The 228,937-nt window shown below is 62.5% G+C and carries 219 protein-coding genes and 4 tRNA genes (2 of these 223 only partly in view); 77 read left to right on the forward strand and 146 right to left on the reverse strand.

Annotated features, from left to right (window positions below; translation table 11 throughout):
* On the reverse strand, nt 1-182 hold the beginning of the coding sequence (locus tag HMPREF1219_RS10030) for a DUF3499 domain-containing protein (RefSeq protein ID WP_084594779.1). The gene continues 328 nt to the left of window position 1, outside the view; 182 of the gene's 510 nt are visible here — the first part of the coding sequence; it begins with the start codon at nt 180-182; its stop codon lies beyond the left edge, outside the window.
* A gap of 42 nt (nt 183-224) precedes the next feature.
* Here HMPREF1219_RS10030 and HMPREF1219_RS10035 point away from each other — a divergent pair, with 42 nt between their 5' ends.
* Nucleotides 225-674 carry a metallopeptidase family protein gene (locus HMPREF1219_RS10035; RefSeq protein ID WP_016458821.1) on the forward strand — a complete coding sequence of 150 codons (450 nt, stop codon included), beginning with the start codon at nt 225-227 and terminating at the stop codon, nt 672-674.
* A gap of 86 nt (nt 675-760) precedes the next feature.
* Here the strand turns inward: HMPREF1219_RS10035 and HMPREF1219_RS10040 are convergent, their stop codons facing one another.
* The 4 genes from HMPREF1219_RS10040 to HMPREF1219_RS10055 form a co-directional block, all read right to left on the reverse strand.
* Nucleotides 761-1,018, reverse strand: coding sequence for a WhiB family transcriptional regulator (locus HMPREF1219_RS10040; RefSeq protein WP_169455944.1), 258 nt, complete (start codon nt 1,016-1,018; stop codon nt 761-763).
* A 488-nt stretch (nt 1,019-1,506) separates the two neighbouring features.
* Nucleotides 1,507-2,595, reverse strand: coding sequence for a mannose-1-phosphate guanylyltransferase (gene manB, locus HMPREF1219_RS10045; RefSeq protein ID WP_016458823.1), 1,089 nt, complete (start codon nt 2,593-2,595; stop codon nt 1,507-1,509).
* 10 nt (nt 2,596-2,605) lie between these two features.
* The gene (locus HMPREF1219_RS10050) at nt 2,606-3,493 is read right to left on the reverse strand and encodes a glycosyltransferase family 2 protein (protein WP_040427745.1); all 888 of its coding nucleotides are present in this window, start codon (nt 3,491-3,493) and stop codon (nt 2,606-2,608) included.
* Complete coding sequence (locus tag HMPREF1219_RS10055) at nt 3,490-4,347, reverse strand: SDR family oxidoreductase (protein WP_016458825.1); 858 nt, start codon at nt 4,345-4,347, stop codon at nt 3,490-3,492. The genes HMPREF1219_RS10050 and HMPREF1219_RS10055 overlap by 4 nt, the downstream gene beginning before the upstream one ends.
* A gap of 69 nt (nt 4,348-4,416) precedes the next feature.
* On the opposite strand from HMPREF1219_RS10055, the gene HMPREF1219_RS10060 reads away from it, so the two are divergent.
* The 4 genes from HMPREF1219_RS10060 to HMPREF1219_RS10075 all read left to right on the forward strand — a co-directional run bounded on the left by HMPREF1219_RS10060 (nt 4,417) and on the right by HMPREF1219_RS10075 (nt 8,952).
* On the forward strand, nt 4,417-5,967 hold the full coding sequence (locus HMPREF1219_RS10060; RefSeq protein ID WP_016458826.1) for an LCP family protein: 1,551 nt from the start codon (nt 4,417-4,419) through the stop codon (nt 5,965-5,967).
* 5 nt (nt 5,968-5,972) lie between these two features.
* Nucleotides 5,973-6,575: a TIGR03089 family protein gene (locus HMPREF1219_RS10065; RefSeq protein WP_016458827.1), complete on the forward strand. Its 603-nt coding sequence runs from the start codon at nt 5,973-5,975 to the stop codon at nt 6,573-6,575.
* Nucleotides 6,576-6,584: 9 nt separating this feature from the next.
* The gene (locus HMPREF1219_RS10070; RefSeq protein ID WP_016458828.1) at nt 6,585-7,616 is read left to right on the forward strand and encodes an ABC transporter ATP-binding protein; all 1,032 of its coding nucleotides are present in this window, start codon (nt 6,585-6,587) and stop codon (nt 7,614-7,616) included.
* A gap of 76 nt (nt 7,617-7,692) precedes the next feature.
* On the forward strand, nt 7,693-8,952 hold the full coding sequence (locus HMPREF1219_RS10075) for an ABC transporter substrate-binding protein (protein WP_016458829.1): 1,260 nt from the start codon (nt 7,693-7,695) through the stop codon (nt 8,950-8,952).
* Between the two features lie 45 nt (nt 8,953-8,997).
* Here the strand turns inward: HMPREF1219_RS10075 and HMPREF1219_RS10080 are convergent, their stop codons facing one another.
* Nucleotides 8,998-9,864, reverse strand: coding sequence for a patatin-like phospholipase family protein (locus HMPREF1219_RS10080; protein ID WP_040427747.1), 867 nt, complete (start codon nt 9,862-9,864; stop codon nt 8,998-9,000).
* A gap of 57 nt (nt 9,865-9,921) precedes the next feature.
* Between HMPREF1219_RS10080 and HMPREF1219_RS10085 the strand changes: the two genes are divergently transcribed.
* Both HMPREF1219_RS10085 and HMPREF1219_RS10090 read left to right on the forward strand, forming a co-directional pair.
* Nucleotides 9,922-10,950, forward strand: a complete 1,029-nt coding sequence (locus HMPREF1219_RS10085) for a carbohydrate ABC transporter permease (protein ID WP_016458831.1) — start codon at nt 9,922-9,924, stop codon at nt 10,948-10,950.
* A complete protein-coding gene (locus HMPREF1219_RS10090; RefSeq protein WP_016458832.1) occupies nt 10,947-11,768 on the forward strand; it encodes a carbohydrate ABC transporter permease in 822 nt (273 codons plus the stop codon). Before HMPREF1219_RS10085 ends, HMPREF1219_RS10090 begins: the two co-directional genes overlap by 4 nt.
* Before the next feature lie 57 nt (nt 11,769-11,825).
* On the opposite strand, the gene HMPREF1219_RS10095 is transcribed toward HMPREF1219_RS10090, so the two are convergent.
* From HMPREF1219_RS10095 to HMPREF1219_RS10120, 6 genes are all read right to left on the reverse strand, one after another.
* Nucleotides 11,826-12,980, reverse strand: coding sequence for an HNH endonuclease signature motif containing protein (locus tag HMPREF1219_RS10095; RefSeq protein ID WP_016458833.1), 1,155 nt, complete (start codon nt 12,978-12,980; stop codon nt 11,826-11,828).
* A 77-nt stretch (nt 12,981-13,057) separates the two neighbouring features.
* Entirely contained in the window at nt 13,058-13,510 is a 453-nt protein-coding gene (locus tag HMPREF1219_RS10100) for a YdcF family protein (protein ID WP_016458834.1), read from the reverse strand.
* Between the two features lies 1 nt (nt 13,511).
* Entirely contained in the window at nt 13,512-14,009 is a 498-nt protein-coding gene (purE, locus tag HMPREF1219_RS10105) for a 5-(carboxyamino)imidazole ribonucleotide mutase (protein ID WP_040427749.1), read from the reverse strand.
* Complete coding sequence (locus HMPREF1219_RS10110) at nt 14,002-15,156, reverse strand: 5-(carboxyamino)imidazole ribonucleotide synthase (protein ID WP_084594781.1); 1,155 nt, start codon at nt 15,154-15,156, stop codon at nt 14,002-14,004. The genes purE and HMPREF1219_RS10110 overlap by 8 nt, the downstream gene beginning before the upstream one ends.
* A 5-nt stretch (nt 15,157-15,161) precedes the next feature.
* Nucleotides 15,162-15,620, reverse strand: coding sequence for a PH domain-containing protein (locus HMPREF1219_RS10115; protein ID WP_016458837.1), 459 nt, complete (start codon nt 15,618-15,620; stop codon nt 15,162-15,164).
* 3 nt (nt 15,621-15,623) lie between these two features.
* Entirely contained in the window at nt 15,624-16,415 is a 792-nt protein-coding gene (locus tag HMPREF1219_RS10120) for a biotin--[acetyl-CoA-carboxylase] ligase (RefSeq protein WP_016458838.1), read from the reverse strand.
* 233 nt (nt 16,416-16,648) lie between these two features.
* On the opposite strand from HMPREF1219_RS10120, the gene HMPREF1219_RS10125 reads away from it, so the two are divergent.
* The 5 genes from HMPREF1219_RS10125 (at nt 16,649) to HMPREF1219_RS10145 (ending at nt 21,958) form a co-directional block, all read left to right on the forward strand.
* Nucleotides 16,649-18,277, forward strand: coding sequence for an acyl-CoA carboxylase subunit beta (locus HMPREF1219_RS10125; RefSeq protein WP_016458839.1), 1,629 nt, complete (start codon nt 16,649-16,651; stop codon nt 18,275-18,277).
* 31 nt (nt 18,278-18,308) lie between these two features.
* The gene (locus HMPREF1219_RS10130) at nt 18,309-18,599 is read left to right on the forward strand and encodes an acyl-CoA carboxylase subunit epsilon (RefSeq protein WP_016458840.1); all 291 of its coding nucleotides are present in this window, start codon (nt 18,309-18,311) and stop codon (nt 18,597-18,599) included.
* A 277-nt stretch (nt 18,600-18,876) separates the two neighbouring features.
* A complete protein-coding gene (locus HMPREF1219_RS10135; protein WP_016458841.1) occupies nt 18,877-20,889 on the forward strand; it encodes an OPT family oligopeptide transporter in 2,013 nt (670 codons plus the stop codon).
* A 63-nt stretch (nt 20,890-20,952) separates the two neighbouring features.
* Nucleotides 20,953-21,549, forward strand: coding sequence for a Maf family protein (locus HMPREF1219_RS10140; RefSeq protein WP_040427822.1), 597 nt, complete (start codon nt 20,953-20,955; stop codon nt 21,547-21,549).
* A gap of 10 nt (nt 21,550-21,559) precedes the next feature.
* Complete coding sequence (locus tag HMPREF1219_RS10145) at nt 21,560-21,958, forward strand: DUF3151 domain-containing protein (RefSeq protein ID WP_016458843.1); 399 nt, start codon at nt 21,560-21,562, stop codon at nt 21,956-21,958.
* Nucleotides 21,959-21,979: 21 nt separating this feature from the next.
* Here the strand turns inward: HMPREF1219_RS10145 and HMPREF1219_RS10150 are convergent, their stop codons facing one another.
* Nucleotides 21,980-24,028 carry a bifunctional metallophosphatase/5'-nucleotidase gene (locus HMPREF1219_RS10150; RefSeq protein ID WP_016458844.1) on the reverse strand — a complete coding sequence of 683 codons (2,049 nt, stop codon included), beginning with the start codon at nt 24,026-24,028 and terminating at the stop codon, nt 21,980-21,982.
* Between the two features lie 233 nt (nt 24,029-24,261).
* On the opposite strand from HMPREF1219_RS10150, the gene HMPREF1219_RS10155 reads away from it, so the two are divergent.
* On the forward strand, nt 24,262-25,116 hold the full coding sequence (locus HMPREF1219_RS10155) for a sulfurtransferase (RefSeq protein ID WP_016458845.1): 855 nt from the start codon (nt 24,262-24,264) through the stop codon (nt 25,114-25,116).
* A gap of 200 nt (nt 25,117-25,316) precedes the next feature.
* A complete protein-coding gene (locus tag HMPREF1219_RS10160) occupies nt 25,317-27,098 on the forward strand; it encodes an acetyl/propionyl/methylcrotonyl-CoA carboxylase subunit alpha (protein ID WP_016458846.1) in 1,782 nt (593 codons plus the stop codon).
* Nucleotides 27,099-27,238: 140 nt separating this feature from the next.
* Here HMPREF1219_RS10160 and HMPREF1219_RS10165 read toward each other — a convergent pair whose 3' ends face one another.
* From HMPREF1219_RS10165 to HMPREF1219_RS10175, 3 genes are all read right to left on the reverse strand, one after another.
* A complete protein-coding gene (locus HMPREF1219_RS10165; RefSeq protein ID WP_051120575.1) occupies nt 27,239-30,655 on the reverse strand; it encodes a pyruvate carboxylase in 3,417 nt (1,138 codons plus the stop codon).
* 216 nt (nt 30,656-30,871) lie between these two features.
* Entirely contained in the window at nt 30,872-32,281 is a 1,410-nt protein-coding gene (locus HMPREF1219_RS10170) for an NAD(P)H-quinone dehydrogenase (protein ID WP_016458848.1), read from the reverse strand.
* A gap of 145 nt (nt 32,282-32,426) precedes the next feature.
* Nucleotides 32,427-33,617, reverse strand: a complete 1,191-nt coding sequence (locus HMPREF1219_RS10175) for an amidohydrolase (protein ID WP_016458849.1) — start codon at nt 33,615-33,617, stop codon at nt 32,427-32,429.
* Nucleotides 33,618-33,730: 113 nt separating this feature from the next.
* On the opposite strand from HMPREF1219_RS10175, the gene HMPREF1219_RS10180 reads away from it, so the two are divergent.
* A complete protein-coding gene (locus HMPREF1219_RS10180; protein WP_016458850.1) occupies nt 33,731-35,332 on the forward strand; it encodes a phospho-sugar mutase in 1,602 nt (533 codons plus the stop codon).
* A 1-nt stretch (nt 35,333) separates the two neighbouring features.
* On the opposite strand, the gene HMPREF1219_RS10185 is transcribed toward HMPREF1219_RS10180, so the two are convergent.
* The gene (locus tag HMPREF1219_RS10185; protein WP_040427753.1) at nt 35,334-35,906 is read right to left on the reverse strand and encodes a helix-turn-helix domain-containing protein; all 573 of its coding nucleotides are present in this window, start codon (nt 35,904-35,906) and stop codon (nt 35,334-35,336) included.
* Between the two features lie 148 nt (nt 35,907-36,054).
* Nucleotides 36,055-36,690, reverse strand: a complete 636-nt coding sequence (gene upp, locus HMPREF1219_RS10190) for a uracil phosphoribosyltransferase (protein ID WP_016458852.1) — start codon at nt 36,688-36,690, stop codon at nt 36,055-36,057.
* 50 nt (nt 36,691-36,740) lie between these two features.
* Here upp and HMPREF1219_RS10195 point away from each other — a divergent pair, with 50 nt between their 5' ends.
* The 5 genes from HMPREF1219_RS10195 (at nt 36,741) to HMPREF1219_RS10215 (ending at nt 41,680) form a co-directional block, all read left to right on the forward strand.
* A complete protein-coding gene (locus HMPREF1219_RS10195; protein ID WP_016458853.1) occupies nt 36,741-37,037 on the forward strand; it encodes a hypothetical protein in 297 nt (98 codons plus the stop codon).
* Complete coding sequence (locus HMPREF1219_RS10200) at nt 37,034-37,921, forward strand: C40 family peptidase (protein ID WP_016458854.1); 888 nt, start codon at nt 37,034-37,036, stop codon at nt 37,919-37,921. Before HMPREF1219_RS10195 ends, HMPREF1219_RS10200 begins: the two co-directional genes overlap by 4 nt.
* Before the next feature lie 25 nt (nt 37,922-37,946).
* Complete coding sequence (locus HMPREF1219_RS10205) at nt 37,947-39,197, forward strand: hypothetical protein (protein WP_016458855.1); 1,251 nt, start codon at nt 37,947-37,949, stop codon at nt 39,195-39,197.
* Between the two features lie 5 nt (nt 39,198-39,202).
* The gene (locus HMPREF1219_RS10210; protein WP_016458856.1) at nt 39,203-40,402 is read left to right on the forward strand and encodes a D-alanyl-D-alanine carboxypeptidase family protein; all 1,200 of its coding nucleotides are present in this window, start codon (nt 39,203-39,205) and stop codon (nt 40,400-40,402) included.
* Between the two features lie 360 nt (nt 40,403-40,762).
* A complete protein-coding gene (locus HMPREF1219_RS10215) occupies nt 40,763-41,680 on the forward strand; it encodes a hypothetical protein (RefSeq protein ID WP_156823300.1) in 918 nt (305 codons plus the stop codon).
* Here the strand turns inward: HMPREF1219_RS10215 and HMPREF1219_RS10220 are convergent.
* From HMPREF1219_RS10220 to HMPREF1219_RS10240, 5 genes are read right to left on the reverse strand one after another with little or no spacing between them, the layout of a single operon-like run.
* On the reverse strand, nt 41,677-42,510 hold the full coding sequence (locus tag HMPREF1219_RS10220) for an RDD family protein (RefSeq protein ID WP_016458858.1): 834 nt from the start codon (nt 42,508-42,510) through the stop codon (nt 41,677-41,679). The two genes, HMPREF1219_RS10215 and HMPREF1219_RS10220, sit on opposite strands and share 4 nt — an antisense overlap.
* 26 nt (nt 42,511-42,536) lie before the next feature.
* Nucleotides 42,537-43,622 (reverse strand): YhjD/YihY/BrkB family envelope integrity protein, encoded by a 1,086-nt coding sequence (locus HMPREF1219_RS10225; protein ID WP_040427825.1) that lies wholly within the window; start codon nt 43,620-43,622, stop codon nt 42,537-42,539.
* 46 nt (nt 43,623-43,668) lie between these two features.
* Nucleotides 43,669-44,682, reverse strand: coding sequence for a tryptophan--tRNA ligase (trpS, locus tag HMPREF1219_RS10230; protein ID WP_016458860.1), 1,014 nt, complete (start codon nt 44,680-44,682; stop codon nt 43,669-43,671).
* An 11-nt stretch (nt 44,683-44,693) separates the two neighbouring features.
* A complete protein-coding gene (budA, locus tag HMPREF1219_RS10235) occupies nt 44,694-45,404 on the reverse strand; it encodes an acetolactate decarboxylase (RefSeq protein WP_016458861.1) in 711 nt (236 codons plus the stop codon).
* Nucleotides 45,397-46,281, reverse strand: coding sequence for an exodeoxyribonuclease III (locus HMPREF1219_RS10240; protein ID WP_016458862.1), 885 nt, complete (start codon nt 46,279-46,281; stop codon nt 45,397-45,399). The genes budA and HMPREF1219_RS10240 overlap by 8 nt, the downstream gene beginning before the upstream one ends.
* A 70-nt stretch (nt 46,282-46,351) precedes the next feature.
* On the opposite strand from HMPREF1219_RS10240, the gene HMPREF1219_RS10245 reads away from it, so the two are divergent.
* Complete coding sequence (locus tag HMPREF1219_RS10245; protein ID WP_016458863.1) at nt 46,352-48,475, forward strand: NADP-dependent isocitrate dehydrogenase; 2,124 nt, start codon at nt 46,352-46,354, stop codon at nt 48,473-48,475.
* Between the two features lie 11 nt (nt 48,476-48,486).
* Nucleotides 48,487-48,831 (forward strand): HigA family addiction module antitoxin, encoded by a 345-nt coding sequence (locus HMPREF1219_RS10250; protein WP_016458864.1) that lies wholly within the window; start codon nt 48,487-48,489, stop codon nt 48,829-48,831.
* On the opposite strand, the gene HMPREF1219_RS10255 is transcribed toward HMPREF1219_RS10250, so the two are convergent.
* Nucleotides 48,828-50,063 carry an MFS transporter gene (locus HMPREF1219_RS10255; protein WP_016458865.1) on the reverse strand — a complete coding sequence of 412 codons (1,236 nt, stop codon included), beginning with the start codon at nt 50,061-50,063 and terminating at the stop codon, nt 48,828-48,830. The two genes, HMPREF1219_RS10250 and HMPREF1219_RS10255, sit on opposite strands and share 4 nt — an antisense overlap.
* 206 nt (nt 50,064-50,269) lie before the next feature.
* Here HMPREF1219_RS10255 and HMPREF1219_RS10260 point away from each other — a divergent pair, with 206 nt between their 5' ends.
* The 4 genes from HMPREF1219_RS10260 to metX are packed head-to-tail and all read left to right on the forward strand — an operon-like array spanning nt 50,270 to nt 55,850.
* Nucleotides 50,270-51,595 (forward strand): O-acetylhomoserine/O-acetylserine sulfhydrylase, encoded by a 1,326-nt coding sequence (locus HMPREF1219_RS10260; RefSeq protein ID WP_016458866.1) that lies wholly within the window; start codon nt 50,270-50,272, stop codon nt 51,593-51,595.
* A gap of 20 nt (nt 51,596-51,615) precedes the next feature.
* Nucleotides 51,616-53,853, forward strand: a complete 2,238-nt coding sequence (gene metE / locus HMPREF1219_RS10265; protein WP_016458867.1) for a 5-methyltetrahydropteroyltriglutamate--homocysteine S-methyltransferase — start codon at nt 51,616-51,618, stop codon at nt 53,851-53,853.
* Nucleotides 53,854-53,859: 6 nt separating this feature from the next.
* Nucleotides 53,860-54,768 (forward strand): methylenetetrahydrofolate reductase [NAD(P)H], encoded by a 909-nt coding sequence (gene metF, locus HMPREF1219_RS10270; protein WP_016458868.1) that lies wholly within the window; start codon nt 53,860-53,862, stop codon nt 54,766-54,768.
* Nucleotides 54,769-54,797: 29 nt separating this feature from the next.
* Nucleotides 54,798-55,850, forward strand: a complete 1,053-nt coding sequence (gene metX / locus HMPREF1219_RS10275) for a homoserine O-acetyltransferase MetX (protein ID WP_016458869.1) — start codon at nt 54,798-54,800, stop codon at nt 55,848-55,850.
* Nucleotides 55,851-55,858: 8 nt separating this feature from the next.
* On the opposite strand, the gene HMPREF1219_RS10280 is transcribed toward metX, so the two are convergent.
* Both HMPREF1219_RS10280 and HMPREF1219_RS10285 read right to left on the reverse strand, forming a co-directional pair.
* The gene (locus tag HMPREF1219_RS10280; RefSeq protein WP_016458870.1) at nt 55,859-56,191 is read right to left on the reverse strand and encodes a DUF3017 domain-containing protein; all 333 of its coding nucleotides are present in this window, start codon (nt 56,189-56,191) and stop codon (nt 55,859-55,861) included.
* Nucleotides 56,184-57,050 (reverse strand): bifunctional methylenetetrahydrofolate dehydrogenase/methenyltetrahydrofolate cyclohydrolase, encoded by an 867-nt coding sequence (locus HMPREF1219_RS10285; protein ID WP_016458871.1) that lies wholly within the window; start codon nt 57,048-57,050, stop codon nt 56,184-56,186. The genes HMPREF1219_RS10280 and HMPREF1219_RS10285 overlap by 8 nt, the downstream gene beginning before the upstream one ends.
* A 9-nt stretch (nt 57,051-57,059) precedes the next feature.
* Here HMPREF1219_RS10285 and HMPREF1219_RS10290 point away from each other — a divergent pair, with 9 nt between their 5' ends.
* Nucleotides 57,060-57,545 (forward strand): tRNA (cytidine(34)-2'-O)-methyltransferase, encoded by a 486-nt coding sequence (locus HMPREF1219_RS10290; protein WP_016458872.1) that lies wholly within the window; start codon nt 57,060-57,062, stop codon nt 57,543-57,545.
* On the opposite strand, the gene HMPREF1219_RS10295 is transcribed toward HMPREF1219_RS10290, so the two are convergent.
* The 3 genes from HMPREF1219_RS10295 to HMPREF1219_RS10305 all read right to left on the reverse strand — a co-directional run bounded on the left by HMPREF1219_RS10295 (nt 57,542) and on the right by HMPREF1219_RS10305 (nt 60,616).
* Nucleotides 57,542-58,747 carry a hypothetical protein gene (locus HMPREF1219_RS10295; RefSeq protein ID WP_016458873.1) on the reverse strand — a complete coding sequence of 402 codons (1,206 nt, stop codon included), beginning with the start codon at nt 58,745-58,747 and terminating at the stop codon, nt 57,542-57,544. The two genes, HMPREF1219_RS10290 and HMPREF1219_RS10295, sit on opposite strands and share 4 nt — an antisense overlap.
* 91 nt (nt 58,748-58,838) lie before the next feature.
* Nucleotides 58,839-60,158 (reverse strand): PH domain-containing protein, encoded by a 1,320-nt coding sequence (locus HMPREF1219_RS10300; RefSeq protein WP_016458874.1) that lies wholly within the window; start codon nt 60,156-60,158, stop codon nt 58,839-58,841.
* Nucleotides 60,155-60,616 carry a PH domain-containing protein gene (locus HMPREF1219_RS10305; RefSeq protein ID WP_040427758.1) on the reverse strand — a complete coding sequence of 154 codons (462 nt, stop codon included), beginning with the start codon at nt 60,614-60,616 and terminating at the stop codon, nt 60,155-60,157. Before HMPREF1219_RS10305 ends, HMPREF1219_RS10300 begins: the two co-directional genes overlap by 4 nt.
* Before the next feature lie 241 nt (nt 60,617-60,857).
* On the opposite strand from HMPREF1219_RS10305, the gene HMPREF1219_RS10310 reads away from it, so the two are divergent.
* On the forward strand, nt 60,858-61,454 hold the full coding sequence (locus HMPREF1219_RS10310) for a hypothetical protein (RefSeq protein WP_040427761.1): 597 nt from the start codon (nt 60,858-60,860) through the stop codon (nt 61,452-61,454).
* Between the two features lie 56 nt (nt 61,455-61,510).
* On the opposite strand, the gene HMPREF1219_RS10315 is transcribed toward HMPREF1219_RS10310, so the two are convergent.
* Entirely contained in the window at nt 61,511-64,609 is a 3,099-nt protein-coding gene (locus HMPREF1219_RS10315) for an error-prone DNA polymerase (protein WP_040427763.1), read from the reverse strand.
* A gap of 191 nt (nt 64,610-64,800) precedes the next feature.
* Here HMPREF1219_RS10315 and HMPREF1219_RS10320 point away from each other — a divergent pair, with 191 nt between their 5' ends.
* From HMPREF1219_RS10320 to HMPREF1219_RS10335, 4 genes are read left to right on the forward strand one after another with little or no spacing between them, the layout of a single operon-like run.
* Nucleotides 64,801-65,679: a MetQ/NlpA family ABC transporter substrate-binding protein gene (locus tag HMPREF1219_RS10320; RefSeq protein WP_016458878.1), complete on the forward strand. Its 879-nt coding sequence runs from the start codon at nt 64,801-64,803 to the stop codon at nt 65,677-65,679.
* Between the two features lie 52 nt (nt 65,680-65,731).
* Entirely contained in the window at nt 65,732-66,805 is a 1,074-nt protein-coding gene (locus tag HMPREF1219_RS10325) for a methionine ABC transporter ATP-binding protein (protein WP_016458879.1), read from the forward strand.
* A 2-nt stretch (nt 66,806-66,807) separates the two neighbouring features.
* On the forward strand, nt 66,808-67,485 hold the full coding sequence (locus HMPREF1219_RS10330; RefSeq protein ID WP_016458880.1) for a methionine ABC transporter permease: 678 nt from the start codon (nt 66,808-66,810) through the stop codon (nt 67,483-67,485).
* 9 nt (nt 67,486-67,494) lie between these two features.
* Complete coding sequence (locus tag HMPREF1219_RS10335) at nt 67,495-68,094, forward strand: HAD family hydrolase (RefSeq protein WP_016458881.1); 600 nt, start codon at nt 67,495-67,497, stop codon at nt 68,092-68,094.
* Here HMPREF1219_RS10335 and HMPREF1219_RS10340 read toward each other — a convergent pair.
* Nucleotides 68,026-68,922, reverse strand: coding sequence for a sucrase ferredoxin (locus HMPREF1219_RS10340; RefSeq protein WP_016458882.1), 897 nt, complete (start codon nt 68,920-68,922; stop codon nt 68,026-68,028). The genes HMPREF1219_RS10335 and HMPREF1219_RS10340 overlap by 69 nt on opposite strands.
* A gap of 75 nt (nt 68,923-68,997) precedes the next feature.
* Here HMPREF1219_RS10340 and HMPREF1219_RS10345 point away from each other — a divergent pair, with 75 nt between their 5' ends.
* Entirely contained in the window at nt 68,998-69,618 is a 621-nt protein-coding gene (locus HMPREF1219_RS10345; protein WP_016458883.1) for an AMIN-like domain-containing (lipo)protein, read from the forward strand.
* On the opposite strand, the gene HMPREF1219_RS10350 is transcribed toward HMPREF1219_RS10345, so the two are convergent.
* Both HMPREF1219_RS10350 and HMPREF1219_RS10355 read right to left on the reverse strand, forming a co-directional pair.
* Complete coding sequence (locus tag HMPREF1219_RS10350; RefSeq protein ID WP_016458884.1) at nt 69,615-71,162, reverse strand: Y-family DNA polymerase; 1,548 nt, start codon at nt 71,160-71,162, stop codon at nt 69,615-69,617. The genes HMPREF1219_RS10345 and HMPREF1219_RS10350 overlap by 4 nt on opposite strands.
* Before the next feature lie 3 nt (nt 71,163-71,165).
* Complete coding sequence (locus HMPREF1219_RS10355; protein WP_245554459.1) at nt 71,166-71,813, reverse strand: hypothetical protein; 648 nt, start codon at nt 71,811-71,813, stop codon at nt 71,166-71,168.
* A 72-nt stretch (nt 71,814-71,885) separates the two neighbouring features.
* On the opposite strand from HMPREF1219_RS10355, the gene HMPREF1219_RS10360 reads away from it, so the two are divergent.
* Nucleotides 71,886-72,314: a hypothetical protein gene (locus tag HMPREF1219_RS10360; RefSeq protein ID WP_016458886.1), complete on the forward strand. Its 429-nt coding sequence runs from the start codon at nt 71,886-71,888 to the stop codon at nt 72,312-72,314.
* Nucleotides 72,315-72,339: 25 nt separating this feature from the next.
* Complete coding sequence (locus HMPREF1219_RS10365; RefSeq protein WP_016458887.1) at nt 72,340-73,728, forward strand: pyridoxal phosphate-dependent decarboxylase family protein; 1,389 nt, start codon at nt 72,340-72,342, stop codon at nt 73,726-73,728.
* Nucleotides 73,729-73,758: 30 nt separating this feature from the next.
* Here the strand turns inward: HMPREF1219_RS10365 and guaA are convergent, their stop codons facing one another.
* The gene (gene guaA / locus HMPREF1219_RS10370) at nt 73,759-75,300 is read right to left on the reverse strand and encodes a glutamine-hydrolyzing GMP synthase (RefSeq protein WP_245554460.1); all 1,542 of its coding nucleotides are present in this window, start codon (nt 75,298-75,300) and stop codon (nt 73,759-73,761) included.
* A 152-nt stretch (nt 75,301-75,452) separates the two neighbouring features.
* Here guaA and HMPREF1219_RS10375 point away from each other — a divergent pair, with 152 nt between their 5' ends.
* Nucleotides 75,453-76,457: an HNH endonuclease signature motif containing protein gene (locus tag HMPREF1219_RS10375; RefSeq protein ID WP_245554461.1), complete on the forward strand. Its 1,005-nt coding sequence runs from the start codon at nt 75,453-75,455 to the stop codon at nt 76,455-76,457.
* A gap of 1 nt (nt 76,458) precedes the next feature.
* Here the strand turns inward: HMPREF1219_RS10375 and HMPREF1219_RS10380 are convergent, their stop codons facing one another.
* Nucleotides 76,459-77,583, reverse strand: a complete 1,125-nt coding sequence (locus tag HMPREF1219_RS10380; protein WP_016458890.1) for a GuaB3 family IMP dehydrogenase-related protein — start codon at nt 77,581-77,583, stop codon at nt 76,459-76,461.
* 13 nt (nt 77,584-77,596) lie between these two features.
* On the reverse strand, nt 77,597-79,123 hold the full coding sequence (gene guaB / locus HMPREF1219_RS10385; protein ID WP_016458891.1) for an IMP dehydrogenase: 1,527 nt from the start codon (nt 79,121-79,123) through the stop codon (nt 77,597-77,599).
* 98 nt (nt 79,124-79,221) lie between these two features.
* Here guaB and HMPREF1219_RS12350 point away from each other — a divergent pair, with 98 nt between their 5' ends.
* Nucleotides 79,222-79,581 carry a DUF5319 domain-containing protein gene (locus HMPREF1219_RS12350; protein ID WP_051120566.1) on the forward strand — a complete coding sequence of 120 codons (360 nt, stop codon included), beginning with the start codon at nt 79,222-79,224 and terminating at the stop codon, nt 79,579-79,581.
* A gap of 15 nt (nt 79,582-79,596) precedes the next feature.
* A complete protein-coding gene (locus tag HMPREF1219_RS13295) occupies nt 79,597-79,998 on the forward strand; it encodes a hypothetical protein (protein WP_245554462.1) in 402 nt (133 codons plus the stop codon).
* A gap of 304 nt (nt 79,999-80,302) precedes the next feature.
* Here HMPREF1219_RS13295 and HMPREF1219_RS10395 read toward each other — a convergent pair whose 3' ends face one another.
* Nucleotides 80,303-80,878, reverse strand: a complete 576-nt coding sequence (locus HMPREF1219_RS10395; protein ID WP_016458893.1) for a sigma-70 family RNA polymerase sigma factor — start codon at nt 80,876-80,878, stop codon at nt 80,303-80,305.
* Nucleotides 80,879-81,078: 200 nt separating this feature from the next.
* Here HMPREF1219_RS10395 and HMPREF1219_RS10400 point away from each other — a divergent pair, with 200 nt between their 5' ends.
* Nucleotides 81,079-81,390: a WhiB family transcriptional regulator gene (locus HMPREF1219_RS10400; RefSeq protein WP_016458894.1), complete on the forward strand. Its 312-nt coding sequence runs from the start codon at nt 81,079-81,081 to the stop codon at nt 81,388-81,390.
* Nucleotides 81,391-81,427: 37 nt separating this feature from the next.
* Here HMPREF1219_RS10400 and groL read toward each other — a convergent pair whose 3' ends face one another.
* From groL to HMPREF1219_RS10425, 5 genes are all read right to left on the reverse strand, one after another.
* Nucleotides 81,428-83,008, reverse strand: coding sequence for a chaperonin GroEL (groL, locus tag HMPREF1219_RS10405; protein WP_016458895.1), 1,581 nt, complete (start codon nt 83,006-83,008; stop codon nt 81,428-81,430).
* A 5-nt stretch (nt 83,009-83,013) separates the two neighbouring features.
* A complete protein-coding gene (gene groES, locus HMPREF1219_RS10410; protein WP_016458896.1) occupies nt 83,014-83,304 on the reverse strand; it encodes a co-chaperone GroES in 291 nt (96 codons plus the stop codon).
* A gap of 118 nt (nt 83,305-83,422) precedes the next feature.
* Nucleotides 83,423-83,662 (reverse strand): FeoC-like transcriptional regulator, encoded by a 240-nt coding sequence (locus HMPREF1219_RS10415; protein ID WP_016458897.1) that lies wholly within the window; start codon nt 83,660-83,662, stop codon nt 83,423-83,425.
* Nucleotides 83,659-85,509: a ferrous iron transport protein B gene (gene feoB / locus HMPREF1219_RS10420; protein WP_040427765.1), complete on the reverse strand. Its 1,851-nt coding sequence runs from the start codon at nt 85,507-85,509 to the stop codon at nt 83,659-83,661. The genes HMPREF1219_RS10415 and feoB overlap by 4 nt, the downstream gene beginning before the upstream one ends.
* Nucleotides 85,510-85,680: 171 nt before the next feature.
* Entirely contained in the window at nt 85,681-85,866 is a 186-nt protein-coding gene (locus HMPREF1219_RS10425; RefSeq protein WP_005390427.1) for a FeoA domain-containing protein, read from the reverse strand.
* Nucleotides 85,867-86,093: 227 nt separating this feature from the next.
* On the opposite strand from HMPREF1219_RS10425, the gene HMPREF1219_RS10430 reads away from it, so the two are divergent.
* Nucleotides 86,094-86,675, forward strand: coding sequence for a hypothetical protein (locus HMPREF1219_RS10430; RefSeq protein ID WP_016458899.1), 582 nt, complete (start codon nt 86,094-86,096; stop codon nt 86,673-86,675).
* Between the two features lie 15 nt (nt 86,676-86,690).
* Entirely contained in the window at nt 86,691-87,212 is a 522-nt protein-coding gene (locus HMPREF1219_RS10435; protein ID WP_016458900.1) for a hypothetical protein, read from the forward strand.
* Here the strand turns inward: HMPREF1219_RS10435 and HMPREF1219_RS10440 are convergent.
* Nucleotides 87,163-88,119, reverse strand: a complete 957-nt coding sequence (locus HMPREF1219_RS10440) for a TDT family transporter (protein WP_084594783.1) — start codon at nt 88,117-88,119, stop codon at nt 87,163-87,165. The genes HMPREF1219_RS10435 and HMPREF1219_RS10440 overlap by 50 nt on opposite strands.
* 61 nt (nt 88,120-88,180) lie before the next feature.
* Nucleotides 88,181-88,609, reverse strand: coding sequence for a hypothetical protein (locus HMPREF1219_RS10445; RefSeq protein WP_016458902.1), 429 nt, complete (start codon nt 88,607-88,609; stop codon nt 88,181-88,183).
* Nucleotides 88,610-88,842: 233 nt separating this feature from the next.
* Between HMPREF1219_RS10445 and HMPREF1219_RS10450 the strand changes: the two genes are divergently transcribed.
* On the forward strand, nt 88,843-90,312 hold the full coding sequence (locus HMPREF1219_RS10450; RefSeq protein ID WP_156823301.1) for a gluconokinase: 1,470 nt from the start codon (nt 88,843-88,845) through the stop codon (nt 90,310-90,312).
* 94 nt (nt 90,313-90,406) lie between these two features.
* Here the strand turns inward: HMPREF1219_RS10450 and HMPREF1219_RS10455 are convergent, their stop codons facing one another.
* The 7 genes from HMPREF1219_RS10455 to HMPREF1219_RS10485 form a co-directional block, all read right to left on the reverse strand.
* Nucleotides 90,407-96,526 (reverse strand): Rib/alpha-like domain-containing protein, encoded by a 6,120-nt coding sequence (locus HMPREF1219_RS10455; RefSeq protein ID WP_040427829.1) that lies wholly within the window; start codon nt 96,524-96,526, stop codon nt 90,407-90,409.
* Nucleotides 96,527-96,893: 367 nt separating this feature from the next.
* Complete coding sequence (gene tsaD, locus HMPREF1219_RS10460; RefSeq protein WP_016458905.1) at nt 96,894-97,931, reverse strand: tRNA (adenosine(37)-N6)-threonylcarbamoyltransferase complex transferase subunit TsaD; 1,038 nt, start codon at nt 97,929-97,931, stop codon at nt 96,894-96,896.
* A 3-nt stretch (nt 97,932-97,934) separates the two neighbouring features.
* Complete coding sequence (rimI, locus tag HMPREF1219_RS10465; RefSeq protein ID WP_016458906.1) at nt 97,935-98,402, reverse strand: ribosomal protein S18-alanine N-acetyltransferase; 468 nt, start codon at nt 98,400-98,402, stop codon at nt 97,935-97,937.
* A complete protein-coding gene (gene tsaB / locus HMPREF1219_RS10470; RefSeq protein WP_016458907.1) occupies nt 98,389-99,078 on the reverse strand; it encodes a tRNA (adenosine(37)-N6)-threonylcarbamoyltransferase complex dimerization subunit type 1 TsaB in 690 nt (229 codons plus the stop codon). Before tsaB ends, rimI begins: the two co-directional genes overlap by 14 nt.
* 73 nt (nt 99,079-99,151) lie before the next feature.
* Entirely contained in the window at nt 99,152-99,724 is a 573-nt protein-coding gene (gene tsaE, locus HMPREF1219_RS10475) for a tRNA (adenosine(37)-N6)-threonylcarbamoyltransferase complex ATPase subunit type 1 TsaE (RefSeq protein WP_016458908.1), read from the reverse strand.
* A gap of 58 nt (nt 99,725-99,782) precedes the next feature.
* Entirely contained in the window at nt 99,783-100,910 is a 1,128-nt protein-coding gene (alr, locus tag HMPREF1219_RS10480; RefSeq protein ID WP_016458909.1) for an alanine racemase, read from the reverse strand.
* Nucleotides 100,911-100,988: 78 nt separating this feature from the next.
* Complete coding sequence (locus HMPREF1219_RS10485; RefSeq protein ID WP_016458910.1) at nt 100,989-101,771, reverse strand: CAP domain-containing protein; 783 nt, start codon at nt 101,769-101,771, stop codon at nt 100,989-100,991.
* Between the two features lie 218 nt (nt 101,772-101,989).
* Here HMPREF1219_RS10485 and HMPREF1219_RS10490 point away from each other — a divergent pair, with 218 nt between their 5' ends.
* On the forward strand, nt 101,990-102,847 hold the full coding sequence (locus HMPREF1219_RS10490) for a dienelactone hydrolase family protein (protein ID WP_040427830.1): 858 nt from the start codon (nt 101,990-101,992) through the stop codon (nt 102,845-102,847).
* A 42-nt stretch (nt 102,848-102,889) separates the two neighbouring features.
* Here HMPREF1219_RS10490 and HMPREF1219_RS10495 read toward each other — a convergent pair whose 3' ends face one another.
* The 4 genes from HMPREF1219_RS10495 to glmM form a co-directional block, all read right to left on the reverse strand.
* Nucleotides 102,890-103,108 (reverse strand): hypothetical protein, encoded by a 219-nt coding sequence (locus tag HMPREF1219_RS10495; protein ID WP_016458912.1) that lies wholly within the window; start codon nt 103,106-103,108, stop codon nt 102,890-102,892.
* Nucleotides 103,108-104,694 (reverse strand): hypothetical protein, encoded by a 1,587-nt coding sequence (locus HMPREF1219_RS10500; RefSeq protein WP_016458913.1) that lies wholly within the window; start codon nt 104,692-104,694, stop codon nt 103,108-103,110. The genes HMPREF1219_RS10495 and HMPREF1219_RS10500 overlap by 1 nt, the downstream gene beginning before the upstream one ends.
* The gene (locus tag HMPREF1219_RS10505; protein ID WP_016458914.1) at nt 104,694-104,999 is read right to left on the reverse strand and encodes a hypothetical protein; all 306 of its coding nucleotides are present in this window, start codon (nt 104,997-104,999) and stop codon (nt 104,694-104,696) included. The genes HMPREF1219_RS10500 and HMPREF1219_RS10505 overlap by 1 nt, the downstream gene beginning before the upstream one ends.
* A gap of 204 nt (nt 105,000-105,203) precedes the next feature.
* Nucleotides 105,204-106,547, reverse strand: coding sequence for a phosphoglucosamine mutase (gene glmM / locus HMPREF1219_RS10510; RefSeq protein WP_016458915.1), 1,344 nt, complete (start codon nt 106,545-106,547; stop codon nt 105,204-105,206).
* Between the two features lie 267 nt (nt 106,548-106,814).
* On the opposite strand from glmM, the gene HMPREF1219_RS10515 reads away from it, so the two are divergent.
* Nucleotides 106,815-107,291: a GNAT family N-acetyltransferase gene (locus tag HMPREF1219_RS10515; protein ID WP_016458916.1), complete on the forward strand. Its 477-nt coding sequence runs from the start codon at nt 106,815-106,817 to the stop codon at nt 107,289-107,291.
* A 111-nt stretch (nt 107,292-107,402) separates the two neighbouring features.
* On the opposite strand, the gene rpsI is transcribed toward HMPREF1219_RS10515, so the two are convergent.
* The 6 genes from rpsI to eccCa form a co-directional block, all read right to left on the reverse strand.
* Nucleotides 107,403-107,984, reverse strand: coding sequence for a 30S ribosomal protein S9 (gene rpsI, locus HMPREF1219_RS10520; protein WP_016458917.1), 582 nt, complete (start codon nt 107,982-107,984; stop codon nt 107,403-107,405).
* Complete coding sequence (gene rplM, locus HMPREF1219_RS10525; RefSeq protein ID WP_016458918.1) at nt 107,981-108,424, reverse strand: 50S ribosomal protein L13; 444 nt, start codon at nt 108,422-108,424, stop codon at nt 107,981-107,983. The genes rpsI and rplM overlap by 4 nt, the downstream gene beginning before the upstream one ends.
* A gap of 437 nt (nt 108,425-108,861) precedes the next feature.
* Nucleotides 108,862-109,152, reverse strand: coding sequence for a WXG100 family type VII secretion target (locus tag HMPREF1219_RS10530; RefSeq protein WP_016458919.1), 291 nt, complete (start codon nt 109,150-109,152; stop codon nt 108,862-108,864).
* 58 nt (nt 109,153-109,210) lie between these two features.
* Entirely contained in the window at nt 109,211-109,528 is a 318-nt protein-coding gene (locus tag HMPREF1219_RS10535; protein WP_016458920.1) for a WXG100 family type VII secretion target, read from the reverse strand.
* Between the two features lie 151 nt (nt 109,529-109,679).
* Entirely contained in the window at nt 109,680-110,702 is a 1,023-nt protein-coding gene (locus HMPREF1219_RS10540) for a type VII secretion-associated protein (protein WP_016458921.1), read from the reverse strand.
* 14 nt (nt 110,703-110,716) lie between these two features.
* Complete coding sequence (gene eccCa / locus HMPREF1219_RS10545) at nt 110,717-114,649, reverse strand: type VII secretion protein EccCa (protein ID WP_016458922.1); 3,933 nt, start codon at nt 114,647-114,649, stop codon at nt 110,717-110,719.
* 394 nt (nt 114,650-115,043) lie between these two features.
* Here eccCa and eccD point away from each other — a divergent pair, with 394 nt between their 5' ends.
* Entirely contained in the window at nt 115,044-116,462 is a 1,419-nt protein-coding gene (gene eccD, locus HMPREF1219_RS10550) for a type VII secretion integral membrane protein EccD (RefSeq protein WP_016458923.1), read from the forward strand.
* Nucleotides 116,459-117,727 carry a S8 family serine peptidase gene (locus tag HMPREF1219_RS10555; protein ID WP_016458924.1) on the forward strand — a complete coding sequence of 423 codons (1,269 nt, stop codon included), beginning with the start codon at nt 116,459-116,461 and terminating at the stop codon, nt 117,725-117,727. The genes eccD and HMPREF1219_RS10555 overlap by 4 nt, the downstream gene beginning before the upstream one ends.
* Here the strand turns inward: HMPREF1219_RS10555 and eccB are convergent.
* The 5 genes from eccB to HMPREF1219_RS10580 form a co-directional block, all read right to left on the reverse strand.
* Nucleotides 117,687-119,030, reverse strand: coding sequence for a type VII secretion protein EccB (eccB, locus tag HMPREF1219_RS10560; protein WP_016458925.1), 1,344 nt, complete (start codon nt 119,028-119,030; stop codon nt 117,687-117,689). The two genes, HMPREF1219_RS10555 and eccB, sit on opposite strands and share 41 nt — an antisense overlap.
* 164 nt (nt 119,031-119,194) lie before the next feature.
* Entirely contained in the window at nt 119,195-121,591 is a 2,397-nt protein-coding gene (locus HMPREF1219_RS10565; RefSeq protein ID WP_016458926.1) for a DUF6541 family protein, read from the reverse strand.
* Nucleotides 121,592-121,702: 111 nt separating this feature from the next.
* Nucleotides 121,703-122,569: a tRNA pseudouridine(38-40) synthase TruA gene (gene truA / locus HMPREF1219_RS10570; RefSeq protein WP_016458927.1), complete on the reverse strand. Its 867-nt coding sequence runs from the start codon at nt 122,567-122,569 to the stop codon at nt 121,703-121,705.
* 30 nt (nt 122,570-122,599) lie between these two features.
* Nucleotides 122,600-122,806, reverse strand: coding sequence for a YgaP family membrane protein (locus HMPREF1219_RS10575; protein ID WP_016458928.1), 207 nt, complete (start codon nt 122,804-122,806; stop codon nt 122,600-122,602).
* Between the two features lie 175 nt (nt 122,807-122,981).
* Nucleotides 122,982-123,197, reverse strand: coding sequence for a YgaP family membrane protein (locus HMPREF1219_RS10580; RefSeq protein ID WP_016458929.1), 216 nt, complete (start codon nt 123,195-123,197; stop codon nt 122,982-122,984).
* 183 nt (nt 123,198-123,380) lie between these two features.
* Between HMPREF1219_RS10580 and HMPREF1219_RS10585 the strand changes: the two genes are divergently transcribed.
* The 3 genes from HMPREF1219_RS10585 to HMPREF1219_RS10595 all read left to right on the forward strand — a co-directional run bounded on the left by HMPREF1219_RS10585 (nt 123,381) and on the right by HMPREF1219_RS10595 (nt 124,871).
* The gene (locus HMPREF1219_RS10585) at nt 123,381-123,986 is read left to right on the forward strand and encodes a hypothetical protein (protein ID WP_016458930.1); all 606 of its coding nucleotides are present in this window, start codon (nt 123,381-123,383) and stop codon (nt 123,984-123,986) included.
* A gap of 387 nt (nt 123,987-124,373) precedes the next feature.
* A complete protein-coding gene (locus tag HMPREF1219_RS10590) occupies nt 124,374-124,589 on the forward strand; it encodes a hypothetical protein (protein ID WP_016458931.1) in 216 nt (71 codons plus the stop codon).
* A 69-nt stretch (nt 124,590-124,658) separates the two neighbouring features.
* Complete coding sequence (locus HMPREF1219_RS10595; RefSeq protein ID WP_016458932.1) at nt 124,659-124,871, forward strand: hypothetical protein; 213 nt, start codon at nt 124,659-124,661, stop codon at nt 124,869-124,871.
* A gap of 153 nt (nt 124,872-125,024) precedes the next feature.
* Here the strand turns inward: HMPREF1219_RS10595 and rplQ are convergent, their stop codons facing one another.
* The 7 genes from rplQ to HMPREF1219_RS10630 all read right to left on the reverse strand — a co-directional run bounded on the left by rplQ (nt 125,025) and on the right by HMPREF1219_RS10630 (nt 133,309).
* Nucleotides 125,025-125,579 carry a 50S ribosomal protein L17 gene (rplQ, locus tag HMPREF1219_RS10600; protein ID WP_016458933.1) on the reverse strand — a complete coding sequence of 185 codons (555 nt, stop codon included), beginning with the start codon at nt 125,577-125,579 and terminating at the stop codon, nt 125,025-125,027.
* Between the two features lie 76 nt (nt 125,580-125,655).
* Entirely contained in the window at nt 125,656-126,678 is a 1,023-nt protein-coding gene (locus HMPREF1219_RS10605) for a DNA-directed RNA polymerase subunit alpha (protein WP_016458934.1), read from the reverse strand.
* Nucleotides 126,679-126,766: 88 nt separating this feature from the next.
* Complete coding sequence (gene rpsD / locus HMPREF1219_RS10610; protein ID WP_016458935.1) at nt 126,767-127,372, reverse strand: 30S ribosomal protein S4; 606 nt, start codon at nt 127,370-127,372, stop codon at nt 126,767-126,769.
* 21 nt (nt 127,373-127,393) lie between these two features.
* A complete protein-coding gene (gene rpsK / locus HMPREF1219_RS10615) occupies nt 127,394-127,795 on the reverse strand; it encodes a 30S ribosomal protein S11 (RefSeq protein WP_016458936.1) in 402 nt (133 codons plus the stop codon).
* 3 nt (nt 127,796-127,798) lie between these two features.
* Nucleotides 127,799-128,167: a 30S ribosomal protein S13 gene (gene rpsM / locus HMPREF1219_RS10620; RefSeq protein WP_016458937.1), complete on the reverse strand. Its 369-nt coding sequence runs from the start codon at nt 128,165-128,167 to the stop codon at nt 127,799-127,801.
* Between the two features lie 244 nt (nt 128,168-128,411).
* Entirely contained in the window at nt 128,412-128,633 is a 222-nt protein-coding gene (gene infA, locus HMPREF1219_RS10625; RefSeq protein ID WP_005519800.1) for a translation initiation factor IF-1, read from the reverse strand.
* Between the two features lie 236 nt (nt 128,634-128,869).
* Nucleotides 128,870-133,309: an acyl-CoA dehydratase activase-related protein gene (locus HMPREF1219_RS10630; protein WP_016458939.1), complete on the reverse strand. Its 4,440-nt coding sequence runs from the start codon at nt 133,307-133,309 to the stop codon at nt 128,870-128,872.
* Between the two features lie 267 nt (nt 133,310-133,576).
* On the opposite strand from HMPREF1219_RS10630, the gene HMPREF1219_RS12355 reads away from it, so the two are divergent.
* Complete coding sequence (locus HMPREF1219_RS12355; RefSeq protein ID WP_016458940.1) at nt 133,577-134,167, forward strand: TetR/AcrR family transcriptional regulator; 591 nt, start codon at nt 133,577-133,579, stop codon at nt 134,165-134,167.
* 146 nt (nt 134,168-134,313) lie between these two features.
* Here HMPREF1219_RS12355 and HMPREF1219_RS10640 read toward each other — a convergent pair whose 3' ends face one another.
* Both HMPREF1219_RS10640 and map read right to left on the reverse strand, forming a co-directional pair.
* On the reverse strand, nt 134,314-135,132 hold the full coding sequence (locus HMPREF1219_RS10640) for a L,D-transpeptidase (RefSeq protein WP_040427771.1): 819 nt from the start codon (nt 135,130-135,132) through the stop codon (nt 134,314-134,316).
* Between the two features lie 123 nt (nt 135,133-135,255).
* Nucleotides 135,256-136,050 carry a type I methionyl aminopeptidase gene (gene map / locus HMPREF1219_RS10645; protein ID WP_016458942.1) on the reverse strand — a complete coding sequence of 265 codons (795 nt, stop codon included), beginning with the start codon at nt 136,048-136,050 and terminating at the stop codon, nt 135,256-135,258.
* A gap of 259 nt (nt 136,051-136,309) precedes the next feature.
* Here map and HMPREF1219_RS10650 point away from each other — a divergent pair, with 259 nt between their 5' ends.
* A complete protein-coding gene (locus HMPREF1219_RS10650) occupies nt 136,310-137,041 on the forward strand; it encodes a YaaA family protein (RefSeq protein ID WP_016458943.1) in 732 nt (243 codons plus the stop codon).
* A gap of 48 nt (nt 137,042-137,089) precedes the next feature.
* Here HMPREF1219_RS10650 and HMPREF1219_RS10655 read toward each other — a convergent pair whose 3' ends face one another.
* The 8 genes from HMPREF1219_RS10655 to rpsH form a co-directional block, all read right to left on the reverse strand.
* The gene (locus tag HMPREF1219_RS10655; protein WP_016458944.1) at nt 137,090-137,635 is read right to left on the reverse strand and encodes an adenylate kinase; all 546 of its coding nucleotides are present in this window, start codon (nt 137,633-137,635) and stop codon (nt 137,090-137,092) included.
* Nucleotides 137,632-138,954: a preprotein translocase subunit SecY gene (secY, locus tag HMPREF1219_RS10660; protein WP_016458945.1), complete on the reverse strand. Its 1,323-nt coding sequence runs from the start codon at nt 138,952-138,954 to the stop codon at nt 137,632-137,634. Before secY ends, HMPREF1219_RS10655 begins: the two co-directional genes overlap by 4 nt.
* Before the next feature lie 571 nt (nt 138,955-139,525).
* Nucleotides 139,526-140,029 carry a 50S ribosomal protein L15 gene (gene rplO / locus HMPREF1219_RS10665; RefSeq protein ID WP_016458946.1) on the reverse strand — a complete coding sequence of 168 codons (504 nt, stop codon included), beginning with the start codon at nt 140,027-140,029 and terminating at the stop codon, nt 139,526-139,528.
* A gap of 7 nt (nt 140,030-140,036) precedes the next feature.
* Entirely contained in the window at nt 140,037-140,222 is a 186-nt protein-coding gene (gene rpmD / locus HMPREF1219_RS10670; protein WP_005390489.1) for a 50S ribosomal protein L30, read from the reverse strand.
* Nucleotides 140,223-140,225: 3 nt separating this feature from the next.
* The gene (gene rpsE, locus HMPREF1219_RS10675) at nt 140,226-140,849 is read right to left on the reverse strand and encodes a 30S ribosomal protein S5 (RefSeq protein ID WP_016458947.1); all 624 of its coding nucleotides are present in this window, start codon (nt 140,847-140,849) and stop codon (nt 140,226-140,228) included.
* Between the two features lie 31 nt (nt 140,850-140,880).
* Nucleotides 140,881-141,282: a 50S ribosomal protein L18 gene (gene rplR, locus HMPREF1219_RS10680; RefSeq protein ID WP_016458948.1), complete on the reverse strand. Its 402-nt coding sequence runs from the start codon at nt 141,280-141,282 to the stop codon at nt 140,881-140,883.
* Nucleotides 141,282-141,818 carry a 50S ribosomal protein L6 gene (rplF, locus tag HMPREF1219_RS10685; protein ID WP_016458949.1) on the reverse strand — a complete coding sequence of 179 codons (537 nt, stop codon included), beginning with the start codon at nt 141,816-141,818 and terminating at the stop codon, nt 141,282-141,284. The genes rplR and rplF overlap by 1 nt, the downstream gene beginning before the upstream one ends.
* A gap of 18 nt (nt 141,819-141,836) precedes the next feature.
* Complete coding sequence (rpsH, locus tag HMPREF1219_RS10690) at nt 141,837-142,235, reverse strand: 30S ribosomal protein S8 (protein ID WP_016458950.1); 399 nt, start codon at nt 142,233-142,235, stop codon at nt 141,837-141,839.
* 779 nt (nt 142,236-143,014) lie between these two features.
* Here rpsH and HMPREF1219_RS10695 point away from each other — a divergent pair.
* The 9 genes from HMPREF1219_RS10695 to HMPREF1219_RS10735 all read left to right on the forward strand — a co-directional run bounded on the left by HMPREF1219_RS10695 (nt 143,015) and on the right by HMPREF1219_RS10735 (nt 156,033).
* Nucleotides 143,015-143,287, forward strand: a complete 273-nt coding sequence (locus HMPREF1219_RS10695; RefSeq protein ID WP_016458951.1) for a DUF6457 domain-containing protein — start codon at nt 143,015-143,017, stop codon at nt 143,285-143,287.
* A 109-nt stretch (nt 143,288-143,396) separates the two neighbouring features.
* Nucleotides 143,397-145,706, forward strand: coding sequence for an FdhF/YdeP family oxidoreductase (locus HMPREF1219_RS10700; protein WP_016458952.1), 2,310 nt, complete (start codon nt 143,397-143,399; stop codon nt 145,704-145,706).
* Nucleotides 145,707-145,712: 6 nt separating this feature from the next.
* Nucleotides 145,713-146,615, forward strand: a complete 903-nt coding sequence (fdhD, locus tag HMPREF1219_RS10705; RefSeq protein ID WP_016458953.1) for a formate dehydrogenase accessory sulfurtransferase FdhD — start codon at nt 145,713-145,715, stop codon at nt 146,613-146,615.
* Between the two features lie 307 nt (nt 146,616-146,922).
* The gene (locus HMPREF1219_RS10710) at nt 146,923-147,441 is read left to right on the forward strand and encodes a hypothetical protein (protein WP_040427774.1); all 519 of its coding nucleotides are present in this window, start codon (nt 146,923-146,925) and stop codon (nt 147,439-147,441) included.
* Between the two features lie 731 nt (nt 147,442-148,172).
* Complete coding sequence (locus HMPREF1219_RS10715; protein WP_016458955.1) at nt 148,173-149,156, forward strand: ABC transporter permease; 984 nt, start codon at nt 148,173-148,175, stop codon at nt 149,154-149,156.
* On the forward strand, nt 149,157-150,230 hold the full coding sequence (locus HMPREF1219_RS10720; protein ID WP_016458956.1) for an ABC transporter permease: 1,074 nt from the start codon (nt 149,157-149,159) through the stop codon (nt 150,228-150,230).
* Nucleotides 150,230-152,281, forward strand: a complete 2,052-nt coding sequence (locus HMPREF1219_RS10725; protein ID WP_016458957.1) for a dipeptide ABC transporter ATP-binding protein — start codon at nt 150,230-150,232, stop codon at nt 152,279-152,281. The genes HMPREF1219_RS10720 and HMPREF1219_RS10725 overlap by 1 nt, the downstream gene beginning before the upstream one ends.
* A gap of 54 nt (nt 152,282-152,335) precedes the next feature.
* Complete coding sequence (locus HMPREF1219_RS10730; protein ID WP_016458958.1) at nt 152,336-154,042, forward strand: ABC transporter family substrate-binding protein; 1,707 nt, start codon at nt 152,336-152,338, stop codon at nt 154,040-154,042.
* A 284-nt stretch (nt 154,043-154,326) separates the two neighbouring features.
* Nucleotides 154,327-156,033, forward strand: a complete 1,707-nt coding sequence (locus tag HMPREF1219_RS10735) for an ABC transporter family substrate-binding protein (protein ID WP_016458959.1) — start codon at nt 154,327-154,329, stop codon at nt 156,031-156,033.
* A gap of 152 nt (nt 156,034-156,185) precedes the next feature.
* On the opposite strand, the gene rplE is transcribed toward HMPREF1219_RS10735, so the two are convergent.
* The 4 genes from rplE to HMPREF1219_RS10755 form a co-directional block, all read right to left on the reverse strand.
* Nucleotides 156,186-156,770: a 50S ribosomal protein L5 gene (rplE, locus tag HMPREF1219_RS10740; protein ID WP_016458960.1), complete on the reverse strand. Its 585-nt coding sequence runs from the start codon at nt 156,768-156,770 to the stop codon at nt 156,186-156,188.
* A gap of 2 nt (nt 156,771-156,772) precedes the next feature.
* Nucleotides 156,773-157,087, reverse strand: a complete 315-nt coding sequence (gene rplX / locus HMPREF1219_RS10745) for a 50S ribosomal protein L24 (protein WP_016458961.1) — start codon at nt 157,085-157,087, stop codon at nt 156,773-156,775.
* Between the two features lie 3 nt (nt 157,088-157,090).
* Nucleotides 157,091-157,459 (reverse strand): 50S ribosomal protein L14, encoded by a 369-nt coding sequence (gene rplN, locus HMPREF1219_RS10750; protein ID WP_016458962.1) that lies wholly within the window; start codon nt 157,457-157,459, stop codon nt 157,091-157,093.
* 178 nt (nt 157,460-157,637) lie between these two features.
* Complete coding sequence (locus tag HMPREF1219_RS10755; RefSeq protein WP_016458963.1) at nt 157,638-158,186, reverse strand: hypothetical protein; 549 nt, start codon at nt 158,184-158,186, stop codon at nt 157,638-157,640.
* Nucleotides 158,187-158,363: 177 nt separating this feature from the next.
* Between HMPREF1219_RS10755 and HMPREF1219_RS10760 the strand changes: the two genes are divergently transcribed.
* Both HMPREF1219_RS10760 and HMPREF1219_RS10765 read left to right on the forward strand, forming a co-directional pair.
* Entirely contained in the window at nt 158,364-160,058 is a 1,695-nt protein-coding gene (locus tag HMPREF1219_RS10760) for a GTPase (RefSeq protein WP_016458964.1), read from the forward strand.
* Entirely contained in the window at nt 160,059-161,642 is a 1,584-nt protein-coding gene (locus tag HMPREF1219_RS10765) for a GTPase (protein WP_016458965.1), read from the forward strand.
* A 261-nt stretch (nt 161,643-161,903) separates the two neighbouring features.
* Here HMPREF1219_RS10765 and HMPREF1219_RS10770 read toward each other — a convergent pair whose 3' ends face one another.
* The 16 genes from HMPREF1219_RS10770 to rpsJ all read right to left on the reverse strand — a co-directional run bounded on the left by HMPREF1219_RS10770 (nt 161,904) and on the right by rpsJ (nt 172,267).
* Nucleotides 161,904-162,254 (reverse strand): hypothetical protein, encoded by a 351-nt coding sequence (locus tag HMPREF1219_RS10770; RefSeq protein ID WP_016458966.1) that lies wholly within the window; start codon nt 162,252-162,254, stop codon nt 161,904-161,906.
* 52 nt (nt 162,255-162,306) lie between these two features.
* Entirely contained in the window at nt 162,307-163,653 is a 1,347-nt protein-coding gene (locus HMPREF1219_RS10775) for a sodium/glutamate symporter (protein ID WP_016458967.1), read from the reverse strand.
* A gap of 351 nt (nt 163,654-164,004) precedes the next feature.
* A complete protein-coding gene (locus HMPREF1219_RS10780; RefSeq protein ID WP_016458968.1) occupies nt 164,005-164,943 on the reverse strand; it encodes a hypothetical protein in 939 nt (312 codons plus the stop codon).
* A 155-nt stretch (nt 164,944-165,098) separates the two neighbouring features.
* Nucleotides 165,099-166,031, reverse strand: coding sequence for a hypothetical protein (locus HMPREF1219_RS10785; RefSeq protein WP_016458969.1), 933 nt, complete (start codon nt 166,029-166,031; stop codon nt 165,099-165,101).
* A 356-nt stretch (nt 166,032-166,387) separates the two neighbouring features.
* Nucleotides 166,388-166,822: a hypothetical protein gene (locus HMPREF1219_RS10790; protein ID WP_016458970.1), complete on the reverse strand. Its 435-nt coding sequence runs from the start codon at nt 166,820-166,822 to the stop codon at nt 166,388-166,390.
* Between the two features lie 244 nt (nt 166,823-167,066).
* Nucleotides 167,067-167,339 (reverse strand): 30S ribosomal protein S17, encoded by a 273-nt coding sequence (gene rpsQ / locus HMPREF1219_RS10795; RefSeq protein WP_016458971.1) that lies wholly within the window; start codon nt 167,337-167,339, stop codon nt 167,067-167,069.
* A gap of 2 nt (nt 167,340-167,341) precedes the next feature.
* Entirely contained in the window at nt 167,342-167,572 is a 231-nt protein-coding gene (gene rpmC / locus HMPREF1219_RS10800; RefSeq protein WP_016458972.1) for a 50S ribosomal protein L29, read from the reverse strand.
* Nucleotides 167,572-167,988 carry a 50S ribosomal protein L16 gene (gene rplP, locus HMPREF1219_RS10805; protein ID WP_016458973.1) on the reverse strand — a complete coding sequence of 139 codons (417 nt, stop codon included), beginning with the start codon at nt 167,986-167,988 and terminating at the stop codon, nt 167,572-167,574. Before rplP ends, rpmC begins: the two co-directional genes overlap by 1 nt.
* A gap of 6 nt (nt 167,989-167,994) precedes the next feature.
* On the reverse strand, nt 167,995-168,747 hold the full coding sequence (gene rpsC, locus HMPREF1219_RS10810) for a 30S ribosomal protein S3 (RefSeq protein WP_016458974.1): 753 nt from the start codon (nt 168,745-168,747) through the stop codon (nt 167,995-167,997).
* The gene (gene rplV, locus HMPREF1219_RS10815) at nt 168,747-169,109 is read right to left on the reverse strand and encodes a 50S ribosomal protein L22 (protein WP_016458975.1); all 363 of its coding nucleotides are present in this window, start codon (nt 169,107-169,109) and stop codon (nt 168,747-168,749) included. Before rplV ends, rpsC begins: the two co-directional genes overlap by 1 nt.
* Before the next feature lie 4 nt (nt 169,110-169,113).
* Entirely contained in the window at nt 169,114-169,389 is a 276-nt protein-coding gene (gene rpsS, locus HMPREF1219_RS10820; RefSeq protein WP_016458976.1) for a 30S ribosomal protein S19, read from the reverse strand.
* 16 nt (nt 169,390-169,405) lie between these two features.
* Nucleotides 169,406-170,248 (reverse strand): 50S ribosomal protein L2, encoded by an 843-nt coding sequence (gene rplB, locus HMPREF1219_RS10825; protein WP_016458977.1) that lies wholly within the window; start codon nt 170,246-170,248, stop codon nt 169,406-169,408.
* Nucleotides 170,249-170,291: 43 nt separating this feature from the next.
* Nucleotides 170,292-170,594, reverse strand: coding sequence for a 50S ribosomal protein L23 (gene rplW / locus HMPREF1219_RS10830; protein WP_016458978.1), 303 nt, complete (start codon nt 170,592-170,594; stop codon nt 170,292-170,294).
* The gene (gene rplD / locus HMPREF1219_RS10835; protein WP_016458979.1) at nt 170,595-171,275 is read right to left on the reverse strand and encodes a 50S ribosomal protein L4; all 681 of its coding nucleotides are present in this window, start codon (nt 171,273-171,275) and stop codon (nt 170,595-170,597) included.
* A gap of 2 nt (nt 171,276-171,277) precedes the next feature.
* A complete protein-coding gene (gene rplC, locus HMPREF1219_RS10840; protein ID WP_016458980.1) occupies nt 171,278-171,928 on the reverse strand; it encodes a 50S ribosomal protein L3 in 651 nt (216 codons plus the stop codon).
* Nucleotides 171,929-171,961: 33 nt separating this feature from the next.
* On the reverse strand, nt 171,962-172,267 hold the full coding sequence (rpsJ, locus tag HMPREF1219_RS10845) for a 30S ribosomal protein S10 (protein WP_016458981.1): 306 nt from the start codon (nt 172,265-172,267) through the stop codon (nt 171,962-171,964).
* Between the two features lie 538 nt (nt 172,268-172,805).
* Here rpsJ and HMPREF1219_RS10850 point away from each other — a divergent pair.
* Genes HMPREF1219_RS10850 through amaP form a run of 6 tightly spaced genes read left to right on the forward strand, consistent with a single transcriptional unit; the run spans nt 172,806 to nt 175,989 of the window.
* A complete protein-coding gene (locus HMPREF1219_RS10850; RefSeq protein WP_016458982.1) occupies nt 172,806-173,309 on the forward strand; it encodes an Asp23/Gls24 family envelope stress response protein in 504 nt (167 codons plus the stop codon).
* 12 nt (nt 173,310-173,321) lie between these two features.
* Nucleotides 173,322-173,606, forward strand: coding sequence for a hypothetical protein (locus HMPREF1219_RS10855; RefSeq protein WP_016458983.1), 285 nt, complete (start codon nt 173,322-173,324; stop codon nt 173,604-173,606).
* A 33-nt stretch (nt 173,607-173,639) separates the two neighbouring features.
* The gene (locus tag HMPREF1219_RS10860; protein ID WP_016458984.1) at nt 173,640-173,831 is read left to right on the forward strand and encodes a DUF2273 domain-containing protein; all 192 of its coding nucleotides are present in this window, start codon (nt 173,640-173,642) and stop codon (nt 173,829-173,831) included.
* Between the two features lie 3 nt (nt 173,832-173,834).
* Nucleotides 173,835-174,881 carry an Asp23/Gls24 family envelope stress response protein gene (locus tag HMPREF1219_RS10865; RefSeq protein WP_016458985.1) on the forward strand — a complete coding sequence of 349 codons (1,047 nt, stop codon included), beginning with the start codon at nt 173,835-173,837 and terminating at the stop codon, nt 174,879-174,881.
* Entirely contained in the window at nt 174,853-175,422 is a 570-nt protein-coding gene (locus tag HMPREF1219_RS10870; protein ID WP_016458986.1) for a DUF6286 domain-containing protein, read from the forward strand. Before HMPREF1219_RS10865 ends, HMPREF1219_RS10870 begins: the two co-directional genes overlap by 29 nt.
* Nucleotides 175,423-175,989: an alkaline shock response membrane anchor protein AmaP gene (amaP, locus tag HMPREF1219_RS10875; RefSeq protein WP_016458987.1), complete on the forward strand. Its 567-nt coding sequence runs from the start codon at nt 175,423-175,425 to the stop codon at nt 175,987-175,989.
* Between the two features lie 259 nt (nt 175,990-176,248).
* Here the strand turns inward: amaP and HMPREF1219_RS10880 are convergent, their stop codons facing one another.
* From HMPREF1219_RS10880 to HMPREF1219_RS10905, 6 genes are all read right to left on the reverse strand, one after another.
* Nucleotides 176,249-177,091 carry a YwiC-like family protein gene (locus HMPREF1219_RS10880; RefSeq protein WP_016458988.1) on the reverse strand — a complete coding sequence of 281 codons (843 nt, stop codon included), beginning with the start codon at nt 177,089-177,091 and terminating at the stop codon, nt 176,249-176,251.
* A 222-nt stretch (nt 177,092-177,313) separates the two neighbouring features.
* The gene (tuf, locus tag HMPREF1219_RS10885) at nt 177,314-178,504 is read right to left on the reverse strand and encodes an elongation factor Tu (RefSeq protein WP_016458989.1); all 1,191 of its coding nucleotides are present in this window, start codon (nt 178,502-178,504) and stop codon (nt 177,314-177,316) included.
* A 318-nt stretch (nt 178,505-178,822) separates the two neighbouring features.
* Nucleotides 178,823-180,946, reverse strand: a complete 2,124-nt coding sequence (gene fusA / locus HMPREF1219_RS10890) for an elongation factor G (RefSeq protein ID WP_016458990.1) — start codon at nt 180,944-180,946, stop codon at nt 178,823-178,825.
* A 167-nt stretch (nt 180,947-181,113) separates the two neighbouring features.
* Nucleotides 181,114-181,581: a 30S ribosomal protein S7 gene (gene rpsG / locus HMPREF1219_RS10895; protein ID WP_016458991.1), complete on the reverse strand. Its 468-nt coding sequence runs from the start codon at nt 181,579-181,581 to the stop codon at nt 181,114-181,116.
* A 6-nt stretch (nt 181,582-181,587) separates the two neighbouring features.
* Nucleotides 181,588-181,959, reverse strand: a complete 372-nt coding sequence (rpsL, locus tag HMPREF1219_RS10900) for a 30S ribosomal protein S12 (protein WP_005390569.1) — start codon at nt 181,957-181,959, stop codon at nt 181,588-181,590.
* Nucleotides 181,960-182,229: 270 nt separating this feature from the next.
* Nucleotides 182,230-183,549: a PAS domain-containing protein gene (locus HMPREF1219_RS10905; RefSeq protein ID WP_016458992.1), complete on the reverse strand. Its 1,320-nt coding sequence runs from the start codon at nt 183,547-183,549 to the stop codon at nt 182,230-182,232.
* Between the two features lie 144 nt (nt 183,550-183,693).
* Here HMPREF1219_RS10905 and HMPREF1219_RS10910 point away from each other — a divergent pair, with 144 nt between their 5' ends.
* Complete coding sequence (locus HMPREF1219_RS10910; RefSeq protein WP_016458993.1) at nt 183,694-184,251, forward strand: DUF1707 SHOCT-like domain-containing protein; 558 nt, start codon at nt 183,694-183,696, stop codon at nt 184,249-184,251.
* Nucleotides 184,252-184,430: 179 nt separating this feature from the next.
* Here the strand turns inward: HMPREF1219_RS10910 and HMPREF1219_RS10915 are convergent, their stop codons facing one another.
* The 17 genes from HMPREF1219_RS10915 to HMPREF1219_RS10995 form a co-directional block, all read right to left on the reverse strand.
* On the reverse strand, nt 184,431-184,874 hold the full coding sequence (locus tag HMPREF1219_RS10915) for a hypothetical protein (protein WP_016458994.1): 444 nt from the start codon (nt 184,872-184,874) through the stop codon (nt 184,431-184,433).
* A 103-nt stretch (nt 184,875-184,977) separates the two neighbouring features.
* Nucleotides 184,978-188,991: a DNA-directed RNA polymerase subunit beta' gene (locus HMPREF1219_RS10920; RefSeq protein WP_016458995.1), complete on the reverse strand. Its 4,014-nt coding sequence runs from the start codon at nt 188,989-188,991 to the stop codon at nt 184,978-184,980.
* Between the two features lie 95 nt (nt 188,992-189,086).
* Nucleotides 189,087-192,572, reverse strand: coding sequence for a DNA-directed RNA polymerase subunit beta (gene rpoB / locus HMPREF1219_RS10925; protein WP_211212666.1), 3,486 nt, complete (start codon nt 192,570-192,572; stop codon nt 189,087-189,089).
* Nucleotides 192,573-192,769: 197 nt separating this feature from the next.
* Complete coding sequence (gene pgfA, locus HMPREF1219_RS10930) at nt 192,770-193,687, reverse strand: cell envelope lipid trafficking protein PgfA (RefSeq protein WP_040427779.1); 918 nt, start codon at nt 193,685-193,687, stop codon at nt 192,770-192,772.
* 262 nt (nt 193,688-193,949) lie between these two features.
* Nucleotides 193,950-194,336 carry a 50S ribosomal protein L7/L12 gene (gene rplL, locus HMPREF1219_RS10935; protein WP_016458998.1) on the reverse strand — a complete coding sequence of 129 codons (387 nt, stop codon included), beginning with the start codon at nt 194,334-194,336 and terminating at the stop codon, nt 193,950-193,952.
* 92 nt (nt 194,337-194,428) lie between these two features.
* Nucleotides 194,429-194,938: a 50S ribosomal protein L10 gene (gene rplJ, locus HMPREF1219_RS10940; RefSeq protein WP_016458999.1), complete on the reverse strand. Its 510-nt coding sequence runs from the start codon at nt 194,936-194,938 to the stop codon at nt 194,429-194,431.
* A 269-nt stretch (nt 194,939-195,207) separates the two neighbouring features.
* The gene (locus HMPREF1219_RS10945; protein WP_016459000.1) at nt 195,208-195,750 is read right to left on the reverse strand and encodes a twin-arginine translocation signal domain-containing protein; all 543 of its coding nucleotides are present in this window, start codon (nt 195,748-195,750) and stop codon (nt 195,208-195,210) included.
* Between the two features lie 6 nt (nt 195,751-195,756).
* Entirely contained in the window at nt 195,757-197,064 is a 1,308-nt protein-coding gene (locus HMPREF1219_RS10950) for a 6-pyruvoyl tetrahydrobiopterin synthase (RefSeq protein ID WP_245554463.1), read from the reverse strand.
* Nucleotides 197,065-197,567: 503 nt separating this feature from the next.
* Nucleotides 197,568-198,278 carry a 50S ribosomal protein L1 gene (gene rplA / locus HMPREF1219_RS10955; protein ID WP_016459002.1) on the reverse strand — a complete coding sequence of 237 codons (711 nt, stop codon included), beginning with the start codon at nt 198,276-198,278 and terminating at the stop codon, nt 197,568-197,570.
* A gap of 153 nt (nt 198,279-198,431) precedes the next feature.
* On the reverse strand, nt 198,432-198,866 hold the full coding sequence (gene rplK, locus HMPREF1219_RS10960; RefSeq protein WP_016459003.1) for a 50S ribosomal protein L11: 435 nt from the start codon (nt 198,864-198,866) through the stop codon (nt 198,432-198,434).
* Between the two features lie 155 nt (nt 198,867-199,021).
* Nucleotides 199,022-199,831: a transcription termination/antitermination protein NusG gene (nusG, locus tag HMPREF1219_RS10965; RefSeq protein WP_016459004.1), complete on the reverse strand. Its 810-nt coding sequence runs from the start codon at nt 199,829-199,831 to the stop codon at nt 199,022-199,024.
* 93 nt (nt 199,832-199,924) lie between these two features.
* Nucleotides 199,925-200,233: a preprotein translocase subunit SecE gene (gene secE, locus HMPREF1219_RS10970; RefSeq protein ID WP_016459005.1), complete on the reverse strand. Its 309-nt coding sequence runs from the start codon at nt 200,231-200,233 to the stop codon at nt 199,925-199,927.
* Between the two features lie 31 nt (nt 200,234-200,264).
* Nucleotides 200,265-200,337: transfer RNA gene (locus HMPREF1219_RS10975), tRNA-Trp, on the reverse strand.
* Between the two features lie 79 nt (nt 200,338-200,416).
* Nucleotides 200,417-200,490: transfer RNA gene (locus HMPREF1219_RS10980), tRNA-Met, on the reverse strand.
* Between the two features lie 22 nt (nt 200,491-200,512).
* Nucleotides 200,513-200,585: transfer RNA gene (locus HMPREF1219_RS10985), tRNA-Thr, on the reverse strand.
* Between the two features lie 445 nt (nt 200,586-201,030).
* Nucleotides 201,031-201,113: transfer RNA gene (locus tag HMPREF1219_RS10990), tRNA-Tyr, on the reverse strand.
* Between the two features lie 73 nt (nt 201,114-201,186).
* Nucleotides 201,187-202,209: a polyprenyl synthetase family protein gene (locus HMPREF1219_RS10995; RefSeq protein WP_016459006.1), complete on the reverse strand. Its 1,023-nt coding sequence runs from the start codon at nt 202,207-202,209 to the stop codon at nt 201,187-201,189.
* A gap of 95 nt (nt 202,210-202,304) precedes the next feature.
* Between HMPREF1219_RS10995 and HMPREF1219_RS11000 the strand changes: the two genes are divergently transcribed.
* Nucleotides 202,305-203,462: a geranylgeranyl reductase family protein gene (locus HMPREF1219_RS11000; RefSeq protein ID WP_016459007.1), complete on the forward strand. Its 1,158-nt coding sequence runs from the start codon at nt 202,305-202,307 to the stop codon at nt 203,460-203,462.
* 77 nt (nt 203,463-203,539) lie between these two features.
* Here HMPREF1219_RS11000 and HMPREF1219_RS11005 read toward each other — a convergent pair whose 3' ends face one another.
* Genes HMPREF1219_RS11005 through HMPREF1219_RS11025 form a run of 5 tightly spaced genes read right to left on the reverse strand, consistent with a single transcriptional unit; the run spans nt 203,540 to nt 208,376 of the window.
* On the reverse strand, nt 203,540-204,226 hold the full coding sequence (locus HMPREF1219_RS11005; protein ID WP_016459008.1) for a demethylmenaquinone methyltransferase: 687 nt from the start codon (nt 204,224-204,226) through the stop codon (nt 203,540-203,542).
* 25 nt (nt 204,227-204,251) lie between these two features.
* Nucleotides 204,252-205,448 carry a glycosyltransferase family 4 protein gene (locus tag HMPREF1219_RS11010; protein ID WP_016459009.1) on the reverse strand — a complete coding sequence of 399 codons (1,197 nt, stop codon included), beginning with the start codon at nt 205,446-205,448 and terminating at the stop codon, nt 204,252-204,254.
* 50 nt (nt 205,449-205,498) lie between these two features.
* The gene (locus tag HMPREF1219_RS11015) at nt 205,499-205,906 is read right to left on the reverse strand and encodes a DUF3592 domain-containing protein (RefSeq protein ID WP_016459010.1); all 408 of its coding nucleotides are present in this window, start codon (nt 205,904-205,906) and stop codon (nt 205,499-205,501) included.
* Complete coding sequence (gene menD / locus HMPREF1219_RS11020; protein ID WP_016459011.1) at nt 205,906-207,453, reverse strand: 2-succinyl-5-enolpyruvyl-6-hydroxy-3-cyclohexene-1-carboxylic-acid synthase; 1,548 nt, start codon at nt 207,451-207,453, stop codon at nt 205,906-205,908. The genes HMPREF1219_RS11015 and menD overlap by 1 nt, the downstream gene beginning before the upstream one ends.
* Entirely contained in the window at nt 207,450-208,376 is a 927-nt protein-coding gene (locus HMPREF1219_RS11025; RefSeq protein ID WP_016459012.1) for an o-succinylbenzoate synthase, read from the reverse strand. Before HMPREF1219_RS11025 ends, menD begins: the two co-directional genes overlap by 4 nt.
* Before the next feature lie 293 nt (nt 208,377-208,669).
* Here HMPREF1219_RS11025 and HMPREF1219_RS11030 point away from each other — a divergent pair, with 293 nt between their 5' ends.
* Genes HMPREF1219_RS11030 through menE form a run of 3 tightly spaced genes read left to right on the forward strand, consistent with a single transcriptional unit; the run spans nt 208,670 to nt 211,623 of the window.
* The gene (locus HMPREF1219_RS11030) at nt 208,670-209,551 is read left to right on the forward strand and encodes a DUF559 domain-containing protein (RefSeq protein ID WP_016459013.1); all 882 of its coding nucleotides are present in this window, start codon (nt 208,670-208,672) and stop codon (nt 209,549-209,551) included.
* An 18-nt stretch (nt 209,552-209,569) separates the two neighbouring features.
* Nucleotides 209,570-210,484, forward strand: coding sequence for a 1,4-dihydroxy-2-naphthoyl-CoA synthase (locus HMPREF1219_RS11035; RefSeq protein WP_016459014.1), 915 nt, complete (start codon nt 209,570-209,572; stop codon nt 210,482-210,484).
* Entirely contained in the window at nt 210,484-211,623 is a 1,140-nt protein-coding gene (gene menE, locus HMPREF1219_RS11040; RefSeq protein WP_016459015.1) for an o-succinylbenzoate--CoA ligase, read from the forward strand. The genes HMPREF1219_RS11035 and menE overlap by 1 nt, the downstream gene beginning before the upstream one ends.
* Here menE and HMPREF1219_RS11045 read toward each other — a convergent pair.
* Nucleotides 211,594-212,457, reverse strand: coding sequence for a hypothetical protein (locus HMPREF1219_RS11045; RefSeq protein WP_016459016.1), 864 nt, complete (start codon nt 212,455-212,457; stop codon nt 211,594-211,596). The two genes, menE and HMPREF1219_RS11045, sit on opposite strands and share 30 nt — an antisense overlap.
* Before the next feature lie 60 nt (nt 212,458-212,517).
* On the opposite strand from HMPREF1219_RS11045, the gene HMPREF1219_RS11050 reads away from it, so the two are divergent.
* Nucleotides 212,518-213,393: a 1,4-dihydroxy-2-naphthoate polyprenyltransferase gene (locus tag HMPREF1219_RS11050; RefSeq protein WP_016459017.1), complete on the forward strand. Its 876-nt coding sequence runs from the start codon at nt 212,518-212,520 to the stop codon at nt 213,391-213,393.
* Between the two features lie 139 nt (nt 213,394-213,532).
* Here HMPREF1219_RS11050 and HMPREF1219_RS11055 read toward each other — a convergent pair whose 3' ends face one another.
* Complete coding sequence (locus HMPREF1219_RS11055) at nt 213,533-213,841, reverse strand: DUF4229 domain-containing protein (protein ID WP_016459018.1); 309 nt, start codon at nt 213,839-213,841, stop codon at nt 213,533-213,535.
* A 54-nt stretch (nt 213,842-213,895) separates the two neighbouring features.
* On the opposite strand from HMPREF1219_RS11055, the gene HMPREF1219_RS11060 reads away from it, so the two are divergent.
* Nucleotides 213,896-214,153 (forward strand): hypothetical protein, encoded by a 258-nt coding sequence (locus HMPREF1219_RS11060; protein ID WP_016459019.1) that lies wholly within the window; start codon nt 213,896-213,898, stop codon nt 214,151-214,153.
* Here the strand turns inward: HMPREF1219_RS11060 and rfbA are convergent.
* Nucleotides 214,150-215,022, reverse strand: coding sequence for a glucose-1-phosphate thymidylyltransferase RfbA (rfbA, locus tag HMPREF1219_RS11065; RefSeq protein ID WP_016459020.1), 873 nt, complete (start codon nt 215,020-215,022; stop codon nt 214,150-214,152). The two genes, HMPREF1219_RS11060 and rfbA, sit on opposite strands and share 4 nt — an antisense overlap.
* Nucleotides 215,023-215,616 (reverse strand): dTDP-4-dehydrorhamnose 3,5-epimerase, encoded by a 594-nt coding sequence (gene rfbC, locus HMPREF1219_RS11070; protein WP_040427784.1) that lies wholly within the window; start codon nt 215,614-215,616, stop codon nt 215,023-215,025.
* A 200-nt stretch (nt 215,617-215,816) separates the two neighbouring features.
* On the opposite strand from rfbC, the gene HMPREF1219_RS11075 reads away from it, so the two are divergent.
* Nucleotides 215,817-217,013 (forward strand): Nramp family divalent metal transporter, encoded by a 1,197-nt coding sequence (locus HMPREF1219_RS11075; RefSeq protein WP_016459022.1) that lies wholly within the window; start codon nt 215,817-215,819, stop codon nt 217,011-217,013.
* Here the strand turns inward: HMPREF1219_RS11075 and rfbB are convergent.
* The 8 genes from rfbB to hemL form a co-directional block, all read right to left on the reverse strand.
* Nucleotides 217,010-217,990: a dTDP-glucose 4,6-dehydratase gene (gene rfbB / locus HMPREF1219_RS11080; protein WP_016459023.1), complete on the reverse strand. Its 981-nt coding sequence runs from the start codon at nt 217,988-217,990 to the stop codon at nt 217,010-217,012. The two genes, HMPREF1219_RS11075 and rfbB, sit on opposite strands and share 4 nt — an antisense overlap.
* Nucleotides 217,987-218,298, reverse strand: coding sequence for a DMT family transporter (locus HMPREF1219_RS11085; RefSeq protein WP_040427786.1), 312 nt, complete (start codon nt 218,296-218,298; stop codon nt 217,987-217,989). The genes rfbB and HMPREF1219_RS11085 overlap by 4 nt, the downstream gene beginning before the upstream one ends.
* A 69-nt stretch (nt 218,299-218,367) precedes the next feature.
* Nucleotides 218,368-219,300 carry a c-type cytochrome biogenesis protein CcsB gene (gene ccsB / locus HMPREF1219_RS11090; protein WP_016459025.1) on the reverse strand — a complete coding sequence of 311 codons (933 nt, stop codon included), beginning with the start codon at nt 219,298-219,300 and terminating at the stop codon, nt 218,368-218,370.
* A gap of 11 nt (nt 219,301-219,311) precedes the next feature.
* A complete protein-coding gene (locus HMPREF1219_RS11095) occupies nt 219,312-220,865 on the reverse strand; it encodes a cytochrome c biogenesis protein ResB (RefSeq protein WP_016459026.1) in 1,554 nt (517 codons plus the stop codon).
* Nucleotides 220,866-221,636 carry a cytochrome c biogenesis CcdA family protein gene (locus tag HMPREF1219_RS11100; protein WP_016459027.1) on the reverse strand — a complete coding sequence of 257 codons (771 nt, stop codon included), beginning with the start codon at nt 221,634-221,636 and terminating at the stop codon, nt 220,866-220,868.
* Nucleotide 221,637: 1 nt separating this feature from the next.
* A complete protein-coding gene (locus HMPREF1219_RS11105) occupies nt 221,638-222,240 on the reverse strand; it encodes a TlpA family protein disulfide reductase (protein ID WP_016459028.1) in 603 nt (200 codons plus the stop codon).
* Nucleotides 222,237-222,842 carry a histidine phosphatase family protein gene (locus HMPREF1219_RS11110; RefSeq protein ID WP_016459029.1) on the reverse strand — a complete coding sequence of 202 codons (606 nt, stop codon included), beginning with the start codon at nt 222,840-222,842 and terminating at the stop codon, nt 222,237-222,239. Before HMPREF1219_RS11110 ends, HMPREF1219_RS11105 begins: the two co-directional genes overlap by 4 nt.
* A gap of 39 nt (nt 222,843-222,881) precedes the next feature.
* Nucleotides 222,882-224,207, reverse strand: coding sequence for a glutamate-1-semialdehyde 2,1-aminomutase (hemL, locus tag HMPREF1219_RS11115; protein ID WP_016459030.1), 1,326 nt, complete (start codon nt 224,205-224,207; stop codon nt 222,882-222,884).
* 61 nt (nt 224,208-224,268) lie between these two features.
* Between hemL and HMPREF1219_RS11120 the strand changes: the two genes are divergently transcribed.
* On the forward strand, nt 224,269-225,705 hold the full coding sequence (locus HMPREF1219_RS11120) for an Hsp70 family protein (protein ID WP_040427837.1): 1,437 nt from the start codon (nt 224,269-224,271) through the stop codon (nt 225,703-225,705).
* On the opposite strand, the gene HMPREF1219_RS11125 is transcribed toward HMPREF1219_RS11120, so the two are convergent.
* The 3 genes from HMPREF1219_RS11125 to HMPREF1219_RS11135 all read right to left on the reverse strand — a co-directional run.
* Nucleotides 225,682-227,088: a protoporphyrinogen oxidase gene (locus tag HMPREF1219_RS11125; protein ID WP_040427838.1), complete on the reverse strand. Its 1,407-nt coding sequence runs from the start codon at nt 227,086-227,088 to the stop codon at nt 225,682-225,684. The genes HMPREF1219_RS11120 and HMPREF1219_RS11125 overlap by 24 nt on opposite strands.
* A 128-nt stretch (nt 227,089-227,216) precedes the next feature.
* Entirely contained in the window at nt 227,217-228,272 is a 1,056-nt protein-coding gene (gene hemE / locus HMPREF1219_RS11130) for a uroporphyrinogen decarboxylase (RefSeq protein WP_016459033.1), read from the reverse strand.
* Nucleotides 228,273-228,287: 15 nt separating this feature from the next.
* Nucleotides 228,288-228,937, reverse strand: the final stretch of a protein-coding gene (locus HMPREF1219_RS11135; RefSeq protein WP_016459034.1) for a heavy metal translocating P-type ATPase. 1,942 nt of this gene lie beyond the right edge of the window; the window shows 650 of its 2,592 coding nt (coding positions 1,943-2,592); its start codon lies beyond the right edge, outside the window — the gene reads right to left on this strand; it ends in the stop codon at nt 228,288-228,290.

The raw sequence follows: 228,937 nt of genomic DNA on the forward strand, positions 1-228,937 counted from the left end.
AGCGTCCAGCCGACCGGGGGCCGGATCGATTCGGCATGCTTTTCGCACAGGTCCCACATGTGCGGGTTAGACGTGGGCGCCAGCGGTCCGAGGTACGCGGTGGATTCCGAGTACGCGTAGGACAGCGTGGCGACAGCAGGTCTTCCGCATCCGGGGCGACAGCAGCGTCGAAAAGTATTCACGGTGTACCAGTCTAGACTACGGCGCAACTAGAATTGGGACCCATGGTGGCTACATCACGACACGGACGATCAAAACGCGGCCCGCGCGGCCCGCTTCTCCCCCACGACGTTCCGCGCGCGCGGACCCGCAGCCAGCAGTTCGACGCCAACGTGCTGGAGGCGTACGCCCCGTTCCTCCACCGCTACTACGAGGAGCTGTCGCTCATCGACGTCGCCGTCGACACCGTCCCGCGGATGCAGCTCAACCCCGACGCCGCCGCCGTTGATTCTGACATTGTTGCCGACGGCCCAGTCCCCCTGGGCAGGATCGTACCCGCCGGCCTCGATGCCTCCGGCCGCCCTACCAAGCCGCGCATCGTCATCTTCCGCGGCCCCGTCCAGGAGCGCGCCCGCGACACGCTGGAGGAGCTCGACCTGTTGACCTCCATCCTCACCGAGCTCATCTCCGGCTACCTGGGCATTGACCCCGAGGACCTGGAGACCGACGAATAGGGGGCTGCGCCCCGGCGTGGGCGCACTCGGAGCGCGAAGATAAAAACCACCGGACCGAAAGGCCGGTGGTAGGCGGGAAGGGCTAGCTAGCCCAGCTTTTTCTTCAGACGGCGGCGCTCACGCTCGGAGAGACCGCCCCAAATCCCGAACCTCTCATCGTGCTCGAGGGCGAACTCAAGGCACTCGTCCCGCACGGAGCAGGCCTTGCAAATGCGCTTTGCCTCACGCGTGGATCCACCCTTCTCCGGGAAGAACGCATCCGGATCCGTTTGCGCACACAGCGCCTGATCCTGCCATTGCTGTTCCACCGCGGTGAACAGGTCGTCGAAACTGAGCCCCTCTATAAAGGCATCCCGCTGACGATCATCGCTGGGCGATGCGTCGGCTCCGCGAAGTACTGAGGAATCTTCCACGGGCTCTACCTTTCTGGTCTCGATGGGCTACCGCTGGTGCACCTTGTGGGGGACGGCACCTGGTTACGTGCGCCACCATACCCGCACGCACATTTTTATGCGTCGAGCCGGAGCACACAGGCTGTTTCGCCGTCGCAGGAAGCACCCTGCCGGTCACCGCTGCCAACTCCCTAAAGAGTTGCACAGGTGCAATTATTCCGCGAATCACAAAATGTAGTCAACCCACAACAGTCAATTTGTGAATACTTTTTCCAAATTCCCAGGAATAAGACAACAATCGTCACACTGGTAACACAACAGGTGAGCCGGGGGTAATTGTCGGGGGTAGCACATATAGCGCCTCCCCCTTTCCTGCACCCCAGATTTCCACACGCCCGGCGTGTCCGCTGAGAAAAACCCACACCGCGTGCTAGAAGCCGCTACGCATCCGAGGAGAATCGCACGCCGTTGTCCGGGATCTCCACGCCCGGCCACACGCGCATCCCCTGCCGCAGCTCGCACCGCGCGCCGATGCGCACACCGTCACCGATGATGCACCCGCTGATCCTCGCGTTGGCACCAATGTGGCACCCCTCGCCGATGATGGAATCCGCGATCGTGGCCCCCGCCTCGATCTGTGCACCGTCGAATACCGCGGTGGAATCCAGCCGGCACCCAGCGGCGATCTCCACGCCACGGCCAACGACGGTGCCTCCGAGAAGGAGGACACCGTCTTTCACCCCGGCCGTCGGGTCGACAATGGCTTCGCCGTGTTTTCCGTCGAGAAGCGGAGAAGGAGCGATACCACGGACCAAGTCGGACGAACCGCGGACGAAGTCCTGAGGAGTCCCCATGTCGCGCCAATACGCGTGGTCAACATGCCCAAACACCCGGTGCCCATCCTTGAGCAGAGTGGGGAACGTCTCCCGCTCCACCGACACGCTCCGGCCCGCGGGAATGGACTCGATGATGCTGCGCTTGAACACGTAACAGCCCGCGTTGATCTGGTTCGTCGGCGGATCCTCCGTCTTCTCCAGGAACGCCAACACGCGCCCCTCCGAATCAGTCGGAACGCAACCGAACGCGCTGGGGTCAGCCACCCGCACCAGGTGCAACGTCACATCGGCATCATGCACCCGGTGCGTCTCCACAATCCCCGCAAGGTCCGAGCCGGCCAACACGTCGCCGTTGAACACCATGACCGTGTCCTGACGCAGCTTGGGCAGCACGTTGCGGATGCCACCGCCGGTGCCCAGCGGCTCCTCCTCCACCACGTAATCGATCTCCAGCCCGAACTCCTCGCCCGAGCCGAAGTACTCCTCAAACACCTCCGCCTTAAACGAAGTGCCCAGCACCACGTGCTCAATGCCCGCCGCCTTGATCCGCGCCAACAGATGGCTGAGGAACGGCACCCCCGCCGTGGGCAGCATCGGCTTCGGCGTGTTCACCGTGAGCGGGCGCAGGCGCGTGCCCTTACCACCCACGAGGATCACCGCATCAACGCTGGACAAAGGATTATTCTCGGTCATATTTCGTCCTTTACTTCTTCCTCAGTCGCGCACACGAAACAGCGATGAGTGCACGCACTTTAAGCCCCATCCACAGCGCCGCACGCAGCGGTGCCTGAATCAACCCCGGGTGACGGTCAGCCTGGAACCGGTACGCCGAATCGTGGTGGGCCGGCAGCATCTTCTCCGGGTGCTTGCCCGCCGCATGCCCCACCGCATGCTGGATCGTCGCCGCGGGACACAACACGTTCACGTAGCCGTGGCGGGAAAATCGATCGCCCAGATCGACATCTTCCATGTACATAAAGTAGCGCTCATCAAACCCGCCGACGGCCTCAAACGCGTCCCAGCGCACCAACAGGCACGAACCGGACAGCCAGCCAGCCGTACGCTCGGTGGACATGTCGCTCGCGTTGCGGTACGCCGCCGTCCACGGATTCGACGGCCAAATCCCGCTGAACAGGGCGTGGCCGATGCCGTTGGTAATCGTGGGAACAGCCCGCGCCGACGGATAGGCGCTGCCATCCGCCTCCACAATCACAGGCCCCACGCTCGCGGCGTTCGGCCACCGCTTCGCGCACTCCACCAGCGTATCGATGGAATTCTCGCCGAACTCCACGTCCGGGTTGGAGATGATGAAGAACTCCTCGTCGATGTCGCCTGAACGCCGTTTATCTACCAAGCGCCGGGCGGCGATGTTGATGGCCGTGCCGTACCCCACGTTGCCCCCGGTGGGCAGGAACTCCACCGCCGGGTCCGCCGCCGCCTGCTGCTCGGGCACGCCGTCGGTCGAGCCGTTGTCCGCGAGGACTGTGTACGTCCCCCGCGCGGTCGCGCGAGCCAGGGAATCGACAAACCGCCCCAGGTACCCGCCCGGGGAGTATGTAACGGTAATGACTGCAATCGGCTTCACGGTCACTGAATCCTACCTGCAACGGCACGCTCGACACCGCTTCGCCACTCCGGAAACGGCGTAAACCCAGCAAGTTCCCAGGAACGGGTGGACAGCACACTCCACGGCGGACGCTTGGCAACCTGCGGGTATTCCTCACTCGTGCACGCCGTCACTAGCCCCGGGTCTGCCCCCGCCGCTTGGTAGGCGGCGCGTGCCATGTCGAACCACGTCGCCTGCCCGCTTCCCACTCCGTGGACCACCCCCGTCGCCTCCGAATCCACCGCCTCCCACAGCCCGCGCGCGAGGTCGAAGGCGAAGGTGGGGCTGCCCGTTTGGTCGGCAACCACGCGCGAGGCCTGCCCCCGGCGCGCCCGGGCCACCATGGTGGACACGAAGTCTTTCACGCTTGGTAGGCAGTCGCCACTGAACAGCCACGCCGTCCGCACGATGAGAGCGTTCCCCCGCTGTACCAGCGCCCGCTCGCCGCCCAGCTTGGTGGTGCCGTACACGGTGTCCGGCTCCGTTTCGTCCTGCGGCATCAGTGGCACGCGCGGGGCCCCCGAGCCGAACACATAGTCGGTGGACACGTGGACGATGCGGGCGTCCGTGAGCTCCCCCAACCGCTCGACACCGCGGTGGTTGACGTCCTCTGCTGCCTCCCGGTCACTTTCTTGCTTGTCGACGTCCGTCCGCGCCGCGCAGTTGACCAGGCACCCGACCCCCGCCAGTGCCTCGCGGGCGGGATTGTGCCCCTCGCCGTGGGCCAGGGCCGCAAGGTCGATGTCCTCGCGCCCCAGCCAGCGGACCCGGAATCCGGGGTTGGTGAGCCGAAGTGCTGTGCCCAATTGACCCGATTTGCCGAGGACTGCGATTTCCATGACACCCTTCCCGTTGTAAAATCAAGGTTCTACCATTATTACCCACACTATTGGAGGTACGCACAGGCCGTGTCCAATCGCTCCCGCCTGGTTCGAGATATCCAGCCCGCACCACGGTCAACGCCCCGCACCCAGCAGAAAGGTTCGCGCCTCCTGCGTGGCGTGGTAGCTGGGGTGAGCGCTCTGGCACTGCTCTTTTCCGGGCTCGGATACGCCTCGGTGGGGCGGCTCGGCAGCGAGGTCGCGGGCACCGGCAACCTCCAACTCGGCGGCGGGGGTGGCATCAAGCACGGCGATGCCAAGGACGGCGCCACCGACATTCTGCTTGTGGGCTCCGACTCCCGTTCGGACGCCCAGGGCAACCGGCTCACCCCCGAGGAGATCGACCTCCTCCACGCCGGCGACGAGGAGAACGACAACACGGACACGATCATGCTCATCCGTGTGCCCAACGACGGGTCCTCCGCCACCGCCATCTCGCTGCCGCGCGACACCTACATTCATGACCCCGAGCACGGCAACATGAAGATCAACGGCGTGTACAAATCGTACAAGGACGACCGCGAGATCGAGCTGCGTGAGGAGGGGCGCACGGACGAGAGCTTCATCGAAAACGAGGCCAAGGACGCCGGCCGACGCGGACTCATTCAGGCCGTGTCCAACCTCACGGGCATCACCGTCGACCACTACGCGGAAATCGGGCTCCTCGGGTTCGTACTGTTCACCGATGCCGTCGGCGGGGTGGACGTGTGCCTCAACGACGCCACCTACGACGAGTACTCGGGCGCCGATTTCCAGGCCGGCTACCAAACACTTGGCGGCCCGCAGGCCCTCGCCTTCGTCCGCCAGCGCCACGGCCTCCCGCGCGGCGACCTCGACCGCATCGTCCGCCAGCAGGCGTTCATGGCCTCGCTCGTGCAGAAGGTCCTGTCCTCGGACACCCTCACCAACCCGTCGAAGCTCACCGAGCTTGCCGAGGCCGCCCGTCGCTCCGTCATCATCGACAAGGATTGGGACATCGTCAGCTTCGCCACGCAGCTGCAAAACCTCGCCGGCGGTAACGTCCGCTTCGACACCATCCCCGTCACCTCCGTCGACGGGGTGGGCGACTACGGCGAATCAATCATCACCGTCGACCCCGAGGAGGTTAAGGCGTTCTTCACTTCCCTGCTCGGCACCAAGGAGAACCCCAACCCGGCGGCCGGCGAGCAACAGACCCCCGTCACGGTGACCGTCCTCAACGCCTCCCAGATCTCCGGGCTCGCAGGCTCGGTTGCCGGCTGGCTTCGCGACGACGGCTACCGCGTCACCTCCGTCTCCAACGCCCAGGCCGGCCTCTACACCAACTCCCAGGTGGTCGCCGCCACCGAGGACGACCCGGCGGCGAAGGAGCTCGCCCAAAAACTCGGCGGCCTGCCCATCACCACCTCCACCACGGTGGACCCGGGCTCCGTCGTCGTCGTCACCGCCGGTGACTACCAGGGCCCCAAGTCGGACAACGCGTTCGAGGAAGAGGAAGACACCGGCGGCACCGTCGTCGGCCAGCCCGGCGCGGAGCTCGAGGATCCCCTCTCCCCCACCATCACGGCGGAGGGCAATAGGCCACAGTGCGTAAACTAGCTCGAATGGAGCTACTCGCACACCTTTCCCCCACCGAACCCCGCGTGACCGTGTACAACGAGGCGCTTGGTAGTCGCGTGGAGTTTTCCGCCCTCACCCTCACCAACTGGGCCGCCAAGGTGGCCAACATGTTGCGGGAGGAGTGCGACCTCACCCCCGGCGACGCCATCGCCCTCGACGTGCCCCACGATTGGCAGGAGATCGTCATCGTCCTCGGCGCCCTCGCCGCCGGCGTCACCTACCAGGTGGGTGACGATACCACCGGCGACGAGGAGGTCGCCTTCGTGGGCGAGGGCACGCAGTCCGATGCCCCCACCGTCATCGTCGTCGGCGACGACCCGCTCGGCGCCCCCGTCGCCGACCTTCCGGCGGCAGCCCTCGACTTTTCCACCACCGTGCGCATGTACGCCGACGATTTCCCGGAACCGACGGCGAGCCTGGCCGCGCCCGGCTCGCCTACCAAGCGCATCGTTCGCGCGTCGGCAAGCACTGTGACCCAGACCCTTGAACAGCTGGCCACGGGTGGCGCGATCGTCATCGTGCGCGGCGCGGCAACCGACGAGCGCATGGCCCACATCGCCGACGTGGAAAGGGCGACCGCTTGGTAGGCTGAAAACGTGGCTGACGTAAGTTTTACCAACGTAGATATCCGTTACCCCGGTGCCAAAGAACCCACCGTCAAAAACCTCAACCTCGACATAGCTGACGGCGAATTCCTCGTGCTCGTGGGCCCCTCCGGCTGCGGCAAATCCACCTCGCTGAGGGCGCTTGCGGGGCTGGAAAAAGTCTCCTCCGGCACCATCACCATCGGCGGCCGCGACGTCACCGACCTCGAACCCGCCGACCGCGACGTGGCTATGGTGTTCCAAAACTACGCCCTTTACCCGCACATGACCGTGGCCAAGAACATGGGATTCGCGCTCAGCCTGGCCAAGATGCCACAAAAAGAGATCGACGAGCGCGTCGCCCGCGCCGCCGACATGCTCGACCTCACCGAATTCCTCGACCGCAAACCGAAGGACCTCTCCGGCGGCCAGCGTCAACGCGTGGCCATGGGGCGCGCCATCGTCCGTGAGCCGCAGGTGTTCCTCATGGACGAGCCCCTCAGCAATCTCGACGCGAAACTGCGTGTCCAAACCCGCACCCAACTCTCCCACCTGCAGCGGCGGCTCGGCACCACAATGATCTACGTCACCCACGACCAGGTGGAAGCCATGACGATGGGCGACCGCGTCGCCGTGCTCAAAGACGGTGAGCTCCAACAAGTTGCTCCCCCGCGGGAGCTTTACGACGCCCCGGCCAATGCGTTTGTCGCCGGTTTCATCGGCTCGCCCTCCATGAACTTGATCCCCGCCGACGTCGCCGGGCTCGGCGCGGTGACCTTTGGGATTCGCCCGGAGGACCTCGTCTGCAGCGCGGACGACGTGAGTGGAATCCCCGCAGTGGTCGACATCGTCGAGGAGCTTGGTAGCGTCGCCTACGTCTACGCACACCGTCTCGACGACCCCTCCAGCACACTCATCTCCCGGCTCTCCGACGGCCACCCCTCCCCCTTCAGGGGGGACCACGTCCGCCTGGTAGCCGACATGGACAAGGCCCACTATTTTGACCGATCCACGGGCACACGCCTCTCCCCTCCCCAAAAATAGGGTTAATTTCACGAATTTGCACCGCTTGGTAGTTAATCTGGTTCTAACCAGTTGTTCATAACAAAGGAAGGTTCACGTGTTTACCAAGCGTTTGACCGTCATCGGTGCCGTCTGCACCGCCGCAGCCCTGGCCTTGACCGGCTGCTCTTCCGAAAGTTCTGCACCGGAGGGTGAGAACCAGTCGTCGACAAGCGAAGCGACGGGGACCGCCGACCGCGGGCCCATCACCTTCGCGATGGGCAAGAACGACACCGACAAGCTCCAGCCCGTCATCGAAAAGTGGAACGCCGACCACCCCGACGAGCAAGTCGAGCTCAAAGAACTCGCCGGCGAGGCCGACGCGCAACGCGAAACCCTCGTCCAATCCCTCCAAGCCGGCTCCAGCGACTACGACGTCATGGCACTCGACGTCATCTGGACCGCCGACTTCGCAGCCAACCAATACCTCGCACCCCTCGAAGGCGACCTCAAGGTAGACACCTCCGGGCTGCTGCCCGCCACCGTCGAGTCCGCCACCTACCAGGGCAAGCTCTACGCACTGCCGCAAAACACCAACGGCCAACTCCTGTTCCGCAACACCGACCTCGTCACCGACGCGCCGGCGAACTGGGCTGAACTCGCCGAAAGCTGCAAGGGCCTGGACAAAGACTGCCTCACCCTGCAACTCAAGCAATACGAAGGCCTGACCGTCAACACCACCGGCTTCATCAACGGCTGGGGCGGCAGCGTCCTCGACGACTCCGAACAGCCCGCCGTCGAAACCGACCAGGCCAAGGAAGGCATCCAAGCGCTAGTCGACGGCTACGCCGACGGCACCATCGCCAAGGCCTCCACCTCCGCCACCGAAGAAGAAACTAACCTCGCCTTCACCGAAGGCAACACCGCCTACGCCATCAACTGGCCCTACATGTACACCAACGCCGAAAAAGCCGGCATCAACTTCGAAGTCACGCCCCTGGTAGGCAAGGACGGAACCGGCGTCTCCACCCTCGGCGGCTACAACAACGGCATCAATATCAACTCCAAGCACAAGGCGACCGCCCGCGACTTCATCGAATTCATCATCAACGAAGACAACCAGGCCTCCTTCGCCGACGCCTCCTTCCCGCCCGTCCTCGCATCCATCTACGACGACGCCACCCTCGTGGAGAAGTACCCCTACCTCCCCGCACTGAAGGAATCGCTGGAAAACGCCAAACCGCGCCCCGTCAGCCCCTTCTACCCCGCCATCTCCAAGGCCATCCAAGACAACACCTACGCCGCCATCACGGCAGGCAAGTCTGTCGATGACGCCACCAAGGACATGGCCGCTGCGATCACGCAGGCGTCCAAGTAACTAACCCCGCACCAATTACCGCTGCCTACCAAGCAGCGGTAATTTTTATGAATTAAAAAAATCGAGCCACCCATCCCACTCGCGGTCGACCTGCGCCCGCCCCGCTTGGTAGGAGGCCAGAATCTTCTTCCCATCCCGCTCCCGGTTACTCACCAACGGCCCCTCGGGATAAAACACCTTCGCTCGCCCCTCCCTCTCCAGCTTCTCGACGACCTCCAGCGACGCGTTGTACCTCTCGTGTCGCGTCAGCATGAGCTCGGCCACCTTCGGGTACTTCCGCAACGCGCGCCGCACAAGCTCGGGGTGGGACGGCGCTACGCGACGGAAGCCGCGGGGGCGGCTGAGCACGATGGCGTATTTCTCAGCCCTACCAAGCGCCGGGACGATGGGGATGCCACCGGTGGTGCCGACGGCGCCGTCGACAAACGGGTGGCCATCGATGATCGGTGTCTTCATCACACCCGGCATCGTGGCGGATGCCCGCGCCGCCAGCATCACCGACCGCTTGGTAGGCAGATCCTTTCTGGTCCAGGTCACCGTCTCCCCCGTATCAGCTCGCACAGCCTGAATGCACACCTCGGCGGGGTGGGCGAAGAAAGCGTCGAAGTCAAAGGGGAGGGCGCCGTCGGGGCGGGCGATGTCCTGGTAGATGTACTGACCGTCGATAAGCCCCCTACCACGCAGGAGCGGGGAGAGACCACCGACGCGGGGGGAGGAGAGGAGCGTCGAAAAGCTGACACGAGCGCGGTACTCGTCACCCGAAAGATAGTTGAGAACGTGGGAGGCACCGGCGGAAATACCACCAGCCCAGCCGACCGTAACGTGAGAGGAAATCAACCGTTCGAAAAAGCGGGCCGTGTAACTCGCCCGCATGCCGCCACCCTCGACGACAAGCGCCACATCTTTACACATATTCACAACCGTAGTCTCCTAAACTGAAACCAAACCCCTACCAAGGAAAGGGACAGCGTGCACAAAGCAAAACAAGCCCGCACAGCGTGGGCGCTCATCGCCCCCACCCTCGCGGTCCTCGGAGTAGTCATCGGGTACCCCATCATCCGGGCCATCTGCCTCTCCTTCCAACAGGACAAACACCTCGACCCCGAAACCGGACTCTTCGTCCAAGGCGGCTTCGCCGGCGCCGACCACTACCTCTACTGGCTCCAACAACGCTGCATGACACCCAGCGGCGTGGTCGCCACCTGCCCGCCCGGCACCATCGCCACCGACTTCTGGCCCGCCGTCCGCATCACGCTGTTCTTCACCGTCGTCACCGTCGCCCTCGAAACCCTCCTCGGCCTCTGGATGGCCACCGTCATGAACAAGGAATTCCCCGGCCGCGGACTCCTCCGCGCCGCCGTCCTCGTCCCCTGGGCCATCCCCACCGCCGTCACCGCCAAACTCTGGCAATTCCTGTTCTCCGACAACGGCCTCATCAACTCTCTGCTTGGTAGGGAAACATCCTGGACCACCGACCCCTGGGCCGCCCGCACCGCCGTCATCATCGCCGACGTCTGGAAAACCGCACCCTTCATGGCACTCCTCATCCTCGCCGGCCTCCAAATGATCGACAAGGAAATCTACGAAGCCGCACGCGTCGACGGCGCAGGCCGCTTCCAAATCTTCACCAACATCACCCTGCCGCTGGTCAAACCCGCACTCATGGTCGCCGTCCTCTTCCGCACACTCGACGCACTACGCATGTACGACCTACCAGTCATCATGATCTCGCCGAGCTCCAACTCCCCCACCGCCACCATCTCACAACTCGTCGTCGAAGACCTCCGGCAAGGAAACTTCAACTCCGCCAGCGCCCTATCCACACTCATCTTCCTCCTCATCTTCGCCGTCGCATTCATCATGATCCGGTTCCTCGGGGCGGATGTGGGGCCGAAAAAGCCGCCGAAAAAGGTCGCTCCCCTACCAAGCGAACCGAAGCCCGTGGTACCGATTCGCATCGCCGGAAACGCCATCTCTACCAAGGAGATTCAACGATGAAACACGCACGCACCTACTTCGGTTTCGCCGTCATCATCCTGTGGACTTTGGCACCGTTCTACTGGATGGTCGTCACCGCCTTCCGCGATTCCGACCACACCTTCGACACGACGCCATTTTTCACCCACGTCACCCTGGAAAACTTCCAGGACGCGCTCGCCACCGACAAAGGCAACAATTTCCTCCAGGCAATTGGCAACTCGCTCATTATCTCCATCGCTACCACGGCACTCGCGGTCCTGGTAGGGGTACTGGCTGGTTACGCCCTCGCCCGCCTCAATTTCCGCGGCAAGGGCATCGTCACCGCGATCATCTTGGCGGCCTCGATGTTCCCTGGTATCGCCTTGGTAACGCCCCTGTTTCAGCTGTTCAGCAACATTGGCTGGATTGGTACTTACCAGGCGCTCATTATCCCGAATATTTCGTTTGCGTTGCCGCTGACGGTGTATACGCTCATTAGCTTCTTCCGGCAGCTGCCGTGGGAGTTGGAGGAGGCCGCGCGTGTGGATGGCGCGAGCCGGTTCACTGCGTTTAGGAAGGTGTTGTTGCCGCTGGCGGCGCCGGCGTTGTTTACCACGGCGATTTTGGCGTTTATTGCGACGTGGAATGAGTTCATGTTGGCTAAGCAGTTGTCTACCACTGCGACGGAGCCGGTGACGGTGGCGATTGCCCGCTTCAGCGGTCCGAGCGCTTTCGAGTACCCGTATGCGGCTGTTATGGCTGCGGGCACCCTGGTAACGGTTCCCCTGGTAGTGATGGTGCTCGTTTTCCAGCGTCGCATCGTCGCCGGCCTGACCGCGGGTGGTGTGAAGGGCTAGAGGCACGGCGAATGGCCCATCAGGATTGTTCCTGGTGGGCTTTTCGACGTCTGGGGCTCACCGTTCTCGGTAGACTCCCCGTTGTTTCATGTTGATCCCGCGTCCGCTGCGGCCGCGGAGCTCGCTGCGGTTGACGAGGTGTTCGTCGGAGCCGGGTGGTATGAATCCGGCTTCGCCGGTGATGGGGTCGCGTTCGTGGCGGCCGTTTTTGGGTTTACCAGGGTCGTCGTCGTTGCGTCCGTTGTGGTATTTGCAGGCGGCGATGATGACCTCGGCGTTGGTGGGTCCGCCACGGGACCAGGCGTGTGAGTGGTGCATCTGGCTGTAGACGGCGAGGCGGTAGCAGCCGGGGTGCGAGCAGAAGATCTGGTCGCAGGCGATGGCGGAGCGCAGCTGCTTGGTAGCGAAACGTTGGTTTTCCAGCTGGTAGTGGGCGCCAATGTTACCGTCGGCGTCGTAGATGGTGACGAAGCCGAAGGGGGCGAGGCGGGAGTTGGCGAGGTCGGTGGCGTCGATGAGGTTGCCGTCGGTGGTGGCGAACTTGCCGTCGCCGGTGTATTTCATGTCGTTGGCATCGATGATGAAGCAGGGTGCGAGCGTGCGGTCCCAGATGTGGTCGAGGGTGACGTCGTCGAAGGATTTTTCTTTCCACTTGGCGACGAGCGTGAGCAGCCCCTCGGCCCACCGTTGCGAGGTGGCCTGGTGGGAGTCGTCGGGGCCGAGCGCATTGCAGGCGGAGATGAATTCGTCCATTTGCTGCGCCTTGAGGGCGATGCGCGCGTGCTTGAGACCGGTGGCATCGGCTTGCTTGGAGACGGTGACGGATGGCTTGGTAGTGCGGGGCATCAAGTCGCGCCCCTGTTCCGTGCACGCTTTCTTCATCTCGGGCACGCTTGGTCGCTTGTCGACGGCGAAGGTGAGCATTTTGTCCCGGTAGTTTTCCCGCTCTTCCGGTTCCAGGTTGTTCATCCCCTTGGAGATGTATACCAGGAAGGCGGTGGGGAGGGTAGCGGGGCGGGGGTCGGCGACGACGTCGTAGTCGACCCAGTTGGTAGCGCCGTTGACGAGCCAGCGGGCGAAGGATGGATCGAACATGTAGTCGTCGACAAGCTTCTCCACACGCATCGCGACGGACGACCCGAGGGCGAGGGCGTCGCGGAAGGCACCGGTGCCCGTGAGGCCGAGGGCGATGGTGTCGAGAGATTGCGTCATGCCCCGAACAATAGCTACCAAGCGCAGCGGGCGCGCTTGGTAGGCGAAAATCTGTGGATAACTCTGCTTCGCAGGTGCTACCGGCTGTGGAATTTGCGCCACAGGATGCGAGCAAAAGAGTGCGGAATCGCCAGCAATTCGCGGGTATAGATGAATGCTCGCCGATTGCGCGGTGTCGGCGCCGTAATCACCCGAATGTCGAAGCCGTGGTGCCAGGCCCACAGGCGGACGCGGGGGGCGTGGAAGTCGCTCGTGACGACGTCGAAAAGCGTGGCGCTACCAAGCGCCCGGGAGGCGTTTTCCAGGTTCTCGTTGGTGGAGCGGGCGCGGGGCTCGACGATGATCTGGGCGGGATCGACCCCGTGGTCGGTCAACCAGGCGTGCATCGCCTCAGCTTCGCCGTTGTGGCCGGTGACCACGACGGTGGTGGCGGGGGTGATGTGGCGACGGGCGACTACCAGGCGACGGGTGAGGGTGGCGCCTGGTAGGCCGTCGACAAGCCGGGAGCCGAGGATGACGAGCGGGGGCACGTTAGGACAAGCGCTCGCGGAGACGTCGGTCCTTCTCCTCCACCTCGGCGGCCATGTCCGCTTGGTAGGCGGCCATCGCGTCGGTGAGAGCCGGATCGCCAACACCAAGGATCCGCACGGCGAGGAGACCAGCGTTCTTCGCCCCGCCGATGGAGACGGTGGCTGTGGGCACGCCGGAGGGCATCTGCACGATGGACAGGAGCGAATCGAGGCCGTCGAGGTCCTTGAGCGCGCGGGGGATGCCGATGACCGGCAGCGGGGTCGCCGCGGCCGTCATACCAGGCAGGTGGGCGGCACCGCCGGCGCAGGCGATGATGACTTTGAGGCCGCGGGTGTGGGCCGTGCGGGCGTAGTCGAGCATCCGGTCGGGGGTGCGGTGGGCGGAGACGACGGCGACCTCGTAGCTGACGCCGAAGTGGTCGAGGATCTCGGCGGCGGGCTTGACGGTGTCCCAATCCGAGTCGGACCCCATGATGATTCCTACCAGTTCGTTACTCATGTTTACCCACTATAATCGCGGCGGCGGCGCGGGCCCGGGCGCGGACGGTTGTGGCATCGGCGCCGGAGACGTTGACGTGGCCGAGTTTGCGGCCGGCGCGGTAGGACTTGCCGTACCAGTGGATCTTGGCCTCCGGGTAGGTTTCCCACACCGTGCGCATGGCGGCGGGGATGTCCTGTTCCTTGTCGCCGCCGAGGGTATTGACCATGCACGTGGCCGGCGCGGTGAGCGCGGTGGAGCCGAGCGGGAGGTCGAGGACGGCGCGCAGGTGCTGCTCGAACTGGCTTGTCACGGAGCCGTCCTGGGTCCAGTGGCCGGTGTTGTGGGGGCGCATGGCGAGCTCGTTGATGAGGATCTCCCCGTCGGTCGTCTCGAACAGTTCGACGGCGAGGACGCCGGTGACCCCGAGCTTCTCGGCGACGGTGCGGCCGATGTGGCGGATCGTCTCCTCCTGCTCGTCGGTAAGCCCCGGCGCGGGGGTCAGGGCCTCCACGCAAATGCCGTCGGTTTGGATGGTCTCGGTGATGGCCCACTGGGCGATGTCACCGGAGGGGCGGCGGGCCGAGAGGATGGACAGCTCACGCTTGAGCTCCACCTTGTCCTCGGCCATGAGGTCCACACCCTTATCCATGAGCTCGGCGGCGAGGGTGGGGGCGTCGTCGGTAAACCACACGCCGTGGCCGTCGTAGCCGCCGCGGATGGCCTTGAGGCAGATCGGTTTTCCGCTTGGTAGGGCTGCGGGGTCGGTGACGTTGGTGAACCACGGCACCGGCAGGCCCAGTTCCTGCATCTTCTCGCGCATTTTGAGCTTGTCCTGGGCGTAGATGAGAGCGTCGGGGACAGGCTGGACGTTGATGCCGGAATCGATGAGCGTGTGGAGGATGTCGTTGGGGACGTGCTCGTGGTCGAAGGTGACGGCGCTGGCACCTGAGGCGACGGCTTGGACGTCGGCAAGCTGGGTGTAGTCGCCGACGGTGATGTCGGGGGTGACCTGGGCCGCCGAGGAGTCGGTGGCGCCTGCCAGGAGGCGGATGGTCAGTCCTAGTTCTGTTGCTTCTGTTTGCATCATGCGGGCGAGCTGCCCGTCGCCGATGACGGTGACGATGGGCATGCCCGGTGCGTGGGGATCATTAGTGCTCACGCTAATAAAGCCTAGTAGCCCGACTCAATGAGGCGAACGAGCTGCTTGGTTTTGGGCATGTGGCGGATGACGAGGGGGCGGGGTTCGTCATAAAGGGAGACGACGAGGTCGCCGGAGCGCCGGTGCACGGTGTCGATTTCCTCGAGGAACACGCTGCGGCTGCGGGTGAATAGTCCCGGCTTGCGGGTCACGATCCGTTTGGTAGTGATGGTGGTGCGGGCGGTGCGGCTCATGAGCACCGGCCACAGGAACCCGACCACCACCCACACCGCCCACACAGCGAGGACGATGGGCCGCCAGGCGGGTGGCAGCGCCACGCCGAGGAGCTCGGGTCCGCCCGGCCGGTCAAACACCCCGAGCGCCATAGAGCACACGCCGGTGGCAAGGATGAGCTGCACGACGGGCATGGTGAGGTGGCGAAACGGGGTGGTGACATCGGCAAGGATGACTTCGCCGGGCTCGAGCTTCACGCGTTACTCCAGTGGGCGGACGTGGTGGACCTCGCCGGCGGAGAGCTCGTGGCGTTCGCCGCGCTCGTCGCGGACGACGAGGAAGCCCTCGTCGGTGACGTCGATTGCCCTACCAAGCAGGTCGTCGGTGCCGGGGCGCATGACGCGGACGTCGAGGCCGATGGTGGAGCACACGGCGCGGTAGTCGTCCATGTGGATGTCGCCGCGGGACCAGGCGCCAAGCCGGGTGCGCATCGCGGTGAGAACGGCGATGGACAGTTCGGTGCGGTCGACGTCGATGCCCTCGAGAGCAAGGGAGGTGGCGTTGTCCACTGGTAGTTCCTCACGGGTGAGCGAGTGGTTGAGGCCGCAGCCGAGGACCACCTCGGGGTGATTGGTGGCAAGGGCCTGCGCTTCGCCGAGGATGCCGCAGATCTTGTTGCCGGAAACGAGGACATCGTTTGGCCATTTGAGTGCAACACGTTCGTGGAGAAGCGGCTTTAGAGCGTCGACAAGCGCGAGCCCAGCCATGAGAGACAGTGACCCAAAGTGGTCGAGGGTGCGCGGACGCACGAGGATAGAGAAGGTGACCTGGGAGGACCGGGGGGTGACCCAGGCGCGACCGCGGCGGCCGCGACCGGAGTCTTGGAACTCGGCGAGCTCGGCGGTGAAGGTGGGTGCACCGTCGGCGGCGGCCTGGAGGAGATCAGCGTTGGTGGAACCTGTGGAATCGACGACGGTGAGACGTTCGTAGAGGCCTGTGTCTACCAGGCGACGGCGAAGCTCGTCGCGGTCGAGGGGAGCGCGCGTGGTCATAGTTCAAAAGTGTAGCCCGACACGCCCACCCCACCCCAATGGGTGTAAGAACCGGACAAGAGTCAGACATCCGATGTCCTGAGCCGACAGCGCCGTCTACCCCCGAGCCCAGCAGTTTTAGCCCAGCTCACCCCCATAGGTCATACGTTAACCTGGGGATACGAGCGGGGGCCCGAAAAATCGAACGTGGGAAACGTCACATTCACACCAGTGGTTCACGCTAGACTGACCCTATGACAGCATCAATTAAAACCACCGAGGACAAGCCCGACCTCACTACCACGGCCGGCAAGCTCGCAGACCTGAGGAATCGCATCGCGGAAGCCCGCTTCCCCATGGGTGAGGCGCGAGTGGAGAAAGTGCACGCGAAGGGGAAGAAAACGGCGCGTGAGCGCGTTGAATATCTTCTCGACGAGGGGTCGTTCGTGGAGATCGATGCCCTCGCCCGTCACCGTTCCACCAACTTTGGGCTCGACGCCAAGCGCCCCGTCACCGACGGTGTAATCACCGGTTACGGCACCATCGACGGCCGCAAGGTGTGCGTGTTCTCCCAGGACGCCACCATCTTCGGCGGCGCGCTGGGCGAGGTGTACGGCGAGAAGATCGTCAAGATCATGGACATGGCCATCAAGACCGGTTGCCCCATGATCGGCATCAACGAGGGCGCCGGTGCCCGCATCCAGGAGGGCGTGGTCTCGCTCGGCCTGTACTCCCAGATCTTCCTCCGCAACACGCAGGCCAGCGGCGTGATCCCGCAGATCTCGCTCATCATGGGCGCCTGCGCGGGCGGCCACGTGTACTCCCCCGCCCTGACAGACTTCATCGTCATGGTGGATAAGACCTCAAAGATGTTCATCACCGGCCCCGCCGTGATTAAGACGGTCACCGGCGAGGAGGTCACACAGGAAGAGCTCGGCGGTGCCGAGACGCACATGACTATGTCCGGCACCTCGCACTACACGGCCGCCGACGAAGCCGATGCCCTCGATTTCGTCCGCGACCTGCTCAGCTACCTGCCGTCCAACAACCGCGCCGAGGCGCCGCGCACGCAGATCGCCCCCATGGAGGGTGCCATCACGGACAACCTCACCGAGAGCGACCTCGCGCTGGACACGATCATCCCCGATTCCACCAACTCCCCGTACGACATGAAAGAGGTCATCGCCTCCATCGTCGACGACGGCGAGTTCCTGGAAATCCAGGAGGCCTACGCGGAGAACCTCATCGTCGGCTTCGCCCGCATCGAGGGCCGGGCCGTGGGCATTGTGGCCAACCAACCGATGCAGTTCGCCGGCTGCCTGGACATCAAGTCCGCCGAGAAGGGCGCCCGCTTCGTCCGCACGTGTGATGCCTTCAACGTGCCGATTGTGGAGTTCGTCGACGTGCCCGGCTTCCTACCAGGCACGAACCAGGAGTACGAGGGCATCATCCGCCGCGGCGCCAAGCTGCTCTACGCGTACTGCGAGGCCACCGTGGGCAAGATCACCGTCATCACCCGCAAGGCGTACGGCGGCGCGTACTGCGTCATGGGCGGCAAGGAGATGGGTGCCGACCTGGTCTACGCCTGGCCGACGGCGGAGATCGCCGTCATGGGTGCCTCCGGCGCCGTGGGCTTCATCTACCGCAAGGAGCTAAAGAAGGCCGCCGAGGACCCGAACCAGGACATGCAGAAGTTGCTCAAGGAGTACGAGGCGGAATACGATCGCACCCTGGTGAACCCGTACGTGGCCGCCGAGCGCGGCTTTGTGGACGCGGTCATCCCGCCGAGCGAGACGCGCGGCCACCTCATCGAGGGCCTGCGGCTCCTCGACCGCAAGGTGGTCAACGTGCCGGCGAAGAAGCACGGCAACATTCCACTGTAACAAAACTGTCTGCGATCCGATAGGGGTACATATGAGTGAAAAGAAAACCAACGCTCCTGAGCTCACCGTCATCGACGGTGAGGGGACGGATGCAGGCCACGAAAGCGCGAACAAGCCCCTCTTCCGCGTGGTAAAGGGAAATCCCACGGAGGAAGAGCTCGGCGCTCTCACAGCGGTGCTGTCAACGCTGCACGCGGAGGCCGAGGAGGAGGCCGCCAAGGACCGCCACCAGCCGATAAACAACTGGGGCTCCTTCTCTGAGCGGCTCGACCGCCCGCAGACCTTCAACCCCAACGCGTTCCGCAACTGCAGGTTCTTCTAGGATCTTCCTATTTTCACCCCCGGTTCTGCCCACTTTCGGGCGGACCGGGGGTGTTTCGTCCCCCCCCACTAAAGGGGCTAGTTACCACGCAAATGTGGGTTTATACGTCCTGAACAGACACTTGTTCAGATGTCTGACTTTGTGGTTTCTGTTGTGCGAATATCCACTGCGGTGACACAATATGTTGCGTAGGAAAAATGTCGCGTGCGTCTCACCTATGGGTGCACTCGTGCGTACACCTTCAAAAAACTAAATTTGAAAGAGTGCTTACCACCCCATGACTACCAAGACTCCTACCACCGGTGAGCGGAGCGCGGACAGTCCCATTAAGGAACTGACTATCCGCGCTGTCATCATCGGTGGCCTCATCACACTGGTATTTACTGCGGCGAACGTTTACCTCGGCCTGAAAGTGGGCCTGACCTTCGCAACGTCCATTCCCGCAGCCGTGATCTCCATGGCGATTCTGCGCCGATTTGCGGACCACACCGTGCAGGAAAACAACATCGTCCAGACCATTGCATCGGCGGCGGGCACACTGTCCGCCATTATTTTCGTACTCCCCGGCCTCGTCATGATCGGCTGGTGGACTGGCTTCTCCTACTGGGAGACCGCCTGCGTTGTCGCTGTCGGCGGCATCCTCGGTGTCACATACTCCATTCCACTGCGCCGCGCCCTCGTCACCGGCTCCGACCTCCCCTACCCGGAGGGCGTGGCCGCGGCCGAGGTGCTCAAAGTGGGCGATACCCACGGCTCCGTTGAGGAAAACAAGCGCGGCCTCAAGGTGATCATCGTCGGCGGCCTCGTCTCGGCCGGCATGTCCTTGCTCACCGCGATGAAGCTCGCGGCGGGCAGCCTGAAGAGCGCGTTCCACGTGGGCTCCGGCGGATCCATGTTCGGCTTCTCCATCTCCATGGCGCTGGTCGGCGTCGGCCACCTCGTGGGCGTGGGCGTGTCTGTGGCCATGCTCGTCGGCGTGGCGATCTCCCACGGCGTGCTACTGCCCGTCATTTCTTCCGGACTGGAGCCGGAAGAAGGCGACACCTTCGCCAAGTTCGTGCAGTCCACGTTTAACGGCGACGTGCGCATGGCCGGTGCCGGCGCGATGACGGTGGCGGCCCTGTGGACGCTGCTCAAAATCATCGGCCCCATCGTCCGCGGAATCAAGGAGTCCCTGGCATCGTCCCGCCACCGCAAGGCCGGCGACGTGCTGCCCCTCACCGAGCGCGACATGCCGATGAGCGTTGTGGTTACTGTCACTCTCGCCTCCATGCTCCCCATCGGTGCGCTGCTGTGGCTGTTTGTGAAGGACACGGACATTTCGCACCACGTGGGCTCGCTCATCGCGGTGTCCATCATCTTCACGCTGCTCATCGGCCTCGTTGTGGCCGGCATCTGCGGTTACATGGCAGGTCTCATCGGCGCCAGTAACTCCCCGATCTCCGGCGTCGGCGTCATCATCGTCATCACGGCAGCCCTGCTCATCAAGGTTGTCGCCACGGGAGACGCCAGCCAGACCGACGACCTTGTCGCCTACACCCTGTTCACAGCCTCCATCGTGTTCGGTATCGCCACGATTTCCAACGATAACCTGCAGGATCTCAAGACCGGCCAGCTCGTGGGCGCTACCCCGTGGCGCCAGCAGGTCGCCCTCATCATCGGCGTGATCTTCGGCGCCGCGGTCATTCCCCCGGTGCTGCAGCTCATGCTCACCGGTTTCGGTTTCGCCGGCATGGAGGGCGCGGGCCCGGATGCCCTCGCCGCGCCGCAGGCGGCCCTCATGACGTCGCTGGCCACCGGCATTTTCGGCGGCTCCCTCGACTGGGGCCTGATCGGCACGGGCGCGCTCATCGGTTGCGCGATTGTTGCCTTCGATGAGCTCTTGGGTCGCTCGACCAAGAACAAGTACCACCTGCCGCCGCTCGCCGTCGGCATGGGCATGTACCTGCCCATCACCGTGACCTGCACCGTCCCGATCGGCGCGTTCATCGGGTACTTCTACGATAAGTTCGCCGAGAAGCACGGCGATGCCGCCGCCCAGATGAAGCGCCTCGGCGTCCTCATGGCTACCGGCCTCATCGTGGGCGAATCCCTGTTCGGCGTGCTCAACGCCGGCATCATCGCGGGCTCCGGCGTTGCCAGCCCGCTGCAGGTGGTCCCGGATTCCTTCGAGACCGCCGCCAACTGGATCGGACTCGTGGTGTTCATCGGCCTCCTGTACGGCTCGTACAAGTGGGTCTTCAACCTGTCCAAGAACGCCAAGCAGGCGATCGCGGACAAGCCTGAGTAAACCGCCAGTACCGCACGAAACCGCCTCCGCGAGGGGGCGGTTTTTTGTGCGATAATGGCACCCATGCGTGTGGTTTTAGCTTCCGGTTCCCCCTCCCGTCTCATGCTTTTGCGCAACGCGGGGGTGGAGCCCATCGTCCACCCGGCCACCGTGGACGAGGAGTCCATCCTGCGCGAGCTTGTAAGCGCGCCCCCGCGCGACCGCGTGGCGGCACTGGCGCGGGCAAAGTGCGGCGCTGTCGCGCCGCGCTATCCCGAGGACATCACCGTGGGCTGCGATTCCATGCTGTTCATCCAGGGACGGCTCACCGGCAAACCGCACACAATTGAGGAGGCTATCCGACGCTGGACCGCCCAGGCGGGCAAGGTGGGCACACTGCTCACCGCCCACTGCGTGGCGGGCCCGGGTGGCGCGCGCTACGAGGAGGTCTCGCAGACCGCCGTGCACTTTGGCACGCCTACCAAGCGCGACATCGAGGCGTACGCCGCCAGTGGCGAGCCGCTGCCGTGCGCCGGCGCGTTCACGCTGGAGGCGCTTGGTAGCTGGTTCATCGATCGGATCGAGGGCGACCCCAGCGGAGTTATCGGCCTGTCTATGTCCACCCTGCGGAAAGCCCTGTACTCCATGGGGATAGACGCCTCGCGCCTGTGGAATCGCTAGGCTTGGCGCCATGGAGAAGAAAGATTTGCTTGCACCCCCGCCCGTGAAGCTCCCCGAGGAGCCCGACCTCACGGCAGCAACCCCGGAGGATGCCGCCATCGCGCACCCGGCCTCCCCCACCGTGTGGGCTGAGCTCGCCGAGCTCGCCCTCGAGCGCCACGACGCCCCCACCGTGGCCTACGCGTACGCGCGCACGGGCTACCACCGCGGCCTCGATATGCTGCGTAAGAACGGTTGGAAGGGGTGGGGCCCGGTGCCGTTCTCGCACGAGCCCAACCGTGGCGTGTTGCGCGCCATCGCGGCGCTGGCGAAGGCCGCCCACCTCATCGGCGAGGAGGACGAGTACGAGCGCCTCACGACGATGCTTGTCGACGCCGACCCCTCCGTCGCCGAAGAACTGTTACGGTAGCTGCTCCGTCACCGTTTTTTACTACCCGTTGAACGCGGTGTTGAGGCCGATGGCCGCTGCAATCGCCGCGATGATGCCGAGGACGGAGCTCCACACGCCGATGAGGATATCGGCGATGTCGGCCGAGCCGGTGGCCGTGTTGTCCGCCGGTGGCTCCGGCTTATCGGGGGTGGTGGCCGATTCGACCGTCACGGGAATAGTGGCGGTGGTGCCGGCATCGGTGGTGATGGTGATCGCCTGCTTGCCCGTCAGGTCCTCGGGCACCGTGAGCGTGAGCTTCGCGGTGCCGAAGGTATCCTGGCCGGTTTCGGGGGCGGTAGTCTTGTCAATCTGCGCCTCTGCGGTGGCGCTTCCCAGCGTGGCCTTGACGGTGGTGGCGGTGCCGCCGACGGTGTAGTCCAGTGAGCTCAGGTCCAGCGTGATGGTGGAGCCGGGCTTCACGTCGCCGGATACTGTTGCCCCCACGCCGATCTGCGCGGGGTTGGCCTTGGTGGTCTCATCCTTGAGCCCGTAGATGAACGCGTCGAGGTCCATCAGGCCCAGAGTGTGGACCGTGTCGGCGGTGAAGCCGGAGAAGCCGTCGCCACCGTCGAGCAGGAACGTGTTGCCGGCGATGGTGTACTTCTGCGCCAGATCGACGGGCTCACCGTTGATCGTCATCGAGGTGACTTTCTCACCACGCGGCTGCGCGGGATCGTAGGTGTAGGAGAAGTTCTTCGACCACCCGAGCATCAGCACCGGGCGGGAGGAGCCGTCCTTTTGCCACTGTTCTTCCAGCACCTGCTTGATGTCCGCACCGGTGATGGTGACGTAGCCGATCTCGTTACCAAACGGCTGAACGAGGAAGGCATCGGCGTAGGTGACGTCGCCGCCCTCGATGTCGGCGCGGATGCCGCCGGCGTTGATGACGCCGAGGTCGGGTTTGACGTTGGAGTTAGCGGCGAGGAAGTTCTTGGAGGCCTCGCCGATGAAGTTGCCCAGCACGGACTCGGTGCCGCGCGAGGAGCCGGCGGCCTCGGCGGTCAGCTCGTTGGCAGCGCGGCGCATCTCCGGAGCTCCGGAGGCGACAACTTCCTTGCCCAGAACCTCGGCCTTGGCCTTGGCATCAGAAACTATCTGCTTCAGCTCCGGGTCGGGGCCCTCGATGCAGTCGGTGTCCTTGTTGATCTCCTTCATGTCCTGCACGGCACCGGTGATGGAGACGAGCTTTTTCGCCGCCTTGTCGTAGGAGATGTCGATGTCGCCCACGGCGGTGCCGTAGTTTTCGGCTTGGATGACGACGAGCGGGAGGGCCCCGTCGCGGGCGACGGTCTTCTGCGCGTAGAGGTGCGAGTGGCCGCCCGCTACGGCGGCAATGTTTCTGGAAAAGCGAGAGAGTTGAGTGTCGGGCTGGGTGGCGACGTCCTCGTGGAGGAGCCCGATGACCACGTCGGCCTCACCCGCGGCGACCAACCGATCGGCCTCCTTGTTCATCGCGTCGATGGGGTCGGACACGGTGATCCCGGCGATGCCCGCGGGGCTGACGAGCGTGGGCAGGGACTCGGTGATGCCGCCAACAAAGGCTACCTTGACGCCGTCGACGTCCTTGACGTAGGAGGGAGCAAGCTCGGGGGACTCGCCGTCGACGTTGGCACCGATGTGGGTGTATTTAGCCAGCTTGTCGCCGTTGATGCCGACGCGCTCGGAGAGGTCCTTCCAGCCCTGGTCGAACTCGTGGTTGCCCACGGCGGAGGTGACAAACCCCATGGCGTTGAGCGCTGCGATGGTGGGGTTGTCCTGGTCAACCGATGACATGAACGTGGAGCCGCCGATGTTGTCACCGGAGCTCACGCGGATCTGCGTGGCGCCGTCCTCGGCGAGCTTGGGCAGGTGGCAGGCGAGAACTGCGGCACCCGGCTCCTTGAGCGAGCCGTCCTTGTTGGTCACGGCCTCGAGGTGGCCGTGGAAATCGGTGATGGTGGCGACGTTAATTTTGGTGATTGTGTCCTGCGCGAAAGCGGGGCTGGTGAGGGCGGTCGCACTCACGAAGGCAGTGGTCAGACATGCGATAACGCGCTTGGCGTTGACCATGGTGGTTCTCCTTAGCAGTTGTGTGATTCACGTCGTGGCCTCCTAGGGGTAGGCGTGCCTGTCTTATTTGTAACCCGGGGCGACCACTTTTGCAGTGCAAGTACCCCTGGGGGATAGGATTGTCCCGCAGCCCGAGATGATAAGGTGTGATTTAATTCACTGATACAGGCAGTGTATGGACTATGCCTCTAAAATAAGAGGCCAGTAGATTCGCAACAGAGAAGAGGACAACGGTGGCTTTAGAAATCGACCCGGACACGCGACACGCGGACTTTGCCCACCCAGAGCACCTGGTGAGCGCATCGTGGCTGGCGGCGCACGCCGGCACGCGGGGGCTCGCGATCGTGGAGTCCGATGCCGACGACTACCAGTACGACCTCGGCCACATCCCCACCGCCATCCGCATCCACCCACAGTCAGAGCTCGCCGATCCACTGCGCCGCGAAATCCTCAGCCCCGAGGACTTCGCCCAGCTCATGAAGGATAAGGGCATCGCGCCGGAGGACACCGTGGTGCTCTACGGGGATAACGCCAACGTGTGGGCCTGCTACACCGCGTGGGTGATGCGCCAATACGGGCACCGGGATGTGCGGATCTTGGACGGCGGGCGCGACGCGTGGGCGGGCGAGGAGCGCGAGCTGGTGTTCTCCTTCCCCATCGCCAAGCAGGTCTCCTACCCGGTACCGCACTCCTCCTCCCTCTCCAAGCGCATCGGGGTCACCCAGCTGCGCGACGGTTTGGGCACCTTCCAGCTTGTCGACGTCCGATCGCCCGGGTTGTTCAGCGGTGCGGAGGCCTCCGGCGCCGCACGTGACGGACACATTCCCGGGGCCATCAACGTGCCGTGGAAATCCTCTCTCCAGCCCTCGGGCCGTTTCTCCGACGTTGCCACCACGCGTGTCGCCTACACCGACCTCGACCCGGCCGCCCCCACGGTGGTCTACTGCAATTCCGGCGCACAGGCGTCCCACACCGCGTTCATCCTCGAGAGCCTCCTCGGTTTTTCCGATGTCCGCGTGTACGACGGCTCGTGGACGGAGTGGGGAAACATGATCGGGCTGCCTATTGAGAGGTCAGACGCGTCGTAAGCACCCGCCACAACAAGGACTTATGACGTCTCATGTGTGCCTAAATAAGGGGGTAGGGTCCACAACCTTTATCTCCTTCGTGTGCCCATTTTCCACCGCCAAGTGTGAAGGCTGTGCCACAATGAAAGGTACATCACATCCTTTTTGCGTGGGCAGCACACCTTCGCGATGGGAACGGATTAGCTGCAAGAAGGAGCGACATGACTGTAGAGCAACGCGAGATTAAGAAGGTCCTCGTGGCAAACCGCGGAGAGATCGCGGTGCGAATTATTAGGGCTGCAAAAGATGCAGGTATCCCCAGCGTTGCGATTTACGCGGAACCAGACGCGAACGCACCGTTTGTGTCCCTCGCTGACGAGGCATTTGCCTTGGGAGGGCAGACGTCCGCTGAGTCCTACCTCAACATTGAGAAGATCCTCGATGCGGCAAAGAAATCGGGCGCCAACGCTATTCACCCCGGTTACGGCTTCCTTTCAGAAAACGGCGACTTCGCCGAGGCGGTCATCAACGCCGGGCTGATCTGGATCGGCCCCTCACCGCAATCGATTAGGGATCTGGGCGATAAGGTGACGGCCCGCCACATCGCGGAACGCGCCAACGCGCCGATGGCCCCCGGCACCAAGGACCCGGTCAAGAACGCCGACGAGGTGGTGGAGTTTGCCAAGAAGAACGGACTGCCCATCGCCATCAAGGCCGCCTTCGGCGGCGGCGGACGTGGCATGAAGGTGGCCTACACCATGGACGAGGTGAAGGATAAGTTCGAGTCCGCCACCCGCGAGGCCACCAGTGCCTTCGGCCGTGGCGAGTGCTTTGTGGAGCGCTACCTCGACCGCGCCCGCCACGTGGAGTGCCAGGTGCTCGGCGATCAGCACGGCAACGTGATCGTCGTGGGCACCCGTGACTGCTCGCTCCAGCGCCGCTTCCAAAAGGTGGTGGAGGAGGCCCCGGCCCCATACCTCACGGACGAGCAGCGTGCCCGCCTGCATGAATCGGCCAAGTCCATCTGCAAGGAGGCCGGCTACTACGGTGCCGGCACCGTAGAGTACCTCGTGGGCTCGGACGGCCTCATCTCCTTCCTTGAGGTGAACACGCGTCTTCAGGTGGAGCACCCCGTCACCGAGCTGACCACGGGCTTCGACCTCGTGCGCGAGCAGTTCCGCATCGCCGAGGGCAAGGAACTGCACATCAAGGAGGATCCGATCCCCCGCGGCCACGCTTTCGAGTTCCGCATCAACGGCGAGGACCCGGGCGCGGGCTTCATCCCCTCCCCCGGCACCGTCACCGCCTACCAGGAGCCCACGGGCCCCGGCGTGCGCGTCGATTCGGGCATCAAGGAGGGTACGGTCATCGGTGGCCAGTTCGACTCCATGCTGGCCAAGCTCATCGTCTACGGCGAGACCCGCGTCGAGGCGCTCGAGCGTGCCCGCCGCGCACTGTCCGAGTACGTCATCGACGGCCTGCCGACGGTTCTGCCGTTCCACCGCCACATCGTGGAGAACCCGGCGTTCATCGGCACCGATGACGGCTTCGATGTGTACACCAAGTGGATCGAGGAGGAGTGGGAGAACCCGCTCGAGCCGTTCAAGGATGAGACCGAGGTGGACGAGGACGAGACCCCGTCGAAGAAGATCGTGGTGGAGGTCAACGGCCGTCGCGTCGAGGTCGCGCTGCCTGCCAGCTTGGCGTTCAGCGGCGGTGCTGGTGCCCCCAAGAAGCGCGCCAAGAAGCGTCGTGGCGGCGGCGGCAAGGCTGCTGTCTCCGGCGATGCCGTGACCGCGCCGATGCAGGGCACCATCATCAAGGTTCCTGTTGAAGAGGGCCAGGAGGTTGCCGAAGGCGAGACGGTTCTCGTGCTCGAGGCCATGAAGATGGAGAACCCCGTCAAGGCCCACAAGGCCGGCAAGGTCACAGGCCTCAAGGCCGAGGAAGGCTCGACCGTGAAGAAGGGCGAGGTGCTCCTGGAAATCAAGGACGCCGAGTAACCTGTCCCATCCCGCGCCCCGGCTGGTTCCGGGGCCCCCGACATCGTCGGGGTGCGCACGACAAAGACGAGGTGCCCCCGACAAAGACGAGGGCACGGGAAAAAGCCCGCCAGCGAAAGCTGGCGGGCCTTGTCTTTTGGTTACTTAATCACAACGAGGAGGTCGCCACCCTCGACCTTCGTCGGACCGGCGACAACAACGCGGTCAATGACACCGTCGATGGTGGCTGTGATGGAGGCCTCCATCTTCATCGCCTCGATGATGGCGACCGGATCACCCGCCTTCACCTCGTCGCCAACCTTGACGGATGCCGTCACGGCACCGGCGAACGGCGCAGCAACGTGGCCCTCAATCGACGGGTCGGCCTTCTCCGCCACCGGGGTGACGTTCTCGGCGGACGCATCGCGCACCTCCGTCGGGCGAATCTGCCCGTTAACGTTGAACACGACCTTGCGCATGCCCTTTTGGTCTGGCTCACCGATGGCGTCGAGACGCACGAGCATCGGGGTGCGCGATTCCTCCAGCGGAATCGTCGCTTCCTCACCCTCGCGCAGGCCGTAGAAGAACTGGCGATCAGTGAGGTTGGCGGTGTGCCCATACAGGCGACGAGCCTCCTTGTAGTCCTTCGTCGGACCGGGGAACAGCAGGCGATTGAGCGTATCCCTCCGTACCTCCTCATCCGCAGACGTGAGGAGCTCCTGATCCTCGGCGGCTACCTCGACGAACGGCGTGTGACCCTCGCCGCGGCCCTCGAGAATGCGGGAGCGCAGCGGCTCCGGCCAGCCTCCGGGCGGTGTGCCCAGCTCGCCGCGGAGGAACGAAATGACGGAATCCGGAATGTCGTACTTCTGCGGATCAGCGGCGAAGTCCGCCGGATCCACGCCTGCTCCCACGAGGTGGAGCGCCAGGTCACCAACAACCTTGGACGAGGGGGTCACCTTCGTCGGGCGGCCGAGCATGTCGGAGACCGCAGCGTAGGTGTCTTCAATGATCTCGAAGCGATCCGCCAACCCCAGCGCCGTGGCCTGCGCGCGCAGGTTGGTGAGCTGACCACCGGGAATCTCGTGGTGGTAGACGCGCCCGGTGGGGGCGTTGACACCGGACTGGAACGGCGTGTACATGCTGCGCACAGCCTCCCAGTACGGCTCCATCTCCATGATCGCGTCGAGACTGAGGCCCGTGTCCCGTTCCGTGTTCGCTACCGCAGCAACGAGGGCGGACAGCGACGGCTGGCTCGTTGTGCCCGACAGCGGCGCGGAGGCCACGTCGACGCAATCGGCACCCGCAGCCGCGGCGGCGAGGTACGTGGCCAAGCCGCCACCGGCGGTGTCGTGTGTGTGGAGGTGGATGGGGACGTCGAAACGCTCACGCAGCGCCGTGACAAGGGTTTTGGCGGCCGACGGGCGAAGCAGGCCAGCCATGTCCTTGATGGCGAGCACGTGGGCGCCGGTGTTGACGATCTCCTCGGCGAGGTGGAGGTAGTAGTCCAGGGTGTACAACTTCTCGGCGGGATCGGCGAGGTTCCCCGAGTAGGCCATCGCGACCTCCGCCACGGCCGTGCCCGTATCCAGCACCGCATCGATGGCGGGACGCATCTGAGAGACATCGTTGAGCGCGTCAAAGATGCGGAACACGCTCACGCCGGAGCGTTCCGCCTCCTTGACAAACGCCTGGCACACCGAATCCGGGTACGGGGTGTAGCCCACGGTGTTGCGCCCGCGCAGCAGCATCTGGATGTTGATGTTGGGCATCGCCTCGCGCAGCCGGTCAAGGCGGCACCACGGGTCCTCGTGGAGGAAGCGCAGCGCCACGTCGTAGGTGGCGCCGCCCCACGCCTCGGCCGACCACAGCTGCGGGGTGAGGACGGCCGTCGCGCGCGCCGCATCCTCCAGCGGGTTGGTGCGGAAGCGGGTGGCAAACAGGGACTGGTGGGCATCGCGGAACGAGGTGTCCGTCACCGCCAGCCCGGCGCGTTCACGCAGCTTGCGGGCGAACTTCTCGGGTCCGAGCTCACGCAGCTCGTCGCGGGAACCGGGGAGCACCTCGCGGCCCTTGACGTCGGGAAGCTTGGCGGAGGCATCGATGGCACCCTGGGGCAGCGGGCCGTTGGGCTGGTTGACCGTGACCGTGCCGAGGTAGCTCAGCAGGCAGCCGGGCTCGTCGTCCGCCGGGGGAGCCTGGAGCAGGTGCGGGTGATCGGAAATGAAGGAGGTGGCGATGCGCTTGCCTGTGAAATCCGGTTCGCGCAGCATGGCACGCAAGAAGCCGATGTTGGTGGCCACCCCACTGACCTCAAACTCGGCGAGGGCACGTTGCGCGCGGGCAACGGCACCGCCGAAGGAGTTACCCCTACAGGTGAGCTTGACCAGGAGGGAATCAAAGTGGGCCGTGATCTCGCCGCCGAGCGAGGCGGAACCGTCGAGGCGCACGCCACTGCCGCCCGGCGAGTGGTAGGAGGTGATGATGCCGGTATCGGGGCGGAAGCCGTTGGACGGGTCCTCCGTGGTGATGCGGGTTTGCAGGGCGAAGCCGTGCAGCTCGATGGCATCCTGGGTAAGCCCCAGCTGCTTGAGGGTGGCGCCAGCGGCGATGCGCATCTGCGCCTTGACAATGTCGCGCTGGGTGACCTCCTCGGTCACCGTGTGCTCCACCTGGATGCGGGGGTTCATCTCGATGAACACGTGGTTGCCGTTTTCGTCCACGAGGAACTCCACGGTGCCGGCGCCCTGGTAGCCGATGTGTTTACAGAACGCGACCGCGTCGGCGCAGATCTTGTCGCGCAGCTCGGGGTCGAGGTTGGGGCTCGGGGCGATCTCCACTACCTTCTGGTGGCGACGCTGAACAGAGCAGTCGCGCTCGAAGAGGTGGATGACGTCGCCCGTCGCATCGGCAAGGATCTGCACCTCGATATGCTGCGGGTTGATCACCGCCTGCTCGAGGTACATCGACGGATCGCCGAAGGCGGAGTTGGCCTCGCGGGAGGCCTCGGCGGCGAGCTCTCGCAGGCTTTCGGGGTTGGGAATAAACCGCATGCCGCGTCCGCCGCCACCGGCTACGGCCTTAACAAACAACGGATACTCGCGGCCCTCGGCGAGCGAGACGAGCTCATCGAGATCGTCAGTGGCCGGAGAATCGTGGAGGATTGGCAGCCCGGCTTCCTCCGCCGCGCGCACCGCGGCGGCCTTGTCGCCGGTGAGGTCAAGCACCTCGGGAGTCGGCCCGATGAAGGTGAGCCCGTTCTCTTCGCACTCGCGTGCCAGCTGCGGGTTCTCGGAGAGAAAACCGTAGCCGGGGTAGACGGCGTCCGCACCGGATTCCTTGGCCACGCGCATGATCTCGTCGATATCGAGGTAGGCGCGAACCGGCTGGCCCTCGGTGCCGATGCGGTAGGCCTCGGTGGCTAGCGAGCGGTGGTAGGAGTTGCGGTCCTCGATGGGGAAGATCGCCACAGTTTCTGCACCGGTTTCGTACGCTGCGCGGAACGCACGAACGGCGATTTCGCCTCGGTTGGCTACGAGAATCTTCGAAAATGAGGGAAGGAGGTGCGCCGATTCCATGGCGCCCTCCACCTCCTGCGGGTTAAGCAGCATAAAGCGACCTTTCAAAAAACTATGCGGCAAGACACACTTTCCTTACCCACGATACCCACATCACTGCCCAATTGGTCAGACTTTTGAGGAGAAATGTTCCCCACTGCAAAGCCCCCGCACGCACTTAATAGGAAGCACGGTGTATGCGGGGGCTTCGCCCTTTCTCACCCGAAGGTGGGGCTCTTAATCCAGGTCGTCGTGTTTGACCAGCTGCCGTGCGGCCTCGGTGATGGAGCCGGAGAGCGTGGGGTAGACGGCGAACGAATCGGCCAGGTCGGCCACGGTGAGGCGGTTGGACACCGCGACCGCCACGGTGGTGATGAGCTCCGAGGCGTTGGGCGCGACGATGACGCCACCGATGATCTGCCCGGAGTTGCGGCGGCAGAACAGCTTGACAAAGCCGTAGCGGATGGAGCGCATCTTCGCGCGCGCATTGGTGTTGAGGGGCAGCATGACGATGCGGGCGGTCACCTTCTGCTCCTCAATCTGCTTCTGCGTCACGCCCACGGCGGCGATCTCCGGGCGGGTGAACACGGCCGTTGCCACCGTTTTCAGGCGGATCGGCTCCACACCCTCGCCGAGCGCGTGGTACACGGCAATGCGTCCCTGCATGGCGGCCACGGAGGCGAGCGGGAACAGATCGGTGCAGTCGCCGGCGGCGTAGATACCGGAGATATTCGTGCGGGAGACGCGGTCGACGTGGATGTGGCCGGACTTGGTCACCTCGACCCCGACGGACTCCAGCCCCAAGTCTTTGGTGTTGGGGATGGAGCCCACAGTGAGCAGAGCGTGGGAGCCGAGGATTTCTCGCCCATCCTGAGTACACACCTTCACCCCGCCGTCCTCGGTGCGGGTGATGGAGGAGACACGGCAGTTCTTTTCCAGGTGCACGCCGCGCTCGGAGAGCACGGTTTCCAGGGTGTCGGCGGCGTCGGCGTCGTCGTGCGGAAGGATGCGGTCGCGGGAGGCGCACATGGTGACCTTGACGCCGAGCTCGGCAAAGGCCGACACGAACTCCGCACCGGTGACGCCAGAGCCCACCACGATGAGGTGCTCGGGCAGCTCGGTGAGGTCGTACACCTGCCGCCACGAGAGGATGCGCTCGTCGTCGGGTTCGGCACCGGGGAGAACGCGCGGGTGCGCGCCGGTGGCGATGAGGACGAGGTCGCACTCGATGACTTCCTCGGTGCCGTCGGCAAGATCAACGTGAACGGCGTGAACGTTCTTGCTGGTGGGGGCCTCCTTGAAGTACCCGCGGCCATTGATGATGCGGGTGCCTTCCTTCTCCAGCTGAGCGCGCACGTCGTTGGACTGTGCTCGCGCCAGCTCGCGGACGCGGGCCATGACGGGGCCAATCTCCAGGAAGTGGCCCCGTTTTTCGTAATCAAACCCCATGTCGTCGGCGCGGCGCAGGTCCGTACGGATGCCGGTGGCGGCGATGAGCGACTTGGAGGGGACGCAATCGTACAGCACGGCCGAGCCGCCCGCGCCGCGGTCCTCCACAAGGGTGACTTCCGCCCCGTACTTCTTACCTGCGAAGGCGGCCTCGTAGCCCGCCGGGCCTCCGCCAATGATGACAATGCGCTTAGCCATGAAGAGTCACAATTCCTTGAGGTTAGAGAATTTTACAACTTTCGTCACTGGTTTAGCTTAGTGAATGTGAGCCCCTAATCCGCGTCACGCGGTCCCCTCCCCTACCCCCGGCTCTCACGGGCGAGGGGTACCGCACCGTGCTTTTCTACCCCAAACCAGGGTACTTTTCACCAAACTTGCGGGCGATCGCCACGAAGAGACGGACACCGACGGCGACGGCGCGATCGTCGACAAGCATATCGGAGCAGTGGAGGTCCTTCTTCTCCCCTTCCCCGGACCAGCAGCCCAGGCGCGCCATCGAACCGGGGACGTGCTCGAGGTACCAGGAGAAATCCTCACCGCCGGAGCTCTGCGGGGCCTGCACGGCGGCGGCCCCCACGGCCTCAGCGATGACGGCCGTGGCCACCTCGTCGTTGACCACAGGCGGCACGCCACGGATGTAGTTGATGGAATACGTGCAGCCAGTGGGGGCGATGATCTGCCCGATGAGCTCCTCCATGAGCGGTTGGATGCGCCGCCACACGGCGATGTCAGCCGTGCGTATGGTCCCCATGATGGTGCCCTCCTTGGGGATCGCGTTGGCGGCGTGACCGGCGTGGATGGCCCCGAACACGAGAACGGTCCCGGTGCGCGGATCGACGCGCCTGCTGAGCAGCGCCGGCAGCTGGGTGACCACGCTGGACAGGGCGTACACCACATCGGTAGTCTGCTGGGGGCGGGAGGTGTGCCCGCCGGGGCCCGTCACCGTGATCTCCAGCACGTCCCCCGCGGAGGTGATCGCACCGGTGCGGATGCCTATGGACCCCACCTTGAGCTTCGGCTCCGCGTGCACCGCGTAGATCGCCGCCACGCCGTCCAGAACGCCCTGCTCAATGACCTCCGGGGCGCCCCCGTCCATCACTTCCTCGGCGGGCTGGAAAATGAACCGCACCCCCGGGTTGAGGCTCTCGGCGCAGGTCGCCAGCGCGCACGCCGTGGACAGCGCGACGGTCACGTGGAGATCGTGCCCACAGGCGTGCGACACCCCGGGCACCGTGGAGGAATAGGTAAGCCCCGTCTCCTCGTCGATGGGGAGGGCGTCCATGTCCGCGCGGATGGCGAGCCTGCGCCCGTCACTGCCCGGCTCCCCGATATCCACGTAGGCTCCGGTCGGGGTGAGCCGCTTAGGTTTCAGGCCCGCTTTTTCTAGCTTGTCGACGATGAATTGCGTGGTGGCGTGTTCTTCATGGGAAAGCTCAGGGTGCTCGTGCAGGTAGTGGCGCCACCCGATCGCCTCCTCGCCATGGGCGCTGAGCCACTCCTCCACATGAGCGGTGATCGCTTCCGAGCTGGTCATCGAACAACTCCCCTCTCTCGGGCCCACGCACGCGGGAACCTAGGGCTCACGGTACGGGGCGCCACAACGTTACTTCTGCAAAAGCCTACCGCTACCAGGCGTTGCCACCTAACATGGGGCTTATGACACTGACCTTCGGCACAGCTGGATTACGCGCACCCGTCGGGCCTGGCGACGGCCAGATGAACGTGAAGCAGGTGACCCGCGTGACGGCAGGCCTGGCCAGCTGGTTCGCGGAACGCTCGGCGGGGCTCAACCGCCACCACGAGGCCCCCAGCTCGCTGGAATCGGGCATCGGCCACGCGCTCTACGGCGACGAAGGCCCCATGCAGTTCGTCGTCGGCTACGACGCGCGCTACGGCTCCTCCATCTTCGCCCGCACCGCCGCCGAGGTGCTCGCCGGCGCCGGCTACGATGTCATCCTCCTCCCCGGCCCCACCCCCACCCCCGTGGTGAGCTGGCTGATCAGGGAGCGCAACCTGGACGGCGGCATCCAGATCACCGCCTCCCAGAACCCCGCCAGCGACAACGGCTACAAGGTGTACTTGGAGGACGGCGCCCAACTGCCCGTGGAGCTCGAGGCCTCCGTATTGGAGGAGATCGCCGCTGTGGGCTCCCCCTTCGACGTCCCCCGCGTCACCGTCCGCTGCACCACCGACCAGCAGCGACGCTACGTGGACCAGGTGGTGGAGCGCGTCGACCCGGAGGAGGGCGACAGGCTGCGGGTGAACAACGACCGCGCCGCGCTGCGCGTGTGCTACACCGCCATGCACGGCGTGGGCGGGCGGGCGCTGACCCAGGCGCTCCAGGCCGCAGGCTTCGCGCAGACGTGGCCCGTGCCGGAGCAGCAGCACCCTGACCCCACGTTCCCCACGGTCCGCTTCCCCAACCCGGAGGAGCCCGACGCCGTGGAGCTTGTCCTCGCCACCGCACAATCCGTCGATGCCGATATCATCGTCGCCCTCGATCCGGATGCCGACCGCTGCGCCGTGGGCTGCAAGGATGTGGACGGCACGTACCGCATGTTGCGCGGCGACGAGCTGGGGCCACTGCTGGCCACGCGCCTCGTCCCCGCCTGTGGGACTAAGGCAGAGGGCGCAACCGCACGCCCCATCGTGGCCACCTCCATCGTCTCGTCCCGGCTGCTTCAGCGCATCGCCCAGGACCGCGGGTGGGACTACCGGGAGACGCCGACGGGGTTTAAGAACCTGGCTCGCGCCGCGGGGTCACCGTCTGACCTGGCGTTTGCCTACGAGGAGGCGATTGGCACGTGCCCCTACCCCGGTCTGGTGGCGGACAAGGACGGCATTGCCACCGCTCTTATCGCCTGCTGCTGGGCAGCCGAACTGAAAAGCGCCGGCACGACGCTCCTCGACGAGCTCCACGCGCTGCACCGCGCCTACGGGTACATGGCCGGGACGCAGGTCTCCCTGCGCTCCTCTGACCCCGCCGAGATTGTGTCCATGATCGCCGCCCACGCCCCGCACAGCGTCGCCGGGATCCCCTTCACCACCACCGCGCTGCCTCAGGCGGCGGGCGTGCTCATGACCGGGGAATCCGATGTGGCCACCATCCGGGTGGTTGCCCGCTCCTCCGGGACGGAAAATAAAACGAAGGTGTATATCGAGGTGTCTGACACCGACACGCCCGCCACAACCGATGAGATTCTCACCGCCGTGGCAGACGAGACCCGGGAGTGGATGCGCACCCTGTGAGCTAGCGGTCCCCGGGTTCTTCCTGGTCCTTAATCTCCCGCTTTTCCAGCTTGTCCAGCACCTCAAGGATCTTCTGCTCGGAGGCGCTGAGCGTCGCCGCGACATCGATGAGGCTGCCCCATTCGTCGTCGGCAAGCCCATCGGGGCGAACCAGATGGAGATCAAACGGGGGTGACTCCCGGACCTCGGTACTGGGGGCGTCACCCACCAGGTAGGACATGGAAAACCGAGAGACATCCTGCGCCGTCTCGGGCCACGTCGCCTTGACCGCAAGCTCCGTGGACGCCCCGGAATCGCAGCGCGCCAACACGAGCCTCTCCGCCCGGGGCAGCAACACGAGAGGCGGGACGTGGAGCGCCCGCGCCAGCGAATAAATCATCTTCATGCTCGGGTTGGAGGAATGCTGGGTGCGGTTCTGGTTGCGTTCCAGGTTTGAAATTTGGTTGCGGGAATACCCCGACAACTCCGCCAACCGCTCCTGCGTCAAACCACGCATGATGCGCAAAATCCGGAGACGCCTGCCCAACTCGAGGCCATAGCTCGGCCAGTACAGCGCTTCCGAATTGGGTTCCACGTAACTAGACTGCACGCCCAGTTGTGCGTTGTCTGCCAAACCCGTTGTGCACGCGGACAAACATGATGTGAAATTTATACGTGCGGGCCAGGTACGCAAAAACCCGCCTCCCCCGGACGGCGGGGCAGGCGGGCGTGAAGAACCTCAGCTACAGGTCGATGTTGCGGGGCCCATACAGGCGGTCCCCAGCATCGCCGAGGCCGGGCACGATGTAGGCATCCTCGTTGAGGGACGGGTCAATCACCGCGGTGACAAGCCGCACCGGGTAGCCAGACTCCTTGAGGGCGTTGACACCTTCCTCGGCACTCACCATGCACACGGCGGTGATATCCTTGGCGCCGCGCTCCACCAGCAGCTTGATGGCGTGCAGCAGCGAGCCGCCCGTGGCGAGCATCGGATCGACGAGGAACACGGTCTCCTCGCTCATGTCGTGGGGAAGCGCCTCCAGGTACGGCACCGGCTGGTGCGTTTCCTCGTCGCGGGCGAGGCCGATGAACCCCACCTGCGCATCCGGGATCATAGACAACGCCGGGTCGACCATGCCCAACCCGGCGCGAATAATAGGAACAATAAACGGGGGCTTGCGCAACCGCTTCCCCTCCGTGGAGGCCACCGGGGTCTCCAGCGGGAATTCCTCGGTGGTGAGGTCGCGAGCTGCCTCGTAAACAAGCATTGCGCCGAGATCCGCCAGAGCTGCACGGAACCCGGAATTGTCCGTCCGCTTGTCACGCATAATGGACAGGCGCGACTGCGCGAGTGGGTGGTCGATGATGGTGATCTGCATAGCCCCATGGTAAAACACGTGGGAACCAAAGCGTGGTGTGGACACGTCTAATGAGTATGAAGCCTTTGCAATTTGACCCACAAGTCGCCGGTGAACTGGTAAATAAGCTCATCGCCGGTGCCCAATCGTTCACACCCCCAACAGTCAACATCCCACAACAGATCGCCGCCACCCCCGGTATCGGGCGCTTCGGCGCCTCCCTCCTCGCCGCCGCGGAACGCACCGGCAAGAACATGGCCACCGTGTGTGACATCGCCGTCGGCGTGGCCACCGCGTCCCGCCGCAGCCTCGAAGATATGCAGCACCACGATGAGGACCTCGGGCACGCGCTGGAGGTGACGCTATGATCGCGGAAACCGCGCAGAAAGTGTTGAGCCTCGCCCCGCCACAGAACATGCTGGCAGGGGCGGGCGCTGCCCCGAATCTTGCCGCCGCGCCGGCGCTGGCATCCATCTTTGGCGCGGATCCCGGCCCGCTACTGCGCATCAGTGCCGTAGTGGCCAAGGATGTGAGCACGATCGGTGCGGCGGTGAAGCTCGCCGCCCCCATCCTCGCCCGGGCAGTGGGGGACTTTGTCAAGCTGGCGCGGGACTTCCTGGCGGAGGCCGCCCGGCTCATCGTGCAGGCGGTTATTCCCAACCCCGCCACGTCCGCCACGGCCCTCGCGCAGCTTGCCGCTCTGCCCAGCAAGTACGTTTCGCTGGCGCTGGCGCGCGCGGCGCAGCTGGAGAAGGAGCTGGAGCCCGCCACGCAGATGCTGCACACGGTGGGTACCACCCCCATCTCGTTTCCGGGCGCAGCCGGCCACGATTCCGCGTCGGCTGTGGCGCCCGCCTCGGGCGCCACGGTCCAGGCAACCATGGACATGTCCTCCTCCACCGCCTCTGACAAGGCCCTGCAGGCGGTGGAGCGGGCAAAGAGCCAGCTGGGCACACCGTACGCGTGGGGCGGTCAGGCGCCGGGGCGCGGCTTTGATTGCTCCGGGCTCGTCCAGTGGGCGTACCGGCAGGCGGGCGTGGAGCTGCCGCGCACGGCCGCAGCCATGGCGGTGGGGGCGAGCGTTCCACAATCGGACCTCCGCCCAGGCGATCTTGCCGTGTGGTCCGGCCACGTCGCCATGTACGTGGGTGACGGCAAAATGATCGAGGCCGGTAATCCCGTCCAGATCAACCCGGTGCGCACCTCGAACTTGGGGATGCAGTTTAAGGGGTTCTTTAGGCCGACCGGGTAGGCATGGTGCGTTATCATCTGTAGGCATGGCAGCTAAAAAGAACGCAGTTATTGTCCCCATTAAGCTTCGGCTTTCCGAGGGCGACTTTTACACCCTCTACGCCCCCGCCTGGAAGGAGCACGGCGCGCAGTGGGAAGCCTTCGCAGGCGATGATTCCCACGTCTTCGTTTTCCACAGCCCGGCCGAGGTGCTGGCGTGGCTCGAGGCGAACCCGGACAACGAGCTCACCGAGCACCCGGCCTGGCCAGCATTTGCCCACCGTGGCGACGAGCGCGTGGTGCCCGACGAGCGCCACATGTACAGCCTCATCGAGGTTCCGGCTTACCTCGCCGATCGCCCGTCCTACGAGAATGTCACCGCGACGCGTCGCTGCCTGGATGTGGCCAAGTCACTGGGCAACGTCGGCTCCCTCACCCCGGTGACCACGTTCTTCGCCTCGCACTCCATCCTCGGTAACCTGCACCGCGGCCACGAGCACTACGCCTCCGACGAGACCTCAGGTGAGTGGACCGGCGTGGGCACCGTCATCCTGGACAATTGGCCCAAGGTGCTCGACGCCATCGATGAGGCCGTTGTTGTCCCCGAGGTAGACGAGGCGGCAGTGACCGCCGCGGGCACGCGCATCGAGGCGGCCGTCGCCGCAGCAGCAGCCGCCACCGCCGCCGCACAGGCCGCCGAAAAGGACGAGGCGCAGGCCAAGGAGCAGCCCTCCAACGTTGACCCCTACGACGAGTCGGTGTGGGCGCACGCGGGCATCGACCCGGTCCAGATCACCGTCGACGGCCACACGGTGTACACCCTCCGCAGCTTCGTGGATAACCAGCCGGTATTCCTCGGCAGCTTTGGCAAGATCTTCACCTTTAACAACCGCAAGGCGCTGGCCCGGTGGATCCTCGACCACGACGATCACGATATTGCTCGGCTCTCCACGTGGCAGGAGCTCAAGGACGAGGCCTCCGTGGGCAACCTCGACGTGCTCGTCCACGACGACAACACCTACGTGCTCACCGGCATCAAGGAGGACATCGCCAAGGGGCCGGACGCCATCGACGTGAAGCAGATGGGTCGCGCAGCGGAGCTCTTCGCCGACACCGCCGACTGGGCCCGCGACGATTCCATGAACGCCACCCTCCTGGCCAACCCCACGTTCGATCGGTTCATGAAGTACATGCTCGGCAACGAGAGCGGCTACGTCGCCTCCGCGCCGTTCACCGAGGAGGTCAACGGCTGGAAGCAGCTGGAGACCACGCTGACCGACCGCTTCAGCAAGTTCTAAGTAGCGTGCACCGCCTCATCGCCGTGGGGGTAGGGCTGACCCTTGCGGGGGCTCCCACCCTGGCGCTCGCTGCCACGCCCACCACCACCGTCGCGCCGACGACTCCGAACACCGATAGCTGCCCGTTTTCGGTTACTCCCCCGCCGGCGGTGGACCACTCGGAGGAGCCCGCGCCGGGCATGGAGTCACCCGCTCCCCTGCCCCCGTCGGACTCTACTTTCGGTGGCTGTGGAGTCACCGTTCCCCCTGGTTTCGAGCTTGCCGACGGCCTGTTGGCGCACGCTTTCCTTGTCTTCGACCTGGACACCGGCGACATCTACGCGGCGAAGGATCCGCACGGCCGCTACCGCCCGGCCTCCATTATCAAGGTGCTGCTCGCGGGCGTGGCCATCGATTCGCTTGACCCGCGTGACACGGTGGAGGTCACCGCTGATTCCGCCAACCAGGAGGGCTCCTCTGCGGGGATCGGGCCCGGCGGCCGCTACACCGTGGACGACCTGCTCCACGGGCTGCTCATGGCCAGCGGCAACGACACCGCCCACGCGCTGGCGCAGAAACTCGGCGGGGATGAAAAGACCCTGGCGCTTGTCAACGAGCGCGCCCACGACCTCGGCGCCACCGACACCCGCGTGGCCACCTACTCGGGGCTCGACGCCCCCGGCATGCAGACCAGTGCTTTCGACATGGCGCTCTTCTTTTCCGACGCGTGGAAGAAGCCGGCGTTTCGCACCATCCTCGCCACTGAGAAATATGATTTCCCCGGCTTCGACGATAACCCCGGCTTTGAGATGTGGAATGACAACCGCATGCTCTTCACCAACGAGAACGCCCTCGGCGGCAAAACCGGCTTCACCGACGATGCCCGCCACACGTATGTGGGTGCTATGAACCACAAGGGCCACCGGCTGGCTGCCGTCATCCTGGATACCGAGGCAACCCCTCAGCGCGCCTGGCAGCAGGCCGAATCCCTCATCGAGGCGACAGACCCGGAGACGATGGAACCCGTGGGCACGCTGCGCACCCAGCCCACGTCCACACCCACCCCCTCCACACCAGCGCAGACGCAGGCCCCTGCGGAGCACCAAGGCGACGGATCCCACACTTCCCCGGCACGCCTGGCGGCCTGGGGCATTGTCATCCCCATTGGTGTCCTTCTCCTCGCCGTTATCGCAGCTAGTATCACCTCGCTGGTTGGAAAACGGTAGGGCCACTCTTCCCTCTTCTACTTGGGCCGAGCACGTGGGGGCAGACAACCGGTACGCTGAAACCGTGTTTCACATGAGCATCCGACATAGCGGGGTCTACCCACTATGAAAAGAACCTTTCTTTATGTCCCCATCATCATCGTGGCATTCGTTCTCCTCATGAATGCACTCCTTCCTCCCCTTTCCGCCAGAGATGCGAGGTCACCGGAGAGTAAGCTAATCCCTCTGCTACCTAATGAAGTGGAGGTAGTGGGAACGGCATCCTCGCCAACGGATTACTCAGCAGATTACGTGTGGTTCCGGACGCGATCAGACGGCACATTCAAGACAGAATCCTTCCCCACCTCCTACCACCCAGTGTTGACTAGGTGGGAGGGCAACCAGTTTGCCATTATGCGGGGAGACTCCATTGTGGTCACCGACCTTGATACAGACACCACCTCGAACATCCCGGCAGGTACGGACTCATCAGGCATGGACCGTGGCTACACGTCGCCAAATGGCAGGTTCATCGCGCTGGTGTCACACTCGGGCGGCAAATCTGTCACCTTGTCTGATGGGGAGCGAACCAGTACAAAGACAATCGCTAGTTTTCCCGAGGATATCGGTGTTTCTGACGAAGGACGCGTCTACATCCTCGAGATGGATAGCACTGGTTACGGCAAGCCACTGTGTGTCCGCACCTTCGCCCTCGATGAGAAGGAATCCATCAGCTGTGTCCTCCCCGAAATATCCCGCTCATTTGGCCTTGGGGTGATGGACGCAAGCGGAAGCGTGCCACGCATTTTTACCTTGCAAGCCAGCGATTCTGCCGACATGTGGGTGACTTACGAGTGGTCGGGTAATGCATGGGTTGAAACCGCCGAAGGCCCCGCAGCGGGCTATGACACGGAGAAATACGGCCGGGCAGCAGACTGGTTTGCCTATGGGGATCAGGTCTATATTTTGACCACCACCCCGGGATGGTTGTCCTTCCCGTTCCCGGGTCCGCAGACGAGTGACTTGCAACCGCAGTACACTCCCCTAGAGCACATCGCACCCGGGTACGAGGTGACGCATACCGTCGACGGCGAGATCGCTAGCTTTGTGTTCTACCGTGACGAGGGCGTGGCCTCCGGGCAGTACGTTACCTTTTTCAACATCAACGATCCCACCATCCACGTGGGACCGTGGGAGCTGCCGCCCGAGCTCTACGCGGGATCGAAAGCGACGGATCTTAACGCGATCGACTCGCTGTTTATCGTCGACGAAAAGACCAGGGCAAAGCTTGTGTCCTAGGACTTGTCCTTCATCATGACGATGGCATCCACTTCCTTATCGTGGTTGCCACGGTGCTGCGGATCCTTCTTCATGGAATCGTTAAGCTTGAGACCCCAAATAAGAGTGATGAGGTAGCCTGCGCCCGGGACGATGCTGCACAGGGTCCACAAGTTGCGACGCGCCGCCTCGGCGAGGGTGAGATTCTTGCCGGTGGTGGCGTTCTTCACCTCCATGTCATTGAACAGCTTGGCGGGCGTGCCACCGAACCAGGATTCGCAGCCAACAAAGTAGATGAACAGCACCAGGGCTGCGAGCACCAGGCCGATGCCCATGTCATCGTCCGCGCCCACCCCGATGGAGCCGGAGATCACCGCGTAAATGACGAAGTCCAAAATCTTCACGTTCTGCCGCTTGCTCACCGAGGGGAGCTCGCGGTTAATGCCCACGGTGGAGGTGAAGTCGCGGGTTGGCGCGACCTCCGCGGAGCTGGTGGGAGGCATGAAGTAGGTGGGGGTTGGTGCCGTCGCAGTGGGACGTGGCGGCTGACAAGACGATGCCACCGCCCGGGGGACGTTCTCCTCGGCGCGCGGGAAGCGCCCGAAATCGGACAGGAATTCCAGCTCGTGCCAGGATCGCTCCTCGCCGCGGGCCAGCGATTCGTCGTACACCCTGCGGTTGTTGGGATCGGACAGGATGCCGTACGCCACCTCGCAGGCCTTGCGCTGCGGGTCATTTTGCGGCTTGTTCTCAATCCGCATCTCGCTATCGAGGCGGGAGAGTTTCCACCCCAAATCGTGCTCGTTAGCTTCTCTATCCAGGCCGTAGAGCTGATACAAGTCTAATACCATTTTGCTGTTACCTCCGAGCAGATATTTTAGCGCTTAAACAGGCGTCCCACAGCCCACGAGCCGACGGCCCCCAGTGCGGCACCAATACCCAACACCGTGCCCGTATCGGGGCCCGAGACCTGCGGCGTGACATCCTGGCGCACGCGAATCACCGCGGGCGTGGGAGCAGGGAGTTTGATGTGCTCGAGGGATTCCTCCGTAGTGGCTGCCCACGCCGAGCAGTACAGGAGGATCCGCCAGATGAAGTACAAGAGCACCATGATGCCGATGATCGGGCCGAACGTGGCGCCGGCGGGGTTGCTCAACGCGTTGGAGAAGAACATGGACCCCAGCTGCTTGAACACCTCAAAGATGAGCGCCCCGATGAGCGCTCCCTGGGCGGCGGACTTTACGGGCGTCTTGCCGCGCGGCATGTATTTAATGAGCCAGAAGAAGACGAGGAAGTTGGCCCCGATGCCCAGTACGATCGCCACGATGGTGGTGATTGCGCCGATGCCCGGCACGTGATCGAGCTGCAGCCAGGCGAGAATCTTTGTGGTCAGCCCCGAACTGCCCACGGCGGTGACGCCGAAGGCGAGCGCCAGGGCGAGCATGAGGCCGAGGAGACCGAGCAGGTCGCGCAGCTTGTTCATAACAAAGTTGCCGCCCGTGGGGTCGATCTTCCACTGCTGGCTAACGCCGAAGCGGAGGTTATTCATCCACCCCAGCCCGGACCACAGGGCGGTGAGGGCACCGATGGAGAACACGGCACTCGCCTGGTCGATGGCCGTGGTGACCACCTCGTTGATGGTCTCCCCCAGCTGCCCAGACAAAGAGCTCGCGATCTGATCCTGGATCTGCTGGAGTAACTCCGGGCGGCTCTTGAGCACGAAGCCGGCGATACCGAAGGCAAGCATGAGCAGCGGGAAGAGGGACAACACGGAGAAGTACGTAATACCGGCGGCGTAGTGGTTGCCTCCCATCTCACTGTAACGCTCGTTCATGCGCATGACATGGTCGAACCAGCCCCACTTGGCGCGGAGCTTGTCCACCATCCCTTGCTCATCGTCGGTCGCGCGCTCGATACCGTACTGGTCGATATCCGTCTCGTTCGGCGCTGTGCGTGCCGTCATCCGGGCCTCCTTAGCCTCATTGGTAAACAGACCCATTTAACCACGGCTAGTCCGTGGCTGCCGTAAAACCAATCTTTTCGTAGACCTCGGCTAGCACGGGGGCGGCGTACTCGGAGGCGCGCTCGGCCCCCTTGGCGAGGATGGCTTCCAGCTGGCCACGGTCCTCCATGAGCTCGTTGAACCGCTCACGCAACGGCGTAGTGAACGCCTCCAGCGCGTCGGCGGTATCCGTCTTTAAGGCACCGTAGCCCGCACCGGAGTAGCCGGCGACGATGTCATCGATGGGCTTCCCGGTGAGCGCGGACTGGATGACGAGGAGGTTGGATACGCCGGGCTTGGTGTCTGGGTCGTAGCGGATCTCGTTCTCGTTGTCGGTGACGGCGGACTTGATGCGCTTGGCAGAGACCTTGGGATCGTCGAGAAGGTTGACAATGCCCTTGGGGTTGGAGCCGGACTTGCTCATCTTGGCCGTGGGCTCCTGCAGGTCATAAATCTTCGCGGCGCCCTTGGGGATGAACCCTTCGGGAAGCGGGAAGGTCTCGCCAAAGCGCTTGTTAAAGCGGTCCGCGAGCGTGCGGGCGAGCTCGAGGTGCTGGCGCTGATCCTCGCCCACGGGCACGTACTTGGGCCTGTACAGCAAGATGTCTGCGGCCATGAGCATGGGGTAGGTAAACAGGCCGGCGCTCGTGCGGTCGGCCCCGCGCTTTTTAGACTTGTCTTTGAACTGCGTCATGCGGCTGGCCTCGCCGAAGCCGGTGAGGCACGTCATCACCCAGCCGAGCTCGGCGTGCTCGTGCACGTGGGACTGAACAAACAGCGTGGACTTGTCCGGGTCGATCCCAAGAGCCAGCAGCTGGGCCGCCCCCTTGTAGGTGCGCTCGCGCAGCTCCTCGGGGTCTTGGTCCACGGTGATGGCGTGGAGGTTGGGGATGAAGTAGAACGCGTCGAATTCATCCTGGAGGGTAATCCACTGCTTCAGCGCTCCCAGGTAATTTCCCAGGTGGTAGGAGTCAGCGGTGGGTTGAATTCCGGACAGTACACGGGTCTTTTTGTCAGTCATAGAAAATTACCTTACTCGGTAGTGGCGATTTGCTCGTGTAGATCCTCGGGGGCGAGCTCCGCGCGGGAAAACTCCTCCGTGAGCGGCAACCGCAGCTGCAGATCCGTGCCCACGCACAGCTCGACGGTGCCGCGAAGGAGGGAAAAATCCAGCACGTGCCCACCGCCAGAATGCGCAGAGTCGATGAAGTGAACATGGCAGCCGGGGACGGAAATGCCCTGCTCGTACACGGACGTGCGAAAGCCCGCGATGGTGCCCGCGACGTGGTCGAAGTGGACCACGGCATCTGCCTGGGTCGCCTCCACCATCTTCGGGTACGGCTTCTCCTGTTTCACCACGGTGCGGGTGGTGACGTCGGTGAATTCGCCGGTGATGCGCAGGGCGTACATGTAGTTGTGGGAGTGGATGAGGGAATCGATGAACGCGGACAGCTCCGCACGGGTGAGGTTGTCCGGTGCCTCGGCCGTGATGTGCGGGACAAAGTTGGTAACAACCGCGAACGGGGTGCTGGCATCAAGGGCGGCCCGGCGCGCCCGCCCATCGGCGGTGAGTTTCCAGCACACGCCGTCGAGGATGACCATCTCGCCGTCGAGCCCGTCGAAGGTGCCGAGCCCAAAGTTGCCATGGCCGAGGAGCTCACCGATGGTCATCTCGCCGTCGTAGATGCCGTCGAGCAGCGCGCTCATGAGGGAGTTTTGGAAGATCGGGTGCCGCCTAGTCACGGTATTCCACCACCAGCGGTGCGTGGTCGGACCAGCGAGTGCCCCACGCGTCGGCGCGGTCGACGCGGGTAGACACGGCCCGTTCCATCATCGCCTTGGTGGCGGCTTGGACATCGATGCGCCAACCGGCGTTGGTGTCGAAGGCCTTGCCACGGTAAGTCCACCACGTGTACGGGGCATCCTCGGGGTGCAACCGTCGCGCTACGTCGAACCAGTGGGGGCTTGTCGACGCCTCCCGCTTGCGGTTTCCTCGGTACTCCACTGCCCCCTCGAACTCCCCGTGGCGTTCGACCTGGCTTTCCTCGTACGGGAAGGTTCCGAAGATGGCATCCATGAAGGCGCGCTCGTCGGGCAGGCAGCCGGCCTTCTTCTTGTTGGCGTTAAAGTTCTTCAGGTCATTGGGGGCGTGGCAGATGTTCCAGTCGCCGGCCACCACGGCCTTTTGGTGCGTGGCGGCGATCTCCGCCAGGACATCCTCGAGCGAATCGAGGAAGCGGTACTTCTCGTCCTGCTTCGGCGTGCCGGCAGAGCCGGTCGGAAGGTAGAGGGAACCGATGAACAGGTCGTCGACAAGCGCAGAAACAAACCGACCGGAATCCTCAAAACCGGGTACCCCCGTGCGAACATCACTCACCTCCCGCTTTGTGAGGAGGGCGACACCCGCGCGACCCTTGGCGGCGGAATCGGCGAGCGTCAGGCGCCACCCCTCCTCCAGCGCCGGTGCGAGGGCTTTTGCGGCCTGCGCGGGGGTGGCACGCACCTCTTGCAGGAGCACAATGTCCACATCGGCAGTGCGCAGCCAATCGTGAAAACCGGGATCCTTGGAGGCCGCGGCGCGGATCCCGTTGACGTTGACGGAGGCTATTTTTTGAGACATACCTTTAACATTACGGGTACCGTGAAGGTGACCTTACTCATTAGTCCGCAATCGCAGAAAAGGTGAAATCGTGAGCACAATTATCTACACCCGCACCGATGAGTCGCCGCTGATGGCAACCTACTCACTCAAGCCCATCGTGGAGGCCTACGCCAAGGCGGGTGGCATCGACGTGGAGACCCGCGATATTTCGCTGGCGCACCGCATCCTTGCAGAATTTGGGCTCGCGTCCGATGACCTCGCAGAACTCGGCGCGCTGGCGAAGAAGCCTGAAGCCAACATCGTCAAACTCCCCAACATCTCCGCCTCCGTGCCGCAGCTGAAAAAGGCCATCGCGGAGCTGCAGGCCGCAGGCTTTGATATCCCCAACTTTGAGGATGCCGAGGACAAGTACTCCAACGTCAAGGGCTCCGCCGTCAACCCCGTGCTGCGCGAGGGCAACTCCGACCGCCGCGCCCCTAAGGCTGTGAAGAACTTCGTGCGCCAGCACCCGCACTCCATGGGCGAGTGGTCGAGCGACTCCAAGACGGCCGTGGCCACCATGGCCGATCACGATTTCCGCCACAACGAGCAGTCCGTCATCATGGATCACGATGACACGCTGTCCATTGTGGTGAAGACGGCCTCCGGCGAGGACGTGTTCAAGGAGGTGCCGGTACTCGCCGGCGAGGTGGTGGACTCCACGTTCATGTCCGCCGCCGCCCTCGACGAGTTCCTCGCCGAGCAGCTCGCCCGCGCCGAGAAGGAGGGCGTGCTGTTCTCCGTCCACCTCAAGGCCACCATGATGAAGGTGTCCGACCCGATCATGTTCGGCCACGTCGTCCGCGCCTACTTTGCCGACGTGTACGAGAAGTCCGGCTCCGAGCTCCTCGCCGCCGGACTCGACGGCGAAAACGGCCTGGGCAGCGTGCTCGAGGGCCTCGCAAATCTTGAGCACGGCGAGGAGATCCGCGTGGCCATCGAGGAGAAGCTCGCCGCCGGGCCAGCGCTTGCCATGGTCAACTCCGACAAGGGCATCACCAACCTCCACGTCCCCTCCGACGTCATCGTCGACGCTTCCATGCCCGCCATGATCCGCACCTCCGGCCACATGTGGAACGCCCAGGGCGAAGAGCAGGACACCCTCGCCGTGCTGCCGGACTCTTGCTACGCCGGCGTGTACCAGGCAGTCATCGATGACTGCAAGGCCAACGGCGCCTTCGACCCCACCACCATGGGCACCGTCCCCAACGTGGGGCTCATGGCACAAAAGGCCGAAGAATACGGCTCCCACGACAAGACCTTCAAGGTGCCCGCCGACGGCACCGTCGAGGTGCGCAATTCCGCCGGCGAGGTGCTCATGAGCCACGAGGTGCGCGAGGGCGACATCTGGCGCGCCTGCCAGGCCAAGGATGCCCCCATCCGCGATTGGGTCAAACTCGCCGTGCGCCGCTCCCGCGAATCCGGGATGCCCGCCATCTTCTGGCTCGACCCCGAGCGCGCCCACGACCGCAACATGAAAACCCTGGTGGAAAGGTACCTCGCCGAAGAGGACACCGACGGCCTTGACATCTCCATCCTCTCCCCCGTGGAGGCCACCAAGAAGTCCGTCGAGCGCATCCGCCGCGGCGAAGATACCATCTCCGTCACCGGCAACGTGCTGCGCGACTACAACACCGACCTGTTCCCCATCCTCGAGGTGGGCACCTCCGCCAAGATGCTCTCCATCGTGCCACTCATGGCAGGCGGCGGATTGTTCGAGACCGGTGCCGGCGGCTCCGCCCCCAAGCTCGTTGCGCAGCTCTTCGAGGAGAACCACCTCCGCTGGGACTCCCTCGGCGAATTCATGGCGCTCGCCGAATCCCTGCGCAAGGCCGGCAGCGAAACGCTCGCCACTGCGCTGGAAGATGCCACAGAAAAGGTCCTCGCCGAGGGTAAATCCCCTAAGCGCAACGCTGGCGAGATCGACAACCGCGGTTCCCACTTCTGGCTCGCCCGCTACTGGGCCGAGGCACTCGCCGAGGGCGAGCTGAAGGACATCTTCGTCCCCGTCGCCGAGAAGCTCGCCGCCGCCAGCGACCAGATTGAGAAGGAGCTCCTTGAGGCACAGGGCTCCCCCGTCGACCTCGGCGGGTACTACTTCCCCGACGAGGAGAAGACCGCCGCAGTCATGCGGCCCTCCGCCACGTTTAACGCCATCATCGACGCGCTATAACGCGGGGCGTTATGACCGGCGCCGGGACCAGCTACGTTCCGCCAAAACTGCACCACATTGGGCGCCGCGGCGACGAACCGCCCCGGCTGCCCGGCGCGGTTCTGATGGAAGACTACATGATCCCGCTCGGGGTCTCCCAAAACGGGCTGGCGCGCGCCATCCACGTGCCGCCGCGGCGCGTGAACGAAATCGTCCACGGCGATCGGGCGATCACGCCGGACACCGCTGTGCGGCTCGCGCGCTACTTTGACACGACGCCCCACAAGTGGCTGAGCCTGCAGGCGCACTACGACACTTTCGTTTTATTGCAGGAGCGCGGGGCGGAGTACGACACGATCGCTGCGCACCAGGATTAGCCCTGGCTTTTTACCACTACGCGGCGTCTGGTGTGCTGCCTGGTGAGCATCATCGACACCCACACCACCATGCCCATGAACGCAAGGCTTGCGCCGGCGAGGGCCGTGAAGTGGTACTGGAAGCCGGCGGCGATGACGGCACCTCCGATGGTGGCGCCGGCGGCGTTGGCGATGTTAAGGGCCGATTGGTTAAGTGCCGCGGCGAGAGTTTGAGCGTCGCCGGCCACGTCCATGAGCCGGATTTGCAGGAGCGGGACGAGCGAGGTGCCAAAGGTCCCGACAACAAAAAACACCGCAGTGCCTGCCCACGGGTCGGCGGAAGCGAAGAAGAACCCGACAAGCGCCAACGCGATGCAGATAAGGACGGTGATGATGCCCCAGTCGATGTTGCGGTCCGCAATCCAGCCACCGAGCATGTTGCCGGCCACGCCGCCGAAACCGTAGGCCATGAGCACAAACGGGAGGAAGTGCGGGGACATGGCCGCGCGGGCAGGGTCGGTCATCGTCCAACCAATGTAGGTGTACACGGCGAACATTCCGCCAAAACCCACCATACCGATGAGCACCGTGAGCAGCACCTGCACGTTCTTTAGGGCGGAGAGCTCCGTCAGTGGGCTCGTCTGGGGCATCTCCGTCATGTGTGGCATGAAGAGGAAGAACGCCACGAGCGTTACCAGGCCCACGGCTGCGACCACGGCGTAGGCCATGGACCAGTGGGTGGCCTGCCCCAGCCACTGCACGGCCGGCACGCCGCCGAGGGTCGCTGCGGAAAAGCCCAGGCTGGTGAGCGCCACCACGCGTCCGCGCTGCCCTTTGGGGGTCATGGCCACCACACACAGGGTGGAGACGGAGAAGTAAGCGCCGTGAGGAAACCCGGCGATAAACCGCGCCACAAGCAGGGAGGGCATGTCCCACGCCACAAGAGTGAGCGCGTTGCCCACGGTGAATGCCGCCATGAGGAGGATGATGAGACGGCGGCGCGGGAGCTTGCCCGTAAACACGGTGATGAGTGGCGCGCCCACGGTCACACCCATGGCATAGGCGGTGATGACGTGGCCTGCCGTGTTCTCGGAGACGCCGAAATCGGCGGCGATGAGTGGCAGCAAACCCATGGACACAAACTCGGTGATGCCGATGCCAAACCCGCCGAGGGCAACGACGAACAGGATGATGCGCCTGCGCACAGCAGTGATTTCCGTCTGGCGCGGCACCGGTTTACGCGACGTGAGCATGGGTTTTCCTCCTTGTGTTGAGCAACTTTCACAAACTACACCAGCTGCCACGACGCGGCAAACATCTCACCCTATGAGACAAACTACCCCCGCACTTTACCCCCGTTCACACCCCGAAAATATGAACTGAGCTGTCTATACTTCGTACCAAGCTGTCTAAATCGCCCTCTTGCCTACAGACTAAGCGGTCTGTACGGTTGCAGAACATGACGACGAAATACGATAACAGCAACGCAGCAAACTGGAACTTCAACACCCGCGCAATCCACGCCGGCCAGCCGGTCGATTCGCAGACGGGTGCACGAAATCTTCCCATCTACCTCACCACCTCCTACGTGTTCGACAACGCGGAGCACGCCAAGCAGCGCTTCGCGCTCGAAGACGAAGGCCCCATCTACTCCCGCCTCACCAACCCGACGGTGGCGGCCGTGGAGGAGCGCCTCGCAAGCCTCGAGGGCGGCGTCTACGCCGTGCTCTTCGGCTCCGGCCTCGCCGCCGAGACCGCGGCCATCCTCACCATCGCCCACCAGGGCTCCCACATCGTGACCTCTCCGCGCCTCTACGGCGGCACCGAGACCCTCTTCCAAACACAGCTCGCCCGCCTCGGTATCGAGACCACCTTCGTGGAGGATCCGGACGACCCGGCCTCGTGGCAGGCCGCGGTTCAGGACAACACCGTTGCCTTCTACGCCGAGACCTTTGGCAACCCACAGGCCGATGTCCTCGATATCCCCACCGTGGCCCAGATCGCGCACGATAACAAGGTGCCGCTCATCGTGGACAACACCATCGCCACGGCTGCCCTCGTCCGCCCGCTCGAGCTGGGCGCCGACGTGGTCATCGCGTCCACCACGAAGTTCTACACCGGTAACGGTTCCGCCCTCGGTGGTGTGCTTGTCGACGGCGGAAAGTTCGACTGGACTGTCGAGCGCGACGGCAAGCCCGTCTTCCCAGAGTTCATCACCCCGGACCCTGCGTACCACGGCCTCAAGTACGCCGACCTCGGTGCCGCCGCCTACGGTCTCAAGGCCCGAGCCGGGTTCCTGCGCGACACCGGCGCGGCCCCGTCCCCGTTCAACGCGTGGGTCCTCGCACAGGGCCTGGACACCCTCTCCCTGCGCGTCGAGCGCCACAACGAGAACGCCAAGAAGGTGGCCGAATACCTGGCGGGCCACGAACTTGTGACCAAGGTGAACTACGCGGGCCTCAAGGATTCCCCGTGGTACCCCGTGAAGGAGAAGCTCGGCCTCAAGTACACCGGCTCCGTCCTGTCCTTCGACATCGCAGGCGGTAAGGACGAGGCGTGGACCTTCATCGATGCGCTCAAGCTCCACTCCGACGTGGCCAACATCGGTGACGTCCGCTCGCTCGTGGTCCACCCGGCCACCACCACGCACTCCCAGTCCGACGAGCACGGACTCGCCCGGGCCGGCATCAGCGAATCCACCATCCGCCTCTCCGTCGGCATCGAAGATGTCGAGGACATCATCGCCGATCTCGAGCTCGGCTTCGCAGCAGTCAAGAACCAATAAAAAAGGACACCTCTTCAGCCATGACCACGACAATCGTCGGCTTCCCCCGCGTGGGCGCCCACCGCGAGCTCAAGTTCGCCACCGAAAAATTCTTCCGCGGCGAGATCTCCGCCACTGAGCTCCAGGAAACAGCTAAGGAACTGCGTCAAGGACAGTGGAAGCTGATCCGTAACGCAGGGATCGATGAGATTCCCTCCGGCGACTTTTCCCTCTACGATCAAACCCTCGACGCCGCTGTCCTCTTCGGCATCGTCCCCAAGCGCTACCGCGACTTGGGGCTCACCCCGCTCGAAACATATTTTGCCCAGGCCCGCGGTTACCAAGGCGAGAAGGGCGACGTCAAAGCTCTGCCTATGAAGAAGTGGTTCAACACGAACTACCACTACATCGAGCCCGAGCTCGAGGCATCGCAGACCATCGCCCTCACCGGCACCCAGCCGGTGGACCAGTTCCTCGAGGCGAAGGAGCAGGGGATCATCACCCGGCCGGTGGTTGTCGGCCCGTTCACCCTCTTCCAGCTGGCTAAGAAGGAGGAGGGCCTGGACGAGGACGCCGCCATTGAGGCCCTCGGTTCCGCTTACGGTGAGCTCCTCACCAAGCTTGCCGACGCCGGTGCCCACTGGATCCAGCTCGACGAACCGTCGCTCGTGGTCGACCTTTCTGAAGAGGATCTCGCCCGGTTCACCCGCCTCTACGAGTCTCTCCTGGCCAACAAGGGCACCCTCAAGGTGCTCGTGCAGACCTACTTCGGCGACGTTCGCGACAGCTACGATACGCTCACCTCGCTCCCCATCGACGGCATTGGCCTCGACTTTGTTGAGGGCCGGCAAACGCTCAAGCTCGTCACCGGCTCCGGCTTCCCCGCCGAGAAGACCCTCTTCGCCGGCGTGGTCAACGGCAAGAACATCTGGCGCAACAACTTCGCGGCCACCCAGGAACTCCTGGGCCGGGTTCGTGACGCCGCCGCCACCGTGGTGCTCACCACCAGCTGCTCCCTGCAACACGTCCCTTACTCCGTGGAGTACGAGACGGATCTCGCCCCCAAGTACGTCAAGCACCTAGCATTTGCCGTCGAAAAGCTAGGAGAGCTCACAGCGCTGGACCGCGGGGCAACCGACGCGGGACTCGGCGAGCGCGACGATGTCACCGACCGCAAGGTGCAGAAACGGGTAGCAGGAATCACCGAGAGCGACTACCACCGCTCCCCCGAACGAGACAAGCGCGACCGCGTGCAACGCGAGGAGTTCCAGCTCCCGCTCTTGCCCACCACCACCATCGGCTCCTTCCCCCAAACCACGGACGTGAAGGCTACCCGCAAGGCCTACCGCACCGGCGAGATCACGGCGGCGGAGTACGCGGACTTTAACAAGAAAAAGATCGCCGAATGCGTCGCCTGGCAGGACCAGACCGGGCTCGACGTCATCGTCCACGGCGAGTACGAGCGCAACGACATGGTCGAATACTTCGGCCAGCACCTCGACGGATTCCTCTTCACCCGCAACGGCTGGGTGCAGTCCTACGGCACCCGCTGCGTCAAACCGCCGCTGGTGTGGGGCGACGTATCCCGGCCCGCCCCCATCACCGTCGAATGGTCCTCCTACGCGCAGTCGCTCACCGAGAAACCCGTCAAGGGTATGCTCACCGGACCCGTCACCATCCTCAACTGGTCTTTCCCCCGCGAGGACATCTCCATCAAGGAATCCATCCTGCAGATCGCCCTCGCCATCCGGGACGAAGTACTCGACCTCGAGCGGGCCGGGATCCGCATCATCCAGGTGGATGAGGCGGCGCTGCGCGAAAAGCTGCCGCTGCGCAGGTCCGACTGGTTCAGCGAATACCTCGACTTCGCCATCCCGGCGTTCCGGCTCGTACACAGTGGCGTGGACGCGACCACACAGATCCACACCCACATGTGTTACAGCCAGTTCACCGACATCCTGCCAGCCATCGACGCGCTGGACGCGGATGTCATCACCTTCGAGGCATCCCGCTCCGACCTGGAGATCCTCGACGCTTTGGTCGAGTGCGACTTCCGTACCAACATCGGCCCGGGCGTGTACGATATCCACTCCCCGCGCGTGCCGTCGGTGGAGGAAATCGTCACCCAAATTAAGCGCATCGCCACCACGATCGACGTGAAGAAGCTGTGGGTCAACCCCGACTGCGGGCTCAAGACCCGTGGTGAGGAGGAAACCAAGAAGAGCCTCACCAACCTCGTCGCCGCCGCGCGCGAAGCACGGGATACCCTACGCAGGTGATGGGCCATGAAAACGACAGAACTGTTTAAGCGTAAGACGGTCTTCTCCCTGGAAATTTTTCCCCCAAAGAAGACGGCGTCCATCGCCACGGTGTATGACACGCTCGATGGGCTCGAGGGGATCCACCCCGACTTCATCTCGGTCACCTTCGGCGCCGTGGGAGCGGGCGACAACACGCACACGTTCCCCATCGCCAGCACGGTGAAGAAGTACTACCAGATCGAGGGCGTGGCCCACCTGCCTGCCATCGGGCTCACCCGGGACCAGGTGCGCGAGCGTTTGGACGAGATGAAGGCGCGGGGAATTGACAACGTCCTCGCCCTGCGTGGCGACCTGCCCGCGGGCGGCGAGCAGCCAACGGGCCACTTCCCGCACGCCAGTGACCTCATCGCGTTCATCCGCGAGTACTCGGACCTCAACATCATCGCCGCGTGCTACCCGGAGACGCACCCCGAGTGCCCCAGTCGCGTGGACGACATCCGCAACCTCAAGCGGAAAGTGGACGCCGGCGCAAGCCACCTCATCTCGCAGCTGTTCTTTGACAACTCACGGTTCTACGGTTTCCTCGAGCGCTGCGACCTCGCGGGCATCGATGTCCCCATCGAGGCGGGCATCATGCCGGTGGTAAACAAGACCCAGATCGAGCGCATTACGTCCCTGTGCGGTGCGGAGATCCCCCACAAGTTCCGCGTCATGATGGACCGGTTTGGCGATAACCCGCGCGCCATGCGCGATGCCGGTATCGCCTACGCCATCGACCAGATCATCGACCTCATCACCCAGGGCGTGGACGGAATCCACCTGTACACCATGAACAACCCATACATCGCCCGGAGGATCAACGACGCGGTGAGCACCCTCATCGCCAACACCCCGCCGCGGGCCGCGCACCGCAAGGTGTTCGCGCTCGCGTAACACCGCAACAGAAAGGAACCCGGAGCCCCATGACAAACCACCACGTGACCATCGGCGATTTCCGCACGGAGGCAGGCGCTGTCATCCCGCAGGTGGATTTTGTCTACCGCACGTGGGGGACATTCCGGGGCGACAACGCCGTGCTCGTGGAACACACGCTCACCGGCGACCACAACGCCGACGAGTGGTGGCCCGGGCTCATCGGACCAGGTCTGGCCATCGACACGCGGCAATACTACGTCATCTGCGCCAATGTGCTTGGTGGTTGCAAAGGCACCACAGGCCCGTCCAGCCCCCACCCGGACGACGGCAAGGCGTTTGGTTCCCGCTTTCCCGCCATCTCCATCCGTGACCAGGTGGAAGCGGAGTACGCATTTCTCCACGCGATCGGCGTCGATCGGCTGTCCGCCGTCATGGGTGGCTCTATGGGTGGGGCCCGGGCGCTGGAGTGGGAGGTCTCCCACCCCGAATACATCGAGCGCGCCTTCGTCCTCGCGGTCTCGGCCCGTGCCAGCGCCTGGCAGATCGGTATCCAAACCGCGCAGATCCAGTTCATCGAGCAGGACCCGAACTGGTGCGGCGGCGATTTCTACTCCCGCGGCGTCGCACCCCATGATGGCATGGCTGCTGCCCGTCGCATCGCCCACCTCACCTACCGTGGAGAACAAGAAATTGACGAGCGCTTTGGCGTGGACCCGCAGGACAAAGAGAACCCGCTTGGCCCCTACCGCGACCCCAAGCAGCGTTTCCAGGTGCAAAGCTACCTCGACCACCAAGCGGAGAAGCTCGTCGCGCGCTTCGACCCGGGATCCTACGTGGCACTCACGGAGGCCCTCAACCGCCACGACGTGGGCCGTGGGCGCGGCGGGCTCATCAAGGCCCTCGATTCAACCAAGGTGCCGACGATGGTCGCGGGCGTGGATACCGACATTTTGTACCCCTATCACCAGCAGGAGCACCTGGCCCGCAACCTGGGCAACGTCATCGGCATGCACAAGATCGTCTCCCCCATCGGCCACGATGCCTTCCTCGCCGAGACCCGCCAGCTAGACCGTATATTCCGGAACTTCTTCCACGTGTAGTGTGTCGGCTAGCTCCCCAGCGAATCCACCGATGCGGCGAGGACCATCATGACGAGCCCCACGGCGGTGGTGAACATGATGTCGAAGCGCCGGGAGCGCACGGAAAGCACCCCGAGGATGTGGGAATCGCACACGGCGCGCAGGACGGACAGGACGAGGAAATCCAGGCCCAACACAAAGGTGGCGCGACGCCAGTGCTCGGTGAAGAGGAACGCGAGCACGGCGACAAGCCCCACACAGAACACCCCCACGCCCACCTTCTGCCACAGCGCGGGCAGCCGGGAGGGCGGGAGGTTTACGTCATGGGGGTTGTCTAGGCCAATGACTGGCTGGTTACTCACCTGGGGTGATCCCCGCCTGGCGCTCGGCGTTTTCCACCACGTTGCGCACGAGGAAGGCGCGGGTGAGCGGGCCCACGCCACCGGGGTTCGGGGAGATGGCGCCGGCCTTTTCCCAGCAGTCGGGGTGGACGTCGCCAAGCAGCTTGCCGTCCTTGCGGGAGACTCCCACGTCGAGGATCGCGGCGCCCTCCTTGATCATGTCGGGGGTGAGCATGTGCGGCTGGCCGGAGGCCGCAATGATGATGTCCGCCTGGCGGGTTTCGGCGGCGAGGTCCTTGGTGCCGGTGTGGCAGAGCGTCACCGTGCAGTTTTCGCTGCGGCGGGTGAGCATGAGGCCGATCGGGCGGCCGACGGTCACGCCACGGCCGATGACGGTGACCTTGGCGCCCTCGAGCGGGATGTCGAAGCGGCGCAGCAGGTGGATGCAGCCGTTGGGCGTACACGGCAGCGGTGCGGGCTCGTTGAGCACGAGTTTGCCCAGGTTGACCGGGTGGAGGCCGTCGACATCCTTGGCTGGGTCGATGCGGCCGAGGACGGCGTTCTCATCGAGGTGGCGCGGGATCGGCAGCTGGACGATGTAGCCGGTGCAGGCGGGGTCCTCGTTGAGCTCGTCGATGACCGCAAAGAGCTCGTCCTGGGTGATGTCTTCGGGGAGGTCCTTGCGGATGGAGTTGATGCCGATCTTCTCGCAGTCCTTGTGCTTCATCTTGACGTAGGACTGGCTGGCGGGGTTCTCGCCGACGAGCACGGTGGCAAGACCGGGGGTGATGCCCTTGTCTTTGAGCGCCTTGACGCGCTTTTCTAGGTCGACGAAGATTTCGTCGCGGTACATTTTTCCATCTAGCTTGAGAGCAGTCATAATTTAAGTATGCCAAAAATCCCCACTCCATTCGCCCACGTTGTTTTCGAGCACCCCGTTATCCCCCCGAATACGGGAAATGCGATCCGAATGTGTGCGGGTACCGGCGCCCACCTCCACCTCATCCGCCCCCTCGGGTTCGAGTTAGACGACCGGCACCTGCGCCGGGCTGGGCTGGACTACCGCGATCTCGCGCGCGTCACCGTCCACGATTCACTGGAGGATTGCTTGTCGACGCTCCCCGGCTCGCGTGTCTTCGCTTTTACAGGTCACACTACCTCGATGTTGTACGACGTCTCCTTTCGCTTCGGTGACGTCCTCCTGTTCGGCACCGAGCCCACGGGGCTTACCGACGAGGCGATGACCCACCCGCGCATCACCAGCAAGGTGCGCATCCCCATGCTGGAAGGCAGAAGGTCCATGAACCTCTCCAACGCCGCAGCTGTGGCCACCTACGAGGCGTGGCGGCAGCTTGGCTGTCCGGAGGGCATCTAGCTGGCGCGACGGTCCTGCCTCATGGTCACCCACGATTCCGCCTCGGTGTCCACGTTCTTGGCCAGCGCGTATCGCATCACTTTCTGGCCCATCTCGGTGAGCTGAGCCTTGTCCCCCAATCGCTTAAAGTTGGCTTTCTGGATGCCGAAAATGCAGCGGACGATGTAGTTGTACTTGAGGGCCTCGCGGGCATCTTTGTCCCCCATCTCCGCGGCGAGGGTGCGCAGCCTGGAGTACAGCTCAATGGGTTTTACCTCGAGCTGCTCGGCGACGGCGGGGCCCCCGAGGTAGGAGACGAGGGCATCGAGTAGCGCAATGGGGCGATCGCTGTCGCTCACGAAGCTGGGGAGCGTTTGCCACATGAGGGTGGCGTACATCTGTGGCTCGACGAGAACCTCCCAGGCGTAACTGTTGCAGCAAATCCCGCCACAGCCGGGGTCAATATTGATGAGCCCCATGTTGTGGAAGACATCGAGGACGATGCTCATAACCTCCTCATCGTCGAAGCGGGCAACTCCCCGGACGTTGTCTTTCACCCACTGGCGTACCTGCTGTGGGAACGGGTGCTTCGAGTGGAGTTTCAAGTGTGGCGCTTCGAGCTGCACCATCCGTAGGAAAGGGTCGAAACGCTTGGCCAGGAATTCCCCGATTTCTTCTGCGTCGCCGTCGAAGAACGTGTGGTGCTCCTGCGTGAAATTGCACAGCCCGATAAGGGTGAAGAGCATCGGCCCGAAGCGGGTGGGCCAGGATTTTTCCCAGCCGAACTTCTCCGGCTCGTTGAGCACCTCCACGGCCGTGGTATACACGCCGGCACCGTCCGCATCGACACTCATCCGCTGCTGGTACTTGGGTTCCGGCTGGGAGTTCTTCAGCATCATCTCGCCCATGTTTCCCAGCACGATGGTGCGCAGCAGCATCTCTTCTTCTGGTTCCAGAATCTCGAGATCATCGGCGACTCCCCCCAGGAGATCTTCTACGCTGTCCCAGTCTGCGGTGGCCGAAAAGACCGCATTGAATTCCTCCAGACGGGCATCCGGATCACACACCAGTGGCATCATTGCGAGACACAGATCCTCGAACGAGTGCAATTGGATGGTCGTCTCACCAAAACTTCCGAGATCCACAGGACCGTCCAGAATTTCCGTCTCCTTTACCAGTGAGACGAAAAAATCACCTTGTTTTGTGGTGGCCGATTGAGCCATAAATCCCCCCAAAATGTAGTTAGATTGTGCGCTTTCTTATGCGCCTTGTCGCCATCATAAAACGGCTCCCCCACCCCCGCAACAGATACGGCTATAACGCAGGCAGCTCCCGTTTTCTTAGCAGATCGGTGAGCTCGAAGGCATCCTCGGTAGAAAGATTGTGGCCCGCCATAGAAACCGGGCCAGGAACAAGATCGAAGCGGACGGTGGCGAGATCCCACGCCTGGTTCAACGGGCCACGCTTGACGGTGAGCTCCTGAATGTGCGAGAGCTCCACGATCTTCACCTCGCGGTGGAAGCGCCCCTCGTGGGTGATGGCGCGGCCACCGGTAAGGGTGACGGCCTGCTGGTCGCGGTCGAGCGGGCTCGCCCAGATGGCCCGCTTGGGGCTGACGTAGGTGGGGGCGGTGGCACCGCGCGGATCGGCGACGGAGAAATCTTCATCCGGGCCGAACTTGGCAAGGATGCGCGCCACGTGGCACGCCTGCTCGTACGAGCCGACCGGCAGGATCTGCGTGGGCTTTTCCTTGTCCCCCTGGCCGTAGCCCGCGACGGAGCACTCCACCCGCCACCAGCCGGTCAGGCGCCACGCCCACGGCTGGATGACACGCACGCCGTGGACTCGGTGGACTGGAATCGTCTGGCGGCGCAGATCGGCCAGGCCATAGGAAATGGACAGGTTAGTGCCGTCGAACCACGCCGTGTAGTGGAAGGCGCGGTCGATCACGCCCCACAGCGCCACGACGATGCCGAGCAGGATGGGCAGCGCGCCCGCAAGCCCCGTGGCCCACAGGGAGAGCCCCATAAAGCCGGCGGCGAACAGGTTGCCCACGCGCAGCGCCGCCGCCCCGAATGTGGTGGACACGGGGATCGTGGGAATAATCACGTCCCCCCGATCGTCGACAAGCGAGGGGAGACTAGAGGAATCCCGGAGCCGGAGGACCTCCGCACGCACAGCCTCCGCCTCCGACCTTTTCAGGAACTCGATCCTCAGGGACGAACCGACGCCACCGGCGACCTCGACGTTGACGGCGGCGAGCCCAAACACGCGGGCGACCACCGACTCCTTAATGTCGACGGCCTGGATCCGGTCGTAGCGGGCGCTGCGCACCTGCGTGTGGATGATGCCGTGCTTGGTCTGCACCTCGTCGGGCGTGAACCGGAAACCCAGCGCGCGCCACCACAGCATGGACAGCGCCCACAGGACAAGGCACGACACCACAGTCACGCCCGCGCCGATGCCGATGTAGCGCAGGTACGGGCCAGATTCATGGACGATGTCGCCCGCCGCCCCCACCAGCTCATCGCTCACGTTGACAAGGGTGACGGCGAGGATGGCGAAAATAGCCGTCCAGAAGTGCAAGAACGGGGTAAGCCGGTGGACGCGGCGCCACTCAATCGACCCGCTCACAGCCCACTCATCCTCTCCCGGGCCCGCTCCGCCAACCGGTCACGCAACGCGTCCGCCTCCGCCGCGGGCAAACCCGGGATCGACGCGTCCGTCGACGCACTCGCCGTCTTCACCGCCACCACCTTGAGGCCAAAGAGGCGCTGGAACGGCCCCTGCGTCACATCGACGTACTGGATGCGGCCGTAGGGCACCACTGTGAACGTGTGGAAGAACTTCCCGCGGGTGATCATGAGCTCATCCGGGGCCTCCCGCCACCCCAGGTAGCGCACCTGGGCCGGCAACAACCAACACAGGTACGCAAACAACACGACGAACGCCACCGCCCCCACGTACAACCATGTCCACCACAGGTATCCCGCAACAGCGCAGGCGACGGCCGGCACGAGGCACCACACGGCGGCCGAAAGTACCCGCGACACCGCCAGCTTGCTCGAAACAGCGTTCATCGATTCGCTCATGTGCACCAGGGTACTAGCGGCGAATTCCCCTCCACAGCACCGACACCGGAATGTTGACATGTCCTTTTCTACACAAAAGGGGGTAACGCCCATCGATAAAACTCATGGTCAGCGCACGTGCAGTAGTTTCTCAGCATTTACACATTTTTGAAGCTGATTTTCAGGTGGTATGGAGATTACTATCAAGGCAAAGCAGTTCGTTTTTCTGCTTCCGAATAATCCACCTAAGAAAGGGACTCCCATGAAGGGATTCAAGAAGGCATCTATCGCTTCCGTCACCGCGATCGCCGTTGCCGCCGGCATGTGCACCCCGGCATTCGCCGAGGAAGCTAAGGCAGAGTCTGGTGTCAAGATCACCGACAACGTCTGCACCATTACTATCCCTAAAGCAGAAGCCGACCTTCTGGGCATCACCACTACCCCGCTAACCGTGAAGGTCTCTGACGCCCAGAGCAAGCTCGACGAACTTCTCGCGGCATACAAGGCAGACGCAGAAAAGCAGACCCCGGCCGACAAGGACAAGAAGGCTGACAAGAAGGAGGGCGCTGCAAGGGCAGCCGACGGCAAGACCGACACCCCCAAGACCGACTGGAAGGCAAAGTCCACCACCTACGCCAGCGTGGCTTCCGCCTACCGCAGCTGCGCTGCAGGCAAGGAACAGAGCGAGGTCGATTACGATCTCGCCGGCATCTTCAGCTCTCCCGCCGGCGAGCCGAACGAGACGAGCCTCGGGCTCATCATCTGTGGCTCCGTGCTTACCGCACTCGGCCTCATCGCAGCCCTGCTCCCGCAGCTCAAGTCCCTGCTCCCCGCAGAGATCGCTGCAATGCTCCCCTAACCTGTAAGCGTTAAGCGTTTCGGCGCCCTCGGCCTGCCCGGCTGGGGGCGTTTTCCTTACCTAAAGTCCCGCGACCCCCGGGACATGTACTCGCCTATCGCCAGGGGCTCCAGCTTGTCAGCCTCGAGGGTGGCGGCGCCGTTGGCGTTGCGGATGATGCCGCGGATGAGGAGGGCCTTGGCGGTGAGCGCCACCTTCTTGTAGCGCTTCCACAGGCCGACGGAGACCACCACGTTCATGAGCCCCGTCTCGTCCTCCACCCCGAGGAACGTGACCCCACCGGCGGTGGCGGGGCGTTGGCGGTGGGTGACGATGCCGGCGACGGTGATGCGAGTGGCGTCGACAAGCGATAAAAGCTGGGACGCGGGGACGATGCCGTGGGCGGAAAGCTGGGCGCGCAGGAACGCCATCGGCTGGGCGTGGGGGGTCACCCCGGTGGCGGCGACGTCGGCGGCGAGCAGCTCAAACGCGGACATGCCGGGCAGCGCGGGGGCGGTGAGCGCACTCATCCCCTCAAGCATCCCCTGCTTCTCCGTCGCGGCGACACCGGCGGCCCACAGCGCCTGCCGACGATCCATTCCAAAACCGTCGAGCGCACCGGCGCACGCCAGCGCCTCCACCTGCGACACCGTGAGATCGGCCCGGCGCGCGAGGTCCGGAATGGAGGCGAACGGGCGGGCGGCCTCCACCCGCGTGGCGACCTCCTCCCCCAGGCCACGGACGAGGTTGAGCCCCAGGCGGATCGCGCGCCCACCGTCAGCAGTGTCGGCCTCCACGCCGGAAACCTGCACGTCGATGGGCAGGATGGTGATGCCGTGGCGGCGGGCGTCGGAAATGAGCGACTGCGGGGAGTAGAACCCCATGGGTTGCGCGCGCAACAAGCCGACGGTGAATTCCGCCTGGTAGTAGTACTTGAACCAGGCGGAGAAGTAGACGAGGCCCGCGAAGGACTGGGAGTGCGACTCGGGGAAGCCGTAGGAGGAAAACGCCACCATTTTGGTCCACAGCTTCTGCGCCACGTCGCCGGTGATGCCGTGCGTCTGTTCGAGCCCGGCAAAGAACCGCTCCTTGAGCTTGGCCATCCGCTCCGGGGAGCGCTTGGACCCCATGGCGCGGCGCAGCTGATCGGCCTCGGCGCCGGTGAACCCCGCGGCATCCTTGGCCATCTGCATGAGTTGCTCCTGGAAGAGCGGGATGCCGAGGGTTTTTTCCAGCGCGTTTTTGAGACACGGGTGGTCGTAGGTGACAGGCTCCTCGCCGTTGCGGCGGCGGATGTAGGGGTGGACGGAGCCGCCCTGGATGGGCCCGGGGCGCACGAGCGCGACCTCCACCACGATGTCGAAGAAGCGGCATGGTTTGAGCCTAGGCAGGGTGGACATTTGCGCGCGGGATTCCACCTGGAACACGCCAACGGTGTCGGCTGCCCGCAGCATCGCGTAGATGTGCGGGTCCGTGAGGGGGATTTCCCACAGGTGGACGTCGATGCCGCGGTGGGTTTTCACCTGGTCCACCATGTGGTGCAGCGCGCCGAGCATGCCCAGCCCCAAGAGGTCGAATTTCACCAGGCCACCGTAGGCGGCGTCGTCCTTGTCCCACTGGATGACGCTGCGGCCTGCCATCCTCGCCCACTCGGTGGGGACGACGTCGGCGATGGGGCGGTCGCAGATGACCATGCCTCCGGAGTGAATGCCGAGGTGGCGGGGCTGGCCCTTGAACTGGGCGGCGAGGGCGAGCACGTCGCGGGGAGGCTCGTCCACCCCGCGTGACCAGCCGTCGATGGCGCCCTGGGGGTAGCCGAGGGCGCGGGCGGCGTCGCGCAGCGCCCCCTTGGTGCGGTAGGTGATGACGTTGGCCACCTGCGCGGCGTTGTCGCGCCCGTAGGTGCGGTAGACGTACTGAATCACCTCCTCGCGCCGGCCGGCCTCGATGTCGAGGTCGATGTCGGGCGGGCCGTCGCGGTCGGGCGAGAGGAACCGCTCGAACAGGAGTTTGGCGTGGACGGGTTCCACGGCGGTGATGCCGAGGGCGAAGCACACGGCGGAGTTGGCGGCGGACCCGCGCCCCTGGCAGTAGATGTTTTCGCGGTGGCAGAAATCGACGATGTCGTTGACGATGAGGAAGTATCCGGGGAAATCGAGTTCCTCGATGACGGCGAGCTCTTTGGCAATCTGCTCCCGCGCCTGGTCCTTGATCTCTTGCGGTCGGCTCCGGTACCGCTCCGGCGCTCGCTTATCGACGAGTGATCGCAACGTTTCCATCTCGTGCGGGAGTTTCGGCAGTCCCGGTGCCACGAGGTCAAACGAGAAGGCGCACTCTTCGGCAACGCGGACGGCCTCGCTGACCAGCTCCTCCCTGCCCGGCGCGGCGCGCAGGAGCCGCTCGGCGCCGCGCAGCCACGGCGCCCCCATGGGATGCAGGTGGGGCTCGGCCTGGGCGACGGATTCCCGGCGGGCGAGCGCCGCCTTGGCGGCGGCGAGGCGGGCATCGGCGATGGTGGCGGCGCGGGGAGCCCCGGAGAGGATGCGGCTGAGCGCCGGGTCCTGGGCGTCGAGGTCGGCGAACTGGTCGGCATCCTCCGGCAGGCCCCGTACCTGGTATTCCAGGCTGATGTTCTCGGCACCGAAGATTTCGATGATGGTGTCAAGCTCCGGCAGCCACTCGTGGCTGACAAGCACGTGCCAGTTGCCGTGGAGCTGGGCGAGCGGCGGGTAGCACAGGACATCCTTCTCCCCACTCTCCATGTGCGCCTGCGTGAGGAGGTAGGAGAGTTCCTTGTAGCCCTCATAGCCGCGGGCAAGCACGGTGAGCCGGCGACCGGGCTCAAGGGAGAGCTCGGCACCGAACACAGTGGCGAGGCCTGTGCCCTTAGCAGCCTCGGCAAACTTCACCGCCCCATAGAAGCCGTCCCGGTCCGTCAGCGCGAGGCCGCGCAGCCCCAGCTCCAAAGCGCGCTCAACGAGGTCCTCCGGGTCGCTCGCACCACCGAGGAAGGAGTAGGAGCTGGTGCAGTGGAGCTCGGCGAACGGGCGCGCAGACGGGGCCGGGGGACGCTGGGTGCGCGGGCGCTCAGAGGCGGGGACAAGCTCCGGCACGTCCCGGCCGCTCATGACCGCCTCGAGGGTCCGCCAGCTCAGCGGCGCGGCATTAATCCCCATCCCTTCGAACACGTGGCCTATTTTCGCACTAATGTTCTCATGGCGCAAGTTTGAACCAAGCGGTTCATGCGTTTTACTGCAAATACGGTGGTCTGACCGGTTTTTCCTGGCGTAAAAATAGACCAAGTTGTACATTAGCCGTGTTACTGCTAGCGTTACGTTCCAACAACACCGATAAAGGAGAAATACATATGTTGAAGAAGCTCACCGCCCTCGCAGTGGCCGCCGTCGTCGCCGGCACCGGCCTTACCGCCTGCGGTAACCAGGAATCCGCCGATAGCGCAACGGAGACCGTCCGCATCGGCACCACCGACGGCTCGAAGAAGGCGTGGAAAGTCTTTGAGGACAAGGCCAAGGAAGAGGGCATCAAGCTCGATATCCAGAACTTTGGCGATTACTCCACCCCGAACACGGCGCTCTCCGAGGATCAGCTCGATGTCAACCTCTTCCAGCACATCAAGTTCCTCGCCGAGTACAACGTGGGCGCGGGCGATGACCTCACCCCGGTGGGCTCCTCGGAGATTGTGCCGCTGGCCATCTTCTGGAAGGATCACACCTCGCTTGACGGCATCGACGGCGAAGGCATCGCCATTCCTAACGACCCCTCCAACCAGGGTCGCGCCATTAACGTCCTCGTCCAGGCCGGCCTGGTGAAGCTCAAGACCGACGGTCTTATCACCCCCACGCCCGCCGACATCGACCAGGCGGCCTCCAAGGTGAAGGTCCAGCCCGTGGACGCGGCCCAGACCACCGCCGCCTACGGCGAGGGCAAGCCCGCCGTGATCAACAACTCCTTCCTCGACCGCGCCGGCATCGACCCGACCACGAGCGTCTTCCAGGATGACCCGAACTCCACCGAGGCCGGGCCGTACATCAACGTGTTCGTAACCAAGGCTGAGAAGAAGGACGACCCGACCATCCAGAAGCTCGTCAAGATCTGGCACGACCCCGAGGTCACCGCAGCTGTTGCCGACGATTCCAACGGCACCTCCGTGCCGGTCGACCGCCCGGCCGCCGAGCTGCAGGAGATCCTCGACCGCCTCGAGGCCGATCAGAAGGCCGCTAAGTAGCAATACCCCGCTAATCGCCTTTCGGGGCGGTTTTTCGAGTTTCGGAGAACACGTGGCAACACCTCACACAGCCGGCACACGCGTAGAGTTCCGGCACGTAACCAAAATCTTTTCCAACGGCCAAAAAGAGACGAAGGCCCTTGACGATATCAACCTGACCGTCGAACCCGGCGAGATCCTCGGCGTCATCGGCTACTCAGGCGCGGGCAAGTCCACCCTCGTCCGCATGATCAACGGGCTGGACACCCCCACCTCCGGTGAGGTGCTCATCGACGGCACGGACATCGTCCCCCTCCCCGAACGCAAGCTGCGCACCCTGCGCAGCTCCATCGGCATGATCTTCCAACAGTTCAACCTGTTCACCTCCCGCTCCGCCGCGGCAAACGTGGAGTACCCGCTGAAGCTCGCCGGCGTGCCCAAGGCGGAGCGCAAGAAGCGCGTGGCCGAGCTGCTCGATTTCGTCGGCCTGGGTGACAAGGGCAAGAACTACCCGGAGCAGCTTTCCGGTGGCCAAAAGCAGCGCGTGGGCATCGCCCGGGCGCTCGCCACCAACCCCTCCCTTTTGCTTGCCGACGAAGCCACCTCCGCCCTCGACCCTGAAACCACCCTCGACGTGCTCGAGCTACTCCGCCGGGTAAACAAGGAACTCGGCATCACCATCGTGGTCATCACCCACGAGATGGGCGTGGTGCGGGCCATCGCCGACAAGGTCGCCGTCATGGAGTCGGGCCGTGTTGTGGAATACAACGACGTGTACCACGTGTTTTCCGACCCGCAGACCGCCGTCGCCCAGCGCTTCGTGCAGACGACCCTGCGCAACGAGCCCGACCAGGTAGAATCCGAATCCCTCCTCGCCGAGGACGGGCGCCTGTTCACCATCGAGCTCACCGAGCACTCCGGCTTCTTCGACGCGGTCGGCGACGCCCGTGCCGCCGGCGTGGGCATCGGCATTGTCCACGGTGGCGTCACCACCCTCAAGGAGCACTCCTTTGGCAAGATCACCGTCCGGCTCACCGGCCCGGACGATGCGATCAACTCCTTCGCCGAGCGCCTCTCCCACACCACAGAAATTTCTGAGATCGACCGCGACGAGGTCGCCCGCCAGGCACTCGGAGGTAACCGCTAACTATGACCACAACGTATCTCGCAGCCGACTGGAACCGCCTCGGCGATACCTTCCTCGAATCCATCCAGCAGACGCTCTTCATGGTGATCACCACGATCATCATCGGCGGCATCGCGGGGCTCATCATCGGCATCCTCTTGTACACCACCCGCAAGGGCGGCATCATGGAGTCGCGCCCCGCCTACTTCGTCCTCAACTTCCTGGTCAACTTCATCCGGCCGATCCCGTTCATCATCTTGGTGAGCTTCTTGGCCCCGGTGACCAAGGCGGCGGTGGGGTCCACCATCGGCACGGTTCCCGCCATTTTTGTCATGAGCGTGGCGGCCACGTTCGCCGTCGCCCGCATCGTGGAGCAAAACCTCGTAGCCATTGACCCCGGTGTCATCGAGGCGGCCCGCTCCATGGGCGCAGCCCCGTGGACGATCGTCCGCACCGTTATTCTGCCGGAGGCGCTCGGCCCGCTGATCCTCGGCTTCACGTTCATCTTCATCGCCATCGTCGATATGTCCGCCATGGCGGGCTACATCGGTGGCGGCGGCTTGGGCGATTTCGCCATCGTGTACGGCTACCGCGCCTTCGACCTCGAGGTCACCTACGTGGCCACGTTCATCATCATTATCATCGTCCAGATCGCCCAGCTGTTTGGCAACTGGTTGTCCAAGAAGGTCATGCGCCGCTAAGCTACCGGCGTGACTTCACTACTGTTTGACCTCTACGGGGTCGTCATCAAGCACCGCACCCCCGCCGACCGCGCCCGCGTGGTTGAGCGGCTCGGTGTCACAGATACGGACAGCTTCTGGGCCACCTATGAAAAGACCCGCGCTCCTTACGACGCGGGTCTTATTTCTGACAGCGACTGGTGGGCGAACCTCTCCCCTGATATCGACGTAGCCACAGCCGCCGCCGTGGAAGCCGACACGCTGAGCCACGCCCATCCGGGGATGGTGGATCTTCTGGCGGACCTCCACGAGGCCGGCTTCCGCATCGGGGTCTTAAGCAACCTGCCCCACATCCTGGTCGACAAGCTGCTCGCCGTCCACCCCTGGTTCGCCCAGCTGGACTCCCTCACGTTCTCCTGCGAGATCCACGTGAACAAGCCCGACCCGCGCGCCTACGCCCACGCCCTCGCGGACCTCGATGCCACCGCCGAGGACACCCTCTTCTTCGATGACACCCCGGCAAACGTCGCCGCCGCCCGCGAGGTCGGCCTGCAGGCTGCCCTAGTGCAGCGCGCCGACCCCGTCACCTCCGTCCGCTCCGCTCTCAAGCTTTTCGACGCTATCCCCTAGCGCCACCCACTGTTCCACCGTCTTCGGTGGTTTCCCACACGACGCCACTGCGCCCTCGCGCGTCACCTTGTCCACCTGCACGGAAAACTTCCCGGCCCGCCCCTGAAGGACCACGCGGTCGGGCGAGACGCTGACAAGCTCCAGCTCGCCGCGAGCGACGGGATACCGGGCCGCAACAGCCACCTCGGCGGCCTGCACAGCCGGGGGAAACAGCGACCGCCCGCGCAACTGCGGGACGAACAGCGAGACAGAGGTGAGCGCAGCCACCGCCGCCTCCACGTTCAGCCGGCCGTACGAATACCCCCACGGCAGCAACTGAAACACCGGCGCAAAACGGTGCCCCTTGTTGTGCGACGTTTCCCAGATCGTCTCCCCGCCGAGTCGCTCATCCAGCGCCTTCGCCAGCGGCCGCCCCTTCACCGCGCAGCACAGGTCTCGCTTGCCGTGCGTGCACACGAGCCCCAGTGGGCCGGCAACGTGCTCGCCCTGTGGCGCCAGCAGGTCAATGTCCAGGATGTCCTCCGCGCGCTCCACCACGGTCCGCACAATTTCCGGACGCGGCCCGAACCGCACCACATACACCGACGGCTCCCCGCGCAAATACTCGTGGATTTCCGGCTTGCGGATGAACTGGAACCCATATCCCACTTCCTCCACATGCTTTTTCAGCGACGCCGCAACCGGGCCCAGTGCCGTCCCATCGAGCACGTCGTGGCCCCAGCCACCGAGGCGTTCAAACAGCACGAGCCCCTGGCCCGTCTTCGCCGTTCCGGGGAGGCTTTCGGCCAGGACATCCGAGCACCGCACCGGCGCATCCGTAGTTAGCATGCCCTACATTGTACTTTTACAACGATTTGGTCACGTCCGTGGCGGTAACCGTACCCGGCCCGCTACGGTGGAGTTATGAAACCAATCGTCACTTGCGTAACATGCCTTGCAACCGCGCTCGCCCTCGTGAGCTGCTCACCGGAGGACGAGGCTGCCCCGACGGCATCCACCACAACGGTGACAAGCCCCGCCGAGACGGTGAAGTCCGCGGTGGAAGCCCCCGCCACCGCCGATACCGCTACCGATAACACGTCACCCATCGGCGAGGCCAGCCTGGACAACAAGACCGGCTACCCCGAGGGCGGCGCGCAGCTGCTGGCCACTAATATCCGCGTCGGCCACCACCAGGGCTTCGACCGCATCGTCTTCGACCTTGAGGGCACCGGCACGCCCGGTTACTTTGTTTCCTATACCGACGAGCCCGCGCAGCAGGCCAGCGGTTTCCCCCTCGTCCCCGCCGGTGATTCGTACCTGCAGGTGATGATTGATGGCACAGCGTACCCGTTCGAGGTGGGCCAGGAAGCGCGCACACTGTCCACCACCCCGAACGAGCAGGTGGTGAAGGACATCCTCGACGGGGGCATGTTCGAGGCACAAAGCCAGTACATTGTGGGCATCAACGGCCCCAAGAAGCCGTTCGCCGTCGGTGTGCTGACCAACCCGACGCGGCTCGTGGTGGATGTCATCACCGACTAGCCGTATACCGCCTCGATACTCCAGCGCCCGTGGCTCCACACGATGAGCCACGCGTGCTGGCGATTCGTGCGCACTTCCCGGCCCACCACCTGCATCCTGGCGCGTCCGGCGCCGTCGCCCTCCCACCAGCGCCCGTCCACGGGCCACGGCCCGGCCCACGCCGTCACCTCGTACCGCTTCTCCCCCCACGCCAGCGCGAAGGGCTCCCCCGTCAGCTGCGCCTCCCCGTCGATCTCCACCCCTGTCCCTTGCTTGTCGACGATCTGGAGGTGCGACGCCGGGTGGTTTTCTCCCCCACCGCGCCTGGCTGGGTACGGGGCCGGGATCTGTCCCAACCACGGCCCCTCCACCGGGCGCGCGGGGGCGCGCTGCTCACCGAAGGGGACGAGCTCGACGCGCTCCACGGGGCTGCGACCGCCGCTGGCGACGGGCACAAGAACCTTGTCGGTGCCGAGGGTGGACTGCAGCCGCATCGCGGCCCGGCGCGCCTGCTGTTTCTTCGCGTTTCCGCTGTTCCACAGGCCCGTGGAGTCCGGCGGGTGACATTCCAGCGGCGTGAGGGTGAACTCGATGATCCCGCCGGCCTCCGCCTGGGTGGTGCGGGCGGTGAGCCAGCCGTCGAGCTGCCAGCGCACGCGGTCGGCGGTGGTATCCTCGTTGAGTTCCTCGCGGGTGTGCCACACGCGCTCGACGGTCTCCCCGCCCGTCATGACGGCGGTGACCTTGAGGCGCACGCATGTTAGCCCCGCGCCGGCGAGCCTGGCGTGGAGCCGCGCGGCGAGGTGGCGGGCGGCGAACGCCGCGGCGTCGACACGCGAGATGGGATCCTCGGGGACCATCGTCACCGCAAGCTCGGGCACGGGCACCGCGGAGGAGACCTTCCGGCCGGGGTCGGCGCGGGCGATGGCGTGGCAGCGCGCGCCCGCGGTGCCAAACCTGGTGGTGATGGCGGTGGAGGGCAGGGCCGCAAGCTCCCCCAGGGTGCGCACGCCGAGGTCCACGAACTTCCGCACCACCTCTGGGTCGCAGTGGAGAGCCTCCTCGGAGGCCAGCACGGAGACGGGCTGGGTAGCAAGGAACGCCTGTGAGCCACCGGACGGGACGATGGCCTCGGCGCGGGCGGCGATGAAGGCGGTGGTGACCTCGTCAGCGATGCCACCGTAACAGTCCACACCACGGCAAGCCGCGGCGTCGAGAAGCTTCTCGGCGGCGGCCTCCTCACTGCCGTGGAACTTCGCGGCGGCGCGCATGTCCACCACCACGAGCCCCGGGCGATACACCTCGACGGTGGAGGCCACATCGTCCAGGCCGGCGACGATCGGCTCGAACACGCGCGCATCCCGGTCCACATCCCGCGGCGCAGAGCGCAACCCGGGGACGAGCGCCTGCGCGGCGCGCAACCGCATCCCCCGGCGCACACCCCGCGCCCGGGCCGCGGCGTTGGCCACCCACACCGCACCGTTGTCCGTCACCGCAGCGGGAGCGCCAGCCAGGTCGGCGGCGTGGATCGGCCAATCCGGAAACCACAGCGCCATGACGCGCATCGGCTACACCACCCGCAGCGTTGGCTTTTCCGGCGGCTGCTGGCCGATGTACAGCGACCCCGTGCGCGCCTGCCGCGCTTTCGTCTCCGCCCGCACGCTCACCTCAATGGAGCGGATCCGCCCCGTGCCGCGCGAGATCCCCGCAAAGCCCGTCACCTCGCCGGTGAGCGTCAGCGCCGACGACGGCAGGTGCGCACCCACGGTGACGAGCGCCGCCGTGCCCTCGCGCAGCTTCGCGCCGAGTGGCCGGGCCACCGTCGGCGGCACAGACCAGGCGCGGGCGGTATGGAATACGACGAGGTCCACGTTCTGAGCCAGCACCCCCACCACGTGCAGCGGGTCGACACCGGCATCCGGCACAACAAGCACCGTGTCCCCCGTGACGATAAGCTCCGGCCAGCCCACCACCGCCACGCTATCGCCCGCGCTGGACGCGTGTGCGATAATCTCGACGGCGAGCGCCGCGCACTCGTTCATGTGCGTCACCGCCCGGCGGGGCAGGCCACCGCCGGAAAGGAGCGCGGAAAGCGGGCCGGAAACCGCCACAACATCGTCTTTTGTAACGCCAGGGGCGTGGAACGAGTCGGGCACACCCATTTTTGCCATGCGCGCGCGAAGGTGCGCGATCCGTGCTTCACGGTTTTCGAACACCTCCCCTTTTAGAACGCTCGTTCCCACCATGTTCCCTAACTTACTGCCCCGCCCCGGGCACCGTCAAGTACCATGATGGCCATGTATTACGGCACCATGCGCTCCCACCACACCCCCATCGACGCCCCGCCGCTCGTGCGCATCGGCGCCAGCGCACTGGCGGGCGTGGCCACCGCCGTCATGACCACGAGCCTGCCTATGTCGTGGTCGGCGCCGCTGGCGCTGGTGGCGGTTATCGCGGCCGTCGCCGTCACGCTCACCCACCCGTACCGGCGCGAGCTTCGCGGGTACTATGCGGCCCACGGCGGGTTCGCCTCCACGGGCCGCAGCAAGGTGCAGTTCTTTCTTCCCCTGTTTCCCCTGTGGGCGCTGCTCATGGTGAGCCCACTCATGGCGCCCGCGCACCCCGTTTTGACGGGCGTCGTCTTCCTCGCCGGGTTTGCCGGCACGTGGGTTGTATTCCCCCACATAGATGGGACACGGCTGGCGGCGTACCTGTAAGAGCGAGGGGGTAATCTAGAAGAATGTGACTAGTAATCCTGTAACTTTTAACCCGCGCGTCCCGGAGCTGGCCACCCAGTTCATCGGGACTATTTTCAACGATTACGATCCCCGCTCCTACGCCCCCGGTGCGGATTTCCTCACCCGTCAGGAGGATCGCCAGCAGGTCTCCCCCACGGCGATTCCCGCGGTTGGTCGCCCCCTTGCGGAAGCTACGAAGGAGCTTGTCGACGTCCTGGAGCACGACTCCAACCTCCGTCACCCTCGCTTCTTTGGTTTTATTCCCGGCCCGGCCCAGTCCGTCTCCTGGCTTGGCGACGTCATCGCCACCGCCTACAACCCGCACGCCTCCAACTGGGCCCAGTCCCCCGGCGCGAGCGCCTTAGAAAAACAGGTCATCGACTGGGCCTGCGAGGCCGCAGGCATCAGCGCCCCCAACCGCGGTGGGATCCTCGTTTCCGGCGGCTCCATGGCAAACCTCACCGGGCTCATGGCGGCCCGCGAGTCCCGCGTGCCACTGGACCAGATCCCGCGCGCGGTGGTCTACACCACCGAGCAAACCCACTCCTCCGTGAACAAGGCCCTGCGTATCCTCGGCATCTCCCACATCCGCACGCTGCCGGTGGATGACGCGTTCCGGATGCAGCCCACTGTGCTGCGCCAGGCCATCGAGGCGGACAAGAAAGAGGGCCTCCTTCCGTTCGCCGTGGTGGGCACGTGTGGCACGACCAACACCGGCGCCATCGACCCGCTCGATGCCATCGCTGACCTGTGCGACGAGTTTGACCTGTGGTTCCACGTCGACGGGGCCTACGGCGGCTCGGTGGTGCTCAGCTCCCGCAAGGCGGACGCCCGTGGCGTGGAGCGCTGCGACTCCATGGCGTGGGACGGCCACAAGTGGCTGTTCCAAACCTACGGGCTCGCCATGGTGCTGGTGAAGAACCGCGCGGACCTCGTGCGCTCGTTTAGCGCCGGCGGCGAATACCTGCAGGACGTGGAGGGCGGCTCGCACAACCCGGACTGGTGGGACATGGGCCCGGAACTAACCCGGCCCGCCCGCGCCCCGCGCCTGTGGCTCACGCTGCAGACCGTCGGCACCGAGCGGCTGTCGCAAATGATCGACAGTTCCATCTCCGTGGCCGAGCTGTTTGAAAAGGAGATCCAGTCCGTCGAGGGCATCAGCATCGTCACCCCGGCATGCCATGCCATCGTCACGTTCACCACCGGCGACGAGGCAAAGAATGTGGCGCTTGCGGAATACCTCCGTCGCCACAACATCGCCGGCATCTGGACCACCACCCTCAACGGCAAGAATGTCCTCCGCCTGTGCACCATCTCTCCCGATGAAACCGAGGAGGATATGGAGGCACTGGTGAAGGACATTGAAAAGGCGCTGAAGAAAATTCAGTTATAGCCGCCGTGACGGTGCACTACCGCGCGAAAACTACTCCCACTCAATCGTCGCCGGGGGCTTCGAGGTGACGTCGAGGACCACGCGGTTGATCTCCGGCACCTCGTTGGTGATGCGGGTGGAGATCTTCTCCAAAACGTCGTAGGGGACGCGGGTCCAGTCGGCCGTCATGGCGTCCTCGGAGCTCACGGGGCGCAGGACGATGGGGTGGCCGTAGGTGCGGCCATCGCCCTGGACGCCGACGGAGTGGACGTCGGCAAGCAACACAACGGGGCACTGCCAGATCTCGGAATCGAGGCCGGCGTCGGTGAGCTCGGTGCGGACGATGAGATCGGCGGCGCGCAAGATATCGAGGCGCGCGCGGGTCACCTCACCGATGATGCGGATGCCAAGCCCCGGGCCGGGGAACGGCTGCCTGCCGACGATCACCTCGGGCAACCCGAGCTCGCGGCCCACGGCGCGCACTTCATCCTTGAAGAGCAACCGCAACGGTTCAACAAGCTCGAACTCCACGTCGTCGGGAAGCCCACCGACGTTGTGGTGGCTCTTGATGTTGGCGGTGCCGGACCCACCACCCGACTCAACAACGTCCGGGTACAGGGTGCCCTGGACCAAAAAGCCCACGTCCTGGCCGTCGAGGACGCCGGCGACCGCGCGCTCGAAGGAACGGATGAACTCCGCACCGATCGCCTTGCGCTTCGCCTCCGGGTCCGTCACGCCGGCAAGCTTGGACAGGAACGCCTCGGACTCGTCCACCGTGACGAGCTTCGCGCCCGTCGCCTTGACAAAGTCCTCCTCCACCTGCTGACGCTCCCCCGCGCGCAACAAGCCATGATCCACGAACACGCAGGTGAGACGGTCGCCGATAGCGCGCTGGACAATCGCCGCCGCCACCGCCGAATCGACGCCACCAGACAGGCCACAGATCGCCCGCCCGTCACCGATCTGCTTTTTGACCTTCTCCACGAGCTCGTCGGCGATATTCTCCGCCGTCCACTCCTGCTTCAAGCCGGCGATCTCCGTGAGGAACCGCGTGAGCACCTCCTGGCCGTGCTCGGAATGGAGCACCTCGGGGTGGTACTGCACGCCCGCCATCTTCTTCGCCGGGCACTCGAACGCCGCCACCGGCGCACCCGCCGATGTCGCCGTCACCGTGAAGCCCTCCGGGGCCTTGCTCACGGAATCGCCGTGGCTCATCCACACGTTGTGCTCATCCAAGCCCTCGTGCAGCACGCCGTCGGTGGGCTCCAGCTTCGTGCGGCCGTACTCGCGGTCACCCGTGGCGGCCACCGTGCCACCCAGGGCGTTGGTCATCGCCTGGAAACCGTAACAAATGCCGAACACGGGAACGCCGAGCTCCAACAGGCCCTCTTGGAGGGCGGGGGCACCGTCCTCGTACACCGACGAGGGGCCACCGGAAAGGATAAGCGCGGCTGGGTTCTTGGCTTTCACCTCTTCCACCGGCATCGTGTGAGGAATAACCTCGGAGTACATGCGCGCCTCACGCACGCGGCGAGCAATGAGCTGCGCGTACTGGGCGCCGAAATCTACAACTAATACTGGGCCTTGAGTCACGCCTAACATTCTAACCCACCTGCCATTATTCCCGTTCCGGTTGCGGGCCCACACGGGTGGTTTTATGATTTCGAGCTATGGGGGACAATCCTTTTGAGCAATTGGGGGCTCTGCAAGCGCAAGGAATGGCGATTGTGGAGGGCGGCGCAGGTATGTCGTACACCGACATAATGCGCTACGGGTACAGCCGCGACCAGGCAAAAGACCTGGAAAAACTGGCGCAGGTGTACTACCGCAGGACGAATTACTCGCGCGTGCAGGCCGCCTCAGTGGCAGCTGCGCATGCCACGGCCAAGTCCCTGGATAAGTTGCTGCTCATAGAAAAACAGGTAAAGAAGCTTAAGAATAAAAAGAACGCGTGGCCCATGCGCAAGGTACTCACCGCCGTGCGGGGCCACGCCGGCGACATCAGGAGGGAGGCCAAGCGTCTCATTGAAGCGTGGAACCCCCACGTGGACGAGGACACAGACGCCACGCCCAAGGCCCACTTCTGCGATGTGAAGAACACGCTGCGCCGCAAGCTCGTCCTTGAGGCTGACGAGCACACCCTCAGACAGAAGGAGCTTGAGGCCCGGAAGCTAGCGCAAAAGTGCGGGATTACGTTGGGGGAAGCCGTCGTCAAGCTACTTGTGGAGGGAGGACCCGTGGCACCGGCGCGCACCACCATCATTGTGGGCCTGGAAGCGGGCACGAAAATTGAGCGGGGCGAGGGAGACGACATCATCGTCGGGCTTACCGACGGCTCCCGCCTCACCGGTGCCCAGCTCGCCGAGCGCGCCTTCCTCGACGCGGGCCACGTGGTCCTCGTCCACCCCGTCGAAGGCGCCGTCGACGTCTACAGATTCAAACGCACCGCCACCGTCAAGCAGCGGATCATGGCCAAGGCCGAATCCCCCATGTGCGCGTGGCCCGGCTGCACAAAACCCGCCGACGAGTGCGAAATCAACCACAACATACCGTGGAAAGCGGGCGGGCCAACAAACATCGCCAACCTCTCCCCGCTGTGCGCGTTCCACAACGGGTGGGCCAACAACCCCCGGCACGGGCGGCTCGTGAAAATCCGGGGCGTGACCTACCGGATCCCGCCACCCGGCGGCGGACCCAAGCACCGCAACGAGCACCCGGTAGCGATGCTCGGCGCGATGGCGTGGGTGTAACTTACACCAGGTCCAGCTGGACCTTCTGGAAACTCTTCAGGTCCGTGTAGCCGCACTTACCCAAGCTGCGGCGCAACGCACCATTGAAGTTGTACTCACCGAGCGGGCTGGAACTCGGCCCATGGAGCACCTGCTCCAGGCTGACCAGCTCGTCACGCTCCTGCACCTGCTCCACGAGCGAGCGCGGGAACTTCGGGTGCGCGGCCGACGCCTGCCAGTACAGGCCCTCGCCCGCGGCCTCCTTGGCCTTGGCCAGGGGCGCGCCGAGGGTGACGGCATCCGCGCCGCAGGCGATCGCCTTGACGGCGTCGCCGGTGAGCTCGATCTCGCCGTCGGCGATGATGTGCACGTAGCGGCCACCGGTCTCGTCGAGGTAATCGCGGCGGGCGGCGGCGGCATCGGCGATGGCGGTGGCCATCGGGGTGTTGATGCCGCTGGTGGCCCAGTTGGTGGTGTCACCCGCGCCGATGATGACACCTGCGGCACCCGTGCGCATGAGGTGCAGCGCCGTGTGGTAATCCGACACGGACCCGGCGATGACGGGCGTGTCCAGGGAGCCGATGAACTCCTTGAGGTTGAGTGGCTCGCCCTCCTTGGTCACGTGCTCGGCGGACACCACGGTGCCCTGCACCACGAGTAGGTGGAGGCCCGCCTGCTGGAGGACCGGGGCGAGCTCGCGGGCGTGCTGCGGGGAGACGCGCACGGCGACGATGGCGCCGGCGGAACGGACGGCGGCGATGCGCTCGCCGAGGAGATCGAGATCGAGCTCCTTCTGGTGCATCTGCTGGAGCACGCGGGTGGCGGCCCACTCGTCGTCCTCGTCCTCGAGCGCCTCGCGGATCTGCTCGATGGCGGCGTTGAGGTCCGTTTCCCGGCCCCACAGGCCCTCGGCGTTGATGACGCCCAGCCCGCCCTGCTTGTCCATCTCAATGATGAACTCGGGGGTGGCCAGCGCATCGGTGGCGTGGGACAGGAACGGGGTCTCGAACTCGTAGGCGTCGATCTTCCAGCGCGTGTCCACGTCCTTGGAGCTGCGGGTGCGCCGCGACGGGACGACGGCAACGTCGTCGAGGTGGTAGGTGGTGCGGGCCTCGCGCCCGATGCCGATTTCTTTGTGTTCGCGCATGTCCTTGCTTCTCCTAGCGCAGTTCGTAGTTGGGGGCGGCGACGGTCATCTGGATATCGTGCGGGTGGCTCTCGCGCAGGCCGGCGGCGGTGATCTGCACAAACTGGGCCTTCCACAGGTCCTCGATCTCGTGGGAGCCGGTGTAGCCCATAGCGGCCCGCAGGCCGCCGACGATCTGGTGCAGGACGGAATCGATGTCGCCCTTGAACGGGGTGCGGCCCTCGATACCCTCGGGCACGAGCTTGTCGTCGCTGGTGACGTTAGCCTGGAAGTAGCGGTCCTTGGAGTAGGAGCGCTTCTCGCCGTGGAGGCCGCGGCCCTGCATGGCACCCATGGAGCCCATGCCACGGTAGCGCTTGTACTGCTTGCCGCCGACGGTGATAACGTCGCCGGGCGCCTCGGTGGTGCCGGCGAGCATGGAGCCGAGCATGACGGTGGAGGCACCAGCGGCGAGCGCCTTGGCTACGTCGCCGGAGTACTGCATGCCGCCGTCGGCGATGACAGGCACGCCGGCCTTGTGGGCGGCGGCGGAGGCCTCGAGGATGGCGGTGATCTGCGGGGCGCCCACACCTGCCACGACGCGGGTGGTGCAGATGGAGCCGGGGCCGATGCCCACCTTGATGGCGTCGGCACCGGCGTCGATCATGGCCTGCGCGGCGGAGCGGGTGGCGAGGTTGCCGCCGATGATCTGGGCGCGGTCACCAAAGTCCTTCTTCAGGCGGGCGACCATTTCCAGGGCGAAGTTGTTGTGGGCGTGGGCGGTGTCCACCACGAGGGCATCGCAGCCCGCCTCGATGAGTTGGGCGCCGCGGTCGTAGGCATCCTTGTTGGTGCCCACGCCGGCGGCTACGCGCAGTCGGCCGGCCTCGTCCTTGGTGGCCAGCGGGAAGGCCTCGGACTTAACAAAGTCCTTCACTGTGATGAGGCCGACGAGCGTGTTGTCGTCCTTCACAATCGGCAGCTTCTCCACGCGGTGCTCGGACAACAGCTTGAGCGCCTCGTCCTTGGTCACACCCTCCTTGGCCACCACGAGCGGCATCGGCGTCATGACGTCCTTAACCAGGCGGTTCATGTCCGGCTCGAAGCGCATGTCACGGTTGGTGCAGATGCCAAGCAGCTTGCCCTTCTCGTCCACCACGGGCAGGCCGGAGATGTGGTACTTGCCGCACACCTCGTCCACCTGGGCGATGGTCATGTCGGGGGTGGCAACAACAGGGTCGGTAATCATGCCGGATTCGCTGCGCTTGACGCGCTCCACCTCGTGCACCTGGTCCTCCACGGAGAGGTTGCGGTGGAGCACGCCGATGCCGCCGTGGCGGGCCATGGCGATGGCCATGCGGGCCTCGGTGACGGTGTCCATGGCGGCAGAGAGAATCGGGATGTTGAGTTCGATGCCGCGGGACAGGCGCGTCTTGGTGTGAACTCCGGAGGGGATGACGTTGGATTCAGCGGGGAGGAGGAGGACGTCATCGAAGGTGAGTCCGGTGAATGCTACCTTGTTGGGATTGTCACCACCGGTGTGAACGGGCGTAGAAGTCACGTGAGGTTCCTTAAAATTCAGTTGGTTGTGCAGATACTCACACTATAGTTCCCGTATTGATACCTTTGGTCCGAACCCCTAGGCTTGTTGCTGTGTCTATGCCAATTGATCCTTTCGCCGGTGATCCGAACGATCCTGCCTCGTTTATCGAGGACGATGACGCTGATGGGCAGCGCCCCCTGTCGGCGGAGCAGCGCACGTCACTGATGGAGGATTTGCGCTGGTTGGGTGAGTTTAAGAAGCACATTGCGCCGCGCGGGTACCGGGGCATTTTCTTCTTCTGCGAGGATTGCCAGGAGAACCATTTTTATGATTGGGATATTCTGGCGGATCACTATCGCGCGATGCTCGACGGGGAGCTGACGCCGGTGCATGAGCCGAGCGCGTTTGCGCACCCGGAGGATTACCTGCCGTGGGATTACTGCCTGGGGTTTGTGGACGGCATCCACGCCCGCTAATTGATGATCGGGGGCGTGCCGATTTCCGGCGCGTGCGTGGGGGTGGTTGTGGGGGCCGGAGCGACGGTCCCGGTTGCCATCGTCGGCGCGACGACGGTGGTGGGGGGTAGGCGTGGGCTCGGGCGCGACGGTGACGGTGGTGGTCTCCGTGACGGTGACGGTGGGCTGTGCCTCCGTGGTCGTAGGCTCGGCAGGTGGTTGCTCGCTGGGGGTGGCCGTCACAGTAACGGTTTCCGTGGTTTCTGGCTTGTCGACGTCCCCATCGTGGGTTGCCGTATTCTCCAGCGCGGCGGCGAGAACGTGGGCCTGCTCGAGCAGCGCGAGGGCGCCGTCTGTGTCGCCACGGGTGCGGGCGTCGTCGGCCTGCTGGAGGGTGGAGGCGAGCTCCACCACGGCGGCGTGGTTGCCAAACAGTGACTTGTTGGCGGCCCACAGGGCGTCGCCAGGCTGGGAGTTGAAGATCGCGCCGCCCACGCCGGCGATGACGAGCGCGGAGGCGGCGGCGCCCACGAGGCCGGCGCCGAGGAAACCCTTCCAGCCGCGGCGACGATCGTCGAGAGACGTGACGGGGCGCGGGGCGGCGGGGATGTCGCGAGAGACCTCGCCCACCAGTGCTGCGAAATCTGCGGCGAACGGGTCGTTGCCGTCGGAGGGGTCCTCGCCCCTGGACAATGCCGTCAGGAATGCATCGGTGGCGGCTTCGTCGCTGAATCGCGAACCATCACTCATGTGCGTTCACACCTTCACTCTCGTACATCCTGCGCATCGTGGCGAGCGCCCTGTGCTGGGCGACGCGCACGGCGCCGGGAGTAGAACCTACAATCTCCGCCGTTTCCTCGGCGGTTAAGCCAACAAACACTCGCAAAATAATGATTTCGCGGGCCCTGTCACTTAAACAATCGAGAATCTCCCTGACTCTGTTACTACCATCTTCTACCAGGGCGTATGCCTCGGGAGTAAGGCCAGAATCTGTGGACTCTGGAACGGTGTCGGTGGGGGTTGTCTTGTCGCGGCCCATGGCGCGGTAGGCATCGGCAACCTTGTTGGAGGCGATGCCGTAGACAAAGGCCATGAACGGCCGCCCCTGATCTTTGTAGCGAGTAATCGAGTTCGCCACGGCGAGCGTGATCTCCTGGGCAACGTCGTCGGCGCCTGGGATCTTGCCACCGGAAATGCGGGCGCGCGTGTAGCGGACGACGGCGGGGTGGATGATCCGGATGATGGCACGCAAAGCACGCGCGTCGCCCTCCACTGCCCGGGGGACGAGCGGGGCTAACTCCTCGTCAATCTCACTCATTATTCCCCTATCGTACCGTACGGTGTCAAAAATTCACCCAGGCTTAACCTTTCGGCATTATGCGTGGTCACGCCGGGTTTGTTACCGGGGTGTTTACAGCTAGTCATGCGCTTGTAACCGTTGTGCTACCCCATGTTCATAAAGGTACATAAAACTTCTAAGTTGTTATTCGTCATAAGTCAGTTGAGGAGTGTGACCCGATGCCACAACCGCGAAAGTTACCTGGACCTAGTTTATCCTTGTGGGATTGGCAAACGCACGGCTCGTGCCGCGGCAAAGATTCATCCTTTTTCTTCCACCCGGAAGGCGAGCGCGGACGCGCCCGCACCCGGCGTGAGAACCGCGCAAAAGCAATCTGCAGCTCCTGCCCCGTCCTCGAGCAGTGCAGGCAACACGCTCTCAAGGTGGCCGAGCCCTACGGCATCTGGGGCGGGCTGAGCGAATCGGAGCGGGACCTCATACTGCACCCACGCAAGCGGCACCGCTCGGTGGCAGCCATGGCGAAGGTATAAAAAAAGGGAGCCCGGTGGGCTCCCTTTCTTGTGCTTATTATTCTGCGGGCTTATCCACCACGGAAGCCTCGGTGGTGAGAACCATCCGGGCCACAGAGGTGGCGTTGACTACTGCCGAGTGCGTGACCTTGACAGGGTCAATAATCCCCTGCTCAATAAGGTTGTCGTACTCGAGGGTGGCGGCGTTGAAGCCAACGCCGTTGTCTTGCTCGCGGATCTTGCTCACTACGACGGAGCCGTCGAGGCCAGCGTTTTCCGCAATCCAGAACGCGGGCTTATCCAGGGCGGTGGCCAGGGCGAGAACGCCCGTCTTCTGGTCGCCCTCAAAATCGTCGGCAAAGCTGCGCAGCTCTTCGGCGATCTGGACGAGGACGGAGCCACCGCCGGCGACGATGCCTTCCTGGGCCGCGGCGCGCGCGGCGTTGATGGCATCCTCCACGCGGAGCTTGCGTTCGGATTGCTCGGTCTCGGTGGCTGCACCCACGCGGATGACGGCGACGCCACCGGACAGCTTGGCCAGGCGCTCCTCTGCCTTCTCCTTATCCCAGGAGGAGTCCGTCGTCTCGATGAGGTGACGGATCTGTCCACGGCGCTTCTCCACGGCCTCGGCGCTGCCGGCACCGTCGACAATGACGGTCTCGTCCTTCGTGATGGTGACACGGCGAGCGGTACCGAAGTGCTCCTCACCGGCGTCGCGAAGCGTAATGCTGACCTCGGGGTCAATGACGGTAGCACCGGTGACCACGGCGAGATCATCCATGAAGGCCTTGCGGCGCTCGCCAAAGTACGGCGACTTCACGGCGGCCACCTTGAGGGACTTGCGGATGGCGTTGACCACGAGCATCTGCAGCGGCTCGCCGTCGACATCCTCGGCAATGATGAACAGCGGACGGTTCGCGCCGGCGACCTTCTCCAGAACGGGCAGGAAGTCCGGCAGGGAGCTCACCTTGTTGCGAACGAGCAGGATGGCCGGGTTCTCCAGCACTGCCTCCTGCGAGTCCACGTCGGTAATGAAGTACGGGGAAAGGAAGCCCTTGTCAAAGGACACACCCTCGGTGATGTCGAGTGTGGTGTCGATGGACTGTGACTCCTCGACGGTGACGACACCGTCCTTGCCCACCTTCTCCATCGCGCCGGCGACCAGCTCGCCGACCTCCGGGTCGCGGGAGCTCACCGTGGCGACGTTCGCGATCTCTTTGGCGGAGCTCACGTCGGTGGCGCGCTGGCGCAGCAGCTCAACGGTCTTCTCGGTGGCGGTGGCGATGCCCTTGTTCAGCTCGATGGGGTTCGCGCCCGCGGCCACGTTGCGCAGCCCCTGGCGGATGAGCGCCTGGGCGAGCAGGGTGGCGGTGGTGGTGCCGTCGCCGGCTATGTCGTTCGTCTTCACGGCGACCGACTTGACCAGCTGGGCGCCGAGGTTTTCAAACGGGGCGGAAAGATCAATCTCGCGGGCGATGGTCACGCCATCATTGGTGACGGTGGGGGCACCGTAGGATTTGTCCAACACGACGTTGCGTCCGCGAGGGCCGAGGGTCACCTTGACGGCGTCGGCAAGCTCATCGACTCCCGCCAGGAGCCCCTCGCGGGCTTCCTGATCAAATGCAATGAGTTTCGACATACAGATTAACCCTCGATGACTGCCAGAATGTCGCGTGCGGAGAGGATGAGGTACTCTTCGCCGTCGAACTTAATCTCGGTTCCGCCGTACTTGGAGAACACGACAACGTCACCCTCGGAGATGTCCAGCGGAATGCGCTTGCCATCCTCGAAGCGGCCGGGGCCAACAGCCTTAACGGTGGCCTGCTGCGGCTTCTCCTTCGCGGAATCCGGGATAACCAGACCCGATGCAGTAGTGGTCTCGGCTTCGTTGATCTGAACGAGAATACGATCCTCAAGCGGCTTAATCTGTGCCACGGTAATCCTCCATGCTTTTGTGGTTGAATTTGAGCGGGTTAGTTTCCGGGTGGCCGCCGTCGCGGGTGGACAACCAGATCCAAAAACAACCTCTTCTGGCACTCTACCCCTGAGAGTGCTAGCACTCAAGTTTGAGGAGTACCGGACCCCTGCCCCGGCCACATCGGCTCGAAATGGCGCAGGAAGAACAGTTGCCGGCGCACGACCGCATCTCCTCACGGGTGAGCCTCCCCGACCGCTCCAGAAACTCAATGACGGCATCCACCGTCGCCGGCTGCAGCGAACACCTGCGGGCCACCTCGGCACGGGAGGTCGCCCCCTCCTTCAGCGAGGCCAGGACAGACTGCACCGGACTCATAGCCCGAACACCTTCAACAGGTTAAAGGCACCGACGGCGAGCAGCCAGGCGAACACGAGCTGCACGCCGAACCCGAACATGGTCCACTTCCACCCGATCTCGCGCCGCTGGGCTGCAAGCGTTGCCACGCACGGCGTGTACGCGAGCATGAAGAGCATGAACGCCCACACCGCGGCGAGTGGGTGCCCGCCAGAGGATTGCTCGAAGTCGGCCCGGACGTTGGTGGCAAGGGAACTCTCCGCCTGCTGGTCCGGAGCTTCATCCGTAACATCCTCCACGGCGTACATCTGGGCCCAGGTGGAGATCACAGCCTCCTTAGCCACGAACCCGGTAATGAGCGGGCCGGACAAGGTCCAGGAACCGAAGCCAGCGGGCTCGAACACGGGCGCTACGGCCTGGGCCACCGCCCCGTAGGCGGACTCCTCCGGCGGCGGGTTGAGCTCCGTCGTGCCGTTCACAGGGATAGCCATGAGCAGCCACACAACGGTCACAGTGGCGACGATGACCGTCGCCGCGTCGTGGAGGAACCCCTTGAGGCGTGTCCACGTCACCGTGGCGGCCAGGCGCGCCGTGGGCAGCTGGTACTCCGGGAGATCGATGATGAGCGGCTCGTCGGGCATCGACCTCCACAGCGTGTGGCGGAGGATAAGACCCGTCAGCGCGATGAGCAGGATGGAGACCACGTACATGGTGAACACCGCGAGGCTTGCGTGGGCCGGGAAGAAGATGGTGGCCAACATGAGGAATACGACAAGCCGGGCCGAACACGAGGCAAACGGAATGAGCAGGGAGGTCAAGATCCGTTGGCGCGGGGAACCGAGAACGCGCGTGGCGGAAATCGCCGGCACGTTGCAGCCGAACCCCACGACAATGGGGATAAACGCCTTGCCGGGCAGCCCGATCGCCCGCATCGTGCGGTCCGTCACCACTGCGGCGCGAGCCATATAGCCGGAATCCTCAAGGATGGCGAGGCAGAGGAACATGAGGCCCATGAGCGGAAGGAAGCTGACAACCATGCCAACACCGCCGATGATGCCGTCGACAAGCAAGCCAGTGACGAGCGGATGATCCAAGCCGACCTGTTCCAGGAGCCAACGTGCGCCGTCGGCAACGGGGCCGGTGATAACGCCCTCGGCCCAATCCTGGAGGGGTGCGGCAAGAGTAATGGTGATGTGGAATACCGCGAACATCGCGGCGAGGAACACGATCGGACCACCAACCGGGTGCAGGGCGACGGCGTCGATCTTCTCCGTCAAACCTGGTTCGGTCTCATGCTCGCTAGCCGCCGCAGAGACGAGGCGATCAATGATCTCGAATCGTTCCTCGATGTCCTTTTCCGGCCAGCTCGTTGTCGGACCAATGAGTGCGGCGCGGACGGCGACCTCGATCTCAGCGAGCCCCGTGCGGTGGCGACCATCAACGGGAATAACGGGGAACCCGAGCTCCTTCTCCAGCTGCGCCGCATTGATCTCCGTGCCGTGCTTCTCCGCCAAATCGCACTTGGTCAGGGCGACAAGCAGGTGGAAACCGTGCTCGACAAGCTGCGTAACCATGTAGAGACTGCGGCCGAGCGCCGTCGCGTCCACTGTGGCAACAACCACGTCGGGACGCTCCTCAAACGGAACATTAAGGAGGAGATCGCGAGTGAGCGCCTCATCCGGGCTCATCGGATCCAATGAGTAGGTGCCAGGAAAATCGATGAGGTCGCAAACGCCGTCGGACAAGGCCCAGGCGCCACGGGACACCTCAATAGAGGTTCCCGGCCAGTTACCTGTACGCACCTTGGACCCAGTCAACGCGTTAAAGAGCGTAGACTTGCCGGAGTTCTGGGCTCCAACAAGAGCCACCGACGGTGACCCCTTGGGAGCAGGAGATGTCTCTGCCGCACAGTGCGCACAGCTAGGTGCCTGCGCTACCGTGGACGCAGATTGGGTTTCAGACATGGTAAATAATCCCCTAGTGTAAAAACGGAAAGACGGCACCGGACCCCACCCCGCACGCCGCCACAGGAAAGAAAATTAGATGAGACCGAGCGAGCGAAGGGTCGCTTTATCCAGCGCGTAACGGCTCTTGCCGACGCTGACCACACGACCACCGCCGGAGGTCTTGCCACCAAGCTGAACGTCAACGTTGCGACGCAGACCGAGTTCAGCAAGGCGCCGTGAAACCTCGGGGCGGGTAGGCATCGAAGTGATCGCCGTCATGGTCAACTTCCTTTCAAAAGCTGGCTCCAGTGATAGTTATCACTGGACTAAGTATTTGCTAGGCAAGTCTCACCTTACTAGGTGAGTTTAAAATACCCTAAACCTGGGGATGTGAGTTTTTCACAAAAGCGACACGCCGGTACTTTGGGTCCATAAACTAGGGAGTGAACCTGGATAGAGTTATTGCTACACTACAGGTCAACTCAAATTTGATGGGAGAATCGCCCATGCACCAGAGATCCGCTTTACTCCTCGTATGCGTCTCCACTCTTGTGCCTTTAACTTTCACTCAGCCAGTCGCCCTCGCCGAGCCGGCCCCCGCAACCGCGAACCAGGTCCAGCCGCAGGGACTCCACCTCTTGTACGCCGATACCGATGTCCTCACCGGGCAGAAAGCCGGGTATTCACTGCAGTACGTCGGCGCCGATGGGGAGCGAGCAGACAGGATCCACGGCAACGTAACCGTCACTATTGACGGGGCGAAGACCGCCTACACCGCCCGTTTCAACCACGGATTTGCCATCTTCAAGAACATCACGTGGGACACGCCATCTACCGAGGCGCACACACTCGAGTTCACGGCGACCGCCGACGATGGCACCGTCCTCGGCACAGCACAAGCCAGCACCCGCGTGCAGCAGGCACCGCCGCCGGAGCCGGAGCCGGATGCGTCGACAAGCTCACTGCTGTCGTCTGGAATCAGCCTGACACCCGGCAACCCCGACCCCTCGACTGTCTCTGAAAACACAAAGTACTACATGGAATATGCCAGGGAGCTGGAGAAGCAGCTCGCAAAACTCGGCAAGTAAAGAAAGGTTTCCACAATGAAGAAGATCACCTGCACCCTCGCCCCCGTTCTCGCTCTTGGTCTGGCACTCCAGGCACTGCCCGCCTCCGCCGCCATTGCAGATATCCACGACAATCCGATCACGGGCGTACAGAAAGATGCTGTATCTAACAACAAGGTTGTCGGCGTAGAAAAGGACGCCGTCAAGGTCAATGGAATCGAGAACGCAACCGTCGCAGAAGGCGCCATTAAGGGCATCGAAAAAGACGGCATCAAGGCCAACGGCATCGAAAACGCCAACATTCACGAGGGTGCCTTCAAGGGCATCGAAAAGGATGGGGTCAACGCCCTCGTTGGTGCACCCGGCATGGTGAACGTTAACGACGGTGCACTGCGGGTCGTCGTCGCAGACGTCCTCGGTTCCTCAAAGCTCTCCGAGAACCCCGGCGTCACCGCTGGCTTCTCGATTGCCGCCGTCGGTGCGCTCCTCGGCGGCATCGCAGCACTCGTCAGCGCGATGGGTCTAACACCCGCGATTCAGGCCGCCCTCGGTCTGTAACCCAGCTAATAAACCGGCTGGCACATAATCCCCAGTGGGCGATGAGCACCACGGGGATGCTGAGCGCCACCACGTCGAGCCAATGCGAACCGCTGACGAGCGCGACCTGGTGGCCACCCATGCTGACGGTTCCCGGCGGGAACGTGCATGACCACCACGCAGGTGAGTAGGCAACCCACCGGGCCGCATTGGGGTAGAAGATTGTCATAGCGTAGATCGCCAGGGGGATGGCGATGACGAGGGCAACCCGCCCATACAGGATGGAAAAAGGACCGGGGTAAAGAATCTGCATTGCGGTGGTCGACTGGCCAACGACGCCAAGCGGCACCCACGCCGTGGCAGACTTGGCACCCATGAAATCCACCTTGCCGTGCCACGCAGCCCAATACACACCGGCAAACGTGGGAACAGCAGTAAACAGGGACATACAGAACAACACCGTGCCCATGACGTGGTACGTGCTGCCGTAGTCGCGAGCGAGCCAACCGGCGACCGACGCGGAGATCATCGGCCCCACAAGCGGCAAACCCCACGTGAACTTGGGATCGCCATGGAAACGCGTGAGCTGAATCCCCCACGTGATCACGGTTACGGGCCCACCGATCCAAAATCCGATGAGCCGGAAAAGACTGTTGCCGGTAAGCCCAGACAGTGCAGCACCGAGTGCGAGGATGCCAATAAAGTACATGGACCATTCCGCCATAGTGGTGCGCCTGAAGCTCGGCTCACGGTAGCGCGCAAAGCCTACAGTGAGCTCGACGAGGATAGCGCACGCAATGACGGCGAAAATGCTGGCAAGGAAATGAAGGTGCTCTTCAACGAGCAGGCGGGCAACAATGGACGTGCCCATCAGGCTTCCGCCCCACGCTGGACCGGGTGGTGGAAGTTGGCGGAATTTATTAGTCACAGACCGCTATGATATTCCCCACACTGCCCCGCCAGCGAACACTTTGCCCGCAAACGGGCAGCTACTCGGCCGCGGGAAGGTTCAGCGCGGCGGCGCGCCACAGGGCGTAATCCTCCGGCTCGTCCTCCATGTAGTTCTTCACGGCGCGGATACCGTCATCAACGAGCGCGATCTGGTCGAAGGAAATATCCTCCCCCTCCTGCCCGACGAAGATGACCGGGCCGACAACGGCGTTGGTGGGGTCGGTGAGGAACGCGGAGTTACCGGTTGCGGCCTCATTCTTGGCCATGGAGGCGACGGGGTTGGGCTCCACCCCGTCGCCCTCCTCGTGGCTCAGGTGCAGCGCGGCGAGCGTGGCGTTGTCGCGCTGCTGGAACGCCACCGCCACGCGGTCATCCACGTTGCCGCCGATATACGATGCGGCCTCATCGATATCGAATTCGATTGCCCTGGCTGAAAGGTCCGGTTTTACAAGGTATCCACGTGTCATGGTGTGCTCCTGCTCAGTTGGTTTGATCCCGAATGGCACAACGTGACAGTGCCACGCATCTACAGTATTAGCGCGCCGAGGAAAGCGCAGTACATGACAGCAAACCGTCACCATCATTTAACCCTGGGTTAACCCCAGGGGCCGTTTTTCTCCCCCGTGCGTACCCCTCCTTACATAAACTGGTGTTTAAGTCCGATCGCCTAGTAGGAAGGCTCTCCCCTATGATCCCCACAATGTCGATCAAGCTGAAGGATGCCACCGCACCGTTTGTTCTCGCCATGGATGTGGGCTCGACGGCCTCCCGCGGCGGGCTGTACGACGCAACCGGGTGCCCGGTGAAAGGCTCCAAACAGCGCATCGCCCACGAGTTCACCACCGGCCACGACGGCGAAAGCACCATCGATGCAGACCAGATGGCCGAGGAGTGCCGGCAGATTGTGGACGGGATCGTGGACTTCGCGGCGGACAAGGACCTGCGGATCAGTGCCGTGTGCTTTGACTCGTTCGCCTCGAGCTTCCTCCTCGTCGACGCCGAGGGCAATGCCCTCACCCCATGCGCGACGTACGCCGATTCCCGGTGCGCGCCCTACGTGGCCCAGCTCGAGGGGCTTATCGACGCCTCCGCCTACCACCAGCGCACCGGCGTGCGTGCCCACACCTCCTATCATCCTGCCCGGTTCCTGTGGGCCAAGGACCAGTACCCTGAACTGTGGTCACAGACCGACAAGGTGATGACGATCGGCGAATACGTGTACCTCAAGCTCGCGGGCGTGGAGGGGCTCGCCACGTCCACGGGTGCGTGGAGCGGCATCGTCAACGCGCACACGGGTGCCCTCGATACCGAGGTTCTGACTGCCTGTGGCGTACCGGAATCCATGATCGCGCCGCTGCGCCTGCCCACCGAACCAGCCTTCCCCACCGGCCTACCATGGCCCGCCCTCGAATCCATCCCATGGTTCCATGGGATTCCCGACGGCTGGCCATCCAACGTCGGCCCGGGAGCCACCGATGCCTCCACCATCGCGGTGGCGGCGGCGACGTCGGGAGCCATGCGCGTCTTGCTGCCCCAGGCACCCGAGCACATCCCCGAGGGGCTGTGGTGTTATCGCGTCTCGAGCGACCAGGTCATCCTCGGCGGGGCGCTCAACGATGTGGGTCGCGCGATCAGCTGGCTGGAACGCACCGTTGTAGCGCTCCCCCACGAGGAGATTGAGGAAGCCCTGGCGGGTGCCCCCTCGGAGCACGCGCCCGAGGTGCTGCCGTTCTTCTCCGGGGAACGGGCGACCGGGTGGGCATCGGGAGCGAAGGCATCGCTGGTGGGAATCACCGACGACACCACACCCCTGGGGCTGTGGCGGGGCATCATCGAAGGCATCGCGGTGTCCTACGGGCGCATCTACGATGAGCTGGATGAAGCCGGCGCCCAGCCCGAACGGGTGATCGCCTCGGGGCGGGTGACCACCGACCACCCGGCGTGGCTCCACATTCTCGCGGACACGCTGCGCTGCGACGTGGTGCCCCTAGCCATGAAGCGGGCGACGCTGCGTGGCACTGCACTCATCGCTCTAGACATCATCGCCCCGGGTGTCGATCGCGCCGAGCCGCCGTTTGGGGAGCGCATCTGTCCCACTGAGGCGAACGCCGAGTACTACCGGGAGCTGCGGACGAATTTTGAGGCCTTATACAAGGCTCTAGTGAAATAAAAAGCGCCACCCGGAGGTGGCGCCATGCGGTGGTGGGACCAGTTCACCACCGTGAGGTGAGGGAGGCACGCCGTGTGGCGCGCCTCCCTATTTATTACTCGGATTCAGTTGTGTCGGTTTCCTCGGTGTATTCGGATTCCTCCGCGTACTCCGTGTCCTCCTGAGCCTCAGTCTCGGCATCGCTGGCAGCACGGTTAGCGGTGCCGTCGGTCTTCGGCTTGCCATTCTGGTCGAGCTCGGTGGTCTTCTCACCCGTCGGGGTCTTGTTGCCGTCGGAGGAGAAGATGTTGCCGGTCTCGTCGGTCTTGATGGCGCTGAAGTCCCAGCCCTTGCCGGAGGTGCACTTGGACAGGTAGTAAGCACCAACCAAGCCGGCCGCAGCGGTCAGGCCGAGGATGGTGAGGATACCGCCGGCGTTGACCTTGATGCCCGAGTTAGCGAACTGGGCGTTGAGGTCCTTGATGAACTGCGGCTGCTCACCGGGGTTAGCCGGGCGCAGCGCATCCAGCTGCTGCTTGACACTCTCCGGGAGGGGCAGCTCGATCTGGGTGAGCAGACCGATGATACCCAGCGGGATGAGGTAGAGCAGCGGGTTGGTGTACCAGTCATCGTTGTCCTCGAAGCAACGCTGGATGGAGAACGTGGTCTCCTTAGAGATGGAGGCAACCGTCGGCGTGACTGCTACCTTGGCCACCTGCTTGGAGCCATCCGGGAACGTGACGTTCACCGGGATTTCCCGAGCAATACCAGTCACGGCGTCCTCCGGTACGGTGACCTTCACGGCACCGGTTGCAGGATCGACGAGCTCGGCGGTCCAGCCCTGCGGAACACCAGCCTGGTCAACCTCGAAGGTAGAGCCAGCCGGAATGGCGTTGCGCTCGATTGCGTCCGTGGCCTTGAGATCCAGGTACGGCTTCGACGTGAGCGACGCACCCTGGTTAGGAGCGAGACCGGGGTAGGTTACCTGGCTGGTCGCCGCAATGTTGGCGTCGATGAGGTCAGCCTTACCGTTACCGTTCTTATCGGTAATGCCGGGGTGGCCCATGCCGTCTTCGCCAGGTGCAACCGGACCCTCCGGGACCTCAGATTCGTCCTTGTTGAGGAGACCGTCGCCATCGTTGTCGCGGTGGCCATCGTTGGTGATGCCGTCGGAAATCGGGTTGCGCGGGTCGAGACCTGCGGCGATTTCGTCGTCGTTGTTCACGCCATCGCCATCGATATCGGGATCGACATTGTCCGGAATTCCATCACCGTCGAGATCGCTCTCGATGAGGTCAGCGACCTTGTTGTTGTTACGGTCGGTGATACCAGGGTGACCCATTCCGTCCTTACCGGCTTCGACCGGGCCGTCCGGAACGTCAGACTCTTCGGCGTTGGTCTTGCTGTCGCCGTCCTTGTCGCCTTCGCCGTCCTTGATCTTGTTGCCGTTCTTATCGGTGTAGCCACCGGAGTACGGGTCGCGCGGGTTGAGGCCCGCGGCGATTTCGTCGTCGTTGTTGACACCATCGCCATCAACGTCGGGGTCGACACTATCCTCAATGCCGTCGCCATCGAGATCGTTATCGATAAGGTCGGCCTTGTTGTTGTTGTTATGGTCGGTGATGCCAGGGTTGCCCATGCCGTCCTTGCCGGGCTTGACCGGTCCGTCCGGAACATCAGACTCTTCGGCGTTGGTCTTGCCGTCGCCGTCTTCGTCACGCTCACCATCGTTGTGGACGCCATCCGACTTCGGGTTGCGCGGGTCGAGGCCCGCGGCCTTTTCGTCGTCGTTGTTCACGCCATCGCCATCGACATCGGGATCCTCAGAATCCGGGATGCCGTCACCATCGAGATCGCTCTCGATGAGGTCGGCGATCTTGTTGTTGTTGTGGTCGGTGATGACGGTGTCGCCGAGTCCGTCGTTATTGGCATCCGGCACGCGGCCAGCAGGAACATCGGATTCCTGGGCGTTGGTCTTGCCATCGCCGTCCTTGTCGCCTTCGCCGTCCTTGATCTTGTTGCCGTCCTTATCGGTGTAGCCACCGGAGTAAGGATCGAGTGGATCAAGGCCAGCTGCGATCTCATCGGCGTTGTTCACACCGTCGCCATCAGCATCAGGATCGTACTTGTCGGGGATACCGTCGCCGTCATTGTCGCCCTCGGTGACTGTCACGGTTGCGGTGATGTCCTCACTGGTGCCGTCCGGGTAAGTGACCGTCACGGTGATGGTCTTCTCGCCTAGGGCCTCGTCCTTGCCGGACTTGTAGGTCAGCTCGCCGGTATCCGGGTCAACGGTTACCGCGTCAGAGTCAAACTTCTCTGCGAACTTGGTGCCTGCAGGAAGCTCCTTGCCGGAAGCATCCTTCGGGGCCGGGAAGGTCGCCATCTTGCCCTGCGGCACGGACTGGTTTTGGTACACCGGCTGGTAGGTGGACCTATCAGCGGAGGTGACCGTCACCTTTGCGTTGACGATCTCGTTGGACCCATCGGCGGTGTAGGTCACCTTGATGGGGAACGTGTAGTCGGTTGCTGCCGTCTCGTAGGTCGGGGCAACGTCGATGGAGCCATCGGCGTTGAGGGTGACCCACTCCGGCAGGGTTTCAGCTGCAGCGTAGGCGGCCGGCTCGTCGATCGGCTTTGCAATCTTCGCCTTGTCCCCCTGAGCGACCGTGACCGGCGTGTACTCCGGGTTGAGGGCGGCTGCGCGGGTATCGCCAACCTGGATGGTGGCGGTAGCAGTGCCGGTGGTGCCATCCGGGTACGTGATGTTCACCTTGACCGGGTAGGAGCCCTTAGCAACATCCTTGCCAGGCTTGACGGTGATGGAGCCGTCCTTGTTCACCGTGGCCCACTCTGGGAAGGTGCCTTCCTTAACGAACGTGGAGCCCTTCGGCAGCGGCTTGCCGTCACTCGTGGGTGCCGGAACCGTCTTCTCCTCGCCAGGATTGACCTGGATCGGCTCGTACACGGGGTTGGCGTACGTGGTGGAATCAGCCTCAGTGACCTTGACCTTTGCGGTCAGGGCATCGGTGGTCTGATCCGGGTAGGTGACCGTAACCGGAATGTCGTAGGACTGAGCCGCAACATCCGTACCGGGCTTCACGGTGATCTCACCGGTAGAAGAGTTGATAGAGATCCAGTCAGCCGATTTGTCCAGGGTGAACACGCTGCCCTGAGGAAGCTTGCCCTTGGTGACCTTCGGGGCTGGGACCGTAGCGGACTTGGTCTGGCGTACGGAAACCTCATCGCCGTAGGCGAGATCGATGGAGTTCGCGTCATTGGCGGTCACGGTGATCTTCTGAGTGGTGATCTCGGAGGACCCATCCGGGTAGGTGACCTTCACCTTCTGGTCGTAGTCCTTGGCCTCGACATCGGTTCCGGGCTTAGCCACAACCTGACCGGAATCCTTGTCAACGGTGGCCCACGGGAGGGCATCGACAAGCTCGTAGGTAGCGTCGGTGGAGGAATCCTTGGGGAGCTCGCCGTACGCCGTCTCACCAGCCTTGACCTTCATATCCTTGTAGGTCGGGTCGAACTGGTTGACAAAGGAATCGAGGACCGTGACGGTTGCCTTGGCTTCCTCGGTGGACTTGTCGGGGTAGGTGACCTCGACCTTCACCGGGTAATCCTTCACCTTCTGGTCAGCGGGAACTGTGGCGGTGATGACACCGGTGGCAGGATCAACGGTGATCCAATCCTCACCGGACACCTTCTTGAAGGTTGTGCCCTTGGGCAGTGCTTCCTTGGTGGCGGCGTCGACAGGAGCGTCGATGGTGCCGGTCTTGCCCTGCTGCACCTCGACAGTGCCGTATTCCGGCTCGTAGGTGCGAACGTCGGACGGGGTGACCTCGACCGGCAGGCGGTAATCGCGGGTGGAACCATCCGGGAAGGAAGCGGTGACGTTGAAGAGTCGCTCGCCTACCTTCTCATCCGGGCCCGGCTTGTAGGTGACAACGCCGTTCTCGTCGACGGAGACCCAATCCGGGGTGCCCTCGGCGAGCTTGAAGGTCGTTCCAGCCGGGAAGTTCTTATTCGCCTTAGCGGTCTCGGTGGTGCCCTGCTGAACAACAACCTTGGGGTACTCGGCGTTCGTCTCAGTAGCCTGGGACGGATCGACGACGAACGTGACGCGGTCCTGGTGGGTGAACGTCTTTTCGCCATCCTTGACGGTGTAGCGGACGACCACGTCGTACTCGCCGGCGGCCGCCGGGAGACCGGTGAGCTCGCCCTTCTCGTTGACGGTCAGACCTTCGGCCCCGTTGACGATGTAGTTGGAGATCTCAGCGCCCTCGGGAAGGCCATCGGTTTCGAGCTTGTGGGTATACGGCACGCGCGACTTGCCATTCGGCAGTGGCGTATCGGTGATAGTGAAGGGGATCTCCTTGGGGAAGGTCTGCTCGACCTTGCTGCCCTTCATCTGCTTGGCCTTGATCGTGGCAACAGTGGTGCCAACCTTGGTCGGGGTACCGGTGATCTCGCCCGTCTTCGGGTCGATGCTCAGGCCCTCGGGGAGGCCCTCGGCCTCGTACTCCATCGTGCGGCCATCGGCAGCTTCCTGCTTGTAGTGGCCGGTGTAGGGATCACCCACGGAGCCATAAGGGTTGGCCTGGTCGTTGCGGGTGGCGAGGAACGAGTCGGCCTGTACCAGCGTGCGACCGGCGTAGAGGCTGGCGGTGTAGGTCTCAGCGGAACCGATGGTATCCGGAACCGTCAGCGGGCAAGTATTGGCCGGAATGTTGCCCAGGTTATCGGAGGCCACATCGCACTTAGCCACCTCGTTACCGGCGGAGTCGGTCCACACGACCTTGTACTGGTAATCCGGGATGAGGTCCGTCGCCCGCACCGTGGCAGTATCGCCCACCGTGGCGGGGTTGGTTGTCACGTTGTACGGGGTGACATCGAACGTGTTGGAACGGGCCTGCAAAATGAAGTGGGCGCCATCGGAACGGTTAACCACGTCGGTGCCACGGCCAGTGCCAACACCATCAAACATCGGGGTCTGCCACGAACCCATGTTCACGTTGGCAGACAATACGCCCGTCTCCAGGTCACCGATGACCGGGTAAACGTACATGTACTGCTGGTTGATGTGCTTGGAGTTCACACCGCCAAGAGCCCAAGAACCTGCGCCGTACTCGGCGAGCTGATGGTGCCGGTCACCGGTGACAATGCCCTTATAGCTGGCGCGATCACCGTAGATGCCACGGAACTGCAGCTTGTAGTTGCCGTCTTTGTCCGTCTTGGTCACCACGGTCTCGGCAATGGCAGAACCCGCGCCGTGGATTTTCTCGTAATCTGCAACGATCTGCTTCTGTGCGGCGCGGAATTCCTCAACCGGCGCGTTCTTGTGTTTCTCCTTCCACGCGTCAAAGAGGAGCGTGACCTCATCGTTGACGTAGGAGCCCACGACGGTGACGTTCTTGGCACGCATATCGCCAGCAGGCCCGTCGGACATACCTTGTGAGTCTGTGCCGCCTGCAGCGTCCCACGTGTTCCACCAGATAAGGCCCTCAACGTAGCCGCTGCCCTCAGGCTTGGGGGCTTCCTGCCATTGGTCCTTCGGCTTTTGCAGCCAGGACAGATCATCCTGGTTGGGGTACTCGTGCAGGGCGATCATCCAGTTGATCACGTGCTTCTCGGCGGAGTTCCACGAGGCCAGGTTGCGGAACGTGGAAGTTCCCACCGGGTAAGACTCTTGGTAGGCCACCGTGTAATGCTTGCCGTCAACGTCCAGCTCATCGCGGGAGGTGAAGACGACAAGCTTCTCACGCGCGTTGGCATCGAAGGTGTGAGAAATGCCCTGCGCGTCCGTGAACGGCTTGAGGTAGATGGAGTAGCGACCCTTCTGGGTATTGGAATTGGTCAGCTCACGGGAGACATCGTAGTAGGTGGGCGAGACGGTGCCGTCCTCGTCGATCCAGTAGGCGTACACCTTGATGCCGTTGAGCTTCTCGTCGTCGTCATTGTAACGGCGGAGAATTCCATCTTTATCGACGTAAATATCGCCGTTGACGGTGTACTTATCGCCCCAGGCGTGCCCCGGAGAGTGAATGGCGTTCTTAATGGGGGTATCGACCGGGACATTGCCACGGTCCTGTGCCTGCGCAACTGCTGCCACCGGCGCTGAAGCCTGAACCGCAACGACACCCGTTGCGGCCATAGCGGTGGAAACGACGATCGCTGTTGCGGAGCGGGAGAAACGACGTACGAAGTCGGTTGCTCCGATGCCGCTCATTGCTCGGGAGATGCGCCCTGGCATCCGACCCGAAGCAAAACGGGTGTTGTTCATTTTTCCTCCGGAAAATTTGGTCCTGAAAATTCCTGTCGAGAAAGTTCCCACGATCAGTGGCGGCTAGCGATGCCAGCAATCGAGGAGACTAAGTCTCAATGGAGCTATTCTTACCCTTTTCCAAGGTTTTGTCTAGTCACCCTTAAGTACCACTCAGGTTGCCTTACCCTCATACTTAAGTTGCATCTGGGCTACATTGCTCAACAATCTAAGGAAAAAGTGGTGCGTTTTACCAGGAAAACGACACCACCACGGCCCGAAATGCGACAACGGGGATTCGAAAATAAAATTCCCCATCACCCCCACACGGGGGCTATTCCATAACCTGAGGAATTTCTACATCGAGACTCGAATCCGTCCCAATACTGAGAGGAGACGGCTGAGCTCCCTCATAAATACGCTGCGCGGCAACCGCCGCGATCATCACACCGTTGTCAGTGCACAGCTTGAACCGCGGGACACGCAACTCGATACCGGCCTCGGCGCAGCGCTCGGCGGCGAGCTCCCGCAGGCGCGAGTTGGCGGCCACTCCCCCGCCGAGGAGCAGCACGCTGGCGTCCACATCCTCACACGCACGCACCGCCTTAAAAGTGAGCACATCGGCCACTGCCTCTTGGAACGAGGCGCACACATCCTCCACGGAGATGACGCGGTCCTCTCGCTCGGCAGCCTCCACGTAGCGGGCCACCGACGTTTTCAGCCCGGAGAAGGAGAAATCGTGGCGGGAATCCTTCGGCTTCATAAGCCCACGCGGGAAGCGGATCGCCTCGGGGTTGCCACGGTGGGCCAACGTGTCGATCACCGGCCCACCGGGATAGCCGAGGCCGAGGAGCCGTGCGACCTTGTCGTAAGCCTCGCCGGCGGCGTCGTCAAGCGTGGAACCGAGCTCCTTCATGGGCAGACCAACCTTCTCCACCTCAAGGAGCTGGGTGTGACCACCGGACACCAGAAGGGCAACGGCGTGCGGGAGGGGCGCACCCTCGAGGTTCGCGACGGCGACGTGACCGGCGAGGTGGTTGACCCCATAGAACGGGACGCCCCAGGCGGCAGCGTAGGCCTTGGCGGCGGAGGCACCAATGAGCAGCGGCCCGGCAAGCCCCGGGCCCACCGTGGCGGCGACGGCATCGGGCCGGGAAATGCCCGCCTCCTCCAGCGCCTGGTGCATGACCGGGCTCATGGATTCGAGGTGCGCGCGGGAGGCGATCTCCGGCACGACACCACCGAAACGGGCGTGCTCGTTCATGGAACTAGCCACCGCATCGGCCCGGATGGCGAGCTCACCGTCCTCGGACAGCTCGACGATGCCCACGCCCGTCTCGTCGCAGGAACTTTCCACACCTAGAACTAGCACTGGTTACCTTTCCTTCGCTTCCCGGCGCATCGTGATCGCGTCCGCGCCCGAGGGTTGATAGTAATTCTTCCGCACGCCCATCCGCTCAAAACCATGCGATTCGTACAGCGAGATCGCCGGGCCGTTATCGAACCGCACCTCAAGGAACACCGTCGCCCCGCGGCGATCGGCCTCGGCGAGAATGTCTTCCAACAGCAGTTTTCCAATGCCAAGGCCCTGGAATTTCGGGTCGACACCGATGGTGTGCACCTCCGCCTCGCCGAGCCCGTAGCCGAGCCCCGCGTAGCCCACAAGCTCGCTGTCAACCGTAGCCCCCACGTAGTACGTCCAACGGCTGGCAAGCTCCTCCAGGAACGCATACGCCGACCAGGGAGATTCCCCCGCAAAGAGCTGGGATTCCAGCTCCGCCAGCCTGCCGACATCGGCGTTGGTGAGCCCCCGCAGCTTCACCACGGGGCTAAATTTCAACATCGGGAATGGCCTTTGACCGGGGCTTGTCCTTGGGCGGGACGGCATCGGGACGGCGCAGGTAGTGCGGGCGAAGCGGGCGCGGTGCCGCCTCGAAATCCGCCACCGCGCACAGGCTGGCGGGCGTGATCTGGGCTGTGGTCCGCTCCCCCACCGTCGCCATGTTCTCCGCGAGCTGCGGTGGGGCGCACACGATGTCCGCCTCCGCATACGGCCCGGTGAGTGCTTCTGGCTTGACCACATCCGGGCCCGCCACGCGCACGCCGTCTTCGTAGGCGGCGACGTACACCTCGTGGCGGCGCGCATCGGTTGCTACCACCACGTGGCTGTGGCTGCCATCACTGTGCGCACTTACTTGTGCGCACGCAAGCGCATCCAAGCTCATGACACCGACAACCGGAACCGACAGGGCGTCGGCAAAAGCTTGGGCGGAGGCCATGCCCACGCGCAAGCCGGTGAACGGGCCGGGACCCTCGCCCACGACAACCGCGTCGAGAGCAGAAAAAGACAGGCCGGCGGCGGCGAGGGCATCGATGACCAGCGGGGTGAGGAGCTCGTTGTGGTGGCGGGAATCCTCCACCGAGAGATCCGCCAGGGTTGCAACCGGCGCACCGGTCTCCACCGCACAGACACCGACCACCAGCTTCGTTGTGGAGGTGTCAATTGCCAAAACGTTCATCGTACGGCCTCTCTTACCTTTTCCTTTTCTGCCAGCAGAACATCGTAACGCACCGCTACCTTAGTGCTTGCGATCAATCGCGCGGGATGTCCGACTCCGTCGCGCGGCGCTTTTCCACACGGATGTAGCGGGCCTCAGACTCGGGGTTATCTTTCACGGCCCGCTCGCGGTCAATATCCACGTAGTAGTACTCGGGCGAAAGCTGCTCCATCATGCCGTCACCCCACTCGGCAACGACTACGGAATCGGGCAGTTGCCAGTCCAAATCGAGGGACTCCAACACATCCATCGGGTCCTCGCCCGTCTCTTGCAGACGGTAGGCATCCACGTGAATGAGTGCGGGGCGATTGTGGTCCCCATTAGCTGTTGGTTTTGGCTTATGGACTCGGGCGATGGTGAACGTGGGAGACGTCACCCGGCCCGTGACTCCCATGCCGCGGGCGAGGCCACCGGTGAGCGTAGTCTTGCCGGCACCAAGCGGGCCGTGAAGCAGCACCACATCGCCGGCGACGAGCAGCTCGCCGAGGAGCTCCCCCAGCTGCTGGGTTTCCGCGACCGAGTCACACAGCACCGTGGCACCGAGAAGATCCGCGCCGCTAGCAAGCTCATCCACGGTCACAACCGCGTCATTTGTCGGTTCACCCATCGCCCTCTTCTTTCTCTTGGCAGCCGGGGAAGGTGGTTTACCAGCCTTCCTTAAAAAACTAATTCTCGTCCGCGTGCCCACTATACGTGCGCACCACGCGACCACGCGGGCTGCACAGAACCTCGTAGTTAATAGTGTCAAGCGCCGCGGCCCACTCGTCCACGGTCATCTCGCCGTGGTCACCGGGCCCGAAAAGGTACGCCACGTCACCGGGGGAAACCTCCGGCTCACCCGGGCCGAGATCGACGACGATCTGGTCCATGCACACGCGACCAACCTGCGGGTACCGTTTCCCGTTGATGGCCACCTCGAGCTTGCCCTGCATCCTCCGGGGCAGCCCATCGGCGTAGCCTGCCGGAACAATGGCGGTATAGCGATCCGTGGGGGCGTGCCACGTCATGCCGTACGAGGTTCCCTCCCCGGCCCGGATCTTCTTCACCACCGTCACCGTGGCGCTCCACGTCATGGCCGGGCGGAGCTCCTCCACGGGCCCCTGCGCGGTGGGCGTACCGTCGGCCGGGAACGGGTTGTAACCGTATAGCACGAGGCCGGGACGGACGATGGGGAACCCGAGGTTTGCCTTGCTCATCACGCCCGGCGAGTTGGAGGCGTGGTTGCGGGTGGGGTTGAGCCCACATTCCTTGGCCACCGTGATGGCACGTTCGAGAGTCTCCACCTGGTCTGCCGTCATCTCGCTGGACACGTCATCCGCGCACGCCAGATGCGTGAACACGCCCGTCACGGTGAGCTGAGGCACGCCCGCGATGAAGGTGAACAGTTCCCGCCAATCCTCCTCGTCCACGCCGGAACGGTTGAGGCCGGTATCGATAACGAGAGAGACGTTACGCGGGGTGGGATCCGCCGCGAGCGCCCGCGCCTGGCCCATGGAGGCCACACCGAGGTCAATATGCTCATCGGCGGTGGGCAGATCCTGCTCCGGATGCCAGATCCAGGCGAGAACGGGAAGCTCAGTGACCTCACGGACGGCGAGGGCCTCGGGGATCGTCGCAACGCCGAACGCGGCAATGCCGGCACGCTCCAAAACGGGGACCACCCGGCGCGCGCCGTGGTTGTAGGCGTTGGCCTTCACCACTGCCATCACATCCGCGCCATCAGCAGCGGCGATGACCGCTTTCGCGTTGGACGCAATCGCCTCTAGATCAATGGTGAGCGTTGTCAGTTCCATAGTTAAAAAACTATGCCACGATTTACCGCGTGGGGTTAATTTTTGGGCCCCCTTTTTCTCCCCCGTGTCGGCGCTGCGTTATGCGCCACCGACCTGCGTGCCGGGGATGGGCGAGAGGCGAAGGACGATGTAAGTCTTTCCGTACCGCTGCACGATGGCTGCACCCACGTACCGGTGCTGGGGGTGCATGAGGGCCACGCGGTGGCCTGGGCTGATCATCCAATCGGTGAACGCGCGGTCCGCGTCTACCCACGAGCCACGCCCACCAAAGAGCAGTTCACCTGCGTGGTTGTAGTAGTAGGAGCCGGTGTCGTGGGTGAGCTGCACGTCGGGGGCGTCCTTGGTGGAATCGGACAGGTGGTTCGCCCAGCTCAGTGCGCTTGTGGCGACGGTATCGTCCCACTCCACGGGGGCGAGTCCCTGCCGCACGCGTTCCGCGCTCACCTTGTTCACCAGCACGCGCTCGTGCTGGAGCACCACGTCGGCTGGTGAATCGAGGCTCTGCTGGCGATTAAGCGTGTTGAGGATGCTGTCCACGGCGCGCCACCCCGTCGCCACAGCGACCACGTCGATGATCACCCGGCGGATCGTGTCCTGTACGTCCTGTGGCAGCCCGAGCCGCACCGCCATGCCGGTGAGCATCTCGGTGAGCTGGTTGGCGGTGTCGATCATCCAGCCAAGCAGCGGGTCTTGTGATTGGGACGAGCCGGCGGTGGTGTGCTCCGCTGCGGCGGGGGTCTCCTCCGCGAACGCGGGTGACACCGGCACGGTGACGCTGGTTACCCCCACGGCGAGCGCGGTGAGCAGCGCGCACGTGCCCGTTGTGTGCCGTTCACGTGTTTTACGTGCCTCACCTGCCACTTGTGTGCCCACCTTTCATGCCTTGCGCCGGACAGTGTTTAACCACCGTGTAACCGCCAATGTACCGGAGACCAGCGGAGTTAACAATTGCACGCCCGTGGTCACCTGCACATTCCCCGGGCCGCTTTCGGCGCAGGCCTTCGTCCCCGGGGCGCGGTGAGGCCCGCGGGGTGCACCGGTCCCACTCGCCCACGTGGCTTATCCACTATCCTAAATACGTGGCTGAAAATCTGAAGAAGCAATTGTCCGTGTTGTCTAAGCGTGGCCCCCACCGTGTTCTCGAGGGGGACCTGAGCTTTGCTGGCCTGCCCGGCAAGGTGTACACGCCCGCGGAGGGCTCTGGTATCCCCGGCGTGGCCTTTGGGCATGATTGGATGCTGGGGCTCAAGCAGTACCACGCGACCCTGCGCCACCTGGCCAGTTGGGGTATCGCCGTTGCCGCGCCCGATACGGAGACGGGTTTCCGGCCGAACCACCGTGGCCTGGCCGCCGACCTGCAGACTTCCCTCCAGATCCTCGCCGGTGTCAAGCTTGGGCAGGGCAAGGTGACGGTCTCCCCGAAGAAGCTGGGGCTTATCGGCCACGGCATGGGTGGCGGTGCCGCGATCCTCGCCGCACTTGATAACCCGCAGGTGAAGGCCGTGGCGAGCCTGTACCCGGCTGTGACGAGCCCGTCGAACTACGAGGCTGCCCGCAGGATGACTGTTCCGGGGCTCATCATTGGTTCCGGTAAGAATTCGCTTATCGACGCCGGCAACCCCGCCCGTGTTGCCCATAACTGGGGCGGCGAGGTTGCCTATCGCCAGATTGATAACGGTAACCAGCTCGGGTTTGCCGAGGGGTTCTTTCTCCAGCTGCTCATCGGCCTGGGCCTGCCGCAGCACTCCGCGCAGGAGACGGTCCGTGGCCTGGTGACGGGCTTCTTGCTGCACCAGCTCGATGGGCAGAAGAAGTACTCCGCATTCTCCGCTTTTGAGGCGGAGGCAAAGAACGTCACCGCCCTCACGCGTGAGGAGTTGGCTGACCGTGCCGATGTGGAGAAGGTGGACACCAACTCTCTGTTTGGACGTAAGTAGAACGCAGCCGCTGTGGCCACGGGGCATCCCGTGGCCACTTTTTTATGTCAGTACGGAGCGCACCGGCCCGCGCCTGCGCGGTGACGTGGCCGCCGGGCGTGCTGGTTGTCGGCCCACCACCCGCTTACTGTTGGCCCGTCGGCGTTCGCTGGCGGCCTGGAGTTCCCGGCTGGCGCGTTGCACGGCCTGGTCAAACGTGGCCAAGCTGGCCGTGACTTGTTGGTGGTAGTTTTCCTTGATCTCCGCGTACGGCGATGTCATCACCACGCACCCGCCTTTCGTGCCCCTCCAGCCAACCGCGTTGGTGCCGGCGCCGAGCTAGCAACCCCACTCGTCGTCGGCGCTCCCGTCGCCACCGCCGGGCCCGCCGGTGCCGGGGCCGACGTAACACTCGGGGCCGGTGCAGGTGCAGGGGCAGATGTGACGGGCGGGGCCGATGTAACACTCGGCGCCGCCGCGGGTTTCACCGGTTCTGGCGCAGGCGCTGGTTCAGGCGCTGCTACCGGCGCGGGCTTCACGGGCTCAGGCGCAGGCGCTGCCTCAGAGGCGGGTGGGGTCTCCGCCGCGTCGGGGGTGAGGTTATTGAGTAGATCGCCGAGGTTATCGTGCAAGAACTGGGCTAACAGAATGCCTGCACCCAGCCCCACCAGACCAGCGAGGATCCCCTGGGCGCCGAAACCCGTGCCAGTGTCCTTGCCGGAGTCCGGCGTGGTGTCCTTGGGTTCGGAGGAATCAGCTTCGGTGTGCGTGTGCGTATCCGCGGCTGGCTCGGGGGAGGTGTCAGCGCCGTGCTTCTCATGCGTCTCCGCATCGGGAGAGTCCATCTCTCCCTCGCAGCCACAGTTGACCGTCAGTTTCACCGTGGTCCCCGTCCCCTCACGGACAGATTGCTTTTCCAGCTTTTCTTCGCGTCGCGGTTCCTCCACCGCAACAGGCCGGGTGGTCACGGTTTCTTGTTTGTCGACGGCCGGGGGCACCGTCACCGTCGGGACCGGCGTCGCCGTCGGGACCGGCGTAGGCGCCGAGGCGGGTGTCACCGCTGGAGCCGATGTCACCGTCGGGGCCGTCGGGACGGTCGTAACCGTCGTGGCCGTCGGGGCCGTTGGGGCCGTCGCACAACCGTCGGAAACCACAGTCGGAGGGGTCGTCGCGGGTGGACACGCCGCCGGGGTGGTCTCGGTGTGGCAGATGACCTGCGGCGCCTCGCACGCGCCGGAGACACCGTCGGCACCCGCGCGGTTCTTATTGCTCTCAATGTAGGTGTCGTAGCACTTGCCAAGGGACTCATCACGGGCGCGACACAGGTCGATGACGCAGTCCCCGGTGGCATCGATAAGCTGACCACCGGCACGAACACAGGCGTCGTAGGCCTCCGGATCGTCGTCCCTGTTCGCCCCGGACAGTGTGGAGGCGAGCTTCTTCACCGCATCGTTGGTTTCGGTGGTGACGCGGAGGATCTCCTTGGCGGTGTCCTCGTCAATATCGCGGGCGGTATCGGCTACCTCCTCCGCTTCCTTACCGGCATCGTCAGAGTCCTTCTCTCCCTTCTTCGAGCGATGAAACACCTTTTCCAGCCAACCGACAACCGCATTACCTGCAAAGTTGAAGATGGAAAAGAACACTGACTCAAAGATCATCTCAAACAGATACGATCCGAGCCCCTCCTTGCTGCGCCGATTACGTGGCCGGAGGAAAGAGGCACCACGGCGCAAGAGAGAATAACTCGCGCCACGGGTGCGGCTCGTGTGTTTTTCCACCTCGGCTGCCGAGTGTTTGGGCACCCACAAGCCACCCGCCGCCTGTGTCATCGTGTCGGCGGCCTCGGCATACGCGCCCGCTGTAGCCACTACGCCTCACCTCCCCCATCAACTCCGGCGAGCACCTCACTGTGCTCCTCATCCTGTCGCTCAAACTGAGTGACCTGCTCGTCCGCGCGGGTCACCGCCTCAAGGAAGGCCTCCGCGCGGCGGATATTTTCCTCGTGGATCGCGTGCAGCTGCTGGACGATGATGCCCGCCTGGCTGGCGAAGCCCTCCCCCAGCATGTCCGATGTCACCGTCGGCGCGCTGCCGTGGAGCTCCTCTATCAATGCTTCTAACTCCGCGCGCAGGCGTTTCAACGACCTGTGTGCCCCTCCCGTTTCAATTCGCATCCCTTTTCCCCCTTGTTGTGTGTGGTTCGGCCACCGCAGAACCTGCGCCGACCGCGTACGTGGTGTGTTCAAAGTGCAAACGATGAGGCGGAGCAGCAAACACAAAGCCGCCCGGTCACCGTCTACTTACTTAGACGGTTCCAGGGCGGCTTTCGGTTCCCTCCCCGCAAAGAAAATTTTCTCCCGTGGCAAAAACCGTGTTAGTTACACGTCGGCAACAACGGCTGCGAGCCTGCCGGCGATCTTGCGGGCCGTCGCCTCATCGGGGGCCTCCACCATGACGCGGAAGAGTTCCTCCGTGCCGGACGGGCGCAGCAGCACGCGTCCCGCCTCACCGAGCTCCTTCTCCGCCTCGGCGATGGCCTCCACAACCTGGGGTGCATCGGAAATCGCGGACTTATCAGAAACGGGCACGTTGACCAGCACCTGCGGCAGGACTCGCATAATGGAGGCGAGCTCGTGCAGGGGCTTGCCGGTCTCCGCCATCCGCGCTATAAGAGACAAGCCGGTGAGCAGGCCGTCGCCGGTGGTACCCCAATCGGGGAAAACGATATGGCCGGACTGCTCGCCCCCGAGACTCAGGTCGCTGGCGCGCAGCTCCTCGAGCACGTAGCGGTCGCCCACCTTCGTTGTCTTGAGGTCAATGCCGTGCTCCTTCATGGCCAGCTTGAGGCCCAGGTTGCTCATGACGGTGGCCACGAGCGTGTCCTCCTTGAGGTCGCCGCGGTCCTTCATTGCGGTGGCGATGATCGCCATGATCTGGTCGCCGTCAACAACATTGCCGTTCTTATCCACGGCCAGGCAACGGTCAGCGTCGCCATCGTGGGCGAGCCCCAGGTCAGCACCGTGCTCCATCACAGCTGCCTGCAGCTTGTCGATGTGGGTGGACCCGCAGTTTTCGTTGATGTTGTAGGAATCCGGCGTGTTGTACATGGGGATGACGGTGGCCCCGGCGGCCTTGTAGGCCTCGGGCGCCACCTTGCTCGATGCGCCGTTGGCGCAGTCCACCACGACGGTGATGCCGGAGAGATCTTCTTCCACGCAGGCCGCCAGGTGGTTCAAGTAGCGATCCTTGGCGTCCGGGGCCTCCTCAATCACCTTGCCAATGGAGTGACCGGTGGGGCCGGACTCGGGCAGAGTTTGCATAACCTCTTCGATCTCGTCCTCCACAGCGTCGGGAAGCTTGTGACCACCGCGGGAGAAGAACTTGATGCCGTTGTCGGGCATCGGATTGTGGGAGGCGGAGATGACAACACCCATGTCAGCGTCGTAGTCGTCGGTAAGGAACGCGACGGCGGGAGTGGGGATGATGCCCACGCGGAGAACGTCGACACCCTGGCTGGCCATGCCTGCCGAAAGTGCGGCGGCGAGCATCTCACCGGAGACGCGCGGGTCACGCCCGACGACAGCGACCGGGCGCCTCTTCGTCGTGTCCGCGTCGCGGGTGAGCACGTGGGCTGCTGCCGCCCCCAGGCGCAGCGCCAGCGGTGCCGTCAAGGTTTTGTTCGCCAGTCCGCGAACACCGTCAGTTCCAAAAAGTCGAGCCATAAAACCACAGTGTACAACGTGTGCTTTCCGGTCTCTCAGTGCGCAGGCCAGCCGAAAGGTTGGACCTCCGGTTGTTCCTCCGTTACGGTCGGTACTGGTGAGGTTTTCGCTTGTCGACGGCCTCTCCCTCGCTGAATCCGTCGCTCGAGCTGCCGCGGAGCCCAGCACGGCGTTCCCAGCACAGTTGCACTATCCGGGGTATGGGAGACTAAGCGGTAAGGGTCTCCTGTACTTTTCGCAGCACGACGATGTAAGAAAGGTCTAACGATGACGGACGAGCACACCGGTGTAGCCACGGTCCCTGTTGCCAGCCGGACCGACGAACTCGTCGGCAGCCTCCTCGCCGTGTGGGAAAGCTCCGTGCGGCCAACGCACGAGTTCCTCGGGGAATCGGACATCGAGGAAATTAAGGGTTTCGTGCCCCAGGCGGTTCGCGGGGTGGAGACGCTTGTGGTGGCGTGGGGTCCTAGCCCCACCAACGGCAGGCGGCAGCCTGTGGGCTTCATGGGGGTTGACAACGGTCGCTTGGAGATGCTCTTTGTCCGCGCCTCGGCACGCGGCCACGGGATCGGCTCGGCGCTGATGGAGGTGGGGATCCGCGAGCTCGGCGTGCGGGAGCTCACCGTCAATGAGCAAAACCCGCAGGCGGTGGGGTTCTATCAGCACCACGGTTTTACCGCCTACAAGCGCACCGAGTGCGACGAGGAGGGCCGTCCCTTCCCGCTTGTGTACATGAGACGGTGAGAGTTCCCTCGCGTTCACTTCGGGGGCGGGTGGGCGTCGACAAGCAAAAAAGACCGTAAGAAACAAAAAACCGTCTGCCAAAAGCAGACGGAATTTTGAAAAGGCGTGTGTTTAACGCTTGGAGTACTGCGGGGCACGACGTGCCTTGTGCAGACCGGCCTTCTTGCGCTCCACCGCGCGAGCATCGCGGGTGAGGAAGCCAGCCTTCTTCAGAGCCGGGCGATCGTTGATGTTGAACTCGTTAAGAGCACGGGCGATCGCGAGGCGGAAAGCACCAGCCTGGCCGGTGGGGCCGCCACCGTTGAGGTTGGCCTTGATGTCGAACTGGCCCTCGCGCCCAAGAAGGACGAGCGGGGAAAGGATGTCCTGCTGGTGAAGCTTGTTGGGGAAGTACTCCTCCAGGGTGCGGCCGTTGCAGGAAATCTTGCCGGAGCCGGCGACCATGGTCACGCGGACGATGGCGCGCTTGCGGCGGCCGACGGTCTGGATCGGACGATCCAGCTCAGCCGGGGTGAACACGGTGTTCTCCTCGGCGTCGCCCTCGGTAGCCTCGGGAGCGATGGAATCACCGATGGTGGAGGTGAACTCCTCGGTTGCGGCCTGGGCGGCAGCAATGTCCTCGGCGGAGGCGACGTTCGGCTCGTCCTGAACCTGTGCCTCGACCTTTTCTACGTTCTCGGTTGCTTCGCTCACTGTGCCACCTGCTTAATCTCGTAGGGCTCGGGATTCTTGTCGGCGTACGGGTGCTCAGCACCGGCGTACACACGCAGCTTCTTGATGGAAGCGCGGGAGAGGCGAGTATGCGGCATCATGCCCTCAATCGCCTCGAAGATGACGCGCTCAGGGTGAAGCTCGAGGGAGCGACCCAGGGTCAGCTTCTTCAGGCCACCCGGGTAACCGGAGTGACGGTAGCGGTATTCGCGGTCGCGCTTGTTAGAGGAAACTGCAACCTTGTCGGCGTTGATGATGATGACGTAGTCGCCACAATCGACGTTGGGTGCGTACTGAGGCTTGCCCTTGCCACGAAGCAAATCAGCTGCGTGGGTAGACAGGCGACCCAGAACCACGTCGGTAGCGTCGATGACGTACCACTTGCGGGTAATGTCACCGCTCTTCGGGTGGTATGTAGACACACTGACTCCTTGTCTAAACTGTCTAAAACTTTGCCAGCCATGGTGCACGCAACGCTTTCCCTCCAGCTAGCAAGCTGGCCAGAGGGCGGAACACACGGCGGCCGGTGGAGACCCGAGGTTCCAACACGTCAAGCATCATCCCAGCTCACCACCCGCACCCTTGGCACGTGCGGTGCGCAGAGCAATGCTCGCGTACACAAGCGCATAACCTTACCAAACCCCAGCCCCCAAACCAAATGTCCCCCACCACGCGCCCGCAGCTTCCCCACGCGTGTTCAGGCATCTCACCGCAGACGCAATCCAGGCCCCGGAGGGCGATCCGGGGCCTGGTGCATGATACGGGGGTGAAGTTTATTCCATCCAGCTCCTTTCTTTTCGGCTACTCGTATGGCTTTATCGGCGGGGCAGTAAGCGCCGCCCCCGCGCGTGGCTAAGTGCTAGGACCAGCTGGCGGCCGCGCGTGAGTTCATATCACTCATGCGCTGGTTGCCGTCCTCCACCGTGCGTGCAATGGTCTCCAAAATCTGGTTCAGCTCAGCGGCTGCACGGTCCCAACGGTTCTGCGCGTCCTGGTAGGCGACCGCAGAGTCGCCCTCCCACGTGCTCACCATGGGGGCGATCTGGGATTTCAGCTCCCCCAACAGCCCGTTGATGCGCCCCGAGGAGCTTCGCATATCCGCGGCGGCTGCCGAGATCGCTCCAAAGTCGTACCTGATCAGTGAATCCATGATTGTTCTCCCCTTGTATATAAGTGTGGTGATTTTTTTGTGTGTGGACGTGCCGCCGCTACAGCGCCAACCCCTGGGCCTCAATGGTGCGCAACGCCTGCGAGTTGTCCGCCTCCGAGGAGTCGAACTGGGAGGCGTTAGAGCGAATATTGGTGGAAATATCCATGAGCGCTGCGCGAAGGCGGGAAGCAGAATCATCCCAACGGGCCATGAGGCCCGCAAACGACGTGCTTGCCGCGCCCTTCCAGCTTCCCGCGACATCCTGCACGATGCCTTTCACGCGGTTGAGTTCCGCCTGTACTTTGTCGTTGGTCGCATCCACCTTCTTGGCGGTAGCGACCATCACTTCTGATTCGGTTGCAAACATTCCAGACATCGTGTGTCCCCCTTGTTCCCCGACCGCCCCCACGCGGCTATCACGCGGTGCGGCACGGTGTGTGTGATTGTTGTGGTTGAAAAGGCTGAGCGCCTTCACTTACTTAGACTGTTCATCTACCGCCATCGGTTCCCTCCTGACGGAAAATTTTTTAATTCCCCTCAAATGTGAACGTATCCGCAGCTAGACGGCACGCAGCCTTGTGAGCGTGGGTGGGTTCCCCACGCGAGTGGCACCCGACGGAAAGCTGACGGTCGCCGGTCACCCACGTCACCCACGTAACCTGGGAGCCATCGCCAGGCAACTCGATGTATTCCACCTTGTCATTCGCGTCGGCCGAGTCTTTGCCCTCCACAACGGTGAGCGTGGGATCCTCCTCCACCATGCGCAGCACCTCGGCCATGACTGCCTCCGGCTTGACCCCGTACACCGGGTCCGCGGCGACAACGATCCGCAGATCCGGGTCTGGGCCCTGGGCCGTCATCGCGCCGTCGGGGCGCGGGGTGAGCGTGAAATTCGGTGGCGTTTTCATCTTCATCCCCTCGGCCTCCACGGTGATCGGCTCGTTGTCCACCTCCGTCGGGATCGCTGACGCGCTGGTGTCATCCGCGTCATCCGACACCGGGGTCCCGCTCCCGGTTGCGCCTGGATCGCTGCCCGCGCTCGCGTGTTCGGCCGCTGCGGTCACCCCGGCGTCGGCGGAGGGAAGAGAAGCACTCATCGCCCACCAGCTCAGGCCCGCCACGAGGAGGATCACCCCGCCGATGGCGGCGTTGGTGATGGTCGCCCACGCGGGCCGGCGAGATTTTTCCTTTGGCCGAAATACCGCACGGGTACCCGGCGGGTCCTCCTGCGTTGGCTCGCCCACATCAAGCTCGACGGGGTCATCCTCGGAGAGAACGTCGCTGGAGTACGCGGCGATCCCCTTGTTGAGGAGCGTGCGGGCGAGCATTTCCGTCGTCCGCTCCTCGGCGTCGATGACCACCTCGATGTCCGGCCAGTAGTCGGAACACAGGTCTTTGATTTGGTCGACGACGGCGGGCACGGCCCACCCCTCGATGATGCCGGTGCCCGGTAGGTCATAGCGGTACACGGTGTCCGGCCCCTCCACCACGGTGGCGATGTCATCCACGGTGACGGTGACGATGTGGTCTTGATCAAATGTTGTAGTCATGGTTTTCCTTGTCGTTAGTTGTGTTGAGTGGGGTCTGCCTCGGCCGCGCCAGCCGGAGGCGGATCGCGAGGATCATCCGGATCAGGCTGGGCAATGTGCACCGCCCCAAAGCGGGCCGATTCACGCACGAGCTGCGCGCGACCGGCAATGGCAAGCGCCGTCCTCACCCCGGCAATCGGGCCGTCGGCGGGGTCGGCGGAAAAGACGAGGATGTCCGGCTGCGCGTCCATCACCCCGGCGAGCAGTGGCGAGTACAGCGCCCGCCCGAAGGCACCCGACTTCCGCGTGGCCACCACGTGGAGGCCGATATCCCGCGCGTGCGGAAGGTACGGCGCCAGCGGGCCGAAAAGGGTGTCGGGCAGGAGGTGGAGATCGTCGATAAGCAAGAACAGCTCGGGTCCCTCCCACCAGGACCTTTCACGCAACTCCTGGGGTGTCACGTCGGCCGACGGCATGCGCGAGGCGAGGGTGACCACAAGCTGGCCCACGAGCGTGGCCATGGCGTCGGTGGTGGCGGCGTACCCCGCAAGCATGGGTTCAGCAATGCGCCCCAGGAGGCCCCGCCGCGGGTCGAGGACCAGCAGGCGGGCCGAGTCGCGCCCCACCTGCGTGAGGGCCTGCGCAACGAGGAGGAGGAGCGACGTTTTCCCGCATCCGCGCGCCCCCACCCCAAGGAGGTGCTGGGACGTGTCGGGGTGCCAGGATACCGGTGTGAGACGCGCGCCCCCAACGCCGATGGGCGCTGCCCCGCCACGGGGGACGGGAAGCTCCCCGCGGGCGATGTGGGTCGGCAGCAGCCGGAGCCGCGGGACGGCGGGCTGTGACTCCGTTCGGCGCCGCAGAAAGCCGATGTCTTCCCCGGAGCTCAGCGCCACGAGCATCTGTTCTCCCTGGGGCGTAAGCCCCCGACCGGGGAGGGGCGGAACCTGTTCCTGGGCCTTGCGGGCGATGAGCGAGTCGAGCGGATCCGTGAGGTGGAGTTCCATCCGGCCACCGATGAGGTCCCTGATGGCCGGGCGGATGACAGACCAGCGTTGAGCGGTGACAACGAGGTGAACCCCGGCGCTCAAACCGTCGGCGGCGATACGCGCCACCGAATCGAGGTGCTCTTCAAAGTCGCTGCCGATGACGTGGAAACCGTCGATGATGAGGAAGGTCTCCCGGCGTGTGGGGCGCGGTGCCTCCCCGCCGGAATCCCCCTGGCCGGTGGCCTCGGTGGCGGGGCTGTGGGCTGCCGTCGCGTCCTCGATGATCTGCAGCACCTCGGTGAACACGCGATGGACCGCCTCCACGTTGGCCCGCCCGGCAACGCCTGCCACATGCGGCAGGGGTGCGAGCTCCGCCAGGTCGCCTCCGCCTAGATCGAGGATGTAAAACGCCACATCGGCGGTGGTGTGGGTGGCAACAAAGGAGAGGACGAGGGTGCGCACGGCGGTGGTCTTGCCCGATTGCGGCCCACCACAGATGGCCAGGTGGCCCGTCGCCCCGGACAGCGTGAGCAGGAACGGGTCCTGCCGTTGCAGGTACGGGCGGTCGATGATGCCCACCGGGACAGTCAGTGGTGGCACGTCAGTGGCGGAATGCGTGCTCATGATCTCGCCGAGGGTTACCTCCGCCGGAAGTGGGGGAAGCCACACGGTGTGCGCCTTCACGGCCCGGGCCGCAGCCTCCTCCCCGCAGACCTTCACCACGCGCTCGACCAGCGTCTCCGCCGGAGCGTCCTCGGCACCTGCGGCGTCACTCGGGGTGGGCGACCCGGCCACCGTTTCCCGTTCTGCGCTCGCCGAGCTGCCTGTCGCGCTGGAATCTCCCGGATCCCCGGCGCGCCCGGTGTCATCTCTCCAACCGGTGAACAGCTGAATGAGTGCCTCGTCGTCGCTGCGGGCTACCGCGTGGCGCACGGGCCCGGAAACGTACGAGGCGGTGAACTGCACGAGCTCATCGGCATCGGTTTTGAGAAATCCCACACCCGGCTTGGCCGGCAGGTGGTAGGCATCGGCGGTGCCAATGACCTGCCGCGATTCGCCCGCAGAGAAGGTCCTCAACCCGATCCGGTAGCTGAGGTGGGAATCGAGTCCGCGCAGCCGGCCTTCCTCCAGGCGTTGGGAGGCCAGCAGCAGGTGCACACCGAGCGACCTGCCGAGCCTGCCGACTGCGACAAACAGGTCCGCAAAGTCAGGGTGTTGGCCGAGGAGTTCGGAAAACTCGTCGAGGATGATGACGAGGTGTGGCAGCGGCGCAAGCTCCGAGGAGTGCAGCCGTTTATCGGCGTAGGCACCGATGTTGGGCACGCCGGCTGCGCGGAGTACCTCTTGGCGGCGGTTCATCTCCCCGTTGATGGCCTCCTCCATCCTTCCCACCAGGGTTTCTTCCTCCGCCAGGTTGGTGATGACGGCGGAGGTATGGGGCAGATTGCCCAGTTCCAAGAATGTTGCCCCGCCTTTGAAGTCCACGAGGATGAGGTTGAGATCCTCCGGCGAGTGTGTGAGCGCGAGCGATACGACGAGCGTTTTGAGGAGTTCGGATTTCCCGGATCCGGTCGCCCCGATGCACAGCCCGTGGGGCCCCACACCGCCGAGCGCCGATTCCTTCATGTCGATGATGACGGGTCTACCAGCCTCATCGGTGCCGATGGGCACGGCGAGGAGGTCTTTCTTGCCCCGGTTCCACAACGTGGCCAGCGGGATTTTCTCCGGCGTGTACACCCCGAGCAGGGGGAGGAGCTCGCCCGATCCGGCCGCTGACTCGTACCCACTATCCGGCCGGTCGAAGGCGCCGATGCTGCGGGCAAGCTCGTCGAACTCCGCCGCCGTGAGCTGGTCGGCCGTGCCGATGTGCTGCTCGCCCTCCTCGGTTGCTACCCCCAACGTCATGCCACTTGTGCCGAGCGAGTCCTTTAGCACGTCTACGCGCGTGAGCCCGGCCGTGTCCGTGGGCTGCGCGTGGGAATAGAGGATGAGCCCGTCCTCCCAGCATGCATGGCCCAGAGGTGTTGATTCGTCGGCACCGACGACGAGGCATACCGAGTGATCGCCGGCCTGGTCGAGGGCGTCGCGGACATCGCCGGTCACTGCCCCGTCGCTCGTGGCACCGGCCTCTGATTCGTCTACCACGACGATGGTCCACGTGGCATCGAGGGGGTCACGGTTGTGGGGCAGCCATTTCACCGCATCCCAGCGGCCCGCTGAATCACCGAACACGTCGATGCCGACGAGCTCCGGGCCGTGAAAGAACGCGATGGAGGCGACCATCGCCCGGGCTAGGTCGCGCGCCCCAGGCCCCGCGATGCCGACAAACGGGAATGCGGTGAAATCCACGGTCAGCGGCACGCCGTGGACGGCGCGACTGGACTGCACCGTGTGACGAAACGCGACGAGGCACACGGGGTCGAGGTCCTCGGTGGCCCCCATGTCGGGGATGATGATTGGTGTGCTGAGCGGAACGGCCCCGCACCCGATGCGGGTGATGAGGACATCGTCGTCCCCGCGGAGCCGTTCCCACAGCCGTGGCGACTCTGCCATGGCCCACAGTGTGTGGGGGGCGGGGTGGCAGAATTCTTCGTGCGTTTTGTGGGCCACCGCCGATTTCCGTGCCTCCTCACTGAGTATCCCCAGGTGACGCAGGTAGGCCCGGCGCACCTCGTCGGGGTCTTCGGAGGAGGTGGGCGCGAACATCATGAGCATGGACATGACCATGAAGATGGGGAACATAAGCATCATGGGGTTGGGGTTGGTCCCGCCGATGAGCATGAGACCCACCATGCCGAGCATGGCTGCGACCATGATGATGGGCATGAGGATCCGCATGAGTGGTTGTGGCGCGGGCGTGTCCGCCGGTGGCACGGGGTCGGGCCGCAGTTCGCCCGTGGGTTGTGGCGGTGGTTCCACTCTCCACCGGTCTTCTTCGCGTGCAGGTAGTGGCTTCATCGTCGCGGCGATTGATCCCATGTCCCCTCCTGTTTTCGTCCCCGTGGGCCCGGGACCTCCCCTTTGTCGGTCCCGTCCGTTTGTCGGCCCCACCCGTTTTAGCGGCCGTTGCCCGTCAATGTAGTCCTGCTAGGTCTTGCCGTCCGGGCAACCGGGAAGTAATTCTCCCCCGCGGCCTCGGCACGCAGCCTCCGTGGCGCAACCGGGCACACCGTTCCTACCCTGCGTCAAAGCCCTCTCCTTTCGTCCCACCGAGTTCTCTCGGGCCGTGTCCCGTGTCACCCCCGGTTACGGAAGCATCATTCCTATCTGTGGACAACTGGGCCGTCGGTCGCGCACAGTAGACACACACGCGGGGTATCTCCCCGCTTCGGGTTGGCACGAAAGGTGCCGGGGTAGAAATCGGGGAACTTGTATGAGCAAGAAAACGCTTTCTCATTCGCTGCGGGTCACCGTGCGTTTTACTACAGGCATTCGGGGTGCGGAGGCCATCGACGTGGACGTTGCGCTCCCCGCCGGGGCCCGGCTTGCCGACGCTCTCCCGGAGGTCTGTCGCATCGCTGGCGTGAATCCTCCGGTTTCCCCCTGGGAGGCGCGGACCGCAGCCGGAACCATCGTCGATCCCGCGCTGCCACTTGCGTGGTCGGCACTTCGCCACGGCGATATCCTCACCATCCAGGACGTCTCGGGTGACACCGAACCGCTCCTGTGCGGCGACACGGAGGCCCTCACCCAGGTTCACCGTGCTGGCACCAGGTCGGGGTTCACTACCTGGGCGATTGTCGCCGGGCACGTGATGATGATGGTGCTCATTGCTCGTTCGTGGGTGGCACTGTCCGTCGGCGCACTCGTGAGCCTCGCCGTCGGCGCAGGCATGCGCCTGGTGTGGAAGGACGACCTCAATCCCCATGCGGCAGCAGCGATGAGTGCGTGCGGGAGCCTCACCGCGGCGGTGGCGGGAATAAGCGTCACCTCGTCTTTCGCGCCAGTGGAGGGATTCCCCACCATCAGTGCTGTCTCCGTGGCGACAGCGGCGGTGGCGGCACTTGTCGCTACCGCTGTCGCTAGAATCTCCACCGCGCCGCCCCTCGGAGTGACGGTGTGCCAGGTGACGGCGTGGGCCGTGGTAGGCGTCTGGTCCCTCATCGCCCTCGTCCTCCGCGCCGCGGGAATTGCTCCACCGGCGGGCCGTAATGTGGTTGAGCCGGTCCTCGTTTCGGGTGCGGCACTCACGGCGATGGTCTCGCTTATCGTGCTTATCTACGGACCGCTTCTGGCGATCCGCGTGGCGGGGATCAAAATTCCTCCGGTCCCCTCTGCGGGCGCTAACCTCGCGAGCACGGATTTTTCCGCCGCTGACTACGCGGGCGCGCGGGGCCGGGCACGCCAGGCGACGACGCTTTTCGACGGCATCGTTACCGGCACCTCCATAAGTGGCGCGGTGGCCACGCTCGTTGCCATGGGTGGTGCCGGCGCACCCGCGTTCCGGGTGCTGTGTGCCTCGGTCATCGCCGCGGTGTGCGTCATCCATTCCGTCCGCCACGCCTCCGCCGTGTGCGCGTGGGCCGTATGGGTGTGGGGAATCGTCGCCGCCGTGTCCACCACAGCCGTCGCCTGGTGGGCCGGGGGTGCCTCGTCGATGGCTGTCGTGGGCCTTGCGGCCACCGTGGCGACCTTGTTTCTCACATCGGGGCTGTGGTCGCAGGCAGTGCCGAACCTTCCTCCCACCACGATCGCCAGCGTGGAGAAAATCGAAAGCGCCTGTGTCATCATCCTCCTCCCCGTGTCGCTCCACCTTGCGGGCGTTTTCGCCGCGATCCGGGGGCTCGGATGAGACGCGGCATCGCCCGTGCCGTCGCCATCGGCACCGTCGTAGCAACGTGTGGCCTTGGCCCCACGCCATTCACCGTGCGCGCAGAGGAGCCAGATCCGACCCAGGAATTGATGGCCACGCCTGACCGCGACGCGCCCACCGACGAACCGTCGGAAAGCCCCGGCGAAGGCACGTCGGTCTGCCCCGAAACGCCGGAGTCGCCAGACGGTCTGCCGGTGCCGGCACCGGCGGGACCCGCTGACCTGGCGCGCGCCCGCGAGCGCACCGCCTCGCTGCACGAGGTTCACCGCTTCGCCACCGGAGCCGGTGTCACCATCGCCATCATCGATACTGGGATCACACCACACCCCCTGCTGCCTCCGCTGACAGATGCGGGGACATATCTTGAGGAGCCTTACTCCGCCACCGGCGCGCTCGTCGATTGCGAGGGCCACGGAACCGCCGTGGCCAGCGTCATCGGTCTCCGCCCAGCACCAGGGGCAAGCCCGCGTCGCAGCCCCGTCGGAGTCGCACCCGATGCCCACATCATCGCCATCAAGCAGTCCCATACCTCACAGGGCGGAACGCTCGACAGCCTAGGCGATGCCATCAACCACGCCCTCGACCTCGGCGCGGATGTCATCAATCTGTCGGTCTCCTCGTGCCTTCCCGCCACCACGACACTCGCACCAGGTGTTCTTCAGGAAGCAGTCGCTCGTGCAGAACGCGAAGGGGCGGTGATCGTCGCGGCAGCCGGGAATATCTCAGCACAATGTCCTGCCGAATCAGTAAGTTACCCAGCCCACCTGCCCACCGTTATCGCCGTGAGCGCGTTAGATGATGCGCACCACATTGCCCCATACTCGCTGCCACTTGCTGGCAAGAGAGCGCTCGGGGCACCCGGTGACGCACCGATTTCTGCCTCCGTATCAGGTGCGGGCTACTCCACCTCCACCAACATCACCGAGTTTCGGGGGACTAGCTTCGCTGCGCCCGTGATCACCGGCTTTGTTGCACTGCTCAAACAGCGACACCCCGAAGCAAGCCCGCAGGAGCTGCGCGAAATGGTGTACACGGCTGCGCAACCGGTGACGGGAACACTCGACGTACGGGCGGGTATTGACATGCTACGGCCCACCCCACTCCCCGGCCGAGAAGCACCACACGTTTCACCGGCGCATACTGAAACCGGAGACCGCTCGTGGTGGCCACTATGCGGGCTTCTTATCGCAACGCTAACGGGGATTATTGTGCGCGCTGGGTCGCACCGGCCTCAGCCGCGGTGAGAGCAACCCCGCGAGGCAGGAGACGCACCACCGGCCATGGGGCGGGAGATGCCTTCTCCACCCCGAGCGCTGCAACGGATTCCGCAGGCACAGGGAAATATGTTCCCGTCTCACCCACGAGAACAACACCGTCACCCACATTGACGGGCATGCCACCCAGCCGGGTAGCGGAAAACTGCGTGGCCACCGAATCACCAGATAGCGCCAGCCCGGCGGGAAGCTGCCGCTCTTTGGGCAGAACACCAACAACCGGCGGATCCGTCACAACGTTCTGCTCACCTGCCGGCGCGGGCAAGGACGCGGGCCCGGAATCCGCAATCCGTGCCTGTTGAGTCACGCACACGGTTGCCCCGCCAAGCAAGACGAGCGTTCCTTTCTCCTGCGGTAGCGGAATCTCCTCGGTGCTCAACGGTCGTCCGGCGAGCTCCTCCTTGTGGGCCGTCCGACGATGAACACCGAGCTCCTCTAAGATTCCGGCCTGGAAATCGGTGACGGGGGCGAGGCCCTCGCCATCGTCGAGCCACGTCTCTTCCCCCGCGGTCACCAGCGTGAGGTCACCTGCTATTTCGAGCGAGTCCATAGGCGCGAGTTCCGGGATAATCTCCAGCACCTGCGACGGTGGCTCCCACAGCTCCACATCGGTTGAAATCCCCATCCTGCGCCGCACCGACGTGCCCCGGGCCGACCCCTCCGGTGGCAGCAGCCTGCGCCCCTTGGAGGTAACAACGTAATCCTTCGTCGCCGAGGAGCTGTCGCCGTGAACGTCACGCGCAACGATGAACTCCCCAGGCCCAAGCTGCGGAGGGGACTCCAGGCCTTCTACTACATGAGTGTCGCTGGTACCTGCAGCACAGGCAGACCACACTCCCGAGGTGTTCTTGTCATCAACGATGGTGCCCGGCGCGCCGGGAATCCCCACCGGGGCACCGAAAGATTTGTACGCCATCACCTCGTCCGCGGCATTGGCAGGATCGGCGGGCTGGCCCGCAATGACGCGCGCGGACGTGAGGTTGAGGGCCGGGTGGTACACATCATCCACGCGGACATACAAGCCACCCGAGGCCGCACGCACGATCGGGGCATCGCCCGGGTCCGCGCGCGGTTTCACCATGGCGAGAGCCCCGGCGCCCACGCCAAAAATGACGCACGCGATGGCCCCCAACGCGACGCTGCGGCGCATCCTCGCTAACGGATCGTGAATCATCCGTGCATCGCCAAAAATGAGGCCGTGCTCAGCCCGGCGGACAAGAAACTTGTAGCCCGATACCTGCGGTTTTGTGGTTGGCGCGAGAAGTTTCGCCATGTGTTCCCCCTTGAACCCCGATGTGTAGTTTGTGTGGCTTCAGAATAACCCGGCCCCCACTCCCCTGCAACGCGAACACCACACACATGCCGGGCCGAGTTCAGCACCACCACGAGTGCCACTCGGCCGACGTAGCGCGAGGCCCCCACCTCCGAGCCGGCCTTTTAGCTTGCGGGCTCCGGCGGTGGATCGTTATCGGGGATACCATCCGGGGTGAAATCACCCGGCACCGGCGATGGGGCGGGGTCGACGTTCTTGGCGGTGTTCTCAATCTGAGAGGTATCCGGCAGTGTCGGCTCCGGGCGGTGATAGAACGGGTCCTGCGCGTCCTTTAACGAGGTGGCAACGCCGGCCTGCGCCTTAGTGAGCACGGGCAGCAGCGGCTCGGGAGAATCGCCGGATTCGCGCATCCGGGTGAGCTCCTCGTCGGTGAACTGCTCGTTTACAGCGTAGATCGCCACGTTGTGGTCCTTGTACACCTGCGTCACGCCGGGGGCATTATCCAACCCGGGGATCCACTCGGGCAAAGTCTTCTGGAAATCCCAGAAGTTGAACGGGCTGGTGATGAGGTAGTTCACGTCCAAGTTCTTCGCGGCCTCATCCACCGTGTTACGCAGGGCCGGGTCACCGAAGTTGCCCACGCCCAAAAGATTCGGATGGAAGTACAGCATCGCCGTGTCGGAGGTGGCCATGGCGTACGGCCACGTGTAGTGCTTAAACACAGCGGGAAGGTTGTTGTAGGCGTACATCCAGCCCGACCCGTCCGCCGGGTCAGACATGATGTGATGCTCGTAGGCTCCGGGTTGCTGGGCCAGCCAGCGCCACGCCTTGAGGTCGAACTTGTTCACCATCCGCTGATCGCGGGAGGCCGCGATGGGCCAGGCCACTTTCCCGTCGGTGCGGTTATCCACGCCCACCCACAGTGCGGCGCCGGCGACGAGCCCAACGATGGTGCTCAGCACCACGGACAGGACGGACAGCCTGCGCACGGGTCCGAGGCACACGAGCCTGATCACCACGGCCACAGCCGAACCCGCGTAAGCAACCAGGAGCAGGGCAACGGGCATGATGAGGCGGTGCGCGCCGTTGTAGTGGAGGCCACCGACGAACGTGAAGAAATCACCCCACGCGCCTGTGAAGGGATGCATGGCGCTCACCGTGACGGTGAGACTGAACAGGTAGGAGACGATTCCCCAGATGTTGAGTCGCCAGATGAGCAGAATGACCATTCCGGCCACTCCCACCCACACGAGGGGTTCCGCGTTGAAGCCGATCTCGTCGGTGTGGCGGGTTGCAAGGTTAAACGCGATGTCCCACGCGTGCGACTCGGCAAACTTGTCAGAATCATCAAACGTCACCACGGACTCGGTCTGCGAGGAGCCGGCGACGATCTGCGGCAGGAGGATGAGGGCACCGGCGATGCCGGTGGCGGCGAGCATACCCACGTCCCGCAGGCGGAAGCCCACGCCCTGTTTCCAGGAGCGGGGCGTGTGCGACGGTTTCCACACGAGCTTCGTGGCCCACCACAGAAGAAGGAAGATGACCACGTGCGTCGCCGGTGCCGGATGTGTTTGTACCAGTCCCGCAAACGCCAGTGCCGTGGCGAACGCCCGCTTGGGCACGGCGGGCACAGACATGAAGGCGCTGACCACCACGCCGATCATCGCGAGCGCGGAAAGGTACGGCCAGGCCCCCACGTAGTAGCCAATCCAGAAGAGGACGGGAACGGCACCAACGATGACGGCGGACAGCCCGGCGGCGAGCTGGGCGGTGACACCGCGGGTACCTACGAGCCGCCACGCAAGGGCGGCCGCGGACATGGGGAACAACAAGCCCGGGAGCACTGCGGAGGTGACGTTGAGCGCCGCGATGGGGCTGAGCTCCGCAAAGTGCCCGATGAGGAAGCCGGTGGCGTGCCATGCCGAGGGGTAGTACATCGGTGCGCCGGTCTCCGTGTTTTGCAGGAGCCCCATTTGCGTAGGTGAGGCGATCCCTGTCTCCCCGATGAAGCGGATGACGGAGGCGTGCCAGTGTACGTCCCACCCTTGGTAGATGTTTTCTATCCCACCCCACGTACGCTCGATGGTGGTGAGTGTACGAGAGATGAGGAAATACGCCCCGGCGACGACACCCGCCGCGGGCAAAAGCCACCGTTGATCAGAGATGGAGCCCGGCCTCCACGCCGGGTTGAGACGCACGTAGTCCGAGGCGCGCCTGGCGGTGCTTGACGAGGGAATCGCCGGGGGCTGGCCCACGTGTTCGGCAGACGGGACGAGAGAATATTTTGCGGCCCGGTGTCGGCGCCCAAAGTAGAACGCGCCCCGCCACAAAGCTGCGAGCACGCCGATGATGACGCAGAACCACGCAACAGAAGTTGCGGTGAAGGAAATTCCCAGTGGGTAGAAGATAGCAGAGGCGATGCCGTACATGCCCACGCTCACCGGCACGGAGCACATGGCGGAGGTGGGTGTTCGCAGGCCGGAGATCCATCCGATGAAAAGGCCGGGAATGACACAGACAGCGATTGCTATGAGCGCTGTTTCCACCACGTAGTCCCACATCCTTCACATTGTTGTCGCAGGCGATTATTATTATTCTTCGGTTATCGTAGTCGGTCGGCTCGGAGAAGTAATCGAGGCGTGCCCGTCAGGGAATTTTCCGCAGTTCAGAAGCTATCTATCGGCCTGTTCAACCTCGTCGGCGGTGCGTCTCTTCCGGGTCGCTTCGGCCCGGGCCGCCAACTGATCGTTCGCCGGGTAGTCCACGCCGGTAAGAGTCAGCCCGCAGGCAGGGGCCACGGGCACCTCGTCGCAGCGCTTAGAAAGGGTGAGCAGGCGTGGCGCAAAGTCGAGGCCTCTGCGTCCCTCCCCCACTGCCAGGCACGCACCGACGAGGGAGCGCACCATGGACCAACAGAATGCGTCGGCACTGATCCGTGCGAGGTAGGTCTGTGGTTCCCGGGCCGTGGAAATGTCCTCCCAGGTAAACGATTCCACGGTGCGGATGGTTGTGGCGTGTGGTTTGTATTTGCACAGGGCCACAAAATCGTGCAGCCCCACAAATGTTTCGGCGCACGCAGATACGACGTCGATGTCGATGGGTTTTCTCCACGCCGCAGTATCAAGACGGCGCAGGGGTAGCGGTCCCCCGGGGCGGGTGGTCACGCGGTATTCGTAGTGACGGCGCAGGGCCCCAAACCGCGCATCAAATTCCGCCGGCACGGCGCTGACGCGCAGCAATGTCACGTCCGCAGGCAGCAGCTTGTTGAGCCTGCTTGTCAGCCTGCCTGGGTTCCCGTCGATGGAGCGTTGCTCGAGGCTCGAGGCGGGCACCACCATGTTCGCAACCTGGCCCGTGGCGTGCACCCCCGCGTCGGTGCGCCCCGCCACGGTGAGTGTGTAGGACTCGTCGAGCCGCAGCACAAGGCGCACGGCCTCCTCAATGGTGGCCTGCACAGTTCGCAGCCCATCTCTTTGGCTCGCCCAGCCGTGGAAATCCGTCCCGTCGTAGGCGATGTCAAAGCGCAGGTTTACGGTCATGGGGCACCATTGTAGCGGTGCCCGGCCCACCTATTTCCGCGGGCAGGTGGACAGACCGAAAACGCGGTAGATGGGGCACCAGCCGATGGCGGCGGTGACGACCATGGCGATGGCAACGATGATGAGGATGATCCCCCACACGGTCCCAGGCGAGGTGACGGTAAACGCGAGTACCGCGGCTACCACGGCGATGACGAGGCGAACGATACGGTCGGTGTTTGATACGTTTTTATTCATGAAATTTTCCTTTCCATAGCGAATGGTAGCGCACCTACAACCCCTCTTCTACCCCATTTTTCGCTTGTCGACGCCCCCTCCCGCACGTTTTCCGGCCCCCTCACTCACCCCTCAACCGCGCCCGCACAACCGGGCGACGGCTGCGTCCCTCGCCCGGCACGTTGTGAGCTACTCGCTACTTGTCTTCGCACTTGTCACAGGTGGAAATCCCGAGCGCACTGTAGATGGGGCACACGCCCACGACTGCGGTGAGTCCCATGACGGCGGACAGGACGCACAGCGCCATCCGGCCCGGCGACTTCGCCTTGCCCACGTTCGCGGCCAGCGCCCCAGCCCCCACAGCGATACCGGCCCGGATAAGGCGGTCAGCAGTCGATTCGTTCTTCTTCATGAGAGCCTCCTTGTGCAGATTTTGTTTCTCGATTCAATTAAAACACCGGAGAACACTTATCTTCAGACAACGCACCACCCGATAGTGGCTAAAGCCCACGTTCGCGCTAGAAAACGCCCCGTCACCGTGTACGCTAACAACTAACTCACACCCGTCTTCGTACACAAATTTGGAGAAATAATCATGAGCCGTACCGCTTCTCGCATCATTTCCGCCACCGTGATCACCGCCGTTTCACTAGGCGCAGTTGCACCTGTGGCTAATGCCGCATCTGTCACCGTGGATAAGAACGTATGCTCTTTTACGCTCACTGAAACGGAAAAACAGCTTTGGGTAACACCCACTTTTACAACCCTCAAAGCAAGGGAAGCTGGCAACCTAGTTGCAACGTACAAGAGTGAAATCGAACGGGACACTAAGGGGCTTGCAAAGATCGAGCAGGATTACAAGGACGGTAAATATGACATGCCGGACCCGAATTTGGATAATCCGAACGACCCGCGTGACGAGAAAACAAAGAAAGAGGATGCCGAGAAGTGGAAAGAAGCTCAGCACAAGCGTTACCAGGAAGAGCGTAACGAGATCGAACATGCAATCAAACTTCGCGAGGCATTGATACCAGCCGTTCAGTCCTGCGCAGATCAATACGTACCGTCTCCTACCCCTCTCAGCACCGACGAGGGTGAGCTGAGCGAGATGGGCATAGGCGTTGTCGTCGGCGGTGTCCTCGCCCTCGTTCTCGCACTTGGCGGCGCGGCGTTCGCCATGATGCAAGGGATGCTTGGTTAAGTTCCCCCTATAGCTCCCTCAGCTCCTTTGCCGAGGGAGCTTTTTGCACCAGTGATACCGCGCCTCGCTCAACTGCCTCCAATATCAGCGCCGAATCCAGACGCACACAGTCGCCCTGCACTAGGCCAGGTCACAGATTTATAACATTTCCCCCATAAAATTGCCATCTACTTTTTAGTTAGGTAGCACATTCACAGCGCACCATTGCCAGCGTTTACACAGGCTATTGACTGTAGGCCTCTAAAACCGTCGACAAGACTCGAGAATTTGATCCGGCTGACGGCTGGGAGACCTCGCCCTCGCGATCGTGAGGAAAGCAGACTATCGGTGCCCACCATACGAAATACCGGCGTACTCTAACGCCCTGGCCCTGAAAAGGACCATCTAATGAGCATCGCAAAGAAGACCGTTGCTTGCCTCACCGCCACCGCAGTCGCCGCCGGCGTATGCGTCCCGGCTGCATCGGCAGCAAGCTTTACCGTGTCCAATGGCCAGTGCAACTTCTCCTACTCCTGGAACGATGACTCTATGTGGAGAAGGGTCCAGGACCTGACTGATAGCAACGCCGAGCTCCCAAAGTCACTGACAAAGCTCGGCGCCTAGGGAATGGTTGAGGTCTTCAACACCATCGCCTCCCGTTCCGGAGGAAATACGCGCACCTAGGCACAGGGAATGAAGAACGAGTACAACCGGTGCGCATCTCAGCTAAGTTACAACGGTGCCGAGGCCGGACTCCTTAGCCTTGCAGCTCTCAGCACGGAGGATACCGAAATGACCGATGCCAACGGCGAACTCACCGACACCGGCATCGCCGTCGTCGTCGTGTCCGTCATCGCTGGCGTGCTCGGCCTGGGCGCAGCAGCCTGGTTCGCCACCCAGCAGTAACACAGCTCTTTTGAGCATCCAAGCCCAGCCGCTTCTGCGGCTGGGCTTTTTGGTGCCCACGGTGAGGTGGGATCAAAGGGCGACAGGGAGACGTCGACAAGCAAAAACCCGCACCACAAGGGTGCGGGTTCGAAGCTTAAAGGGGAGGGAGAACTACTTCTCGTCCTCTTCCTTCTCCTCTTCCTTGGCCTCAGCCTCAGCCTCGGCATCGGTGGAAGCGTCGGCCTCTACCTCAGGGGCCTCCTCTTCCTTCTCCTCAGCCTTGGTCTCTTCAGCCTTGGTCTCCTCGGCCTTCTCTGCTTCCTTGGAGGCAGCGGCGCGGGTGGCGCGCTCGGCTTCCTTGGAAACGGTGGGCTCGAGAACCAGGGAGATCTGGGACAGCGAAGCACCGTCACCCTTACGCTGACCGAGCTTCACGATGCGGGTGTAACCGCCCTCGCGACCCTCGAACTGGGGTGCAAGCTCGTTGAACAGGTAGGTGACGACCTCTTTGTCGTTGATCTTCTTGAGAACGTTGCGACGATCAGCAACCGAGCCGCCCTTGGCCTTGGTGATGATCTTCTCTACGTACGGGCGCAGCAGCTTGGCCTTCGCGTCCGTCGTCTTAATTGCGCCGTGCTCAATGAGCTGCGCTGCCAGGTTAGCCAGAATGTGCTTCTGGTTCTGTGCAGAGCCGCCGAGACGACGTCCCTTCTTAGGGGTTGGCATGGGATGTACTCCTCGTTATGGTTTAAATTCAGATTGTCAAAGCGCGCGCCGACACATTCGACCGCCCTTTTCCTTCTTATTCGTCTACGTCGGTTTCCGGATCCGGATCGTGGTAATCACCAGACTCGGCGTCATACCCCTCAACGGTGGTGACGTCGAAGTCTTCCGGAGCGTCCTTGAGGGTCAGGCCGAGGCTAGCGAGCTTTACCTTCACCTCATTGATGGACTTCTGGCCGAAGTTGCGGATATCCAACAGATCCGATTCGGTGTTCTCGGCGAGCTCACCGACGGTGTGGATCTCCTGGCGCTTCAGGCAGTTGTACGAGCGAACGGAAAAGTCCAAATCCTCAATCGGCATGGAGTACGCGGCGGTGTTGTCACCCTCCATGGGGTGAGCACCGATCTCGATACCCTCTGCCTCAGTGTTCAGCTCGCGGGCGAGACCGAACAGTTCCACGAGAGTCTTACCGGCGCTTGCCATGGCATCGCGGGCGGTAATGGAGTTCTTGGTCTCCACATCAATGACCAGCTTGTCAAAGTCGGTGCGCTGCTCAACACGAGTGGCCTCGACCTTGTAGCTAACCTTGAGCACCGGGGAGTAAATCTGGTCGACCGGGATGCGGCCGATCTCAGCGGAATCGTTGTGCATGGTGGCGGGAACATACCCACGGCCACGCTCGACGACGAGCTCCATGTTCAGGCTGCCCTCGCTGTTCAGCGTGGCAATGTGGAGATCCGGGTTGTGGATTTCCACGCCCGCCGGCGGGTGGATATCCCCCGCCTTGACCTCGCCAGCGCCCTCCTTGTTGAGGTACATGACAACAGGCTCGTCGGAATCCGAAGACAAGACGATGCCTTTGACGTTGAGGACGATGTCAGAAACATCCTCCTTCACGCCCGTGATCGTGGTGAACTCGTGGAGCACACCATCGATCTTGATCGACGTGACGGCCGCACCCGGGATGGATGACAGCAGCGTACGACGAAGCGAGTTACCCAGTGTGTAGCCGAAGCCCGGCTCGAGCGGCTCAATGGTGAACCGGCTGCGCGCGGAATCGATCGGCTCCTCAGTTAATTCTGGACGCTGTGAGATGAGCATGAAACTAATTTTCTCCTTTGGTGGGCGCCCGCTATATTGCGCCCTCGTGGCATAAAAAGGATTATGGGGTTCTTGTTAGCTCCAAGGATTACTTGGAGTAGAACTCGACGATCAGCTGCTCCTGCAGCGGAATGTCGATCTGAGCACGCTCGGGCAGCTGGTGCACGAGGATACGCAGAGTGGACGGAACAACCTGCAGCCAAGCAGGAACAACAGCGTCGACGAGGCCGTCCTGCGCCTCTTCGAACCACAGCATCTTCCGGGACTTCTCCTTGACATCAATGATGTCGTACTGGGAAACCTGGTAGGACGGAATGTTGGTCTTCACACCGTTCACGAGGAAGTGGCCATGGGTGACCAGCTGGCGAGCCTGGCGGCGGGTGCGTGCCAGACCTGCGCGGTAGATCACGTTGTCAAGACGCGACTCGAGGAGGATGACCAGGTTATCGCCGGTCTTGCCCTTGCGACGGGCAGCCTCTTCGTAGTAACGGTGGAACTGCTTTTCCATGACGCCGTAGGTGAAGCGAGCCTTCTGCTTCTCCTGCAGCTGAATCAGGTACTCAGATTCCTTGATGCGTGCGCGGCCAGCCTGTCCCGGTGGGTAGGGGCGACGCTCGAACGCCATGTCTCCACCAACGAGGTCGGTGCGGAGACGGCGAGATTTACGTGTGGCGGGGCCAGTATAACGTGCCATTTCTTATCCTTTCTCCTTTACTTAAACCCGGCGACGCTTGGGGGGACGGCAACCGTTGTGCGGCTGCGGGGTAACGTCCGACATCGAGGTGACCTCGAGGCCAGCTGCCTGGAGGGAGCGGATAGCGGTCTCGCGACCTGAGCCCGGGCCCTTGACAAACACGTCAACCTTCTTCATGCCGTGTTCCATTGCCTTGCGGGCAGCGTTCTCGGCAGCCATCTGGGCCGCGAACGGGGTGGACTTACGGGAACCCTTGAAGCCGACGTGGCCGGAGGATGCCCAGGAAATCACAGCGCCGGACGGGTCCGTGATGGACACGATGGTGTTGTTGAACGTGGACTTGATGTATGCGTGGCCCTGAGCCACATTCTTCTTCTGGATACGACGGCCGGTACGACGGCCGCCACGAGTCTTCGGAGGCATGTATTACTTCTTCTTTCCTGCGATCGTCTTCTTCGGGCCCTTGCGGGTACGAGCGTTGGTCTTGGTGCGCTGACCGTGAACGGGCAGGCCACGACGGTGGCGCAGGCCCTGGTAGCAGCCAATCTCAATCTTGCGGCGGATGTCGGCGGCAACCTGACGACGCAGATCACCCTCGACCTTCCAGCTCGCCTCGATCACGTCACGCAGCGAGGCAATCTGCTCGTCGGTGAGGTTATCGGTGCGCAGGTCGGGAGAAATGCCGGTCTCTTCCAGCAGTTTCTTGGCTCGGGCGGGGCCGATGCCGTAAATGTAAGTAAGTGCAACCTCCATGCGCTTGTTGCGCGGAAGGTCCACACCAGCTAGACGTGCCATAAGTGGAACGTACCTTTCCGGTTGTTGCGGTGGTTTTCTCCCTACTCATCCACCCCTAACAAAACGCTTTACCCGGGCGGAACGCCGGGAAGTGGGCTTAGGATACGGGTGGCTCCGGCCACCGTAGCCGGAGGTAAAGAAAACCAGGGTGCGTGCTGCTTCACCACGATCCGCGTCCCGTTTCTTGAACGCGGAACTTTTTCAGCAACCGCTTACCCCAGCCTGGAGTAAGGAGGCTTACGTTTTACTTGTAGCGATAGACGATGCGACCGCGGGTGAGATCGTAGGGCGAAAGCTCTACTACCACGCGATCCTCGGGGAGAATACGGATGTAGTGCTGGCGCATCTTGCCAGAAATGTGGGCAAGCACCTTGTGCCCGTTGTCGAGCTCGACACGGAACATTGCGTTTGGCAGAGGCTCGACAATGCGACCCTCAACTTCAATTGCGCCTTCCTTTTTAGCCATATCCTCCACGTTTTCCGGTGACTGGGCGTGCGGTTCCGCCTCGCTGTAAGCTGGGCAAACGCCACTCAACCCGTCGCCTGACTTGTTTATCACTGCATAGGTGCCCCCGTAAAGAGACACCAGGTTAGCACGATACACGGCCAACCCCACCAAGGCAAGTGTGGGCGTGTTGGCCCGCCCGCAGGACCGATCAGCGCGGGACCACTAAAGCGCGGGAACGTTTCGTTCCCGCGGGACTAGCGCACCGCCGGCATGCCAAGCGTCACCGGGACCCTCGTGCCGGTGGCCTGCGCGGCCACCGGGCCACACCCGCAGCCGGACCGCGGCGAGGAGGAGGACTCCCCCGCCTTGGTGGGCTGCCGCAGCGCGAACTCGTGCTGCTTTTTCGCCGTGGCGATCATGAGCTTGATTCGGTTGAGCTGGTTTACCTCACTGGCACCCGCATCGTAATCAATCCCAACAATGTTCGCCTGCGGGTACTTCAGGCGCAGTGCACGGAACATACCCTTACCGATGACGTGGTTAGGCAGGCAAGCAAACGGCTGGGCGCAAATGATGTTGGGGCAGCCGTTTTCGATCATGTCCATCATGTCGGCGGTGAGATACCAGCCCTCGCCCGCGATGTTGCCCAGCGAGGCCACGTCTTGTACCTTCTCCGCCAACTCCTGGATCAGCGGGCCGTTTTCGAACCGCGTGGACCGTGCGATGGCCTTGCAAGCGACCTTCTCGTACTGCTGCATGCCCCACAGGGCAAACTTGGTCAGGCGGTGCTGGTTGGGTGTCATGGAACCCAAGACCTCGGTCTTGAAATCGGAGCTGACAAGGCCCATGTGGAAGAACTGGGCCAGCGACGGCAGCTCCGCCTCGCAGCCCTCCTTCTCAATGGTGGCCACCGCGTGGTTATTGGCATCGGGGTGGAACTGCACGAGGATCTCCCCCACGAGGCCGACGCGCGGCTTGCGGGGAATATCTTGCAGCTCTACCGTGTCGAAATCGGCGACAATCGCGCGGATAAGAGCGCCGAAGCCGACCCTTCTGCCCAGGGTGGCCGAGTAGCGATCGTTTCCAAACCACTCGCGCGAGATGGTGTTCCACTTTTCGTACAGACGGTTGACGTTGCCGTCGATCTGGTACGGACGCGTACGCAGCAGCACCTTTTGCAGCACATCGCCCACGGTGACGGCCTGGAACACGCGGTGCAGCATAGTGGGAGTGACCTTGAATCCGGGGTTGGATTCGAACCCCTGCACCGACAGTGCGATGACTGGGACCTGGGGGTAGCCGGCGTCGATAAGCCCCTTGCGCAGCAGACCAGCGTAGTTGGTGGCACGACATTGACCACCGGTTTGCGTGATCCCCACGGCGGTGCGGTCCGGGTCCGCGGTACCCGCCAGGAACTGGCTGATGAGCTGACCGATGACAACGATCGCCGGGTAGCACGCATCGTTGTTGACGTACTTGAGGCCCACCTCAATATCATCGTCCGAGGCTTTCTCCAGCAGCCGCACGTTGTAACCGGCGGCGCGGAGCACCGGGGCAAACAACCGCATGTGGATGGGTGCGAGCTGAGGCATGAGGATCTCGTAACCCTGCTTCTGCATCTCCTCGGTGTAGGGCACCTTGGCCTGCACGTGCCCGTAGGCGCGGTAGGTCTCTTCCCCCACCTCACCCAGGACCTTGGCGGTATCGACGCTGGCCGACGCCGTGGAGCGTTCCTCCACCGCGGCGACAAGCGAGCGCAGGCGGATCTTCGCGGCACCGAGGTTGCTCACCTCGTCGATCTTGAGCGAGGTGTACACCTCACCCTCGCCCTCGAGGATCTCCTGCACCTGGTCGGCGGTCACCGCATCGAGGCCACACCCGAAGGAGATGAGCTGGACGAGCTCGAGCTCCGGGGTGCCGGACACCGTGCCCGCCGCCTCGTACAGACGCGAGTGGAAGGCCCACTGGTCACGCACGCGCAGCGGCCGATCGAGGTGACCCTGCGGGAGGCAATCCTCGGTGAGCACAGCGTGGCCCAGCCCCTGAATCACCTTGGGGATGCCGTGGTTGATCTCCGGATCGAGGTGGTACGGACGGCCGGCGAGAACGATGCCGCGGATGCCGTGCTCGCGCACGTACTCCAGAGCCTCGCGCCCCTTCGCACGGATATCCTCGTGGTAGGCGGCCTCTTCTTCCCAGCCCGCCTCGCAGGCGGCGCGAGCCTCCTCAACCGTCACACCCCAATCGGCAAACACCTCCGCCAGCCGGGCGGGCAGCTTCTCCTTGTTGTGCAGCGACAGGAACGGGGAGATGAACCGCGCCTTGTCCTCGGTCAGCCGGGCCATGTTGTTGCGGATGACCTCCGGGTAGGTGGCCACAATCGGGCAGTTGAACGTGTTGTCCTGTCCCTTGACGGAATCATCGTTGAACGTGACGCACGGGTAAAAGATCGTTTTCACCCCCTTATCCAGGAGGTTATCGATGTGCCCGTGGACAAGCTTGGCTGGGTAGCACACGTTCTCACTGGGGATGGTGTCCATGCCCTGTTCAAACAGCTCGTGGTTACTACGGGTGGAAACCATGACGCGGAACTTCAGCGCCGAGAGCACCGTGAACCAGAAAGGATAATCCTCGTACATGTTGAGCACGCGCGGGATGCCGATATCCCCACGTGTAGCCTTCTTTTCCGTCAGTCGCCGGTAACCAAAGGTGCGCTTGTACTTCCAATCATACATATTGGGAATGGGCGACTTCTTGGGCACCCGTTCCAGCGACGCACCCCGCTCGCAGCGGTTGCCGGAGACATGGCGCTCACCGGTGGAGAACGTGGAGATGGTCATGGTGCAGTGGTTCTGGCACAGTCGGCACGTCTTGCGGCTGGTCTCCACCGTGAGTGCGCTGATCTCCTCGGTTCCGAGCAGCCCGGACTCCGCACCCGCCTCCGCGTGCTTCTTGGCGGTGAGCGCCGCGCCGTACGCACCCATGAGGCCGGCAATGTTGGGCCGCACAACTTCGCGGCCGGAAAGCTTCTCAAACGCCCTGAGCACGGCATCGTTGAGGAAGGTGCCGCCTTGCACCACGACAGTATCGCCGAGCTCGTCGGCGCTGCGCAGCTTCATCACCTTGTACAACGCGTTGCGCACCACCGAGTAGCTGAGCCCGGCGGAGATGTCCCCCACGTCCGCCCCGTCCTTTTGCGCCTGCTTCACCGAGGAGTTCATGAACACAGTGCAGCGGGTGCCGAGATCGACAGGGCTTGCCGCAGTGACGGCGGCCTCGGCGAACTGCTCCACATCCGTCCCCATGGAATGGGCGAAGGTTTGCAGGAAGGAGCCGCACCCCGAAGAGCATGCCTCGTTGACGGAGATGGAATCGACAGTGCCGTTCTTGATCTTGAGGAACTTCATGTCCTGGCCACCGATATCGATGACGCTGGTCACGCCCGGCGCGAGGTACTCTGCCGCCCGGTAGTGGGCCATGGTCTCGATCTCCCCCTCGTCCACGCCAAGCGCTGTCTGCACAAGCGATTCGCCGTAGCCGGTGGAGCAGCTGCGCGCGATGGTGGCGGTGGGTGGAAGCACATCCCGTAGGTGGGTGACGATCGCGGTGGCGGCCGCGATGGGGTCGCCCTCGTTGGAGGCGTAGTGGCTGAAGACGATGGTGTTGTCCTCGTCGATGAGCACCGCCTTGATAGTGGTGGAGCCCGCATCGATGCCGAGGTAGTACGTCTTGCCGGCGGCGGTGAGAGGATCGAGCTCCACCTGGTCCACGTGGGCCTTCTCGTGGCGGGCAAGGAAAGCCTCGTAATCGGCCTTGTCCTTGAACAACGGCTCGAGGCGGCGGGTGGTCTCGCCGATGTTTCCCGCGTTAGCGAGCTTGTCCGCGATCTGCCCAAGTGGCTGTTCGGTGCCGTGCTCCGCCAGCAGGGCCGCGCCGTAGGCCACATACAGCTGGCCACTGTCCGGGGTGATGAAGTTATCCACGCGCTCGAGGATGCGGCGGTACGCCTCGCGCAGTTCCGAGAGGAAGTGCAGCGGCCCGCCGAGGAAGAGGACGGTGCCGCGGATGGGGCGGCCGTTGGCCAGTCCCGCCACGGTCTGCGTGGCAACGGACTGGAACACGGAAGCCGCGAGGTCCTCGTGGGGCACGCCCTGGTTGATGAGGGGCTGGATGTCCGACTTGGCAAACACGCCACAGCGGCTGGCGATGGGGTACAGCTGAGTGGATTTTTCCGCCAGCGCGTTGAGCCCGGCGGCATCCGTTTTGAGCAGCGTAGCCATCTGATCGATAAAGGCCCCCGTGCCACCGGCGCACGAACCGTTCATGCGTTGCTCGGGCGTGGGCTTGAGGTAGGTGAGTTTGGCATCCTCGCCGCCGAGCTCGATGATGACATCGGCCTCGGGGTAGGTGCGCTCGGTGGCCTCCGTCTCGGCGATGACTTCCTGGACGAAGGTGGCGCCGATGTGTTCGGCGATGGACAGCCCGCCGGAACCGGTGACGGCGACGGCGGTGCGCACCTCCGGGAATTCAGTCTCGATATCGCGCACGAGTTTAAGTAGCTCGCGTCGCACGTCCGCGTTGTGGCGGCGGTAATCCTCAAAGGCGTGACTGCCATCCGGCCGCAGCAACACCGCCTTCACTGTGGTGGATCCCACGTCGATGCCGAGCCTCATGAGTCCGTCGTTTCGGGCCATGGTGCTTTCACTCCTCACGCGCTTAATACGTCCCACACTGCGGGCAAACCCGTAACATGCACCACTGTAAGGGGTTCTCATTTAAATTTCATGCTTGTTGAAATTAGGTTGGGAATTGCAGGTGACAACCGCCCAGGAACCCCAACTTGCGGGGGTAACCGTTGAAAATAGGAGCTACCTATTCGCCCGGCTCGTGCCGATGTGTCTCAACCAGCTGGGACCTGCGAAGCGCCGCTCCGCCACGGACCAAGAACAGGAGATAACACCATGCCCACAGGACCCAAGGCCTCCCGCGGGGAGATGAAGGAGACCATTCTCACCGCCGCCAGGGAGCTATTTTCCGCGGAGGAATACCCCAAAGTCACCGTTCGCTCGATCGCGGCGCGGGCCGGCTGCGACCCGGGCATGATCTCCTACTACTTCGGTTCCAAGGTGGGCCTCTTCCGCGAGTCCATGTCGCTTCCCACCGACCCCATCGAGTCTATCCTCACCGCCTTTGGCGAGGGCGGTCCCGGCACTGGGGAACGCCTCCTCACCGTTGTCATGGACGTGTGGGAAGGTGTGTCTGCCTCCACCAACTTCCAGGTGCTCGCCCGCTCCCTGCTCGAAAACGAGAACACGCTGTTCATCTTCCGTGCCTGGTTCGACCGCAACCTCTTTACCACGCTGGCCAACCGCCTCGGCGGGTCCGACTCCAAGGTGCGTATCCAGCTGGTAACCGGGCAGGTCATGGGAATTTGCATCCTCCGCTTCATCTACCGCTTCGATCCCCTCGCAACCATCCCGGCCACGCAGCTCGCCGCCTACTACGGCCCACTCATTGATCAGCAGCTGTTTGCCCCCGCCGACCTTGGTTAGCCGGCCCAGTGCCCTGCTTTTCACCCACCACCAGTGAGCCAATGTGTGGGCCCGGGCACAATGACCGCACAAAAAAATGCCCCGCCACCAGGGCGAGGCACGTGCCCGCTCAGGCGGGCACACGGGACGAACAGGAAGCCGTGTGTTTAGATCGGGCCGTTGGGGTACCCGTACGTCTTGTCACCGTAGGCGAACACACGGTCGCCCACGTTGAGGCGCTCGAAGAACACCTTGGCATCTCCATAGTTGAGGTGCACGCAGCCGTGGGAGAGGATGTACGGAGAACCCGCGTGGAAGGCGATGCCGTTGTAGGTGAAATACACCGCGTAGGGCATGGAGGCGTTGCCAAACTCTCGGGATACTTCGTCCTTGATCTTGCGGTTGACGGTCATCATGCCCGCCGGGGTATCGTGCCCGTCCGCGCCTGTGGAGGCCGGCACCGGGCCGTAAGTAATGTGGCCGTTCTCCTGCAACCAGGCGCGGTTGCCCTCGATATCGATGCATGCCTTGGCCTGCGGTGGGCACACGCCCGCAGGGATGTTGAGGGCGTCTCGACGCGCGGCCTCCGCGCGCTCAGCCTCCAGCCGCGCCTGCTCCGCCGCTACACGCTCCGCCTCAGCACGGGCCGCGGCTTCTTCGGCTGCCCGCTGCTCGGCGAGCTTCTGCTCAACCAAACCTGGGAACAGCAGGTTCATGCCACCATCCACAATGTTTTTCACGTTCTGGTTGTGCGGTGCGGGGAGAACAGCATCGGCCTGCGCGAACAGGGTGTTGCGGGTCTGCCATGCGTTATTGCGAATGTCGTTGTTGAATTGCTCGATACCGGCGGTGAGATTGGAGGAACCCAAATCCTGCGCGGAGGCGGCGGCGGGCTGTGCGAGCAGGGCCCCTGCAGTCGCAACAGCGGCTACGCTTACCGCCCCGCAGCGCGGTGTCGTGTTCTTCAAACGGTGCTTCCCAGTCATAGAGGGCATTATAGGTTGAGATGCCACCTAACCCTAACCAGAACTGGCCGGGTGACTCGCTACTCGCCCATTTCCTTTCGGGCCACAGCTGGTCATCGACTTATTCCCGGGTTCCTGAATTTTTCATTTTTTCCGCGGGGTGAGGATTCGCGGCCCATCGGCTGTAGCCGCCACGGTGTGTTCCCAGTGGGCGGCCCACGACCCGTCGATGGATGCCACAGTCCAGTCATCATCAAAGACGACGGAGTCCACCGACCCAAGGGTTAGCATCGGCTCGATGGCGAGCACCGATCCTTCCTGGATGATAGGGCCACGACCACCGCGCCCCTCGTTGGCAAGGTACGGGTCCTCGTGCATTTCGTGCCCGATGCCGTGTCCGCCGTAGCCGTCGACGATGCCGAAGTTGTACCCCCACTTCTTTTCCGCGGCACGCGTGGCCATTTCCAGGGCGTGGGACACGTCGGTGAGCCGGTTGCCGGGAACCATCGCCTGCAGGCCTTCCATGAGCACCCACTCGGTGGCCTCGTTAAGTGCCTTAGCATCGGCTGCAACGGTGCCTACCTCAACGGTGAGGGCGGAATCTCCCACCCAGCCCTTGTACGTCGCGCCACAGTCGATAGAAATGAGATCGCCTTCTTTGAGCACGATCTCATCGGAGGGAATCCCGTGAACGATGATGTCGTTCACCGAGGCGCAGATCGAACCGGGGAACCCCTCGTACCCCTTGAACGTGGGCGAGGCACCTGCCTTGCGGATCGTCTTTTCCGCAATCGCGTCCAGCTCGAGCGTGGTCACACCCGGCTTGGCTGCCTCACGGCACGCGACGAGTGCCTCGCCTACAATCTCGCCGGCGGCCTGCATCGCGTCGAGTTCCTTCGGCGTGCGCGCCACGATCTTCTTATTTCGCCTAAAGCTCACTGCTCTCTCCTTCGTTGTTTCTGGCACCCAATCGTACTACCCGGCCACGTCTCCCCCGCCCGCACGCAAGCACAATTCCCGGCCCGCCCCTGCTTCCCGCTCACGTTGTCTCCTCCTCCGGGCCAGGAACCGACCGTAGCCCGCCCCTGCTTCCCGCTCACGTGGGCATCCCTTCCGGGCCACGAGCCGCCGCCCCGGCGATGCTGCATGCCACCAGGTGGTGCAACCGCAGCATCCGCGCACACCGTACGATGAACGTATGCTCGTCATCCTCCCACCCAGCGAAACGAAGGAACCGGGCGGCGAAAACGACCCAATGGAGCTCTCGTTCCCGGAACTCAACCCCGTCCGCAACCACATCATGGACGTGCTCGCTGCGATCCCCGCGGAGGAGCAGCTTGCTTTTCTTAAAATCAGCCCGCGTCTCATCGAGCAAGCGGAGGCCAACACCGTCCTGCGCACCGCCCCGACGATGTCCTCCATCTACCGCTACACTGGGGTGCTTTTCGACGCCCTCGACGCGGCCACCCTTCCCGACGACGCGCTGGCGCACATCCTCATCGGCTCCGCTCTCTTCGGCGTGACGCGCGCAACCGATGCCATCCCCGCCTACAGGCTCTCCGGCAACACGACGTTGCCCGGCAAGCTCACCCTGCGCTCACTGTGGAAGGACGCGCTTACCCCCACCCTGGAGGGCCTCCCCGAATTCATCGTCGACATGCGCTCCGGGGCGTACCTCAACCTCGGGCCGATCACAAACCCCGCGGTGGGGTTCTGCACCGTGCGCGTGGAAACGGAGCAGGCTGACGGCTCACGCAAGGTGGTGAGCCACTTTAACAAGCATTACAAGGGCGAGCTGGCCCGCTACCTGGCTATGAACGCGCAGCAGGCCACCACGCTTGAGGAAATTGCCTCCATCTCCCGGATGGGTGGATTCCGAGTGGAGACCTCCGGGACGCAGCTCACCCTCATTACCCCAGGCAATAAGTAACGGCGCCCCTTCCGCAACCGGAAAAGACGCCGCTAAAAACTGACTTATTTACTTGCCCAAAGCCTTGAGAGCACGCTCGTTGATCTCCTCAACGCTGCCCTCGGCGTTAACGGGGAGGAGTTTGTCGCCGTAGAAATCGGCAACCGGCTGGGTCTCCTCGTGGTACACCTTAAGACGATTGCGGATGGTGGCCTCGTTGTCATCGTCGCGGCCGCGGGCGAGCATGCGCTCCACCACGATATCGTCGGACACCTCGAAGCTCAGCACGCCATCGATCTCCTCGCCGTTCTCCGCGAGGTGGTCTCGCAGCAGCTCGGCCTGCTCCACCGTACGGGGGAAGCCGTCGAGAAGGTAGCCATCCTTGGCATCGTCCTTGGACAGGCGATCCCACAGCATCCGGGCGGTAACATCGGTGGGCACCAGGTTACCGGCATCCATGTAACTCTTGGCCTCCTTGCCCAGCGCAGTGCCCTCGCCAATGTTGGCACGGAACAGGTCGCCGGTGGAGATGTGCGGGATTCCCAGCTTCTCCTTCAGGAGGGCAGCTTGCGTACCTTTGCCGGCACCGGGAGGTCCGAGGAGAACTATTTTCATTTCAGAATTCCTTCGTAGTTGCTTTGCAGGAGCTGGGACTCAATCTGCTTCACGGTGGTCAGGGCCACGGAAACAAGAATGAGGAGGGCGGTGCCGCCGAACGGGGTGGAGCCCGCATTCAGGTTGCCAACGCCTAGATCAAGCATAATGTTCGGCAAAATGGCGATGATGCCGAGGTACAGCGAACCCACAACCAACAGGCGGTTCATCACAAAGCCAAGGTACTCAGCGGTGGGGCGACCTGGACGGATGCCGGGGATGAAGCCACCGTACTTCTTCATGTTCTCTGCCTGATCGTACGGATCGTACTGAACAGACACGTAGAAGTAGCTGAAGAAGATGATGAGCACGAAGTACAGGGTGATGTACTGCCAGGAACTCGGCGCGTGCAGGTACGCGATGACGTTTCGCATCCACCAGTTATCCGGCGGTGTGGGCGAAGCGGAGTTGACGATCTGCGTGATGAGCACCGGCACGTAAATGAGCGAAGACGCGAAGATGACCGGGATCACGCCACCCTGGTTAACCTTCAACGGCAGATAGGTGGAGGTGCCACCGTACTGGCGACGGCCGATCATGCGCTTTGCGTACTGGACGGGGATGCGTCGCTGGCCTTGCTCAATGAACACAACACCGATAACGAGGATGATGACAGCGACCATGACGGTGGAGAACACAACCGGACCGGAGCTCTGGAAAATGTTCGCGCCATCGCGCGGCAGGCGGGTGGCGATGCCGGCGAAAATGAGGAGCGACATGCCGTTGCCGATGCCCTTTTCAGTGATGAGCTCACCCATCCACATGACGAGGACGGCACCACCGGTCATACAAATAACGAGGATGACGAGATCCCAGATGTTGTGGCCTTCACGAAGCACGCGCACCTGGGGCCCGAGCAGCTGGCCGCGGGCGGCAAGCGCCACGATGCCGGAGGACTGCAACAGCGCCAACGCCACGGTGAGATAGCGCGTGTACTGCGTCATCTTGGTTTGGCCGGACTGCCCCTCCTTCTTCAGTTCCTCGAATTTAGGAATGACCACTGTAAGCAGCTGGACGATAATTGACGCCGTAATGTACGGCATGATGCCGATGGCGAAGACGGACAGCTGTAGAAGTGCTCCACCTGAGAACAGGTTGATCATCGAGTAGACGTTGGACTGCCCATCGGTCAGCTCGTTAAGCTTTCCGGAGATGGACACGTAATCCACGCCCGGGGACGGGATTTGCGCACCCACGCGGTACAAGATAATCATCGCTAGCGTAAAAAGGAGCTTCCGGCGAAGATCCGGGTCCTTAAACGCCTGAAGAATTGCGGACAAGCTATTTCCTTCGGTCGGATGTAAGTCAGTTAACGCCCAAACTTTACCAGCCCCACCTGTGGTTGTCGAAGCGCACCCCTCCTTAAGCGCCGAAACTCGAGCGCCCCCCGCTTTGCCCCGTCACTGAAAGCTAGCACGTTACCTGCACGTTTCCCAGGCCCATTGACCATCTGTGCGTGGCCCGCGAACCCTCACACTGATCGGTACCACACCGGGCCGATAACGGTTCGTGCCACACCAGTAGAAAGCTTATCGCCCACAGCGGGTGCGAGGCATGAGAGCCACGGCACTGGCCTTCTCAGCGCCCTTCACGTGCCGCACCGGTGCTCGCCCAGCACACACCGGGCACGCAACGGCAGCGGGCGCCTAGCGCGGCCGCTTCTTTCGTAGACAGCCCTCATTTCCACCCGTGCGCCGCGAAACAGAGGGAACCGTACCAGGTGTGGGAAGGCGAGGGGGACGTCGACAAGCAAATAAAAAGAGCCCCCGGAAAAACCGGGGGCAAAGTTCCGCATGCGGAACCAGATTCGACCCAGATTCATCTACGTGAATCTAGAGGATCGGAAAAGGCTTAGGCCTCTTCCTCAGCCTTGAGGCTACGGCCAGTCTTGTCAGCCTTGGAGAAGTAGACCTCGGTGGTGGAGCCACCGGCGGCCTCGATCTTTTCCTTGGCAGACTTGGAGAACTTATTAGCCGTGATGTCGAACTTCACGGACAGGTCACCGTTGCCGAGGATCTTGACGGGGCGACGCTTCTTCACAATGCGACGGTCCTGCAGATCCTTGATGGTGATGGTGCCGCCCTGCGGGAAGTACTTCTCCAGGTCTGCGACGTTAATAACTTCGTAGACAACCTGGTTGTACTTCTTGAAGCCCTTGAGCTTGGGCAGGCGCATGTGAATCGGCATCTGGCCACCCTCGAACCCTGCACGCACGTTCTTACGTGCGCCAGTGCCCTTAGTGCCGCGACCAGCGGTCTTACCCTTCGAACCTTCACCGCGGCCAACGCGGGTTTTAGCCTTGTTGGAGCCCGGTGCAGGGCGAAGGTCGTGGAGCTTGATTACGTCTTCGCTCATTTTCTACCTACTCCCCCGCTACTTCTTCGACCTCAACCATGTGGTCCACAACGCGGATCATACCGCGCACAGAGGCGTCATCCGGACGGACGACGGACTGGTGGATCTTACGCAGGCCGAGAGCTTGCAGCGTGTCTTTTTGCTTCTGCTTGGCGCCGACGACGCCCTTCTTCATTGTGATCTTCAGAGCCATGGGTTACTTGACCTCCTGCCCAGAACGTGCACGAAGAATGTGCGCCGGAGCGACCTCGTCGAGGGACTTGCCGCGGCGAGCGGCAACTTCCTCGGGGCGAGCCAGCGACTTGAGGCCAGCAACCGTTGCGTGAACAACGTTGATGGCATTGTCGGAGCCGAGAGACTTGGAGAGGATGTCCTGAACACCAGCGCACTCGAGAACCGGACGGGCAGCGCCACCGGCGATCACACCGGTACCAGCGGAAGCCGGGCGAAGCATAACCTTGCCGGCTGCTGCGTGGCCCTCAACGCGGTGAGGAATGGTGCCACCGACCAGCGGGACGCGGAAGAAGTTCTTGCGAGCCTCTTCTGCACCCTTCTGGATTGCGGCGGGAACTTCCTTCGCCTTGCCGTAGCCAACGCCAACCATGCCCTTGCCATCGCCCACCACAACGAGTGCGGTGAAGCTGAAGCGGCGGCCACCCTTGACCACCTTGGACACGCGGTTGATGGTAACTACGCGCTCAATGTACTGGTTGCGCTCGTCCTGAGCCTTGTTGTCCTTGCGGTTGTCGCGGCGATTACCGCGACGCTGGTTGCGGTCGTTCTTGCGGTTGTCGTCATCGCGACGTTCACGTCCCGGCATTACGCTTCCTTTCCTTCGGTCTTAATAGTCATTAGAATTCCAGACCACCTTCGCGAGCGGCGTCAGCCAGAGCGGCGACGCGGCCGTGGTACTTGTAACCACCGCGGTCGAAAACGACCTTGGTGATACCGGCCTTCTTGGCACGCTCAGCGATGAGCTGGCCTACCTTGGCGCCACGAGCCTTCTTGTCACCCTCGAGTGCGCGCACCTCCGGTTCGATGGAGGACGCAGCTGCGAGCGTGTGGCCAGCGATATCGTCGATGACCTGAACGTGCATGTGGCGAGAGGAGCGGTGGACGACAAGCCGCGGAACCTCGGCGGTACCACGGAGATTCTTGCGGACGCGGTTGTGCCTCTGAGCGCGAGCCACCCGGCGACGGGTGGACACGTCCTTGCCCACAGGCAGACGCTTCTGATTGTTCTCGTTGCTCATTACTTACCCGTCTTTCCGACCTTGCGGCGAATCTGCTCACCTGCGTAACGGATGCCCTTACCCTTGTAAGGATCGTCCTTGCGCAGACGACGAACGTTAGCCGCGATCTGGCCTACCTTCTGCTTGTCGATGCCTTCGATGGAGAACTTGGTCTGGCCATCGGTGGCGAACGTGATGCCTTCCGGAGCCTCGATGAGGACCGGGTGGGAGTAGCCCAGCGAGAACTCCAGGTTGGAGCCCTTCTGCAGGACACGGTAGCCCACGCCGTAGATCTCCATGTTGACCTTGTAGCCCTCGGTCACACCAACAACCATGTTGTTGATGAGGGAGCGGGACAGGCCGTGGAGGGCGCGGTTCTTGCGGTTGTCATCGGGACGGGTAACGACGATCTGCTCGTCCTCAACCTTGACCTCGATGGGCTCCGGAACGTCGAATTCCAGGGTACCCTTGGGGCCCTTGACGGAAATGTGCTGACCATCGATGGTGGTCTCAACGCCCTTGGGGAGGGCGACTGGGTTCTTACCTACACGTGACATTGAAGTCTCAGCCTCCTTCTACCAGACGTAAGCGAGGACTTCCCCGCCTACGCCCTTCTCGTGAGCCTGACGGTCGGTGAGCAGACCCTGGGACGTGGAAATGATCGCCACGCCCAGGCCGCCGAGGACCTGTGGCAGGTTGGTGGACTTAGCGTAAACGCGCAGACCGGGCTTGGACACGCGCTTGACACCTTCGATGGAACGCTGACGATTCTGGCCGTACTTGAGGTCCAGCGTGAGCGTCTTGCCAACGCGAGCGTCCTCGACCTTGAAGTCAGAGATGTAGCCTTCCTGCTTCAAGATGTTCGCAATGTTCACCTTGATCTTGGAAGACGGCATAGACACAGTCTCGTGGTACGCGTGGTTTGCGTTGCGTACGCGCGAAAGCATGTCTGCAATAGGATCAGTCATAGTCATGAGTGATCGACATACCTTTCTCGTTGCGGTTCCCTGTACACCTGCTTGCACAGGCTTCTCGACGATCGCTCGCCACCACCCAGCGTTATCACAGCGCCTCGACGGCCACTAGCCGCTTGACTAATTCAATAACCAGAAAGCTCGCTGCCGTATAAAAAACTGTGGACGCGTCTGCGGGGATATACCACGCATAGGCGGAGGGCCTACAACAAAGTAGAGTTCTTCATTTTACCTTCGGATTTACCCACACGCTTGCGCGCGCAAAAATGGCGCACAAAACCAGCGGGTGAACCCTGCGTGCCAAGGGTACACGTAACCGGCGACAATCCCAAATCCCCTCCGCGCTGTGCGTCAAACCTTAGTCGCCACCCCCGCCCCATCACCGACTCCCTCCCCCACACTCACGCCGTCGCCAAAAATACGCGAGCAGGGCACGCGCGGGGCGAAAGAAATGAAGGGTTCCACCATTGGCGCGAGAACACTCGCGCAACATGCCACCCAGTGCATCGAACACGGGGACTTCCCACCCGCTTCCACGGTGATGTGCAACCCCTCCCAGCTCTACGCGTGAATAGCTAGACTTTTACGTAGACGCACCCAGGCGTAAGAATTCGGAAGCATCCCTGTATAGACGATATATACATCTATATAGGTGTCGACGCACACATTCGCACGGAAACGGAGGTATACGTTGTCGGATGCTTCCGGTTTACATGCACCTGTCAATGGGTGTGCGTACGGTAGAACTGCGTATTCAACGAACTTGAGAGGAGAACACCATGGGTGATTTTGAAAAGTGGCTGCGCGAGGCTTCAGAGGCAGTCGGAGTGGACTACGAGGTGCTCGAACCCCGTATTAATGACCTGCTCGATCTGACCAAGCACGTGGCACACGGCCCCTCCCGCCCCGCAGCACCCCTGACTGCATTCCTCGTCGGCGTGTCAGCCGGCAAGGCAAGCGGCTCCAACGAAGAAATGAGCGCCAAAGCCCTCGAGTCCATCAAGTCGCTCGTGTCCATCATCGAGGAGAAGTACCCCGCCGCAGAAGAGTAGGCCTTGAGCCCTGCGGGGTTGACCCCCCTGATTTCCCGTTGTCCACGGTTTTATCACCAAATTGAGGCTACCAATCTGCAATTTTAGATGTTGCCTATACAATGGTGCCATGACTAAGACTGTGGACAACAAGCGCACGCAACCGCGCAAACAAAATCGCTTCGATAACCCCAAGATTGAACGCCCACACCGTCTAGCAGCAGGCATCCCGGGCGTCATGACGGCGATGAAGTTCGCCATCCCCGAGCACGCCCTCCTGCCGCTCATTACAATGAACCAGCCCGGCGGCATCGACTGCCCCGGTTGCGCCTGGCCGGAGCCCCCGATGGGCGATCGTAATATCGTCGAGTTCTGCGAGAACGGCGCCAAAGCCGTCGCCGAAGAGACGACCCGTCGTAGGGTCGGCCCGGAGTTTTTTGAGAAGCACTCTGTCACGGACCTTCGTCAACGGACTGACTACTGGCTCGGCCGCCAGGGTCGCATTACGCAGCCGATGATGTACGACGGCTCCGACGATTACTACCACCCGGTCAGCTGGGATAAGGCCTACAACACCATCGTCGATTACCTGTCTCAGCTCGACGATCCGAACAAGGCCATCTTCTACACCTCGGGGCGCACCGCCAACGAGCCGGCCTACATGTTCCAGCTACTGGCCCGCCGCTTCGGCACCAATAACCTGCCCGACTGCGCCAATATGTGCCACGATTCCACAGGCAAAGCACTCGCCCCCACAGTCGGCTTGGGCAAGGGCAGCGTGACGTACGCGGACTTCAAGGTCACCGACATGGTGATCTCCGTTGGGCAAAACCCAGGCACCAACCACCCACGCATGATGACGGCGCTCAAAGAGGTGAAGGACAAGGGCGGCAAGATCGTCACGATCAACCCGCTCAACGAGACGTACACCAACAGCTTCCAGGAACCACAGAACCCCGAGCACGTTCTCGGCGGGCGCACCGACATCTCGGACCGCTTCCTGCAGATCAAGTCCGCGGGCGACCACGCCTTCTTCCTCGCCCTCAACCGCGAGCTCATCCGTCGCGATGCCATCGACCACGAGTTCTTGGATAAGTACTGCGTGGGTGCCGACGAGGCGATCGCCAACATCATGAGCCTTGACGATAAGGACTACCTCGAGGCCACAGGGCTTACCATGCACGACGTGCAGGAGGTGGCCGACATGGTGGAGCAGGCCAAGTCCGTCATCGTCAGCTGGACGCTGGGCGTCACCCAGCACAAGAACTCCATCGAGACTATCCAGGAAATCGCCAACTTCCTGCTGCTCACCGGCAACATTGGCAAGCCCGGCGCGGGCACCGCCCCGTTGCGTGGCCACTCCAACGTGCAGGGCGACCGCACGGTGGGCATCGCCGAGGAGATGCCCGAGTCCTTCTACGCCGCGCTGGAGAAGGAGTTCGGCTTCACCTGCCCGCGTGAGCCTGGCTGGTCGACGGTGGATGCCCTCCGTGGCATGCGCGACGGTAAAGCTTCGTTCTTCTGGCAGCTCGGTGGCAACTTTGTCCGCGTCACGAGCGACACCAACGCCTCTGAGCACGCCATGGACTCCATGGACATGACAGTGTCCGTTTCCACCAAGTTGAACAACACGCACGCGCACCCGGGCAAGGTATCCCTCATCCTGCCGGCAAAGGCGCGCACCGATCTTGATGAGCAGCTCTCCGGCCGCCAGGTGGTGACTGTGGAGGATTCCCAGGGTGCGGTTCACGCTTCTGGTGGCAAGTCCCGCCACAACGAGGACCTCGACCTGCGCTCCGAGGTGGAGATGATCGGCGAGATCGGCGACCGTCTCTTCCCTGAGGACAAGTACTGGCGACCAATGATCGACGATTACTCGGTGGTGCGCAATCACATTGAGGCGACGATCCCTGGCTTTGACGATTACAACGAGCGCATCAAGCACCCCGGCGGGTTCCTTCTGCCTAACGGCCCCCGTGAGCGCAACTTCACCACGCCAGACGGCAAGGCGCACCTCACGGTGAACAAGCTGGAGGTTCTGCATGTCCCGGAGGGCTACTTCACGCTTAACACGATTCGCTCTCACGACCAGTACAACTCCACCATTTACGGTCTCAACGATCGCTACCGTGGCATTAAGAACGGCCGGCGCGTCGTGTTCGTCAACCCGCAGGACTGCTACAAGCAGGGCCTCAAGGGTGGCGACCTCGTCGATATCGTTTCCGTCGCGCCCGACGGTGAGCGCCGCGCCCCGAACTTCCGCGTGGTGGAGTACGACACGGCCATGGGCTGCGTGGCAGCGTACATGCCGGAGGCGAACGTTCTGATTCCGCTGGATAGCTTTGTGGAGAAGTCGCACACGCCGATTTCCAAGTCCACCCTCGTCCGGCTTGAGCCGCTCGGCGTGTCCGCTCACGATTTTGACCAGGACGCTGATTAAGCCTTCATGGGTCGAATCACCACCGGTTTTCCTGTCACCCAGGTAGAGATCCACGACGACGGAACCTACGGCACGGATACTCGTGCCGATACCGTCATCGTGGAGGAGCCCCTGGAGATCCGTGTCAACGGGACGTCGCTGACAACGACGATGCGCACGCCCGGCCACGATATCGAGTTGGCGCACGGGTTCTTGTTCTCCGAGGGCCTCATCGCGAGCAAGGAGGACATTTCCACAGCCCGCTATTGCGCGGGCACTACCCCCGACGGCGTGAACACGTACAACGTGCTCGACATCGACATGCCGCACGGCCTGCCGGAGGAAACAGCAGACACAGCAGGCGCTGCGCAACCGATCGCCCTGGGCGCGGACATCCCTACTATCGACGCGCTCAAAAGATGCACTCTCACCACCTCCGCGTGCGGCGTGTGCGGCACTGCCTCGATTGAGCAGCTCACCAAGCGGTTACCCTTCGCTTTCACGCCGCAGGCATTTAACCCTGCGGCACTCGTCAAGCTTCCGGCCGTGGCAAGGAAGCAGCAGGTGGCGTTCCGGAAGACGGGTGGCTCGCACGCAGCATCGCTCTTCCTTCCAACCGATAACGGTGGCTTTGATCTCCACCTCCTCCGCGAGGACGTCGGACGACATAACGCCTTGGACAAGGTCATCGGCTCCCTGCTTTTAGAGGACGCGCTCCCGGCCCGCGACGCGCTCATCGTCATGTCTTCGCGCGCCTCGTTTGAGCTCGTCCAAAAGGCCCTCATGGCGGGCATCCCCGGCCTCGTCGCCGTCGGCGCCCCCACCTCCCTCGCCGTCGAGCTCGCCCGTTCGGAAGGCTTCTTCCTCGCAGGCTTCACCAAGCCCGACCGCCTCAACGTCTACTCCGGGGAGCTCTCCTCGACGGCCTAAGCGTCCGCTCCCACAACCTTCCGGTCCGGCCGCAGGCCCCCTGACCAGCGCCCCTGCCCCAAACACACCCCGTGCTCAAAGATTCGGCGAGCACGAGGGAATGGGTGGAGCCATCGTCCTCTATCTCCCCACGAGCCCCACTCTGAGCCCCGCAACCAAGTCTCACTGCCCCACCCACAACAGCCGCATTCTTCCCCTCTCGCTTTACACGAGCTTTCAGACTCTTGACAGGCTTACCTCGTGCCCCTACTCTAATAACAGGCTTTACACATCCCACTGCGAGTTTTCTCCGAGAAAGGGACTTCCTATGCTAACTCTAAGGAAGAGCGCCATCGCCACCATCACCGCAGCAGCCCTCGCCACCGGCATCTGCGCCCCGGCCGCCAACGCGGATGGAGTCAAGGTCAACGGGGGTTTATGTGTACTTGCGCGCACAGAAGCCGAGCAGAAGGCTGGTTATTTGCCATGGGATGCCCTTGAACGCGAGTACGCCCAAGACGAAATCAAGTTTGCATTCGAGAGGATCAAGCAGCTGGAGGACGATTACGCAAACAAGTCGATCTCAGAAGCCGAATACAATAAGGAGTACGCGTATTTTAGGCTAACACTTCCCGCTCTGCGCGCTTGCGCTGCCGGCAGGGACATGTCCGCCAGCTCAGCTGAAATCGAAGCTTTTATGAGCTCGCTCGACGGCAAGGAACTTTCCGACGCAGGCATCGGCATCGTTGCCGCAAGCGCCGTGGTCGTGGTGCTCGCAGGTCTGGTTGCAGCACTGCCTCAGATCAAGCCCATGCTCCCCGCCAACATCCAGGCCATGCTCCCCTAGGTAAGGCCATGCGGGTGCCTATGCTCGCACAATGTGACCTCAAACGGCGATTCCAATGCACGCAACGGGTCGCCGTTTTTGCTACCACTAGGCTCCCGCTACCGCGTCCACGTCGGCCGACGCGAACCTGACACCACCGCATTTCACCGCACAGCTTCGCGCCACCTGGCCTTCACGCCTCCACCGCCCATCCCACCACTGCCTTTTACCCCACCAAAGCCTCACGCCGCCTTGAGGGTTCGCGCCTGCCCCTTTGTCCCGTCTGTTTTTCTTCACCTAAGTTAACGGGCGCTGACGCGAGCTTTATGGTGTCCACCCTATGTGCGCCTATGCGTGCATGCCCGGTGGTGTCGTCGTTGCTTTGTCGATTACGGGCTGACAATTCTTCGCGTTTTGGCGTATGGAGAGAGTCCCCCGAGCCGGACATCACCGCGTCTTGCATGAGAGACTAACTACCCCCACGGGTGGTTTTTTTTGATGAGCGTGACAGGGGTGGCCGGGGCAGCGTTCAGGATATCACCAGCTAAAGCTTACTTAACCAAAGTCGTTTTTGTATAGTATGCCTTAATTCTCATTCTATTCACTTGTTCAACAATTCCCCTCAAAAGTCACTGTGACTTACGATTGTGACAGCACCCACAACTGAATGGTTGGTATCTAAAACCAGACAGTGAAGACAGTGTGGTCGCCCGGATAACGGGTGGCGCAACCGAGACTAGCAAGGCAAAAACATGCTGAAATACATGCTGAAGAAGGCGGCCGGTTGGTTAGCCATGATCTTCGTAGCCGTGAACATTACGTATTTCTTGGCATCAAGCTTCCTTAACCCACGCTCCAACTACGCGGGTCGCCGCCCCCCGGTGCCGGAGGAGCGCATTGATGCCATCCTTGAGCCACTCAACTTGAACGATAAGGTCCCTATCACCGAGAGGTGGTGGAATTGGCTTTCAGGGATTCTCCTCCACTGGAACTGGGGCTCAAGCCCGCTGGGAGACTCCATCAACGAGCAGATCTCCTACCGCATCTGGGTCTCCGCCCGGCTACTCCTCCTGGCCACGTTCCTTTCTGTTGTCATCGGTATCGCGCTCGGCGTCTTCACCGCCTCCCGCAAGGATAAGCTTGCAGACCGTGGTTGGATGGTCGTCTCACTCATCACCCTCAACACCCACGTGGTTGTTGCCTCGGTGCTGGTTGTCTGGATCGCCATCTCCATCAACCGCGCTGCGGGACAACCTGTGTTCTACGTCACCGGCGCTTCATCCATCGGGGTGGAAGGCTTTTTCAATCAGCTCGTCGACGGCTTCCAGCACCTCATCCTGCCCACCATCTGTCTGCTCATCATTTCCTACGCCAGTTACCACCTCATGCAACGCAACATGTTGCTGGACAACATTGACGCAGACTACGTCCGCACCGCGCGCGCCAAGGGACTCACCAAGGCACAGGCCGTGAGGCGCCACGCACTGCGCACGTCCATCATCCCCGTGGCCACCTCCGTCGCGTTCTCCATCCCGGGCATCTTCACCGGTGCCATCATGACGGAGACGATCTTCGGCTGGAATGGCATGGGCAGCTACTTCCTGGAAACCATCCAAAAAAATGACATCCACGGCGCCGTCGGCGTGGCCGCGTTCGGCGCGCTCATGACCGCCATCGGCGCGGTCCTGTCCGACCTGTTCGTTGTCTTCCTTGATCCGCGAGTGAGGGTGAGCTAAATGTCTGAAAGAAAGCCCGAATACATTCACAAGGGCCCTCAGCCCCCGCTGCCGCCGGCCTCGGCGCTCAACAACCCAACCGGTGATTTCAGCCCACACTCTGACCCCACCAACCAGGCCGGCGTCACGGCCATCGTGGAAGATGAGATGGATGACATCAGGCGCGTAGAGGCCCAGCAGAACCCCAACGCACCCGTCGCGGATCATTCCGTGGCGCGCCCGATGAAGAAATCCACGCTGTACTACAGGCGTTTTATGCGCAACAAGCCAGCCGTGGTCGGCCTTATTGTTCTGCTCATTCTTCTTCTATTCGCGGTATTTGGCAGATTCCTCACCCCGTGGTCCTACGATGACCCGGACTTCATGTCGCTGGCCGTACCGCCAGGTGGTGAACACTTCTTTGGCACCACCTCTGCGGGCAATGACCTGTACGCCATGGCCGTCCACGGCCTCGGCCGCTCCATGATCATCGCCTCCTCGGTGTCGATTGCCACCATCGTCATCGCCGCCGTCGTCGGCACCACTGCGGCACTACTCGGCGGAACAGCCGAGAAGGTCATCCTCACGTTCATCCACTTCCTCCTCGTCATCCCGTCCTTCCTCCTCATCGGCCTCATGGTGAGTGGTTCCGGCGGTGACTGGAAGATCCTCACCATCGTCCTCATCGCCTTCGGCTGGATGTTCAGTGCGCGTGTTATTTGGTCCATGTCCATCTCGGTTCGTGAGCGCGAATTCATCGCCGCCTCCCGCTACATGGGCGTGCCCACGTGGAAGATCGTCACTAGGCACATGATCCCCAATATCGCCTCGCTCCTGGCCATCTACCTAACCCTCGGCGTTGTTTCCGCCGTCATGAGTGAGACAGGCTTGTCCTTCCTCGGACTGGGCGTGAAAATCCCCGACGTTTCCCTCGGTACACTCTTGGCCAACGGCGCCAAGAACGTGGAGGCCTCTCCGTGGGAATTCTTCTTCCCCGCAGCCATCCTCACCATGCTCACCGTCTCGGTGGCCTTCCTCGCCGACGGCCTCCGCGACGCCCTCGATCCCAACTCTGCTGCCGGAGGTAAGGCGTAATGAACTCACCCATCTTGCAAGTCCGAGATCTGCACGTCTCCTTCCCCTCCGAAGCAGGCCAGGTGGACGCAGTCCGTGGCGTGAATTTCGATCTCTACCCCGGGCGAACCCTGGGTATCGTGGGCGAATCAGGCTCCGGCAAATCCGTCACCTCACTGGCCGTCATGGGTCTTCTCCCCGAGTACGCGGGTGTAACGGGCTCCGTTAAGCTCGGCGGCGAAGAGCTCCTGGGCAAAACGGACAAGGAGATGAGCACGTACCGCGGCAAGGAAATCGGCATGATCTTCCAAGACCCGCTGTCGGCCCTCACTCCTGTGTTCACCGTCGGTGATCAGATTGTTGAGGCACTCCAAACCCACCAGTCCATCTCCAGGGACAAGGCGTGGGCACAGGCCGTTGAGCTTCTCGACGAAGTGGGCATCCCCAACCCCAAGGTCCGTGCAAAAAGCTTCCCGCACGAGTTCTCCGGCGGCATGCGCCAGCGCGTGGTTATCGCCATCGCGATTGCCAATAACCCACGCGTGCTCATCGCCGACGAGCCCACCACGGCACTCGACGTCACCATCCAGGCTCAGATCCTCGAGCTCATCAAGAAGGCACAACGCGAAACTAACGCCGCCACCATCATGATTACCCACGATCTCGGCGTGGTCGCCGGGACCGCAGATGATGTGCTGGTGATGTACGGTGGGCGCCCCGTAGAAATGTCGGACGTCCACACCGTATTCAAGAACCCACATATGCCCTACACCGTGGGCCTCTTGGGCGCCATTCCAAGCGTGGCAAAGCGAGAAAAGAAGGCCTTGACCACCATCGACGGTGCACCGCCTATCGTGGTCAACCTGCCCGATGAGTGTACCTTTGCGCCGCGCTGCCCCATCGCCACCGAGGCGTGCCTCAAGAAGGAACCGGAAATCGCGGAAATTGCCCCAGGACACAGCGTCGCCTGCGTCCGCAGCGACGAGATCCACGACGGCCGCCTCAACGGCAAGGAAATCTTCCCGACCAAGGATGCCCCCGTCAGCGCGTTCGCAGATATCCCCCGCGAGGAGCGCAAGACCGTACTCGATGTCACCGATCTGACCAAGACCTTCCCGCTCATCAAGGGCGCGATGTTCAAGCGCAGGGTGGGCAGCGTCTACGCAGTCAGTGGCCTGACCTTCAACATCAAGCAGGGAGAATGCTTCGCCATCGTGGGCGAATCCGGCTGTGGTAAGACAACCACGCTGCTGGAGATCATGGACATGAAGCCAGAGGATCCCACCCGCATCGTCATCGGCGGTAAGGACGTGGGAGGCATCCCCCGGCGCGAGCGAAGGCTCCTGCGCAAAGAAATTCAGATCGTCTTCCAAGACCCAATGGGAGCCCTCGACCCACGCCTCACGGTCTCGGAAATTATCAAGGAGCCCCTCGACGCCCTCGGCTGGGAAGGCGACCACGATGCCCGTGTAGCAGAGCTCATGGATCTGGTGGGGCTGAACCCGGCCCACATCGACCGCTTCCCCGGCCACTTCTCTGGTGGCCAGCGCCAGCGCATATCACTTGCCCGCGCGCTTGCTGCAGAACCCAAGCTCATTGTTTTGGATGAGCCGGTCTCCGCCCTCGATGTTTCCATTCAGGCAGGCATGCTGAACCTCCTCGATGAGCTCAAGGCCCGCCTCGGCGTGAGTTACCTCTTTGTGGCGCACGATCTCTCCGTGATCCGGCACATCTCTGACCGTGTGGCCGTCATGTACTTGGGACGCTTTGTTGAGCAGGGCGAGACCAACTCGCTGTTTGATAACCCCCAGCACCCCTATACCCAGGCGCTTTTATCGGCCATCCCCATCCCGGACCCGGACCTAGAGCGCCAGCGCAAGAGGATTCTTCTCCCAGATACCCTGCCTTCCCCCACCGAGAAGGCAGAGGGCTGCGCTTTTAGAACCCGCTGCCCCCTGTATCGCGAGCTTTCTAAAGACCAACAGTCTCTTTGCGATGGTACGACCCCCGCCATGGAACAGGACGCAGGTAAGGATCACTTCTACGCCTGCCACTGGCACCGTGCGGAATAGCGCCATTTAAAAGACCCACCCAATATTTCTCACACCCAGGAGGATGAGGAAAATATGAAATTACGGAAAACAGCGCGCGCTGTAGTGGCCATCGTCGCATCAAGCGCACTGATTCTCACCGGCTGTGCCTCACAACAGGGCTCAGAGGGCAGTGACAGTTCTGCCTCCGGGAAGACCAATTCCAAGGAACAAAACAAAGAAGAAATTCCCGCCGGCGATTTCAACGAAACCGCCTACGAGAACGTCAAGGACGGCGGGCAGATCATCACCGCCATCGCCGAGATTTCCACGCAGCAAAACGTGTGGCACGCCGATGCTCCCACCTACACCAGGTACCTGTGGACCTGGTACAACCCCGTTGTCTCGCTGTTCACCGCAGACGGCGAGTTCTCGCCTAACGACGATTACGTGACCGATGTCAAAGAGGAGATGGTGGACGGCAACACCGTCCTCACCTACACCATCAATGACAAGGCGCACTTCAACGATGGCACCCCGATTGATTGGACCACATTTGAAACGGTGTGGAAGATCAACAACGGCGAAAACGAGGCCTACTCCCCCTCCGCCACCGACGGCTACGAGAAGATCAAATCCGTAACCAAGGGTGAGACCGACAAGCAGGCCGTGGTCACCTTCGATGGCCCGTACCCGTGGTGGATGTCTTTGTTCAACTACTTTGCACACCCCGCTCTCAAAGATCCGGCCAATTACAACGATTACGTGAAGAAGCTTCACCCCGAGTGGGGCGCAGGCCCGTACACCGTTGCCTCGGCCGACTTCAACAAGGGCGAAGTAATTTTCGAGCGCAATCCCGAGTGGTGGGGTAACCCCGGCAAACTGGATCAACGCATCTTCCGCCAGATGAACCCGGATGCCTCCATCAACGCGTTCAAGAACGGCGAAATTGATTACACCCCCGCCGGCGCGCGTGACCGCTTTGCATCCGTCAAGGACCAGCCGGGCACCGAGATGAAATACGGTCACCGTCCCTTCATCTCACTTCTGACCCTCAACGCCAAGTCTCCGGGCCTGGATGAGCTCCCAGTACGCGAGGCGTTTGCCACCGCGCTTGATAGGCAAACCCTAGCCAAGATCTGGTTCCAGGGTCTGCCCTTCAGTGACAACCCCCCAGGATCACTGATGTTCATGACGTTCCAGCCGGACTACAAGGACCTCTACTCCGAGGTAGTTCAGTTTGACCCAGAGAAGTCCAAGCAACTCCTGGAAGACGCAGGCTGGAAGGAAGGCGCCGATGGTGTCCGCGAGAAGGACGGCAAAAAGCTAGATTTCCGCTACGTCCTCGTTGGCGTGGATGAGATCACCCGCAACACCGCCGCCGCCACGCAGAAGATGCTGAGCGACGTGGGTATCAAGATCGAGATTGTGGAGCTCCCCTCCAACAAGTGGTCCGAGATTTCCACCAACCGCGATTTCGATATCCTCCCCATGGGTATCACGGCTGGCGATGCCTACGCCGTTGCCTACTTCGGCCAGTACTACAACTCTGATTCCGAGCTGAACCTGTCCTCCACCGGTGATAAGGAAGGCGATGCCAAAATCAAGGAGCTGCAGTCCCTGCCCACCCGTGAAGAGCAGATTGCGCGCTCCAACGAGCTGGAGAAGGAATTCCTGGCCAAGTTCGGCCTCATCCCCGAATTCGGTGGTCCGGCTATCCAGGCTCAGAAGGAGGGACTTGCTAACGTCGGCGCCTACGGTTACGCCGTGGTCAAGCCGCAGAACATTGGCTGGAAGAAGTAAGTTTCGTTCAACAATTTAATAATTTGCAGCCGACGGACAAGTATCCGTCGGCTGTTTTTTACACCCTTTGGACGTTTTTCGTGGCAAAGTCCTGAAATTGCCCTAGAAACTAGATAACGTAGTCACTATTAGTTATGCACAGTGAGTTGTAATACACCTGTCAGATATGCCTGCCAGATGCTGTGCTCCAGCTAATTCACCGTTATCAAAAATTCGTGGAACACATTAAGTGGCCTGCACCCTCACTGTCAGAGTCGCTGTTCCTGAAAGGAGAGTCATACGCAATGAAAGTGCGCCCCTTGCCCACCAAACTCGCGGCGATTCTGGCCGCTTCGGCCCTCGCATTCACCGGTTGCGCGAGTAACAACTCCGGTTCCTCGGAAGCCAACAGCTCCTCCAAGGCCTCAAATAGCTCAGACAACCAGGCGGTAGAAGTCAAGGCAGCAGACTACAATGAAACGCCCTACGATCAGGTGAAAGACGGAGGCGAGCTAGTCACACCGATCACCGAGATCTCCCCACAGCAAAACCGCAACCACGCGGACGCTCCTTTGTACACCCTCAACCTGTGGCGCTGGTACAACCCGCAGTTTGTACTCTTTGATGGAGAAGGCAACTACTCCATCAACGATGACTACCTCACCGACGTGAAGGAAGAAATCAAGGACGGCAATACCGTAGTCACCTTCACCATCCGCGACGAAGCCAAGTACAACGATGGTACCGACATGGACTGGAGGACCTTCCACGCAACGTGGAAGATCAACAACGGCGAGAGCGATGAATTCAAGCCCAACGCTACCGACGGCTATGATCGCATCACCTCCGTCGAGCAGGGTGAGACCCCCAAGCAGGCAGTTATCACCTTCAGGGGCACCTACCCCTGGTGGCAGTCCCTGTTCAATGAGCCGGCCCACCCGGCGCTCGAGGATCCGGCCAACTACAACGACTATGTAAACAAGGTTCACCCCGAGTGGGGCGCAGGCCCATACACCGTTGACTACGTTGACTTTAACAAGGGTGAGGCCGTGTTCAAGCGCAACGATAACTGGTGGGGTGATAAGGGCAAGCTGGACCGCCGCATCTTCCGCCAGATGGAAGCAGATGCCTCCATCAACGCTTTCAAGAACGGTGAGGTGGACGTAACCTCAGTCAGTGCCCGCGACCGCTGGGCTGCCGTCGAGGGCATGAACGGCATTGAGAAGAAGATTGGCCACAAGCCGAAGATTTCGCTTCTCACCCTCAACGCCAAGTCCCCGCAACTTTCTGATGTCAAGGTCCGCGAGGGCATCGTCACCGGTATCGACCGCGAGACGCTCTCCAAGATCTGGTTCCAGGGTCTGCCTTACCAGGAGACCCCGCCCGGATCCTTCATCATCCACTCCTTCCAGCCCACGTACCAGGATAACTTCTCCAAGGTAGTAAGCTACGATCCGGAGAAGGCCAACAAGATTTTGGATGAAGCCGGCTGGGTCAAGGGTTCCGATGGAATCCGTGAAAAGGACGGCCAGAAACTCTCCTTGCGCTACGTCCTCACCGGCGCCGAGGAGATTACCAAGAATACCGCCTCTGCCTTCCAAAAGATGATGAAAGAGATCGGCGTGGACATCAAGATTGAGGAGCGCCCCTCCAGCGAGTTTTCCAACATCTACACCGCCCGCGATTTCGATCTGTTCCCCATGGGCTTCACATCCTCCGACCCGTTCGGTGTGGCCTTCTTTGACCAGACCTATGGCTCGGATTCTGACCTCAACGTCTCCTCCACTGGCGACGCTGCAGGCGACGCCAAGATCAAGGAGCTCCAAGATCTGCCCACCCGCGATGAGCAGACCGCACGCTCCAATGAGATCGAACCGGATTTCTTGAAGCGCTTCGGCATTGTCCCGATGTACGCAGGACCTGACATGTTTGCGCAAAAGGAGGGGCTGGCTAACGTCGGCGCCTACGGATTCGCCATTGTCAAGCCCCAAAACATCGGCTGGAAGAAGTAACACTCCCCTTCTTTCCTCCTGGTAAGCCCGCGCAGCTTTCACTAGCCCGCGCGGGCTTTTCCGCACCCTTCTCGTGTCCCGTGAGTCTGCCCTCTACTACCCCTTGAGAAAAGCAAAAAAGCGCCCTTGAAGGGCGCTTTCCTGGTTTGGAACTAGTCGCTCGGCTGCTGCTTGACGCCGTCCTTGTCCTTGAACGGGAAGCCCAGGCGAAGCAGAAGATCGCGGCCTTCCTCGTTGTTGGTGGCGGTGGTCACAACAGTGATGTCCATACCACGCTGACGGTCGATCTTGTCCACGTCGATCTCGTAGAACATCGTCTGCTCGGTGAGACCGAAGGTGTAGTTGCCGTGGCCGTCGAACTGCTGGTCAGAGAGACCGCGGAAGTCACGAATACGGGGAAGAGCAACCGTGAGAAGGCGGTCGAGGAATTCCCACATCCGGTCGCCACGCAGCGTCACGCGAGCGCCAATCGGCATGCCCTCACGGAGCTTGAAGTTAGCGATGGACTTGCGAGCACGACGAAGCTCGGGCTTCTGGCCGGTGATGAGGGCGAGATCATGAAGAGCGCCGTTGATGGCCTTGGAATCGCGAGCTGCCTCGCCCACGCCCATGTTCACAACGATCTTGGTGAGGCCCGGGATCTGCATCACGTTGTCGTAGCTGAACTTGTTGTTCATCTGCTCACGGATTTGATCCTTGTACACGGCCTTGAGGCGGGGGGTGTAATTGTCAGTCATTTTTACAGATCCTTCCCGCTCTTCTTGGAAACACGAACCTTCTTGCCGTTCTCGTCGAAACGGTAACCGATGCGGGTGGGGTTGCCGTCAGCGTCGACGATCATGACGTTAGAAACGTGAATCGGAGCCTCCTGGGTCACGATTCCGCCGGACTCGGCGCCACGCTCAGGAGCGGAGTTGACCACGTGCTTCTTCACGCGGTTAACGCCCTCGACGAGCACCTTGTTTGTCTTGGGGAAAGCCTGGATGACCTTGCCCTTAGCACCCTTATCCTTACCAGCGATAACGATAACGGTATCTCCCTTATGAATCTTCATAGGTTAGATCACCTCCGGAGCGAGAGAAACGATCTTCATGAATTTCTTATCACGAAGCTCGCGAGCAACGGGTCCGAAGATACGGGTACCGCGCGGCTCGTTATCATTCTTGATGAGGACGGCTGCGTTCTCGTCGAACTTGATGTAGGAGCCGTCGGGACGACGGGTTTCCTTCTTGGTGCGGACGATGACGGCCTTGACAACCTCGCCAGCCTTGACGTTGCCGCCGGGGTTGGCATCCTTGACAGAAGCGACGATGACGTCGCCGATGCCAGCAAAGCGCCTAGTGGAACCACCGAGGACGCGGATGCAGAGAATTTCACGCGCACCCGTGTTATCGGCGACCTTGAGGCGCGATTCCTGCTGAATCACGTTAAAGTCTCCTTGACCTGGAAATTTACGTACGCCCGATTGCCGACCGGAACGTACCTGGCCTGCTACCCTCTAGCCACGCAACAGCGCACCAAAAGGCAACGCGAGACAATCTACCACCCACCCGCACAAAAACCAAACCCCGCGCGTGGTGGCGCGGGGTTCGGGGAGGAGCGGACTAGTTAAAGAACGGAAGCTTCTCCAGTAGCTTGTCCGCATCAACGTTCTTGCACAGCTTCTTGGCACCCTTCTCAGCATCCTTGACAAAGCCCTGCGCCTTGTCCTCGACCTTTTCCAGGGCCTTGTCCTTCTTGGACTTCTTATCATCCTTGCCCTTGAAGGCAAGCCCCAGGCCGATGGCGAGGAGGAAGGAATCCTTGGCCAGCGGCAGACCCTTCTGCGACGGGCGGATGCCGTCATCCTCGGTGTTCTCCGGGTTACCAAAGTACATGGAGAGCAGACCCGCGGCGAACGGAGTGAGAATCATGCCGACGAGACGATCCGGAATGAACGGTGCGAGCAGCGTGGCACCAATGCCGATCTCGGAGTAGGCAATGAAATCGCCGAACTTCTCGGTGGGGATTTCCTTCATGAGCGGGATGCCCGTGGCGGCCATGTTCTGCAGGCCGGCGGAGGCGCTCTCATCCATGCCCAACTTACCGATGCCGGAGTTGAGGATGAAGGCACCCGGAATGACGCGGAATGCGGCGGAGGTGAGTAGCGACATGTGTGTCACCCTTTCTTTATAAGGTCTCTTTGTAATTTCTTTTACCTTCGCCAGTGTACCGACTATAGGCTCGACTCGTGGGGTGTTCGTCGTGCGCGCAATCTCCCACTTTCCCGTGTGTAACAACTCCGCCCCTGGTGGGACCACGTAAAGGGGGTTCGTGGAACAATAGAAAGCGTGAATGACAACGCACTGGATTCCATTGTCCGCCTCCGCGACGGGCTTGCGGGCGTGGTGTTTTCCACCGACCCGGACTCGCGGCGCGAGACGCAGGCGATCATCGACCAGATCAACGATTACATCCTGCCCCGCCTCAAGCACCTCGACGCGCCGCTGCTCGCTGTGATCGGTGGCTCCACCGGCAGCGGCAAGTCCACGCTCGTCAATGCGCTCGTGGGGCGTCGGGTCTCGCGGTCTGGAGTGATCCGCCCGACGACGAGGCAGCCTGTGCTTGTGTCCAACCCCGCTGATGCCGAGTGGTTCGACTCCCCACACGTGCTTCCCGGTCTCGCCCGTGAGCACGGGGACCCCGACCAGAACCCCGAGGCGACGAGCCTGCGCACCGTCGTCGCCGACACCCTCACCCCGGGGCTCGCGCTTCTCGACGCCCCCGACTTCGACTCCATCGACGATCGCAACCGGGCGCTCGCGTCCCAGCTGCTCGCTGCGGCGGACCTGTGGGTATTTGTCACAACGCCTGCCCGCTACGCCGACCAGCTCGTGTGGAACTTCCTCCACGACGCCGCCGGGCGCAACCTCCAGGTAATTGTCGTCTTAAATAAGGTGGAGGACGATTCCGGTGATTCCGTACCGAATGATCTCCGCCGCATGATGGACGAGGCGCAGCTGCACGACGCAGAGCTCTTTGTCATCCCCGATGCGGGCCACGTTGAGGACCTCCTCCCCACCGAGCTCGTATCGGAGCTCGGCCACCGATTGTCCACCCTCGCCGCCGATGCCGTCGCCCGCCGTGAGATGGCGGCGAAAACACTGCTCGGAGCCGTCGGCAAGCTAGAAGAGCGAGTGGGGGCGGTGAGCAAGACAAAGAAACAGCAGGAAGAGTTCGCCTACCAGCTCAACGAGGGGATCGCGGACAACTACGAGGCCGCCACGCGCGCGGTGCTCGACGCCACGAGCGACGGGCAGCTGCTGCGCAAGGAGGTGCTGAACCGTTGGCAGGACTTCGTGGGAACCTCCGACGTGTTCCGCACCGTGGAGAGGCTGTACGCGCAGACCATCGACCGGATCGGGCGGTTCTTCAGCGGCCGGCCGGAGCCCGTGCGCGAGGTGGAGACGGAGATTGAAACCGGTCTCCACGCCGTCATCGTCGACGCCGCGGAGACGGCCGCCACCCGCTCGTGGGGCTACATCGGTTCCAACGCACCGATCCTTAGGGAAAGTGCCGACCCCGAGCTGGCCCACGCCAGCCGCGACATCGGCGACCGCGCCTCCTCCCTCGTGCGCGAGTGGCAGGCCGAGCTCATGCGCGACATTGAGGACAGCGCGGGCGACAAGCGGATGAAGGCTCGCATCATGAGCCTGGGCATCAACGCCGCCACCGTGGTCCTCATGCTCATCGTGTTCGCCGGCACCGCGGGGCTCACCGGCGGCGAGGTCGCCATCGCCGGCGGCTCCGCCGTGGTGGGCCAGAAACTGCTCGAGACCATCTTCGGCGAGGATGCGGTGCGCCGCATGGCCAACAGCGCGCGGAAATCCCTCAACAAGCGCGTCAATGAGCTGTTCAACAACGAGGCGGAACGCTACTACCTCCTCACCGATCACCTCGGCGACGGCACTCCGGCCGACACGCTCGACGAGCTCGTCTCCGCTGCCGTGCGCGATGTCACCAACCAGGCAAAGGGCGTGAACTAGATGTTTGGAAAAAAGACCACCCTCACCGAGCGCATCGAGGCGCTCACCACGGCTGCCCAGCTGGGCGAGGGGTACCTCACTCCGCACGAACTCGAGCGCATCAACTCCGTCACCGCGCAAGCCGCCGAGCGCCGCACGCTCTCCGGCGCGCACACCGTGGTGGGATTTTTCGGTGCGACTGGTTCGGGCAAGACGAGCCTGTTCAACGCCGTCGTAGGCGAGGACCTAGGCAAGGCCGCAGCACGCCGCCCTACCACCTCCTCGCCGCTCGCGGCCGTGTGGGAGCCCGATGGCTCCGAGGAGCTCTTGGACTGGCTCCAGGTGGAGGATCGCAGGATGCGCATCGGAACGTTCGAGGGCAGCCCACTCATCCTGCTCGACCTGCCCGATTTTGACTCGGTGGAGCCCAAGCACCGCGCCGTGGCTGAGCGCCTGGCGGGCCAGGTTGATGTCCTCGTGTGGGTGACCGACCCGGAAAAGTACGCCGACAGCATCATCCACGACGAGTTCATCCGCCCCCACGCCTCCCACAGCGCCGTCACGCTCGCGGTTCTCAACAAATCGGACAAGCTGTCCAAGGACGACGCCCGCGATGTCGCCCGCTCCTTCCACCAGTTGCTTCTCGACGATGGCCTGAAGAAGGTCCGCGTGATCCCCACCAGCGCTAAGACCGGCGCCGGCGTGGACGAGCTGCGCAAGGAGATCGCCCGCGTGGCCCAATCACACGCCGCCCAGGAGGCGCGCATCGCCGCCGACGTGGACACCATCGCCGCCACCTGGGCCGAGAACAAGACCCCCGGCGACGTTCCCCGCGGTGCCAAGAAAGAGCTCGATACGTACCTGGCCAAGGCCGCCGGTGCTGACCCCATCGCCGATGTCACCGCCGCCGCCTACCGCAAGCGCCTGGGGCAAAAGACCGGCTGGCTCGTGACAAGCTGGATCCCCCGCTTCCGCGCCGACCCGCTCAAGCGGCTCGGCCTCCGCGAGGAGGCCGACGAGCTGGGTGTCCACCGCTCCTCCATGCCGGCCCTCGACGCGTCCTCGCGCGCCGTGGCGAACCAGGGCGTGCGCGCCTTCGCCGGCACTGCCGCCGACGGGCTGCCGGATAGCTGGTCCTCGGCCCTCTTTGACGAGACGGAGCACATCGTGGACGAACTGCCCGATCAGCTCGACCGGGCCGTCGCCCGCACGGAGCTTCCCGCCCAGCCGGGCAAGGGCTGGGGTATCTTCACGTTCCTCCAGTGGATTGGCCTCCTGGCAGCGCTTGTGGGCGTGCTGTGGTACCTGGTGATCGCGTTCCTGCCCGGGGTGATCGCCCCGTTCATGGAGCCCCGCATCCCCGAGGTGGAGGGCTGGCCCGTGCCTACCCTCCTGATCCTCGCCGGACTCCTAGTGGGCCTCGTGTTGGGCCTGTTCACCGGCGCGTTCGGGTGGGCGATCGGCACGGCGATCAAGAACCGCACCCGGCGCGCGATCCGCGACCAAGTGGCCGAGATCTCCGCCGACACCGTAGTCAACCCGCTCCTTGCGATCCGGGAGCGCTACATCACGTTCCTTGACGCGATGAAGAAGGCAGCGGCGTAAAAGCTGCACCAACCGGGCTACCCCTTACAGGTGGCCCGGTTTTTCATTGCCCATTTTTTCCCACGGCTCACCTCGTGCAGACCACGCTTGTTGCTATCCGCCCCCCTCCGCAGCTGTCCCCGCAAGCACACTCGGGAACGAACGCTTGCGCCTGCATGGCCCGCCCGATACCGTCGCCCAGCTGAGCTTTAGTGGTGGGCCGTGGATTGCGCGCGAAAAGCCCTACCGCAGCCCCATCGGAGCACTCGCTCCAGATCTGTCCTAAGAATGCGACGGCTGATCGTGGGCTGCTAACCACGTAAGGAAACGGTCGTTTTCCAGAAACATGAAGTACACCATCACAACAAGACCAACCGCGGAGATGATTTGCCAGCTCCATGGGGCGAGGGCGCACACGATATAGGACACGGAAAATCCTGTGTAGCTCCCCTTCCACAGCTCAACGAGGCCAACTTCCCTGTTGTACCAACGGTAAAAGGTGACAGAGTAAATGGCTATCCCGAGGAGGAGAAACAACTGCGGAAGCCCGTCAACCTCGGGATCCACCAGCGCTTGGATGCTACCACCAATGACGAGTAGGCCCCACCCGCCGATCCAGATCCACCTCAGCATACCGTCTCCTCCTTCTCCCCCTCATGCGCAGTTGTGCGCGCGAGTGTACACACTATTCCCGCGCAATCGTCGGCGGGACGTACTCCCAGTGCAAGACCTTGGGGAGCAACGCGACGACGATGCCGATGATCACCGATGCCCAACCGAGACCTGCCATCCACCCGAAGGCGAAGGACATGGGGGCGAGCAGCGTCATGCCAATCTCGAACGGCGCGAAGCCAACGTAGGCCACGCCGTACTCGTTGAGGGTGCCGGACTTAAGCTTCGGGTCGACGATCTTGAGCAGCGCAATGCCGGTGGCCACGGCGGCTGTTGCCCAGCCCCACGTGAACAGGCCGCGCTCGAACCAGTGCTTGCCAAAGTACTGCGGGGCCTGCACGCGGAACACCAGGAAGCAGTAGAGGATGCCCACCACGAACATGATGAGCAGCGGCTGCCAGTAGGCGGCGACAACGCTCGGGGCGATGGAGGCCACACCGAAGGCGATGAGGTAATCGGTGGCCGCGCCGGAGTTCGCAGTGATGAGGTCCTTATCCAGGAAGTAGGGGTGGCGCACCAGCTTGAGGAAGATCCGGCCCGCAAGCCCCATGACAAAGGACATGGCGAACAGTGGCACCGTCACCGTTGGGAAGATGTCTTTGAGGAAGTTCACCACGAGGTCGGCAGCCAACACTGTGACGGTGACAACGGCGAGGTGAAGGGTGATGGGTTCGATGGCAGACGGGTTGGTGGTGGCGTGCCCCACCACCGGACGATCTTCCAAGTTCTCGATGTAGCCGGAGCGCAGATCCCACGGCAGGCGCTGCGGAATCGCATTCGTCCTGCCGGTGCGGATGCCCCACGCGGAGAAGATCATGCCGCCGACGATGGCGGCCACCGTGCCCACCGTTGCCGAGGTAAACCCGAGCGATGCCGCGTCGGAAGCCCCCACGTCCTGCAGAGCCGAGCCCACGGCGGCTGCGGTACCGAATCCGCCGACGAAGCCGACAGGGAGCATCATGCCGAACCACTGGCCCGTGTGGAAGATCGGGTCTAGGACGTACATGCCCAAGACGATGAACAGGCCCCACTGCCCGAGGAACATGGACGTGGAATAGGCCCACATGTTGCGGGAGTTCTTCGCTACCTCCCCGCCGAGGTCCATGGAGTACGCCATGGACGCGAACACGAACGCGATGAGCAACGTGGTATAGGTTCCCATGGAATTAGAGAACGGGATCCAGCCGAGGACTTCCGGCCCGAGAATGAGGGCCAGGATGCCACCGGTGATGGAGGCCGGCATAAGGAGGCGTTGGAAAATCCCCACGCGCCGACGCAGCGTGTTGCCAATCACCATGAGGAGGGATATCCACCCCACATCCCACAACAGCGTAAACGGGGTAAATTCTTCCGTAGACATTCCTGGCCTCCTTGTTTACTTATGCCCCCCATGCTCTCAAGCGAACGTCGTGTACACAAACTCCTTGTCCCGCGGTCCTTGCCACGGAAACTAGACGAATATTATTGAACAATCGAATTCTACCCGTCTTTTCCCCTCCACCCATAAAGAGGGTAGAAAGTGCCAGGCACCACCCGCGAAGATATGCACATTTCCTACCCCTACCCCCGTTAAGGGCCACGCTTCGGCCTGTTCTCCCACACACCCGCAAAATTTAACGGGCGAACTACGCTGCCCGCACGCATGCAAATTGGTCATACGGCTGCATAATTGCAGGTCCTATCCCAACGGGCGCAGCCCCACTTAAGGGAGCTAAAGATCCGCCGGGTAGCTGGTGGGGTCGGTGACCCAGATTCCGCCTTGCCCGTCAACAGCGCAAGTCTCTTTCCGGTCCGCACCCGAGGTGCCCTTCGCGTAGAACTCGCTGGCAGAGCACCCCCACCCGTTTTTCTGCACAATTTGCCCCGAGCCGTAGCCTCCGGGAACGGGATTCTTCAGCGCCTCGCCGTATTTGGCAAACGCCTCCAGGTTCGCCTCACAATTGGCACCCTTCTCACCGGCGAAGAACACGCGATCATCCCCTGCTGGCCCCTTGTCGCGCTTGCACACGTTGCCGGGGTCGGCCCACCCGTTGGCCTGCACGCCCTGCGTCCAGTCCTGAGTGGTAAGAGAACCATCGAAAGTAAACCAGCCACCCGTGCTCTTCACAGTCACCACATCGTTGTTATCCACGGAGAAGGTGTAGCCCTCAATCGTTGTGGTCTCGCCCGGTTTAAGCTCCACATCGCCAGACAAGCCGCCGAGCCCCGGGGCAATGTACTGCGGTTCAAACCCGCCGCTGGAATCCAATCCGATCCGGTTGTCTGCAGCTCCGAAGAAGTAACTGTCCGCCATAAGCGTGCGTGGCGCGTTCTTCCAGTTCTTCACAGCGCACTGCATCCATACCCGCGCCGATTTCACAACCTCGCACCGCAGGTCTCCCCCACGCATGACAACTCCCCACAACTCGTTGCCGTAATAATCGTTAGGCTCCTTGAACTCTGCTGCATCAACCTCGTGCGAGGTGGGTTCCTTACTCGTGCTCGTGGGCCATTCCGGCGAATTCTCAACCGATTGCCCCTCGCCACTTATCACCGTGGTGGTAAGCGTGACGGGCTCTTCCGCGCCCGGGCGCGAATCGGGTACTGAGCACCCCGCTACTACAAAGCATGCGAGAACCAACGGGATGAAACGTAAACCACGGTGGAGCATAATTTTTCCTTTTCCAGGTATCGCCTCGATCCGCTGCGACACCTACTTTGCTTACAACCCAAGGTAGCACTAGTGCTTGTCCGGTGGTCCTGTTTTACCGAGCCATTCACACGCGTGGTTCCTCCAGATCACTCAAGCCTCGCGTACTCCGTTTCTTAGGGATGGGGGTACTTGTCCGGGTTTGTCACCCAGATTTCCCCGTTGCCGTCGATCTCGCAGTGTTCTTTTCTGTCACTTCCCGCCGCATCGACAGAGTACGAGGAATCGCCGATGCACTTCCACCCGTCACCCGACGCGGCCCCAGCGGACCCGTGATCCTGCCCATCTTGCAGGGCTTTCCCGTATTCCGCGAACACGGCCATCGCCTTGTCGCAATTGGCGCCCTTGTGCCCGGCGAAAAACACGCGGTTATCCCCTGCAGGCCCCTTGTCACGCTTGCACACGTTGCCCGGGTCGGCCCACCCGTTGCTTTGCACCCCTTGCACCCAATCCTGTGTGGAGAGGGAGCCGTCGAACCTAAACCAGCCCATAGACCCCTTCGCAGTGGCGACGCCGTCATCGTCCACCGCGAACGTGTAGCCCGCGATCGTTGTGGATTGGCCCGGCTTGAGCTCTTTCCCGCCGGTTGCATGGTCCAGCATCGGGTCGGAAAACCCGGGCTCGAAATAACCTCGCTCATCAGCGCTGACGCGGTTTTGCTCCGCCCCGAAGAAGACGAGATCAGGACGGAGCGTCCTCGGCGCATCCTTCCAGCCGACAATATCGCAGCCGATGTACCAATTGTTGCCCATCATCGCGCGGCATGTGAGCTCCCCTCCTCGCATATTGAAGCGCCAGATCTCGTTGCCAAATTCGTCCACCGGGAGCTTGAATTCCTCGTCGCTGACCTGGGTAACCTCAGGCTCAGCACTGGTCTGGGTAGATGACGAATCCGACGAAGCTTCTTTCGACGCTTCCGCCCCGCTTGTCACCGTCGTGGTGAGCGTCACGGGATCCTCTGCTCCCGGGCCTGACTCAGGAACGGAGCACCCCGCGAGGACAAGTGCTGCCACGCACAGGGGGATGAGGCGGGTTGATGGGTGATGCATGGCGAATCCTTTCAAGGCTGTGGCGAGTCGACGGCGGTTAGCACATTCACGTACGTTCCAATGTAGTTCCCCCACGCGCGTAAGGCAGCCGTTTCGGCGGCCGTGGTGGCACGAATGTGGCCCGGGTATGAACGCACATGCAGCTAGGAGAACGGCCGGGCCGGGTTTTAGCACCGCACACGGTCGCACACCGTGCCACCGTTCTTCCCAGGAAACGGTGCGGGTAAGGACGCAACCCGGCCCTGTAGGTTCTGCGCGCCTGCTACCCCAGCAAGGTGGACCCATGAAAAGACCCTGGAAAATGAAAAGGACGAGAGGGGCCTTACGGCCTCGCTCTCGCCTAAAGAGAAGTGTTTTTACAGCCCGGGGATGAGCCCCTGCTGCACAGCCCATGCGCCGACGCCGAGAAGGGCGAGGATCGGCACGACGATCGTCGCCACCAGTGGCGCGCGGTAGGCAGCTAGAACAGCGTTCCACCCATCACGGTTGGCCGAAATCCACTCACCGTCTGTCGGGTTACTGGCGGCAAACCTATCCGCAACAGTTCGTGAACACAAAGAACCCTCTCCACTCTTTGCGGTCAAAGCCAGCTCCTTATCAACCTCCGGGTCCCAGAATGTTGACTTTCCTGCTTGCTGGAATTTCGGCAGAAGGTAGTCGATGCATTCTTGGCGTTCCGAAGACGTCATTCCCGACGCAGCGTTTGCGGCGGGGACACCTGCGGCGGCGATGGCCAGCGTGGTAGCGGCCGCAATGAGGGCGCGGCCTGCCCTGTTCCCAATCTTTGACATAGGTAAAGTCCCCTCCCCGAGGGTTTGTCAAGCGCTTTTCCAGCTTCCCCACAGCTTTCGCTACGTTTAGCTTTCTCACCTTGGGCTTATCAATCTGATGAAATGCGTCACATTGGTCTTTTGGCGGTTTCTTTGTGCGGCCCGGGTGCAAATGAACGTCGAGAAGCCGGAAACGGAGGGCCCGGAAAGGGCGAGGGACGAGAAAACCCCGCCACCGAAGTGACGGGGTGAGTGGGAAAGCTAATTACTTAGCCTTCTCCACGATCTCCACAAGACGGAAGTGCTTGTCCTTGGAAAGCGGACGAGTCTCCTCGATGCGGACGCGGTCACCGATGCCGGCGATCTCGTTCTCATCGTGCGCCTTCACCTTAGAGTTGAAACGCATGGTCTTGCCGTAGAGGGCGTGCTGCTTGCGGTCCTCGAGTTCAACCACGATGGTCTTCTGCATCTTGTCAGAGACTACGTAGCCTTCGCGGACGCGACGAGCACCCTTCTTCTTAGCGGGTTGTTCAGTCATGATTATGCCTCAGCTTCCGGGACGTTGGACAGGCCCAGCTCACGCTCACGGAGAACCGTGTAAATGCGGGCGATGTCCTTCTTCACAACTCCAAGACGACGGTTGTTGGTCAACTGACCGGTCGCGTGCTGGAAACGAAGGTTGAAGAGCTCTTCCTTCGACTCCTTCAGACGCTCAACCAGCTGGGAGTTGTCTAGGGTACGAAGCTCGGAGGCGGGGATACCAGCTGCCATTAGAACTGATCCTCCTTGCTGATGATACGGAACTTGCACGGAAGCTTCTGGCCAGCACGGCGCAGAGCCTCAACAGCCACGGCGTCATCCGGGTAGCTCATCTCAAAGAGAATGCGACCAGGCTTGACATTGGCGATCCACTTCTCCACGGGGCCCTTACCGGAACCCATGCGCACGCCGAGCGGCTTCTGGGTCAGAGGACGATCCGGGAAGATGTTGATCCACACCTTGCCACCACGCTTGACGTGGCGGTTGATGGCAATACGTGCAGCTTCGATCTGACGGTTGGTGATGTAAGCCGGCTCCAGAGCCTGGATGGCGTAATCACCAAAGGTAATGCGGGTGCCACCCTTAGCAACGCCACGACGGGTCGGGCGGTGCTGACGGCGGTACTTAACGCGCTTTGGAATAAGCATTGGTGTTTAAGCCTCCTGCTTCTTCTGCTCTGCACGGTTCCGACGCTGGCCACCGCGACGCGGACGGCTACCGCGGTTACCGCGGCCACGACGGTTCTCAGGTGCATTCAATTCGCTCTCGCGACGGCCACCCACGACATCGCCCTTGTAGATCCACACCTTGACGCCGATACGGCCGAAGGTGGTGTGGGCCTCAAAGGTGCCGTAATCGATCTCGGCACGCAGGGTGTGCAGCGGAACGCGACCTTCGTGGTAGCGCTCGACGCGGGACATCTCGGCACCGCCGAGACGACCAGCGCACACAACCTTGATGCCCTTGACCTGCGGCTGACGCATGGCAGACTGGATAGCCTTGCGCATGGCGCGACGGAAAGCGACACGGTTGGACAGCTGCTCGGCGATGGACTGTGCCACCAGCTGAGCGTTAGCATCGATGTTCTTGACCTCGATGATGTTCAGGGCGACCTGCTTGCCGGTGAGCTTCTGGAGCTCGCCGCGGATGCGGTCAGCCTCGGAACCGCGACGTCCAATCACAATGCCCGGGCGGGCCGTGTGGATGTCGACGCGAACACGGTCGCGGGTGCGCTCGATAACAACGTCGGCGATGCCGGCGCGATCGAGGCCCTTGGCCAGGTACTCGCGGATCTTAATGTCCTCGGCGACGTACTCGGAGTACGTCTTCTTGTCTGCGTACCAGTGGGTCTTCCAATCTGAGGTGATGCCCAGACGGAGGCCATGAGGATGGATTTTCTGGCCCATTACTTGGCCCCTTCCTTCTTCTCCTCGACAACCACGGTGATGTGGCTCGTGCGCTTGCGGATGTGGAATGCACGACCCTGCGCGCGCGGACGGAACCGGCGCATGGTCGGGCCCTCGTTGGCGTAAGCCTCGGAGATGACCAGCGAGCTACGATCCAGGCCGAAGTTGTTCTCGGCGTTGGCGGCTGCGGAGGCAACAACCTTGGCAACCGGCTCAGCCGCACCCTGCGGGGCGTACTTCAGGATGGACAGCGCCTCGGAGACGGACTTTCCGCGCACCAGGTTGATGACGCGGCGAGCCTTCATCGGAGAGACGCGGACGAAACGCGCGGTAGCGCGAGCGGACGTAATCTGATCAGTCATTTACTTACCGCCCTTTCTTTTCGTCTTTAACGTGACCCTTGAATGTCCTGGTCGGTGCGAATTCGCCGAGCTTGTGTCCAACCATGGACTCGTCGACGAACACCGGCACGTGCTTACGACCGTCGTGGACGGCGAAAGTGTGACCAATGAAATCCGGAAGGATCGTGGAACGACGGGACCAAGTCTTAATAACCTGCTTGGTGCCCTTCTCGTTTTGAGCATCTACCTTGTTGAGGAGGTGCTCGTCTACAAACGGGCCTTTCTTTAGGCTACGTGGCATTCTAAGTTACCTCCTCTTAACGCTTCTTGCTCTTGTTGCTGCGACGACGACGCATAATCATGCGATCGCTCGGGCGGTTCGGCTTGCGGGTACGAACTTCTTTCTGGCCCCATGGGGACACAGGGTGACGACCACCGGAAGTCTTACCTTCACCACCGCCGTGCGGGTGGTCAACCGGGTTCATCACAACACCGCGGACAGTCGGGCGAACGCCCTTCCAGCGCATACGGCCGGCCTTGCCCCAACGGATGTTGATCTGGTCCGCGTTGCCAACCTCACCGATGGTGGCGCGGCAGCGAACGTCGACGCGACGGATCTCGGAAGACGGCATACGCAGGATTGCGTACTTGCCTTCCTTACCAAGCAGCTGGATGGAGGTGCCAGCGGAGCGGGCCATCTTGGCGCCGCCACCGGGCTTGAGCTCCACGCAGTGGATGGTCGTACCGGCGGGGATGTTACGAAGCGGAAGGTTGTTGCCCACCTTGATATCGGCGCTGGCGCCGGACTCAATGATGGTGCCCTGCTTCAGGCCACGCGGTGCGATGATGTAGCGCTTCTCGCCATCGACGTAGTGCAGCAGCGCAATGTTGGCGGTGCGGTTCGGGTCGTACTCGATGTGAGCGACCTTGGCCGGCACGCCGTCCTTGTCGTTGCGACGGAAATCGATGAGACGGTAGCGCCTCTTGTGTCCGCCACCCTTGTGGCGGGTGGTGATGTGGCCGTGAGAGTTACGGCCGCCCTTCTTGGGCAGGGGACGCAGCAGAGACTTCTCTGGAGTCGAGCGAGTGATCTCCTCGAACTCGGATACAGAAGACTGGCGGCGGCCCGGGGTTGTCGGCTTATATTTACGAATAGCCATAGTTAATACGTCCTTATCTTTTCCAACTTAAGGCGAAACCGTCTTAGTTGGAACCGCCGAAGATGTCGATGGAATCGCCCTCGCGGAGAGTCACAATGGCGCGCTTGGTAGCCTTCCTGCGCCCGAAACCGCCGGTGCGAGTGCGCTTGCGCTTGCCCTCGCGGTTCTGGGTGTTGACGGAGGTTACCTTCACGTCAAAGATCTCCTCGATGGCGTGCCGGATTTGCGGCTTGGTGGAGTCCTTGTCCACGAAGAAGGTGTACTGACCCTGCTCCGTGAGACCGTAGGACTTCTCGGAAACCACAGGCGCGATAATGATGTCGCGGGGATCTGCAATGGTAGCCATTTACTTCTCCTCTTCCTTGGTCGTTGCAGCCTTCTTCGCAATCGGGCTCTTAGACTTCAGCTCAATGAAGTCATTGAGGGCCTCGACAGAGAAGATCACGTCGTCAGCCTTGAGGACATCGAACGTAGTGATCTGCTCGGGGCCGCAGAAACGCACGTTGGGAAGGTTGCGAACGGACAGACGCGAGGTCTGATCCGTGCGACCAACGACGACGAGCAGGTTCTTGCGGTCGGTGATGGACTCCAGGAAGGACCGTGCAGCCTTGGTGGACGGCTTCTGACCGGCAACGACCTCGGTGATCGCGTGGATGCGACCGGTGCGTGCACGGTTAGAAAGCGCGCCGAGGAGGGCAGCAGCCTTCATCTTCTTAGGAGTACGCTGCGAGTAATCGCGCGGCTTCGGGCCGTGCGCGATACCGCCGCCTGTGAAGTGCGGAGCACGGATCGAACCCTGGCGAGCGCGACCGGTACCCTTCTGACGGAACGGCTTCTTGCCGCCGCCGGAAACCTCACCACGCGTCTTGGTGGAGTGGGTGCCCTGACGAGCGCCAGCAAGCTGTGCGTTGACAACCTGGTGGAGCAGCGCGATGGACACGGTGCGGTCAAACAGCTCGGCGGGAAGCTCGACGGTGCCGTCGGTCTTGCCGTCTGCGGTATGGACATCAAGTACTAGGTTGCTCATATTTATGCATCGCCCTTCACTGCGGTCTTGACAGTGACGAGGCCTCCGCGGTTACCCGGGATAGCACCCTTGATCAGGATGAGATTGGCCTCGGCGTCGATCCTCTGAACCTTGAGGTTCTGAGTGGTGACGCGATCCTGGCCCATGCGACCAGCCATGCGGGTGCCCTTGAATACGCGACCTGGGGTTGCGCAGGCACCGATACCACCGACGCGGCGGTGTGCGGCCTGGTTACCGTGGGCAGCGCCCTGGCCTGCAAAGCCGTGGCGCTTCATTGCGCCGGCGTAACCCTTGCCCTTGGTGGTGCCCGTGACGTCGACGAGGTTAACGCCCTCGAAGATGTCCACGGTCACATCCTGGCCGAGCTCGTAACCGGACACATCGTCCATACGAATCTCTGCCACGTGGCGACGCGGGGTAGCGCCAGCTTTCTTTGCGTGACCCACCTGCGGCTTCTTAGCCTTGCGGGGGTCGATTTCGCCATATGCGATTTGGATAGCGTTGTAGCCATCGGTTTCAACGGTGCGAATCTGGGTGACCACGCACGGCCCGGCCTCAACGACGGTAACCGGAACAACCCGGTTGTCCTCGTCGAAGACCTGGGTCATGCCGAGCTTGGTGCCCAGAATGCCCTTGATCTCTTTTTCACTCATTGTTCATTCTCCGGAAGAAAAGCTCGCTCGCAGTTACTGAATGTTGACATCGACGCTGGCCGGAAGATCGATGCGCATGAGAGCGTCAACGGTCTTCGGGGTCGGGTCGAGGATCTCGATCATGCGCTTGTGAGTGCGCATTTCGAAGTGCTCGCGCGAGTCCTTGTACTTGTGGGGAGAACGAATAACACAGTAGACGTTCTTTTCTGTGGGCAACGGCACGGGGCCAACGATACGGGCACCGGTACGGGTGACCGTCTCCACGATCTTCTTCGCAGATGCGTCGATCGCTTCGTGGTCGTAGGCCTTGAGCCTAATGCGGATCTTTTGTCCCGCCACGCTTATCCTCTTCCTCGCTCGTCCCACATCAGTATTACCTGGTTGGTGGGAGCTGATGGTTAAAAAACTCTATAACGTTGTCCAGTCCGTGGAACTCACGATGGTTGCAACAGCAGATAAAGCGCGCGGTGGCTGCTCTCGTCTTGATTTCTTATGAAGCCCACTACGAGCTCCCCTTGTCAGATGAGGCGCCTTTGCCTACGAACCACTGTTGAATTGCATGTGAGCCAGTTTCTGGCTTCCAGACCTTGCCGGAAAATCACTGTTCCCAAAATCCACGCATAGGTCGCGCTCATTTGGCAACCTGAACATTAAAACATATCCTCTCAAGATTTGCAAACCCCCGCACTTATTTCGCTTGTCGACGTCCCGACCTCCGCTTTCCCGTCAGGTGGGCGCGGGGCTCACCGTCGTCTCATTGGAAAAAAATATTGTAATCCAATCGTTACATTTTTTTCGTTAGGCTGGGTTGTAGCAACTGATTTTCTACGGTCAGTTCTAGTACGTTTTGCCCACCTTGATATTAAGGAGAACTTCCATGGCACAGGATAACAACGCCGTCGCAAAGGACACCAAGGACACGAAGGCCACCAAGCCGGTCACCCAGAACGCCGACTTTGAGGCCGAGAACGCCAAGGCCACCTCCCGCGGCTACACCGCGATCGAGGACTCCGTAATCTCCAAGATCGCCGGCATGGCTGCTCGCGAGGTTTCCGGCGTCTACGCTCTCGGCGGCCAGGCCGCCCGCATGGTCGGCGCGCTGCGCGACACTGTGGGTGCTTCCACCAACGTTCAGCAGGGCGTGTCCGTCAACACGGACAACAACTCCTGCAACGTGGAGGTCGCCATCGTCGCCGAGTACGGTGTCGCCATCCACGAGCTGGCCGAGGCTATCCGCCAGAACATCATCAACGCTGTCGAGCGCATGACCGGTCTCACCGTTAACTCCGTCAACGTGACGGTGCACGACGTGCACCTCGAGCTCGATGAGGACGAGCCGGAAGAGACCACCGCCATCGAGGGCACCAAAAACTACCGTTAAGGAGCACGACACGTGACCCAGTCTGTTCCGCTCGAAGCCGCAGAGGCCATCGTCGCCGACGTCACGTCGGTGACGGGGGTCGTCGGCATGCACAGTGGGCAGTTCGGCGAAGTTGCGTTGCTCTACCCTGGCACCCGAGTCCGGGGACTCCGTCTCTCGGATTCCCGGCTCGAGGTGCACCTCGTGTGCGACTACGCCGCAGGCGAGGACTTGTACCGAGTAGCTGAGAAGGTTCGCGCAGCTGCATCCCAGCACGTAGATCTCCCCGTAGACGTAATCTTTGGCGATGCCCAATAACTAGTCATCCGACAGTAAGAGATAGATACACTTATGAACAACAAGACAACCGTTGGACTCTTCACCGGCTTACTGCTCGCCATTGCTGCTCTATTTGGAGGCATTGGCGGATTCTTCCTGGCCGTCGTGTTTGGCGCCATCGGCGCCCTCATCGGCGCGCAACTTGACGGCGATTTTGACGTCCGTACCTTTGTGGATTCACTCGGCAACCGTGGCAGGGGGTAGCTCGTGACAACCCCCGAGACAACCACGCCCTTCACGGGCGCTGCTTTACCGGAGGTAGCCAAGGTCCCCGAGGATTCTTCCAACAAGCGCGGCGTGAACCACTTTTCTGAGCGCGCCTTGTCCACGATCATCCAACAAGCGATTTTGTCCGTCCCCGGAGTGGTGCAACGCTCCTCCGGGCTGGAGAAGATCACCGGACGCTCCTACCCCCGCTTCAACATTGACGCGGATGAACCCACCGACAGCGTCTCCATCGACTCCACCATCGCCGTGACGTGGCCATCGCCGGTGACCGCCGTGGCGGAGACGGTGCGCGACACCGTCCGCGCGTGGGTCACCCGACTCACCGGGATTTCCAAGGTATCGGTCAACGTGGCCGTCGGCCCCGTGGTCAACGCGCCCACCCGAGTGCAGATGAACCACCTGCTCTCTTTCGGGCTCGAACCGACACCGGTGCCGGTGCGCTACACGGAGACCACGCCGGTCTCCCCCACGGTGAAGCCGCAGAAGGCGCTCCGCCCGATCGACCGCGGACACCTCCCCGAGCTTATGCCCATCGACCGTGGCCGGGAGGTCACACTCCGCGCCATCGATGCCGGCACGATCCCCGAAGCCTGGGTGCCCGACACCCCGGCTCCCCGGTTCGTCCGCCCGACATCGCTGCCGAACGCGAAGCCCGTGCTCTCCGTCATGGCTCCACAGCCGGTCACGCCGGCTACGCCACGCGTAAAGAAGCCGGCACGGGTGGTGTCGCCCCGTATGCCTCAACCGGTGCAGGCAATTTCACCCACCGTGAAGAAGCCACGCCCGCTCATCCACCCGTCCATCGCGGAAACCAGGGTGCGGCCGGTGAAGGCGCTTGCGCCGATCCAGCCCGTGCCCGTGCGCACGCCGCCGCCCATCCGTGTCATCTCGCCGCGGATCGTGTCGCGTGACGTGCCCGCCGCACAGCCGCGGGTGAAACAGCAGGCGCTCAAGCCCATCACCATTAGTAAGAGCCGTGTAAAGGAGGTGCTGAATAATGAACGAGGTCGACACAATCTCCACTAGTTCCTACTTCGGCTCCGAGCCCGTGAGGGACCCGGGCGCCAAGTGGGTGTCGGTGATCCTCGGGATCCTCCTCATCGCGCTGGCCATCATCATCGGCCGCGAGTTCTGGGTGATCTACGGCAACAATTCAGCACAAAGCTGGCTGGAGCCGGTGTACTCCTGGATCGCGGGCCTGACCTACCAGGACTGGATGTTCCCCGTGGGCCTCCTCCTGTGCGTCATTGCGCTCGTGCTTCTGGCTGTGACGTTCTGGCCGCGTAAATCCACGCACCGTCAGATCGAATCGACCACCTCACTGTGGATGCGCCCGATCGACATCGCACGCCTGTGCACCGCCCAGGCGGAGCGCGTCCCCGGCGTACTGCGCGCGCACTCCACGGTGACGCCGAAGCACATCACGGTGAGCGTCAACGGCGATACCTCCACCGCGGAGGATCTCACCAACCGGGTCACCCAGCAGCTCACGCCACACCTGGCCAACGTTGCCGGTGCCCCCACGCTCACCGTTCACGTTAAGGAACCGGAAGGGGTGACTGAGTAAATGAATAAGGGACTTGCTGCGTTCAACCGCACACTCTCGTTCATCGGCTTCCTCCTGTTCGCGTTGGTGGGTGCACTGCTCATCGGCCTGCACTTCAACAACGAGTACGCCCAGTACGTGACCGAGTGGGCCGATCAGGATACCTGGCGCACCCTGACCGATTCCCCGTGGTACCCCTGGCTCCTCGGCCTTCTTGGTGTAGTGGCGTTGCTCATCGGCCTGTGGCTGATCCTCAGCAACTTCACCCGGAAGACCATCAACAAGGTGCCCTCCTCGGCATCGAACCAGGACGGCAACATCAGCCTCGCTCTGGGGCGCGTTGCCGACGCGGTGGCCGAGTCATTTGAGGATATTCCGTTTGTGGAAAACGCCGGCGCTACGGTGAAGGAATTCCGCGACCGCCCGGTCATGGATTTCACAATCACCGCCGACCCGCGCGTTAACTCCGTGTTGATCCGCGAGCGCATCGAGCAGGCCAACCTTGACCTGCGCGAGGCCATCCGCGACGTGGATGTGGACACGCGCTTCCGCGTGCACATGCAACAGATTCAACGCGCGACCGACTAAGCCGGTTCATCAAAAAAGGGCGCTGTACCCACAGCGTCCTTTTTTCATGCCCTCCCCCGCTCCGAACCCGGCCCACCCAGCAGATCGCATTCGGCACTCTTCCCGCACCGGGCCATGAACGTGGAAACCGTTTAGAACCCGGCCTGGTCGCCTAAATATGGCGTCAAGCCCTAGGGCCGGTGGGCCAAGAACCGTTCCCGGCCCGCACGTGCACGAAAGCGGGGATGCAATGCCCTACCGGGCCGGGTTGGTAGCGACCCTAGAGCAGGATGGAGAGGAGCGCCCAGAGGGACAGCGCGTAGGCCGCAACCGTGATTGGTACCTCCATCATGCCGATCTGTTTGGCCGTGAACTTCTGCCCCTGCCGCTGCTTCCTGGGGATCACAACCGCGCGTGCAAGGGCCGCGGCCATGACCACGGGGCTCAGGATTGTGTACGCGGCGGGCCACAAGACAGCCCCTACCACGCACGCGACAAGGCACGCCGCGTGGTAGGCGATGGAGGCCACCCAAAACCGGTCGTTCCCCTTCTCCCGTACGACGGACTTGACGTACATCGTGGTGGAGAAATGATACAGCCCCACGAATGCGGTCACCGCCAGGATCCGTGCACTGGGCCGGGTAACGATGTGGAGGATGGCGGGGATGATGAGGCTCGAGGCAAAGGTTGTGGAAAAGCCAGAAAGGACCGACCGGGAGCGACCCTTGAGGGTCTCATAAACCGCGAGCCCAATGAGGGGGGCGAAAGGAAGCGCCCAGAATAACAGGTGCGGGTAGAAGATGACCGCGAAGGTGCAGGTCGCCGCGCAAATCGGCCCGTACACTTTCAGCGGCTGCCCGTAGGCATGGCGGCGGGCCGGGTTGCGTGCTTTCACCCACAGCCCAAACGCGAAGAACGTGAAATAGCCGGTGAGCCAGGCCACGACGATGCAGACGAGGCACACGAGCCTCAGCACCGCGTCGCTCGGGTGGCCCACAGCCGCGAACACGATAAGCGCAATGCTCGCCACGAGCGCCGGGCCGACAAGCATCGACCAAGCACCATGCTGGTTAGGGACCCATGGGGAGACTTTGTGCGAGCGCGCGCTATTCCTTTTCGCCATAGTTACTCATACTAATGGATGATGGCTGGGCTAAAGACCCGAGGTTGGCGATCGGCGGGGTTTGCTCCTCACCCGCCACGGAATGCCTAACCCGGCCCGGAAGATGTCAAGTGGACGGGGTTGTGTGGAAACCGGGCCGGGATACGTTCGCGCACACCGCAGGCTGCTTAAGGTATGAAAAAACCTCCCCCGAAGGGGAGGTTTCTTAGCTACAAGCTCGAGTTACTTGATGATCTTGGTAACACGGCCAGCGCCGACGGTGCGGGAGCCCTCGCGGATAGCGAAGCGCAGGCCCTCGTCCATGGCGACGGGCTGGATGAGCTCGACGGTCATGTCGACGTTATCGCCAGGCATAACCATCTCGGTGCCCTCGGGGAGCTTGACAACGCCGGTCACGTCAGTGGTACGGAAGTAGAACTGCGGACGGTAGTTGTCGAAGAACGGCGTGTGGCGGCCGCCCTCGTCCTTGGACAGAACATAGACAGAGCCCTCGAAGTTGGTGTGAGGGGTGTAAGCGCCGGGCTTGATAACAACCTGGCCACGCTCAACCTCTTCGCGCTTGGTGCCACGGAGAAGCAGACCGCAGTTGTCGCCAGCCTCGGTGTAATCCATCTGCTTGCGGAACATCTCGATACCGGTAACGGTGGTGGAGATGGCCTTGTCCTTGATGCCGATGATCTCAACGTCCTCGTTGATGTTCAGCTTGCCACGCTCGACACGGCCCGTAACCACGGTGCCACGGCCGGTGATGGTGAAGATATCCTCGATCGGCATGAGGAACGGGTGGTCGATGTCGCGGACCGGATCCGGAATGGACTCGTCGCAGGCATCCATGAGGTCAAGGATGGACTGCTCCCACTTCGGGTCGCCCTCGAGAGCCTTGAGAGCGGAGATGCGGACGATCGGGGCGTCCTCGTCGTAGTCCTGCTCAGCGAGAAGCTCGCGAACTTCCATCTCGACGAGCTCGATGAGCTCCTCATCGTCAACCATGTCGCACTTGTTCAGAGCAACGAGGATGTAGGGAACGCCCACCTGGCGGGCGAGGAGCACGTGCTCACGGGTCTGCGGCATGGGGCCATCGGTAGCGGCAACCACGAGGATTGCGCCGTCCATCTGAGCAGCGCCGGTAATCATGTTCTTGATGTAGTCGGCGTGACCAGGGGCGTCCACGTGAGCGTAGTGACGCTTCTCGGTCTGGTACTCAACGTGGGAGATGTTGATGGTAATACCACGCTCTTTCTCCTCCGGAGCCTTATCAATGTTGTCGAACGGGGTCGACTCGTTGAGGTCCGGGTACTTCTCCGCCAGCACCTTGGTGATAGCAGCGGTGGTGGTGGTCTTACCGTGGTCAACGTGACCGATGGTACCAATGTTAACGTGCGGCTTGGTACGCTCGAACTTCGCCTTTGCCACTTCTTTGTCCTCCTATAGGACTCGCGGTGGCCACGGATCTCGCAGCCACAAGTTGATTAATACTTACATTTTCCGTGCCCCCAGCCGTCAATGATTACTGGCAGGCAAAGGGCACAGCAAATTTTTTGTGCCAGTTACATAATCCTAGGTAGTCCCGCGGACATTTTCAAACTAGCACGTCACATTAGGCCTTAGGGGTAACGGCCAGCTCGCCCGCAAGCGCCCCTGCCAATGAGGAGCAGCTTGTTGGTCAGCGTGACCGTTACCCCAGATCCTGGGAAAGGAGATCCCTTTCCCAGGGGCCAACAGGGGGATTATTTAGTTTCCGGTGCGCTCAGCGATGATCTCCTGAGCAACGCTTGAGGGAACCTCACCGTAGGAGTCGAAGATCATGGTGTAGTTGGCGCGACCCTGAGTCTTGGAACGCAGGTCACCGACGTAACCGAACATCTGGGAGAGCGGCACGGTGGCCTTAACCACCTTGGCGCCAGAGCGGTCTTCCATGGCGTTGACCTGGCCACGGCGAGAGTTGATATCGCCGATGACCTCACCCATGTACTCCTCAGGGGTGATGATTTCCACGGCCATGAGGGGCTCGAGGAGAACAGGCTTTGCCTTGGCGACGGCTTCCTTGAGAGCCTGGGAACCGGCAATCTTGAAGGCCATCTCGGAGGAGTCAACCTCGTGGTACTGGCCGTCGAGAACGGTTGCCTTGATGTTCACCAGCGGGAAGCCAGCGAGGTAGCCGTACTGCATAGCATCCTGGATACCGGCATCGACGGAGGGGATGTACTCCTTCGGGATGCGGCCACCGGTGACGGCGTTCTCGAACTTGTAGGTCGCGGACTCGCCTTCCTCCAGCGTGTTGGGATCCGGGTTGTAGGGCTCGATGGAGATGATGACCTTAGCGAACTGGCCGGAACCACCGGTCTGCTTTTTGTGGGTGTATTCCAACTTCTCCACGGGCTTGCGAATGGTCTCGCGGTAAGCAACCTGCGGGGCACCCACGTTAGCCTCAACCTTGAACTCGCGCTTCATGCGGTCAACAAGAATGTCGAGGTGGAGCTCGCCCATGCCACCGATGACGGTCTGGCCGGTCTCCTCGTCGAGCTTGACGGTGAAGGTCGGGTCTTCCTCGGCGAGCTTCTGAATAGCGGTGCCGAGTTTCTCCTGGTCAGCCTTGGACTTCGGCTCAATGGCGACCTCGATGACCGGATCCGGGAAGTCCATGGACTCGAGGATGATCGGATCGTGCTCGTCACACAGCGTGTCACCAGTGGTGGTGTGCTTGAGGCCGATGAAGGCGTAGATGTTACCAGCGTGAGCAACGTCAACCGGCTGCTCCTTGTTGGAGTGCATCTGGAAAATCTTGCCCACGCGCTCCTTGTTGTCCTTGGTGGAGTTCAAGGTGGTGTTGCCGGGCTCGATCATGCCGGAGTACACGCGCACGTAGGTGAGCTTGCCAAAGAACGGGTGAACCGCGATCTTGAAGGCGAGAGCGGAGAACGGTGCGGTCTCGTCGGGCTTACGGGTCAGTTCGACGGACTCGTCGCCCATCTTGTGGCCGTGCACCTCGCCAATGTCCAGCGGGTTAGGCAGGTAATCCACAACGGCGTCGAGCAGCGGCTGAACACCCTTGTTGTGGTAAGCGGTGCCACAGTAGACCGGGTAGATCTCGGAAGCAACCGTCATCTTGCGGATTGCGCCCTTGATCTCGTCCATGGTGAGTTCTTCACCGGCGAAGTACTTGTCCATGAGGGCCTCGTCGGACTCAGCAACGGTCTCGATGAGCTTCTCGTGGTACTCCTGGGCCTTCTCCTTGAGATCCTCCGGGATCTCCTCGATGGTGGGCTCAGCACCCACATCGACCTTGCCGCGCCAGGTGATGGCCTTCATCTCGAGCAGGTCCACGACGCCGTCGAAGGCATCCTCGGCACCGATCGGGAGCTGCATAACCAGCGGCTTGGCACCAAGGCGGTCGATGATGGTCTGGACGGTGTAGTAGAAGTCTGCACCGAGCTTGTCCATCTTGTTCACAAAGCAGATACGCGGTACGTCGTACTTAGCAGCCTGACGCCACACCTGCTCGGACTGGGGCTCAACGCCCTCCTTGCCGTCGAACACAGCAACAGCACCGTCGAGGACGCGCAGCGAGCGCTCCACCTCAACGGTGAAGTCGACGTGGCCAGGCGTGTCGATGATGTTGATCTGGTGCTTGTTCCAGAAACAGGTAACGGCGGCGGAGGTAATGGTGATGCCGCGTTCCTTCTCCTGCTCCATCCAGTCGGTGGTGGAAGCACCGTCGTGGGTCTCGCCCACCTTACGGTTGATACCGGTGTAGAACAGAATACGTTCGGTCGTGGTCGTCTTACCGGCATCGATGTGCGCCATGATGCCGATGTTGCGGACCTTGTGAAGATCTTTAAGCACTTCTTGTGCCACAGTGGTTCCCCAAATCGTAATGTTGCGGTTGGCCCTTCCCGCCGAGGCTTCTCGACGTTCGGTGGTAACCGTGGGTTGGGCTCTTACCGTGTTTGGATAATGTACGTTTGTTTATCTTGCCATCACAGGCGCTTCTGCGCATGACAGAAGCGGATGACCGAAAATGTCTACCAGCGGTAGTGAGCGAAGGCGCGGTTGGCCTCTGCCATCTTGTGAGTATCCTCACGGCGCTTAACAGAAGCTCCGAGGCCGTTGGAGGCGTCGAGGATCTCGTTAGCCAGGCGCTCCTCCATCGTGTTCTCACGCCGCTGACGGGTGAAGCTCACGAGCCAGCGGAGAGCGAGGGTGTTGGCGCGGCCGGGGCGAACCTCAACCGGAACCTGGTAGGTTGCGCCACCGACGCGGCGGGAACGAACCTCGAGCTCAGGGCGGATGTTACCCAGAGCCTTCTCCAGGGTGCCAACGGGATCGGTGCCGGTCTTCTCACGGCAGGCTTCGAGGGCACCGTAAACGATGCGCTCGGCGGTGGCCTTTTTGCCGTCGAGAAGCACCTTGTTCACCAGCTGGGTGACGAGGGTGGAGTTGTAAACCGGGTCCTTAACCAGCGGACGCTGGGGTGCCTTACCTTTACGCATTGTTTCTTACTTCTCCTTCTTCGCGCCGTAGCGGGAACGTGCCTGCTTGCGATCCTTCACACCCTGGGTGTCGAGGGAGCCGCGGATGATCCTGTAACGAACACCCGGGAGGTCCTTCACACGACCGCCACGAACGAGCACCATGGAGTGCTCCTGGAGGTTGTGGCCCTCACCGGGGATGTAAGCGGAAACCTCGATGCCGGAGGTCAGGCGAACACGGGCAACCTTACGGAGCGCGGAGTTCGGCTTCTTCGGGGTGGTGGTGTACACACGGGTGCACACGCCGCGACGCTGAGGGGATCCCTTCAGAGCAGCGGTCTTCACTTTCGACTTCTTGCTGTGGCGGCCCTTACGGACCAGCTGCTGAATTGTTGGCATTAACCGTCTTTCCTCACAATTGATTTTGTGCAGCCTGACGCTCGACGACCCGACTTTCGTGAGCCCTCTTGCGAGAGGCCGCGGGCGACGGCCCCTGCAGACCGTCCGACATAAACTTCAAGCTTTGTGCGAAAAACGCAAGGTATTTTAACCGTGCAAAACCCAGTCAGCCGCTCTCGCTGGCCTACTGGGTGAATCTCGCTCCCGAAACTTAAACGGGACTGGAATAGCACACTACATTGTTATCGCGAAAAATCCAAACTCCACACCTTAGACCTGCAGCTTTCGCACTTCCGCGTCCACTGTGTGCAGCAGATCCAACATGTGCCGCGGGCTCTTCTGCTCGATCGTGCCCAAACGGCCAAGAAGTCCGTTCAACTCGTCCACCATCGACGCGGAGGATTCAATCTCCCCCGCCACCGCGCTGATGAGTTCCGGCATGTCCACCGAGGGGCCGAATTCCTGGACGCTCTTGAGCCAGTCCATGATCATCTGCTGCGGAATCTCGATCAGGCTGAGCACGGCCTGCAGCCGCCGCTCACACCGGGACAGGTTGGTGCCGTATTGCGCCACGTCCTTGCCCATCGCCTCCACCTCGGTGGTAAGCGCCGAGGTGAGAGTCCGCATAGAGACAAGCTTGCGGCCACCGGCCGAGTCCTCCGCCGCCTCGCGCACGAAGGCCGCGAGGCAGTGGGTTTGCACGCGCGCCAGCGCGATGGTGGAACGCACATGCTCAATGGAGCCCCGCAGGGCTTGCAGACGCTTTTGCAGGTCATCGACGTACTCGGTGACGATGCTCCCCAGCGACACAGCGACGTTGAGCGGGATCGCCTCCATGGGCGTGAGCTTCCCACTCCACACGTCGGCCTGAGTTTTCAGATCCGCTGTGCGGGCAAGTGAGGCCTGAATCTTGGCACCCACGGAGGTGAGCTGGTCTGCAAGCTCAGCCATCGCATCCTGGCGGTCACTCCAGTTCTCCTCCTCGGTGCGCAACTCGCTCACAGCCTTGGACACCGGGGCGAGCCTGCCCTCCGCTACGACCTCGTTGCTGGCGTTCTTCTCCCAGATGGAAATCTCGTGCGGGAGCAGGAACCGCTGCACGTCCTCGTAGTCCACAAACCCGTGGTCGGAAACCTTGTCGTTGATGAACTGTGCCCCGATCTCGGCGGCCTCACGGCGATTCTTCCCCTCCCCCAAAAGCTCGTCTTCCTTGCCGCGGGTCTCCCCGTACAGCCACCAGATCTTGGAGGCGAACTCCGGATCGCTCACCCGGGTGCGCACGGAAAGGTAGCCACCACCTTCGAGGGGCGTGACGGTGGACAGCACCTCGTAGGGCAGCCCGTCCTTGGCCATGTTGCGCACGTAGGCAATAAACGGCTTTCCGGACTCGAGTGCGTCCCACATGAGCCTGAAGGCACCGCCAGGCATCTCGGGGTTGCGGATGATGTTGTGTGGCGAGTCCAGAAGCTCCTCGCGGGGGTAGTGAGAAATGGTCTCAAACACCGAGTTCGAATCGGTGATAACGCCCTTATCGTCGGTTACCGAGAAGAAGATCTGGTCCGGGCCGACAATGTTCTGCTGTTCAGTCATGATATTAATTTTCCGGTATCGCGTAGTGGCGGTTGCTTAGCAAGAGTGAACAACCATTGAACTCATTTACCTTACCACCAGTTTCGAAGAAATTCTTAGGTTTTGCCCTCCGCACCCCCATTGGCGTCTACTATACTCGGAGCCATGAACCGTCCAGTTCGCCGCGCCACCGACCGCGATCGTTCCTCCACCATCGACATCCTCCGCCAGGCCGTCGCCTCCGGCCAGCTCTCCCTGCAGGAATTTGATGACCGCTCCTCCCGCGCGTGGGCAGCAGCAGCGACGATGGACGACCTCGCTGGGCTTATCGACGACCTCCAGGAACCCGAGCCTACCTCCCCCTCCCCCGCAGTGCCCGCGGCGGCGAGAAAAGACACGGATGTTGCCTTCTTCGGCGGCACCGAGCGCGCCGGCCACTGGCTTGTTGGTCCACGCTACATTCCCATCGCCGTCTTCGGCGGCATCGATATCGATCTGCGGTATGCGCGCTTCACCGGCGACTCCGCGACGATCACGTGTTACGCCGTCTTCGGCGGCATTGACATCATCGCTCCTCCCGGCATGACCGTCGTTGTGCGTGGCCACGGGGTCTTCGGCGGCTTTGATGTTGAGGGGGAACCGAACTCGCAAACCTTAAGCCCCACCGTCTACATTGAGGGTCTCGCTTTCTTCGGCGGTGTGGACGTCACCTTCAAGCCCTAGCCGCACCGAACCCAGCCCGCTTTACCCTCCCACCCGGCCGACTCCCGCGACCGGACCACATAGGGCACGGCCGCTCTCCTAACCCGGCCCGCTTTGTCTTCACACCCGGCCGACTCCCCAACTGGGCCACATAAGGCACGAAAAAAGGCCCGCACGATGTGCGAGCCTTCAGCGTGAAGTTACTGGGCCGGGGTGGGTGCCGCGGTCTCAGTCACAAGCGTGGTGATGTCAACCGTCTCGGTCTCCTGCGGAACGGTCTCGGTGACCTCCGTGGTGACATCCACCGTTGTGGTCGCGGGCTCCGCCGGGGCATCATCCTTCTGGCCGCCGAGCAGCCACCACAGCAGGATTGCCAAGAGGACGACGACGATAACGCCGATGATCCACGGCAACGCCGAACCACTCTTCGCAGTATCCTCCACAAGGCGCTGCGGACGCTCACGGTGAGCCTCCACTATGGGCTGGTTGGTGGAGCGCTCAACCTCAGACGCCTGCGCGGGAACGACCTTCTCCACGCGGCTCGGGGCTTCTTCGGTGTGAAATTCAGGGGTGACGGAGGTCTCGTCATTGCCAAAGGAATGGGAGCCGCCATTTTCAGGATTAAGGTTATGCTTATCAGTCATGGTTCCAGGGTACTGTGAACTTTCTACGCTCGCCACAGGCGCAACAAGAAAGGGTGAACCTCTTTGCCTGAGGTTCACCCTTTTTTAGCTGCTGAGAGCCGTTTTAGAAGGCCGTGTCATCCAACGGCACGGAAGCACCCGTGTACTCGCCGTACGCATCCTCGCCACTGTAGATGGACTCGGAGAACGTCGGAATGGAGTACGTCGCGTTGCGCGCCGCCTCCGTCGGTTTGACGGAGATGTTGCGGTAACGGGAAATACCGGTACCAGCCGGGATCAGCTTACCGATGATCACGTTTTCCTTCAGGCCGATGAGCTTATCGGAGCGCTTGTTGATGGCAGCATCCGTGAGCACACGAGTCGTCTCCTGGAAGGAGGCGGCGGACAGCCAGGACTCGGTGGCCAGGGAGGCCTTGGTAATGCCCATGATCTCCACACGAAGATCGGCAGGCGTGCCACCCTCCTTGCGCACCTCGGTGTTGACAATCTTCGCCTCGGAGATATCCACCAACGTGCCAGGCAGGTAATCCGTCGTGCCCGGATCGATGACCGTGGCGCGACGCAACATCTGGCGGATGATGATCTCGATGTGCTTATCGTGGATCGCCACGCCCTGCGTCCGGTACACAGCCTGAACCTCGTCGATGAGGTGCTTCTCCACACCACGGCGGCCGAGAACGGCCAGCACGTCGTGAGGATCGGCCGGGCCGCGCAGGAGACGGTCACCCATCTCCACGTGGTCACCGTCGGAAATCGCACGGTCAGTCGTCGCACCGGGGATACCCGGCAGCGGGACGGTGATCTGTGCGAGACCCTGACGCTTGGAGAGCTTCTCGTATACCTTCTCCTCGGAGCCGTCGTCAGGCTCGATTGTGAGGGTGTAGAAGTTCGAACCGTCGTCCTCGAGGTGAACCGTACCGGACACCTCGGCGATCGGGGTCTTGTTCTTGGGTATGCGGGCCTCGAACAGCTCCTGCACACGAGGTAGACCGCCGGTGATGTCGCCACCGACACCGCCCTGGTGGAACGTACGCATTGTCAGCTGCGTGCCGGGCTCACCAATAGACTGTGCGGCCACGATGCCCACTGCCTCGCCGATATCAACGAGGTGGCCGGAGGCCATGGACTTGCCGTAGCACTTCGCGCACACGCCGGACGGGGTCTGGCAGGTGAGCACGGAACGCACCTTGATCTCCTCGATGCCCTTCTCTACCAAGAGGTCGATGTTGGCATCGGTCAAATCGGCACCGGCTTCGAGGACAACGTTGCCCTCAGAATCCGTGGCATCCTGGGCGAGAACGCGGCCGGAGACGGAGGTCTCGATGAGACCATCACGCTCGTAGCCAACGACGGTGCCCTCGGAATCGCGCTGGGCATGGCAAACCGCGACGCGGATACCCATGTGGGTACCGCAGTCTTCCTCGCGGACGATGACGTCCTGCGCGACGTCGACGAGACGACGCGTGAGGTAACCGGAGTCGGCGGTACGCAGAGCCGTATCGGCCAGGCCCTTACGGGAACCGTGGGAGTTGTTGAAGTACTCCAGCACGTTGAGGCCTTCACGGAACGACGTCTTAATCGGGCGGGTGATGTACTCACCGCGTGAATTCACCACCATGCCCTTCATGCCGGCCAGGGTCCACAGCTGACGCATGTTACCGGCAGCACCGGACTTCACGATCATCGGGATCGGGTTATCGTCCGGGTACAGGTTCTCCACGGCCTTGCCGACGACGTCGGTAGCGTCCTTCCACAGCTCGACCAGGCGATCGTACCGTTCGCGCTGGGTAAGGGCGCCCTTAACCCAGTACTTGTTCTCCACCTCAGCAGCGGCCTTCTCGTAATCCTCGAGGATTTCCTTCTTGTTCGGAAGCACGAGAACGTCGCTCATGGTGATGGTCACGCCGGAGCGGGTGGCCCAGTAGAAGCCAGCATCCTTCATCTTGTCCACCGTCTGCGCGATGGTGATCATCGGGTACTTGGCTGCCAGGTCATTAATCACGTCACCGAGCAGGATCTTGCCTTCGCCACCGCCCTTGCGGACCATGACGCCCTCAAGGTACGGGTAGTTCCACGGCAGGAGCTCGTTGAAGTAGATACGGCCGAGCGTGGTCATCGCCGTCCAGGTATCGCCGCGCTGCCAGCCATCGGGGAAGTACTCCGCCTCGATATCGGCCGGCGGGCGCAGGTGCGAAATGCGCACGCGGATGGGGGCCTGCAGGCCGATCTGCTCACGGTCGTAAGCCATGATGGCCTCGGCCACGGAGGAGTACTCGCCCTCGGCGGGGTGATCCGTGGTGGCGGGCTTGTAACGGCCCTGGCCACCGATCTCGTCCTCGCGCTTGTTCATGGTGAGGAAGTACAGGCCGGTCACCATGTCCAGACGCGGCATGGCCAGCGGCTTGCCGGATGCCGGGGAGAGGATGTTGTTGGAGGCGAGCATGAGGATGCGGGCCTCGGCCTGAGCCTCTGCGGACAGCGGCAGGTGGACAGCCATCTGGTCACCATCGAAGTCGGCGTTGAATGCCTCACAGGCGAGAGGGTGCAGCTGGATGGCCTTGCCCTCCACGAGCTTCGGCTCGAACGCCTGAATGCCCAGGCGGTGCAGCGTAGGCGCACGGTTGAGCATCACGGGATGCTCGGAAATGGCCTCTTCCAGCACGTCCCACACCTCGGGACGCTGGCGCTCCACCATGCGCTTGGCGCTCTTGATGTTCTGCGCGTATTCCTTCTCCACCAGGGACTTCATAACGAAGGGCTTGAACAGTTCCAACGCCATGAGCTTGGGCAGGCCACACTCGTGAAGCTTGAGCTGCGGGCCAACAATAATCACGGAACGACCGGAGTAATCAACACGCTTACCCAGCAGGTTCTGGCGGAAACGGCCCTGCTTGCCCTTGAGCAGATCGCTCAGCGACTTGAGAGCACGGTTGCCCGGGCCGGTGACGGCACGGCCGTGGCGGCCGTTGTCAAACAGCGCGTCGACGGACTCCTGCAGCATGCGCTTCTCGTTGTTGACGATGATCTCGGGGGCACCGAGGTCGATCATGCGCTTCAGGCGATTGTTGCGGTTGATCACGCGACGGTACAGATCGTTGAGGTCTGAGGTGGCGAAACGGCCACCGTCGAGCTGCACCATCGGGCGCAGCTCCGGCGGGATCACCGGGATGCAATCAAGGATCATGGAAGCCGGGTCATTGCCGGAGCGCTGGAACGCGGCGACAACCTTGAGGCGCTTGAGGGCGCGCATCTTCTTCTGGCCCTTGCCCTCCTTGATGATGGTGCGGAGGTTCTCCGCCTCGGCATCAAGGTCAAAGTTACGCACTAGGGTCTGGATAGCCTCGGCACCCATGCCGCCGGTGAAGTAATCCTCGTAGCGATCAACAAGCTCTTCGTAGATGGTCTCGTCGATGATCATCTGCTTGGGGGCGAGCTTGACAAAGGTGTTCCAAATCTCGTCGAGGCGCTCAACTTCACGCTCAGCGGCCTGACGGATGTGGGTGATTTCGCGGTTCGCGGCGGACTGCACCTTCTTACGGGCATCAGCCTTCGCACCGTTGGCCTCGAGCTCAGCGAGATCCTCCTCGAGCTTCTTGGAACGCTCCTGGATCTCCTCCTCGGCGTCGGCCTCCACGTCCTTCTTCTCCAGAAGCATGTCGGCCTCGAGGGTGGTGAGGTCATCGTGGCGGGCCTCCTCATCAACGGTGGTGATGATGTTGGCCGCGAAGTAAATAACGCGCTCCAGGTCCTTCGGAGCGAGGTCCAGAAGGTAGCCCAGGCGGGAGGGCACGCCCTTGAAGTACCAAATGTGGGTCACCGGGGCGGCGAGCTCAATGTGGCCCATCCGCTCACGGCGCACCTTGGACTTGGTCACCTCAACGCCGCAGCGCTCACAGATGATGCCCTTGTAACGGACGCGCTTGTACTTACCGCACTGGCACTCCCAGTCGCGGGTAGGTCCGAAGATACGCTCGCAGAACAGGCCGTCTTTCTCTGGCTTCAGGGTGCGGTAGTTAATGGTCTCCGGCTTCTTCACCTCGCCCTTGGACCAACGACGGATGTCGTCGGCAGAGGCGAGGCCGATGCGGAGTTCGTCAAAGTAGTTGACGTCGAGCACAGTGTAAACCTTTCACTCGTGATGTAGTCACGAGGCTGTTCGTCTTTTGTAAGAGTAATTCTGGTTCGAATGCAGGCGGACAAGCCGCCTACCTGCTATGCGATATCGTCTGTGCGCTCGTCGCGGGACAGGTTAATGCCCAGGGACGCACTCGCCGATTCGAACTCGTCGTCATCTGCACCGCTGAGCTCAACAGGCGTTCCGTCGGCAGACAGAACCTCCACATTGAGGCACAGGGACTGCAGCTCCTTCAGCAGCACCTTGAAGGACTCCGGGATACCAGGATCGGGGATGTTGTCACCCTTCACGATCGCCTCGTACACCCGAACACGGCCGTTCACGTCGTCCGACTTGATGGTCAGGAGCTCCTGCAGCGTGTAGGCAGCGCCGTACGCCTGCATGGCCCACACCTCCATCTCGCCGAAGCGCTGGCCACCGAACTGTGCCTTACCACCCAGCGGCTGCTGGGTAATCATGGAGTACGGGCCAGTGGAACGTGCGTGAATCTTCTCATCCACGAGGTGGTGCAGCTTGAGCATGTACTTCTCACCGACACACACCGGGTACTTGAACGGCTCGCCGGACCGACCGTCGAAAAGCTTGGCCTTACCGAACTTATCAACCAGCCGGTTGCCATCGCGGTCGGGCAACGTGGAGCCGAGCAGACCCTCGATCTCCTCGTTGGTGGCACCGTCGAACACCGGGGTAGCCAGAAGCGAGTTCGGCGGAACCTCACGCAGATCGTCCGGAATACGCTTGGCCCAATCCGGGTCACCCTCGATGGCCCAGCCGGACTTAGCCAGCCAGCCGAGGTGAACTTCGAGCACCTGACCGATATTCATACGACGCGGCACACCGTGTGTGTTGAGGATGATATCGATCGGGGTACCGTCCTCCATGAACGGCATGTCTTCCTGCGGCAGGATCTTGCCCACAACACCCTTGTTGCCGTGGCGGCCGGCGAGCTTATCGCCGTCCTGAATCTTGCGCTTCTGGGCAACGTGGATGCGAATCATCTCGTTGACTCCCGGAGGCAGCTCGTCGCCGTCTTCACGGGAGAACCGGGACACGCCGATGACCTTGCCGGTCTCACCGTGCGGAACCTTGAGGGAGGTGTCGCGCACCTCGCGGGCCTTCTCGCCGAAGATGGCGCGCAGCAGGCGCTCCTCGGGGGTAAGCTCGGTCTCGCCCTTCGGGGTGACCTTGCCCACCAGGATGTCGCCGTCACGAACGTCCGCACCGATGCGGACGATGCCGCGCTCGTCGAGGTCCTTGAGCACGTCCTCGCTCACGTTCGGGATCTCACGGGTGATCTCCTCGGCACCGAGCTTGGTGTCGCGGGCATCGATCTCGTGCTCCTCGATGTGGATCGAGGTGAGGATGTCCTCCTCCACCACGCGCTGGTTAAGGATAATGGCGTCCTCGTAGTTGTGGCCTTCCCACGGCATGAACGCCACGAGGAGGTTGACACCGAGGGACATTTCACCGTCGTGGGTGCCGGGGCCGTCGGCCATGACCTGGCCCTGCTCAACGCGGTCACCGATGTTGACAATCGGCTTCTGGTTGTAGCACGTGTTCTGGTTCGTGCGCTCGAACTTGCGCAGCATGTACGTGTCGCGCTTGCCCTCATCGCTCATGACGGTGATGAAATCGGCGCACACGTTCTCCACAACACCGGCGTGCTTGTTGATCACAAGGTCGCCAGCGTCGTAGGCGGCCGGTGCCTCCATGCCCGTGCCCACGTACGGGGACTGGGAACGGATCAGCGGCACGGCCTGGCGCTGCATGTTCGCGCCCATGAGGGCACGGTTAGCGTCGTCGTGCTCGAGGAACGGAATCATGGCGGTAGCAACCGACACGATCTGGCGCGGGGACACGTCGATGTACTCGATCTGCTCCGGGCCAACAACCTCGATGGCGCCGTCCTTGAGGCGAACCTCGTTACGCTGCTGGGTGATAACACCGTTCTCATCGTGCTCGGTGTCAGCCTGGCCGATGACGTAACGGTCTTCCTCATCAGCGGTGAGGAAATCGACCTGGTCGATGATCTTGCCGTTTTCTACCTTCTGGTACGGCGTCTCGATGAAACCGAACGGGTTGACGCGGGCGTAGGAAGCCAGCGAACCGATGAGGCCAATGTTCGGGCCCTCAGGGGTCTCAATGGGGCACATGCGACCGTAGTGGGACGGGTGCACGTCACGAACTTCGATGCCGGCACGCTCACGGGACAGGCCGCCGGGGCCCAGAGCCGAGAGGCGACGCTTGTGCGTGAGGCCGGACAGGGAGTTGTTCTGATCCATGAACTGGGAGAGCTGGCTTGTTCCGAAGAATTCGCGGATAGCTGCACTCACAGGGCGCACGTTGATCAGGCTGGTAGGCGTGATCGACTCCGCGTCCTGCGTGGTCATGCGCTCGCGCACCACGCGCTCCATGCGCGCCAGACCAACGCGCACCTGGTTCTGAATCAATTCGCCCACGGTACGCAAGCGACGGTTACCAAAGTGGTCAATATCGTCGGTCTCGAGCGGGATCTCCACGCCATCCGGGGAGGTCATGGTGCGCTCGCCGGCGTGCAGACGCACTAGGTACTCGATGGTGGTGGCGATGTCCTCTTCAGTGAGGGTCTTCACGCCATCGTGGTCGCCACCGAGGCCAAGCTTGCGGTTGACTTTGTAGCGGCCCACCTTTGCAAGGTCGTACCGCTTTGGCTTAAAGAAGCTGTTCTCCAGCAAAGCCTGCGCAAGGTCGCGCGTGGGCTGCTCGCCCGGGCGCTGCTTGCGGTAGATCTCGAGCAATGCCTCGTCCTCGGAGGCTGCACCGTCGTTCTCCAGGGTCGACATCATGATCTCGGAGAAGCCGAAGCGCTCGCGGATCTTCTCCTCGCTCCAGCCCAGGGCCTTGAGGAGGAGGGTCACCGGCTGGCGACGCTTACGGTCGATACGGACACCTACGGTGTCCTTCTTATCGACGTCAATTTCGAGCCACGCACCGCGGGAAGGAATAACCTTCACCGAGTGAAGCGGGCGCTCCGTGGACTTATCAAGAGTCTCATCGAAGTACACGCCTGGGGAACGCACGAGCTGAGAGACGACGACACGCTCGGTGCCGTTGACGATGAAGGTGCCCTTGGGGGTCATCATCGGGAAATCGCCAATGAACACCGTCTGCGACTTAATCTCGCCGGTGTCCTTGTTCTCAAACTCCGCAGTCACATACAGCGGTGCAGAGTAGTTAATGTCCTTCTCTTTACACTCATCAACGCTGGCCTTCACCTGCTCGAAGTACGGCTCCGAGAGGGACAGGCTCATGTTGCCAGAGAAGTCCTGAATAGGAGACAGCTCCTCGAGGATATCTTCAAGGCCACTCGTCACCTTGAAATCCTCGCCGTGCTCAGCCTTCTGCTGCTCACGCCACTCGGGCGTGCCAATGAGCCAAGCAAACGAATTCAGTTGTAGGTCTAGTAATCCAGGTAGCCCAATAGGCTCCTTGATCTTCGCGAACGAGTATCGCTTAGGAGCTCCAGGGTTCTTTACATTCAGATTGGTCTGGCGGGAGACTGCCAAGATGCATCCTTCCAGCACCTCGCGCGGCCAGAAGCACCCCACTATTTGAGCACCTGACCGCTTGGTTTTGTATAAGCTTTCGGTCTGCTATAGGAACCGGTGCCCAGATAGCACTGAATGACCTTGTCAAATTCCAGCTTTTGCTTTCTTTTGATCAAGGCCTTCAATCATCGACCACCGATTCTAGCGCAACAAACTACCATAGCCCACTACGGTCAGTTTGTAAAGTGCCGCTTTCTCCGTTTGTCAAATACGCCGAATATCCCCAGCGCACCAAGCACAAGCACGACTGCCCCGATACCTGCCGCAATCCAGTTCGCCGTCTTCCACGCCGTTGGGTTTGCCACGTTCTCGGCGATCTCCATCAACGCGTCTTTATCTTCTTGGGACATCGTCCCGTTGAACAGGAGAACATCATCACGCTGCTCGCCTGTGAGGTAGTAATCCTCCACGGCCTCATCCATGCCGACGATCATTCCGGTGGCCTTGTCCACATCGATGTCCCGCTTGGCGCCATGGTACAACACCCGGCCCATGGCATCGGGTTCCCCCACCGCCTGTGGCTCAAAATCTTGCCGGTACGTCACTATGTCGCGCCCGTCCACTTCGGACTCCCCCGACTTCACCGCGGGCTTCGCCGCCCGCAACGTGACGTCGAAGAGCGGGTACTCGTCAGCCTCGGCGTTGGGAGGGAACGCGAACCACAGGCCGTCCACATCCACCGTAGCCACGGGGCTGGCCAGCTGCTCCGACACGGTTGCCGGCGTCAGCGCCTCACCGCTCATGCGGTCAAACCGGTAGCTATACACCTCGGCGCTGAGCAACCCGTCCAGATCCGTGGCCCGCCCTGTGCGCCTGGTAGACAACCCAATCCGGGCTGTGGCCTCCTCGTTGGTGATGGGCGAGGTGTACACCACGTGCAGCTGCCGCTCCACAGGCTCAATCTTGGTGGCTGCATCCGCCACCGCGAGGCTCTTGGCGGAGTCGTCGGTGAGGGTGTAGGTCAGTTCGCCGTGCGCCACTGGAACGTTCTCCCCCACCTGCGTCAGGCGAGGCGTGACAAGCCCCCACACCAGAAGGGCCAAGCCGATGCCGATAAGCAAGGCGGAGACTACTCGTGAACGTGGAAGCATGGCCCTACTCTACCTCGAAGGACCGGCCGAACCGCAACCACTGCCACCAATCCCGGCCCGCCGCGGCGGCCGACTCGGCAGGTTGTGACGACCGGGCCGGGTTGTGCGCGGATGCGTGCCGTTATCGGCCCGCCCTGCCGCGGCACTCGACCGTCCCGGACAGGTAGGCCGGGTTCTGCACGACGGCGGCGTTGGCGAATAAAAGGGCAGAAAAAATCCCCCACCCCCGAAGCGGTGAGGGAAAGTTCTACGCGAGGTAGGACTACTTGAGGGATGCGGTTGCGCCAGCCTCTTCGAGCTTGGTCTTAGCAGCCTCAGCGTCCTCCTTGGAAGCACCCTCGAGGATAGCCTTAGGAGCAGCCTCAACGAGCTCCTTAGCTTCCTTCAGGCCCAGGCCGGAGACGATCTCACGGACAACCTTGATCACGCCGATCTTCTTGGCTCCCACGTCCTCGAGCACGACGTCGAACTCGGTCTTCTCTTCCTCAGCAGCAGCCTCGCCACCTGCAGCGCCAGCGGCAGCAACAGCAACCGGAGCAGCAGCGGTAACGTCGAAGGTCTCTTCGAACAGCTTGGTGAACTCAGAGAGCTCGATGAGGGTCATTTCCTTGAAAGCTTCGATGAGCTCTTCGTTGGTGTACTTAGCCATAACGGTCAAGTCCTTTCAGTTTGTTTTCCGGGTTACCACCCGGGGAGGTAAATGGTGATGAAATTTTCGATCCTGTTAGCAGGCGAAGTAGGTTACTTCTTCTCCTGCAGTGCAGCGGAAAGACGTGCGACCTGGGATGCGGGAGCAGAGAACAGGCCAGCAGCCTGCGTCATCTTGCCCTTCAGGGCACCAGCCAGCTTGGCCAGCGTGGTCTCGCGATCGTCGAGGTCTGCAAGCGCCTTGACCTGGTCAGCGCTGAGCGCAGCGCCGTCCATGTAGCCGCCCTTCACAACGAACTTGTCGTTGGTAGAGCCAAACTTCTTCATGGCCTTGGCAGCGTCCACTGCCTCGCCCTTAATAAAGGCGACAGCGGTAGGACCGGTGAGGAGATCATCAAGGCCCTCAATGCCAGCCTCAGCTGCGGCAAGCTTGATGAGGGTGTTCTTGGCGACGTGGTACTTCACGTCGTTACCGAGATCAGTACGGAAATCGGTGATCTGCTGAACAGTCAGACCACGGTACTCAGTGAGAACCAGCGAATCAGCCTCGTCAAAGTACTCCTTGAGTTTTGCGAGCTCCGCAGTATTCTTCGGGTTTGCCATTTCCTCGCCTCCTTCCATTAAACGGTTCTTCAAAAATTGTCCGCCACGAGGCATAAATAATGCCCCGTGCAAGAGCACAGGGCACAAACCAATTCAATCATTGGAAGGTGTTGCAAGTGACTCCTGCGTGGGCCGTTTCCTTGAAGAGGAAACCTTCGAGCCTTTCGGCTGACCGACGGTCTACGGTGAAACTTGGTCTAGGACGTCTCTCAACGCCCTCTCACAAACTTCGTCCACAAACCATACAGCCCACGCGGAATCAACGCAAATTAGCTGGACAAGCTGGACGAGGACGTGTCAGCGGAGATGCTTGCCGCCGGGATCGACTCGTACACGTACTCCTCCGACTGCACCTCACGGAACACATCACCGGGAAGGGTGACGGAGCCGAGGATTTGGGTGCGGGGGACGTAGCGGAAGTTGAAGAGGCCTGTCTTCCACAGGAGCTCAAACTCCACGGGCGTGTTCGCGGGCACGTCCTCAGGCAGCGGGAAGGACCACTCTCCTGGGGAAAGCTGGGTGGGCTCCAGCGTCGACAAGCGAGGTGCGATAGCCGAGGGGCCCGCAACCAGACCAGCCTCGTCGAGAGCCCGGGTGAAGATCGTCAGCGGGGTGCCGGCCGGAAGCGGAGTATCCACATTGACAGTCACCGCGATGGGGAGGCGCAAAACCTGGCCCTCAGAAACGACCGTCCCGATGGTGAACGTGATGCCGGGGGCCTCCTGCGCCAGGGCCACAGAAGGAAGCGATGCCAGGGCCACAGTAGCGGCGGAACCGGCGAGGAACGTACGACGATTGAGTGTGAAAGTCATGTCTACCTACTTCTTAGTGATCTTGAAGATGCCGCCGACCGTACCCTGCCACCAGGTGCCGTTATCGTCGATCGTGCCCACCATCTGAAGCGTATCAACGCCAAAGACGGTAACCAGGCCCGGGAAATCCTGCGAGTACACGGTCTCGCCGGTTTCCATGTCAATGATGGTGCCTGAGATGACTGAACCGTTGACCAGACCGAAGCGCTTGCGCTCGCACACGTAGATGTAGCCATCCGCCGTGGACAGGCGGGGCACAACTGCCGAGTACACATCGTCACGCTTCCACACCGGAGTCAGGCCTGCGGCGGTGACATCGTACCGTTCCAGGCCCGGTGCGAACAGCGCGTTCGCGGGCTTGGACGGGCCTGCGCCCTCCGGGTAGCGCGGATACGGGTAGCCGAACGTGGATCCCACAACGATGGAATTCTGCACGCCAATAGCCGAACACTCCGTGCCCGAGGCACCCGGAGTGAACACACCGTGGGAACCCACCAGACGGCCCGTCGTGGTTTCGTACACAATGAGGTTCTCCTGCTCATCCGCATTATCGGTGAGCATGACGTAATCCGACCCGTTCGGGCCGAAGAAGGTGGGCGAGGCACCCGAGCCCCACGAAAGCTGGCCCGGCTTGCGGGCCGTGCCACGGTCATACAGCGCAAACCAGTCAATCGACGGCGTACCCTCATCATCTGCACTCAGCATGTAGATCGCGTGCGAGGTAACAACCGATACGCCCGACGGGCAGGCCGAGATGGAATTGTCCACGGTCTCGTATTCAGAGCCGGACTCGTTGAGGAAGATGGAGCGGATCTCGCGCTTATCCACATCCACCACGGCAAGCGCGCCGTGCGCCGAGGCGACCCACACACGGCCCTGCCAGTCCGGCACCACACCGACCACCTGGTCGCCCTCGTACTGGGACAGGAACTTAGTCAGGGAGACGCGCTCATCCACGTATACCCTGCTACCATCCGCCGAGTGGGCCACACGCAGGAGCGTGTTGGAACCATCGACGAAGACCATCCGATCCTCGTTATCAATGAAGGCGTACACGCCGCCGAGGAGAGCGCCCTTAGGAACCTCAAGCGAGCCCAGTGTGCGGCCCGTCTCCGGATCCAAAATGGCCACCTTCGGCTGCAGGAACGTCAGCTTCGAGCCGAAGCGCTGGGTAACAAGTGCCTGGACGAAGCCATCCGAGCCGATCATGATCGTGGGGCAGGCACCACCCATATCGATGTGCTTCACATCCCATGGTCCTGCGCCCGGGCCGGGAACCGGCGAGCAGTCCGACGACTGCGCTTCGCCATGCATGCACGCCATTCCAGGCGCGCCGAGGTGTTCGTTTACCTCAGCGTTGTATTCAAAATTTGACTTGAATAATCCTCTAGGTGTGAGAATTTACTGTTGACATTCGGTATTTTACATACAAAAGTAACAAAAAACACCTCTGAGCAGCACTCTAGATATACAAGAGAGGTGCCTTAACGCTGGCGCAGAATCTCTTAGCTTGCGCCCCGCAGTAATCGCCGGCTGCCCAGCGATCCACGGACGTTTCCCGGCCCGCCTCGCCCGAAGTGCCAGAAGCCCAACCCTGGTGGGCCGAAAAGAGTACCACCCCGCGTAGCTCCCCCATCCCGACACACCTGCCTGATCTCCCAGGCCGCTTCCCGGCCCGGTCGCTTTCAACCACCCGCAGTCCGAATCGGAGTGGGCCAACAAAAAGCGCCCCCGCACCCACATGGGTTACGGAGGCGCCTCGCAGCTAGCTTTACATCACTAGCTGCCTTTGGTGCTCAGCCTTGCAGCCGACGAGCTTAGTCCTGCTCGGTGAAGTTCTTCTGCACCGTCGGATCAACCTGGATTCCAGGGCCGTTCGTTGCAGCGATGGTGACCTTCTTCAGGTAAATGCCCTTGGAGGAGCTGGGCTTGAGACGGTTGATCTCCTCGAGGAGAGCGCCGTAGTTCTCAGCGAGCTTCTCTGCATCGAAGGAAGCCTTGCCAATGAGAGCGTGCAGGTTGGAAGCCTTGTCAACGCGGAAGGAAATCTTGCCGCCCTTGATCTCCTTCACAGCCTTGGCAACGTCCGGGGTAACCGTGCCCGTCTTCGGGTTCGGCATGAGGCCACGCGGGCCGAGAACGCGAGCAACGCGGCCGACCTTGGCCATCTGATCCGGGGTTGCGATAGCAGCGTCGAAGTCGGTCCAGCCGCCTTGGATCTTCTCGATCAGCTCAGCGGTGCCGACGTAATCAGCGCCAGCCTCTTCAGCAGCGGTAGCGTTGGTGCCTTCTGCGAAGACCACAACGCGAACTTCCTTGCCGGTGCCGTTAGGCAGGGACACGGTGCCACGAACGAGCTGATCAGCCTTGCGGGGATCAACGCCGAGACGCATCACAACGTCGATGGAGGCATCGTAGTTCTTGGAGGAGGTCTCCTTGGCCAGCTTCACAGCCTCGAGCGGGGTGTAGAGGTGGCTGGAGTCAATCTTTTCCGCGTTCTCGCGGTACGCCTTGGAGCGCTTTGCCATAATTCATCAATCCTTTCGGAGATGGGTTCGATGTGTGGTGAACGGGCCTGGCCGGCCCTTCCACAATTGAGCGTGCTGTGCCACTAGGTGGCACACAGTTCATGGCCCGGTTGGAATTCTTCGTCGAAAAGCCAAAGAAACCGGGCCAGGAAGTTACAGACCCTCGACGACGATGCCCATCGAGCGGGCGGTGCCGGCGATGATCTTGGCGGCGGCGTCGATGTCGCGCGCGTTGAGGTCAGGCTCCTTCTGCTTAGCAATTTCCTTGACCTGGTCGAGCGTGACCTTGCCCACCTTATCGGTGTGCGGAACGCCGGAGCCCTTCTTCAGCCCAGCAGCCTTGAGCAGCAGCTGCGCTGCCGGAGGGGTCTTGAGCTTGAAGTCAAAGGAGCGGTCTTCGTAGACGGTGATTTCTACAGGCACAATGTTGCCACGCTGAGACTCAGTGGCAGCGTTGTACGCCTTGCAGAACTCCATCATGTTCACGCCGTGCGCACCAAGGGCAGGACCAACCGGCGGTGCAGGGTTCGCCTGACCAGCCTCGATCTGCAGCTTAATGAGGGCCGTGACCTTCTTCTTCGGGGGCATCTTCTACCTACTTTCCTTGTTACCAGCGGGCCGCCGCGAGATGCTTATGTAGGGCGACCTACCGTCCGGATGCCTTGTTACAGCCACCGGGAAACGTACACTTACATGCCTTTAAGGCACGGGCGCAAATTTTACACCACGTGCGCTTAAAAAAGCTAATTGATCTTTTCCACCTGATCGAAGGTGAGCTCCACCGGCGTATCGCGGCCGAAGATGGACACGAGGGCGTGGAGCTTGCCGGAATCGCGGTCGATATCCGAGATCGTCGCGGACACCGTTGCCAGCGCGCCGGAGAGAATCGTCACGGACTCGCCGACCTCGAAGTCGACCTCCACCGGCTTCTTCTCCTGGGCCGGGGCAGCGACCACGGTCTCCCCCTCGGCGTTAGGTTCCGTCTCGTCGGCGGTCTGCTGCGGCATGAGGAACTTGGCCACATCGCGCGGCTTGACGGGCGTAGCCTGGCCCTCATTGCCCACGAAGCTGGTCACGCCCGGCGTACCGCGAACCACGGACCACACGGAATCATTCATCTCCATGCGGACGAGGACGTAGCCGGGAAGGAGCTTCTTCTTGACAATCTTCTTCTTGCCGTCCTTCATCTCGGTGACTTCTTCCACCGGTACGACGATGTCGTGGATGTACTCATCCACCTCAAGGTTCTCGGCGCGCTGGGTGAGGTTGGTCTTCACCTTGTTTTCGTAGCCGGAGTACGTCTGGATGATGTACCACGTGCCCGGCAGCTTCTTGAGCTCCCGGATGTACGCGCGCAGACGCGCCTTGTACTCCTTGAGAGCCTTCTCCTCCGCCGAGACCTCCTCCTCAGCCGTGGCATCGTCCCCGGCCGGGGTTTCCGCAGCTTCCGGTGCGTCGTGTGTCTCCGTAGCTTCCGGAGCCTCGGTAGCTTCCGGTGCGTCCACGTTTTCTTCCAGCTTTTCGACGTTGTCCTGCGTCGTAGCGTCTTCCATCACAAAAACCTCTTCACTTCAAAAATTTATCCCGCCTACTTGGTAACCAAGCGGCGGGATCATTAAGTATCAAGAACTTTTATACCATCTAGCCTACGGAGTGAGCAACCAATGCACACCCTTGAAAGTAAGGATGTCCGTTCCCCAGACGATGATGGTCATAACGATGAGGAACAGGAACACAATGAGCGTGTAGTTCAGCATCTGCTTGCTCGAAGGCCAAATAACCTTCCGCATCTGCTCGATAACTTCGGGGATGAAGGTCTTGACCCCGCCGCCCCACTTCTCGTCCTTTTCTTCCTTGATGAGCCGCTTCTCAGCGTAGGCGTCAGCGCTCGTAGTGCTCGCACCCGTAAGCTGCCGCTTACCGGTCGGACGAGCCGTGCGATTTTCCTCAGCCACGTTTAATCCTCTTTGCGCTAGAAGTACTTTGCAGGGGCGACAGGACTCGAACCTGCAACCTGCGGTTTTGGAGACCGCTGCTCTACCAATTGAGCCACGCCCCTTTGCCGGGCGTGCACTTTACATGCACCCGACACACTGTACCAGAAAACCCTCGCACCTTGGCGAGGGCGGTCAGTGCAGTAGCGGTGGAGAGGTTCGAACTCTCGACCTCACGATTATGAGTCGTGCGCTCTCACCAGCTGAGCTACACCGCCATTTGTTCTAATAAAAGAACAGAGCCCCCTAACAGAATCGAACTGTTGACCTTTTCCTTACCATGGAAACGCTCTACCGACTGAGCTAAGGGGGCCGGTGCTTCTTTTTTGAAGCCTTGGATAGAGTAACCGACATCCATACGTTCACACAAATCGGCATGTCATACGCGTTTTCTCCACATGTTCGCGCGTAAGTTCCTACGCATGTGTGCGGTGCGTGGCCCGGCGGCGGATCACACGCAGCAAGTTAGGTCGCGCTGGGCCGAGTACGTCCCGCCGCCCCCTTGGCAGCGGATGTGACCATGCAACGCGCACAGGACTGCTTCCGTAACCCGGCCCGGTGTTGCCCTAGACACGTGAGGCTCCTGCGTTCTGGGCCGGGATGAGGCGCCCCCCGCGCCTGATACAGCCCAGTGCGGTCAGCTGCGTAAGTTTCGCGCACCTCGGGGCCGGGATCGGGGCGCTGCCGCCCCCATGCGATTTGGATGCAACCACCCCACGCATACAAAAAATCCCGGCCGTAAGGACCGGGATTGTTTGTGCCAGGTAGAAGATTCGAACTTCTGTAGGCGAAAGCCGACGGATTTACAGTCCGCTCCCTTTGGCCACTCGGGCAACCTGGCGCACACTCCGTGAGTGCGAGACATACTTTACTATGCACCCACCCCATTAAGGCAAACTGGCTGCACAGGGCGCTTAACGCACGCGCGAGATGGAGTATTCAGTAAGAGAGCGCAGTGCCGAACGCACCGGCCCTTCAGGTAAAGTTTGCAAAACGTCGAACGCCTTCGTGGCGAAGGATTCAACCACATCGAGAGCCTGCGCACGACCATCGGTTTGCTCGATGAGCTCCAGGGCGCGATCAACTTCCGAGTCGCTGGTTAGTGGCCCGGTCAGGATGGATCGCAGCTCGTCGCCAGCAGCCGAATCCTCTTTCATCGCAAACAGGACAGGAAGCGTAAACACGCCCTCCCTCAGGTCAGTGCCACGTGTCTTGCCCGATTCCTCCGAGGCAGAGAAAATGTCGATGATGTCATCGACGATCTGGAAGATCGTGCCGATGTACACGCCGAATTGCTGCAGGGCGGAAATAATCTCCGGGGAGCAGCCTCCGTGCAGTGCACCGAGGTAGCCCGCGGACGAGATAAGCACGCCGGTCTTCTCGTGGACCACATTGAGGTAGTGCTCGATCTTGTCACCGTCGCCGGGTCCTACGGTTTCGCGCATTTGGCCGGTCACAAGGTCGCCGAAGGTCTGCGCAAAGTGGGCCACAGTTGGCGTGCCCAGTTCGGCCATAATCCGCGAGGCGTGAGCGAGAAGGATGTCACCAGCAAGAATGGCGACGGAGTTCCCCCACTTGGCATTCGCACTTTCCACACCGCGGCGGCGATCAGCTTCGTCCATCACATCGTCGTGGTAGAGCGTGGCCAGGTGAGTCATTTCAACCACGGTGGCCGCTTTGATCACCTCGGCGCACGATGCACGTGGGCCAAGTTGCGAGGCAAGAATTGCAAACATGGGCCGGAATCGTTTTCCGCCAGCTGCAGCCAGGTGAATGACTTTTTCGTTGACAAATTCTTCCCCGTGGTTGAGCTCACTCATGAGGAGCTCTTCCACGCGCTGCAGGTCAGTGGAGACCGTGGCCGCTAATTGGGGTTCGTCAAACGAAATCCCTGTCAAGGGCGTATCCCTATGCAGCCGGGCGCGGGTGTCATTCATGGTAAAAAAAGTTGCCCTCTGTCCGAAACGATGATGAATAAACTTACCCCTTTACCGTAGTCGAAACATGCATTTCTACCTACCCCAGGGTACAAATGAGGGCCATGGAGTATAAACCGGAGGTTGCCGTCATCGGTGCGGGGCCCGCTGGCTCAGCCGCTGCGATTCACCTAAAACACAAGGATGTTCTGCTCATTGACGCAGCAGAGTTTCCCCGCGATAAGACGTGCGGCGATGGACTCACCCCCCGGGCCATGAAAGAGTTGGATGCCCTCGGGGTCACCCTCCCCTTCCACACGCGTGGCCTCAAACTGCACGGTTTCGGCCACACCGCAACGATCCCGTGGCAGTGGGGCGTGGGCTCGGCAATGAAACGCCACGAGTTTGACGCGCTGCTCTACGACCGCGCCCCCGCGAAGAAGATCACCGGCACAGCGACGGCCCCCGAGGTGAGAAACGGGGAGCTTGTCAGCTTCCGGGTCGGTGACGATGTGGTCAAGCCCAGGGCCGTGCTTGTTGCCGACGGCGTGCGCTCCACCTTCGGCACTCAACTGGGCCGCACATGGCACAAGCAGCAGGTGTACGGGATTGCGGCCCGCAGCTACTGCACTTCCACCCGCGCCGACGAGCCGTGGATCCACTCCCACTTCGGTGATCTTCCCGGTTACGGTTGGTTTTTCCCGCTTGTCGACGTCGCCAACGTGGGCTGTGGTGCTCTCTCCACCGCGGCTCGGCCGGCCAAGCTCAACACCAAGAAGCTGCTCCGCACGTACGCGGATTCCATCCGGGCCGAGTTCGGACTCGGCGAGCCCCAGGAAGTCACGTCTGCAGCTCTACCCATGGGTGGATCGGTGTCCGGTGTGGCAGGTAAAAACTGGGCCCTCCTGGGTGACTCCGCGTGCTGCGTCAACCCGCTCAACGGCGAGGGGATTGATTATGCACTGGAGACCGCCCGGCTCGCCAGCGAAATCATTGACACTGACATGCGTGTGTGGCCCAGTGTGTTGCGTGAACACTACGGGGAGACTTTTGCGCTCGCCCGCTCACTGGCGAAGCTCCTCACCTACCCCCGGATGCTCCCCACCTTCGGCCCCCTGGCGTTCCGCACCCCGCTGCGGTCCCTCCTCATGCCTACCGTGGCTCGGGCCATGGGAAACCTCATCGAGGACAGTGACCGGGACCTCGCGGCGCGCGCATGGCATGCTGCAGGAAAGGCAGCCGATACTCTCAATACCGCACCTTTGTGGAGGTAATGAGATACACACAACCCGGCCCGCCTCCACTTTCATCAGGAGCGATGGAGAAAGGCCGGGCCGGGAAACGTTTGGTTTTAGGGTTTCACCGCTGAATGCATCGCGGTGATCCCAAAGGTGAGGTTCTGCCAACCACAATCGGTCCACCCGTTGGCGTTCACGATGGATGCGAGCTCTTCCTGGTCGGGCCATGCGCGAATGGATTCCGCGAGGTACTCGTAGGCCTCACCGTTAGAGGAGACCTGCTTGGCTACCAGCGGGAGAACCCGCATGAGGTACTCCTTGTACACGAAGGAGAACACCGGCAGGATCGGGGTGGAAAACTCGGCGATGGTGAGCCGACCACCGGGTTTTGTCACACGAGCCATTTCACGCAGCGCCTGGCCTGTGTCTTGGATGTTACGCAGACCGAACGAGATCGTCACAGCGTCGAAGGTCTCGTCCGCGAAGGGCAACTGCATCCCATCGCCCACCACCTTGGGCACATCCCTCTTAGCACCAGCAGCGAGCATTCCCTGGGAGAAGTCGCACGCCACACACCAGGCACCTGACTTGGCTAGCTCCTCCGTCGACACGGCGCTGCCGGCGGCGAGGTCGAGAACCTTTTCGCCCGGCTTCAAGGCGAGGCGTTCCCGCACGCGGCGACGCCACATGCGGTCCTGCCCAAAGCTCAGGATGGTGTTGGTGATGTCGTAGTTCTTTCCCACATCATCAAACATTCGGGCGACATCTGACGGGTCTTTATCTAGGGTTGCTTTAGCCACAACGCCCTAGTCTAGCCGGAGCCTTTTAGACCCGGGCACCGAGCGCTTTCGCGGCCCATCGCGGGAGCTCCGGAATCGGGCCGAAGAAGGTCAGCGGCACGCGGTGGGATTGCTCGATGACGGCCGTGTAGTGTTTGACCAACTGGGTGCACAGGTTCTCCCACGTCTTCGGGCGCACGCCGTCGCGAGCAGCCTGGCACATGCGCGTGTAGTGCTGAGGGGAGGTCACCTGGTCAAGGGCATCCGATACGTGGTCCTCAAAGGTGTCTACCTCGAGCAGATAGCCATCGACTCCCTCGGTCACGAGATCGATGGGGCCACCTGCATGAGGCCCGATGACGGGAACCCCGGACGAGAGCGCCTCTTGGATTGTCTGGCAGAACGTCTCAAATTCGCCGGTGTGAACGAACACGTCAAAGCTGGCGTACGCCTCTGCGAGGTCCTCACCGGAAAGCGCACCGGTGAAAACAGCGTTGGGGAGGGCGTCGACAAGCGAATCCCGGTCCGGACCGTCACCGACGATAACAACCTGAACATCAGGGCGGGCGTCGAGCGGGGCCAGGCGACGGACGCCCTTCTCGGCAGCAAGCCGGCCCACAAACCCGACGATGATCTTGTCACCCTCGGGGGCCCACGTGAGGCGGAGGACATCGCTGCGTTTGGAGGGGTGGAACCGCACGGTGTCCACTCCCCGCCCCCAGTGGAAAATGTTGTGAACCCCGTGGGCTTCGAGCTCCGCGATCGACATGGAGCTGGGAGCCAAGGTGCGCTGGGCCATGTTGTGGATGTAGCGCGTCCACTCCCACACCGCAGTGGCCAGCAAGGTGAAGTGGTACTTGGTGGCAAAACCGGCCACATCGGTCTGGTAGATCGCGACGGCGGGGATGCGCAGCTGCCGGGCCGCAATCGCGCCCGCCGCCCCCAAAACGAAGGGGCTAGCCAGGTGCACAACGTCAGGCTTGAACTTGGCCAACGCCCGCATGACCGCCGTGGTGGGCACACCCACTGGCAGGGAATTGACACCGGGGAACATGATCGTGGGAACACGAACGATGGGGTAGCCCGCGTACTCGGCAGCTTCCTCCTCGTGCCCACGGGCACCCGGCGCGATGACGATCGCTTCATGGCCCTCTCGGCGGAGATGCTCGAGGACCCGGAGGACAGAGTTGGTCACCCCGTTGATGTTTGGCAAAAATGCTTCAGCCACAATCGCAACACGCATAACGGCTATTATGCACTAGCCACGTGACATTTTCGTTGAAGTTAGGTGAATTATCCGTTACTTCTCCGTGACACATAGGCCACAGCAGCAAGCCCTGCCGCAGCAACAAGGGACCCTATGAGCAGGATGGATAGGGCGGGCCGGAAAGCGAGCGTCCATTCCCGGCCGTCGACTTTGACCACATCTGGGCGCGACGAGTTGTACGTCACCCACACCCTCTGGCCCTCGTTGAGCCCGGTTGGGTAGAGCAAACCCGTCTCCGGGCTCTGCAGCGCCCCGTGGACATCTTGGAAATCAACCGAGGTGCGCAGCGTTCCCACCGAGGTCACCCGGGCCAGGGAGCGCACGGGTGCCTCAGCGATCAGCCGATCGTTGAGGTATGCCCCGCCAACCATGGCCACACACATGATCGCCACCAGGATCCAGGCACCGATGATGGCCTGCTTCACTCTTCTCATTACACGTGCATTCTCGCGCGCATCTTCTCGTGCATGGCACGGAGGTTGTCACGATCCGTCACGGCTTCTATGAGGCGCACGCCCGTGGGCTCGCGGTCGAGTTCCTTTTGCAGCCCGGGCAGATCGACAACCTTGCAGTAATCGATGCCGTAGGCATCTGCGATGCGTTCGATGGAGACGTCTGTGTGAGGCGTTCCAAAAAACGGCTCGAACATGGCCCGGTACTCCGGTGCACCTTGCTCCAGCGTTTCAAAAATCCCTCCGCCGTTGTCGTTGGCTACTACGATGGTGAGGTTTTCCGGCCGGGGGGAGCCGTCTACTGTGAGCAGCCCGCCAACATCGTGGAGGAACGTGACATCGCCTAGAAGGGCCACGGTGCGAGGCGCTGTGGACGAGGTGGGGTCTTGTGCCTGGTGCGCCAGCGCCACACCGATCGCTTGGCTCACGCTGCCGTCGATGCCGGCAGCACCGCGCGGCGAATACGTATCAACCCCTTGGAACGGAAGTCCGGCGAAGTGGATGTCCCGCACGGGATTGGAGGCACCTACGAACAGGGCGTTTCCCTGGTACAGCGAGTCTGCCACAGCTGCAGCCACGGTGAGCCCAGTGAAGTTTTCCAGCTGCTCGCGCACCGCTTCGGCGGCTAGCTCGCTCGCTGCGTCGACAATCTTCACCCAATCAGCACGCGGTGTACCGGTCACCTTCAGGCTCGTCACCACTTCCTGGGCTGTCCCCTCGGGATCCGTGACGTAGTGCTCACCCGGCTGGCGGACAATGATCTTGGGCACCTCGTTGGTGAGCTTCATCACGTCGCGGTGAAGCGTAGGGTGGCCCACCACGACGATCTGCTCTGGTTTTTCCAACTGGTCAAACATCGTCGCTGCAAGCGGATGGACGGGGTGATACGGGGCAGGGGCCGTCGGCTCTGCGAGCGTTGGCACATCCTCCAAACCAGGAATTTCCTTCGCACCATCTCCGGCAATGACCAGGGTGTTCTTGGTGATGTCGAGTTCGATTTCTCGTTCGTCCACCTCTGGTGTGCCCCACTTCCCCGCAGTCTCCGCCGGTTGGATGTTGTCCCCCAACTCGCCTACCAGCGGCGTATCGAACGGTACGTTGATGTGTACCTGTTGGTAAGCAAGAGCCTCGCGCACCGAATGGACTGTGGGGGCATACGGCTCGAAGAGCTTGTCCTGCACAATCGTCTGGCTGGTGCCCGTGCCCACGTAGCGTTCCGGCCGATCCGCGGACAGGACGACGAACGGGACGGCGGCGTAGTAGGCCTCGATCATCGCGGGCAGGCAGTTGGCCACGGCGGTACCCGACGTGGTGACCACCGGTACCGGTCGCCCAGTCACGCGGGCCATACCGAGTGCGGTGAACGAGGCTGACCGCTCGTCGATACGCGAATGGATCCGCAACCCAGACGCAGCGAAGGCCAGGGCCAACGGCGCGTTGCGCGAGCCCGGGCAATAGACGATGTCGGTGACCCCCGCGTGCTCAAGGTCCGCGACGATTTTCTTGGCCAACTCCGGTGAACTAGTCATGACTTCGATTGTAAATAATCCACACAATCTTTCAGTCGCCGATACCAGAAGTCCTCGTTGGCACACGGGGGAAAGTTCGTGGGGGTCACCGGGGTGACCACCAGCTGACCGTCGACGATGCGACGAGGTTCTGCCACATCCTCGTAGAAGAAGCTGCCCGTTCCCAGCCCGGCGGCGGGTTGGACATCCTGGGCCGCAGCAGTAGCAAGGCACGCGTACATCCCCACTCCGGTCTCCAGAGCGCTCGACACCGTCACACGCAGCCCCAAATCACGCTCCACCTTCAGAACATTTGTCGGCCCGCCCATCGGCTGGCACTTCAAAATGGCGTAGTCCACCCGCCCGCGAACCTGCAGCGGATCGCTTGCCTTACGGATGCTCTCATCAGCGGCAACGGGCGCATAGGGGCGCACTTGCTCGAGCTCCTCGACAGTCTGGCACGGCTGCTCCATGTACTCCAGTGGCCCGAGCTTCTGCGCGGCCTCAATGGCCTGCTCAACGCTCCACCCCCTGTTTGCATCGACCCTGATGAGGGCCTTAGGCATGAGCCGACGGACCTCCGCTACTCGTTCAACGTCATCGGCCAGGGACTGGCCCTTTTCCGCCACCTTCACCTTGACCGTGTTTACCCCGGGAAAGCGGGCCACGATGTTTTCCACATCGCGGGCAGGTACCGCCGGAACGGTACCGTTGACTTCCACTTTGTCTCGCTTGGGCTTGGGAACGCCCTCGAACGCAACCTCCAGGGCGCACTTCAACCACGTGGCAGCCTCAGGCGTTTCGTACTCCAGAAACGGCGACCACTCGGCCCACCCCTTCGGCCCCTCGATGAGCATCGCCTCCCTGTGGGTGATGCCGCGAAACTTGATCATCGGCAGATCCACTACTCGGGCCCGCTGCGCTATCTCCTCAAACGAATGCATGCCTCAAGCGTATCCGTTGAGCCTCAATCACCGTGGCTCCAATGCCCGGGACTTTCCTGCCCCGTTCGTTAGCCCGAGCCAGCGATGAGGACCCGCGTGGAGGGATCTGCGATACCCTTCCAACACTCTCGAAATCTTCGCACAAGCAAGACGATGAAGCGAACCGTTTTAGCGGTTATTTCACCTGGTAGTGATACATGTTCGAATAGATACAACTTACGTGTGACTGCCGTGTTCTATGGTCTGTTTCATACCAACCCAACGACCGCGCCGATGGCGCAGAAGGAAATCCCATGGAAGGTTCGTTTATCACCACGGAGCAACTGAAGAATCAGGGGCTATCCCACAGGCAGATAGCACAGAAGTTGGACAGCGGTGAACTGTTCCGCGTCCGCAGAGGATGGTATTGCACACACCAGCCAACCACCTTCGACCAGCTGCTCGTACTGCAAAAAATGCATCCCGAAATCGTGTTCACTGGCAAGACTGCCCTGGCACTGCATATGCACGAACTGCCGGAAGGCGAGATCGCAGCTCTTGTGCCTAAGAGCAAACGCGCCCCGGTGATCAAAGGTGTGAAAGTGACGAGGTCACGGTGCCTACGCTCTGAGAACGTGTTCGTGTTCCGGTGCGTTTCCATGATCGAAGCGGCGGCAACAGTCCCGGCGGAAGAACGTCCCCCGCAGTTGACCCGGCTGCTCAACGAGCACTACGCCAAGAAACAGGGTAAAGCGAAGTGGAACAAGGACGTCAAGCACCTGCGCAAGCGTTGCATGGCGCCCATCATCAAGAAGGAGTTCCCGCTCGTCGTGCCAGGGTGTTACTCACAACAAGAGCTGCACGTGGCGCAGGGGCTCATCACGCGTGGGTACGAGGTGGAAATGTGTCACGTGGTAGGCGGATACATGTTCGACATCTGGGTCAACGACACCGACGTTCTGGCGGAAGTGGATTCCTTCGCCTTCCACGACGGCCCCAGCCACCACGTTGAGTTTCGCAAGGACCGCTGGAAACAGAATGCGGCGACGATGGAAGGCTACCGAGTGTTGCGTTTCTCCACCGAGGACACCTTCCGCTATCTCCCCCTCGTGATAGAGGAGATCGTACGAGCGGTCCAATTCAAGTCCTCAACAACTCCTCCGCTGTGGACGTGGAGCGAGGGCGATGCCGCCTAACCGTATAGAGTTGCAACTATGACAGATAACCCGTTTGACCCGTCACAATGGAAGCCTGTGCCGGGATTTGAAGAGCTCACCGATATCACCTATCACCGCCACGTGGGTACCGAGCGGAAGGACGGAATCGTTCGCATTGCTTTCGACCGCCCAGAGGTGCGCAACGCCTTTCGGCCACACACCGTGGACGAGCTGTACAGGGCGCTGGACCACGCGCGGCAAACTCCAGACGTAGGCGTCATCCTCCTCACCGGCAACGGCCCGAGCCCGAAAGACGGTGGGTGGGGGTTCTGCTCCGGCGGCGACCAGCGCATCCGGGGCCGCTCCGGATATCAGTACGCCTCGGGTGACACCGCCGACACCGTGGATAAGGCGCGGGCGGGACGGCTTCATATCCTTGAAGTCCAACGCCTTATTAGGACCATGCCAAAGGTAGTTATCGCCCTTGTCAACGGGTGGGCCGCGGGCGGCGGACACTCGCTCCACGTAGTGTGCGACCTTACCTTGGCGAGCGAGGAAGAAGCACGGTTCAAGCAGACCGATGCGGACGTGGGATCGTTCGACGCCGGTTACGGATCCGCATACCTCGCAAAAATGGTCGGCCAAAAGAGGGCCCGCGAAATCTTCTTCCTTGGGCGCACGTACTCCGCCCAAGAGATGAAGGAGATGGGTGCCGTCAACGAGGTGGTTCCGCACAAGGACCTGGAAAAGGTTGGCATCGAGTGGGCACGCGAGATCAACGGCAAGTCCCCCACCGCCCAGCGCATGCTCAAGTTTGCGTTCAACCTCGTCGATGACGGGCTCATGGGGCAGCAGGTGTTCGCGGGAGAGGCAACTCGCCTGGCCTACATGACTGACGAGGCTGTTGAAGGCAGAGACAGCTTCTTGGAAAAGCGCGACCCTGACTGGTCCGAGTTCCCGTTCTACTACTGATGAAGAAGCTCAAAGAACTCCCCATCCCCAGCCCACACATGGTGGATGAGCTGGAGCGTGCCATCGCGGGTGAAGTAGCATACTGCCCCATTCCTGCCGGGAAGTCCGCAGGCGACACGGCGCGAGCCTCATCGTTGAGGGCTACCCAGAGGATCGGCGAGAGCATCGACGACGATGTTGCTCTGGTGGTGGCCACATCGGGATCCACTGGTGTGCCCAAGGGAGCCATGCTCACGGCACACAACTTGGTGAGCGGTGCGGATGCCACGCACGCCCGGTTGGGTGGCCCCTGCCCCTGGCTGTGCGCGTTGCCGGCCCATAATATTGCCGGGCTGCAGATCCTCATCAGATCCCTCGTCGCTGGCTACGACCCCCTTGTAATGGATGTGTCGCAGGGCTTTGACGTGGCCGAATTCGCACAGTACACCGCGGAGCTCGGCGCAGGTGGCTACACCTCGCTGGTGCCAAACCAGCTGGCAAAACTGCTGCGCACCCTGCAAGGCGTGGAGGCACTGCAGCAATATGAGGCGATTCTCGTCGGCGGTGCGCCCATCACCGGCGATATGGCTCACCGTGCCGAGAGGCTTGGCATCAACATCGTCACCACCTACGGTTCCTCGGAGACCTCCGGTGGCTGCGTGTACGACGGCACTCCCATCCCCGGCGCGAAAGTACAACTCCATGGGGAAAGAATCTGGCTCGGAGGCCCGATGGTGGCCAAGGGATACCGCAACGTCCCGAGCGACGAGGCCTTCCCTCAGCCCGGCTGGTTCCGCACCAGCGATGCCGGCCACATTGTCGACGGTAAATTGCAGGTCATCGGCCGCCTCGACGCGATCATCGATTCGGGAGGGCTGAAGCTGCACCCCGAGGTGCTGGAAAAGGCCATCCTCCAGGTGCCTGGAGTAACCGAAGTTGTGGTGGTTGGGGTACCGGATCCCCGACTTGGGTCTGCTATCTCCGCCGTGTACGCAGGAACTCCGACACCTGCGCAAGTGATTGAAGGGCTAGCGGATTTGCCACGCTGGCAGCTTCCCAAGCACCTGAATCACGTGGCGAACGTACCTCGAATGACGAGTGGAAAAGTGGACCGCAAGCAAGCGGAGAAACTAATCCTCGCTAGCACTGGCCTGCAGTAGCACCGCCACGTCCGCGGGCGTGTACGAGGCAGCGATCTGGCGATCATTAGCACCCGCCAGGTTCCGCTGCACGAGTGAATTGACCTGTGTGGAAGGGATGACTGCGAAGTTGCGTGGCTGGGCAAACACCTGGCGCACCTTGTGCCCTGAGCGAAGCTCCATGAGGTGCAGCCAGACATCGTCGGCGTGGGGCGCGTGGGCCGCAAAATCGCCACCGTGCTCCGCAACGTAATCGATGAAGCTCGCCGGGTACAGCACTCCGGAGACTCCGGTTGCGAAATGGAGGATGGATGCCGACGAGCTGATGGCCCGCGACCACTTGGCGTAGGGCCGGATGTGGCCGTCGCGCAACTCGATTCTGTGGGCCCGGTAGGCAACCACCGTGTCAAGCCGATACTGCCCCACCACCAGGAGTTTTTCCACCAACCACTCGGGGTAGATGATGTCATCATCAACGGTGATGACCCGGGTGCCGGTTCCGGCCACTTCGCGGAACTGATTCCAATACTTCGTATGCGGCCCGTAATGGCCGTCGGAACACCGTACCTGCACCCCGCGGTCGATAAGCCGCTGGAGAGACGCGGGATAGGGGGCGTAATAATCCTCCGGATCGAGCCACAGGAAAATAGGCACCTTGACGTAGCCACGCGCAAGGGATTCCAGTGTGAGATACACCTTCTTCAGGCGTTCACCATGCGTGGTGAGAGAAATGACAACGTCGCCGGTCTGCGGGATATGCCCGCGACCGAAGTGATTGAGGAGGTTGAGCGGCACGAGGCGGCCCAGGGTGAGGAAGATGCTCGCTACTTGCCCAAGCACATAGCTGACCCACATCCTGTACCTCCTTGTGAGCCATCGTTATCGTTTTTCTTCAAAGCGTGGATAATAGACCACATGCACGCAACAGTTCACGATTGGATCCAAGCCGCCCGACCGCATACATGGCCCAATGCCTTTGCGCCAGTGATCGTCGGCTCCGGTGCCGCCGCTTTCCACTTTGGCTTTGACCTCGGGCACATGTTACTCGCGCTTCTTGTGGCGTGGTCACTCATTCTAGGTGTGAACTTTGCAAACGACTACTCGGATGGCATCCGCGGAACAGACGAGGATCGCTCCGGCCCACTGCGGATTACCGCATCGGGCAAGGTAAACCCGACAACCGTCAAACTCGCCGCTTTTGGATGCTTCGGCATTGCTGCCATTTTCGGCCTCATTCTCACAGTATCTTCCGGGCATGTGTGGATGATTCTCATAGGAATCCTTTGCATTTTGGGGGCCTGGTTCTACACCGGCGGCAAGCACCCCTACGGCTACATCGGCCTCGGTGAGGTCGCGGTGTTCATCTTCTTTGGCCTCATCGCGGTGCTGGGAACCGAGTACACACAAGCAGACCGAGTTTCCTGGGTCGGTGTGTGCAGTGCCATCGCCATCGGTTGCATTTCCGCGGGCGTCAATCTTGCTAACAACATCCGTGATATCCCCACCGATGAGGCATCCGGCAAGATGACCCTCGCGGTCCGTCTGGGGGATCAGCGTGCCCGCTTCCTTTTCCAGGTTCTTGTTGCCGTGCCGTTCATCATGTCGTTCTTCATCGCGGCGCAGACCATCTACGCGCTCATCGCGCTGGCCGCACTCCCCCTCGCGTTTATCGCCGCCATGCCGGTGCGGGAAGGCAAGACCGGCAAAGACCTCATCCCCGTGCTGGGGCTCACCGGTCGCTGCATGATCGCGTGGGCGGTCATCACAGCGTTGGTCCTCGCTCTCTCTTAGCGGTGCTCGCGCATCGGCAAGGCCAACCCCCTACCGTCGCGCCTAGCGCACTCGTTGTGGGCCCACCCCCGATGATGTCGCCCGCCTACCGTCTACGCACCGGGCCAACTAGGGTCCGCTGTGCCGAGGTAGGGGAAAATTAGCGCTTGTCCAGCTCGTCGTCTATCCACTTCTTGCGGGCCTTGCGCTGGCGGTCCCATTCCGCCAGTTCCTCGGTCACGCGTTGGCGGAGCCCCTTGAACAGGAACATAGACAGCGGGAACGCGATGATGAGCGCGAGCAGCGCGGAAATCATCAGTGGGAATGTAATCCCCACGAGTACGGAGAGCCCCTGAATTACCGCGGTAAGGACGATGAAGAGCAGCAACCTCGCCAGCCCATACAGAACAACATCGAGCCACGCACGGGAGCGGAGTTTCTTATCTGGGGTAGGTACTATGTCGGTCACAAGGGCTAAGCATATTAAACTTAAACCTAAACCAACAATCCAAGGAGGAGTTTCGTGGGACGTGTCCTGATACTTGTCCTCATCGTCGTTGCCATTTACCTAGTGTGGAAAGCGTTTGGGCCACAATCGTGGAATCGCAGTCAGTCGGCCGAGACACCCATGATCAAGGGGCCGGATGATGATGAAGAATTCCTCTGGGAGCTAGAGAAGAAACACTTCAAGGAAATGCGGGCCCGCCAAAAGGCCGAAGAGGAACGGCGGCGCGAAGGCAAGCACGGCCCGGAGCCCACAGACAGCGGCGAAACTAACTAGTGAAACTCCCTCTCCACCACCGTTTTTAGATACGTTCCGTACCCCGATTTTTCCAGCTGGGAGGCCTGCGCGAGCAGCTCATCAGTGGTGATGTATCCCATCCGCCACGCGACTTCTTCCGGGGCACCAATCTTTAGCCCCTGGCGTTGCTCGATGGTGCGCACGAAATCACCGGCCGCCATGAGCAGCTCCACGGTTCCGGTATCCAGCCACGCGGTTCCCCGTGGCAGAACCTCCACGTGCAGTTTCCCCTCCGCAAGGTAGCGGTTGTTGATGTCGGTGATTTCTAGCTCGCCGCGCGCCGAAGGCTCGAGCGATTGGGCGATCTCCACCACGTGATTGTCGTAGTAGTACAGCCCTGGGACGGCGTAGTTGGATTTGGGGTGGGCCGGCTTTTCTTCCAGGGAGAGCGCCTGCCCCGCGGAGTCGAATTCCACCACGCCGTAGGCGGTGGGGTCTGCAACCCAGTACGCGAAGATGGCGCCACCATCGATGTCGTGGAATCGACGCAGCTGCGTTCCCAGCCCCGGGCCGTAAAAAATATTGTCGCCGAGGACGAGCGCAACGGAGTCATCGCCGATGTGGTCCTTCCCCACGATGAAGGCCTCCGCAAGACCACCGGGTTTTTCCTGCTCAAGGTAGGTGAGGGTGATGCCAAACTGGGACCCATCGCCGAGCAGCCGGTGGAACTGTGAGGCGTCGTGTGGGGTGGTGATAATGGCGATGTCGGTGATCCCGCTCAGCATGAGGGTGGTGAGCGGGTAGTAGATCATCGGCTTATCAAAAACCGGGACGAGTTGCTTCGAGATGCCCTTGGTGATGGGGTACAGTCTGCTTCCGGTGCCCCCGGCGAGGATGATGCCCTTCATCTACGCGTCCGCCCACGTTGCGCGCACCACATCCTCGAACGCCTTGCATTCGTTGTAGTTGGGGAGCTGGACTTCTTTCAGGCCCGGCGCGGTGCGGTCCTTCTCGCTGAGGATGACGTCGGTGGCGGGCCACTCGATGCCAAGGTCCTCGTCAAAGGCGTTGATTCCGTGCTCGTGGGACGGGTTGTAGCCCTCGCTGCACAGGTAGGCAACGGTGGAATCCTCGAGCGCAACAAAGCCGTGGGCGAAGCCGACGGGCAGGTAGAGGCTGTGACGGTTGTCCTCCGTGAGTTCCACGCCGATGTATTTGCCAAAGCTTGCGCTTCCCTTGCGGATGTCCACCGCAACATCCCAAATCCGGCCACTCATGCACGTGACAAACTTCGCTTGTCCCGGGGGGACGTCGGCGTAATGGAGACCTCTGAGTACTCCGCTTTTCGACGTCGACACGTTGGCTTGCTGTAGGTCGAGTGGGAATCCTACGGCTTCCTCAAAGTCTTCGGCCTTGAACCATTCGTGGAACGTTCCCCGGTCATCGGGGTGGATTTCTGGGACACTCAACAAAACGCCGGAGAGGCTCGTTTCCTGCAGCATGTGTCTCAGTGTAGCGCCGGTTGCAGCAATTATGGCCCACCGTGGCCTGCCCGTGCGGACGTGCGTCGCGCGCATAACAACACCCGCTTGGTCCATCACCGCCATCGTTTCCCGCGGCGGTACGCCACCTCACCAGCTAAGGGCCAATCTTTTTACACTCCGGTTAGTTTTCAATCGATTGAACTTGTATGCTCTAAACTATGAAGTTGATGAGAAGAGTTTCCCTTCTCGGCCCGGCGTTTGTGGCTGCGGTTGCCTACGTCGACCCCGGAAACGTGGCGGCAAACATTACGGCAGGAGCCAGGTACGGTTTCCTGTTGATCTGGGTCCTGGTTCTTGCAAACGCCATGGCGGTGGTGGTGCAGTACCACTCGGCAAAGCTCGGAATCGTCACAGGGCGGTCGCTTCCTGCACTGCTCGGCGACACGATGCCCAAGGTCCCCCGGCTGTTGTACTGGGCACAGGCGGAAATAGTCGCCGCCGCCACCGACATTGCCGAGGTGGTGGGCGGTGCCATCGCGCTCAATCTGCTCTTCGACCTCCCGCTGGTGTGGGGTGCCATCATTACCGGCTTCATCTCGCTCATCTTGCTGGCCGTTCAGGGAGGGGGCCGCCAGCACGTTTTCGAGCGTGTGGTCATCGGACTGCTCCTCATCATCGCCGTAGGATTCTTGGCCGGGTTGTTCTTCGATCCGCCGAACCCCGTCGACGTAGCCTCCGGGCTCGTGCCCCGTTTCCAAGGCCCAGATACCGTCATGCTCGCCGCGAGTATGCTCGGCGCGACGGTCATGCCTCACGCCATCTACCTGCACTCCACCCTCGTGGTGGACAGGTTCGGCGAGAAGAAGCACAGCAAGGACGAACTTATCCACTCCACAAAAATTGATGTGGTGGGCGCCCTCATCCTCGCCGGACTGGTCAACATCGGGCTCCTCGTTGTGGCTGCAAATTCCCTGTTCGGGGTGGAAGGCACCGATTCCATCGAGGGGGCACACCAGGCCATCGTGGACAACCTGGGAAGCGGCATCGGACTCATCTTCGCCATCGGGCTGTTGGCCTCCGGGCTCGCTTCCACTTCCGTCGGCGCCTACGCCGGCTCGGAGATCATGCGCGGACTCCTCCACATCAACGTGCCTATTCTTGTGCGCAGGTTGGTCACTCTCGTTCCCGCCATCATCATCATTGCGCTCGGCGCAAACCCGACGATGAGCCTCGTGTGGAGCCAGGTGCTGCTGTCGGTTGGCATTCCGTTCGCCGTCATCCCGCTGTTTTGGGCCACCGGCTCAAAGAAAGTCATGGGCAAATACGCAGCCGGGCCGAAAACGAACGCGATGAACATCGGGATCTCCGTTATCGTCATCGCGCTCAACCTGGCGCTCGTTGTGGTCGGCGCTTAGAGCTGTTGCTCGCGCGTGCGGTAAATCTCCTCGGAGCGCCTCCGGGCATCGCGCCACCAGTCCTCGTTGGCCCGGTACCACTCGATGGTGGCTGCCAACCCGTCGCTGAATGAGGTGTACCGCGGTGTCCATCCCAAGGCCTCGGTGGAGGACGGGTCGATGGCGTAGCGCCGATCATGGCCCGGTCTATCGGTCACGTGAATGACCTCCCCCTCCGGATAGTGCCGGAGGAGCTCGTCCACCACATCCTTATTGGACAGCTCGCCGTGGGCACCGATGAGGTAGGTGGACCCAATTTCCCCGCGCTCCACTATGGCCCACACAGCGCTATTGTGATCATCCACGTGGATCCAGTCACGCACGTTGAGCCCATCGCCGTAGAGGCGCACGGGTTCCCCCTTCTCCAGCGCCAGGATCTGGCGGGGAATAAATTTCTCGGGGTGCTGGCGTGGGCCGTAGTTGTTGGAGCAGTTGGAAATCGTCGCACGCAACCCGAAGGAACGGACGAAGGCCCGCACGATGTGATCGGCGGAGGCCTTCGAGGCCGAGTACGGGGACGACGGATTGTACGGGGTGGACACGGTGAACCGCTCGTCAGTGCCGAGCGGGAGATCGCCATACACCTCGTCGGTGGAAATGTGATGGAGGCGCACATCGTGCCGCGCACACGCCGCCGCCACCACAGTCGTGCCCTCAACGTTGGTCTTCACAAACGTGAGCGGGTCACGCAGGGAATTATCGTTGTGTGACTCGGCGGCGAAATGGACGACGAGGTCGGATTGCTTCACCAAAGCGTCGACAAGCCCCTCATCACACACCGACCCCTTCACAAGACGGCAACCAGCGGGGACAGAGGCTGGGTTGCCCGCGTAGGTGAGGGCGTCGAGGACGGTGACCTCGTGGTTGTAGTGGGCCAAGGTGTAGTGGCAGAAACCGGAACCGATGAAGCCCGCGCCACCTGTGACAAGAATTTTCATACCAGCTTTAATCCTACGATGCCCCCGACGATCATCAGTACAAACACCACCTTGAGCACAGTGATGGGCTCAGCGCCGGTAGCAAACGAGTAGATGAGGGCACCAACCGCGCCGACCCCGGCCCACGTTGCGTACGAGGTGCCCACGGGCAGGGTCCGCATGGCGTACGCCAACCCACCCATGGAAATCGCGCACGCGCCGAGGAAAACAAGGGATGGGACGAGCCGGGTAAAGCCGTGCGACAGGGACAAGGCGGCAGCCCACACGGATTCGAACAGACCAGAAACAATGAGGATAAACCAAGCCATAACTCCGGCCGTCTTTGCCATTGACCCGGGTACGGCTCCCTCGTCCGGTCTCAAGAAATTATCTGCTAGTTACACACCTGCGTAGGAGTGCAGCCCGCTGACCACCAAGTTGATGACGAACAGGTTGAAAAGCATCGTACCCAAAGCGACGATGTTAATCCACGCGGCGGTCTTGCGCCACGCCGGCGTTGCGCGAATGTGCAGGTAGGCGGCGTACATCACCCACGTGATGAGGGAGAACGTCTCCTTCGGATCCCAGCCCCACGGGCGACCCCACGCGGACTCGGCCCACAACGCGCCAAGCACAATGCCCAGGCCGAACACCGGCAGGCACCACACCGCGAGCTGGTAGGCGATGCGATCGATCTTATCCGCCGACGGCAGGATAGACAGCGGGAAAACATCCGGCTTCCACCGCTTGAGCAGGTACAAAATGCTGGCCACACCCGAGAACATGCCGATGGAGGCGCCGATGGACACCGTAGATACGTGGAACGGCAGCCAGAAGCTCTTGAGGGCCGGGTTGAGGGGACCTGCGCTGACGTACAGCTGCGTGCCACCGTAGAACATGAGGGCCACAATCGGTGCCAGAATCCACGGCCAGAAAGAAGCCACCTTGGTGCGGGTGATGACAAAGGCGGCGAGCAGCATGGTGAATGCCGAGATCATGGAGATGTACTCGTACATATTGCCAAACGGGAACCGCCCCGTGGAGAACCCGCGGAGGATGATGGAGACAAACTGAATTACCACGCCGAGCCACACGAGGGCCGTGGTCATGCCGGCGAATTTCTCCGCACGACTTCCTGTCTCCCCGCTGGCGGAAGCGGCCGACTCGTCCATCGGCGGCCCGCCTGCTCCGACCAGCTCACGCTGCTTCTCCTTGGCCGACTGGAGCAGACCGTAGAAAACGAGCGAGGCGGCGAGCGCGATGACGTAAATGACGAGGGCTGACTTAAATGACAGATCAGACAGTCCTGCGAATTGGGAGTTTGCCAGCATACCCCCGCATTCTAGTCTGTTGAGGTGATTTCCTCGAATATTTCGTCGTGCTCGGCCCCCCATCCGGCGTGGTCAGTTCGGGCTAACCCGCCCGTTTCCACGCGAGTGGCGGTGGGCCGGGTTCCGCCCGCGGGGGTGAGCCGCACCCACATGCGGCGGCGCTTGACCATCAAGGAACCCACAAGCCCGGCGAGCATGATGAGGGTGGAAACCAGGAGCCACCCCTGCGACGGATCGTAGGACACCTGCAGGTTGGCAAACGGCACGGCGCCGTCGAAGCGGACCACCGTCCCATCCTCCAAGGTGACGGACTCGCCCTGCATGAGGTTGACCCGGGCTACCTTCTGCAACTCCCCCATCGCGATCTGGCGCGCATCAAGGGAGAACAGTTGTTGGCCCGTGCCGGAATCCAGACCGTTATCGCCGCGGTACACGTCGATAGCCACAGCCGGATCCGTCAGGGCCGGGAAGGAGGAGGCGAGGATCGTGCCGTCCCACGAGGCCGTGGGGGCAAACAGCCCCTGCAACGAGACCTGGTTCTGGCGGCGGGATAGGTCATCGGGGTACAGCCCGGCCGGCGGGTCGAAGCGCATGGCACCGGTGGACAGAAGGTTCATCGGGTCGTCGGGCCTAAATTGCAGCGTCTGTGTGCGTTCCTCACCGTTAGGCCAGATCACCGTGAACGTCGGGGCGTAGCCGTGGCCTTGCAGGTACACGCGGTAGCCCTCGATACGCAGCGGGTCGTTGACCTTGAGGTCGTAGTCCTGCCACTGGGGGTTGGCCACGTCGGTGGTGTAGCTCACGTGCGATTGGTACATCTCGGACTGGCCGTTGGGCATGTAGTTCGCGTCGAAATCGTGGATCTGCACGCAGAACGGGGTGAGCTTGGTGCCGTCCACAAGCCGGCCCGCCCGGAAAGAATCGAAGTTGGACAGGGCCGTGTTGCAGAATTCGTTGGACTGGCCGTCGGCCACCACAATGCGGTGCCCCTCGGTGTAGACGAGCCGCCCCCAGCCGATGACCACGAGCATGGCCACGATGCCGAGGTGGAACACGAGGTTGAAGATCTCGCGGGCGTAGCCCTTCTCGGCGCTCAGCGTGAGCGCCCCGGCCCGGTCCTCCGCCGGCTGGTACCAGCGCGAGTGCCACCCCGAAAACTTCTCTGTCACCTCCGCTTGCAGCTGGTCGATGGGCTTATCCACAACCGCCTCGCCGTGCTTGGGCAGCCTGCCCAGGTTCTTCGGCGGCCGCACAGGCTCGCCGCGCATCACCTTGATGTGGTCCCACGTCCTGGGGATGATGCAGCCCACAAGCGAGATCCCCAACAGCAACCAGATGGCGGTGAACCACGGCGAGGAGAAGACGTCGAAAAGCTGGAGCTTGTCCATTACCTCTGCGGTCTTACCCCCGGAGGCGATGTACTCGGTGACCTTTGACTCGTTGAGCGAGCGCTGCGGCAACAGCGCGCCAGGAACGGCGGCCAGAGCCAACAGAAACAGCAGGATAAGCGCGGTGCGCATGCTGGTGAGCCACCGCCAGGCGCGCAGGAAGAATAGTTTCACCATTTAAATCAGCGTTGCTCCAAACTCCAACGTGTGCACTTGAATCCACCCGATGAACTGCGCCCACAGGCCCGTGACGAGGGCGACGCCCACGGCAACAAGCAGGATTCCTCCGGCGATCTGGATCGCACGGGAATGCCGACGCAGCACGTCCACGCCCCTCATCGCCCCGGCGGAGCCCAGGGCCACCAGGAGGAACGGGATTCCTAGGCCCAGGCAGTACGCCACAATGAGCACCACCCCGCGGACGGCGGTGACACCCTCGGTGCCCGCGGCGACGGAGATGATGGCAGCCAGGGTGGGCCCCAAACACGGCGTCCACCCGAGCGCGAACACGGCACCGAGCAGGGGCGCACCGAGCCAGGTGGACAGCTTCTTGGGGGTCAGCCGCGTGTCCTTATTGAGGGCCGGGATAAGCCCCATGAACGCGAGCCCCATGACGATGGTGACCACGCCGCCGACGCGTTGCAGGGTGGTAGCAGACAGGGTGAGGAAGCTGATCGCGCCAAAAACGGTGGCGGTGGCCAGCACAAACACTACGGTAAAGCCGGCGACGAAGAGCGCCGCGGCACCCGTCACGCGGCCCCGTGAGCCCTTCTTCACCCCTTCCCGGCCCACTTCCCCGCCGACGATGCCGGCGAGGTAGGAAATGTAGCCGGGCACGAGCGGCACGACGCACGGGCTGGCGAAACTCACCAACCCGGCGGCCGCGGCGGCCAGCAGGGCGAGCAGCAGCGGGCCGGATGATGCCACCCCGGCAAACACCTCACCCACGCTAGTTCACCAGCTCATCAATGATGGGTGCGAGATCGTCGGTGGTCACCTCGGTGAGGAAAACGGCGGCCGGGCGGTGCTGCTTATCCAAGACGATGGTGGTGGGAATGACGGTGGCGGGGATCCCGCCGAGGGCCGCAGCCGTGCGGAACGAGGGATCGTAGATGCTGGGGTAGGTCACCCCGTTATCGGTGACGAAGTCCCTGGCGGCATCCTTTTGCGGGTCGCGCACGTTAATGCCCAACACCGTGCCGTTACCGCCGAGCCTTTCGTGGATTGCCTCCAAGTCATCCACCTCGGCACGACACGGCCCACACCACTGGCCCCACGCGTTAAGAACCACAACCTGGCCCGCGTAATCGTCGAGGCTGATCGTCTCCCCGTCCTTCATGAGGGACTCTCCGGAGAAGGACTGAACCGGTTGGCGCTCGGACTCCGGGTACGTGATAACAGTCTGCCCGCCCGGGCTGACAAAGGAGAACGTGCCACCCACGGCGACCGCTTCTTTGCCCGCGGTCTGGTCCTCGGAGCAGCCGGCTAGCGAGGTCGCCGTCGCAACGGCGGTAGCAACGGCGAGAATAGTCCTGGCGAATTTATTCATCATACGTTCTGCGCGGGCTCCGAATAATAGATATCGAGTATTTCACCGTCACAATAGTGCAGTGACGTGACACTAGCCAAAGCGCACTTCCGGCGGGCCGGGTTGTGCGGAAGTGGCTGTCCCGCCACCGAGCGCTGGACCATAACGATGGGGAGCTCGTGACTGACGAGGATCGCCTCGTGGCCCTCGGCGATCTTGGCGGCTCGCTTCGCGGCGGCCAACATCCGCGCGGCGATCTCCTCGTAGGGTTCACCCCAGCTGGGGATGGAGGGGTCGCGCAGGAGCGGCCAGCGCACGGGGTTCCACAGCTGTGAGTTCCACGCGTTGACGCGCAGCCCCTCGAAGCGGTTTCCTGCCTCGATGATGTCATCCCACGCTTCGGGCTCGCAGCCGGTGACGCGGGCGATGGGCCGGGCGGTTTCCGCTGTCCTTTCCAGGGGAGAGTGGGCCAGGAACGTCACGTCGTGTCCCTCGAAGCTACGCGCGGTGGCCTCCGCCATGGCGCGTCCGCGTTCGGAGAGGTGGTAGCCAGGCATCCTGCCGTACAGAACTCGGCCCGGGTTGTGCACCTTCCCGTGGCGCACGAGGTGGACGATGGAGCTCACAGTGGTTCCTTTTCTTCTCGTTCTTCTCGCTACAGAGTTCTACTTGGCTTCCGGCTGGGCGGCCGCGGCAGCCTTGGCGGCGTGGGCGGTGGCCTGCTCGATGCGCTCGAAATCGTCGTCGGAAAGCGCGGTGGACACAAACCACGTCTCGAACGGGCTCGGCGGTGCGTACACGCCGTGATCCAACAGGGCGTGGAAGAACGCCGGGAAGCGGAACGTTTCCGCAGCCTTCATATCTGCGAAATTGTGGCCCTCGCCCTCGGCGAAGCGGATGGAGAGCATCGTCGCCGCGCGCTGGATGTGGTGGGCCACACCCTCGCGGGTGAGCGCCTCATCAAAGATGCCCGCCAGGCGGTCCGCGTTAGCGCGGATGACGTCGTAGACATCCTCGGTGGAGTTTTCCAGGTTGGCGATACCGCTGGCCATGGCCACCGGGTTACCGGAGAGGGTGCCTGCCTGGTACACGGGGCCGAGCGGGGCGAGCCTTTCCATGATCTCGCGCTTGCCGCCGAAGGCAGCCGCCGGCATGCCGCCGGAGATGACCTTGCCAAAGGTGGTGAGGTCGGCGGAGACGTTATCGATGCCGTACCAGCCGTTGTACGAGGTGCGGAAGCCCGTCATCACCTCGTCGAGAATGAGGAGCGCCCCGTATTTGTGCGCCACGTCCTTGAGTTTCTGGTTGAAGTTGTCCTGCGGGGCAACGGTGCCCATGTTGCCCGCTGCGGCCTCGGCGATGACGCAGGCGATGTCCTCGGGGTTTTCCTCAAACGCCTTGGTCACTGCCTCAATATCGTTGTACGGCACGACGATGGTATCGGCGGCGGAGGCACCCGTGACGCCGGGTGAATCCGGCAGGCCGAACGTGGCCACGCCGCTGCCGGCGCTGGCGAGGAGGGCATCCACGTGGCCGTGGTAGCAGCCCTCGAACTTGATGATCTTGGAGCGGCCCGTGTAGCCGCGGGCCAGGCGGACGGCGCTCATGGTGGCCTCGGTGCCGGAGTTGACCATGCGGATCATCTCCACGCTCGTGCGGTCGACCACCAGCTGGGCCAGCTTGGCTTCGCCCTCGCAGGGGGTGCCAAAGCTGAGGCTATTTTCTGCGGCCCGCTTGACGGCCTCCACCACGGCGGGGTGGGCGTGGCCCAGCAGCATCGGGCCCCAGGAACAGACGAGGTCGACGTAATCGTTGCCGTCCACGTCCGTCAGGTGCGAACCCTTGGCGGAGGCAATAAACCGCGTCTGTCCCCCCACGGAACCGAAGGCGCGGACCGGCGAGTTCACGCCACCGGGGATGAGATTCTTCGCGGTGGAAAACAGTTCGGCGGAGCGCTGAACATTGTCGGAGGTTACAGGAGTAGAAGTCATGATCTTATTGTACGTACCGACTCCCCTGACGTTTCTGTGTCCCACTGCTACGCTAACGGGCATGCACTTTGGGATAGATTTTGGGACAACCCGCACCGTTATCGCCGCCTGCGACCGCGGAAATTACCCCGTGGTCACCTGCGAGGATCCGCACGGCGATAGCCACGATTTCATCCCCTCGGTGGTGGCCCTCGAGGGCGACAAGCTGGTGTGTGGCTGGGCCGCAATGGAGCTGCGTGGTACGCCCACGTTCACCCGCTCGTTCAAGCGTGCGCTCACCGGCCGGCAGGTGACGGCGGCCAGCCCTGTGGCCCTGGGCCCCGAAACGCGCACTATTGGAGAGATCCTCGACGCGTTCGCCGAACACATTGTGGCCCACCTGCGTCGCTTCCAGGAGGAACTCGCCGATTCCTCCCCCATCGAGGTCACCCTCGGTGTTCCCGCCCATTCTCACCACGCCCAGCGCCTGCTCACGATGGCGGCCTTTTCTCGCACGGGGATCACGGTGACGGGCCTCATCAATGAGCCCTCGGCTGCCGCGTTCGAGTACACGCACCGCCACTCGCGCACGCTCAACTCGAAGCGGAAGTCGATCCTCGTCTACGACCTCGGTGGCGGCACCTTTGACGCGTCGCTCGTGTCCATCGATGGGGTGGGCCACACAATTGTCGATACGGTCGGTCGCGCCCGCCTCGGTGGCGACGATCTGGACGAGGTCCTCGCCGATCTCGCGCTCACCACTCTGGGCCGCTCCGCCGACGCGTTTTCCTCGACGGCCCGGATGAGGCTTGTCGACGAAGCACGCACTGCGAAGGAGGCGATAGTTCCGCAGTCACGGCGCATCGTCCTCGCCGTCGGGGACGACGATGTCACCCTCCCGGTCTCTGCTTTTTACGAGGCGGCTACACCGCTTGTCCAGGAAACCCTCCGCGCCATCGAGCCACTCATCGGTGCCGACTCGCTTCGTGACACCGATATCGCCGGAATCTATCTCGTCGGTGGCACCACCTCACTGCCACTCATCGCGCAGACGCTGCGCAAGAAGTTCGGCCACCGCGTTCACCGGTCCCCGCTGCCCAGCGCGTCGACGGCGGTGGGCCTGGCTATCGCAGCTGACCCGGATTCGGACTTTGCGTTGAAAGACAAGGTCTCTCGCAACATCGGTGTGTTCCGCGAGTGGGATGCGGGCAGCGAGGTCACCCTCGACCCGCTCATCACCCCCGATTCTCCCCGCACCGCCACCCGCATCTACCGGGCGGCGCACAACGTTGGCTGGTTCCGCTACGGCGAGGTGGGCGACGATTTCTCCCTCATCACCGAGGTTGGCGTGCCGTTTACCCCCGAACTTGCGGCACTGACGGAGGACGAGCTTCGCAGCGTCCCCGTCACCCGGCAAGAAAGCGGCCCCCTCGTGCACGAGGAGGTCACCATCGATGACGATGGAATCGTCTCCATCGCCATCGACGTGGACGAGCTAGGCCTCCACCTGAGGCGCTAGTCGCTGTACCGCAGCCTTCGCCCCAGAGATGATGGCGGGAATACCCACGCCATCGACCCAGGCGCCACACACCTCAATGCCATCGAGTTCGGCGATGGCATCACGGAAGTCGGCCACGTAGTCGAGGTGCTCAGCATCGTAGCGAGGCAGGGCACCCCACCACACCTGCACGTAGGCTTCCTCCAGCTCGGCGGAGAACCCGGTAACCTTCTTCAGATCTTCCTGGGCCCACTCGATGAGCTTCTCAGGATCCTCGTGCAGGATCTCGTCCTGGCCAAACTTGCCAAAGCTGACGCGTACCAGGGCACCGCCGCGCTTTTCGTAGTGGCCCCACTTCTTGGAAGAAACCGTGAAGGCTTTCGCGTGCATGTCCTTCTCGTCGGAGGCCACAAGGGCACCAGAGATATCCGGCAGGCCCTCGTCGGAGGCGAACTTGAGGCTGACAACGGCACAGGAGGCGAGCTTCTGCTTAGATGCCTGCTCGGCAGCCGCGGGGCTCAGCTCCTTGAGCTGCATTCCCACCGTCGGCCCCGGGGTGGCGAAGATGACGCCGTCGTACACGCCTTCACCCGCACCCTTGAGCACGTAGCCACCGTCCTTCTTCTCAATCCCGGTGACGAAGGAATCGACGTAAATGGAGGCACCAGAGGCCTCGGCCAGGCAGTCGTAGAGCACCTGGAAGCCCTCGTCAAAAGTGCCAAACACCGGCATCGGCTTGGAGTTCGGCGCCTGCGTGCGGCCCGCACGCTTCTCGCCGATCCGTTGCACCGCGCCGGACAGGGTGACCTTCTCCCCCTCGGTGACCATGGCGTCGAATTCCTGCGCCAGCTGCGGCACCGTCGCGCGGATGCCGAGGTCATCGGCGTTGCACGAGTACACACCGCCGAGCATGGAATCCACGAGACGATCGACAACATCGTCCCCGTAGCGCTCACGCACGAGCGCACCGAGGCTACGGTCCTCGCCGATGGTCCAATCGATCGGGTCAGCATCCTTCTCGCCGTCGATCCTGTCCCGCGACTCCTGAGAGATAACTTCTTCCAGGCCCTTGGAACTGGCGGGGATACCCATCACGCCGCCGCGCGGCAGCTCCACGAGGGTGCCACCCGCGTACATGCGCGAATGTCGGCCCGCCGGGTACACAACGCGCTCCTCAATGCCCAGCTCCTCAAAGAACGCGTGTGCGTCCTTGCGGAAGTTAATAAAGGCCTCGGCCCCCATATCCGTCGGCCCGTGCTCGGCATCGATGGTGAGGAGCTTGCCCCCGATGCGGTCGGTCGCCTCGAAGACGTCGACCTCCGCATCCTTGTGGTTCTTCTTCAGCTCATACGCGGCGGTGAGGCCTGCAAGCCCCGCCCCTACTACTGCAAAACGCACTGACATCATTCCTTTCGTTTCCTTATCCAGGGTAATGGGTGACCTGAAAAACACGCCATTGGCATGAGGAAAGGCGCCTTTGAGCGGAGGCGCGGCCGCGCCGAACCCCCGAGGCGTGGCCTGCAAAGACCGCGCTAGTCCTCCTGGATCAACCTCACTGTGCGGGTGATGACCTCCGGGTCTGTTTCCGGCAGGACACCGTGGCCCAGGTTAAAGATGTGGCCCGTGGCATTGCCCGCCTCGATCGCGGCGCGCGCCTCGCCCTTGATCCGCGCGACCTCGCGCGCGATGGCCGACTCGCTGGCGAACAGCATCGCCGGATCCAGGTTGCCCTGCAAGCCGGTTACTCTCCCGGACACACGGTGGATACGCTCCGCAGCCCGGTCAAGGGGGACGCGCCAATCCACGCCGACAACGTCCGGTCCTGCGGCGGCCATGTCCGGCAGAAGCTCGCCGGTACCCACCCCGAAGTGAATGCGCGGGATGTCACGCGCTGTCTCCAGGATCTGGGCCGAATAGGGCTGCACCAGCTCACGGTAATCGTGCTCGGTGAGGAACCCGGCCCAGGAATCGAAGAGCTGCATAGCATCGATCCCCGCATGCATCTGCGTAGCAAGGAAGGCGGTGACAGTGGCTGTGATCTTCTCCATGAGGAGCGCCCACGTCTTTGGCTCATTGTGCATGAGTGCCTTGGTGTGGATGTGGTTCTTCGATGGCCCACCCTCGACGAGGTAGCTGGCCAGGGTGAACGGTCCGCCGACGAAGCCGATGAGTGCCTGGGTTTCGGTGAGCTCGGAAAGAATCGTGTCGATTCCCTCGGCCACCTCGGTAATCTCGTGCTCCAAGGTGGGCAGCGCCTGGACATCAGAAAGCGTGCGGATGGGGTGTTCCAACACGGGGCCACGCCCCGGGACGATGTCGAGGTTCACCCCCGCAGCCTTGAGGGGGACAACAATGTCCGAGAACAAGATGGCGGCATCGACGCCGTGGCGACGGACGGGCTGGAGGGTGATCTCGGCCAGCATGTCTGGGTTGAAGCATGATTCAAGCATGCCCACCCCCTCCCGCAGCTTGCGGTACTCCGGGAGGCTGCGACCGGCCTGACGCATGAACCACACCGGGGTGTGGTCGGGGGTTTCGCCGCGGGCGGCCTGTAATAGGGGTGCGTTAGTAAGCTGTCTGCGGTTCATAGCCCCTATTGTGCCCTAGAAGTTACGCACTCGGGACGATAACCCCTCAATGACGAGCGACGAGCCAACCATGAGCAGGGTGGCGATCATCGGGTGGAGGATGCCCGCGATGGAGGCGACCATCGCGGCGATGTTGTAGGCCCAGGCAAATACGATGTTCCGGTCCGCTACCGCCGACACCCGGCGCGCAAGGGCCATCATCTCGGGGATGGACTTCACGTCATCGCGGAAGAGCACCACGTCTGCTTCCTTGGTTTGCAGGGACTCTCCCTTGCCAAAGAGCACACCCACGTCCGCTACCTTAAGGCACGGCAGCACCGAGGAATCGCCGATCATGGCCACGTTCGCGCCCGCAGTGTGGACGCTGCGCACGGCAAGATCTTTCTTTCCTGGCGCAATGCCTGCAAGCACCTTGGACACGCCGATGAGGTCCGCAAACTTGCGAGCCACAGGGTAGATGTCGCGGGAGATCATGATTGTTTCAAGCCCCATGGATTCCAGATCCTCGATGGACTCTTCAGCATCTTCCTTCAGCGTGTCGTGGAGGAGGATGACGCCACGGGTTTTCCCGTCCCAGTCAACAATGAGCGGGGCACCACCGGAGATCGCTACCGTGCCCAAGTGTCCGGAAAGTTCGGACAGTTCCCGCGGGCGCCACAGTTCCG

Source organism: Corynebacterium pyruviciproducens ATCC BAA-1742, from assembly GCF_000411375.1.
GTDB classification, from domain to species: Bacteria; Actinomycetota; Actinomycetes; order Mycobacteriales; family Mycobacteriaceae; genus Corynebacterium; species Corynebacterium pyruviciproducens.

Coding starts and splice junctions, on each gene's coding strand:
- HMPREF1219_RS10035 (WP_016458821.1), top strand. CDS start 225: ATGGTGGCTACATCACGACACGGACGATCAAAACGCGGCCCGCGCGGC.
- manB (WP_016458823.1), bottom strand. CDS start 2,595: ATGACCGAGAATAATCCTTTGTCCAGCGTTGATGCGGTGATCCTCGTG.
- HMPREF1219_RS10055 (WP_016458825.1), bottom strand. CDS start 4,347: ATGGAAATCGCAGTCCTCGGCAAATCGGGTCAATTGGGCACAGCACTT.
- HMPREF1219_RS10065 (WP_016458827.1), top strand. CDS start 5,973: ATGGAGCTACTCGCACACCTTTCCCCCACCGAACCCCGCGTGACCGTG.
- HMPREF1219_RS10080 (WP_040427747.1), bottom strand. CDS start 9,864: ATGTGTAAAGATGTGGCGCTTGTCGTCGAGGGTGGCGGCATGCGGGCG.
- HMPREF1219_RS10090 (WP_016458832.1), top strand. CDS start 10,947: ATGAAACACGCACGCACCTACTTCGGTTTCGCCGTCATCATCCTGTGG.
- HMPREF1219_RS10095 (WP_016458833.1), bottom strand. CDS start 12,980: ATGACGCAATCTCTCGACACCATCGCCCTCGGCCTCACGGGCACCGGT.
- purE (WP_040427749.1), bottom strand. CDS start 14,009: ATGAGTAACGAACTGGTAGGAATCATCATGGGGTCCGACTCGGATTGG.
- HMPREF1219_RS10120 (WP_016458838.1), bottom strand. CDS start 16,415: ATGACCACGCGCGCTCCCCTCGACCGCGACGAGCTTCGCCGTCGCCTG.
- HMPREF1219_RS10125 (WP_016458839.1), top strand. CDS start 16,649: ATGACAGCATCAATTAAAACCACCGAGGACAAGCCCGACCTCACTACC.
- HMPREF1219_RS10130 (WP_016458840.1), top strand. CDS start 18,309: ATGAGTGAAAAGAAAACCAACGCTCCTGAGCTCACCGTCATCGACGGT.
- HMPREF1219_RS10135 (WP_016458841.1), top strand. CDS start 18,877: ATGACTACCAAGACTCCTACCACCGGTGAGCGGAGCGCGGACAGTCCC.
- HMPREF1219_RS10140 (WP_040427822.1), top strand. CDS start 20,953: ATGCGTGTGGTTTTAGCTTCCGGTTCCCCCTCCCGTCTCATGCTTTTG.
- HMPREF1219_RS10145 (WP_016458843.1), top strand. CDS start 21,560: ATGGAGAAGAAAGATTTGCTTGCACCCCCGCCCGTGAAGCTCCCCGAG.
- HMPREF1219_RS10150 (WP_016458844.1), bottom strand. CDS start 24,028: ATGGTCAACGCCAAGCGCGTTATCGCATGTCTGACCACTGCCTTCGTG.
- HMPREF1219_RS10160 (WP_016458846.1), top strand. CDS start 25,317: ATGACTGTAGAGCAACGCGAGATTAAGAAGGTCCTCGTGGCAAACCGC.
- HMPREF1219_RS10165 (WP_051120575.1), bottom strand. CDS start 30,655: ATGGAATCGGCGCACCTCCTTCCCTCATTTTCGAAGATTCTCGTAGCC.
- HMPREF1219_RS10170 (WP_016458848.1), bottom strand. CDS start 32,281: ATGGCTAAGCGCATTGTCATCATTGGCGGAGGCCCGGCGGGCTACGAG.
- HMPREF1219_RS10175 (WP_016458849.1), bottom strand. CDS start 33,617: ATGACCAGCTCGGAAGCGATCACCGCTCATGTGGAGGAGTGGCTCAGC.
- HMPREF1219_RS10180 (WP_016458850.1), top strand. CDS start 33,731: ATGGGGCTTATGACACTGACCTTCGGCACAGCTGGATTACGCGCACCC.
- upp (WP_016458852.1), bottom strand. CDS start 36,690: ATGCAGATCACCATCATCGACCACCCACTCGCGCAGTCGCGCCTGTCC.
- HMPREF1219_RS10195 (WP_016458853.1), top strand. CDS start 36,741: ATGAGTATGAAGCCTTTGCAATTTGACCCACAAGTCGCCGGTGAACTG.
- HMPREF1219_RS10200 (WP_016458854.1), top strand. CDS start 37,034: ATGATCGCGGAAACCGCGCAGAAAGTGTTGAGCCTCGCCCCGCCACAG.
- HMPREF1219_RS10205 (WP_016458855.1), top strand. CDS start 37,947: ATGGCAGCTAAAAAGAACGCAGTTATTGTCCCCATTAAGCTTCGGCTT.
- HMPREF1219_RS10220 (WP_016458858.1), bottom strand. CDS start 42,510: ATGGTATTAGACTTGTATCAGCTCTACGGCCTGGATAGAGAAGCTAAC.
- HMPREF1219_RS10225 (WP_040427825.1), bottom strand. CDS start 43,622: ATGACGGCACGCACAGCGCCGAACGAGACGGATATCGACCAGTACGGT.
- trpS (WP_016458860.1), bottom strand. CDS start 44,682: ATGACTGACAAAAAGACCCGTGTACTGTCCGGAATTCAACCCACCGCT.
- HMPREF1219_RS10240 (WP_016458862.1), bottom strand. CDS start 46,281: ATGTCTCAAAAAATAGCCTCCGTCAACGTCAACGGGATCCGCGCCGCG.
- HMPREF1219_RS10250 (WP_016458864.1), top strand. CDS start 48,487: ATGACCGGCGCCGGGACCAGCTACGTTCCGCCAAAACTGCACCACATT.
- HMPREF1219_RS10255 (WP_016458865.1), bottom strand. CDS start 50,063: ATGCTCACGTCGCGTAAACCGGTGCCGCGCCAGACGGAAATCACTGCT.
- HMPREF1219_RS10260 (WP_016458866.1), top strand. CDS start 50,270: ATGACGACGAAATACGATAACAGCAACGCAGCAAACTGGAACTTCAAC.
- metE (WP_016458867.1), top strand. CDS start 51,616: ATGACCACGACAATCGTCGGCTTCCCCCGCGTGGGCGCCCACCGCGAG.
- metF (WP_016458868.1), top strand. CDS start 53,860: ATGAAAACGACAGAACTGTTTAAGCGTAAGACGGTCTTCTCCCTGGAA.
- metX (WP_016458869.1), top strand. CDS start 54,798: ATGACAAACCACCACGTGACCATCGGCGATTTCCGCACGGAGGCAGGC.
- HMPREF1219_RS10285 (WP_016458871.1), bottom strand. CDS start 57,050: ATGACTGCTCTCAAGCTAGATGGAAAAATGTACCGCGACGAAATCTTC.
- HMPREF1219_RS10290 (WP_016458872.1), top strand. CDS start 57,060: ATGCCAAAAATCCCCACTCCATTCGCCCACGTTGTTTTCGAGCACCCC.
- HMPREF1219_RS10295 (WP_016458873.1), bottom strand. CDS start 58,747: ATGGCTCAATCGGCCACCACAAAACAAGGTGATTTTTTCGTCTCACTG.
- HMPREF1219_RS10305 (WP_040427758.1), bottom strand. CDS start 60,616: ATGAGCGAATCGATGAACGCTGTTTCGAGCAAGCTGGCGGTGTCGCGG.
- HMPREF1219_RS10310 (WP_040427761.1), top strand. CDS start 60,858: ATGAAGGGATTCAAGAAGGCATCTATCGCTTCCGTCACCGCGATCGCC.
- HMPREF1219_RS10315 (WP_040427763.1), bottom strand. CDS start 64,609: ATGGGGATTAATGCCGCGCCGCTGAGCTGGCGGACCCTCGAGGCGGTC.
- HMPREF1219_RS10320 (WP_016458878.1), top strand. CDS start 64,801: ATGTTGAAGAAGCTCACCGCCCTCGCAGTGGCCGCCGTCGTCGCCGGC.
- HMPREF1219_RS10330 (WP_016458880.1), top strand. CDS start 66,808: ATGACCACAACGTATCTCGCAGCCGACTGGAACCGCCTCGGCGATACC.
- HMPREF1219_RS10340 (WP_016458882.1), bottom strand. CDS start 68,922: ATGCTAACTACGGATGCGCCGGTGCGGTGCTCGGATGTCCTGGCCGAA.
- HMPREF1219_RS10345 (WP_016458883.1), top strand. CDS start 68,998: ATGAAACCAATCGTCACTTGCGTAACATGCCTTGCAACCGCGCTCGCC.
- HMPREF1219_RS10350 (WP_016458884.1), bottom strand. CDS start 71,162: ATGCGCGTCATGGCGCTGTGGTTTCCGGATTGGCCGATCCACGCCGCC.
- HMPREF1219_RS10360 (WP_016458886.1), top strand. CDS start 71,886: ATGATGGCCATGTATTACGGCACCATGCGCTCCCACCACACCCCCATC.
- HMPREF1219_RS10375 (WP_245554461.1), top strand. CDS start 75,453: ATGTCGTACACCGACATAATGCGCTACGGGTACAGCCGCGACCAGGCA.
- HMPREF1219_RS10380 (WP_016458890.1), bottom strand. CDS start 77,583: ATGCGCGAACACAAAGAAATCGGCATCGGGCGCGAGGCCCGCACCACC.
- HMPREF1219_RS12350 (WP_051120566.1), top strand. CDS start 79,222: ATGCCAATTGATCCTTTCGCCGGTGATCCGAACGATCCTGCCTCGTTT.
- HMPREF1219_RS10395 (WP_016458893.1), bottom strand. CDS start 80,878: ATGAGTGAGATTGACGAGGAGTTAGCCCCGCTCGTCCCCCGGGCAGTG.
- HMPREF1219_RS10400 (WP_016458894.1), top strand. CDS start 81,079: ATGCCACAACCGCGAAAGTTACCTGGACCTAGTTTATCCTTGTGGGAT.
- groL (WP_016458895.1), bottom strand. CDS start 83,008: ATGTCGAAACTCATTGCATTTGATCAGGAAGCCCGCGAGGGGCTCCTG.
- HMPREF1219_RS10415 (WP_016458897.1), bottom strand. CDS start 83,662: ATGAGTCCGGTGCAGTCTGTCCTGGCCTCGCTGAAGGAGGGGGCGACC.
- HMPREF1219_RS10425 (WP_005390427.1), bottom strand. CDS start 85,866: ATGACGGCGATCACTTCGATGCCTACCCGCCCCGAGGTTTCACGGCGC.
- HMPREF1219_RS10430 (WP_016458899.1), top strand. CDS start 86,094: ATGCACCAGAGATCCGCTTTACTCCTCGTATGCGTCTCCACTCTTGTG.
- HMPREF1219_RS10435 (WP_016458900.1), top strand. CDS start 86,691: ATGAAGAAGATCACCTGCACCCTCGCCCCCGTTCTCGCTCTTGGTCTG.
- HMPREF1219_RS10445 (WP_016458902.1), bottom strand. CDS start 88,609: ATGACACGTGGATACCTTGTAAAACCGGACCTTTCAGCCAGGGCAATC.
- HMPREF1219_RS10450 (WP_156823301.1), top strand. CDS start 88,843: ATGTCGATCAAGCTGAAGGATGCCACCGCACCGTTTGTTCTCGCCATG.
- HMPREF1219_RS10455 (WP_040427829.1), bottom strand. CDS start 96,526: ATGAGCGGCATCGGAGCAACCGACTTCGTACGTCGTTTCTCCCGCTCC.
- rimI (WP_016458906.1), bottom strand. CDS start 98,402: ATGTTGAAATTTAGCCCCGTGGTGAAGCTGCGGGGGCTCACCAACGCC.
- tsaB (WP_016458907.1), bottom strand. CDS start 99,078: ATGAACGTTTTGGCAATTGACACCTCCACAACGAAGCTGGTGGTCGGT.
- tsaE (WP_016458908.1), bottom strand. CDS start 99,724: ATGGGTGAACCGACAAATGACGCGGTTGTGACCGTGGATGAGCTTGCT.
- alr (WP_016458909.1), bottom strand. CDS start 100,910: ATGGAACTGACAACGCTCACCATTGATCTAGAGGCGATTGCGTCCAAC.
- HMPREF1219_RS10495 (WP_016458912.1), bottom strand. CDS start 103,108: ATGACATCGCCGTACGCGGAGATCAAGGAAAACTACCACCAACAAGTC.
- HMPREF1219_RS10505 (WP_016458914.1), bottom strand. CDS start 104,999: ATGCGAATTGAAACGGGAGGGGCACACAGGTCGTTGAAACGCCTGCGC.
- glmM (WP_016458915.1), bottom strand. CDS start 106,547: ATGGCTCGACTTTTTGGAACTGACGGTGTTCGCGGACTGGCGAACAAA.
- HMPREF1219_RS10515 (WP_016458916.1), top strand. CDS start 106,815: ATGACGGACGAGCACACCGGTGTAGCCACGGTCCCTGTTGCCAGCCGG.
- HMPREF1219_RS10530 (WP_016458919.1), bottom strand. CDS start 109,152: ATGGATTCACTGATCAGGTACGACTTTGGAGCGATCTCGGCAGCCGCC.
- HMPREF1219_RS10535 (WP_016458920.1), bottom strand. CDS start 109,528: ATGTCTGGAATGTTTGCAACCGAATCAGAAGTGATGGTCGCTACCGCC.
- HMPREF1219_RS10540 (WP_016458921.1), bottom strand. CDS start 110,702: ATGACTACAACATTTGATCAAGACCACATCGTCACCGTCACCGTGGAT.
- eccCa (WP_016458922.1), bottom strand. CDS start 114,649: ATGGGATCAATCGCCGCGACGATGAAGCCACTACCTGCACGCGAAGAA.
- eccD (WP_016458923.1), top strand. CDS start 115,044: ATGAGCAAGAAAACGCTTTCTCATTCGCTGCGGGTCACCGTGCGTTTT.
- HMPREF1219_RS10555 (WP_016458924.1), top strand. CDS start 116,459: ATGAGACGCGGCATCGCCCGTGCCGTCGCCATCGGCACCGTCGTAGCA.
- eccB (WP_016458925.1), bottom strand. CDS start 119,030: ATGGCGAAACTTCTCGCGCCAACCACAAAACCGCAGGTATCGGGCTAC.
- HMPREF1219_RS10565 (WP_016458926.1), bottom strand. CDS start 121,591: ATGTGGGACTACGTGGTGGAAACAGCGCTCATAGCAATCGCTGTCTGT.
- truA (WP_016458927.1), bottom strand. CDS start 122,569: ATGACCGTAAACCTGCGCTTTGACATCGCCTACGACGGGACGGATTTC.
- HMPREF1219_RS10575 (WP_016458928.1), bottom strand. CDS start 122,806: ATGAATAAAAACGTATCAAACACCGACCGTATCGTTCGCCTCGTCATC.
- HMPREF1219_RS10580 (WP_016458929.1), bottom strand. CDS start 123,197: ATGAAGAAGAACGAATCGACTGCTGACCGCCTTATCCGGGCCGGTATC.
- HMPREF1219_RS10585 (WP_016458930.1), top strand. CDS start 123,381: ATGAGCCGTACCGCTTCTCGCATCATTTCCGCCACCGTGATCACCGCC.
- HMPREF1219_RS10590 (WP_016458931.1), top strand. CDS start 124,374: ATGAGCATCGCAAAGAAGACCGTTGCTTGCCTCACCGCCACCGCAGTC.
- HMPREF1219_RS10595 (WP_016458932.1), top strand. CDS start 124,659: ATGAAGAACGAGTACAACCGGTGCGCATCTCAGCTAAGTTACAACGGT.
- rplQ (WP_016458933.1), bottom strand. CDS start 125,579: ATGCCAACCCCTAAGAAGGGACGTCGTCTCGGCGGCTCTGCACAGAAC.
- HMPREF1219_RS10605 (WP_016458934.1), bottom strand. CDS start 126,678: ATGCTCATCTCACAGCGTCCAGAATTAACTGAGGAGCCGATCGATTCC.
- rpsD (WP_016458935.1), bottom strand. CDS start 127,372: ATGGCACGTTATACTGGCCCCGCCACACGTAAATCTCGCCGTCTCCGC.
- rpsK (WP_016458936.1), bottom strand. CDS start 127,795: ATGCCTCCGAAGACTCGTGGCGGCCGTCGTACCGGCCGTCGTATCCAG.
- rpsM (WP_016458937.1), bottom strand. CDS start 128,167: ATGGCACGTCTAGCTGGTGTGGACCTTCCGCGCAACAAGCGCATGGAG.
- infA (WP_005519800.1), bottom strand. CDS start 128,633: ATGGCTAAAAAGGAAGGCGCAATTGAAGTTGAGGGTCGCATTGTCGAG.
- HMPREF1219_RS10630 (WP_016458939.1), bottom strand. CDS start 133,309: ATGGCCCGAAACGACGGACTCATGAGGCTCGGCATCGACGTGGGATCC.
- HMPREF1219_RS12355 (WP_016458940.1), top strand. CDS start 133,577: ATGCCCACAGGACCCAAGGCCTCCCGCGGGGAGATGAAGGAGACCATT.
- HMPREF1219_RS10640 (WP_040427771.1), bottom strand. CDS start 135,132: ATGACTGGGAAGCACCGTTTGAAGAACACGACACCGCGCTGCGGGGCG.
- HMPREF1219_RS10650 (WP_016458943.1), top strand. CDS start 136,310: ATGCTCGTCATCCTCCCACCCAGCGAAACGAAGGAACCGGGCGGCGAA.
- HMPREF1219_RS10655 (WP_016458944.1), bottom strand. CDS start 137,635: ATGAAAATAGTTCTCCTCGGACCTCCCGGTGCCGGCAAAGGTACGCAA.
- rplO (WP_016458946.1), bottom strand. CDS start 140,029: ATGAGCGAAGACGTAATCAAGCTCCACGACCTTCGCCCTGCACCGGGC.
- rpmD (WP_005390489.1), bottom strand. CDS start 140,222: ATGGCTCTGAAGATCACAATGAAGAAGGGCGTCGTCGGCGCCAAGCAG.
- rpsE (WP_016458947.1), bottom strand. CDS start 140,849: ATGCCGGGACGTGAACGTCGCGATGACGACAACCGCAAGAACGACCGC.
- rplR (WP_016458948.1), bottom strand. CDS start 141,282: ATGAGCAACGAGAACAATCAGAAGCGTCTGCCTGTGGGCAAGGACGTG.
- rplF (WP_016458949.1), bottom strand. CDS start 141,818: ATGTCACGTGTAGGTAAGAACCCAGTCGCCCTCCCCAAGGGCGTTGAG.
- rpsH (WP_016458950.1), bottom strand. CDS start 142,235: ATGACTATGACTGATCCTATTGCAGACATGCTTTCGCGCGTACGCAAC.
- HMPREF1219_RS10695 (WP_016458951.1), top strand. CDS start 143,015: ATGGGTGATTTTGAAAAGTGGCTGCGCGAGGCTTCAGAGGCAGTCGGA.
- HMPREF1219_RS10700 (WP_016458952.1), top strand. CDS start 143,397: ATGACTAAGACTGTGGACAACAAGCGCACGCAACCGCGCAAACAAAAT.
- fdhD (WP_016458953.1), top strand. CDS start 145,713: ATGGGTCGAATCACCACCGGTTTTCCTGTCACCCAGGTAGAGATCCAC.
- HMPREF1219_RS10710 (WP_040427774.1), top strand. CDS start 146,923: ATGCTAACTCTAAGGAAGAGCGCCATCGCCACCATCACCGCAGCAGCC.
- HMPREF1219_RS10715 (WP_016458955.1), top strand. CDS start 148,173: ATGCTGAAATACATGCTGAAGAAGGCGGCCGGTTGGTTAGCCATGATC.
- HMPREF1219_RS10720 (WP_016458956.1), top strand. CDS start 149,157: ATGTCTGAAAGAAAGCCCGAATACATTCACAAGGGCCCTCAGCCCCCG.
- HMPREF1219_RS10725 (WP_016458957.1), top strand. CDS start 150,230: ATGAACTCACCCATCTTGCAAGTCCGAGATCTGCACGTCTCCTTCCCC.
- HMPREF1219_RS10730 (WP_016458958.1), top strand. CDS start 152,336: ATGAAATTACGGAAAACAGCGCGCGCTGTAGTGGCCATCGTCGCATCA.
- HMPREF1219_RS10735 (WP_016458959.1), top strand. CDS start 154,327: ATGAAAGTGCGCCCCTTGCCCACCAAACTCGCGGCGATTCTGGCCGCT.
- rplE (WP_016458960.1), bottom strand. CDS start 156,770: ATGACTGACAATTACACCCCCCGCCTCAAGGCCGTGTACAAGGATCAA.
- rplX (WP_016458961.1), bottom strand. CDS start 157,087: ATGAAGATTCATAAGGGAGATACCGTTATCGTTATCGCTGGTAAGGAT.
- HMPREF1219_RS10755 (WP_016458963.1), bottom strand. CDS start 158,186: ATGTCGCTACTCACCTCCGCCGCATTCCGCGTCATTCCGGGTGCCTTC.
- HMPREF1219_RS10765 (WP_016458965.1), top strand. CDS start 160,059: ATGTTTGGAAAAAAGACCACCCTCACCGAGCGCATCGAGGCGCTCACC.
- HMPREF1219_RS10770 (WP_016458966.1), bottom strand. CDS start 162,254: ATGCTGAGGTGGATCTGGATCGGCGGGTGGGGCCTACTCGTCATTGGT.
- HMPREF1219_RS10775 (WP_016458967.1), bottom strand. CDS start 163,653: ATGTCTACGGAAGAATTTACCCCGTTTACGCTGTTGTGGGATGTGGGG.
- HMPREF1219_RS10780 (WP_016458968.1), bottom strand. CDS start 164,943: ATGCTCCACCGTGGTTTACGTTTCATCCCGTTGGTTCTCGCATGCTTT.
- HMPREF1219_RS10785 (WP_016458969.1), bottom strand. CDS start 166,031: ATGCATCACCCATCAACCCGCCTCATCCCCCTGTGCGTGGCAGCACTT.
- HMPREF1219_RS10790 (WP_016458970.1), bottom strand. CDS start 166,822: ATGTCAAAGATTGGGAACAGGGCAGGCCGCGCCCTCATTGCGGCCGCT.
- rpsQ (WP_016458971.1), bottom strand. CDS start 167,339: ATGACTGAACAACCCGCTAAGAAGAAGGGTGCTCGTCGCGTCCGCGAA.
- rpmC (WP_016458972.1), bottom strand. CDS start 167,572: ATGGCAGCTGGTATCCCCGCCTCCGAGCTTCGTACCCTAGACAACTCC.
- rplP (WP_016458973.1), bottom strand. CDS start 167,988: ATGCTTATTCCAAAGCGCGTTAAGTACCGCCGTCAGCACCGCCCGACC.
- rpsC (WP_016458974.1), bottom strand. CDS start 168,747: ATGGGCCAGAAAATCCATCCTCATGGCCTCCGTCTGGGCATCACCTCA.
- rplV (WP_016458975.1), bottom strand. CDS start 169,109: ATGACTGATCAGATTACGTCCGCTCGCGCTACCGCGCGTTTCGTCCGC.
- rpsS (WP_016458976.1), bottom strand. CDS start 169,389: ATGCCACGTAGCCTAAAGAAAGGCCCGTTTGTAGACGAGCACCTCCTC.
- rplB (WP_016458977.1), bottom strand. CDS start 170,248: ATGGCTATTCGTAAATATAAGCCGACAACCCCGGGCCGCCGCCAGTCT.
- rplW (WP_016458978.1), bottom strand. CDS start 170,594: ATGGCTACCATTGCAGATCCCCGCGACATCATTATCGCGCCTGTGGTT.
- rplD (WP_016458979.1), bottom strand. CDS start 171,275: ATGAGCAACCTAGTACTTGATGTCCATACCGCAGACGGCAAGACCGAC.
- rplC (WP_016458980.1), bottom strand. CDS start 171,928: ATGAGTGAAAAAGAGATCAAGGGCATTCTGGGCACCAAGCTCGGCATG.
- HMPREF1219_RS10850 (WP_016458982.1), top strand. CDS start 172,806: ATGGCACAGGATAACAACGCCGTCGCAAAGGACACCAAGGACACGAAG.
- HMPREF1219_RS10860 (WP_016458984.1), top strand. CDS start 173,640: ATGAACAACAAGACAACCGTTGGACTCTTCACCGGCTTACTGCTCGCC.
- HMPREF1219_RS10870 (WP_016458986.1), top strand. CDS start 174,853: ATGAACGAGGTCGACACAATCTCCACTAGTTCCTACTTCGGCTCCGAG.
- amaP (WP_016458987.1), top strand. CDS start 175,423: ATGAATAAGGGACTTGCTGCGTTCAACCGCACACTCTCGTTCATCGGC.
- HMPREF1219_RS10880 (WP_016458988.1), bottom strand. CDS start 177,091: ATGGCGAAAAGGAATAGCGCGCGCTCGCACAAAGTCTCCCCATGGGTC.
- rpsG (WP_016458991.1), bottom strand. CDS start 181,581: ATGCGTAAAGGTAAGGCACCCCAGCGTCCGCTGGTTAAGGACCCGGTT.
- rpsL (WP_005390569.1), bottom strand. CDS start 181,959: ATGCCAACAATTCAGCAGCTGGTCCGTAAGGGCCGCCACAGCAAGAAG.
- HMPREF1219_RS10905 (WP_016458992.1), bottom strand. CDS start 183,549: ATGACTGAACAGCAGAACATTGTCGGCCCGGACCAGATCTTCTTCTCG.
- HMPREF1219_RS10910 (WP_016458993.1), top strand. CDS start 183,694: ATGAACCGTCCAGTTCGCCGCGCCACCGACCGCGATCGTTCCTCCACC.
- HMPREF1219_RS10915 (WP_016458994.1), bottom strand. CDS start 184,874: ATGACTGATAAGCATAACCTTAATCCTGAAAATGGCGGCTCCCATTCC.
- pgfA (WP_040427779.1), bottom strand. CDS start 193,687: ATGCTTCCACGTTCACGAGTAGTCTCCGCCTTGCTTATCGGCATCGGC.
- rplL (WP_016458998.1), bottom strand. CDS start 194,336: ATGGCTAAGTACACCAACGAAGAGCTCATCGAAGCTTTCAAGGAAATG.
- rplJ (WP_016458999.1), bottom strand. CDS start 194,938: ATGGCAAACCCGAAGAATACTGCGGAGCTCGCAAAACTCAAGGAGTAC.
- HMPREF1219_RS10945 (WP_016459000.1), bottom strand. CDS start 195,750: ATGACTTTCACACTCAATCGTCGTACGTTCCTCGCCGGTTCCGCCGCT.
- HMPREF1219_RS10950 (WP_245554463.1), bottom strand. CDS start 197,064: ATGCATGGCGAAGCGCAGTCGTCGGACTGCTCGCCGGTTCCCGGCCCG.
- rplA (WP_016459002.1), bottom strand. CDS start 198,278: ATGGCAAAGCGCTCCAAGGCGTACCGCGAGAACGCGGAAAAGATTGAC.
- rplK (WP_016459003.1), bottom strand. CDS start 198,866: ATGCCCCCGAAGAAGAAGGTCACGGCCCTCATTAAGCTGCAGATCGAG.
- nusG (WP_016459004.1), bottom strand. CDS start 199,831: ATGGAAGACGCTACGACGCAGGACAACGTCGAAAAGCTGGAAGAAAAC.
- HMPREF1219_RS10995 (WP_016459006.1), bottom strand. CDS start 202,209: ATGAATGACACCCGCGCCCGGCTGCATAGGGATACGCCCTTGACAGGG.
- HMPREF1219_RS11000 (WP_016459007.1), top strand. CDS start 202,305: ATGAGGGCCATGGAGTATAAACCGGAGGTTGCCGTCATCGGTGCGGGG.
- HMPREF1219_RS11010 (WP_016459009.1), bottom strand. CDS start 205,448: ATGCGTGTTGCGATTGTGGCTGAAGCATTTTTGCCAAACATCAACGGG.
- HMPREF1219_RS11015 (WP_016459010.1), bottom strand. CDS start 205,906: ATGAGAAGAGTGAAGCAGGCCATCATCGGTGCCTGGATCCTGGTGGCG.
- menD (WP_016459011.1), bottom strand. CDS start 207,453: ATGACTAGTTCACCGGAGTTGGCCAAGAAAATCGTCGCGGACCTTGAG.
- HMPREF1219_RS11025 (WP_016459012.1), bottom strand. CDS start 208,376: ATGCATTCGTTTGAGGAGATAGCGCAGCGGGCCCGAGTAGTGGATCTG.
- HMPREF1219_RS11030 (WP_016459013.1), top strand. CDS start 208,670: ATGGAAGGTTCGTTTATCACCACGGAGCAACTGAAGAATCAGGGGCTA.
- HMPREF1219_RS11035 (WP_016459014.1), top strand. CDS start 209,570: ATGACAGATAACCCGTTTGACCCGTCACAATGGAAGCCTGTGCCGGGA.
- menE (WP_016459015.1), top strand. CDS start 210,484: ATGAAGAAGCTCAAAGAACTCCCCATCCCCAGCCCACACATGGTGGAT.
- HMPREF1219_RS11045 (WP_016459016.1), bottom strand. CDS start 212,457: ATGTGGGTCAGCTATGTGCTTGGGCAAGTAGCGAGCATCTTCCTCACC.
- HMPREF1219_RS11050 (WP_016459017.1), top strand. CDS start 212,518: ATGCACGCAACAGTTCACGATTGGATCCAAGCCGCCCGACCGCATACA.
- rfbA (WP_016459020.1), bottom strand. CDS start 215,022: ATGAAGGGCATCATCCTCGCCGGGGGCACCGGAAGCAGACTGTACCCC.
- rfbC (WP_040427784.1), bottom strand. CDS start 215,616: ATGCTGCAGGAAACGAGCCTCTCCGGCGTTTTGTTGAGTGTCCCAGAA.
- HMPREF1219_RS11075 (WP_016459022.1), top strand. CDS start 215,817: ATGAAGTTGATGAGAAGAGTTTCCCTTCTCGGCCCGGCGTTTGTGGCT.
- rfbB (WP_016459023.1), bottom strand. CDS start 217,990: ATGAAAATTCTTGTCACAGGTGGCGCGGGCTTCATCGGTTCCGGTTTC.
- HMPREF1219_RS11085 (WP_040427786.1), bottom strand. CDS start 218,298: ATGGCTTGGTTTATCCTCATTGTTTCTGGTCTGTTCGAATCCGTGTGG.
- ccsB (WP_016459025.1), bottom strand. CDS start 219,300: ATGCTGGCAAACTCCCAATTCGCAGGACTGTCTGATCTGTCATTTAAG.
- HMPREF1219_RS11095 (WP_016459026.1), bottom strand. CDS start 220,865: ATGGTGAAACTATTCTTCCTGCGCGCCTGGCGGTGGCTCACCAGCATG.
- HMPREF1219_RS11105 (WP_016459028.1), bottom strand. CDS start 222,240: ATGATGAATAAATTCGCCAGGACTATTCTCGCCGTTGCTACCGCCGTT.
- hemL (WP_016459030.1), bottom strand. CDS start 224,207: ATGACTTCTACTCCTGTAACCTCCGACAATGTTCAGCGCTCCGCCGAA.
- HMPREF1219_RS11120 (WP_040427837.1), top strand. CDS start 224,269: ATGCACTTTGGGATAGATTTTGGGACAACCCGCACCGTTATCGCCGCC.
- HMPREF1219_RS11125 (WP_040427838.1), bottom strand. CDS start 227,088: ATGTCAGTGCGTTTTGCAGTAGTAGGGGCGGGGCTTGCAGGCCTCACC.
- hemE (WP_016459033.1), bottom strand. CDS start 228,272: ATGAACCGCAGACAGCTTACTAACGCACCCCTATTACAGGCCGCCCGC.